This is a genomic window from Streptomyces odontomachi, assembly GCF_024435355.1.
GTDB lineage: Bacteria > Actinomycetota > Actinomycetes > Streptomycetales > Streptomycetaceae > Streptomyces > Streptomyces odontomachi.
Map to the genome: position 1 here is coordinate 1 of NZ_JAMJWG010000017.1, position 230,686 is coordinate 230,686.

A 230,686-nucleotide genomic window follows, 5' to 3' on the forward strand; every position below is an offset into this window, starting at 1 on the left:
GCGCTAAGTCGGAGTTCATCGTCTCCCCGTTCTCGGCGGTGTTTTCCCCGTTCTCAGGGCGGCGGGCGGTACTCATGCGTCACGCCCGTCAGCCGGCGAAGAGGCCTGACTGACGGGCGTGACCACTCCGCCGGCGCGGGGGCGATCCGGCGGAGCCGAGGGCATCGGTGGATGGTGCGGTGTCCGGGGGATCGGTCGGCACACGTTCACCCGATGCGTCTGCGGAACCGGCGGGAAACGGAGCACATTTCGTGCCGCCCGTATCGCCCGTATCGCCGTGCTGCGTCGTGCATACTGCGCGGAGAGGGCAGGATTCGAACCTGCGTGGACCCGCAGGGGTCCGGCCTTCGAGTCGGGCTCGTAGGTCCCCGATAAGCCGCTCCGGGCACCTCTCCCTGTTCTCGGCCCGGTTTCCCGTGCCGTTCACTGACACCACAGTGGCAGCCTCTGCTGATAGGCCGCTGACGTCTCTCTGACGTGTTATGCAAAGGGATTTCCAGTCTTCCCCTCGATGGGGCGAGGTGCTCTACTCTCCCTGACTGAAAAGGCCATGGAAAGGGGTTCCGTAATGCCCGCAACCGTTGTTGGCAATCCGCTGCTTGCGGCCGTCCGAAATCACACGCAGGCCGAGAATCCCAGCTCGTTTCTCGCGCTGAACAGCGGTAACAGTACCTACTCCGTCCCAGATCGGGACGGAGCGATCTTCTACCGTCGTACCGGGCGGTTCGCCGTGCAGTTCGGCGGCCCGTTCGCCGCACCGGAGGACTACGACGCCCTGGCGGACGGCTTCCGGCAGTACGTCAGGGACGAGGGGCTCAACCTGGTCGGCGTCCAGTTGCAGCGCCACGACGCCGAGCGTTATGCGCAGCAGGGGTTCACCGTCAATCAGGTCGGTGCGTCGTGGGCGGTCAGCCTCGCGGACTTCTCGCTGCGCGGCACCCGCTTCATGCAACTGCGCAACAAGATCTCCCGCGCCCACCGCAACGGGCTCAAGATCCAGGAGGTGCCGGCCGGCGACTGGGAGTCCGCGATCACCACGATCGACCAGGCCTGGCTGGCGTCGAAGGGCGAGGGGGTCCACCAGCTGGAGTTCCTGGTCGGGCAGATCGGCGGCGAGGTGCAGCAGCACCGGCGGCTGTTCCTCGGCACCATCGACGGCGAGCCCGTCGCGTACATCTCGTACTCGCCGGTGTACGGCAGCCGGGCCGGCTGGATGCACGACCTCAGCCGGCGTATCCCGTCCGGCTCGCCGGGCCTGATGGAGGCCATCAACGCGCATGCCATCGAGGTCTTCCGTGCGGAGGGCGTCGCATGGCTGCACTTCGGCTTCACCCCGTTCACCGGCCTGGACGCGGCGCACGAGATCGAGGGCCACAGCCCGGCGTTCCAGTGGCTGATGCACGCCCTGTGGGCCGAGGGCGCGGCGCTCTACCCGGCCCAGACCCAGCTGGCGTACAAGCAGAAATGGGCCCCCGACCTGCTGGTGCCCGAGTACGTCGCCTTCGACGGGCAGGCCTCGCTGGCGTCCTTCGCGCACATCTTCCGCGCCTGCAAGGCCTTCTGACGCCGGCCGCCGAGGCCCGTCGAGGCCCGGCCGCCGCCCCCACCACCCATGTGCCCGGCACCGCCCGGGCAGCTTCGAAGGAGTGATCAGAACCGTGAGCGAGAACGAGACCACCGACGGCCTCAAGCAGGCCATGGTGCAGAACCTGATGGGGGTCATCGGCGCCCCGGACGACGAGAGCGTGGCCGCCGCGGCCGACAGCGTGGTGCTGGCGCTCGACGCGCGGCTGCGCGAGGAGTACGGCGCCGCCTGACCGGGCCGCCCCTCCCGCCCCCACCCTTTCTTTCGTTTCGTCCTTCTGCGTCATCGCGGCCCGCCCGGCCGGCACCCCGCCGGCCAGGCGCGCGCCCCCGATACGCCGGACACCCCGGTCATGCCTGACGCTCCGGCACGTCCGGTGCCCGTCCTGCGCGAGCCGGCGCACCCCGGCGCCCGCCCAACGAGGCGCTCATCAGCACGCGTTCGCCCGTGCACGCCGTACGGACCCGCCGGTGCGCGGTTCGCGGCACCGCTGCCGGACCGGCCGCCCGGGCACGGGCACCACCGCGCGGGCCACCCCAGCTCACTCCGGCTCACCCCAGCCCAGCCCACCCATCCCTCCCGGAACCTTCGGGATCCTCGTCCTCCAGTCCTGGAGTCCCCATGCCCGAGAGCAGTTCCCCCGTCACGGAAAGGGCCGGGGCCGCCGCCCAGCGGCGGCTCGGTACCCGTCACATCCTGTTCCTGATCGTCGCCGCGGCAGCGCCGCTGTCCGCGATGGTGGGCACCGTGCCGCTCGCCTTCGCCTTCGGCAACGGCGCCGGCGTACCCGCGGCCTTCCTCTTCGCCGGTCTCACCCTGCTCTGCTTCTCCGTGGGGTACGCGGTCAGCGCCCGCCGCACCGGCGGTTCCGGCGGCTTCTACGCCTCCGTCGCCGACGGCCTGGGCCGCCCGCCCGCCGCAGCCGCCGGCTACGTGGCCCTGCTCGCCTACAACTGCGCCGCCATCGGCCTCGTCGGTGCGCTGGGCTACTTCACCCAGCTGGTGCTGGCCGGGCACGGGATCACCGTGTCCTGGGAGTGGTGCGCCGCGGTGGGCCTGGTCGTCGTGGCCGTCCTCGGCTACCGCGAGATCAGCGTCAGCGCCCGGCTGCTCGCGCTGCTGATGCTGGGCGAGATCGGCGTGCTGGTGGCGCTGGACGTGGCGATCCTCGCCCGGCACGGTGCCTCCGCGCTGCCCGCCGCCTCCTTCTCGCCGCACCGGGCGACGGGACCGGGCGCCGGTCTTGCGCTGATGTTCGCGTTCGTCTCGTTCATCGGCTTCGAGTCCGCCGCGCTGTACGGCAAGGAGGCGCGCGACCCGAAGCGCAGCGTGCCGCGTGCCACCTACGGGGCGGTGGTGCTGATCGCCGGGTTCTACGCGCTGACCAGCTGGCTGTCGGTGGGCGCTATCGGGCCCGACCATGTGCGGGCGGTGGCGGGGAAGCAGATGGGCGACCTGTTCTTCGTCCTCGGCGACGACTTCCTGGGCTCCGTGGGCAGCAACGCCCTCCAGATCCTGCTCTGCACCAGCCTGTTCGCCGCCGCCCTCGCCCTGCACAGCGCCGCCAACCGGTATGCGCAGGTCCTTGCCGCCGACGGTCTGCTGCCCGCGCCGATGGCCGCCGAGCATCCCCGGTACGGCTCGCCGCACCGCGCCTCCGTGGCCCAGAGCGTGCTCACGGCCGTGGTGGTGACCGGCTTCGCGCTGGCCGGCCTCGATCCGTACGCCGGCCTGACCACCAGCATGCTGGGCCTGGGCACGCTGGGCATCGTGGCCCTCCAGGCGCTGGCCGCACTGGCGGTGCTCGGACTGCGGCTGCGCCGCACCGCGGCGCCCGCCCACTGGTGGCGTGACGTGGTCGCCCCGCTGTTCGGTTTCGCCGGGCTGTGCGCCTCGGTGTGGCTGGTGGTCGGCAACTTCGACATGCTCACCGGCTCGCCTTCGCGGGTGATCGCCGCGCTGCCGTGGCTGCTGGTGGTGGCGGCGCTGGTCGGATTCGGGCACGCCCTGCGGCTCCGTTCGGTCCGCCCCGAGCGCTACCGCGCACTGGGCGGCAGGACCGAGGCCGCCGCGGCACCCGACCCCTCCGCCGTGGCCGGCGGTCCCGTCCTGGCGGGCGTGCCGGCGCCCGGCGCCGCACCGGACACCACCACCTCCGACCAGCAGCACACCACCACCTCCGACCAACAGCCGGGAGGCCGCCGTGCACGATCCGCGTGAACTGATCGAGGCCGGCCAGGACGCCGTACGCCGGCTGGCCCGGCGGAAGTACGGCCTGGACCTGGCCGGGCTGACCGCCGCCCAACGGGCGCGCGCGGAGGCGCAGGCGGAGGTGACCCGGTTGCGGACCGAGATGAACCAGGCGCTCCGCGCACGCGGGCGCTCAGGGCCACCGTCCGAACAGGACAAGGCGGCCGCCCGCGCCCTGCGCACCCGGGTCCAGCAGGCCGAGGCGGCGGCCCGGACGGCGAGCGAGGCGCTCACCGCGACCCTGCTGACCGTCCCGAACCTCCCGCTGGACGCCGTCCCGGACGGTGACTCGGAGAAGGAGGCGGTGGAGGTACGGCGCGGTGGCCCGGCGCCCCGTGCGTCCGGTGCCGGCGCCCGCCACCACAGCGACATCGGGGAGGCCCTGGGCATCCTGGACCCGGCCGCGGCCGCCAGGCTCTCCGGCGCGCGGTTCAGCGTCAGCCGTGGCGCGGGGGCCCGTCTGGAGCGGGCGCTGGGCGACTTCTTCCTCGACCTGCACACCCGTGAGCAGGGCTACACCGAGTACGCGGTGCCGTTCCTGGTCCACCGGGAGACCATGACGGGCACCGGTCAGCTCCCCAAGTTCGAGGACGACCTGTTCGCCACCCGGGTCGGCGAGCGGGAGCTGTTCCTCATCCCGACCGGTGAGGTACCGCTCACCAACCTGGTGGCCCAGGACGTGCTGGACCCCGCCGTGCTGCCGCTCGCCCTCACCGCGCGCACGCCGTGCTTCCGTGCGGAGGCGGGCGCGTACGGCCGTGACACCCGGGGCGTGCTGCGGCTGCACCAGTTCGAGAAGGTCGAGCTGGTGCGGGTCTGCGCGCCCGAGGAGGCACAGCGGCAACTCGACCTGATGGTGGGCCATGCCGAGGAGTGCCTGCGGCGCCTGGGGCTGTCGTACCGGGTGGTGCTGCTGCCCGCCGGGGACATGGGCTTCTCGGCCCGGATGACGTACGACATCGAGGTGTGGCTGCCGGGCAGCGACGCGTACCGGGAGATCTCGTCGGTCTCCGACTGCGGCACCTTCCAGGCCCGCAGGGCCGGCATCCGCTACCGGACAGCGCACGGCCGCAAGGCGTACGCGGCCACCCTCAACGGTTCGGCGCTGCCCATCGGACGCACCGTCGCCGCGCTGCTGGAGCAGGGCGCCCAGGACGACGGCTCGGTGCTGCTGCCCGACGCCCTGGTGCCGTACACCGGCTTCCGCCGGATCCTGCCGGGCGGTGCGACGGAGTAGCGTCGCGCCGCTGCGGGGCGGGCCCGTAGGGGTGCGGGGATGGGGGTACCTCCCACGCCCTTAAGGCAGTGGGGGAGCGACAAGCTACGACGAGACCGTCGGGTCGACACCGTCCGGGTGGGGCTGTTTCTGTCGTGTCCGGACTGCCGGACGGTGGGGGCTGGTCGCTCCCCCACTGCCTTAAAGGCGTGGGAGGTACCCCCATCCCCGCGCCCCTTTGTGGCGCCTTCGGCGCCCCTGACACCCCGCTGACGGCATGTGCACATGCCCGTGATGCCACGCCGTCGGTGAATGGACCGGCCTTCGAACCGTCGTTTGGATAGGCCCCTGGAAAGCCCTCCCCGATACCGGCCGGCACCGGCACGGTACGGGGCTCCCACACACACCCGAAGTGGCGGAGGCGATGACCGTGAGCGCGGTGGACGAACGCCCGGTGGGGCCCGCGACGACGCCCGTCGCGGCGACGATGCGCGCCCTGCTCGACCTGCCGCGCGCCGAGCGCCGGGAGGCACTGGAGGACCTCGTGGCAGCGGAGTTCAAGACGGTCCTGCTGATGACCGACGAGGACGACCTCCCCATGGACGAGAGCTACTTCGACCTGGGGCTCACCTCCCTGACGATCACCGACCTGAAACAGCGCCTGGAGGACATCATCGGCGCGGAGCTCAGTGCGGACCTGCTCTTCAACAGCCCCACGGTGGGGCGCCTGCTGGACCACATCTGCACGGAGCTGCTCCCCGACGTCTTCCGGCCCGGTGCCGCGCCCGGCACACCGGCGGCGCCACCGGCCGGCTCCACCACGGACACGACGGACACCACGGACACGACGGACGCGATGCTCGACGAGGCCCTCAAGGACCTCTTCTAGAGGCGGCGGAGATGGCAAACGACCAGACTGCGACCACACCGGCCAGCGCACCACCCGCGACCGACAGCGCCCTGGCCCAGGCCCAGGAGACCATCCGCAAGCAGCGCGCCCTGTTGCAGGACCTGCTGCGCGAGAAGTACGAGCCGATCGCGATCGTCGGCGTGGGCCTACGCTTCCCCGGGGCCAACAACACCCTGGAGGAGTTCACCGAGTTCCTGCGCGACGGACGCAGCGCCACCGGCCCGCTCCCCGAGGACCGCTGGGACGTCGAGGCGTTCGCCGCCGGCACCGGCCGGGGCGTGATCCAGACCAGGGCCGGCGGATTCCTCGACGACCTCGACCAGTTCGACGCCAGGTTCTTCAAGATCTCGCCGGCCGAGGCCAACTGCCTCGACCCGCAGCAGCGCCTGGTGCTGGAGACCGCCTGGGAGTCGCTGGAGCACGCCGGCATCGACCCGTCCGCACTGGGCCACAGCCGCGGCGGCGTCTACCTCGGCGCCAGCTCCGTCGACTACATCATGGAGATGGACGAGCTGCGCTACGACGAGCTCGACGGCCGGATCGCGGCCGGCGTCTCGCACTCGGGCCTGTGCGGCCGGCTCTCCTACTTCCTCGGCTGGCGCGGCCCGTCCGTCACCGTGGACACCGCATGCTCCGCATCCCTCGTCGCGCTGCACCTGGCCGTCCAGGGACTGCGCCGGGGCGAGTGCGAGATCGCGCTGGCCGGCGGCGTCAACGCCATCCACCACCCGCGGAGCACCGCGCTCTTCTCCGACCTGAACGCGCTCGCGCCGGACGGCCGGTGCAAGACCTTCGACGAGGAGGCCGACGGCTACGGGCGCGCCGAAGGCTGCGGCATGCTGGTGCTCAAGCGGCTCTCGGACGCCCGCCGGGACGGCGACACGATCCTGGCACTGGTGCGCGGCAGCGCGCTCGCCCAGGACGGGGAGAGCGCAGGGCTCACCGTCCCCAACGGCACGGCCCAGGCCGAGCTGATCCGCAGCACGCTGCGCAGCGCCCGCCTGGGGCCGGGCGACATCCAGTACGTCGAGGCACACGGCACCGGGACCCCGCTCGGCGACCCGATCGAGATGGGCGCGATCAACGACGTCTTCGGCGACGCGCACAGCAAGGACAGGCCGCTGCTGGTCGGCTCGTGCAAGACGAACCTCGGGCACATGGAGCCGGCCGCCGGGGTCGGCGGCCTGATCAAGACCATCGCCCAACTGCGCGCCCGGACCATCTTCCCGCACCTCAACCTCACCCGGCCGTCCAGCCGCATCCCCTGGCAGGTGATCCCGGTCGAGGTGCCGACCGAGTGCCGCCCCTGGCAGGCCGAGACCCGCCGGGCGCTCGTCCAGTCCTTCGGCTTCACCGGCACCCTCGCGTGTGCCCTGCTCGAAGAGGCGCCCGCCGACGCCGCCCCGGCGGCGGACGACGCGCCCACCGCGCCCACCGCGAAGGCCGCGGGACGTGCCGATGTCTTCACCCTCTCGGCGAAGTCCCCGCGCGCCCTGAAGCTCCAGCTCGAGCGGTACCAGCAGCTGGTCGCCGACCACCCCGACCTCGCCGTCGACGCGTTCTGCCACTCCGCCAACGTCACCCGCGCGCACTTCGACCACCGCATCGCGGGCGTCGTACACGATCGCGCCGAACTCGCCGCGCTGCTCGCCGACCGGCTCGCCCGGATCGAAGGCGTGGCACCCCAGGCGCCGCGCAAGATCGCGTTCCTGTTCGCCGGGCAGGGCGCCCAGCGGCCGGGCATGGGCGCCGGCCTGTACGGGCGACACCGGGTGTTCCGCGAGGTGGTCGACGAGCTCGACGCCCTCTTCACCCCGTTGCTGGGCCGGTCGATCCGGGAGCTGATGTTCGACGGATCGGCGGACGGTCGGGAGCTGAACCGCACCCGGTACGCCCAGCCCGCCCTGTTCGTGCTGGAGTACGCGCTCGCCCGGCTCTGGATGTCCTGGGGGGTGCGGCCTTCCGTGCTGCTGGGACACAGCATCGGGGAGCTGACGGCCGCCACGATCGCGGGGCTCTTCACGCCCGCCGACGCGGTCAGGGTGGTCGCAGCCCGGGCCCGGTTGATGGACTCGGTGACCACTCCCGGCGGCATGGTGGCGGTACGCGCGGACGCGGCGACGGTGGCCCCGCTCGTGGAGAAGTACGACGACCTGGCCGTGGCCGCGTACAACGCGCCGGCCCAGTGCGTCATCTCGGGAGGCCGGGCGTCCCTGGCGGAAGTGGCCGCCGAGCTGTCCGCCCGGGGCGTGACGACCACGGTGCTGCCCGTCTCGCACGCCTTCCACTCACCGCTGATGCAGGAGGTCACCGATGCCTTCCGGGCGGTCTTCGACACCATCACCTTCCACGAGACCGAGTTCACCCTGATCTCCAACCTCTCCGGCCGGCCGGCCCGGTGGCGCGAGATCTCCAAGGCCGACTACTGGGTGCGCCACCTGGTGGAGCCGGTCGACTTCGCGGGCAGCATGGGCGCCGTGGCGCGCCGCGGCCGGCACACGTTCATCGAGATGGGGCCGTCGGCGACCCTCACGTCGCTGGCCCGGGACAACGTGGGCAAGGAGGGCGACGACGGCCGGCTGTGGCTGACGAGCCTGCGCCGCAGGCGCCCGGACGACACGGTGCTGCTGTCGTCGCTCGCCGCGCTGTACACGGCGGGCCACGCGGTGTCCTGGCGGGGCCTGCACGCGGGGACCGGCCTGCCCAGGGTCACGTTGCCGAGCTACGCCTTCGACCGCCGCCGCCACTGGTTGCAGACGGACAACCCGCGCCACCCGGTGCCCACCGCGCACGCGGGCGCACCGGTCGAGGGCGCGCCCGGCCCAGCGGCCACGGACGGGGCGACCACGAACACCGCGTCCGGCGCACCCGATCCGCTCACGTTCGACATGGCGGGCCTTGCGGCGCTGCCCCAGGACGAGCGGCACACCGCGCTCGCCGGGTTCATCCGCGCCGTGGTGGCGGCCGAGTTGCAGTTCGACGGGCCCGGCGAGGTGGCCCCCGACGCGGAGTTCCTCGACCTGGGTCTGGACTCGCTGGGTGCCGCCCGGGTGAGCGAACGGCTCGGCAACGCGCTCGGCCGGCGTGTCCCGGTCGTGGCGGTGCTGGACCATCCCACGGCCCGCAGGCTGGCCGCGTTCGCCGACCAGGAGCAGGAAGCGGTCTGACCCGCCGGCGCACGGCACGCAGCACACCCGGCCGCCGCCCGGCCGTCAGGAAGACCTGGGAGCAGGAAGATCTGGGAGATGGAGTTCATGGAAAAGGCCACGCTGCGCACGCTCGCCGACGTCCCCGGCCACCACGCCGCGCTCCGCCCCGACCACGTCGCCATGATCCACCTCGGCGAGCGGACGACCTACGCCGAGCTGCACCGCGAGAGCACCCGCGCCGCGTGGGCGTTGCGCGCCGCGGGCGTGGCGGCCGGCGACCGCGTCGCGTTCCTCGGGATGGAGTCGGCCCACTACTACGAGATCGCGTTCGCCTGCGCCAAGGCCGGTGCCGTGCTGGTGCCCGTCAACTGGCGGCTCACGGCGGGCGAGGTCGACCACCAGCTGCGCGACTGCGGCGCCTGCCTGCTCTTCGTCGAGGAGGAGTACCTGGCCACCGCCGAGCGGGTGGCCGAGGACCTGCCGGACCTGCGCCATGTGGTGCCGATGGACGCCGAGGGGCGGCGCGGCGCGGGCTACCTGGCCTTCAAGCAGGGCCATCCGGATCAGGGCGTGCCGCACCGCGGCGACGCGGCCGAGCCGTTCGCCGTGATGTACACCAGCGGCACCACCGGACTGCCCAAGGGCGTGGTGCTGCCGCACCGCAGCTTCTTCGCCCTCGGCAGGGCCATGGACGCAAGCGGCCTCGACTGGGTCGACTGGAAGCCGGACGACCGCAGCCTGATCGGGCTGCCCGGCCTGCACATCGCCGGTCTGTCCTGGTCCATGCAGGGTTTCACGGCGGGCGTGACCAACGTGGTCATGCGGATGTTCGTGGCCCAGGACGCGGTGGCCCTGATCCGCGACGTCCACGTCACCACCACGTTCGTCGCACCGGCCATGCTCCAGATGATGCTGGCCGAGCCCGCGGCGTCCAAGGAGGCCCTCGCGTCGTTGCGCAAGGTCGTCTACGGCGGTTCACCCGTCGCGTCGGAGCTGCTGGCCCGCTGCATGGAGACGATGGGCGCCGACCTGGTGCAGGCGTACGCCGCGACCGAGACGGGCAACGCGGTCGCCCTGCTGCCCGCCCTCGACCACGTGCCCGGCAGCCCGCGGCTGCGCGCCGCCGGACGGGCCTGCCCGGGCGTGGAGATACGGATCGTCGCCGACGGCCGGACCTGCCCGCCGGGCGAGGTCGGCGAGGTGTGGGTCCGCACGTCCGCGCTGATGCTCGGCTACTGGAACCTTGCGGAGGCCACCGAGAAGGCGCTCCAGGACGGGTGGCTGCGGATGGGGGACGCCGGCCGGCTGGACGAGGACGGTTACCTCTATCTGTCCGACCGCATCAAGGACACCATCATCGTCGCCGGTGAGAACGTCTACCCGGGCGAGGTGGAGGAGGCGCTGGCCGCCCATCCGGCGGTGGCCGAGGCGGCGGTCGTCGGCGCCCCGCACCCACGCTGGGGCGAGTCGGTGCACGCCTGCGTGGTCCTGCGGGAGGGGATGCGGGCGACGCCGCGGCAGCTGCTGATGTCCCTGAAGGGCCGGATGGCCGACTTCAAGATCCCCACCAGCTACGACTTCGTGGCGGCGCTGCCGCGCAACTCGACCGGGAAGGTGCTCCGGCGCGAGCTGCGGGACCGGCTCTGGGAGGGCCGCACCAGCAAGATCCACTGACCGGCCGGCAGCGAGAGCGGCCCCGGACGACTGCCGTCCGGGGCCGCTCGCGTCAGCCGTTCGCGTCAGCGGCCCGCGGCGCCGGCGAGGCAGCGCCGCAGCCGCCCGGTCAGGTCGGCCGCCACCGAGACGCCGTGTTCGTACAGGTAGAAGTGACCGCCGTCGAACTCGACGAGCCCCAGGAAACGGTCGGCGCGCTCCGCCCAGGCGCCCAGCGCACCGCCGCCCACGGTCGGGTCCGACGCGCCGCCGTAGGCCACCACCGGGCAGTCCACGCGGGCCGCGTCGTCCGTGTAACCGTTCAGGACGGTGAAGTCGGCGCGCAGCATCGGCAGCACCAGTTGGAGCAGCTCGTCGTTCCCGGTGACCTCCGGCGGCAGTCCGCCGAACTCGGCGACGCGCGCCAGGAACTCGTCGTCGGACATGCTGCCCACGGAGACCTCGCTGGTGCGGTGGGCACCGCCCTCCCACCCCGACACGGCGAGCAGCGCGGGCCCCGCGACGCCGTCCTTGCGCAGCGCCACGGTGAGCCGGTAGGCGACCAGGGCCCCCATGCTGTGCCCGAAGAACGCGAACGGCCGGCCGTCCAGGTCGTCCTCCAGCGCCTCGTAGACGGCTTCGACCAGCGTGTCGAGGTCGGTGATCGGGGGAGTGGAACGGCGGTCCTGCCGGCCCGGCAACTGCACGGTCGCCACCTCGACGTCCTCGGGCAGCAGCTGCGCCCAGCGGGCGTACGCGGCGGCCGAGCCGCCCGCGTGCGGGAAGACGTACAGCCGGCACCCGGCGTCGGGCCGTGGCCTGCTGACGCGGAACCACGCCGCGCCGGGAGCCGCATCCTCGTCGACCATCTGTCCTCCCCGTTGTCCGCCTGCGTTCCTTCGTTGCCGCGGCCCGGCGGCGACCGGTCGGCCGGCGCCGGGCCGCGTGTCCCGAGGGACGCTAGGCAACCGCCTGTGAGGCGGCAATTACCCATGAGGTAATCGACAACGTGACCAGCGCCACGGAGATTGAGTGCAGCCGCAGTCACTCAGGTTTCCCGCGTGATGTCCGCGCCGGCCACCCCGGCTGGCCTGCTTTTCGGGCTGGGGGTCCGGCCCGTCGCGGAGCGACTGTGGACCGCAGCATCCCCCGGGAAAACGCAGTATCCGACGACATCACGACATCTCTCGAACGCTGGGAAGGACACCGTGGCCGACGTAGACATCACAGGCAAGGAACGCGAAAAGCAGGTGGCCTCTCCGCCCAGTCCGCTTGCGCTGCCGGTCGTCCTGGCCGGCACCTTCATGGTCGTCCTCGACTTCTTCATCGTGAACGTGGCGATCCCCGCGGTGCAGCACGAGCTCGACGCCGGCACCGACCAGGTGCAGCTGATCGTGGCGGGCTACGGCCTGGCGTACGCCTGCGGGCTGATCACCGCGGGACGCCTCGGCGACATCTTCGGCCGGCGCCGGCTGTACGTGGTCGGGCTGCTGCTGTTCACCGTGGCCTCGCTGGTCTGCGGGATCGCGCCGTCCGCCACGGTGCTGGTGCTCGCCCGGATCGTCCAGGGCATGGGCGCAGCGGTGCTCTCCCCGCAGGTGCTGACCATCCTCGGGGTGACCTACACCGGTGCCGCCCGGGCCCGCGCCTTCTCCGCGTACGGCATGGTGCTGGCCACCGCGTCGGTGGGCGGCCAGCTGATCGGCGGCGCCCTCATCCAGGCCGACGTGGCCGGGCTCGGCTGGCGGAGCTGCTTCCTGATCAACGTGCCCATCGGCCTGGTGGCCCTGCTGCTCACCCCGCGGGTGGTCCCGGAGTCGCGTGCCCAGGTCAACAGCCGGCTGGACATCCCCGGCGCGCTGCTGGTCACCCTGGGTCTGGTGGCGGTGGTGTTGCCGCTGGTCGAGGGCCGCGAGAAGGGCTGGCCCGCCTGGACCTGGGTCTGCCTGGTGCTCGCCGTGCCGCTGCTCGGCTCGTTCGCCTGGTACCAGCACCGCCTGGGGGGACGCGACGGTGCGCCGCTCGTCGACCTCGCGCTGTTCCGCCAGCGCGCCTTCACCGTCGGGCTGAGCGCGGTGCTGGTCTTCTACGCGGGCGCGGCGTCGTTCTTCCTGGTGCTCGCGCTGTACTTGCAGCAGGGCCGTGGCCTGAGCGCGCTGGACTCGGGGCTCACCTTCGCCGTGATGGGCATCGGCTTCTTCGTCACCTCGCTGTCCGCGCGGCGGCTGGGCGCCCTGCTGGGCAAGCAGGCACTGGCCATCGGCGGGGTCCTGCTGGCGGTCGGGCAGCTGTGGTTGCTGCTGGCCGTCTCGCACATCGGCGTCGAGGGCAGCATCTGGGCCCTCGTGCCCGCCCTGCTGCTGGACGGCGCGGGTCTGGGGATGGTGATGGCGCCGCTCAACGCCACCGTGCTGGCCGGCATCCCGCCGCACCTGGCCGGCGCCGCCTCGGGTGTCCTCACCACCATGATGCAGGTGGGCAACGCCCTGGGGGTCGCGCTCATCGGCATCATCTACTACCACCGCGCCGGCGTCTCCCCCGCGAGCACGGCCGACGGCCTGGACGCCGGGTTGGTGCTGCTGATCGCGCTCGCCCTGGCGCTGGCGGTGGCCATTCAGCTGCTGCCCGGTAAGCCGAAGCAGCCGGCGGGGGCGTGATCGCGGGTCCACCGGTGCGACCCGGCCGGCGTCCGACCTGCCGTGCACTCCACCGCGCCACCGGTTGCCCGCTCGCCGGGGAGCCGGGCTCCCCGGGCATCAGGGAGCGGCGCGGAGTGCCACGAGCTGGTCGGGCGCCGGCTCGTCCGCTCCCGCCAGCTGGAGATGCGAGTGCAGCACCGTGGCGGTGTGCGCGTCGGCCGGGTAGAAGGTCTCGATGGTCAGCTCCGACAGGGTGATGTCGACGGGCGCGGCGAAGACGGTGAGGGCGCTGAAGAGGCTGAGTTCGGAGCCGAGCGCGCGGATGCGCAGCGGGATCGCGATGGACTGGCCGTCCGGCATGTCCGGCTCCATCTCGCGCGCCGGGTCGAACACGCTCTTGGCGTAGCGGTAGCTGCTGACCTCGTCGTACAGGGTCGCCAACCGCTCGTTGTTGGTGAGCACGGCCTCCCGGCGGAGTCGGCCCAGCAGATGGCCGCGCCACACGGCGAAGTTGAGGATCCGCGGAGCCAGGCCCTCCGGGTGCAGGGCCACCCGCATGATGTTGATCGGCGGCACCAGCAGCTCGTCGGCGATGCCGTCCAGCAGCGCCAGTGCCGATCTGTTGGCCCGGCGCAGGTCGGATATGGAGTCGAAGACCAGCGCCGGATACGGCTCATGGCCGTTCAGGAGGCGGTCGATCGCCTCGTTGGCCCGGTCCATGTGGGTCTCGCTGATCGGGGTCTCTTCGTAGGCGGGGGCGTATCCCGCGGCCATCAGCAGTGAGTTGCGCTGACGTATCGGTACGTTGAGTTGGTCGGCAAGCCGCAGCACGAGTTCTCGGCTGGGCACAGCTCGTCCGGTCTCGATGAAGCTGAGATGACGGCTGGACGTATCTGCCTGGAGGGCGAGCGCAAGCTGGCTCAGATTGCGTCTCTTACGCCACTCCCGCAGCATCGGACCGATTCCCTGGGTCATCGTGTGCCTGCGCATTCGGTCATAGTAGGCAAGCTATTAGCGAAGGCACAGAGAAATTTGCAGCAAACCGCTTCGGTATCTGTTTGACCGCCCGGCGCAAGGTGGCCGAAACGCTGTGTTAGGGCGTGGAGCGGTACTTCCTGCTATTGCTGCGGCCTTACGAACATCAGGACGCCGATATTCCGCTTTTTGGCGGATGGTCTCGCGTCGTCGCACGGGTCTGATCGGTCAGGACCGTGTCAGGGAGGTATCAGCCGGCGCTGCCAGAATCGAAGTCGTGCCGAGTTGCACCCACTTCGACTGTGTCTGATTGTGTCCGCGGCCTTTCTCCGCCTCCTCGGCCACTGGAACCTGGGAAGGAAGACCCCAACCGTGGAATCTCGCACGGGGATCTCTGGACAAGCGGTTTTCGAAGCATCGTATTCCTCCCGGCTTGCCTTTCCGGACTATGCTTCGCTGATAGCCGATTGCGAGGAGACATCCGAAAAACACGTATATACGGTCAAGACGTCGGCCATACTGGACGATGTCTTCAAGACCCTGACACTCAAGCGCAAACTGGAACGCGGCACGGTGGACCCCGCCGAGGCCGAGGACTTCGTGGTGGGGCGCTGCGCCCTCGCCGATGACGACACCATCGCACGGGCCGCCCGCAGCGCGGCCGAAGCGGCACCCCTCTGGCGCCGCGTCCCGCTGGAACGCCGGCTCGGCGTGGGCCGCGCCATCCGCGAGCGCCTGCACCGCCACCACGCGCACTTCGTCGATCTGCTCATCGCGGAGGGCAACCCGCGCTCCCTGGCGGAGTGGCAGGTGGCCGGGCTGCTGGAGATCTTCAGCGAAGAGACCCTCCGGTTGTGTGCCGCCCAGCTGGAGCAGCACATCGAGCACGGCAACCGCAGGATGACCCTCCGCCGGGTGCCGGACGGCGTCGTCGCCGTCAACCCACCGCAGAACGCCCCCGCCAGCAGCGCCCTGTTCGGCATCACCCCGCTGCTCGCCGGGAACACCGTGGTGGTCAGGGCCCCGCGCAGCGCCCCGCTCGGCGTCATGTACGCGATGCGCGAGCTGGTGGCTCCGGCCCTCGCGGAGGCGGGCGCGCCGCCCGGCACGCTCAACGTCTTCTGCTCCCGCCCGGGACCCACCATCAAGAGCTGGCTGGAGAGCCCGTACATCGACGACATCTTCTTCACCGGCGGGGTGAGCACCGGCCTGCAACTGGAGCAGGACTGCGTGACGCACGGCAAGAAGCCGATCCTGGAACTCGCCGGGAACGACGCCGTACTGATCTGGCGGGACGCGGACCTCGAAGCGGCCTGCGAGGCCCTCGTCGAGTGCTTCTTCGGCTCCGGACAGATCTGCATGGTGCCCAACCAGGTGCTGGTGCACCCCGCCATCGCCGACCGGCTCCTGGAACGGCTGCGGCTCACCACGTCGCTGATCCGGCCCGGCCTGCCGGAGGACCCCGGCGCGCTGCTCTCCCCGGTGCTGCGCAGCGAGCGCTTCTTCCGGTACGTCCAGGACGCGCTGGAGAAGGGCGCCGGCCTCGTGCACGGAGCGCGCCGCCTGGAGACCGACGGCACGCCGTCCGACACGGGACTCTTCCTGGAACCGACCGTGCTGCGGGTGGACGGCCTGGAGCGCTGCCGGGAGATCGAGGCGGTGGCCGAGGAGACGTTCTTCCCGCTGCTGCCGGTCATCGTGCCGGAGGACGGCACCGACGAGGACCTGCTGAACCGGATGCTCGCGCACGTCAACAGCAACCCCTACGGGCTGCGCAACTCGCTGTGGACCGCGGACCCGAAGGTCGCCGACCGGTTCGTGGACGAGGTCTCCAACGGCGGCCTGCTGAAGGTCAACGACTCGCACATCGGGTTCCTGTCCTACCTGCCCACGCACGGCGGCACCGGCCGCACCGGAGGGGTGTTCGGCGAGGCCAACTACCCCATGCTGCGCACCACCCACCTCCAGGGCGTCTCACGCGCCGAAGGCGTGCGCCCCCGCGAGGCGGTGTTCGGCGCGTACGCCGAACTCGCAGGCACGGACCGGGCCCGCTAGCCGGTTCCCCGCACGTCCCCGAGTGCCCCGCGTCCGCCCTGCCGCGGCCGACGCCTGCCCTGCCGCGGCCGACGCCTGCCCTGGCCGCGTGCGCAGGGCCCCACGACATCGAGGAGCAGCAATGGAGTTCATGCAAGTCGATCGCGAGACCTGTGAGTCACTGATACCCGGACTGCTGGGCGCCCTCTCGGACGTGCCGTTCACCGAGCTGGAGTCCGAGTCCGGTCCCGCCATCGGGATCTTCCGTGACCACGGCGGGTCCAACCTGCTCGTGCCGGCCGCGTTCGGCGGCCAGGACGCCACCGCCCTCCAGGCGGCCCGGGTGGTGCGGGCGCTGGGCGCGGTGGCCCCGTCCCTGTCCGTCGCCACCGCGATGCACCACTTCTCGATCGGCACCCTGTTCGGGGTGGCCGACACCTTCGCGGCCGGCACCGACCTGGACGACATGCTGCTCAAGCGTGTCGCGGCCGAACGCCTGCTGGTGTGCTCCGCGTTCGCCGAGGGCCGCACCAACCAGGGCATCCTCACCCCGACCATGCAGGCCCGGCCGGTGGACGGCGGCTATCTGCTCACCGGCTCCAAGAAGCCGTGCAGCCTGTCGAGGTCCATGGACCTGATCACCGCGAGCGTGGGGATGCCCCAGCCCGACGGCTCGTCGGAGATGGGCTTCCTGATCCTGCCCGCCGACACGCCCGGGATCAGCATCCACCCCTTCTGGAACACGCCCGTGCTGGTCGGCGCGGAGAGCAACGAGCTGCGCCTCGACGACGTGTTCGTGACCGGCCGCCAGATCCTCCAGCCGCCCGCCGAGCTGGCCGAGGCGCTCAGCGAGCTCCAGGAGGTGGGTCTTATCTGGTTCCAGATGATCGTGTGCGCCGCCTACACCGGCATGGCGAGTTCCCTCGTCGACCGGGTGCTGCGGCGCGGCCGCGGCGCCCCGGCCGACCGCGCCCAGCTGGCCATGACCATCGAGACGGCCGCCCACCTCACCGAGGGCCTGGCCCGCCGGGTCATGGACGACGACACCGACAACGACGGCCTCGCGGCCGCGCTGGTCAGCCGCTTCGCGGTGCAGCGCCTGATCGCCGAGGCCACCGCGCAGGCCGTGGAGCTGCTCGGCGGCATGGCCTTCATCTCCTCGTCGGACGTCGCCTACCTGGCCGCGGCGACCCGCGCGATCGCCTTCCACCCGCCGTCCCGCACCAGCACCCTCGACGGCCTGCTCGACTACTGGACCGGCCAGCCGCTGGTCGTGGCCTGAAGCAGGGGGGAACACAACGATGACGACTCTTCCCACCGACGCCCCCGCGGCCGTCGCCACCGACGATCTGGTGAACCGCTACCGCCGCTACCTGAGCAAGGGACGCGCCTCGCTCGGCGAGATGTTCGGCGGCGACGTCGAGGTGTCCGCGCAGGGCCCGTGGATCGAGACCGCGGCCGGCCGGCGCATCCTGAACTGCGGTGGATACGGCGTCTTCCTGATGGGCGCCCGCCACCCCCGCGTCGTCGCCGAGGTGACCCGGCAGCTGAACACCAACCCGGTCGCCACCCGGCTGCTGCTCGAGCCGACCGTCGTGGCCGCCGCGCAGGCGCTGGTCGAGGTCGTGCCGGCGGGACTCGAGAAGGTGCACTTCGCGAGCGGTGGCGCGGAGGCCGTGGAGGCCGCGATCAAGCTGGCCCGCGCCCAGGGCAAGACCCACCTCATCTCGATGGAGCTCGGCTACCACGGCAAGACCATGGGAGCCCTCAGCCTCACCGCGAAGGACGTCTTCCAGCAGCCCTTCAGGCCGCTGCTGCCGCAGGTCTCGCACGTGCCCTACGGCGACGCCGAGGCCCTGGAGAAGGAGCTGGCCCAGTACGCCGGCGAGGCGTGCGTCATCGTCGAGCCGGTGCAGGGCGAGGCCGGCGTGATCGTGCCGCCGGAGGGCTATCTGCGGGACGTGGCCCGGCTCTGCGGCCAGTACGACGCGCTGTTCGTGCTGGACGAGATCCAGACCGGGCTCGGCCGTCTCGGCACCTGGTGGGGCGCCGACCGCGAGGGGGTGCTCCCGGACGTGATGCTGGTGGGCAAGGCCCTGGCCGGCGGTGTGGTGCCGGTCTCGGCGATGGTCGCCACCCGGGAGGCGTTCAAGCCCTTCGACAAGGACCCGTTCATCCACACCTCGACGTTCTCCGGCAATCCGCTGGCGATGGCCGCCGCGTGCGGTGCGATCGCCGCCCTCAAGGAGGACGCCCTGGTGGAGCGTTCCGCGCAGCTGGGCGAGCTGCTGCTGACCGAGCTGGAGCGGATCGCCCGCGCCACGCTGGGCGAGCGGGTGCGCGAGGTGCGCGGTGCCGGGCTGCTGATCGGCCTGGAGTTCACCGTGCCCGGGCTCGCCGGTGAGCTGCTGCTGGAGCTGATCGGCGCGGGCGTGCTCGCGAACCACTCGCTGAACTCCGCCAGCGTCATGCGGCTGACACCCCCGGCCGTACTGGAGCCGTCCGACGTGCAGTTCCTCCTCGACGCCTTCGAGCAGGCCGCACGCGCGGTGCTGACCTGAGGCCGCCCGCGCACACCGCACGGCGCCCGCAGCACCCCGCCCCACCTCCGCCCGCCGACCGTACGACCGACCACAGGAGTACCCAGCGTGCGAACCATCCACCTACGTGTGGCCCTGGAGGGCCAGGAGTCCGGTGCCGCCTTCGAGGCCATCGCCGACTTCACGCGCTTCGCCGACCTGGCCGAGGACATCCACGTCGTCGAGACCCATCAGGGCCCGTCCTCGGACGGCCCCCGGGACAGTGACTGGGAGGTCAACTTCCGGCGCGGAGTCATGCGCTGGAACGAGACCGAGGTGCTGGACCCGGAGCAGCTCACCATCGAGTTCGACCAGACCGACGGGGACTTCGAGGAGTTCCGCGGCCACTGGCGGCTGACCCCGACGGACCCCGGCACCGAGGTGTTCTTCGAGGTCACCTACGACTTCGGCATCGAGAGCCTGGTCGGGATCATGGACCCCATCGCGGAACGCGTGATCAAGCGGGCCCTCTGCTCGGTACTGGAGGGACTCTTCGGCCGCATCAGCGTGCTGGAGGGCGGCGAAGCCCTCACCGACCTGCCCGGCTCTTCTTCCCCGACCCCGACCCAACCACTCGTCACAGGGAGGAGCGCCTGATGGATGCCCTCAACCGCTTCGAAACCAAGACGACCTACCGGCTGATCCGCCTGGAGTACCTCTTCGCCCTGGTGGTCAGCTTCTACTTCCTCTTCAAGCACCTGGACGACATCAGGTGGTGGCCGTTCGCGCTGCTGTTCGTCTACATCGACCTGATCGGCTACATCCCGGGTGCCATCGCCTTCCACCGCAGCGAGACCAAACGGATCTCGAAGGCGTACCACGTCCTCTACAACACCATGCACAGCATGGCCACCCAGGCGGTCGTGGCGCTGCTGTGGGGGCTGCTGTTCGGCAGCGAATGGGCGCTGCTCGCGCTGCCCATCCACCTGTGCGGGGACCGCGCGCTGTTCGGCAACTTCCTCAAGCCGTTCCGGGTGAGCTTCGAACCCGTGGCGCACCCGAAGTTCGCCGACCTGGTCAGCGAGATCGAGGGCGAGCCCGCGCGGCTGCCCGTCGGCGCCGCCGCCCAGCAGTCCGCCGCGTCATGACGACGCCCACCGGAACGATCCGCACCCAGCCGGAACGGGCCGCCGAGCTGGTCGAGTCGACGGCATGGCACGCCGCGCGAAGGTTCCCCACGGGCGTGTCGGTGGTGACCACGGGAAGCGGTGAGACGGCGCACGGCAGCACCGTGAGCGCGTTCTCCTTCGTCTCCCACGACCCCCCGCTGGTGGCCATCTGCCTGGCGCGCGGCAGCTCCCTGCTGACCCGCATCGCCGAACACCGCAGCTATGCGGTCAACGTGCTCGCCGGCCACCAGTCGGCCGTGGCCCGGCACTTCGCCAGCCGCGCCAAGAAGACCGGTCCTGCCCAGTTCCACGGCATCGGCTGCACGCCAGGTGAGGGAGGCGTGCCGCGCCTCACCGGGACCGTCAGCTGGCTGCACTGCCGCGTCCGCGACCTGGTCGAGGCCGGCGACCACGTCATCGTGCTCGGCACCGTGACCGACTTCGGCTGCGACCGCGGGCGTACCCCGCTGCTCTACTTCGCCGGCCATCTGCACCCCGAACGCATTCGGATCGAGGAGGACACCCCATGACCGACGTCATCCCCGCGGAGGCGGACTGGGACCGCGCACCCGGCCTGCTGGAAGGGGCCATGGACCTGGAGCTGACCGCGGCGGACTGCAACCTCCGCTACTGGATCCAGGCGGTGCCGCAGGGCACCCTGCGCGGCCGGCCTGACGGCCACGACCCCGCCCTGAAGGTCGGCGAGCACATGCGCCAAGGCCCGTTCTACGAGGCCATCACCCAGGAGTACGCCTTCCGCGCGCTCGCCGAGGAGAAGGCCGCCCGGGTGCTGGCCTACCTGGTCCCCATCGCGCCGGACATCGACGGCATGGAGTTCTACAGCACCCAGGTGCTCGACGAGGCCCGGCACTCGATGATCTTCCGCAACCACCTGCTGGCGCTCGGGGTCCCCGCGCAGCGCCTGAACCAGGCCATCCAGGAGTTCGCCTCCCCCTACCAGGACAGCGTGCTGGCACCGCTCGAGCAGCGCAGCCTGGAGATCATGCGGGACGACCGCGACTACATCGGCGGCGTGGTCATGATGACCATCATCCTGGAAGGCGCGCTCGCGCCCGCCGCCGAGCTGAGCGAGCGCAAGTGGCGCCCGATCGACCCGGCGGCCGCGGAGATCGACAAGGGCGCCGGCATCGACGAGATCCGCCATCTGACGGTGGGCGCCGCCATCGCCCGCCAGTACCTGCTCGACCACCCCCAGGAGAAGGACCGGGTGCTCGAACTGATCCACAACGGCATGAAGATGTGGGAGTACCTGCCCACCCACGACCTGGTGCACTGGCGCGAGGTGAAGTTCCAGGAGGGCCTGGAGCGGTACGGCGACCTCGTCGGGGACTACGAGGTGTGGCCGGGCCGCCGGCTGCTGGACACCACGCCGGACGAGCGCCAGGAGACCGCCGACCGCTGGTCCGACGAGATGAAGGCGCAGCGGCTGAAGTACATGGGTCTTGCGGAGGCGCTGTGACGCCGGCGCGGCACGGCCGTACCGCCGCCGTGCTGTCCGGAATCGGCGCCTGGTTACCCCCGAGGGTGGTCACCAACGACGAGCTCGCGACACGTCTGGACACCTCCGACGCCTGGATCCGCAGCCGTACCGGCATCGGGCAGCGCCACTTCATCGAAGCCGGCATGTCCACCGGTTCGCTCGCCGTGGAGGCCGGGGCCCGGGCCCTGAAGTCCGCGAACCTCGACTCCGTCGACGTGGTGGTGCTCGCCACCACCACCCCTGACCAGCCGTGCCCCGCCACCGCCCCGCTGGTGGCGGCCCGGCTCGGCATGACCGCCGTCCCGGCGTTCGACGTGGGGGCGGTGTGCGCGGGATTCGTCTACGCGCTGTCCGTCGCCGCCGGTCTTATCGTCTCCGGCACGGTCGGCAACGCCCTGGTCATCGGCGCGGACGCGTTCTCCACGCTGCTCGACCCGACCGACCGCGGCTCCGGCGTGATCTTCGGGGACGGCGCCGGCGCCGTGGTGCTGCGCTCCGGCGAGCCCGACGAGCCCGGTGCCCTCGGTCCGTTCGACCTCGGCACGGACGGGGAGCACGCCGAGCTGATCGAGATACCCGCGGGCGGGTCGGCGCAGCGCGCCGGCGGCGTACCGACCCGCGCCGACGACCACTACTTCACCATGCAGGGGCGTGCGGTGTTCAAGCACGCCGTGCTGCGGATGACCGCATCGGTGCAGCGCGCCGTCCGGCGGGCCCGGTGGACCATGGCCGACGTCGACCGCGTCGCCGCCCACCAGGCCAACTCCCGCATCCTGCACGCCCTCGCCGACCAGCTGGGCATGGCGCACGAGACGTTCCTGAGCAACATCGACCGGGTCGGCAACACGGCCGCGGCCTCCGTGCCGCTGCTGCTGAACGACGCGGTCGCGGACGGCACCCTGCGGCCGGGCCAGCGGGTGGTGCTCACCTCGTTCGGCGGCGGGCTCGCCTGGGGCTCCACCACCCTGCGCTGGCCGGAGCTGGACGTCGTCTGACCGGACGTACGCCAGGCCGTCGACCGCACCACCCCGCACGAAAACGCCCCGCAGAAAACACCCCTCTCGAAACGGAGACAGTCATGCCGAGTGTTCTCGACCAGATCAGCGACATCCTGGTCAATCGGTTCGGGGTCGAACCGGAGGAGGTCAACGAGGACGCCACGATGCGCAGCCTCGACCTGGACTCCCTGGCCATGGTCGAGTTCGCCCTCGTCGCCGGGGGCGAGTTCCAGGTGACGATCGAGGACGAGGAGGTCGACGCCGACTCCACGGTGAAGGACCTCATCGCCCTCATCGACGGCAAGAAGAAGGCGTTGGCGTGACACCGACCCGCGGCTCCGGTGCGCCCGACGTGGTGGTCACCGGACTGGGTCTGGTCACCCCGGCCGGGGTGGGGGTGGCGGAGACCTGGTCGCGTGCGCTGAGCGGCGAGCCGACCGCGGCCCCCGACCCGGAACTGGACGGGCACACCGTCGACTTCAGCTGCCGGGTGCCCGGGTACGACCCGGTCGCCCAGTTCGGCAGGCGCCGCGCCTGGCGGCTCGACCGGTATGTGCAGCTGGCGCTGACGGCCACCCGCGAGGCCCTGGCCGACAGCGGGCTGAACCCGCAGGACGCCCGGTCCTGCGACGCCACCCGGGTCGGCGTGGTCCTCGGCAACGCCCTGGGCGGCACCTCGACCTTCGAGCAGCAGGTCCGCAGCCTGCACGAGGCGGGACCGCAGGCCGTCTCCCCGATGCTGGTGCCGATGTCCGCGGTCAACATGGTGTCCGGCTACGTCGCGATGGAGGTGGGCGCCCGAGGCCCCAACCTGGTGACCGCCACGGCCTGCGCCTCGGGGGCCACGGCGATCGGCGTGGCCCGGGACATGCTCCGCTCGGGGGCGTGCGACGTGGTCATCACCGGCGGCACGGAGTCGAGCCTGACCCCGACCGTCATGGCGGGCTTCGCGCGGATGGGGGCGCTCTCCCGGCGCCGCGCGGACCCGGCGGCGGCCTCCCGCCCCTTCGACGCCGACCGGGACGGGTTCGTCGCGGCCGAGGGCGCCGGGGTGCTGGTCCTGGAGACGGCGGCCCACGCACGCTCCCGGGGCGCCCGGGTACGGGCCCGGCTCGGCGGGTACGGCGCCTCAGCCGACGCCCACCACGCCACCGCGCCGGATCCCGAGGGCCGGGGCGCCGAACTGGCCATCCGGGCGGCGCTGGACAGCGCCGGCGTCGCACCGCACGAGGTCGACCACGTGAACGCGCACGGCACGTCGACGCCGCTCAACGACCTGACCGAGGCCCACGTCCTGAAGCGGGTGCTCGGGTCGGACGCCGTCGTCACGTCGACCAAGGGCGTGACCGGCCACTCGCTCGGCGCGGCCGGCGCCATCGAGGCGGCGCTCACCGTCCTCGCCGTCGAGCACGGCACCGTACCCCCGACGGCGAACCTCGACAGCCTCGACGCGGCGATCGAGGTCGAGGTGGCGGCGAAGACGCCGCGGGAGCTGCCCATCGACGTCGCGATGAGCAACTCCTTCGGATTCGGAGGGCAGAACGCCGTCCTCGTGTTCACCGCGGCCTGACCGTTCACCGCGGCCCGACCGCGCCGCCGCTCGGGTTTCCCGCGCGATGTCCGCGCCGGTCACCCCGGCCGGCCTGCCCTTCCGGCCGGGGGGTCCGGGGGGCGTCCCCGGGGAAATGCAGAATTCGGTTCGATACGAAGGAGAACGCGCATGCCCGCGCGACAGGACATGCTGGTCCTCTCACCGACCGGCACCTTCGAAGAGCTCTTCGAGCGGGTCAAGGAGAAGGGGCTGATGGAGCCCCGAAACAACTACTACACCCTGAAGATCGCCTCCAACCTGCTGCTCTTCGCGGCCTGCTGGGCGGCCCTGTTCTGGTTCGGGGACACCTGGTGGCAGCTGGTGACGGCGGTGGTGCTCGCGCTGGCCTTCGTGCAGACGGGCTTCATCGCGCACGACACCGGTCACAAGCAGATCTCGAAGTCGAAGGTGCCCTCGGAGATCCTGGGCGCCGTGCACATGAACCTGCTCATGGGCACCGCCTACGGATGGTGGATCAACCACCACAACCGTCATCACAGCAATCCCAACAACCTGGACCGCGATCCCGACACGATGCGCCGTCAGGTGATCTTCGACGTGGACGAGGTCCCGGCGAAGGCGACCACCGGCTTCCGGCGGTTCATCATCCGATTCCAGTCGGTGATGTTCTTCGTGCTGCTCAGCCAGGAGGCATGGCGCCTGCACGCCTCCGGGTTCAAGGCGGCACGCGCGGGACAACTGCGCCGGCCGGTGCTGGAGCTCGGCCTGATCGCGGTGCACGCCGTCGTCGGTGTGGCGGCCGTGTTCAGCGTGCTGTCGCCGGTCAAGGCGGTGGTTTTCATCCTGCTCAACCAGGCGGTGTTCGGGTTGTACCTGGGTGCCGTGTTCGCCCCGAACCACAAGGGAATGGTGGTCCACCGCAACGACGTCCAGCTGGACTGGCTGCACCGGCAGGTGCTGACATCCCGGAACATCAGGTCCACACGGCTGACGGACTTTCTCTATGGCGGACTCAATTACCAGGTCGAGCACCACTTGTTCCCCGCCATGCCACGTGTAAACCTGCGGCGGGTGCGACCGATGGTCCTCGACTACTGTGCGGAGCACGGTATTCCGTACCTGGAGGTCTCCGTCTGGGAGTCCTATGCGGAAGTGGCCCGATTCCTCGGTCGAGTGAGCCGGGAAGCGCGCGGAGACGCGGCGCCACAGGTAGTCTGATGTGTGTGGCCCGGCGGTCGGCCGGCGGCAGCCGTACGGCTGCATTGCCTTCCGGCTCGACGGGCCGCATAATTTTAAGTGCTCTTTGCGCGCCAGTGTGTCTCCCCCTTATAGCTGCGCTCGTCGCCCGATGTCAATTACTGGATCGGTAATAGACACCAGCAATTACTCGGGCGAGGATCGGACCAGCCGAGGGCGCCTGCCAGAGGTTGAACATTCTACCGGGGTGCCCATGTAACCGTCGGACGATTAAGCGCGGGGGACACATGGCATTTAGAATTCTCGGCTCCGTGGGAATAACCAACGCTGATTGCTTCACCGCCGTTCAGGGCGCGCGTCAGTGCACCTTGCTGGCGCTGCTCTTACTCAATGCCGGTCAACCGGTCACCAAGAACCAGTTCTTCGATGAACTATGGGAAGACGAGACGACGCTGGCCCGCCCCGGGAATGCCTTGCAGGCTCAGGTGGCCAGGCTGCGCAAGTTCCTGCGCGCCGAACTCGGCGACGAGTTCGTCTCCCGCAGGCTCATCACCCGACCGTCCAGCTACGTCCTGGACATCGACCCCCTCGATGTGGACGTGCACCTGTTCAGCTCGCTGACGCGGCAGGCCCGGGCCCTGATGGGCAGCGACCCGGAAACCGCCAGGGGCCTGCTCCACCAGGCCCTGACCCTCTGGCAGGGCCCGGCCTTGCAGGGTGTCACCGGCGGCCCGATCTGCCAGAGCGTCGCGGCACAGCTGGAGGAGGACCGGCTCAGCGCGGTCGAGGACCGCATCCAGCTCGACATCACCATCGACGGTCATGCCCAAGCAGTCGGCGAACTGCGAAAACTGGCATTCCTCACACCATGGCGCGAGCGCCTTTTCGAATGGCTCATGGTGTGCCTCTACCGCCTCGGACGGCAGGCGGAGGCGGTACAGACCTACAACGAGTTCCGCACCCGGCTGGTGGAGGAGTACGGCATGGAGCCTTCACCGAGCGTCAAGAGGTGCCTGCTGGCGATCCTCAACCAGGACCCGGCGCTCGGTGGCGCAGAGCGCCTCTCGATGGCCCGCAGGCCGGTCGGTGTGGGCAGGTCCGCCTAGGCGTGCGCCCAAGACGGCCACGGCAGCCCACCCGGCCGGCCCCGAGGGTGCACGCACACGTCGAACAGAGCAGACCACGACAGGGAGGAAACAAGAAGGTGGAAACGATGACCTCGCCGGACGCCGCACAGCGGGAGACCGCCGACCTGGAGCAACTGGTCCTGCGCTACCCGGGGGTCGCCCGGGCAGGTGTGGAGCGGGGTGCCGACGGGCGCCTGAGCGTGCGCGTGCAGGGGTGGAACCACCCGGAGGACCTCTCGCCGGCCGGGCCGCTGAGCGAGCTGGCCGAGATCAATCCGCACGAGACCCGTTTCCTGTACGACGAGATCTTCACCGCCGAGGCGTATCTCCAGGGCGGCATCACCCTGCGCGAGGACGCCGTCGTCTTCGACGTGGGCGCGAACATCGGCATGTTCAGCCTGTTCGTCGGGGCCCGCTGCCCCTCCGCGCAGGTGTTCGCCTTCGAGCCGGTGCCCGACGTCTACGACGTGCTACGGCACAACGTGGAACGGCACGGCACCCGGACGACGCTCTTGCAGTACGGCCTCTCCGACCGCCGGCAGGAGATCGGCTTCAACTTCTACCCGGGCATCTCGATCATGTCGTGCCGCAGCGACTACGCCGACCTGGACAACGAGGTCGACCTGATCAAGCTGTACGTCGAGAACTCCCGCGCCACCGGGGCACCGGGACGTGAGGAGCACCTGAACCAGGTGGAGGCCCTGGTCGCCAAGGACTTCGAACTCACCGAGCGGCGCTGCACGCTGCGCACGTTCTCTGACGTCGTCGAGGAACTCGACGTCCCCCGCGTCGACCTGCTGAAGATCGACGTCCAGCGGGCCGAACTGGACCTGCTGCGCGGCGTCCAGGAACACCACTGGTCGCTGGTGCAGCAGATCAGCATGGAGATCCACGACGAGAAGGGCACCCCGACCGAGGGGCGGGTCACCGAGATCAGGGAACTGCTGGGCGCCAACGGTTTCCGGACGAACGTCGCCGAGGAGGACCTGCTGCGCGGCACCGGCCGGTACGCACTCCAGGCCGTCCGACCCGAATACGCGGACGACCCGCGCCCGGTGGCCGCAGCGGTGGGCACCGCACGCCCGCTCGAGGCCGCGGCGCTGTCCGGCTGGCTGGCCGAGCGGCTGCCGGCCGACCGGCTGCCCCATGAGGTGACGGTGGTCGACGCCCTGCCGCCCACCGTCTGAACCGGGTGACGCCAACGGCTCGGGCCCCACGCTCCGAAGGAGCGTGGGGCCCGTCCACGTGGGGCAGCGCTGTTCACAAGCGGCGCAGCCCCACGTACTGGAGGGCCGCCATCGCTCCGACGACCAGCCCTTGCAGAACGACCCACCCCGTGCCCACTCCCGTGGCCCCCAAGGCGTCCGTGGCCGCCGCCACGATGCTCAGTACGGCCCACAGGGCGTTGAGCGTGATCACGACGAGGGCGGCGGCACGCTTGATGTGCTCCTGCCGCACGACGAAGAACACCCACAGCGCGTACACCGTGAGGAACACGCCGATGGGGTACTGCACCGCACGCTCCACCCCCAGGACCGAGTCCAGGACGGTGGCCAGTGCGAGATAGCCGATGCCGTTGACGCCGGTGAGGATCGCGTCGGCCACCAGGGCGAGACGCAGCAGCCGGTCATTGCCTTCCGTGCCCACCAGCGGCGCGGTGCCCGCGGTCCGGGCTGTCGTCATGGTGCCTTCCTTTCGTTGTGCACGCGCCGTCGAACGGGGCGTGCGCTGGGCGGATGCGAACAGGCGGGAGGTGCCGGCCCACGCGTGCCCCGGGGAATCGAGCACCGCCCGGGTCTCGGCGTCTGCGGGCAGGAACGATTCGAGGGCGATGCCGTCGAGGGCGTTGGAGCCGGCACCGATCCGGGACGAGACGCTGCCCGGCCGGTGGCCGAAGGAGGTGACCACGTGGAAGAAGTTGAGGAGCTGGCCGTCGCGCCACAGCCCGATCGGCACGCACGGGAACGGCGCCGCTTCGGCCGGTCCCTCGCCACCCAGCGACACCACGGGATAGGCGAGCAGATCGGCCTCCAGCCGCCCGAGCCGCCGGTCACCCGTCATCGCATGCCACTGCCGCACCGAGCGCAGGATGTTTCCCCGCACCCGCCAGGGATCGGAGAGGTACGGCGCCAGGCCCTCGGGGTGCAGGACGATACGCAGGAAGTTGGCCGGCGGTTTCCGCAGGTGGGCCGCGACGTCGTCGATCAACAACTGCATCGTGTGGTTCAGGGCCACGATGTTCCAGCACGAGTCGGTGATCAGCGCGGGGAACGGCTCATGGCCGATCAGTATCTTCTCCAGGGCCGGACGGGCGCTCCTCGGCAGCGGGGGATCACTCCGGTACCACCGCAGCCCGGCCGGCGCGTGCGCCCCACCCTTTTCCTCGTCGGTACGCCGACGTGCTGTCAACCCAACCTCCCCGCTCATCCCTCGCTGCGGCCCGTGTCAGGGACAGTAATGACGGCTCTGACCAGGCCTCAATTACCTCTCAGGTAATCGGGGGATCACCGAGCGCTGCTGCCGTGCGCCGGGAGACGTGGTCGGTCACCGCAGCGGCGGCTCACCGAGCACCTACTCTTGAGGGGTGACCAGCAGCAGCGACCGGAGCATCGCAGTGGGTGTTCAGCAAACCAAGAGCTATGAAATCCGCACTTACGGGTGCCAGATGAACGTCCACGACTCCGAGCGGCTCGCCGGGCTGCTGGAGGACGCGGGCTACGTGCGCGCGCCCGAGAGCGCCGACGGGGACGCCGACATCGTCGTCTTCAACACCTGCGCGGTGCGGGAGAACGCCGACAACCGCCTCTACGGCAACCTCGGCAGGCTCGCCCCCGTCAAGGCGAAGCGCCCCGGCATGCAGATCGCCGTCGGCGGCTGCCTCGCCCAGAAGGACCGCGACACCATCGTGCAGCGGGCACCCTGGGTGGACGTCGTCTTCGGCACGCACAACATCGGCAAGCTGCCGGTCCTGCTGGAGCGCGCCCGCGTCCAGCAGGAGGCCCAGGTGGAGATCGCCGAGTCGCTGGAGGCCTTCCCCTCGACGCTTCCCACCCGCCGCGAGAGCGCCTACGCCGCCTGGGTCTCGATCTCCGTCGGGTGCAACAACACCTGCACCTTCTGCATCGTCCCGGCGCTGCGCGGCAAGGAGAAGGACCGCCGCCCCGGCGACATCCTCGCCGAGGTGGAGGCACTGGTCTCCGAAGGCGTGTCGGAGATCACCCTGCTCGGCCAGAACGTGAACGCCTACGGGTCGGACATCGGCGACCGCGAGGCCTTCAGCAAGCTGCTGCGCGCCTGCGGCGACATCGAGGGCCTGGAGCGCGTCCGCTTCACCTCCCCGCACCCGCGCGACTTCACCGACGACGTGATCGCGGCGATGGCCGAGACACCCAACGTGATGCCGCAGCTGCACATGCCCATGCAGTCCGGTTCCGACCAGGTGCTCAAGGCGATGCGCCGGTCCTACCGGCAGGAGCGCTACCTCGGCATCATCCGCAAGGTGCGCGAGGCGATCCCGCACGCCGCGATCACCACCGACATCATCGTGGGCTTCCCCGGCGAGACCGAGGAGGACTTCGAACAGACCCTGCACGCGGTCCGCGAAGCCAGGTTCGCCCAGGCCTTCACCTTCCAGTACTCCAAGCGCCCCGGCACCCCGGCCGCCGAGATGCCCGGACAGGTCCCCAAGGAGGTCGTCCAGCAGCGCTACGAGCGGCTGGTCGCCCTCCAGGAGGAGATCTCCTGGACGGAGAACAAGAAGCAGGTCGGCCGCACCCTCGAGCTGATGGTCTCCAAGGGCGAGGGCCGTAAGGACGACGCCACCCGACGGCTGACCGGCCGGGCCCCCGACAACCGCCTGGTGCACTTCACCAGGCCGGACACCGAGGTGCGCCCCGGCGACGTGGTGACCGTCGAGATCACCTACGCCGCCCCGCACCATCTCCTCGCCGAGGGCCCCGTCCTGGACGTGCGCCGCACACGGGCCGGAGACGCCTGGGAGAAACGCCAGACGGAGGACAAGGCCGCCGCACAGGCAGCAAGCGTGATGCTGGGCCTCCCAAAGGTGGGCGCCCCCGAACCCCTGCCGGCCGCTCCCGCAGGCGGCTGCGGCTGCGACTGAAGGCCCCGGGCACCCTTCCCGCGCACCGGGAGCGCCCGTTGCACCAGGACGATCGGAGCCCGCCCGGCGGGACGAGGACCCGCCGGGGGAGAGCCGCGTCTGAGACGGAAGGTGCCGTGGGGGTATGTGCTCCCCCACGGCCTTGAGGGCGTGGGAGGTACCCCCCAGCAGGACCGCCGCTGGGTGCCGGTGAACTGACGGTCCAGGGCACCCGCCGGGATACGCTCAGGATCATGCTTGTCGCCGCCGCCGTCTGCCCCTGCCCCCCGCTGATCGTCCCGGAGGTCGCGGCGGGCGCCGCACCCGAGTTGGACGACGTCAGGTCCGCCTGCACCCGGGCACTTGGGGAGCTGGCACAGACAAGGCCGGACCGGCTCGTCATCGTCGGACCCACGAACGGAAACGGCAGCGCGAGCTATCCACAGGGCGCCCAGGGATCCTTCCGGGGCTTCGGCGTGGACGTCGACGTACGGCTCGGGCCACCCCCACACCAGCAGCGGACCTATGCACAGGCGGACCCCACCACCGCCCCGGACGCCACCTCCGCACAACCCGGTCTGCCTCCGTCCCTCGCCGTGGGCGCCTGGCTGCTCGCCCACGCCGGCCGGCCCACCGCGCCGGTGACCGGGCTCGCCGTGGGGGAGCAAATGGACAGCGGCCAGTGCGTGGCGATCGGGGCAGAGCTCGCGGCGGGACCCGAGCGACTGGCGCTGCTGGTGGTGGGCGACGCCAGTGCGTGCCGCTCGCTCAAGGCGCCCGGCTATTTCGACGAGCGCGCCGCCGACTTCGACGCCGCGGTCGCGGCCGCGCTGGCCACCGCGGACGTGCCCGCCCTGGAGTCCGTCGACGCTGCGCTGGCCAGCGAGCTACAGGCGGCCGGCCGCCCCGCCTGGCAGGTACTGGCGGGCGCCGCCAAGGAGGCAGGCCTGCACGGCACGCTCCTCCACGACGACGCCCCCTACGGTGTCGGCTACCTGGTCGCCGCGTGGACGTAGCCGGCACCTGAGGCACGGGCCCGCGCCGGCAGCGGGCCCGGCACCGCTACGGGTGGGCGCCCTCGCCCGACTCCCGGTCGGCCGCGGTCTCGGCGGACTGCTGCCGCGGGATCTCGGCCGTCTCCGTGCGGGGCGCATCGCCGGCCGCACCACCGGTGGGCTCGGACGCCTCAGACGACCCGGACGGCTCGGCCTCGACCGTGGCATCCGTCACAGCATCGGTATCCGCAGGACCATCGACACCCGGACCGTCGACATCCGGACCGTCGACATCCGCAGGAACGCTGACACCCGCCGCAGCAGTGGCAGAGACCTCGGCCCCCACCCCCTCCGTGGACTCGGCCAACGGAGTGTCCGCGCCGGACTGCGGTGTTGACGCCACCTCCGCGATGTCCCGTGACCGGCGGAAGAACCGTGAAAAGAAATTCATGTCGACTCCTGTCGTCGCCGCGTGGCCGTAACCCGCGGCACCAAGTCGGCCCCTGCCGCCGCCCACCCGTGCCGCGCACCGGCGTCCGGCAGCGCACGCGGGGCACGCCCACGGGGCGACCAGGCGGAAACGTCGTGAGAAACACGTGTGGGAAACGCCCCCCATGCGATGCCGCAAGGCAGCCTCCCGGGCCGTCGGCGCGCTGAGACCTCGCAACAGGCAACGACCCCGGGCGGGGCGCGTCACCTAACTCGTTCGAGCGAGGGTGGGAGGTTTGCGAGACTGGGACCGTGAGTAGTGCATCCCCCACGCCCCGCGTTGTCGCCGTGGTAGGACCGACCGCGGCAGGAAAGTCCGACCTTGCCGTCTTCCTCGCCCAACGGCTCGGCGGCGAAGTCGTCAACGCCGACTCGATGCAGCTCTACCAGGGCATGGACATCGGCACGGCGAAGCTGACCTGTCAGGAGCGGGCCGGTGTCCCGCACCATCTGCTCGACGTCTGGGACGTGACCGAGACGGCGAGCGTCGCCGAGTACCAGCGGATGGCGCGCGCGGAGATCGACCGGCTGCTCGCCGCCGGGCGCACCCCCATCCTGGTCGGCGGCTCGGGCCTGTACATCCGGGCGGCCATCGACAACCTGGAGTTCCCCGGCACCGACCCGGCGGTCCGCGCGCTGCTGGAGGCCGAGCTGGCGCTGCGCGGCTCCGGCGCGCTGCACGCCCGCCTCGCCACCGCCGACCCCGCGGCGGCCCGCGCCATCCTGCCCAGCAACGGCCGGCGCATCGTGCGGGCGCTGGAGGTCATCGAGATCACCGGCCGGCCCTTCACCGCCAACCTCCCGGGTCACGATTCGGTCTACGACACCGTCCAGATCGGGGTCGACGTGGGCCGCCCCGAGCTGGACCAGCGCATCGCGGCCCGGGTCGACCGCATGTGGGAGGGTGGGCTCGTGGAGGAGGTGAGGGCGCTGGAGGCGCAGGGCCTGAGACAGGGGCGCACGGCTTCCAGGGCACTCGGCTACCAGCAGACGCTTGCGGCGCTCGCGGGGGAGTGCACCGAGGAGGACGCACGCACGGAGACCGTGCGCGCCACGAAACGCTTCGCGCGGCGCCAGGATTCCTGGTTCCGACGCGACCCGCGGGTGCACTGGCTGAGCGGCGCCGCGGCCGATCGCCAGGAACTCTCCAAACGGGCGCTCACGTTGGTGGCAGGACCGGTCACAGCCTGATCACGTGATGGCATCGGGACGCTCTGGCCGCCATCCGGGTCCCCGGCGGCGTGCCATCATCGACCATCGATCGACCAGTGGAGTCCGAGTGGGAGGGCGCGTGGCGATGGAGGCCGGCCCTCGCAACACCGCACAGGGCGGGGAGTACGACACAGCACAGGACCCCGATGTCGGCCCCGACCCCGCCGAGCTGACCGTCGACGACGGTCCGATGCCCGGCGACGGGCTCACACCGGACGGCCCCGGCAGCGCCCCCGACGGTCCGGTCGACGACGGCACCGAACCCGGTGAGCTCCCCGCGGACGGGGAGGTGGAGGTGGAGCTGCGCCCGCAGCGCAGGCTCCGCATCTGGCAGCTCGCGCCGATCGTGGTGCTGGCCGCGGTCGGCTCGCTGATGTTCGCCTTCCCGCTCGCGTTCGAGTTCGGCGACAGCGGTGCCGTGGTGGCCATGCTCGGTCTGCTGATCTGCGCGTGTGCGGCCGGCTGGGGCGTGCTGGCGGCGCGCCGCGCCGGTTCCACCTGGCCGGGCCTGCCGCAGCGCGGCTCCGGTCGCCGTCCCGACTGGCGGGTGATCGTCGCCTACGCGGTGGTGGTCGCCGGCGCCGCGGTGCTCGCGGTGTGGCGGGTGGCCCGGCTCCGCTGAGGCCCCCGGCACCGCCAGGCCTGGCCCGTCGGATCCCGGCCGCGCCCGCCGCGCGACACGGTGCCGCACCCACCTCGTACGATCGAGGCATGAGCACGCGGATCGCCTTCCTCAAGGGGCACGGCACACAGAACGACTTCGTGATCCTCCCCGACCCCGGGAACTCCCTCGACCTGTCGCCCGCCGCCGTCGCCGCGCTGTGCGACCGCAGGGCGGGCATCGGCGCCGACGGCGTACTGCGGGTGGTGCGCTCCGCCGAGCACCCCGAGGCGCGCTCCATGGCGCCCGAGGCCGAGTGGTTCATGGACTACCGCAACGCGGACGGTTCGCTCGCCGAGATGTGCGGCAACGGCGTGCGGGTCTTCGCCCGCTATCTCCAGCGGGCCGGGCTCGTCGCCGAAGGCGATCTCGCGATCGCCACCCGCGCCGGGGTGAAGCGTGCACACCTCGGCAAGGCAGACGGGAACGGGGACGGAGCCGCCGACGACGCGCCCGTCACCGTCGGCATGGGCCGGGCCGCGCTGCTCGCAGGTGAGGTCACCGTGAGCGTCGGCGGCCGGAGCTGGCCCGCCCGCCACGTGGACATGGGCAATCCGCACGCGGTCGCCTTCGTCGCCGACCTCACCCACGCGGGCGAGCTGCGCACGCCCCCGTCCGTCGGCCCCGCCGGCAGCTATCCGCAGGGGGTGAACGTGGAGTTCGTCGTGGACCGTGGCGAGGGACACGTGGCCATGCGGGTACACGAACGCGGTTCCGGCGAGACCCTCTCGTGCGGCACCGGAGCCTGCGCCGTGGCCGTCGCAGCGGCCCGCAGGGACGGCATCGACCCGGCCCGCACCGGGACCCCCGTCACGTACACGGTGGACGTGCCCGGCGGACGTCTGACGATCACGGAGCACCCGGACGGCGAGGTCGAACTCACCGGCCCCGCCGTGATCGTCGCCGAGGGCGAGATCGATACCGCGTGGTTTGAGCACTCTTCGTCATCTTAAACACGCGCTCTGTCACTCATTAGAGTGATCCATTTCACGCTGGGCGGGACTCGGTCAGTCCCGCCCTCCGGGGTCGGTAGCATCAAGCACCGGCCCGGACGGGGGACCGCCCGCCTTCTCACCCGGCGACAGCAGCGACGTCGCCGCCCCGAAGCCCCCTCCGCTTGCGCCGGACGACGCAGCCGGAGGTGCCCATGAGTGCGGAGGCCACTTGCCCCCCTGACCCGCCGTCGCCTGACGCCTCTCGCCGGCGTGGCCTGGCCCGAATCGATCTGCGCAGACTGGGCCGTGCCGCGCTGCTGGGCGGCGCCGACCGCGACCGACATCCCGACGCCATCACCCACGTGGTGGAGGCGCACCGCGCGCACTTCCCGCGCGCCGACCGCGAACCCCTGCGCCGCGCCTACGTCTTGGCCGAGTCCTCGCACCGCGGTCAGTTCCGCAAGAGCGGCGAGCCGTACATCACCCACCCGCTCGCGGTCACCCTGATCCTCGCCGAACTCGGCGCGGAGACCACCACGCTGACCGCATCTCTGCTCCACGACACCGTCGAGGACACGGATGTGACCCTCGATCAGGTGGGCGAGCAGTTCGGCGCGGAGGTGCGCTACCTCGTCGACGGCGTCACCAAACTGGCGAAGGTCGACTACGGCGCCGCGGCGGAGCCGGAGACGTTCCGCAAGATGCTGGTCGCCACCGGCAACGACGTACGGGTGATGTCGATCAAGCTGGCCGACCGGCTGCACAACATGCGCACGCTCGGCGTCATGCGCCCCGAGAAGCAGGAGCGCATCGCCCGGGTCACGCAGGACGTCCTCATCCCGCTCGCCGAGCGGCTCGGCGTGCAGGCCGTCAAGGCGGAACTGGAAGACCTCGTCTTCGCGATCCTGCAACCCGACGCGTACCTGGAGACCCGGGCCCTCATCGCCGCGCACGCCACCAGCGGCGACGACCCCCTCCCGGACATCGCCCAGGACGTCAGGGACGTGCTGCGCGAGGCCGGAATCAGTGCCGACGTGCACATCCGGCCCCGGCACTCCGTCTCGGTGCACCGCATCCACCGCAGGCGCGGTGAGTTGCGCGGCGCGGACTTCGGGCGGCTGCTCGTCCTGGTGGCCGAGGACGCTGACTGTTATGCCGTGCTCGGCGAACTGCACACCTGTTTCACGCCGGTCATCGCCGAGTTCAAGGACTTCATCGCGGTCCCCAAGTTCAACCTGTACCAGTCGCTGCACACCGCCGTCGCCCGCCCGGACGGTCAGGTGGCCCAGGTCCTGATCCGGACCCACCGGATGCACAAGACGGCGGAGGCCGGGGTCATCGCCCTGGGGAATCCCTACGCGCCGGCTCCGGCAGCGGCGCACCCAGCGGTGCACGCATCGGCGCAGTCAGGGGCGCGCGCCCTCAACCCCGCTGCGCTACCGGTTGTGTTGGGGCCGCCCGTGCCGGACGCCGAGCGACCTGCCGAACCTCCGCAACCGCGTGCTGCCGAGCAGGCGGTGCGGTCTTTGCCGTTACCTGCTGCACCCACCGATGGCGGCCCGGGGCGCGCGACTGGCCCGGCGGGCGCCGGAGCGGGCGCCGGGGGCGCATCGGCGTCGGGGGCTGTCCTGGGTGAGCAGGGCCCGGGCGGCCCTACGGACTCGACGGGGTCACCGGGAACCGGTGCCGGCGCCGGCGCTGGCGCCTCGAGTTCGTCGGGTTCGTCCGGATCGTCCCGCTCTTTCGGCTCCTCCCGTGCCTCGGTGCGGGAAGCCGGAGACGGCGAGGAGGGCGACCCCACCCGGCCCGGCTGGCTGTCCCGGCTCCTCGCGTGGCAGGAGGCGGCTCCGGACCCCGACACCTTCTGGTCGACGCTGCGTGAAGACCTCGCCCAGGACCGGGAGATCACCGTCTTCCGGCCGGGCGGCGGCACCCTCGGCCTGCCCGCGGGGGCCAGTTGCGTCGACGCCGCGTACGCCCAGCACGGGCAGGACGCGCACGCCTGCATCGGCGCACGGGTCAACGGCCGCCTGGTGTCGCTGGGCACCGTCCTGTCCGACGGCGACACCGTCCAGCTCCTCCTCGCGCAGGACCCCTCGTCCGGGCCCTCCCGGAAGTGGCTGGACCATGCGCACACGCCCGCCGCGCGCATCGCGATCGAACGCTGGCTCGCGACCAACCCGGAGGACGCCCCGGGAACCGACGGCACCCGGAGCGGTGTCCGAAGCGGTGCCCGGAGCGGGCTGCCGGATGCCGACCAGGCCGGTGGCCAAGTCGACGGTCAGGGCGGTGACGAGACCGGGCGTCGGCACGGCGGTCCGAGCGATGCGCGTGCCGGTGGGGCGGGCGAGGAAGACGGCCCGCTCTCCGGGGACGCCTCAGCCGGGGACGACGCGGCGGTCCGGACGGACTCCCCGGGAGGGAAAGGAGATTCTTCCGGCGGCGGCGACGGAGGAAGAGGAAGCGGACGGGCCGGGAAGGGCGCGTCGCGCACGCCGGGGGGCACACCGAGCGCGCGTCGTCCCGCCGCCAACGCCGTCGTCGACCTGCCCGGCGCCACCGTCCGTCTCGCCGGATGCTGCACCCCCGTCCCGCCGGACCGTGTCACCGCCTTCGCCGTGCGCGGCGGTGCGGTCACGGTTCACCGTGCGGAGTGCACGGTGGTGCCGCGTATGCAGGGCGCGGGGCGCGCGGAGGTGGGCGTCCACTGGGGAGAGAGCGCGGCATGCCGGGTCACGCTGTTCGCGGAATCGTTCGGGCGGCCGCATCTGCTCGCCGACCTCACGGAGGCCATCGCCGTTGAGGGAGTGGCGATCCTCTCGGCCAAGGTGGACCCCCCGAGCAGACAGCGCGTGCGCCACACCTACACGCTCGAACTCCCCGACGCCGCCTGCCTGCCCGCCCTGATGCGCGCGATGCGCGCCGTACCCGGGGTCTACGACGTCAGCCGGGCCCAGTTGCGTACGGCCGCGGGCTGGTAGGAGCAGAAGGAGAGAAGAGGGAGAGAAGAGAGGGGACGACGGGGGAGGACGGCCCCGCCGCCGGGCCGGTGCCGGCCGCCGAATGGCCGGCACCGGGGTACCCGTTCGGGTGTCACCGGCGCGGATTGCCACGGCACCGGGCGCGGGCGCTGGTAGCGGTGGTGCATGCTGCCCGAGACGCCCCGTGCCACCGCACCCCACCAGCCCTCCGGTCGACCGGCCCGTACCCCGGCCGTACCCCGCGTGGGAGCGGCTCCGGAGCCGAACGGGACACCGCAGCCCGGTGGGCCCCCGGGCACCGCGAGGCCCGGCCGTACCCGGCAATCGCGCCGCGCCCGGGCCCGTCGCGCCGGGGGTGCGTTGCTCGCCGCTGCCACGAGCGTCTGCCTGGTCGCCGCCGCAGCACCGCCCCCCGGGCCCGCGCTCGGCATCGGTGACCGGCTCTACCCGCGCCTCGGCAACCCCGGATACGACGTCCGGTCGTACGACATCTCCCTGGCGTACCCCGGCCGCAACGACAAGCCACTCGAGGCCGTCACCAGGATCGCCGCCCGGACGACCGCGCGCCTGGACCGCGTCAACCTCGACTTCGCCCACGGCACCGTCCGCTCCGTCGAGGTCAACGGCCTGCCCGCCCGGTTCGCCACCGTCGAGGAGGACCTGGTCGTCACCCCCGCAGTCCCGGTGCCCCGCGGCCACCGGCTGCGCATCACCGTCCGGCACACCAGCGACCCCAGGCCGACCGAGAACGGCGACGGCGGCTGGGTGCAGACCAACGACGGCCTGGTCATGGCCAACCAGGCGGACGCCGCACACCGGGTCTTCCCCTGCAACGACCACCCGTCGGACAAGGCCCTCTTCACCTTCCACGTCACGGCACCGCGCGCCTTGACCGTGGTCGCCGGCGGTACGCCCGTCGCCCTGGCACGGCGCGGCGCCACCACCACCTGGACGTACCGCACCGCGCACCCGATGGCCACCGAGCTCGCCCAGGTGAGCATCGGACGCTCGACCGTGCTGCACCGGTCAGGGCCGCACGGCCTGCCCGTCCGCGACGTGGTCCCGACCGCGGACCGCACCGTGCTCGAGCCCTGGCTGAAGGAGACCCCCGGCCAGATCGCCTGGCTGGAGCGGAAGGTCGGCCGCTACCCCTTCGAGACGTACGGCCTGGTCGTCGGCGATGCGCGTACCGGTTTCGAGCTGGAGACGCAGACGCTGTCCCTCTTCGAAAAACGGCTGTTCGTGGGGGCGAAGGGCGCCACCTACCCCTCCTGGTACGTCCACTCGATCATGGTGCACGAGCTGGCACACCAGTGGTTCGGCGACAGCGTCAGCCCCGGCACCTGGTCCGACGTCTGGCTCAACGAGGGACACGCGACCTGGTACGAGGCCCTGTACGCGGACGAGCGGGGGCACCGGCCGATGGCGGACCGGATGCACGCGGCCTATCTGATGTCCGACCAGTGGCGGGCCGCCGGTGGCCCGCCCGCGGCCCCGAAGCCGCCGAACGCCGCCGACAAGATCAGCATCTTCCGGCCGGTGATCTACGACGGCAGTGCCCTGATGCTGTACGCGCTGCGCCAGGAGATCGGCCGCCCGGCGTTCGAGAACCTGGAACGGGCCTGGGTGCGGGTCCACCGGGACGGCTCGGCGACGACGGCCGACTTCGTGCGCCTGGCCTCCGCCATCGCCGATCGCGACCTGACCGGCTTCTTCCACGCCTGGCTGTACGACGAGAAGACCCCGCCGATGCCCGGACACCCCGAATGGCGTGCCGAGGCCACGCGCAAGGCGGCCGAGGTCGCCAAGGCCTCGAAGGCCAAGGCATCGAAGGTCAAGGCGGCGAACGCAGCGAAGCAGCCGATGACGGGACAGCCACCTGCGACGGCGAAGGCGTCCCCCGGTAGCGGGGTCATCCACGATGCCCGAAAGCGGTGAGCAAGGCGTCGTCACGCGAGAGAAGAGGGGCGGGGGCCGCCGAGCACCGGAGGGAAATGCGGTGACGAGACGGCCCGTCCCGTGGGACCATCGTGGGGTCGACGACGCGGACGGCTCCACAGCCGGTGTGCACGCACCGGCCAGGGCGAGCGCACTCGCCGGGGCCGTCGTCCGGACCGGTGGACGAGCGATCACCGGGCACGATCGGTGATCCCTCCGCCACCCTCGGTCCCGCCCGGGATCGGGGCGCAGGGGAATCTTCCGGCCTCCGGAGGCGTTGTTCGATGTGGCGGAGAGGGTTCCGCCGACCGGTCCGGTCCGCAGGACCGTACCGCTCCCTCCGACGTAAGGACCCAATGACCTCCTCTTCTTCTTCCCAGGACGCACAGCGCTTCGTGCAGAACCACCCCGAAGGTCTTCGGGCCGATGCCCTGATGGAAGAGGACGTCGCCTGGAGCCATGACATCGACGGCCTGCGGGACGGCGAGCAGTTCGACCGTGCGGACCGTGCGGCGCTGCGCCGCGTCGCCGGTCTCTCCACCGAGTTGCAGGACGTCACCGAGGTCGAGTACCGGCAGCTCCGCCTGGAGCGGGTCGTCCTGGTCGGCGTATGGACCTCGGGGTCGCTCTTCGACGCGGAGAACTCACTCGCCGAGCTGGCCGCACTCGCCGAGACGGCCGGCGCGCTGGTGCTCGACGGTGTCATCCAGCGCCGTGACACCCCCGACGCCGCCACGTACATCGGCTCCGGCAAGGCCCGGGAGCTACAGGAACTGGTGCTGGAGACCGGTGCCGACACGGTGATCTGCGACGGGGAGCTCTCCCCGGGCCAGCTGATCCACCTGGAGGACGTCGTCAAGGTCAAGGTGATCGACCGGACCGCCCTGATCCTCGACATCTTCGCCCAGCACGCCAAGTCCCGCGAGGGCAAGTCTCAGGTCGCGCTCGCGCAGATGCAGTACATGCTGCCGCGGCTGCGCGGCTGGGGCCAGTCGATGTCCCGGCAGATGGGCGGCGGCAAGGGCGGCGGCCTCGCCACCCGTGGACCCGGTGAGACCAAGATCGAGACGGACCGGCGGCGGATCCGCGAGCGGATGGCGAAGCTGCGCCGCGAGATCGCGGAGATGAAGACCGGCCGCGAGATCAAGCGCCAAGAGCGGCGCAGGAACAAGGTGCCCTCGGTCGCCATCGTCGGCTACACCAACGCGGGCAAGTCCTCCCTGCTCAACCGCCTCACCGGCGCGGGCGTCCTGGTGGAGAACGCGCTGTTCGCCACCCTCGACCCCACCGTGCGCCGGGCGGAGACCCCGAGCGGCCGCCTCTACACCCTGACCGACACCGTCGGCTTCGTCCGCCATCTGCCGCACGACCTGGTGGAGGCCTTCCGCTCCACGATGGAGGAGGTCGGCGACGCCGATCTCGTCCTGCACGTGGTGGACGGCTCGCACCCGATGCCGGAGGAGCAGCTGGCAGCGGTGCGCAGCGTCATCCGCGACGTGGGCGCGACCGAGGTGCCCGAGATCGTGGTGATCAACAAGGCGGATGCGGCCGATCCGCTCACCCTCCAGCGGCTGCTGCGGACCGAGAAGGGCGCCATCACCGTCTCGGCCCGTACCGGCACGGGCATCGAGGAGCTGCGCGGGCACATCGACGCGACTCTGCCGCGCCCCAAGGTGGAGGTCGAGGTCCTGGTGCCGTACACGCAGGGCAGGCTGATCGCCCGCGCCCATGACGAGGGCGAGGTGATCTCGGAGGAGCACACCTCGGACGGCACCCTGCTCAAGGCACGGGTCCACGAGGAGCTCGCGGCCGAGCTTGCGCCGTACGCGCCGGCCGGGCTGCGCTGACGAGGCGCCCCGCGGGGCGCAGCGACCGTGGGGGTGCTCTTGGGACGCCCCCACGGTTTCGTCGTGGTCGTTCACGCAGTTCCCCGCGGCCCTGTCGGGCGCTCCCGGCCGCCGGGTAGGCGCTCTGGAAAAGCGAAGGGGTGCCCCCGTCCGTGAGGGCACCCCTGGTTCCGGCCGGTTCGGCCGCCTCGCCGCGGCCGACTACTGACCGCCGTACTTCTCACTCATGTTGTCGAAGACCTGCTTGGCCTCCGGGCCGAGCTGCGGACCCGCGAGCCAGCCGTTGGTGATGGGGCCGATGGAGGTGTTGGAGACCAGCTCGGTCTTCTTGCCCACCACGTGGAACCAGCCACCGCCGGACGAACCACCGGTCATCGTGCAGCCGATGCGGTACATGTACGGCATGCTCGGGTCGATCGACAGCCGCCCCGGCTGGTCCAGGCACTTGTACATCTTCTGGCCGTCGTACGGCGCCGCCTGCGGGTAGCCCCAGGCGCCCATGGTGCCGGCGGAGTGCGCCTCCGGCGTGGAGAAGTCCACGTCGAGCGCGGCGCCCACGGTCTCCTCCAGCGACTTGGTGCCCTGCTGCGGCTTCACGTGCAGCACCGAGAAGTCGTACGGGGCACCCGTGCCGCCCGTCTCGCCGCCACCGTTGATCCACTCGTTGGACGTCGAGACCCAGTCCGCCCACCACTGGCCGTACGGGGTGACCTCCGTCTGGCTGGCGTTCTGCATGTCGGCCACCGACTTGCCGTTGTCGTTGTACGACGGGACGAAGTCGATGTTGCGGTACCAGCCGCCGTCCTTGCCGGCGTGCACGCAGTGGCCCGCCGTCCACACCAGGTTCGACTTGCCCGGGTGACGCGGGTCCTTCACGACCGTGCCGGAGCACACCATGTGACCCTCGGGGGAGTCGAAGAAGACCTTGCCGACCGGAGCGGCGTGCTCGTGGTACGGAGTCTTCTCCTCCACCGCCTCCACGGGCGCCGGCTCGGGGTCGGTGACGCCCTGGTCGGAGTACGCGTCCTTCGCGACGGTCTTGTTCGGGTCCTTCGCGGACTTCATCCGGTCCGGCTTCCACAGGCCGTCGATGACCGGGTTGACGAAGTCCTTGGCGTCACGCAGCCACTTGTCCTTGGACCAGTCCTTCCAGCCGCCCTTTTTCCAGTCGTTGATGTCGATCCCGTGGTCCTTGAGCCGGCCGGCCAGGTCGCCGGCCAGGTCCGAGGCGGAATCCGAGCCCCCGCCGCCCGAGCTCTGGGAGGTGCTGGACTTGCCGGTGTCGCTTGCGTTGTCGTCGCTGGAGCCGCCGCAGGCCGTGGCGGTGAGTGCCAGGGCCGCGACCAACCCCGTAGCGGCGAGGACGGGCCGCCGTCCTCGGCCGCGCACGAAGGGCGGACGTATGGAGCGCATGGTGCTGTTACCCCCGGAATGGAGTGCTTGTGGTGCTGGGTTGGGACGGGACCGGACCCGTGAGGGAGCCGCCCTGTCATGTACTTGTCAGTAACAGGCGAGGGAGCCGAGTTGTCCTGCCTCGTCTGTGGCCCCCACTATGCCCGTGACGTGGAACTCAGCCGACGGCGGGGTGGCGGGGGGTCGTCCATCCGGTGGGCCGCCGTGGTGTGGTGACGGCCCGCCGGCACGCCGCCCGGGGCCGGTTCGGGCCGGGTGCGGCGTCGGGCCGGCCGGTCCGGATGTCACCGGCCCGGCCGGGCCCACGTTGCGTGGAGCGGGAATCCTACTTCTTCGCGTACTTCTTGCTCACCGCGTCGTAGACGCCCTTGGCTTCCTTGCCCAGGTGCGGGCCGGCCAGCCAGCCGTTGGTGACCGGGCCGATCGAGGTGTTGGAGACCAGGGCGGGCTTGCCGTCGTCACCCGTGCCGATCCAGCCACCGCCGGACGAACCGCCGGTCATGGTGCACCCGATGCGGTACATCGTCGGCAGGGATGCGGCCAGCGAGAGCCGGCCCGGCTTGTCCGTGCACTGGTACAGCGTCTGGCCGTCGAACGGCGCGGCGGCCGGGTAGCCCTTCGCCGTCAGCGACTTGATGCTGGGTACCGCCGGTGCGTTGAAGTTCACCGGCATCGCGGAGCCGACCGTCTCCTCCAGGGACTTGCCCGTGCTGCCCTTCTCCGGCGTCACATGGATCACGGAGAAGTCGTACGGGGCACCGTCGCCGCCGGTCTCGCCGCCGCCCTCGATCCACTGCTCGGACGTCTGCGCCCAGTCGCCCCACCAGACCCCGTACGGGGCGACCTTCTCCTTGGGGGCGTTCTTCAACTGGTCCAGCGGCATGGCGGTGTCGTTGTACGACGGGACGAAGGCGATGTTGCGGTACCAGCCGCCGTCCTTGCCCGCGTGCACGCAGTGGCCGGCCGTCCACACCATGTTCGACTTGCCCGGGTGCGCCGGGTCCGTGACGACCGTCGCCGAGCACACCATGTGGCCCTCGGGGCTGTCGAAGAACAGCTTGCCCGCGTACGGGGCGCTCGAGTGGTACGGCGCCGACACGGCGGCGGCCTTCACCGGCGCCGGCGTCGGGTCCGTCACGCCCTGGTCACCGGAGACGTCGTTGTCGTCGACGTCCTGCTTCGGCGGGTCGGCGTCCCGCATCCGATCCGGGTCCCACAGGCCCGCGATGATCGGGTTGATGAAGTCCTCCGCCTCACGCAGCCACTTGTCCTTGTCCCAGTTCTGCCAGCCGCCGTGCTTCCACTTGTCGAGGTCGATGCCGTGCTTCTTCAACTGGTCGGTCAGGTCGCCGGGCAGCTGGCTCGTGCCGCCGTCGCCGGCCTGGTCCGCGCTGGCGGTGGCGCTCGGGTCGCCCCCGGCGTTGTCGTCGTCGGGGCCGCAGGCCGTGGCCGTGAGCATGAGCGCCGCACCGATCGCGGCGACGGCCGTCACGGGGACCGTGCGGCGCGCACTCCTCCCCTGACGGCCGGTGAAGAGCGGGCGTATGGATCGCATGGTGGTACTCCCCTGGGACTTCGGTGATGTGACACCGGTGCGGGTGCGGATCCGTGTGCGCCCCCGACCGTGCGAAGCAGCGCCGTGCAAGGGCTCGGCAACGCTCGGCAGGCGCAGCACAACCATCCCGCGCCCGGATGGCCCCCCACACTATGCCGAGGCCGTAGGGGAGTTCCGACGAGAGGGCAACGGTTCCGTCACGGCGGTGCGACGGGCGACGGCCGCAACGATCTTCCCGCGGGCCGTGATCCGGCGCCCTCGTCGTCGTTGGAAAGGGCAGGGGTCGTGACATGTCCGGCCCTCTTCTCGCCGTGCCCGGCGAGATGCGCGCAAGCACAGCGGGAGGACCGAGATCCGTGGCCGTGACCCAACCTGCACCCGTGGCGGTGACCGGCGCACATGAGGGAGTCCTGCGCCGTCAGTCGGCGCGTGAGTCGGCCGCGCGCACCTATGCGCGTGCCCTGCCGATCGTTCCCGTACGAGCGCGTGGGCTGACCATCGAGGGTGCCGACGGCCGCCGTTACCTGGACTGCCTCTCGGGCGCGGGCACCTTGGCCCTCGGTCACAACCACCCGGTGGTGCTCGAAGCGATCCGCACCGTCCTCGACTCCGGCGCGCCCCTGCACGTGCTGGACATGGCCACCCCCGTCAAGGACGCCTTCGTCACCGAGCTGTTCGCCGTCCTGCCGGGCCGGCTGGCGGAGCGCGCCCGCATCCAGTTCTGCGGTCCGGCCGGCACCGACGCGGTGGAAGCGGCCCTCAAACTGGTGCGCGCGGCGACCGGACGGCGTGACCTGCTCGCCTTCACGGGTGCGTACCACGGCATGACGGCCGGCGCGTCGGACGTCTCCGGACACGCTCAGGACGTGCGAGTGACCCGGCTGCCCTATCCGCAGGACTACCGCTGCCCGTTCGGTGTCGGCGGCCCGCGGGGCGCCGAACTGGCCGCGCGGCTGGTCGAAGGGCTGCTCGACGACCCCAAGTCGGGCGTGCCGCACCCCGCCGGGATGATCCTCGAACCGGTACAGGGCGAAGGCGGCGTCATCCCCGCGCCGGACGACTGGATGCGCCGGATGCGCGAGATCACCGCCACCCGGGGCATCCCGCTGATCGCCGACGAGGTGCAGACCGGTGTCGGGCGCACCGGCAGCTTCTGGGCGGTGGAGCACAGCGGGATCGTCCCGGACGTGATGGTGATGTCCAAGGCGATCGGCGGCAGCCTGCCGTTGGCCGTCGTGGTCTACCACGAGGACCTCGACGTGTGGCCGCCCGGCGCGCACGCCGGCACCTTCCGCGGCAACCAGCTCGCCATGGCCGCCGGTGCCGCCACCCTCGGCTACGTCCGGGAGAACCGCCTCGCGGAGCGCGCCGGCGTGCTGGGCGCCCGGATGACCGGTCAGCTCCAGGGCCTGGCCGCGTCCCACCCCTGCATCGGTGACGTGCGGGGCCGCGGCCTGATGATCGGCGTCGAACTCGTGGACACGGAGGCCGACGACCGCACCGCGCCGGGGCCGCCGCCCCCCGCGCCAGCGCTGGCCGCCGCCGTACAGCGCGAGTGCCTGCACCGCGGGCTCATCGTGGAACTCGGCGGGCGGCACGCCAGCGTCGTACGGCTGCTTCCGCCGCTCACCCTCACCGACGAGCAGGCGACCGCCGTCCTCGACCGCCTCGCCGACGCCATCGAGGCCGCCACTCGCGCCCCTCGCGCCCAGCCGCGCCTTGACTGACCGCCAAGGCGCCGGTGGCACACGCCCGTCCGGACCGACCCGCACACGGCCGGCCCAGCCAACGGCCCGGCCCGCCCCGCGACACCGCCGCCGACCACACCCCGGCTGACCCCCCCCGCACCTGAACCACCTCCCAAGGAAGCCCTCGTGAACGCCACCCCCGCACCCGTCCCCGCCCCCGGACTGCGCCCCGACCCGCCCGCGCCGGAAGCGTCCGCCACGACGGGGCCGCCGGCCGCGGAGCCCCGCTCCGTCCCCCGGCAGCTGAACACCGGCGAAGCCGAACTCCCGAACACCGCGGCGCCCACCCCCACCGACCCGCTGGAGCACCCCGATCCGCGCGCCGTGGCCCAAGCGGCGGGCGTCGAGAACCTGCTGCGCTGCTGGGTGCGCGAGAACGACCTCACCGCTCCCCAGGACGGCATCCTGCGCATCCCCCTCGAAGCCGGCCGCGCCACCCTCCTCGTACCGGTGCCGTACTGGTCGCCCTCCGGGTGGCACCGGTTCGGGCGCCCGGTGCTGGACTGCGGGCCCCAGGACGTCCGGCCCGTCGACGCCGTGGCCCTGGCCGCCCTGCTCTCCCGGGCGGCGGCCCATCGGGGCGGGGCCCCGGCCGCCGGTGTGCCCGCAGGGGGAGCGGGTGGCGAAGGCGGTGACCTGGTCGCCCGTGTCGAGGACTCGGTGCGGCGCACCGCCGTCTTCGTCGCGGACCGGCGGCGCCGCCCCGACGACACACCCGATCTCTTCCTCGCGGCCGAACAGTCCCTGCTGCTCGGCCACCCCCTGCACCCCACGCCGAAGAGCCGGGAGGGTCTCGGCGAGGAGGAGTCGGGCCGCTACTCGCCCGAGTTGCGCGGCGCGTTCGCGCTGCACTGGATGGCGGTCGACCGCCGCGTGCTCTCCCAGGACTCCGCGTGGACCGAACGGGGCCGGATGGTGCCGGCCGAGCTGCTCACGCAGCGACTCGCGGGTGCGCCACTCCTGCTGCCCAGGGGGTTCGCCGCACTGCCGATGCACCCCTGGCAGGCCCGCGACGTCGTCCGCCGTCCCGAAGTCGCCGCCCTGCTCGAAGCGCGACTGCTGGTGCCGCTCGGCGCCCACGGCGACCCCTGGCACCCCACTTCCTCGGTCCGTACGGTCTACCGGCCCGGCGCGCCGGCCATGCTCAAGCTCTCGCTCGGACTGCGGATCACCAACTCCCGGCGGGAGAACCTCCGCAAGGAGCTGCACCGCGGAGTCGAGGTCCACCGGCTGCTGCGCACCGGGCTCGACGCGCAGTGGCAGGCGGCCCACCCCGGCTTCGGCATCGTGCGTGACCCGGCCTGGCTCGCCGTCGACGGCACGGACGGCGCACCGCTGCCGGGACTCGACGTGATGATCCGGCACAACCCCTTCGCCCCCGGTGACGATGCCGCGTGCGTCGCCGGACTCGTCTCGCCGCGCCCGGTTCCGTCGCCCGCCGCGTCCTACGCCCGGCTGGTGCTGGGGCAGCCCGGGGCGGACGAGCGCACCGGCCAGGGGGCCTTGGGGCAGGGCACGGACGGGTGCGCCGGGCACGGCCCGGAGGGAGCGCCGGCCACGCCGTTGCGCTCCCGGCTCGCCGCGCTGGTCAGCGGGCTTGCCTACCGCACCGGACGGCCCCGGCAGGCGGTCGCCACCGAGTGGTTCCTGCGCTATCTGGAGCAGGTGGTACGGCCGGTGCTGTGGCTGGACAGCGAGGCGGGCGTGGCCCTGGAGGCCCACCAGCAGAACACCCTGGTCCTGCTCGATCCCGACGGCTGGCCCGTCGGCGGACGCTACCGCGACAACCAGGGCTACTACTTCCGTGCCGCACGGCGCGGCGAACTGGAGCGGCGGCTGCCCGGCATCGGAGCGGCCAGCGACACCTTCGTCTCCGACGAGGTCACCGACGAGCGCTTCCTCTACTACCTCGCCCTCAACAACGTGTGCGGCCTGATCGGCGCGCTCGGCTCCCAACGGCTCGCCGACGAGACGGTGCTGCTCGCCGCCTTCCGGCGCTTCCTGCGCAGTGTCGCCTCGGGGCCCGACGCGCTGCGCACCACGTTCCCGGCGCTGCTGCTCGATACGCCGGTACTGCGCTGCAAGGCCAACCTGCTGACCCGGCTGCACGGCCTCGACGAACTCGTCGGCCCTGTCGACACCCAGTCCGTCTACGTCACCATCGCCAACCCGCTGCATTCCTGACCCGCCGGCCACCTCACCGGCGCGACCCGCCACCGACCCGTGAGAGGAGCGGCGCCGTTACCGCCATCGACGCAAGCACGGACGAGGAGGTCCGCTCCTCCGGCGGAACCGGGGGACGGGGCCCCGGCACCTGCGACACCGACGCCGAGGACACCCTGGACCTGCGGCTGCCGGAGGAATTCCTCGCCCGGTACGCCGAGGTCACGTTTGCGGCTCCGGCCGCTTCCGGCCGGTTCGGGGCAGAGGGGGGAAGCGATCTGCTCGACCAGGTGGCCACCTGGGCGCCCGTGTCGACCGCTGCCGGCACGTTCCGGTTGGTGCCGGTGCGTATCGAACGCGATCTTCCGCTGCTCGGCCATTGGATGAACGACCCCGCCGTCGCCGCGTTCTGGCAGCTCGCCGGGCCCGCTTCCGTCACCGAGGGGCATCTGCGGCCGCAGATGGAGGGTGACGGCCGAAGCGTCCCCTGCCTCGGTGTGCTCGACGGCACCCCGATGAGCTACTGGGAGATCTACCGGGCCGACCTCGATCCGCTGGCGCGGCACTACCCCGCTCGCCCCCATGACACCGGAGTCCACCTGCTCATCGGCGGTGTCGCCGACCGCGGACGGGGCATCGGCTCGCTGCTGCTGCACGCCGTGGCCGATCTCGTGCTCGAGAACCGGCCGGCGTGCTCGCGTGTCATCGCCGAACCCGATCTGCGTAACACGCCCTCCGTCGCCGCATTCCTGAGCGCAGGCTTCCGCTTCGCCGCGGAACTCGACCTCCCCGACAAGCGGGCCGCGTTGATGGTCCGTGACCGGGCACTGCGCCGGGTGCTCCGACCCGATCACGTCCAGTAACACCGCCGATTCCGATCCGGTTGCCTCGCGAGGAGTCCCTGTGCCGAATCCGTCCGCCGTTCCGCTTCCGGCCGTGTCCTCCGGGCTGTTCGACCCGCCCGAACTGACCAGGAAGGAGTGGGACCGGGCCGGCGGGCAGGTGCTGGCGAAGCTGCTGGGCGAGTTCGCCTACGAGGAGATCATCCGGCCGGTACCGGACGGACCGGCCGGTCGGAGCCCCGACCCCGGGCAGGATCCCGCTTACGGCACCGAAGCCGCCTGGACGATCGCTCTGGACGACGGCGCCCGGGTCGCGTTCCGGGCCCGTCGTGGTGCCTACGGTGGCTGGCGGGTCGACCCCGGGACCATCACCCTGTCCGACCGGGAAGGCCAGGAGGGCGCGGCGCCCCGGCCGTTCGCCGACCCCGTCGCCTTCGTCGTGCGCGCCCGGCGCACGCTCGGCGTGGACGGCATCACCCTCGGCCACGTCGTCCGGGAGCTGCACCACACCCTCGCCGCCGACACCCGTCTCACCAGCACCGCCGTATCCGCCGCCGACCTCGCCGACCTCGGCTACGCGCAGCTGGAAGGCCACCAGACGGGCCACCCCTGGCTGGTGCTCAACAAGGGCCGCCTGGGATTCTCGGCGCGCGACACCGCCCTGTGGGCGCCCGAGGCGCGTCGGCCCACGACCCTGCCGTGGATCGCCGTGCACACCTCCCTCGCCACCTACCGGGGTGTCGCGGGCCTCTCCAGCGCCGACCGGCTCTACGCCCATGAGCTGGACCCGAGCACCCTGGACGGGTTCGCCGCCGTCCTGGACGAGCGCGGACGGCACCCCGGGGACTACCTCTACCTGCCCGTCCACCCGTGGCAGTGGGACCAGATCGTCCTGCCGCTGTTCGCCGCCTCGGTGGCCGCCGACCTGATCGTGCCGTTGCCCGCCGACGGTGACCTGCGCCTGCCGCAGCAGTCCATCCGCACCTTCGGCAATGTCTCGCGCCCCCACCGGCACACCGTGAAACTGCCCCTGTCCATCCTGAACACCCTGGTGTGGCGGGGCCTGCCCACCGAGCGCACCCTCGTCGCCCCCGCCGTCACCGCCTGGATGCACCGGCTGCGCGACGCCGACCCGTTCCTCAGGGACGAGTGCGGCGTGATCCTGCTGGGCGAGGTCGCCTCGGTGACCGTCGAGCACCCCGTGTACGACGCGCTCCCCGAGGCCCCCTACCAGTACAAGGAGCTGCTCGGGGCGATCTGGCGCGAGCCGCTCGAGCCGCAGCTGGCCGCGGGGGAGCGGGCCCGCACGCTGGCCGCCCTGCTGCACGTGGATCCCGGGGGGCGCGCGGTGACCACCGAGCTGGTGGCGCGCTCCGGTCTGACGCCCCGGGTCTGGCTCCAGCGGCTGTTCGCCGCGCTGCTGCCTCCGCTGCTGCGCTTCCTCTACCACTACGGTGTGGTGTTCTCCCCGCACGGTGAGAACACCATCGTCGTCTTCGACGGCGACGACGTGCCGGTTCGACTCGCGGTCAAGGACTTCGTCGACGACGTGAACGTCAGCGCCGAGCCGCTACCCGAGCACGACCTGATGCCGGACGACGTACGGGCGGTGCTGCTCACCGCACCGCCCGGATTCCTGACCCAGTTCATCCATTCGGGTCTGTTCGTCGGCGTCTTCCGTTACCTGGCACCGTTGTGCGAGGAGCAACTCGGCGTATCCGAGGAGGAGTTCTGGTCCCTGGTGCGGGAGGAGATCGTCCGCCACCAGGCCCGGTTCTCCGACGTGAAGGACCGTTACGCCATGTTTGACCTGCTCACTCCTCGTATCGAGCGGCTGTGTCTGAACCGGAACCGGCTGCACCTGGACGGGTACCGCGACCGGCCCGAGCGTCCGCACGCCGCCGTGCACGGTACCGTCGCCAATCCCTTGTCCCAGCCGTGACCATGGCGTTGTCAGTGGTGCCGCGTAGGGTGGTCGGGCTATGACGAAGCCCTCACTCCCCGATCTCCTGCACGCCGCCGTCACCGCCGTCGGCGGCACGGAGCGCCCCGGCCAGGCGGCCATGGCCGAAGCCGTCGCCGCCGCCTTCGACGACGGCACCCATCTGCTGGTCCAGGCCGGTACCGGCACCGGAAAGTCGCTCGGTTATCTGGTGCCCGCGCTGGCGCAGGGGGACCGGGTGGTGGTGGCGACGGCGACGCTGGCCTTGCAGCGGCAGCTCGTCGAGCGCGATCTGCCGCGCACGGTGGAAGCGCTGCATCCGCTGCTGCGCCGCCGCCCGCAGTTCGCGATGCTGAAGGGCCGGTCGAACTATCTCTGCCTGCACCGGCTGCACGAGGGCATGCCGCAGGACGAGGAGGAGGGCCTCTTCGACCAGTTCGAGGCCGCGGCGCCCACCAGCGCCCTGGGCCAGGACCTGCTGCGGCTGCGCGACTGGGCGGACGAGACGGAGACCGGCGATCGGGACGATCTCAGCCCGGGCGTGTCCGACCGCGCCTGGTCGCAGGTCGCCGTCGCTTCCCGGGAGTGCCTGGGGGCCTCGCGCTGCACCTACGGCCAGGAGTGCTTCGCCGAGCTGGCCAGGGAGCGCGCAAAGCTCTCCGAGGTGGTGGTCACCAACCACGCGCTGCTCGCGATCGACGCCATCGAGGGCGCCCGGGTGCTGCCCGAGCACGAGGTCCTGATCGTCGACGAGGCGCATGAGCTGGTGTCCCGGGTGACCGGTGTCGCCACCGGCGAGCTGACTCCGGGGCAGGTCAACCGCGCGGTGCGCCGGGCCGCGAAGCTGGTCGACGAGAAGACGGCGGACCAGTTGCAGACGGCGGCGGAGGGCTTCGAGCGGTTGATGGAGCTGGCGCTGCCGGGCCGCCTGGAGGAGATCCCCGAGGACCTCGGATACGCCCTGATGGCGCTCCGGGACGCCGCCCGCAACGTGATCTCCCGGCTGGGCGCGACCCGGGACGCCTCGGTCCAGGACGAGGACGCGGTGCGCAAGCAGGCGCTGGCCTCGGTCGAGTCGGTGCATGACGTGGCCGAGCGGATCATGCAGGGCTCGGAGTACGACGTCATCTGGTACGAGCGTCATGAGCCCCGCGGCGGAGGCGGATACCGGATCGGCGGGGCATCGCTGCGGGTCGCCCCGATGTCGGTGTCGGGCCTGCTCCGGGAGAAGCTCTTCCCGGACCGCTCGGTCGTCCTGACGTCGGCGACGCTCAAGCTGGGCGGTGATTTCAACGGGGTGGGGGCCTCGCTGGGCCTGGCTCCCGAGGGTCTGGCGGGTACGGCCGGGTCACAGGCGGAGGAGCTGCCGGTCTGGAAGGGCATCGACGTCGGTTCGCCGTTCGACTACCGCAAGCAGGGCATCCTCTATGTCGCCCGGCATCTGTCGCGGCCGGCGCGTGACGGCGATCGTGGCGACATGCTGGATGAACTCACCGAGCTGATCCAGGCGGCCGGCGGCCGGACGCTGGGGCTGTTCTCGTCGATGCGGGCCGCGCAGTCGGCGGCCGAGGCGCTGCGCGGCCGGATTCCGGAGTTCCCGATCCTGCTCCAGGGCGAGGAGACCCTGGGGGAGCTGATCAAGAACTTTGCGGCCGATCCGAAGACCTGCCTGTTCGGCACGTTGTCGCTGTGGCAGGGGGTGGACGTGCCGGGTCCGGGCTGCCAGCTGGTGGTCATGGACAAGATCCCCTTCCCGCGGCCGGACGATCCGCTGATGAGCGCCCGCCAGAAGGCCGTGGAGGAAGCGGGCGGCAATGGCTTCATGGCGGTCGCTGCGACGCATGCGGCGTTGCTGATGGCGCAGGGCGCGGGCCGGCTGGTACGCGCTTCGGGGGACCGTGGCGTGGTCGCGGTGCTGGACCAGCGCCTGGAGACCGCGCGCTACGGCAGCTATCTGCGGGCTTCCCTGCCCGACTTCTGGTACACCACGGATCGCAGCCAGGTGCGTCGCTCCTTGGCCGCCATCGACGCGGCGGCAAAGCAGAACGACGCATGAGTAAAGCCGTGAGTAAAGCTGAACGACGCATGAGGACCGAAACGAATGACGAATGACGGGTAGGGACGGCGAGGGGAGCGCGCGAGCCGGCGAAACGGCACGTGGGTAGCGCACCGAGGTGCCGGGATGCCCCCGGGCAGAGACAGACCCCGGAACCGGCGCAGGGGTTCCGGGGTCTGGTCGGGGTGGGGTGTCACACGCGCCGCAGCACGGCTACGACCTTGCCGAGGATGGTGGCGTCGTCGCCGGGGATGGGCTGGTAGGCGGAGTTGTGGGGGAGCAGCCATACGTGGCCGTCTTCCCGCTTGAAGCGCTTGACGGTGGCTTCGCCGTCGAGCATGGCGGCGACGATGTCGCCGTTCTCCGCGACGGGCTGGCGGCGGACGGTGACCCAGTCGCCGTCGCAGATGGCGGCTTCGATCATCGAGTCACCGACGACCTTGAGCACGAACAGCTCGCCGTCGCCGACGAGTTGCCGGGGCAGGGGGAACACGTCCTCGACGGATTCCTCGGCGAGGATCGGCCCACCGGCGGCGATGCGCCCGACCAGCGGGACGTAGGACGCGGCGGGCTTGCCGGCGGTGTCGGTGGGCTGGACGGTGGGCTGGTCGGATCCGCGTACCTCGTAGGCGCGGGGCCGGTGGGGGTCGCGGCGCAGGAATCCCTTGCGCTCCAGGGCCATCAGCTGGTGGGCGACGGAGGAGGTGCTGGAGAGGCCGACGGCCTGCCCGATCTCACGCATGGACGGCGGGTAGCCCCGGCGCTGTACGGAGTCCCTGATCACCTCGATGACCCTGCGCTGCCGGTCGGTGAGCCCGGAGCTGTCCGCCCGGATCCCTGGAGGCCGGCCCGGCAGGGAGCGTGCGGGTCGTGGGCCGTCTGGGGATGTCGTGGCGTCGTTCATGGCGTGTGCCGGGTCGAGTCGATCCTGGGCAGTGATGATGGCACTGTCGGTGGTGGTGGTCACGTCGGCCCCTTCTCGAATGTTCTCCCTGGCTGGCACAACGGTAGTTGCTTTCGAAAGGTTGCGCCAAACACACGTTCGAGTGAAAAATTCTGGATTGCCTTACGCGATCAAGGCTTTCGGTGTATAGCCCGACGTCAGGGCCATCGGGCAATTCGGCTGAATGCGGTACGATCCAGCGGCCGCAGCCGAAAGCGCCTTCGGGGGATCCGCTCGGCGTGACGGAGTCGTGACGGCATTCAGTCTGCCATTCGTGCGGCCGTCCGTAAGTGACCGGGTCCCTTGGGAGGCGGCTCCCGCGCTCTGATAGCAGTAGGGGGCGCCCTCGACAGGGCGCGCGCGTCGTCATCCGGCGGCGCCTGGTCTGCCCGTGCGGGTGGTCCGGTCGTACGTGCGCGTCCGCCGTGGCGTGCGGCGCCTGCGGGCACCGGGTGCGCCCGTCGCGCTGGTCGTGGGCTCGCCGTGCCCGTGTCGCGGGTCCCGGCGCCCTCCTGGGCTCCGGGGATGCGTCACGCGCGCGGTCACGCAGCGTGCTCGTGAGGGTGCGGTCGGCGTGGTGTGCCGGTCCGCCCGCGAAGGCGGTGCGCGGGCATCGCGAGGAGGTGCCCGCGAGGCGCTCCGAGCAGCTCCCGGCGACCGGTCGCGCGCCCGCGCGGCGGGCGCCCGCGGGTACGCTCGGCAGTCGTCCGTGCACCGTGCGGTGCCGCCCGCAGGCCCGCTTCCGGCGCGACACGCGGCGCGACATGCGATGGCGCAAATTTTGCAGTCAGCCACCAGATCTAGTGGTTGGATTGCATCAGCAGCCTAGAAGTTGTGGTCCCGGGTCTTCCTGGCTCCGGATCATGGCCTATGCTTGGTGCTGCTTCGGGGAGGTCTCAGGCGCGATCCAGACCCTCCTGCGAAGCCGTGTAGTCGTGCCGTGAGGGAGGGATGGAAGCGATGCACTGCCCCTTCTGTCGGCACCCCGACAGCCGCGTCGTCGACAGCCGTACGACCGACGACGGCACCTCGATCCGCCGGCGCCGCCAGTGCCCGGAGTGCTCCCGCCGGTTCACGACCGTGGAGACGTGTTCACTCATGGTGGTCAAGCGCAGCGGAGTGACGGAGCCCTTCAGCCGCACCAAGGTCATCAACGGCGTCCGCAAGGCATGCCAGGGGCGGCCGGTCACCGAGGACGCGCTCGCCCAGCTCGGGCAGCACGTCGAGGAGGCGGTACGGGCCACCGGAAGCGCCGAGCTGACGACACACGACGTCGGTCTCGCCATCCTCGGCCCGCTGCGCGACCTGGACCTGGTGGCCTTCCTGCGGTTCGCGTCGGTCTACCAGGCGTTCGACTCGCTGGAGGACTTCGAGACCGCCATCGCCGAGCTACGCCGGGAGCGGGTGGCCCGGCACGCCGAGGACGACACCGGCGACCCCGCCCATGACGCCGACGGGGCGCATCGGGCGGCAGCGGACGACCCCGGGGGGACCGCCGAAGTCCCCGCGCCGGCCACCGCCGACTGAGCCGACCGCACGGCCCACGGGGGCGGGCCGTCCGGGAGACCGGACACGGCGGTGATCAAGACCTGTCGGGGGCGGCAAGAGCGGCGCCACCGGCACATGACAGAAACACGTGCCCGGGAAGAACGGGGCACTTCGGGGCGTTTTCGCCCAGTACAGGGAGGCGGCATGACAGAGACGACGAGCGGCCCGGCACGCGGCTCGGAGACGAAGAAGGCCAAGGCCGGCAAGGGAATGCGTGTCCAGCGCATCCACACCACTCCCGGTGTGCACCCCTATGACGAGGTGGCCTGGGAGCGTCGTGATGTCGTCATGACCAACTGGCGCGACGGCTCGATCAACTTCGAGCAGCGTGGCGTCGAGTTCCCTGGCTTCTGGTCGGTGAACGCGGTCAACATCGTCACCAGCAAGTACTTCCGCGGCGCCCTCGGCACCCCGCAGCGCGAGACCAGCCTGAAGCAGCTGATCGACCGCATCGTGAAGACCTACCGCGCGGCGGGCGAGCAGCACGGCTACTTCGCCACGCCCGCCGACGCCGAGATCTTCGAGCACGAGGTGGCGTACGCCCTTCTGCACCAGATCTTCAGCTTCAACTCGCCGGTGTGGTTCAACGTCGGCACGAAGCAGCCCCAGCAGGTCTCCGCCTGCTTCATCCTCTCCGTGGACGACTCCATGGAGTCGATCCTGGACTGGTACAAGGAAGAGGGGATGATCTTCAAGGGCGGCTCGGGCGCCGGCCTGAACCTGTCCCGGATCCGCTCCTCCAAGGAACTGCTCTCCTCCGGGGGCAACGCCTCGGGCCCCGTCTCCTTCATGCGCGGCGCCGACGCCTCCGCCGGCACCATCAAGTCGGGCGGTGCCACCCGCCGCGCCGCCAAGATGGTCATCCTCGACGTCGACCACCCCGACATCGAGGGCTTCATCGAGACCAAGGTCAAGGAGGAGGAGAAGATCCGCGCCCTGCGCGACGCGGGCTTCGACATGGACCTGGGCGGCGACGACATCACGTCCGTCCAGTACCAGAACGCCAACAACTCCGTCCGGGTCAACGACGAGTTCATGAAGGCCGTCGAGAGCGGCGGCAGGTTCGGCCTGCGCGCCCGGATGACCGGCGAGGTCATCGAGGAGACCGACGCCAAGAAGCTGTTCCGCAAGATGGCCGAGGCCGCGTGGGCCTGCGCCGATCCCGGCATCCAGTACGACGACACCATCAACCACTGGCACACCTGCCCCGAGTCCGGCCGGATCAACGGCTCGAACCCGTGCAGCGAGTACATGCACCTGGACAACACGTCCTGCAACCTCGCCTCGCTGAACCTGATGAAGTTCCTCAAGGACGACGGCAAGGGCCGCCAGTCGTTCGACGCCGAGAACTTCGCCAAGATCGTCGAGCTGGTCATCACCGCGATGGACATCTCCATCTGCTTCGCGGACTTCCCGACCCGGAAGATCGGCGAGAACACCCGCGCCTTCCGCCAGCTCGGCATCGGCTACGCCAACCTGGGCGCCCTGCTGATGGCCACCGGGCACGCCTACGACTCCGACGGCGGCCGTGCCCTCGCCGGTGCCGTGACCTCCCTGATGACCGGCACGGCCTACCGGCGGTCCGCCGAACTCGCCGCGGTCGTCGGCCCCTACGACGGCTACGCGCGCAACGCCTCCGCGCACCGGCGCGTCATGAAGCAGCACGCCGACGCCAACGCCACGGCGGTGCGCATGGACGACCTGGACACCCCGGTCTGGGCCGCCGCGACCGAGGCCTGGCAGGACGTCCTCGCGCTGGGAGCGAAGAACGGTTTCCGCAACGCCCAGGCATCCGTCATCGCCCCGACCGGCACCATCGGCCTGGCGATGTCCTGCGACACCACGGGTCTCGAGCCCGACCTGGCACTGGTCAAGTTCAAGAAGCTGGTCGGCGGCGGCTCGATGCAGATCGTCAACGGCACCGTGCCGCAGGCGCTGCGTCGCCTCGGCTACCAGGAGGAGCAGATCGAGGCGATCGTCGCGCACATCGCCGAGCACGGGAACGTGATCGACGCGCCCGGCCTGAAGCCGAAGCACTACGAGGTCTTCGACTGCGCCATGGGCGAGCGCTCCATCTCCCCGATGGGCCACGTCCGGATGATGGCGGCCATCCAGCCGTGGATCTCCGGCGCGCTCTCCAAGACGGTCAACATGCCCGAGGACGCCACCGTCGAAGAGGTCGAGGAGATCTACTTCGAGGCCTGGAAGATGGGCATCAAGGCGCTCGCGATCTACCGCGACAACTGCAAGGTCGGCCAGCCGCTGTCCGCCAAGAAGAAGGACGTCAAGAGCACGGCGGAGCAGGAGAAGGCGGAGATCGCGGAGAAGGCCGAGGACACCATCCGCGGTGCGGTGGAGAAGGTCGTCGAGTACCGCCCGGTCCGCAACCGGCTGCCCAAGGGCCGCCCCGGCATCACCACCTCCTTCACGGTGGGCGGCGCCGAGGGCTACATGACGGCCAACTCGTACCCGGACGACGGCCTCGGCGAGGTCTTCCTGAAGATGTCCAAGCAGGGCTCCACCCTGGCCGGCATGATGGACGCCTTCTCGATCGCCGTCTCGGTGGGCTTGCAGTACGGGGTGCCGCTGGAGACGTACGTCTCGAAGTTCACCAACATGCGCTTCGAGCCGGCCGGCATGACGGACGACCCGGACGTGCGGATCGCGCAGTCGATCGTCGACTACATCTTCCGCCGTCTCGCGCTGGACTTCCTGCCCTTCGAGACCCGTTCCGCGCTCGGCATCCACTCCGCCGAGGAGCGCCAGCGGCACCTGGAGACCGGTTCGTACGTCCCCGGCGAGGCCGACGGCGACCTGGAGTCACTGGCCCAGTCGGCACCGCGCCAGGGCGAGTCCCTGAAGGCCGTCGGTGTGGAGAAGGACGCCCAGGCGACGAAGCCAGCACCCCAGCAGGCGCACACCAGCGCCGAACTGGTCGAGATGCAGCTCGGCATCCAGGCGGACGCCCCGCTGTGCTTCTCCTGCGGCACGAAGATGCAGCGGGCCGGGTCCTGCTACATCTGCGAGGGCTGCGGCTCGACCAGCGGATGCAGCTGAGGTAGGGCGAAGCTCGCGTCGGACTGGTCGGAGCGCACCATCCGACGCGGGCCCGGACAGCCAGCTGACCAGCACCACACCAGGGGATCGGCCGTCGGCCGGTCCCCTGGCGGCGTACGGGCCGGGGCCACCCGCACGGGGACTACGGGGCCTCGGACAGGACGTCACGGAGCTGTGCGCGGGTGGTGACGCCGAGCTTCGGGAAGATCTGGTACAGGTGCGAGCCGACGGTGCGCGGTGAGATGAAGAGCCGTTCGCCGATCTGCCGGTTGGTCAGCCCGGCGGCGGCCAGGCGCGCGATCTGGAGTTGCTGCGGGGAGAGTTCGGCCAGGGCCGTCGACACCGAGGTGGTCCTCGCCGTGCTGACGCCCGCGGCGCGTAGTTCCGCCGCCGCACGTTCGGTCCAGGGCCGGGCACCGTAGCTCTCGAAGACTTCCAGGGCAGCCGCCAGCTGCGGTCGGGCGGCCTTCGTCCTGCGCTGCCTGCGCAGCCACTCGGCGTAGTCCAACCGGACCTGGGCCCGTTCGAAGGGCCACTGGTCCCCGTCGGGGTCGGCCAGCGCGGCTCGGAAGTGGCGTTCGGCTCGGGACGGCTCGCAGAGCAGCGCGGCTGCACGGTGCAGCAGGCTGGTGAGCCGCGCGGAGGCGTTGCCGCCCACGTGCCCGCGGACGGCGGTGAGCACGGCTTCGGCTGCCGCGGTGCGCCCGGAGCGTACGGCGGCGCCCGCCAGGTCGGCGACGGCGTAGGGCGAGAAGTGGTAGTGCAGCGGTGCGCACCCCGGCTCGTGACCGAACAGCGAGCGCAGGTGCCGGTACGCCGTGTCGTGGTCCCCGTCCGCGACGGCGGCCATCCCGAGCACATGGCGGCTGCGGGCCAGCAGCGCGAGGGAGTTGCTCATCTCGACGCTTTCGACGGCCTCGGTCACCATGGCACGCGCCTGCTCGGCGTCCCCTTGCAGCGCGAGCAGGGAGGCGTGCAGCAGCGGGTTGGAGACGGTCACCACCTCGAGCCCGGCTTCGACGGCGGTGCGGGCGGCCTCCTCCATGGTGCTGCGGGCCGCGGTCCAGGCGCCGCGCTCGACGAGGGACAGCGCAAGGCACTGCGCGACGGTGCCGTTGCTGCCCGCCGTGGCGGTGTGCCGTAGGTGCTCCATGGCCCTGCCCAGCAGGCGTACGGCCTCGTCCGTCTCGTCCAGCACCCAGGCGGCGCCGCCGAGGACGACCAGTTCGCCCAGGGCCAGCTCACGTTCCCGAGCCACCCGGCGCAGCGCGGGCAGCACCCGGGCGCGGCTGCCGAAGGGGTCGCATCCGGCGTACGTCCAGATGAGGTCGACGTTGTCCTCGTGTCCGACGATGCGGTCCGCGATGTCCAGGACCGCCCGGCGGTGCTGCGGGTCACCGGAGTTGTAGGCGGGTGGCGTCGCGGTGCCGAGGGCGTCCAGGGCGCCCTCGGGGTCCGCTTCGACGGCTTCGCGTGCGGCGGGCAGGAGGAATCCGAGCGAGTCGGCGTAGCGGGTGGTCACCGCCAGTGCCCAGCCGGCCCGGCGCGACGCCTCCGACACCAGAACGGGATCGTCGGTGAGCGTGGTGACCCGGGCGGCGATGTCTCCCACCCGGCGTGGATGGCCGGCGAACATGGCCAGCGTCGCGGCGGCCGCCAGGCGCCTGGCGCGTTGCTCCGGCTCGGGGGTGAGCTGGGCGGCGCGTTCCAGCGCGCGGGCACCGGCGATGTAGCCGCCCCGTAGCCGGCTCCGGTCGGCGGTGCCCTCCAGGGCCGCGGCGATCTGCTCGTCGGTGCCGATGGTGGAGGCGGCCAGGTGCCAGGCCCGCCGGTCCGGTTCGTCGGCGAGGGCGGCGGCCAGGGCGCGGTGTGCGGCGTGCCGGTCGGTCAGTGCTGCCGCCTGGTAGACGGCGGCGCGTACCAGCGGGTGGCGGAACCGGATCCGGCCTTCCACGATCCGTACCAGTCCGGCGTCCTTGGCCGGTCCCCATGCGTCGACCCCGGTGTTGGTGCGGGCGGCGGCGTGGACGGCCGTCAGGTCGTCGCTGCCCGCGGCGGCCAGGAGCAGCAGGCGTCGGGTGGGCTCGGGCAGCGCGGACAGCTGTGCGGTGAAGATGTGCGTCAGCCGGTCGGGCAGGGACAGTGCGGACTGCTCCGGCCCGTCCTCGTCGGCGTCGGGCTGCTGCGCGGCAGCCCGGCTCAGCTCGATCAGGGCCAGGGGATTGCCGGCCGCCTGGTCGAGGATGCGGGCGCGGGTCCGGTCCGACGGAGGGTGCGGCTGGTGGTCGAGGAGTACGCCCGCCGTCCTGCGGTCGAGGGGCTCCACCGGAAGTCGGACGAAGTAGGCGCGGAACTGGTCGGGCAGCGCATTGCCGCGGGCCGTCGCGAGCACGGCGATCGGCTCGCCGGCCAGGCGGCGGGCGATGAAGGCGAGCACGTCGAGTGACTCGGGGTCCAGCACGTGCACGTCGTCCACGGCCACCAGCAGGGGCTGCCGGGCGGCCAGGTCCGAGAGCAGGGTCAGCGCTCCCATATACATGAACAGCCGGCTGGATTCGCGCGCGGCCGGCGACGTGCCGTCGCTGCCGGGCTCGCCGAGTCCGAACACCTGCCGCAGCGCGTCTCGTTGCCGCGGTGGCAGGGTCTCCACGTCGGGCAGTACCGGCCGCAGCAACTGGTGCAGTCCGGCGAAGGCCAGCTCCGACTCGTCCTCGCTGCCGTGCACCCGCAGGATCCGCCGCCCGTCCCGGGCCGCATCGGTGGCGGCCCGGTCGAGCAGCGCGGTCTTGCCGACGCCCGGCTCTCCGACGAGAACCAGCATGTGGAGCCGGTCGGCGGCGGCGCGCCACAGTGACCGGATGCCGGCCAGCTCGTCGTCGCGGCCGATGATCTCCGGGCCGTCCACCAGCGATAACGGGTCGTCCATGAACGTATTCCTCAGGCGCGTTGTCGCTGCCGGCGACATCGGTGTCCGAAGCCGGATGCGGAACGACTCCTCGGCGTCACGGCCGCCCCGTCCCGCGACCGCGGCGGGCGCCGTGTGGTGCATCCCTGTGCCGTCGAGACAGCGGACGGTGTGCAGGTCACGGAGGTCGCATCCGGTACGGAACGCTGCAACGTGACCAGCACAGGATAGCCGTCGTCGTGCCCCGTCGGTTGCAGAGTGCCGCCCGACTCCACCAGGTGCGTGCGCGAGATGCGCCCGGTGCAGGAGGCGCCGGTGGGGTGGTGTGCGCCCGCGGGCCGCGGCTCAACCCGTCGAAACGCCAGTCGTGTGACTGATGCCGGTAGGCAGCGTCGAACCGCACAGTCGAGTGAGCCGGCGGCCGGTCCGAAGGCCCCGGCACACGGCCATGAGCAGCCACTGGCCGGTCGTCACGGACGAAAGCGAGGCGGCACTCCCGTGCACTTGGACCATCCCTTCACCGGCATCCGGAATCCGTCGGACACCCGACCGGCGGGCGACCGAGAGACCCCTTCGGCGTCACCGCTCGCCCGACCGGGCGTGATCACCATGCCGGGCGGCCACACACCGGCGGGCCCGGAGCCCGCCGCGCCGACCGCGGGCATCGGAGCGGACGGCGGGCACGAGCACGACGTCCACCCGGGGCACCACCTCGCCGGGCCGTACATCCGCAGGGCGGCGGCGTACCCGCTGCACGCCGTGGCCGCCGGCGGCCCGCGTCTGCGCCGGGTCCTGCCGTCGCCGTGGAGCGTCGCTCCCCAGGGGACAACGAGCCGTCGGCGAGGGATCGGTGGGAGACCGTGACTCCGCACAGCTCGCCCTTCTCATCGAGCCCGCCCCCTTCGGACCAGCGGGAACAGCACCGACTCAGGCGGGAACACCTGAAGGGAATCCCCTTCACCTGGACGCCGGAATGGGTGAGCAGCCCGATCATGCTCACTCCCCAGGCCTACCGCGAGCTCTGCGATGTGGCCGTCCGCTGCGTCGCGATCCTGGAGAAGAGCTTCCGCTCCCTGGGCACCACCCCCGCCGCACGCGCCCGACGGCTCGGCGTCGACTGGGACGCGTACCGGGCGGCGCATCCGTACTTCCTGCCGGACCCCGCGGAAGAGCTGTGGTCGGCCGCCGTCGCCCGGCCTGACCTGGTGTTCTCCGACACCGGTCCGAAGCTGCTGGAGGCGAACATCGGCACCGCCCTGGGCGGCGTGGCGCAGTGCGATCTCCTGCGGTCCTTCTGGGCGGGCCCGTCCGGGATGGCGTTGTCGAGCGACGACCCCAAGGTCATGGAGGGGCTGGCTCGGCTGGTTCTGGAATACGCGCGTGCGACGGGCGTGGAGCCGCGGGCGGCGCTCCTCGGGCTGCCCGAGTACCAGAGTCCCGACGCGCGCGGCGGCTATCGCTTCGAAGCGGCTGCCCTCAGGGCGCGCGGCATCGATGCCGAAGCCGTGGGACCGGGCGAACTCCTGAGGCGGATGGCCGCGCGGCCCGGTTCACCGTGGCCGCTGGCCCTGCGCAGGAACCGCCCCGACCGGTGGAGGAGTGCACGGCTCGGCAGCACGCCGCTGCGCCGGCTCGTCGCCCGGGGATGCCACGTCCTGTGCCCGCAGTCCGCGTTCCTGATGGCGGACAAGCGGCTGCTGGCCCTCGTGTCGACGGGCCGGGTGCCCCTGGACCGGGAGGAGGCGGCGTTCGTCGAGCGCTACGTGCCGTGGACCCGAGCCGTCCACCCCGGCACGGTCGCCTACCAGGGCGACGTCATGGCGATGGAGAAGCTCCTGCTGGCGCGGCGGGACGCGTTCGTGCTGAAACGCGGGGCCGGCCGGGGCGGCGTCGAGGTCATCGCGGGCCGTGAGCAGGTGCCGGAGCGGTGGGCCGCGGCCGTGCGCGGTGCGCTGCACGCGGGCGACTGGATCGTCCAGGAGTTCCAGGACGTCGTGCCGGCCACGCTGCCGGTCGCCACCGCGCAGGGCGCAGCGGGATCGCGCCGCTTCTCGGTCGTCCTCAGCCCTTTCGTGGTCCTGGGACGCACGCACGGATGCGTGACTCGGTGCCTGAACGCCGACGGACCCGCGGTCATCAGCACCACGGCCGGCGCCACCGCCAACATCGCCCTTCCGGCGGCCCGGACATGAACACCGAACGGCCATGCGGCCGTACACCACGACCGAAGGAGTGCACACACCGATGAACGCAACGGGAAACGGCACCGCACGCACCGAAGCGACGGTTCCGATGTTCGACGAGGAACGGTCGCTCCCCGCACCGGGGGCCACCGGCGGCGACCTCACGCCGGAACGCCTGGCGGCCCTGCACCAGGACGTCGTGGCGGCGGCCTGGCGGGAGGACCTCACCGTGCTGCGCGACGGAAGGCCGGTGCTCTATCCGATGCTGCCGAGCCTTCGCACCCTGACGACCGGGTTCGAGCGGCACCTCGCACGGAGCATGCCCCACATCACCTCGGCCTGGCGCAAGGTCATCACCGGATACCGCGAGAACCCCGAACTCAAGGAGTTTCTCGCCGTCCCCGACGCGCTCCGCCCATGGGTGGAGGCCTCGCCCGCGACGGACCATCGGGTGGACTTCTGCCGGTTCGACATGGTCGGCGGCAGCATCGGCACGGCACGCATCGTGGAGTTCAACGCGAACTGCCCCGGCGGTGCCCTGTTCACCAGCGCCTTTCGAAGGCTCTGGGCCGAGCACGGCGCGGTGAAGGAACTCTTCGACCGCTGGGGAGTCGCACGCGACGCATTACATGAGGGCGAGTGGTTCGCCCGGCTGCTGTTCTCCTCGACCGGTGCGACGAGCGGCGACACCGTGGCCCTCTTCCACCAGCCGGGCGGGAACACCCTGGAGATCGGGAAGATGCGCGCCATCCTGGAACAGGAGGACTGCCAGGTCGTCGTGACCCACCCGGCGGCGGGCGACTGGCGACGCCACGACGTGCGGGCCGGCTACCTCAAGTACGGAGTGCAGGCCGTACTGGCGGACGCAGCAGGGTGGAGGGCCTTCCTCCAGAGGGTGTCATCCGGCGCTCTCCCGTTGGTCAACCCGCTGCCCGGGCGGTGGATCGGCGACAACAAGCTCTGCCTCGCGGTCCTTTCCGACCCCCGGTTCCACCACCTCTTCAACGCCGCGGAGACCGAGGCGATCGGCCGGCTCATCCCGTTCAGCCGGAAGGCCGGCGACGGCGTCGACCACGGTGAACTCCTGCGCGACCGCGGCGCCTGGGTCATCAAGGGCCCGTACGACACCCAGGGCCGCAGCGTCCATGTCGGCGCGCAGACCGACCGGGACCGGTGGGCACGCATCGCCACGCGTGCGGTGCGCGAGGGATGGCTCGTCCAGGAGGCCGTCGACCCCTCCCGCATCACCTGGCACGGCAGGCGGGCCTACCAGGACCTGTCGGTGGTGTGGCTGAGGGGCCGCCCGAGCGGCTACATGTCCAGGATCAGCGAGAACTTCAAGGTGAACGTGGCCCAGGGAGGCGGGCGCCAGATGGTCTTCGGCAACGAGGCGGTGTCCTGGGCCGACGACACCGCGCCGCATGCGTGAGGTGACCCCGATGGGCGAGAGGTCCCCTTCGGGCATGTCGTTCGGCCGCAGCGCGGTGGATTACGACCGGTTGCGGCCGGGTCCACCGCGGGCCGCCGTCGACTGGCTGCTCCCGGGAGGCGGGGGCGGCGTGGTGGATCTGGCCGCCGGGACCGGCGCGCTGACCCGGCTGCTGAGCGCACGCTGCCGTCAGGTCACCGCGGTGGAGCCCGACGCCCGGATGCGCGCCGTGCTGACCGATCGGTGTCCTGAAGTGCGCACGCTGGCCGGGTCCGGCGAGCACCTTCCGCTTGCGGACGCGTGCGCGCACGCTGTCCTGGTGTCCTCCGCGTGGCACTGGTTGGATCCTGCGCTGGCGGTTGTGGAGATCGCGCGGGTGCTCGTGCCCGGTGGGCGGTTCGGCGTGCTGTGGACGCGACGGGACGACGACGTCCCCTGGGTGGCCGAACTCGATGCGTTCGTGCGCGGGCTGGTCCGGGACATCCCGCTGCGGGAGCCCTGCTACCAGGTCGATCTGCCGGACGGGGCACCGTTCACCGAGGTGCGTACGTGCGTGGTGCGGGGCACGGTCGAACGCACCCCGGAGGAACTCGTCGGCCTCTACACGACCTACGGCTTCTTCCTCCGGCTGCCGGAAGCCGAGCAGCGGCGGGTACGCGCGCGCCTGGCGGACCACGTCGCCCGTCACCCGTTGCTCGCCGCTGCCTCGCGCGTCGCGCTCCCCCTGCGCAGCGTGTGCTGGCGCGCCACACGCACCGGCTGAACCGGCAGGTCAGAGCGCATACTCCGGGAGGTCGGGCGTCGTCGCCAGTGAGGTGCTGCTCGAGACCAGCAACCGCTGTGCCGTGCGTGTCCTGAACAGGGAGTTGCGGACCCACAGTCCGGTGGCGCTGGACGGCGCCAGGAACTGGCCGGGGTTGGCGCCGCGCTGCCACCGGCCGGCGTATCGCCGCATCCGGTGTTCGTAGGCGGGCAGCGCGGTTCGGTGGTCGCCGCGGGCGGCGGCGAGCTCACCGGCCAGGACGTAGGCGCCGACGAGCCCGGTGCCCACCCCCATGCCGCCGAGGGTCACGCCCCAGGCGGCGTCCCCGAGCAGGGCGTACCGGCCGGTGGTCCAGTGCGGCATGCGCACCCGGCTGATCGAGTCGAAGTACAGTTCGGACGCGTCCTGGAGGGTGCCGAGCAGTTGAGGGACGTGCCAGCGCAGGCCGGCGAAGGCCGCCGCGATGCACTCCTTGTGCCGGTCGGTGTCCTGCCAGTCGTGGTCGACCGGGGGAGCGGCGAAGACGACGAACGCGCCCGCCCGGTCCGGGTCGCGCCCGTCGGCCGCGACGCTGGCCATCCGGCCCGGCACGTTGTACTGCTCGGGGGTGGTGCCGGCGCCCAGGTCGTTGGGGAAGTCCCAGCCGGCCAGGCAGTAGCCGAGGTGCTTCACGAAGTCGCGCTCCGGGCCGAAGGCGAGCCTGCGCACCCCGGAGTGCATGCCGTCGGCGCCCACGACGAGGTCCACGGTGCGCGGCGCGGACCGGGCGAACTCGACGTGGACGCCCTCGGCGGTCTCCGTCAGTCGGGTGATGCGGTCGCCGAAGACGTACTCGGCGCGGTCGGCGCTGTGTTCGTAGAGGACCCGGGAGAGGTCGCGGCGGAGCACCTCGATGTCGCCGCCGGCGAAATCGGCGGGCAGGGTGAAGATCTCCCGGCCGTGCTCGTCCACGCACCGCATGGCGCCGCCGTGGGTCTGTAGGGCGCGCAGTTCGTCGAGCACGCCCATCCGCGCCAGCACCCCCAGGTGCGTCGGTCCCCGGAAGTCGACGGCGAAGCCGCTGGTGCGCAGCGCCGGTGCGGTCTCGACCACGGTGGTCCGTGCGCCGTACCGGGTCAGCCAGTACGCGAGCGCCGGTCCTGCCACTCCGGCACCCGAGACCAGGATGCGCATGCCGTGCAGTGCGTCCTGGCCGCTGGTCCTGCCGGTCCCCCGGTCAGTCGTCATGTCTGTCTCTTTCGTCGATGCCCGCCCGCGGAAGAGGTCGGCGGCGTGCGCAGCCGTCCCCGTGGCCGGGTGCAGATTAATTGTGTCCGACGGACACAGTGTACGATAGACACAGTTAATCGCCGGCGGCAAGACGGATTCGCCGGTGCCGCGGACGGACAGCAGGGGAGCGGGCATGGCCGGCGGAGAGGCGACGGGGCGTCGGACGGATGCCATGACCTTGCTCTGGGAGCGCCAACCCGTCCCGAGGCGCGGCCCCAAGCCGGCCCTCGACCTGGACGCCATCGCGCGGGCCGGCATCGCCGTCGCCGACGCCGAAGGGCTGGCCGCGCTGACCATGCAGCGCGTCGCCGCCGCGCTCGGCGTCACGAAGATGGCCCTCTACCGGTATGTGCCGGGCAAGGAGGAGCTGGTCGCGCTCATGGTCGAGACGGGCATCGGGGAGCCGCCGAGCCTCGCCGACGGGTCGGAGGGATGGCGCCCGAAGCTGGACACCTGGGCGCGGCAGATGTTCGAACGGTTCCGGCGGCACCCGTGGGTGTCGGAGGCCACCGTCGGGGCCCGGCCCATCGGCCCGTGCGAGTTCGGCTGGATGGAACAGGCGGTCGTGGCGCTCTCCGGTACCGGCCTGGACGGCGGCGAGAAGCTCGACGTGGCGGCGACGCTCGCCGGGCATGTGCGCTCCCTGTCCCAGCAGGAGGCCGCCGTGGGCGAGGGCGCGGAGAGCGTCGAGGGGGCGATGACCGCGGGGCTCGGCGCGCTCGTCCAGGACCGCATGGATCGATTCCCGGCGCTCAAGGAGGCGTTCGCGTCCGCCGTGGCCCACGGCTCGCAGGACAACGCGCTGGACTTCGGCCTCGCCCGCATCCTGGACGGCGTCGAACTGCTCGTGGCCCGCCGCGGCCGGCAGGCGTGAGCACCGGTGGGCGCCGGCCGCGGCGGCGCTGCGGCCGGCGCCCGGCGCCCGACGGGTGACCGCCCCCGGGTGGGCTCAGAGCGTGCTGTGGCCCATCATGCTCGCGAACGAGGCGGGGTCGGTGTCGAAGCCGCGCACGGTCGGGTGCAGGTGCCACGCCCCCGACGGATCCCGGGTGAACTCGGCGATCACGGCGGCCGTCGCGCCGGCCGCCGCGGCGAAGTCGCCCTCGGCCAGCTCGTTGTCGTCCGAGCGGATCCGCAGGCCGGTGCCCTGGACGTCGCCGAACGTCAGCCGCCGCTCCGACTGCTGGATCGCCACACCCACCAGCACCCGCACGTACCGCGGTGCCAGGCGGTCCAGCTCCAGCGTCATGACCTCGTCGAAACCGAGGCCCTGCCCCGTGCGGCTGTCCCGGTTCAGCTCGATGGTGCCGTCCGGGGAGCGGCTGTCGAAGTGCACCAGGTAGTCCGGGGCGCCGTGCGGGTCGTCCGCCGTGTAGGTGGCGGCGACGAGGTCGAGGTCGTGATCCGGCTCGTCCAGTGGGCTGGGGTCCCAGCGAATGGCGACCTCGACCTTGTCCAGCCCTTTGTTGAGACTGTTCATCGAAAATTCCCCCTTCTTCTGTCGTCTCCCCGGCCGGGCCGAGCGGTAAGCGATCGTGGGCGAACGGTTGGTGGGGTGGGCGGCGGTCGGATGGGCGAGGGCGGGGGCGGGGTCATGGATTCGGCCAGGGGACGGGGCGCGGGTCAACTGGCGCGTCGCGTGCGGCTTTTGTCCATGATGCCATGCGCGCCGGAGTCACCGGTGCCTTGATCGCGTCGAAAATGCCCAGGTGGGCGCATGGTTTCGGACAGCGTGCTGGAGGGGGACCGATAGCGGGGGAGCTGAGGACGGACCGTCCGCCCGGGGCGCACGCCCCGTGGCGTGCACACCGATGCGAAGGATGGACTCCGTCGAGAGTGACCGGCGCCACGTGGTTGGGCTTTACCATGGCGCGGTGCTGGTCAAGTGGATTCGCTGCACCGTGGTGGACCGTAGGGGTTTCGAACGGGGGCAGCGGAAATGGGCGGGGCTTCTGGGCGAGCCGGGCTTTCGCGGACAGGGCGGCGGCTGGAGCCGGACCAGGCCGCAAGTGGCGCACATCTTCTCCTTCTGGGAGAGCCGGGCCTTCTACGACTCCTTCATGGCGCGCTCCCATGACCGGCTCGCGGCAGCCCAGTCCGGCACCCACCGGGACATGCAGACCAAACTCTTCGACCACCGGTTCGACGTGAAGACCGGGTTCGAACCGCGTTTTGCGGACACCGACCTGGTACGGGTCGCGCACTGCCGCGTGCACGCCGAACGGGCCGAGCACTTCGCGCTGATGCAGGAGAAGGTGTGGAACCCCGCCATGGCCGGTTCACCGGGAATGGTGCGCGGCCTGTTCGGCGAGGCACCGGGCCCCGAATTCATGGTCCTGTCCATGTGGCGGTCGGCGGCCGAGCACGGGAAGTACCGGGCGGAGCGGGTGGAACGCCTCTCCCTGCGCGCCCAGACGGAGGCGGACGTGGCCGCCCTGACCGGCGACATCGTCGAACTCGAACCGTCCTGGACGGTGTGAGGGCGGCGTCGACGGGCGGCTGGCGCGCCGCCGCGCCGGCACCGACGGGTGACGGGCCACGGCCGAACTAGAGTCGTCACCATGGCACGACCACGCCGCATCGTCCTCGTCCGGCACGGCGAGTCCCAGGGAAACGTGGACGACACCGTGTACGAACGCGAGCCGGACCATGCCCTGGCGCTCACCGACCGGGGGTGCGGGCAGGCCGAGGCGCTCGGCAAGGAGCTGCGTGCGCTGTTCGGCCGGGAGCGGGTCAGCGTCTACGTGTCGCCGTACCGCCGCACCCACCAGACCTTGCAGCTGCTCGGCCTCGACCCCGAGCTGGTACGGGTGCGCGAGGAGCCGCGGCTGCGCGAGCAGGACTGGGGCAACTGGCAGGACCGGGACGACGTGCTCCGGCAGAAGGAGTACCGGGACACCTACGGGCACTTCTTCTACCGCTTCGCCCAGGGCGAGTCGGGCGCGGACGTGTACGACCGGGTCGGCGCCTTCCTGGAGAGCCTGCACCGCAGCTTCGCCGACCCCGACCACCCGCCGAACGTGCTGCTCGTCACCCACGGACTGACCATGCGGTTGTTCTGCATGCGCTGGTTCCACTGGACGGTCGCCGAGTTCGAGGCGTTGTCCAATCCGGGCAACGGTGAGACGCGGGTGCTGGAACTCGGTGCGGACGGCAAGTACACCCTCGACCGCCCCTTCGAGAAGTGGCACGAGCCACGGTCGTACGGGGCGACCAGCGATTAAAGTGGCAGGTGATATGACCTCCGACTTCCCTCCCTCCGCTGCCTCCTCCTCTGCCGCCTCCCCGCCCGCGTCCCCCGCCGTTTCCGGACCCTCGTCCGATGTCGCCGCCTGCACCGAGCGTGCGCTGGCCAGTCTGCGGGGACTGTCCGTCGGGGACGCCCTCGGCTCCCAGTTCTTCGTGCCCGTGAACCGCCCGTTCCTGGAGCGCCGCGAGCCGCCGCCCGGTGACTGGCAGTGGACCGACGACACGGAGATGGCCTGCTCGGTGCTGGCCGTGCTCACCGAGCACCAGCGCATCGACCAGGACGTCCTCGCCGCGTCCTTCGCCCACCACCATGACTTCGACCGTGGCTACGGGCCCGCCGTGAACCGGCTGCTCCGGCTGGTCAGGGAGGGCGGCGACTGGCGCCGGCTCGCCGCGGAGCTGTTCAACGGCCAGGGATCGTGGGGGAACGGCGCCGCGATGCGCATCGCGCCCCTGGGGGCCTGGTACGCGTACGACCCCGAACAGGCGACGCATCAGGCGGAGATCTCCGCCTACGTCACCCACCAGCACCAGGAGGCCGTCGTCGGCGCCATGGCGGTGGCCGCAGCCGCCGCCCTCGCCGCCGATCCGGCCGGTCCGCCCGCGCCTGCGGCGCTGCTGCGCGACGTCCTCGCGCTCATCCCGCGCAGTGCGGTGGCCGCGGGGCTGCACCGGGCGAGCGAGATGCTCGACTACGAGGACGCGGCGACCGTCGCGGCCGTCCTCGGCTGCGGGCGCCGCACCTCGGCACCCGACACGGTGCCGTTCGCGCTCTGGTCGGCGGCCCGCGGTCTGCGCGACTACGCGCAGGCATTCTGGGCGACCGCACAGGTCGGCGGCGATGTGGACACGACCTGCGCGATCGTCGGGGGGATCGTGGCGTCCGGCGCCCCGGGCGCCCCGCCCGCGCCCTGGCTGGCCCGGACGGAGACCCTGCCGGACTGGCTGCCGACGTCGCGGTAGAACGGCCGAAGCCGGGTCCGCGCCCCCTCGCTCTCAGGGCGCGACCCGGCTCCGACACCGATCCCCGTACCCGTGGTGCCGCCCCCTGCGGCCCCGGGCATCCCTCCGGGGATCTCTCCGGCCTGCGCCGCAGGGGCCCCCAACACCGCTCCCCTGCGCCGCAGGCGTGCCTCATCCGCCGGCCGGACCGGCCGCGCCCGCCAGGGCCTCCAGGTCGCTCTTGCGCACCCGGATGACCATCAGTGCGGTGATCATGGCCAGCACGGCCATGGCGACAGCCGGCACGAAGGCGGTGGAGATGCCGTGGGCCAGCACCTCGTGGCTCCAGGGCGCCGGGAACTGGTGCGTCTTCGCGAACGCCGCCTGCTGCTGGGGTGTCGCATGGGCCATGAAGTCGGGCAGCTGCTTGGTCGCCTCGTCACGGCTGGCCGTGCCGAAGACCGTGGTCAGGATGGCGAGGCCGATCGACCCGCCGACCTGCTGGGTGGCGTTGAGCAGGCCCGAAGCGGCGCCCGCCTCGTGCTGGGCCACGCCGGAGACCGCCGTGAGGGTGAGGGTGACGAAGTTCAGGCCCATGCCGAAGCCGAACACCATCATGGGGCCCAGCACCCCGCCGAGGTAGGAGCTGTCGGGACTGATCATCGTCTGCCAGCAGAGGCCCACCACGGCGATCAGCGTGCCCGAGACCATGAACGGCTTGGGGCCGAGCACCGGCAGCAGGCGCTGGGACAGCCCGGCGCCGATCGCGATGACCACGGTCACCGGCAGGAAGGCCAGACCTGCCCGGATGGGCGAGTAATCCAGAACGTTCTGGACGAAAAGTACGATGAAGAAGAACATGCCGAACATCGCCGCGGCCAGGCTGAGCATGATCACATACGTGCCGGAGCGGTTGCGGTCGGCGAACATCCGCAGGGGCGTGATCGGTTCCCTGGCGCGGCTCTCGACGGCCGCGAAGAGCAGCAGCAGCACGACCGCGGCGCCGAACGAGCCGAGCGTCAGATCATCGCGCCAGCCCTGCTCGGACGCCCTGATGAAGCCGTACACCAGCGCGACCATGCCCAACGTGGAGGTCAGGGCGCCCGCGATGTCGAAGCGGCCGGAATGGCGCTCCGACTCGGCGATGTAGAGCGGCGTGAGGAAGGCGATCGCGATGCCGATGGGCACGTTGACGAAGAGCACCCACCGCCAGTCGAGCCACTGGGTGAGCATGCCGCCCGCCAGCATCCCGATGGCGCCGCCGCCCGCGGAGACCGCGGCGAAGACACCGAAGGCGCGGTTGCGCTCGGGGCCCTCCGGGAAGGTCGTCGTGACCAGCGCCAGCGAGGTGGGCGAGGCGATGGCGCCGCCGACGCCCTGGAGGACCCGCGCAGCCAGCAGCTGCCAGGGCTCCTGGGCGAGTCCACCGAGCAGCGACGCCAGCGTGAAGAGCAGGATGCCGGTCAGGAAGACCCGGCGACGCCCGAGGATGTCACCCGCACGACCGCCGAGCAGCAGCAGACCGCCGAAGGTGAGGGTGTAGGCACTGACCACCCAGGTGAGATCGGTGGTCGAGAACTGGAGTGCGGTCTGGATGTGCGGGAGCGCGATATTCACAATCGTCGTGTCGAGTACGACCATGAGTTGGCACGCCGCGATGACGGCGAGTGCGATGCCGGGCCGCGCCGACCGGCGTGTCGTATCGAGCTTCGGGTCGTCGAGCAAAGGAGAGGTTGTCACAATTGGGTCCCCCACAAGTGCGTTAGTGAACGGTCACGTTCACTGTCGCGCCCTACGGTAATGAGTCCCCAACAGTGAACGCAAGCGTTCACTGGAGCTGCCGGCTGGGCGTGTCTGTCACCGCTCGTGCGAACAACGGATGTTCAACGGAAGTGCAACGGAGAGTCACCGATGGTTACTTCGCGTGGGACGGCCCCCTCCCCAGGTCCGTCCGTCATGCGTCGCCGCGGCGCCGTGCTGGAGAGCGCGATCCTCGAGGCGGCGCTGGATCAGCTCGGCACGGTCGGTTGGAACGGCCTCACGATGGAGGGCGTGGCCACGAACGCGCAGACCGGCAAGGCCGCCGTCTACCGCCGCTGGCCCACGAAGGAGGAACTGGTCGCGGAGGCGTTGAAGCGTGCCCTGCCGACGCTCGACCGGGCGCCTGATCTCGGCAGCGTCCGCGCGGATCTGCTGGCGCTCTGTCACCAGGTGCGCGACGCGATGTTCTCGCGCCCCGGCTTCGCGCTCCGCGCCGTCCTTCACGAATGCGACATGTCGACGGCCGAGCGGTTCCACCGGGTGATCACCGACGGGGTCGTCCACCCGACCGTCGAGCTGATCGAGGAGGTCGTGCTCCGCGGCGTCGAACGGGGCGAGGTGCGCCCGCAGGCCGCGCACTCCTACGTCTACGACGTGATGCCCGCGATGCTGATGTACCGCTCGAAGGTGTGCGCGAGCGAATGGGAGGCGAAGGACCTGGAGGAGATGGTCGACTGCCTCATGCTTCCGCTGCTGCTGCCGCGATCCGACTGACGCGGCGGGGCGCGGACGGGGCAACTCCGTGGCCGCGGTGGGGTGTCGGGGCACCGGGCGGCGCGGCGCCGGGCAGGGCCGGGGCGGTTGCCCGCACGGGAACCCGGCGGCGTAGGCTGAGACCTGTCATGGCGTACGAACCACCCACCCACACCGTCGAGCGCTCCCTTCGCGCCACCACCGGAGCGAAGCTCGTCGCAGGTATCGACGAGGTGGGACGGGGGGCGTGGGCAGGCCCCGTCACCGTGTGCGCCGCGATCACCGGACTGCGCCGGCCGCCGGACGGCCTCACCGACTCCAAGCTGCTCACCGTGAAGCGGCGCACCGCCCTCGCGGAGATCCTTCAGGGTTGGGTCACCTCGCACGCCCTCGGGCACGCGTCCCCCGAGGAGATCGACGACATGGGAATGACCGCGGCCCTGCGGCTCGCCGCATCGCGGGCCCTGGACGCGCTGCCGGTACGCCCGGACGCCGTGATCCTCGACGGGAAGCACGACTACCTCGGGGCGCCCTGGCGGGTCCGTACGGTCATCAAGGGGGACCGCTCCTGCGTGTCCGTCGCCGCGGCGTCGGTACTCGCGAAAGTGGCGCGCGACACAATGATGGCGGAACTCGGCTCAGACCATGCAGAATTTGATTTTGCGGTCAACGCCGGCTACCCGTCGCCGGTGCACCAGGCCGCGCTGAAGGAATGGGGCCCCACCCCATACCACCGGCTCACGTGGGCGTATCTTGATGCGCTGCCCCAGTGGCGGCACCTGAAGAAGGCCCGCGCCTGGGCTACCGGAGCCATCCCCGCGATCGAAGGCCAGCTCGGCTTGGAACTCGACGTCTGACGCTCCGTTCGCACTTGTGTGCCACCCGCCGGGGCGATACGCAACGGCGTTTGATAGATATCCACTCATGCCTCTCATACCCGAGGAGCCTCAGATTCACGAGAGTGCGCAGGGTTCCCGCGCCGCCTCGGCCAGCGGCCGCAGCGCGCCGACCCCTCGTCCCGTACCCGGTCCGCGTCCCGCACCCGCGCCGCGACCCGGCCGGCCGGGCCCCGCCCGGCCGAAGCCGCCCGCGCAGCGTGCGCCGCGCGAAACACCGGCTGTCACGTCGGTGCCGGCCGCCCCGGCACCGTCCCCCTCATCGACCTCGTCCACCGTTTCCGCCCCCGAGGCGTCGGCGCCGCAGATCCAGCTGGTTCCGGCATCCGTCGAAGGCGCCCTGGACGCTGCGGAAGAAGCCGTCGACCTGCTGTTGGAGTCGGGTCGGGCGCCGGGCGACGTCCTGGTGATCACGACCGGCGACCCGCACCCCTGGGCCGCCCATGAGCTGTCCTTCGGTGCGGACGCCTACTGGGCGCAACACGACGCCGGCGACGACGTGTTCTACGCCGCCGCCGCCGACGTGGCGCGTGCCGAGCAGCGTTCCGTGGTCGTCGTCGCGGTCAACGGTGGGTCCGATGAGTCCGCCGCCACCGCCCTCCCGCTCGCCCTCAGCCGGGCAGGCGCCCTGCTGATCGTCTGTGGTGACCCGCAGCGCATCAACGCGGTGCTGGGCGCGGGGGTCTGAACCCCGAAGGGCCGGATCCCGGACACCGGGGACCGGGACCGGACCTAGGTCGTCAGGTGCCTCGGACGTCCGAACCCGGGTGCTGAACCCGGACTTCGGTCGCCGGGGCGCGTCGGCGCAAGTGGGGGCACCTCCCACGCCCTTAAGGCAGTGGGGGAGTGCACCGGGGGCGCGCCGCGCTCAGCGGGCCGCCGCGCGGCGCTGGACCTCCGAGGCCCCGCCGCCGGCGCGCGGCGGGGGTGACTCGGGGCCGCCCAGCGGTTCCGGTGACGATGCCGCGTTGGGCCGCCGCCCGCCGCGCCCCTCACCCATGACCTGCCAGCCGTCCCCGGTCAGCGTGATGTAGGCACCGCACCGCAGCCCGTGCAGCGTGCAGGCGTCCCGCAGCCCCCACATCCACGCACCGTCCTCCTCCGTCCAACGCGCGTCCCCTTCCCGGCAGTACATCAGTACCGCCGTACGCACCGGCGTACGGCGCCTGAGGTCGTGCGGTATCACCCGGCGCAGCTGCGACAGCAGTGCGTTGCGGAACATCCAGCCGTCCGGGGGCGCCGGTCGTCGAACGAACGAGGCGCTGGCATTGAGCCGTTCCTCGGGGTCGAGGACGGCCACCACGGCCATCGTCAACGTGGGCCGGTGCCGGGAGTGCAGCCCGCTGACCACCTCGCGCGGACTGCGCAGCAGCGGAATGCCCGCGGTGGCCCACTGCGCCGGTTCCAGGAAGCGGGACGTCTGGTGGGTGGAGTCGGCGGACAACTCGGCGGTCTTCGTGTACGGCGAGGCTGGGTCCGCCGTGGCCGGAGTGAATCCGAAGGCCATGGTTCTCCCTTCGGCAACGCACGAGACGGGCGGGGGCGAGGGCCTCTCGTCCGGATCATGCTGGGCTCGCCAGCCGTCTTTCCGTTCGAGAGACCCTGAGTCGTGGGGGAGCGCACCACGGACAGCCCGTTCCGGACCTCGGACGGGTCGCGCGGGAGCGAGGACAATTCTTCCCTTCGTACAGGCTTGCGGCAACGAGCAAGCGCCGCGTACGTCGTCTTCCGGGCAGAGAGATCGGACCTACCCGCGGTCCGCGGACCCTATGCACCGTTCTCCTCACGCTGAGTGAGGTGGCTGATTGTCGGTGCCATCGGGTTGCATGGGGGCATGGACGAACGGGAGCTGCGCGCGGAAGCCGACGCCATCCTTGCCGAGCTCGTCGGTGATCCGGACGGCTCGGCACGGTTGCGGGAGGACCAGTGGCAGGCGGTGGCGGCGCTGGTGCTTCAGCGCCGGCGTGCGCTGGTGGTGCAGCGCACCGGCTGGGGCAAGTCGGCGGTGTACTTCGTGGCCACCGCCCTGCTGCGGCGGCGCGGCTCGGGCCCGACGGTGATCGTCTCACCGCTGCTGGCGCTGATGCGCAACCAGGTCGAGTCGGCGGCCCGGGCCGGCATCCGGGCGCGCACCATCAACTCGGCCAACCCGGAGGAATGGGACGCCATCTACGAGGAGGTGGAGCGCGGCGAGACCGATGTCCTCCTGGTCAGCCCGGAACGCCTCAACTCGGTGGACTTCCGCGAGCAGCTGCTGCCCAAGCTCGCGGCCACGACCGGCCTGCTGGTGGTCGACGAAGCGCACTGCATCTCCGACTGGGGCCATGACTTCCGCCCCGACTACCGCCGGCTGCGGGCGATGCTCGCCGGTCTCGCCCCCGGGGTACCGGTACTCGCCACCACAGCGACCGCCAATGCGCGGGTCACCGCCGACGTGGCCGAGCAGTTGGGCACCGGCGCCGGCGAGGCCCTGGTGCTGCGCGGCACGCTGGAGCGGGAGAGCCTGCGGTTGGGCGTGGTGCGGCTGCCGGACGCCGCGCACCGGCTGGCCTGGCTCGCCGAGCACCTGGACGAGCTCACCGGCTCCGGAATCATCTACACGCTGACGGTGGCCGCGGCGGAGGAGGCCACCGCCTACCTGCGCCAGCGCGGCTTCGACGTGGCCTCCTACACGGGCCGCACGGAGCACGCCGACCGGTTGCAGGCCGAAGCCGACCTGCTGGAGAACCGGGTCAAGGCACTGGTCGCCACGTCGGCGCTGGGCATGGGCTTCGACAAGCCGGACCTCGGCTTCGTGCTCCACCTCGGCTCGCCGTCCTCGCCGATCGCGTACTACCAGCAGGTGGGGCGCGCCGGACGCGGGGTCGAGCACGCCGATGTGCTGCTGCTGCCGGGCAAGGAGGACGAGGCCATCTGGCGCTACTTCGCCGACACCGCCTTCCCGCCCGAGGACCAGGTGCGCCAGGCACTCGCGGCCCTCGCCGACGCGGGCCGGCCGCTGTCGGTGCCGGCCCTGGAGGCATCGGTCGACCTGCGGCGCAGCCGGCTGGAGACCATGCTGAAGGTGCTGGACGTCGACGGTGCGGTCAAGCGCGTGAAGGGCGGTTGGACGGCCACGGGCGCCGCATGGACGTACGACGCCGAGCGTTACGCCTGGGTGGCACGGCAGCGGGCCGCCGAGCAGCAGGCCATGCGCGACTACGTCAGCACGTCCCGGTGCCGGATGGAGTTCCTGCGCCGGCAGCTGGACGACGAGGCGGCGGCCCCGTGCGGCCGGTGCGACACCTGCGCGGGCGCCTGGGTCGACGCCGCCGTGACGGCGGAGACCCTGTCGGCGGCGACGAAGGAACTCGACCGCCCCGGGGTGGAGATCGAGCCGCGCCGCATGTGGCCGACGGGCATGGCCGCCCTGGGCATCGACCTCAAGGGACGCATCCCGGCCACGCAGCAGTGCGCCACCGGGCGTGCCCTGGGGCGGCTCTCCGACATCGGCTGGGGCAACCGGCTGCGCCCGCTGCTGGCCGAGAACGCGCCGGACGGCCAGGTCCCCGACGATGTCCTGCGCGCCGCGGTGGACGTCATCGCCGACTGGGCACGCTCCCCGGGTGGCTGGGCGCCCAGCGTTCCGGACGCCGCTGCCCGGCCGGTGGGAGTCGTCGCGGTACCGTCCCTGGCCCGCCCGCAGCTGGTGGGTTCGCTCGCCCAGGGCATCGCCACCATCGGTCGCCTCCCCTTCCTGGGCGCCCTCACCCACACCGGGCCGGGCGAGGGACACACGGCACGCCGCAGCAACTCCGCGCAACGCCTGCGGGCGCTGTCCGGCGCCTTCTCCGTCTCCGGCGAACTGGCCGACGCCCTGACCCACTCACCGGGCCCCGTCCTGCTCGTCGACGACTACACCGACTCCGGCTGGACCCTCGCGGTCGCCGCCCGCCTCCTCCGCCAGGCCGGCAGCGACCGCGTCCTTCCGCTGGTCCTCGCCGCGGCGGGCTGAGCGGCGGGGGCGGTATTCCCTTGGCGCAGGGTCCCGTCCGGCGGGCATCCTGGAATGCATGATCCGGGTCAGGGACGCCGCGAAGGGGGACGCCGCGGGGCTCGTCGAGCTGCACGCCGGCGTTCATGAACTGCATGCCGGGCAGCGGCCCGACGTCTTCGTCGGGGAACCGGACCAGGCACGGGTCGAGGCCTTTTTCCACGGCCTCGTCGATGAGCCCGCCGTGCACGTCCTGGTGGCCGAAGCGGCCTCTGACGGGTCGGTCGTCGGATATGCCGTGGCCCGGGTGGTGGAGCGCGAAGCCGGTCTGCACGTCCACCGGAGCGCGGCGATGAAGCTGGAGCACCTCGCCGTGGATCCCGTCGCCTCGCGCGGCGGGGTGGGAAGTGCGCTCCTGGAGGCGGTACGTGAGCGCGGCCGTGCGGCGGGCTGCCGGCGGCTGCACGTCAACGTGTGGTCCTTCAACACGTCGGCCCGGTCCTTTTACGAGGCCCGCGGTCTGGTGCCGATGAAGCAGCAACTCGAGCAGGACATCTGAGCGTCCGACCAGGACACGAGGGGGCTGCGGGAGCGCACGAGCCGACTGCGGGAAACCGTCATCGGCGGTGATCGCCGCGAGTAAGGTACCGGCCCATGAGAGTCATGGGGTGGATATTCCTGGTGGTGGGCCTGTACTTCCTGGTGCAGGGGTTCGCCATGCCGATGATCGCGGAACGCAGTGACCTGGAGAGCGCCGAGTTCATGCAGATCCGGGAGGCCAGTTCGCAGCTCGGCATCGGGCTGATGATCGGTGCCGCCGCCTGCGCCCTGCTGGACCGCGTACAGGGTGGTGCCGCAGCCCGCCCGCCGCAGCCCTCGGCGCCGCCGCAGTACCCGCCGCAGCAGCAGGGGTACCAGCAGATGCAGCAGCCCCAGGGCTGGCAGGCTCCGCCGCAGCAGTGACACCGCGGCGGTGCTCCCGCGGCGCGATGACGGTCGACGGGCCTGGCCGTCGTCGTCCGTCAGCCCGGTGGCAGCACACCGCGGTCGACCAGCGCCCGCAGCCAGTGCCGGAACGAGAGTTCGGTGTCCCAGGTGTCGGTGAACCCGGCCTGGGACACCTTGACGGTGCTGACGAGGGCCGGCGGGGGTGCGGTCCTTGCGCCGGTGGCGAAGTGGAAGTCGGCGTAGTGGTGTGAGGCGCCGAGCAGTGCGGGAAGCGCCAGGGGGCGCAGCCCGTGGCGACGCACCAGCCGGTCCCACGTCGCTGCGTGCGCGGGCAGGAACTCGGCGAGCCGACGCGGGGTGTCGGGCGCCGGCTCGAGCCCCGACTCCTCGGCGAGCGCGGGCCACAGGTCGCGCCAGCCGAAGACCTCGCCGTTGGTGAGGTTGAAGTGCTCGCCCCTGGCTGCCGGGCTGCCGGCCGCCCAGCGCGCCGCCCGGGCCACCAGCCGGACGTCCACCGCCTGAGTGACGTAGGAGGGTCCGCCGGGGAAGCCGAACGGCAGACCCTCGGCACGGCAGATCGCCGCGTACGCCCCGATCACCGGCGGCAGGTTCATGGCGACGCCGTGGGTGGGCCCGACGACCAGCTGGGGACGGAGCACGGTCCAGGAAAGGTCCCGTTCCCGGGCGACCGCCCTCAGGTGGTCCTCCTGGAGCCAGTAGAAGTTCTGGTGCGGGTCACGGGGGTGCCGTTCCCGGGCCGGAACCCGGATGGGGTGATGGTGCACCCCGTAGGCCTTGGTGCCCTGGAGCAACGTCAGGTGCTCGACCGGGGCAGACCTGAGGGCCTCGGTGACGGACTGGAACATGGCCAGGTTGATCGCCATCTGGTGGGGCTCGCGCCAGCCGCGCACCAGGTCCGGCTTCTCGAAGACGGCGGCGTAGACGACATGGGTCACCTCGGCGAACCGGCCGGCGGCAGCCCGGACGGCGGCGGGATCGCGCAGGTCCACCGGCAGGTGCTGGAAGGCGACCTCCGCTGCGGCCTCGGGAGCCCGCCGGGAGACGGCCAGCACCCGCCAACCGGCCGCGGCGAACTCCGCCACGCAGGCGGCGCCGACCAGCCCGCTCGCGCCGACTACGAGGACGGTGCCGGTCATGGGGAGTGCTCCTTCGAAGGAGGGTCGGCGGGCGTCGGGGACCAGGTCACGTCGACCGGCCGGTGGTCGCCGCACCGCAGCCGCACCCCGGCGCCGTCCCGCTCCAGGGCCACGGTCGATCCCAGGGGGACGGGCGCGCGGAAGCGGACGGTGAGGTCGCCGTGGTGTGCTCCGCCCTGCTGGAGCGCGTCACAGATCAGGGCGAACAGCAGCGAGCCGTGGGCGATGGGGCGCTGGAACCGGGTGGTGGCCGCGAACTCCGGGTCGGTGTGCAGGGGGTTGCGGTCGTCCACCACCTCGGCCCAGGCCAGCGCGGTGTCCAACGTGAGGTGCCGGGTGCCGGCAGGCTCGGGAACGGGGGTCATGCCGCCCCCGCCGGCCAGTCCAGCAGAAACCGCACCGAGGCGACGAGGGCATGGGCGTCGGCCGGCCCCGTCGCCGCGGACGCCGCACGGGACGGTGCCCCGCCCGGAGCACCGCGCAGTGCCACGATGACGGCGACGCGGCGCCGCCCGGAGCGTTCGCCGAGCAGGGCCGAGGAGATCCGTGCCTGCCAGCGGCCGTCGGCCGGCGGTGGCCCGGCGGAGCGCTGGGAGATCTCCCGCAGCACGCCCCCCGGCGGCATCGGCCGGCCCCGGGTGTAGGCCAGCCGGGCCACCACCGAAGCGAGCCCCGCCGGTGGTTGCCGGCCGGAGAAGCCGGTGACGGCCCGGTAGTCGCGTTCCACGGTGTCCGGCACCGCGACGTCGACCCAGCTGCCGTGGGTGTCCAGGTCGGCGATGCGCAGCGGCGGGTGCGTCATTTGCGGAACCTTGCGACGGCCTTCTGGATGGCCGGGCCGGTCGCCGATGAGGCCTGCGCCCAGGACTCGAACTCCAGGGTGGCGTCGAAGTCCCCGGACCGCGCCACCCCGACGGCGCTCTTGATGTCCCGGGCCAGCGCCGGGTCCAGGGCCGCCCAGCGCCCGGCGAGCTCTCCCGCGGCGGCCACCGGGTCGTCGACGAGCCGTAGCGCCAGGCCCTCGCGCACCGCGTCCTCGCCGGTCAGCGAGCCACCGTCGAGGAGCAGGGCGAGCGCCTTCTGCGGGCCGAGCCCGTCCACCAGGAACCAGGTGCAGCCACCGCCCGGATGCAGCCCGATCCGGCTGAAGGTGGCGGCGAACGAGGCGCGGGGCCCGGCCAGCCGCACGTCACAGGCCATGGCCAGGTTGAGCCCGGCTCCGACGGCCGGGCCCTGCACGGCGGCGACGGTGGGGATGGCCAGCGACCGCAGGCGCAGGAAGCTGTCGTACACCTGGTGCAGGTGGGTGCGGGTCTCAGCGACACTGCGGCCGGTGGTGCCGAACAGGGCCGGGAGGTCGGCGCCGGCGCAGAATGCGGTGCCGGCGCCGGTGACCACGAGGGTCCTGGCGTGCGGGTCGGCGGCGACGGCGGACACCGCGTCACCCAGCTCCCGGACCATGGCCTCGTCGATGCAGTTGCGCCGGTCGGGATCGTTCAGGGTGAGCGTCCACTGGCCGGCGTCCTGGGACAGGTCGATCTTCGTCATCGTTCGCGCTCTCTTCGCTGTGGTGGGGTCGTTCCCCCGGTCGGTCCCCGGGCTGCCCCAGGGGGACTCGGCCGGGGTGGACGACGATGGCACGTGGCCCGTCAGTCCTGCCGGTCGAGGTCGGCGGTGAGCCAGTCCCACACGCCGTCAGGGCCCAGCGGCAGCAGCCGTTCGCCGAGCAACCGCGCCCAGTGCCGGTCGCCGCCGAACTCGTCGCGCCAGGACCACAGCCTGCGGGTCGCCCGGTGCAGCGGGTGTTCACGGGTCACGCCCATCGCGCCGTGCAACTGGTGGGCACCACGGGCCACCTCGGTGGCCGCAGCGCCGGCGACGACGACCGCCGCCGCCACCCGGTCGACCGCCACCCGTGACCGGCTCGCCGCCACCGCGGCGGACAGCGCGGTGCGGGCGAGGGCCAGTTCCGAGGCCATCCGGGCCAGGGTGGCGCCCACGGCCTGGAACGCCAGCAGGGGCCGCCCGAACTGCTCCCGCACCGTCACATGCTCCACGGTGTGGGTGACCGCCCGCTCCAGGGCCCCCACCATGGCCGCCGTCCGCAGCAGCGCACCGGCGGCGGCGACCGAGCCGGGCTCCGGGGCACCGCTGCCGATCCGCTCGGCGTGCACCGCATCGAACCGCACCGTGTCACGGGGTTCGCCGGCGAGGTTGACGCCGGGCTCCCGCACCAGTCCCGACGCGTCGGCGGCCACCGACAGCAGCACCTCGGGGCCCGTGCGGTCCCGGGCCAGCACCAGCAGCCGCTCGGCAGCACAGCCCCACGGGACCCGGGTGGCGGTGCCGGAGAGGCCGGCGCCGTCCCAGAGAAGTTCCTCACCCCGGCCCGGCAGCACCACCGTCGCGGTGGACTCGACCAGCGGCCGGCCAGCGGCGGCCAGCAGCCGGCGCGCCCACGCGGTCTCGGCCAGGGGGATCGCCGTCGTGCGGCGTCCGGTCGCCTCGACCAACGTCACGAGGTCGTCCAGGGTGCCTCCGGCGCCGTCCAGCGGCTCGGGGGTGGCCACCTGGGGCCACTGAAGATCGCTCACGGTCCGCCACACCTCGGGCAGCTCTCCGGGCCGCTCGGGGGTGCCCTCGTCCTGCCCGGTGGCCCGGTCGGCCAGCACCTGGTCGGCCAGGGCGCGCAACTCGGCAGCGTCCCCGCCGGAGGACGACGCCCCGTCGCCCCCGCCGGTCCGGCCGCCGGGCGCGGCGGCGGCTCGGGCGATGATGGTGCGCAGAACCTCCGTGGTGCCGCCGCGGATGGTGAAACCGGGCGCCGCCAGCACACCCTGGGCCAGCAGCAGGGCGTCGCCCGTGCCCGCCGGGTCGGGCTCGATCCGCAGCACCTGCCGGGCGAGCTCGTTCACCTCGCCCTCGAAGACGGTGCCGAGGTCCTTGAGCATCGCGGCCTGCTGGACGGGTGCCTGTCCCGCGTCGACGGCCTGCGCGGTCCGCCAGGCCAGCCGGCGCAGGCCGGCCAACCGGGCCAGCGCCCCGCCGAGCGGGCCGGCGAACTCCCGGGCCGTCTCCGGATCCGAGCCGGCCGCGGCCAGCACGGCGGCCAGCAGCGGATAGGTGCTCAGCACCCGTTCCATGCCGCCGCGTTCGAAGGCCAGCTGTTCGGTGACCTGGCGCCAGCCGTCGCCTGCGGTGCCGAGCAACCGGTCGGCCGGGACCGGGACGTCGTCGAAGGTGACCTCGTTGAAGTGGTGCTCCCCGGACAGGTCGTGGATCGGGCGCACCGCCACGCCCGGGCTGTCCATGGCGACCACGAACTCGCTGAGGCCCTCGTGCCTGCGGGCGCCGGTGCCGGTGCGGGCCAGCACGTAGGCGTGGCTGGAGCGGTGCGCCTGGCTGGTCCAGATCTTGCGCCCGCGCAGCCGCCAGCCGCCGGCGGGCTCCGACGTCGCTTCGGCCACGGTACGCACCGAGGCCAGGTCGGAGCCGGCCTCGGTCTCGCTCATCCCCAGGCAGAACGTCACCTCGCCGCGTGCGATGCCGGGCAGGAAGCGGCGTTGCAGCTCGGGCGAGCCGTAGCGGAGGATGGCCGGGCCGATCTGGCGGTCGGCGATCCAGTGGGCGGCGACCGGGGCGCCGGCCCGCAGCAGTTCCTCGGTGACCACGAGACGCTCCAGCGCCGAACGGTCGCCGCCGCCCAGCTCGGCCGGCCAGGTCATGCCGATCCAGCCGTGTGCGGCCAGCTCCCGGCTGAAGTCGGGGTCGTGGCCGCGCAGCCAGGCGTCGCAGCGTGGTGTGAAGCCCCGCTGCGTGCTCCATCGCTCGACCACGGCACGGACCCTGGCCCGTAGCTCGGTCAGGTCCGCCGGGCCGGTGGCGGGGGCCGGCGCCGGCCGGTGGGTGGTGGTCATCGCAGGCTCTCCAGTTCGCTCAGGGCCCGCCGGGCCACGGCGTAGCCACGGTCGGCGGCCTCCTCCAGTACCCGGGCGGCGGCGCTTCGTTCCCGGTCGGCGATCGGCGGGCGGGGAACCGGGTGGTCGGTGGCCACGTTCAGCTCGCGCAGCCGTTCGACGAACTCCTCGCTGCCGGGCAGCTCCGCGGCCAGTTCCACCAGCTCCGGGCGCCGGCCCAGGCGCACCAGGCCCCAGCGGGTGTGCAGCCGGACCGGGGTGTCCGGACCCGGTGCGGCGGTGGTGTGCTCGACCTCGGCCTGGAGCCGCCGCAGGTCGGCGCCGCCGTGCAGCCACACGAGATCGCGGGCCCGGGCGGCGATGTCCGGGGCACCGCCGCCGCCCGGCAGCCGTACCGTCGGCTGCCGGCGCGGGCCCAGGAACGAGGAGTTGACGTGGCCGCGCACATCGACGTTGCCGGCGTCCAGCACCACCCGGTGGAAGCGGTGCGCCATGGCCAGCAGGACGTCCGTGGTGCTGCCGGTCCAGCCCTGCGCGTCGGCGTAGGCGGGGTAGTCGGTGGTGGAGGTGGGGACGGCACGGCCGGTGCCCCAGCAGGCCGCGCCCGCCTCGAAGACCTGCACGAACGGGGCGCCGTCCAGGGCGTGCGCGAGGTGGCCGGCCAGCACCGGCCAGTGGAAGCCGGTGAAGACCCAGCCCCCGAGCCGGAACTCGCGGGCGGCCCGGACGAGGAAGTCGACGGTGGGTGTGGGCGGGGGAGCGGGGGTGCCGGTCACGGTGTCACCTCGGGGAGTGCGGGGTCGGCCGGCCGGGCGGTGCGGACCTCCTGGTCCAGCCAGCGCTGGAAGCCCTCCGCGGTGCGGGACCGCTCGGCGTACCGCTCGTACGCGGCGACGTCCCGGTCGTAGCGGCCGACCGTGCCGTCCGGTGCGACCGCCCCGGGGCGGTGCACGTAGGCGTCGACGAGCACGCCGGGTACATGCACTCCGGCGGCCCGTACCGCGGCCGGTTCGGCGATCTCCTCGGCCACCAGCACCACGGTGGTCGCCGCCTGGGCGGCGAGCAGCATCTCGCCGAGCGGCCCGCGCAGATGGCCGTTGCCGTCCGGGTCCACCAGGTCGACGTGGAGGAAGGCGACGTCGGGGCGTTCGGCGCGCACCACCCGGGTCGATCCGAACGGGCTGTCCACGGTGGCCAGCAGGCCGCCGGTCCAGTCCTCGTCGACAAAGCCGGTGCCGGGCAGGTCGGCGACCGGCATGAACGGCACGCCGTGCGCACCGGCGGTGAGCGCGGCGCTCAGCAGGCCGAGGCTCAGCTCGTGCAGGCGCGGGGTGCGGGCGCCGGCCTGAGCGGCCCGCCGGAAGTTCCATGCGGGGGCCGGGCCGACCGGGCTCCAGCAGTGCCCGAAGGCGGCCGAGCGCAGCGTTCCGGCGCCGAGCAACTGGTCGAGCAGCAGCCCGCCTGAGGCGATCACGGCGTCCACGTCGTGCACGCCCTGACGGATCATCTCGTGTCCGACGCTGAACAGCTGGGCGCCGAAGTTCCCCAGGTACAGCCGGGTGCCGGGGTGTACGTGGGCGCGTACCGCCTCCGGGAGCGTCAGCCGCCGCGCCGTCAGGGCGCTGGTCCCCGTACCGGTATCCGTACTGGTCCCCGTACCGGTATCCGTATCGGTTCCGGTCATCGATAGGCCTCCGGAAGCATGTGCAGGCCGGCGCCGAGGTGGGCGCCGCCGTCGATCTGGAGCAGCTGTCCGGTCATCAGGGCCCCGGCCGGGCTGGCCAGGAACGCCACCAGTTCCGCCACGTCGGGCGCGGGCGTGGGCCGGCGCATCGGCGTGGCGCGCTCCACCAGGTTGTCCAGCACATGGCTGCTGGCCTCGTCACCGAGGGCGTGGGTGAGCACGGTGCCGGGGCCCAGGCAGTTGAGCCGGATGCCGTCGTCGGCCCACTCCAGGGCGAGGCTGCGGGTGAGGCCGAGCACGCCGGAGCGTGCGGCGATCGAGTGCGCCATGCCCATGCCGCCGCGTTCGACCCCGGACAGCGAGATGTTCACCACGCTGCCCCGGGTGGCGGCCAGATAGGGGCGGGCGGCCTTGGTCAGGTGGAACACGCTGGTCAGATTGAGGTCGAGGACCGCGCTCCAGCCCCGTGCGGAGATCTCCGTGGCGGGCGCGAAGAACTGGCCCCCCGCGTTGTTCACCAGCAGCCCCAGGCCGTCCCGTTCGCCGACCTCGCACAGCGCGGCGGTGGCCGCCTCGGTGTCCCGGACGTCGCAGACCCGGTACGCGTAGCGGTCCGGATGTTCCAGCAGCTCTCCGGTCTCCCGGAGCGAGTCCTCGTGCCGGCCAAGACCGGCGACCCGGGCGCCCAGCTGGGTCAGCCGTTCGGCGATGGCCCGGCCGATGCCGCTGCCGGCGCCGGTGACCAGCGCGGAGAGGCCGTCGAGTGAGCCCTTGGCCAGGACCTGGGGGGCGGGGGCGGGCTGGGTCATGGGTGATCCTTCCTCTCCGTCGGTGCGGTGCCCTGCGGCTGCGGCGTAGCGGGTGGGCCCGGTGGGTCGCCTGCGGCCGCCGTGGCGGTTGGGGGGCGTGGCGCCGGGCGGCGTGCTGCTCGGGTGCCCGAGAAGACGGCAGGGTGCTGCGGCACCGCCTCGCCGCTCGGCTCCCGGTCCACGACCGCGCCGGGCCGCTCCCGTGCGGTGGCCCGCAGCGCCTGCACCGGGTCGCGTACCGGCCCGCCGGGCACGTCGAGCTCCTGGAGCCGGGCGCAGACCTCCGCGACCCGGTGCCGCGAGGTCCATGCCTCGACGATGGCGTCGAAGCGGGAGGGGTCGGCCAGCCGGGCTTCCGCGCTGGCCTCCGGCCCGTCGACCACCGGACGCAGCCGGGCCCAGTGCTTGTCCAGACCGGCGTACACGTAGGCGTGGCCGTCCTGGCAGCGGTAGACGTTCGACGGCGCGGTGGCCGCGTCCTGGTTCCCCCGGCCACGCTGGAAGTCCCCCTGCTCGGCGGCGATCAGCGAGGCGGGCCCGGTGAGCGCGCTCATCGCGACCTCGATCATCGGCACGTCGATCTCCACGCCGGTGTCCAGCTGGGGGTCGAGCAGCGCCATCGCGGTCGCGGTGCCCGCGTACAGGCCGCTGAAGACGTCGGTGGGGTAGCCGGCCGAGATCCGGGGCCGGCCGTCCTCCGCCGCGTTGAGCAGCGCGAATCCGCTCACCGCCTGGGCGATGGAGTCGAAGCAGGTACGCGGGTCGTCGGCGCCGTAGGCGCTGACCACGGTGACCACCAGGTGCGGGCGGGTGCGGTGCAGGGAGGCCGTGTCCAGGCCGAGCCGGGCGCGGGTGCGCCGGCCGAAGTTCATCACCACGGCGTCGGCACCGTCGAGGAGTTCGTCCAGCCGCCGCCGGTCTGCCGGCTCCCGCAGGTCCAGGGTGACGCTGGACTTGCCGGTGTTGTAGGCGCGGAAGTAGGCACTGCCGAACCGGCTTCCGGTGAGGGCGCGCGACGGATCGCCGCCGGGGGGCTCGACCTTCACCACCTCGGCGCCGTAGTCGGCGAGCAGCTGACCGCAGACCGAGCCGGCGATGTACTGGCTCAGGTCCACCACCCGGCGGCCCCGCAGCGGCGCCGGGGCGTTCACCGCCGCTCCCCGGCCGCCTGCCGGCGCAGGTACGGGGCGGGGCGGTAGCGGGGATCGCCGAACAGGCCGGCCATCGACCGCAGCGCGGCGTACACCGTGGCCGCGCCGTGGCGTCCCAGCTCCTCGAAGGGTCCGCGCGGGTGGTTCATGCCCAGGGTGAGCGCCAGGTCCACGTCGCCGGGGGTGGAGGTGCCCTCCTCGACGACCGCGACGGCTTCGTTGATCATGCAGTGCGCCAGCCGGTCGGCGACCAGGCCCGGTAGCGCGGGCACCTCGACCGCGGCGGCACCCAGCGCGTCCAGCAGCAGCGCCACCGGGTCCAACGGCTTCAGCCCGGCCACCTCGTCCACCACCACCTCGGCGAACAGGTCACCGGCGGGGGAGCGGTGCAGGCACACCCAGCCGGCGTCGCGGGGCAGCAGGTCCAGCCAGTGCCCGTCGGAGCTGTCGACCACCACCCGGCCGCCGCCCTCGGCCAGCTCCCGTACCGCGGCGGCATCCGCCTCGGTGGGGCGGCGCCGGCAGCGGTACACGGTGACGGCGGGTGCGTCCGTGCCGGCGTCGGCGGCAGCGGGAGGCGGCAGTTCGACCGGGCCGGTGGTCGCGTCCGGGCCCGCCACGTCGATCCGCAGTGCGGGGCGCTCGGGGGCGGGTCGGCGCACCACCCGGGCGAGCGCGGCCCGTGGCTTCTCGACCGCGTAGTCGTAGAAGCCACGCCCGGCGGCCCGGCCGGTCATCCCGCCCCGCACCAGCGAACGGGCCAGCGGGATCGGCCGGTAGCGGGGGTCGCCGAACTCCCGGAGCGCGGTCTCGGAGGACGCCAGATGGGTGTGCAGACCGGTGAAGTCAAGGAGCGTCAGCGGGCCCATCGGGTGCCCCAGCGCCCCGCAGGCCACGGCGTCCACCGCGGCGGGCTCCACGCCCTGGGTGGCGAGCAGTTGTGCCTCGTAGTAGAGCGGCCGGCAGATCCGGTTGACCAGGAAGTTGGGGGAGTCCCGGCAGACCACGGGGGTCTTGCCCAGCGCCTCGGTGAGCCGGCGGGCCCGTGCCAGGCTGGCGTCGCCGGTGCCGCGCGCTGCGACCACCTCGACCAGGCGCATCTTCGTCGCCGGGTTGAAGAAGTGCAGGCCCACGACCCGGGACGGATCGCCGAAGGCCCTGCCCAGCTCCGCCACGCTGAGCGAGGAGGTGTTGGAGGCGACCAGCAGATCGTCCGGGCCGTGTGCGGCGATCTGCGCCAGCAGCTCCCGCTTGACCTCCAGGTTCTCCACGACGGCCTCGACGACGACCGAGGCGTCGGCCACCGCTTCGGCGAGCGGGGCGCCGACCACCGAGCGCAGACTCTCGCCGTCCGCCTCGGCCTCCGCGCGGATCCTCGCAAGACCGTCCTCGGTGAGCCGGGGCGAACCGTCCACCACCCGGACCTCGGCGCCGGCCCGGTCGAAGACCCGGGCGATGCCCCGGCCCATCGGTCCAAGACCGACGACGACCGCCCGCAGCCCGGCCAGGTCGGACCGCTCGCCCGTCCCTTCCGCCTCTTCCACCTCGTTCGGCTCGTTGCTCGACGGCGCCATCAGGCGGTCACCCCTTCGACGACCGCGGCGACGCCCATCCCGCCGCCGACGCACAGGCTGGCCACGCCGAGCCGGGCCTGCCGCCGCTCCAACTCGGCGAGCAGGGTCACCACCAGGCGCAGCCCGCTCTGCCCGGTGGGGTGGCCCAGTGCGATGCCGCCGCCGTTGACGTTGACCCGCTCCTCGTCGAGTTTCAGCTCCCGCACGTTCTGCACGATCTGCGCGGCGAACGCCTCGTTGATCTCGAACAGGTCGATGTCGGCGCTGGTCAGGCCGGCGGAGGCGAGCGCCGCCGGGATCGCCGCTGTCGGGCCGACGCCCATCATGCTGGGGTCGACGCCCACGGCGGCGAACGAGCGCAACCGGGCCCGCGGGGTCAGCCCGTAACGGCGCACCGCCTCGCCGCTGGCCACCAGCATCGCGGCGGCACCGTCGGCCATCTGGCTGGCGTTCCCGGCGGTCACCGTGCCGTTCCGTTCGAAGGACGGCCTCAGCCGGGCGAGCCGTTCGAGGTCGCTGTCCCGCCGGAAGGTCTCGTCCACGGCCAGCGAACCGTTCTCCGACGCGACGGGCACCACCTCGCCGGCGAACCGGCCCTCGTCCCAGGCGCCGGCCACCCGCTGGTGGCTGCGGGCCGCCCAGGCGTCCTGGGCTTCGCGCGTGATGGCGAACTCGCGGGAGACCTTCTCCGCGGTCTGTCCCATGTTCAGCCCGCAGATCGGGTCGGTGCCGCCGTCCCGCCAGCCGTCGGCCAGCGTGATGTCGCCGCGCCGGACGCCCTCCCAGCGCAGGGTGTACGGCGCCAGGTACGGCATGGTGCTCATGGACTCCACGGAGATCGCCAGCGCCACCTCGGCCGTGCCGTCGGCCACCGACTGGTGGGCCAGCTGGAGCGCCTTGAGGCCGGACGCGCAGGCCATGTTCACGGTCTGGGCCGGTACCCGCTGCGGCACGCCGGAGGCGAGGGAGACCTGGCGTCCGGGGTTGGGCCCGTTGCCCGCCTGCCGGCAGTTGCTCACCACGGTCTCCTCGACCGCTTCGGCCGGCAGCCCGGCCCGCTCCAGCACCGCGCGCCCGGCGACACTGCCCAGCTCGACCGCCCGCACGTCGCGCAGCGCCCCGCCGTACCGGCCGTGCGGGGTGCGCACACCGGATACCAGAAACGTTTCTCTGCTCATCTCTCGCCTCTCGCCTCTCGCCTCTCACTCGCGTCTCGTCGCTCGGTGCCGGCGCACCCCCGTGGGGACGGTGCCGCCGCTCAGTCCACCCGGACCACGCGTTTCGTCTTGTGGGTGGAGCGGGGGAGCGTGCCCCTGGGCAGTTGCTCGACCAGGCAGCGCACGGTCAGCTCGGCACGCAGCTCGCCGGCGAGCCGGTCCGCGAAGTCCGGCGCCGTGCCGTCGGCCACCTCGACGCGCAGCTTGATGCCGGTGAGGTAGCCGGTGGCCGGGTCGGTGACCTCGCGGTCCAGCACGATCTGGTACTCGCCCGTGGTGGCCTCTGCGCGCCGGATCACCTGCTCGACGGCGCTGGGGAACAGGTTCACCCCGCGGACCACGAGCATGTCGTCGGCCCGGCCCACCACCCCGCCCGGCAGCCGGGCATGGGTGCGCCCGCAGGCGCAGCGGGAGCTGTCGCGCACCACGATGTCCCCGGTCCACCACCGCACCAGCGGGCTGGCCTGCTTATCCAGGTGCGTGAGGACCAGCGCCCCCGCGGTGCCGTCCGGAACCGGCTCGTGGGTCTCGGGGTCGAGGACCTCGGCGTAGGCGAAGTCCTCCATCAGGTGCCCGCCGGCCTGCTCCTCGCACTCCCAGGCGATCGGCTGGAACTCCAGGCTGCCGTAGCCGTCGTAGCACTTGGCGCCCCACCGCTCCTCGATGTGGGCGCGGGTCGCCGGCACGCCGGCGCCCGGTTCCCCGCCGACCTGGATGGCCCGGACGGCGGATCCGGTCAGCGGGGTGCCGAGCTTCTCCGCCGTCTCGGCGAGGTGCAGCATGAACGAGGGCGTGCCGCTGACCGCCGTCGTCCCGTAGCGGAACATGGTCTCGATCTGCCGCTCGGTCTCGCTGGAGCCGGCCGGTATCACGGTGGCCCCGAGACGCTGGTAGCCGGCGGTGCCGCCGAGACCGCCGACGAACCACGCGTAGCCGAAGAGGCACTGGTACACGTCGTGATCGCGCACCCCCTGGCTGTAGCCGGTCCGCGCGTACAGGTCGGCCCAGCGGTCCAGGTCGGCGGCGGACCAGCAGACCGGGGCCGGCTTGCCGGTGGTGCCGGAGGAGAAGTGCACCCGGCGCACGTCACGGTGGTCGGCGGCGAGCGCGCTGCCCCACGGCGGGTGCGCGGCGAGGTCGGCGACGTAGTCCGCCTTGCTGACCATCGGCAGTTCTCGCAGGTCGTCCAGGGTGCGCAGGTCGCCGGGGTGGAAGTCGAGAGCGGCCAGCCGGGAGCGGTAGAACGGGCTGTGGGCCTGTACGTACTCCAGTTGGCGGCGCAGGCGCGCCAGCTGATGCTCGCGTATGCGTTCCCGGGGCCAGGTCTCCACCTCGCTCCAGTACCGCTCGGAATGGGGGCTCACGAGGGTCATGTGCGGCTCCTCCGCAGACCGTTCACGACGAAGTCGGCGTATTCGTTGGCCACCCGCTGCACGGTCGCGTAGTCGCCGCGCTCCGGGTCGTACCAGATGGTGATCCAGTTCAGCGCGCCCAGGGCGGGCTTGGTGGCCAGCCGCGGGTCCACGTCGCGCAGCAGGCCCTCGCGCTTGCCCTCCTCGATGACGTCGGCGAACATCTGCTCGTACTGGTCGCGCAGCGCCACCACCTTCTGGAGCACCTCGTGGCGTGAGAACTGCTCGCGTATCCGGTGCAGTTCGACCGCCTGCACCGCGACCCGCTGGAAGGAGTTCCGGGTCATCATCAGCCCGGCGTGGTGGTGCACCATCCGCCACAGCCGGTCGACGGCGGAGATGTCAGCGCCGGTGGCCAGCGGCTGCACCCCGGCGATCAGCTCCTCCATGCCGGTGAGCACCACGTCCAGGAAGATGTCGGCCTTGGCCCGGTAGTAGTGGTAGACCCGGCCCTTGGTGGCGCCCAACTGGTCGGCGATGTCGTCGATGGTGGTGGCCTCGTAGCCGGACCGGGTGAAGGCGATCGCGGCGGCCTCCAGGATCTCCCGCTGACCGGGTCCCGAGCCGGAACGGGACAGCCGGCGGGCGCTCACGCGCGCACCTCCGTCCCGATGAAGGCCAGCGGGCGGATCGGCGAGCCGGTGCCGCCGCGGATGGAGAGGGGAGCCGCGGCGAAGAAGAAGTTCCAGACCTCGTCTGCGGCGAGCGTGGAGAGATTCATAGCCTCCATGATCGGCACTCCGTGCTCGACCAGGAGGTGGCAGTGCACCTCCAGGTTGGGGCTGGGCATGCGCTCGTAGGCCACGGTGTCGCAGCCACTGGCCACCACGCCCCGCTCGGTGAGCCACCGCGCCCCGGAGAGCGTCACCCCGGGAGCGCCGGTGTTGGTGCCGAGGTAGCGGGCGTTGTCCTGCCACAGCTCGTCCCAGCCGGTGCGGACCAGCACCACCGAACCCGGCTCCGGCGCCCGGCGGTCGGCGAACCACTCCTCGAACAACTCCGCGTCCACGCCGTCCTCGGGGGTGAGCGGCCGGCCCAGGTGACGGGTCGCGTCCACCAGGTGGGCGGGGGTCAGCAGCGGTGCGAGCTCGTGCACCGACACCTCCCGCATGCCCTCCGGGTAGCTCTGGTGCGCGGTGATGTCGACGCCGCCGTAGACCCGGCCCAGCCTGGAGACGTGCGCCAGGCCGTCGACGTGGGTGCCGACATGGCCTCCGGTGGTGATCATCTCGGCGGCCGCCGACACGTCGTCCGGGTACATCACCTCACCGTGCTGCTTGGTCAGCGTGAAGCTGTACGGCGGGTGGTTGGGGTGGTGCGGGATGCCGGTGTAGAGCTGCTGCGCCAGGTCGTAGATGCGGTAGCGGCCGGACGGCGGGAAGTCGACCTGCTGCTCCCAGGCGGCGCGATGGTCCCTTGCGCCGCTCATGCCGTGACCTCGGCCTTGATGGCACGTCCGATCACCAGGCGCTGGATCTCCGAAGTGCCCTCGTAGATCTCCAGGATGCGCTGGTCCCGGTAGAGCCGTTCGGCCGGGCAGGGCTTGCAGTAGCCGGCGCCGCCGTACACCTGGACGGCGGTGTCCACCGCGCGGTGCGCCGCCTCGCTGGCGTCCAGCTTCGCCATCGCCCCGAGGATGGAGACGTCACCGCCCTCCTGGTAGGTGACGGCAGCCCGGTGCGTGATCATGCGGGCGGCGGTGACCCGGGTGGCCACGTCGGCGAGCGGGAACGAGATGCCCTGGTTGTCGATGATCGGGGTGCCGAAGGTCTCACGGCGGGCCGCCTCCCGGGCCGCCACCTCGTATCCGGCGAGCCCCACCCCGATCGACTGGGCGGCCACGGTGATCCGGCCGGCGTTGAGGGTGCGCATCGCCAGCCTCATGCCGCGGCCCAGCTCGCCGAGGACGGCGTCGGCGCCGACCACGGTGTCCAGCTTGAGGTTGCTGGTCTTGGTGCCGCGGATGCCCATCTTGTCCTCGTAGCGGTCCACCACCACCCCGTCGGCGTCCTTGTCCACCATGAACGCGGTGATGCCGCGGGTGCCGGCGGCCGGGTCGGTCAGCGCGAACACCACGTAGTGCTGGGAGGCGCCGCCGTTGCCGATGTAGATCTTCTCGCCGCGGATCCGCCAGCCGTCGCCCTGAGGTACCGCGGTGGTCCGGATGCGGGCCGCGTCGCTGCCCGCGCCCTCCTCGGTCAGCGCGAAGCTCACCGCGGTGCCGCGCGCGAGGCCGCCCAGGTAGCGCTCGCGCTGCTGCGCGGTGCCGGCGAGCACGATCGGCGTGCCGCCCAGGGCGTAGGCGGTGAGGATGGCGCCGGTGGACGGGCAGGCACGCGAGACCTCCTCGATCACCGCGCACACCACGTCGAAGCCGGCGCCCTGACCGCCGTACTCCTTGCCGACGAAGATGCCGGCAAGACCGCTGTCGACCAGGATCTCGACGTTCTCCCAGGGGTAGCGCTGCGCCCGGTCGAGCTCCTCGGCGAGCGGGGCGAAGTGCTCGGTGGCGAGTTCTCGGGCGAGGTCGCGCCACTTGCGGCCTTCCTCGTCCAGCGGTGGCTCCCAGATGACTGACACGGTCAGGCTCCCATCAATCGGTGTGGGCGGGGATGGAGGCGGGCTGTGCGGCCCGGGGGGACCGGCTCTCGCGCAGCAGCCGGCCGAGCCCCGCGAAGCCGTTCGGCGACAGCAGGAGGACGACGGCGAGCACTCCACCGAGAACGATCTTGTCGATGTCCCCGCCGAACGAGAACAGCTGCTGCTGGGTGGTGATCAGCGCGGCGCCGACCAGCGGGCCCAGCAACTGCCGCCGGCCGGGCAGGATCACCGCGGTCAGCATGAACAGCAGGAACGACGACGACAGCAGGTCAGGGCTGACGTAGGCGCGCTGGTAGGCGTAGAGCCAGCCGGCCAGCGCGGTGATCGGCGCCGACACCACGAAGACCAGCACCCGGGTGCGCCGGACGTCGACGCCCATGCTGGTGGCGAGGTCCCCGTTCATCTGCGTCATCAGCGCGTTCACGCCCAGCCGGGACCGGCGGAAGCGGGCGATGAACAGCACCACGAGCACCAGCAGCGCATAGGCGATCGGCCACAGCTCGGTGTCGTTGTGCGCGACGTAGCTGCCGCCGACGGCCGGCAACTCCAGCATGGGGATGCCGACCAGGCCGTCGGAGCCACCGGCCGGCCCCAGGTTGGACACCACCGTCAGGCCGATGATCGCCGTGGCATAGGTGACCAGCGAGAAGACGAACTCGCGGGTGCGCAGCGTGGCGAGGCCGACGAGCAGCGCGAGACCGGTGGAGACGGCGAGGGCGAGCACCAGGGCCGGCAGCGGACTCCACCCGGACTCCACGGTCACGTAGCCGGTGAGGTAGGCGCCGGCCGCCCAGAACAGCGTGTGGCCGAGGCTGACCTCACCCAGGTAGGACAGCACCACGTCGGCGCCGTAGGACATCACCGCGAAGATCGCGATGAGCACGAAGGTGGTGTAGATGCGTGCCGAGCCGCCGGCCAGCGCGGGGAGCAGATAGCCGGCCACCACCAGGGCCAGCCAGCCCGCCGCACGCAGCCCGGTGCCGCGCGCGGGGCGGTGCGGGGCGGTGGTGCCTGTGGCGTCATCGGTTCCGGTGTCCGATCCGGCCCGTTCCGGGGCGGGCGGGACGTTCGGCGTCCTCGTCGTGGGCGATGTGTTCCTCGCGTTCCTCATCGGGACTTCAACCCCTGCGGTCGGACGATCAGGACCACCAGCAGCACCGCGAACGCGGCGGCCATGGAGTACGCCGGGGAGACGTAGGCGCCGAAGAGCGCCGTGAAGACGCCCAGGCCCAGACCGACGATCAGGCCCCCGGTCAGGTTGCCGATCCCGGCGAGGATGACGACCAGGAAGGTGATGACCACCTGGTCGAAGCCGATCGAGGTGAGGATCGGGCTGCGCGGTGCGACCACCGCCCCGGCCAGCGCCGCACTGGCCGCCGAGAACACGAACACCCCCAGGTAGACCTTGGCCGCGTCGATCCCGTAGACCTGCGCCAGCTTGGGGTCCTCGGCGACGCCGCGCACGATCCGGCCGACGTTGGTGCGGCCCAGCACGTAGAAGGTGGCGGCGTACAGGACCAGCGCCAGCACCACGATGAGCACGTCCTGCTGGGTGAAGTGGGCGGTGCCCACCGACATTCCGTCGCTCTGGAACGGGCTGCCGATCACCTGCGGGTCGCCGCCGAACAGCAGCGATCCGGCGCCCTCCAGCAGATAGCCGAAGGCGAGGGTGACCAGCATCAGGCTGACGATGTTCTGCTCCAGCGTCAGCCGCCGCAGCAGCAGTTGCATGACGGCGCCGAGCACCGCGACCACCAGCACGGCCACCGGCACGGCCAGCAGGTACGGCATGCCCGCCTTGGCGACGAACATCCAGGTGAGGAAGGCGCCGATCATGTAGAGCTGCCCGTGCGAGAAGTTCACCAGCCGCACCGAGCTGAGCAGCACCGTCCAGCCGACCGCGAGCAGCGCGTAGCCCGCCCCGAGCGCGAGGCCGTTGATCAGTTGCGCAAGGAGCATCAGCGACCCAACTTTCCCAGGTAGGCCGAGACGATCCGCTGGTCGTCACGCATCTCGGCACGGGTCCCCGCACCGGTCACCCGACCCTGCTCCAGCAGGTAGAGGCGGTCAGCGACCTCCAGCGTGGCCTTCACGTTCTGTTCCACCAGCAGCACCGAGAGACCGTCGGACACCAGCCGGCGGATGTGCTCCAGCACCTCGACGACCAGGCGGGGCGCGAGGCCCACCGACGGTTCGTCGAGGATGAGCAGACGGGGTGCGGCACGCAGCGCACGGCCGATCGCCACCATCTGGCGTTCCCCACCGCTCAGCGTCGAGCAACGGGCCTGCGCCCGGTCCGGTAGCTGCGGGAAGACCCGGTAGACGTCCTCGATCTCGTACCGCGTGCCGGCCGCGTGCCGGGGCGGGCGCACCAGCCGCAGGTTCTCTTCGACGGTCATCCGCTCGAAGGCGCTCTTGCCCTCCGGCACCAGCGCCATGCCCAACTGCATGCGCTTGTGGGTCGGCAGCGCGGAGACCTCGCGGCCCGCGAGCCGGACCGCGCCGGAGGCCGTGGCCCGTCCGCGTGACCAGCCGGCGACCGCGTTGACCAGCGTGCTCTTGCCCGCGCCGTTGGCTCCGGCGACCGCCACCAGCTCGCCCTCGCCGACCGAGAGGTCGACGCCGCCGAGCGCGGGGCTGCGCCCGTAGCGCACCGACAGGTTCTGCACCTCGAGCAGCGCAGTCATCCGGAACCTCCCAGGTACGCCTCCAGGACCGCGGGGTCCCGCTGCACCTCGGAGGGGTCTCCGTAGGCGAGCGGCCTGCCCCGGTCGATGACCAGCAGCCGGTCCACGATCTCCATCACCAGGTCCATGTGGTGCTCGATGAGCAGCACCGCCAGACCACGTCCCCGCAGCTCACGCAGGAGCTCGGCCAGCCTGGCCAGGTCCTCGCCGCCGATGCCGGCGGCCGGCTCGTCCACCAGGAGCACCCGCGCCCCGGCGCCGTAGGCGAGCACGATGGACAGGCACCGCTGGACCCCGTGCGGGATGTTGTCCGGGGGCAGGCCGTGGTATTTGGCGGGGATGCCGAACTCGGCCAGCAGCCGTGTCGCCGCGGCGCGGTGCCTGCGGCGCTGGGCGATCTCCCGCCAGGGGGCGCACAGGCTGCCGCCGAGCGAGACCCCCTCCTCCACCGCGAGCGCCGCCACCGCGTTGTCCCGGACCGACAGGCCGCCGAAGAAGGAGTTCTGCTGGAAGGTGCGGCGCAGCCCACGTCGTGCGAGACGGTGCGTCGGCACGCCGTCCACCCGGTCGCCGTACAGGTCGACCCGGCCGGTGCGCCGCACCGCGTTGGTGACCGCGGCGAAACTGCTGGACTTGCCGGCGCCGTTGGGTCCGATGATGCCCAGGATCTCGCCGTCGTCCACGGTCCATGACACGCCGTCGAGCGCTTGCAGACTGCCGTACCGTACGCCGAGGTCAGCCGCCTTCAACGCAGGTGGGTGCGGGTGGGAGTCGATCGCGGACACCGGTCTCACTGCTCCCAGACGGATGCGGGCACCGGGATCTCGCGCTCCACCTCGACCTTGCCCTTCGCCACGGTGAAGGCGTAGACCCGGGAGATCAACTGACCGTCCTCGGTGAACTTGACGTCCCCCAGCACGGTGTCCTTGAAGCTCTGGCCGTGGATCGCCGCGGAGACCTTGTCGCGGTCGGTGGTTCCGGCCTTCTCGACCGCCTTGGCCCAGACGTCGACGCTCTCCGCGCCGAGCGCGGCGTACTTGTCCGGCGCTTCACCCGCCGCCTTCTGGAACGCCGCCACGAACTCGTTGTTCTTCGGGTAGGAGGTGAACGGCGCCTCCTTCGGGAAGTACAGGTCGGCCGAGTGCAGTCCGTCGACCTTCGCGCCCCCGGCCAGCTCCACCACCTTGGGCGACACGGTGCCCAGCGCGGCGAAGTGGACCGCCTTGATCCCGGCCTTCGCGTACTGCTGGGCCATCGCCGGCATCCCGGAGGACTCGGCCGCGTTGGCCGAGAAGACCACGTCGGAGCCGTCCCTGGCCAGCTTGGACAGCGGCACCCGGAAGTCGGTGTCGGTGTAGCCGAACTTCTGCTTGCTGCCGACCTTGATGCCGGTCGACTTCAGCTGCTTGCCGAGGAAGGTGCCCGCGTCGTTGCCGTAGGCGTCGTTCTCCAGCAGCATGCTGATCCGCTTGGCCTTGAGCGACTTGTCGAGGTACTGGGCCGCCGCGTAGGCCCCCGCCGCGTTGCCGGCGTTCATCCGCACCGCGTCCGGGTCGGCCTTGCCGAGGATCGAGGCGTTCTGCGGGATGGTGGTGATGTTGAGGATCCCGGCCCGTACCAGGACTGGCTGGATGGCCAGGGTCACCGGACTGTTCCAGCCGCCCATGACCACCGAGACCTTCTCGTTGACCAGCGCGTTCGCCGCGCTGACACCGGTTGCGGGGTCGCTCTGGTCGTCCTTGGAGACGATCTTCAGCTTGCGACCGTCCACGCCGCCGGCCTTGTTGATCAGTTCGGCCTTGGTGCTGATCGCCTTCAGCACGTGCTTGCCGTTGGGCCCGGCCGGCCCGCTCAAGGGCACGATCACCCCGATCTTGATCGGGCCGGAGTCGTCGTCCTGATTCCCGGAGGACGACCCTCCGCTGTTGTTGTTGGCGCAGCCGACCATCTGCATCACGACCGCCGCCAGCGCTATGGAGATCATCTTCCGTTTCACGGCGCCTCCAGCTGCAATTTGCATACTACGCAGTAGGTTGCCGCAGAAGCTATGGACGTTTTTCGCTCCGCGTCAAGGGGTTGAACGTCGAATTATTTTCCACACCTCGAAGAAACAGCAGGTAGGGGACTGTTGACCCTCGGGCGGAACCTTCCGTACGGTCAGGGCATCGACATACTGCAAAGTATGTGCACAGGGAACAATCCATTGAGGAGGCCCTCGTGGGTGACGATGCCCAAGCCGCTGACGATGCCCAGGCCGTCCGCTACGACCTGCATCAGCACGTCGCGGTCATCACCATCGACCGGCCCGGCGCACGCAACGCACTCAGCACGGAGGTGCTGCGCGGGCTCTCCGAGGGGCTGGACCGCGCCGAGTCCGATCCGGACGTCCGTGCGGTGGTGCTGACCGGCGGACCGAAGATCTTCGCTTCCGGCGCCGACATCCGCGAACTGCGCCGGACGACCCCGGCCGATTACCTCCAGTCGGAGCGGCTGGCGGCCTGGGTCCGGTTCGCCCGCTTCACCAAACCCTCGGTGGCCGCGGTGGCCGGATACGTCCTCGGCGGCGGCTGCGAGCTGGCCATGTCCTGTGACCTGATCGTCGCCGCTGACACCGCCGTCCTCGGCCAGCCGGAGATCCGGCTCGGCATCCTGCCCGGGGCCGGCGGCACCCAGCGCTGGGCCCGGGTCTGCGGGCGGTTCCGCGCCGCCGAGCTGGTGCTGGCCGGACAGAGCGTGGACGCCTGGACGGCGCGCGACTACGGCATGGTCTCCCAAGTCGTCCCTGCCGAGCGGATCGTGCCGGCCGGGGTCGCGCTCGCCACCACCGTCGCCGCGTTCAGCCCGATCGCCACCCGGCTGTCCAAGGCCGCGATCCGCAGCTCCGAGGAGATGCCGGTCAGCGCCGGGTTGCAGCACGAGCGCGCGCTGCTCGGGACGCTGCTCTCCACCGACGACCACCTCGAGGGGATCGACGCCTTCCTGGAGAAGCGGGCGGCGCATTTCACGGGGCGGTGACGTGGCGCGTGGTGCGTCAGGTGGGACAGGTGGGCCAGCTGCGCAGGTGACGTGGGGTTCGGGCGTCAGGCGGGGCGGCGGGCAACGTGGGCAACGTGGGGACGACGAGGAGAAGGGGAACACCGATGGCCGAGGTCATGCCGCTGGAGTGCGAGGACCCGGGAGCCGGGGCGCGGTTGGACGCTGCTGCCCGTGGCCTGCTCGCCAAGCAGGTGCGGGGCTGGCGGCGAGCCGCCCCCGGTGCCGTCCTGATCACGGTGCGGGGCGACGCCTGGGACCATGCGCCGGAACTGCGCCGGCCGGAGAGCGATCCGTCCGACCTGACCCGGGAACGCGTCGTCTTGGGCTACCAGTCGCTGGCGGCCGACGTCTTCGGACTCGACTGCCCGGTGGTGGTCGCCCTGGACGGGCGGGTCAGCGGCTTCGGGCTGGCCCTCGCGCTCGCCGCCGACGTACGGCTGGCCACGGCCCGCACCACCCTCGCGGTCGGTGCGAACGACCCGGTTGCGGCGCTGCTGGGCGGGGTGGGCTGGCTGGTGTCCCGGATCGCCGGAGCCGGCACGTTCGCCCAACTGGCCTGGAACGGCGTCCTGCTGACGGCCGGCGAAGCCGCCGGGCGGGGTCTGCTCAACGAGGTCGACGACCGGCCCGGGCGGGCGGCCGACGTGGCGGCACGACTGGCCGCCGAGCCGGCGGGCTCGTCCGCCCTCAAACGGGCGCTGACGTCACGGGCCAGGAGAGAGTTCGGCTCGGTGCTCGACTACGAGTCGTGGCTGGTGGAGGTCGCGGCCGGGGTCTCCTCGGACGGCGCGGCAGCGCAGGCTGGGTAGCGGTTGTTCTCATGGCTCCATGCAACCTGATGGGTCGGACAGAGCGCGACCAGGTCCCGCGAGTCTGTGGATAACTCTTGTCATGGCCCCGATTTGAGTTATCCACAGGCAAAACCGGAATGATTCGGTCCGGGTCACAGTCTTCTCATGACGCAGCACAGCGAAGTCAATGTCAGCGAAGTCAATGTCAGCGAAGTCGAAGCCAGTGAACCCGAAGTCAGCGAAGTGGCGGCCGGCGAGCGTGAAGTCAGCGAAGTGGTGCCCAGCGAGCTCGAAGTCAGCGAGCCCGGAGCCAGTGAGCGTGAAGTCAGCGAGCCCGAAGTCGGCGAACTCGGCGTGTCCGTGTCGCGCTCGGGTGGCGCGTGCATGTCCCATGCCAGCCAGGTGCGCCGGCCGGACCGTCCGGACTCCGCCGCGCCGCCGATGCCCGACGGTGATGACGCGGTGCCGGACACCGCAGGCGACGGCAGGGCGGGAGCCGCACGTTCCGCGTCGGCTCATGTCGCCAGCACGGCCGGGACCCCGGCGGAGCAGGTCACCTTACGCTCGGCCACCGAACTGGCCGATGCCCTGCCTTACCTGCTCGGTTATCGGCCGGAGGACAGCATCGTGCTGGTCACCGTCCACGACCGGCATGGCCACGGCAGCTTCGGCGGCCGGGCTCGCCTGGGTATTCCGGAGCGTGCCGAGGACTGGCCCACGGTGGCCCGGCAGCTGGCGCGCTGCCTGGTCAGCGGCTGCGAGCGACGCGGCGCTCGGCCCGAGGGCATGGTCGCCTTCGTCTGCCGGGAGCCGGCGCGCGGTGAGACGGGCCACCAGGTGATGGAAGCCCTGCGACCGCTGGCGCAGCTGCTGCGCACCGAGTGCGGCAGCCTCGACATCCCGGTCCTGGAGGCCTTGTGCATCTCCGACGGCCGTTTCTGGTCGTACTGCTGCCCGGGCCCGCAGTGTTGCTCCGAGGACGGCACACCCATGGGGCTGCCCGGCTCCTCGGTCCTCTCGGCCGCCATGACGTACGCGGGCTTCCAAGTGCGCGGCACGCTGAAGGAGTTCCGTGCCCGACTGACGCCCTGGGAGACCGCGGCCGCGCTGGACCAGCAGGTCGCCCTCGACGCCGCGGGAATGGCGCTCGCGCCCATGATCCTGGACGACGCCCATCGGGCCGAGGTGGCCGCCGACACGCTGGACCTGGCCCGGCGCCTCATCGGACGCCTGGCCTGCGCCCCGCGTGCGCACGGCGCCCTCGAAGCCGACCAGCAGGACGACGGGCTCCTCGCTCACGACGAGGCCGCCGCCCTGATTTTCGGCCTCCAGGACAGGACGACGCGCGATCGATTCGCGGAATGGATGGAGGGCGAGGTGTGCGGCCCGGCACTGCGCCTCTGGCGTGCCCTCGCCCGCAGGTGCGTGGGCCCGTACACCGAGTACGCCGCGGCACCCCTGACCCTGGCCGGTTGGGTCGCCTGGTCGACGGGCGATGAGCTGGAGGCTCGCGAGGCCCTGGCCATGGCACTGGGCGCGAATCCGGACTACACCCTGGCCCGGCTGCTCCACCAGGCGTGCAACGAGGGCGTGGCCCCGGAAGCGGTCCGGCGATGCCTGCGCCGGGAGAGTGCGGGCCGATCCGCGGTGGACCGATCCGCAGTGGACCGGCTTGACGTGGAGCGGTCTGACGTTGACCTGCCTGACGCGGGCCGGTTTGACGCGGAGCTGCCTGACGCGGGCCGGACCGACGGGGCTCGCTCTCACGGGGAACGCTCTGACGTGGACTCGTCTGCCATCGATTGGTCTGCGGCAGATTGGTCTGCTCTGGTCCGTCCTACCGGCGATGGGCTTCGGGGTGCCCGGGAGGTATCTGCGGCAGTCGTGGGTGAGGAGCCGGGGGCGGCGGCCGTGGAGAAGACCCTGGGTGACGAAGAGGCCTCGGGTGATCAAGAGGCCCCGGGCGACGAAGAGGCCACGCTTGTCGAGCAGGTCCCGGTCGTCGAGCACGCCCCGGGCGACCAGCAGGCCGCACCGGACGGAGGGCGGGTCCCGCGGACCACGGGCGCCCTCGCAAGGGTCCTCGGGAGGGGATCCGGCCGTACCCGCCCGTCCGGCTCGAGGGGTGAGGCTCGCCGCGGCCCGCGGTCGACCCGGCCGGGAAGCGGACGCGCAGCGGCCGGCGGTCCGGCTGCGTCTCGCCCACCGCGCCACCGCCGCACCACCGGCCGCGGCTGAAGGCTCCGCACGCGGAGGGAGCCGCGCCGCGGCCCGGGAAGCGGCTCACGGTGCGACTGGTATCCACGGTCCACGGTGCGACTGGCGTCCACGGGTGGCACGGGCCGACGTGGCACGGCCGGCGCGACGCGAACGGCACCGGCGCGGAGGCCTGGCGGAACCCACGCCGAACAGCGTGTTTATCGTCAGGCAGACGACTATGATCGCGTCATGTCGCCCTACGACCCGTCGGCTTTTCCGCCCTTCGCTGTCACTGTCGATCTGGTCGTGCTGACCGTACGGCGCCACGCGCTCTGCGCGCTCGCGGTGCGGCGCGGTGAGCCGCCGTTCCAGGGGCGTTGGGCGCTTCCCGGGGGTTTCGTACGGGCCGACGAGGATCTGACCGGTGCGGCTGCGCGGGAACTCGCCGAGGAGACGGGGCTCCGCGTGCACGACCCCGAGGTGCCGGTGCAGGACCACGGTGCACACCTGGAGCAGCTCGCCAGCTATGGCGACCCCAAGCGGGACCCGAGGATGCGGGTGGTCAGCGTGGCACACCTCGCCCTCGCGCCCGACCTGCCCGCGCCCCGTGCGGGCGGCGACGCCCGCGGTGCCCGCTGGGCGCCCGTGGAGACGCTGCTGGCGCCGGGCGGCGGCGGACGCGAGGACGAGCAGGCGGTACCGCTCGCCTTCGATCACGCGCAGATCCTCGCCGACGGGGTCGAGCGGGCCCGCTCGAAGATCGAGTACTCCTCGCTTGCCACGGCCTTCTGCCCACCGGAGTTCACGGTCGGCGAGCTACGCCGGGTGTACGAGGCCGTGTGGGGGGTCGCCCTCGACCCGCGCAACTTCCACCGGAAGGTGACGGGGACCCCGGGCTTCCTCGTCCCGACAGGCGGTACCACCACGCGTCAGGGTGGCCGCCCGGCCCAGCTCTTCACGGCGGGCGGCGCCACCCTGCTCAACCCTCCGATGCTGCGTCCCGAGGTCTGAGCCGGCTCCAGGCACTGCTGACGGTGTGACGACACGGCTCGGCCGAGGTGCTCTGTGCCGACGCCGACGCCGACGCCGACGCCGACGCCGACGCCGACGCCGAGGTCCGAGGTCCGAGGTCCGGTGCCCGGCGCACGGCGTTCGGCACGTGGCACGCCGACCGCGGGTCACCGGGCCCTTCTGTAGGTGACTCCGCGCCGTGGCGGAACATCGTGTCGCCCGGTATACCCGAAAAATAACTAATATCGCGTTATCTTTCTGCCATGCCCGTGGGGTTCGTCCATCCGGGTTCCCGTCGGACGTGCCCCGGCCGCCGAGCGGTCGCACCGCCCACGAGGGAAGCGATGATCCAGGCCATCGGACTGACCAGCAATCCCCGCAAGGAACTCCTGATCGGGACCCGCCGCGAGGAGTGCCTGCACCGCAGCGCGCGCGGACAGGAGCCGCCGCGACAGCAGAACAGGCACGACCCTCAGGAGGACCGGCCGGAGGAGCCGAAACGACGGCGCGCGTCGTGGCCGGCGTATCTGCGTGGGGTGTCGGCTCATCCGCGCCGGCCGCGCAAGCCGCTCCTGGACGATGTGTCGCTGGAGGCACGCCCGGGGGAGGTCACCGTGTTGCTCGCCCCGCATGCCGTGGGCGGGACGGCGTTGCGGCTGATGCTGGAGCTGGAGCCGGGTCGGGGGCTCACCCTTTTCCGGGGGCGACCTCTCCACCGTATCGCGCACCCTGCGCGTGAAGTGGGCGTCCTGCTGGGCGATGTGCCGGGCCACCCGGGGCGTACGGTGCGGGGCCACCTGCGGATGTTGTGCGCGGCAGCGGGCCTGCCCTCGGTCCGGGCCGACGAGGTGCTGGAGGACATGGGTCTGGTCAGCCTGCGCGGTGAGGTGTTGGGCAGCCTTTCGCGGGGCCTGGACCGGCGGTTCGGCATGGCCTGCGCGCTGCTGACCGACCCGCACACCCTCGTCCTCGACGCCCCGACCGGGGAGCTGGCTCCCCACGAGGCCCGCTGGCTGCACGGCCTGCTGGGCGAGCACGCGAGGAACGGCGGGGCCGTGCTGTTCACCACCGCGGACCCCAAGGAGGCCGCGCACGCCGCCGACCACGTGATCACGCTGGAGGGCGGCAAGGTCGTCGCCGACCAGCGCGCCGCCGAGTTCGCCCGCACCAGGCTTCGGCCCAGAGTCGCCGTCCGCAGTCCGCACGCGGCCCGTCTCGGTGTTCTCCTGACGAAGGAAGCCAGAGCCGCCCACCGCCCCATCGAAGTGGTTCAGGAAGACGGCAACCGCCTTTCGGTATACGGCAGCAATTGCGCGTGCATCGGCGAGACGGCGTTCCGGCACGGCATTCTCATCCACCGACTGGCCGATGAAATCGGCGACATGGGCACGGCGACCCGGCGACCGACAGCCACACTGCGCGCCCCCGGCGACTCTCCGAACAGCAAGGACGCGGCGGCGCCCGGGCCGATTCGCGGCGCCCGGCACCACGCGCCGACGGTATCCCCCGTACCGGCCTCCACCCACACGTCCGTTACTACGCAGCTCACCGCGCCCAAGGAATTTGCCCCAGCCGCTGAATTCGCCGCACCCACGGACCGGGCACCATCCGCTGAACATGCCACGGTCGCCGCATCCCTCGCCGCACCGCTGCGCGACCTGCCGCCGCGCACGTCCGCACTCGCGGGACGCGGCCCCGAACCGGCAGCTGCCGTACCGCCCCCGGTGGGGGGACGGGATGACGCTCCATCCAGGGCGTGCGCGGCGTCCCTGCCGCCGCCGATCGTCGTGTGGCCGGCCCGTGGACCACTGCGTCCGTTGCGTTACGAGGTGCGCCGGGTCGCCGGAGTCACGAGCGGCTATGTCATCGCCACGGGCGTCGTGGTCACGTCCGCCGTCCTGTGCGTGCTGCTCGCCAGAGTGGGGCGTACCCCGCAGCCGTACGTGCTCGCGGCCTGGCCTCGGGAGCTTCCGTTGCCGCCCGCCGCGCTCGGTGCGGGCCTTCTGGGGGCGCTCGCCTTCGGTGAGGAGTACCGGTATCCCGCTCTGGCCGCCGACCGCGGCACGGTGCCCCGGCGACTCGGTCTGCTGGGCGCCAAACTGCTCGTCGCCGGCGGGACGGCGCTCCTCTTGGCCGGCGCGACGATCGGCGGTGACGTGGGAGTGCTGCACCTCGTCCACGGAGCACGGAGCGCCGTGGCATCCGTCGACTGGGTCGGGGCGGCGACGAGTTGGTTCTGCCTGGTGGTGGGGTGCGCCTGGGCGGGGGTGCTGGCGGCGGGCCTGTTCCGTTCCACCAGTGCGGGACTTGCCGCGGTGCTCTCCGTGCCGCTCGTCGTCATGCCCGTGGTGCGCTGGGCCCTCGCGGAGCCGACGGTGCGGGCGAGTGCGGGAATTCCCGGGCAGCTCGGCGGGATTGCGGTGGGGCGTGAGCCGGTCGGTACGGGCCCCTGGGCGAGCGCCGTTGCCCGAATGGTCGGTCAACCGGTCGGAAGTGCACTGGTGTTGTCACTGATCATTCTGTTCTGTGCATTTCTGCTCACGAGGTTTCGTGGTCGGGCTCGTTAGTACCCCTTCTCTTCCGATTTCCTCCGGATTGATGGCATGAATGTCCGTAACTCCCTCAATAATGCAGGTATCTTTCCGATAAGGCGTCAATTGGCGTGGGGTGAGCGATCACCCTTTCGTGTGCTTTTCACCAAAGACCTCAAGGCAGTTCGGAGGGACGCCGACAAAGGATCCGTGAGTACCCTTGCGCACACCATGATGACCACCGCCCGCTCCTCGGACTCCGGCTTCGTCGGACCGGGCGAACTCGACAGCTATCCCTATGCGGAGTCCCCCGGCGCCGACCGTGTCAGCGGCGCGTCGGCCTGGGAGGGCACGGAGCAGGACCTCGGCCGCGTCGGGCGCCGTGCCGCCGGAAACCGCGGCCGCGGTCTGCACGGCCAACTCGTGCAGCAGCTCGGCCAGATGATCGTCTCCGGCGACCTGGGCGCCGACCGCCCGCTCGTCCCCGAGGAGATCGGTCACCGTTTCGAGGTCTCCCGCACCGTCGTCCGTGAGTCGCTGCGCGTCCTCGAAGCCAAGGGCCTGGTCAGCGCCCGCCCGAACGTAGGCACCCGAGTGCGTCCGGTGAGCGACTGGAACCTCCTGGACCCCGACATCATCGAATGGCGCGCCTTCGGACCGCAGCGGGACGACCAGCGGCGGGAGCTGAGCGAGCTGCGCTGGACCATCGAGCCTCTCGCCGCCCGGCTCGCCGCCGGGCACGGCAGGGAAGACGTCCAGCAGCGGCTTCTCGACATGGTCGAGATCATGGGCCATGCCCTCGGACAGGCCGACACCCTCACCTTCTCCCGCGCCGACGCCGAGTTCCACGCCCTGCTGATCCAGGTCGCCGGCAATCGCATGCTGGAGCACCTGTCCGGCATCGTCTCCGCCGCGTTGCAGGTCTCCGGAGGGCCCGTCACCGGTTGTGACCGCCCCACCGAGGCAGCGCTCGGCCTGCACGCCCGGATCACCGAAGCGCTCGCCGCAAACGACGGCACGGCCGCCGAGACCGCCATGCGCCAACTGCTGACCGTCCACCCGGAGGTGGAGCGGGTGGTCCCGGCGCCACGCGAGCACTGAGGACAGCGCGATGCCGCCGCAGGGGCACGGGCCGCCACGCCCCGACTCCTGCGCCGTTCGGCGCGGCCCCACACCCGCCGTGCCCGCCCGTCACCCCGGCGCGGCACGCGCACGCCGGACCTGTGCCGGATCACACCCGGGACCGGCACAGGTCCAGTGGCCGATCGACGGCGCCGGCGCCGCCGGCGCCGCCGGCATCACGGGGCCGCGCACCGCGCCGCCACAGCTGCACAGCCCGCCGCGACAGCTCGAAGACACCCCACCGAGCCCCTCACCGAGCTCAGGCGGCACCCCACCCGGACCCGGCGGCACTCGCTGAGTCCCTGGCGGCACCCCCTCACCTCAACCGGAGCCCCCGAGCCCCGCCGGCGCCCACCCAACCGACCGGCGCCACCGAGCCCCGCCGGACCCACCCGGCCCCCGGCGCCCACCGAGCCCCCCGGCACCACCGAGCCCCCGGCGCCCACCAAACTCGCCGGCACCACCGAGCCCCGGCACCGACAAGGTCCGCTGGTACCGGGCCCTCCCGGTACCCATCCAGGCTCACGCTCGCCTGCCGACCCGCCCGACCCCAGGGGACCGTCTCCATCCGCGCGTCAGGCCTCCCGCCACACCCGGAGACAAGCCGCTGGCAAGCCACCCGGAGACAACGGGAAGGGCATTTATACGCATATGGGCGTTACGCGGTGTGACTCGGGCCACGTGAATTGGGCGTAACGCTCCTCGGGACTCTGCGATGACCTAAGAGGTGACAGTCGAGGAGGGAATACAGCCGCCGTTGACGGCGCTGTCCATCTCCCCGGCCCCCGCCCACGCCGTCGGCTCATCCCCAGGTCGGCGGTCGTCGGCTCCAGTCCTACTCAGGACAGGCGCCGGAAGCCGTTTCCAACGTTCCGAGAGGTTGTTCGTGTCGGCCAGCACATCCCGTACGCTCCCCCCGGAGATTGCCGAGTCCGTCTCTGTCATGGCGCTCATCGAGCGGGGAAAGGCCGAGGGGCAGATCGCCGGCGATGACGTGCGTCGGGCCTTCGAAGCTGACCAGATTCCGGCCACTCAGTGGAAGAACGTACTGCGCAGCCTCAACCAGATCCTCGAGGAAGAGGGTGTGACGCTGATGGTCAGTGCCGCGGAGCCCAAGCGCACCCGAAAGAGCGTCGCAGCGAAGAGTCCGGTCAAGCGCACCGCCACCAAGACCGTGGCGACCAAAGCCGCGGTCAAGAAGACCCCAGCGCCCGCCCCTGCCACCGTCGCCGTCTCCGAGGCCGCGACCGTCGACGTCCCCGCCGAAGACAAGCCGGCAGCGCCCGCCAAGAAGGCCGCGGCCAAGAAGACGACGGCCAAGAAGGCCGCCGCCAAGAAGACCACCGCCAAGAAGACGGCGGCCAAGAAGACCACGGCCAAGAAGGATTCCGAGGAGCTCCTCGAAGAGGACGCGACCGAGGAGACCCCGAGCGCCGGCAAGGCCGGCGAAGAGCCCGCCGAAGACGGCAGCCAGGGCTTCGTCCTCTCCGACGAGGACGAGGACGACGCCCCGGCCCAGCAGGTGGCCGCCGCCGGCGCCACCGCCGACCCCGTCAAGGACTACCTGAAGCAGATCGGCAAGGTCCCCCTCCTCAACGCAGAGCAGGAGGTGGAGCTGGCCAAGCGCATCGAAGCCGGTCTGTTCGCCGAGGACAAGCTGGCCAGCGCCGACAAGCTGGCGCCCAAGCTGAAGCGCGAACTGGAGATCATCGCCGAGGACGGCCGACGCGCCAAGAACCACCTCCTCGAGGCCAACCTCCGCCTGGTCGTCTCCCTCGCCAAGCGGTACACCGGCCGCGGCATGCTCTTCCTGGACCTCATCCAGGAAGGCAACCTCGGTCTCATCCGTGCGGTGGAGAAGTTCGACTACACCAAGGGCTACAAGTTCTCCACCTACGCCACCTGGTGGATCCGCCAGGCGATCACCCGCGCCATGGCGGACCAGGCCCGCACCATCCGCATCCCCGTTCACATGGTCGAGGTCATCAACAAGCTCGCCCGTGTGCAGCGCCAGATGCTCCAGGACCTGGGCCGCGAGCCCACCCCGGAGGAGCTGGCCAAGGAACTCGACATGACCCCGGAGAAGGTCATCGAGGTCCAGAAGTACGGCCGCGAACCGATCTCTCTGCACACCCCCCTCGGTGAGGACGGCGACAGCGAGTTCGGTGACCTCATCGAGGACTCCGAGGCAGTCGTCCCCGCGGATGCGGTCAGCTTCACGCTGCTCCAGGAGCAGCTGCACTCGGTGCTCGACACGCTCTCCGAGCGCGAGGCGGGCGTCGTCTCCATGCGGTTCGGTCTCACCGACGGTCAGCCGAAGACCCTCGACGAGATCGGCAAGGTGTACGGCGTCACCCGTGAGCGGATCCGCCAGATCGAGTCCAAGACGATGTCGAAGCTGCGTCACCCGTCCCGCTCGCAGGTGCTCCGCGACTACCTCGACTAGGCGCGCCTCGCGCGCACTGCGGCACGCCACACCGCGGCGCCGCAACCGCCGGAAGACGGCACCGTCCGCCACGGCACACCACGGGCCCGGCATCCCTCCAGGGAGCCGGGCCCGTGGCGTGGGCACGGATGCGCCCTTTCCTGCGTCGGGTGACTCTGGGTGTGCTGATCCGCCGCCCGGAGTGAGGAGCACCCCATGCGTCGACGTACCCTCGGCACGCTGACCGCCACACTGGCCCTGGGAACGGGAACGGCGTTCGCGGCGCCGGCCCACACCGCCTCCGCGATGGCCGGCAGCAAGGTGATAGGCGGCCATCCGGTCGACGTCGCCGACGCGCCGTGGATGGTGGCGCTGGCCAGCCGTGACCGGTTCGGGGGAACCCGATCCGGACAGTTCTGCGGCGGCGCACTGGTCGGCCGATCGACCGTCCTGACGGCCGCGCACTGCCTCAGTCCGGAAACCCTCGGGGTCGCGCCCGCCCAGGTGCACGACCTGAAGGTCATCGTGGGCCGCCAGGACCTGAGCAGCGACCAGGGCCAGGAGATCCCGGTACGAGCCATCTCCGTGGACCCGTACTACGACCGCCGCACGAACAGCGGCGACATCGCCGCCCTCACGCTCTCACGGCCGCTTCCCCGTGGTTCCGTGCTCCCCACGGCCCCGGACGGCGACACGGCTTACCAGGCGGGCACCACGGCCACCGTGTACGGCTGGGGGGACACCACCGGCGCCGGAGACTACGGAGCGAGCCTGCGGGCGGCAGACGTCCGGGTGCTGACCGATGCAGCGTGCAAACGCGCCTACCCGGGCAGCGCCGAGGGCACCTACCTGCCCGGCGCCATGGTGTGCGCCGGGGCCTCACAGGGCGGCCGGGACGCCTGCCAGGGGGACAGTGGGGGGCCTCTCGTCGCCCGGGGGCGACTGATAGGGCTGGTGTCCTGGGGCAGCGGCTGCGGACGCGCCGAACGGCCCGGGGTCTACACGCGGATCGCAGGGGTGCTGCGCGGCAGCCCGACAGCGGGGCAGTGATCCGGCGCACGGGTCGACCTGCCAGCTTCAGCACGTGACACCCGACAGGTCCGGGCGGACCGCAAGCCCCGCCCTGCTGTGGGTGCACAAAAATTCGATACCTCCGTCGCGGGAGGCTGCCCCTGTACGCCGACGCCGCTGTGTCGATGTACGCCGAGGGCTGAATCGACCGCGGCATGCGAGCGGGCGGTCGCCTCCGCGAGGGAGGGGCGACCGCCCGTTCACCGGCCTGCTGCCGGGATGCTCGTCGTGGTCGATGAGGGGGGTTGCGTCAGCGCTCGTCTTCGGAGGCTGACGTCGGAGCGGAGTTCAACCGCTCCGTCTCGTCCTGTATCTCAGCGGCGATCTTCTTGAGTTCCGGCTCGAACTTGCGGCCGTGGTGGGCGCAGAAGAGCAGTTCACCGCCGCTGGGCAGGACAACGCGCAGGTAGGCCTGTGCGCCGCAGCGGTCGCAGCGATCGGCGGCCGTCAGCGGGCTCGCGGGGGTCAGAACAGTAGTCACGTCGCCTCTTCTCTAGCTCGACGAGCTGTCGTACCAGGGACAACATCCAACCAGCCACGAAACGTTCCCGCTCGTGGCAATTCCCTCGAAGAATTCTTCTTCTTCGAAGATCCTTCCGGGACGGCTGTCTGCTGCCGGTTGGCGGCGAATGTGCCGTATTGCGTGTCTTCGTGTCTTACGGGTTTCGCGCTCGCTGTCAGGTCATTCCCTCCCGGCCGGCTTGCCGGTGTTCAGGAGGTCGTGCCCGGAGCCTAAATGGTTCATGCCTGGAAGGGAACGTGATGTACACGTCAGCACCTCCCGATGTCGAACAGGTATGCGAGTCTTGGGATACTGTGTTTGCGGGCGAGGGTGGCGTTACAACGGCTCTACCAGGCCTCGGTACCCTCTCATCGGTGACACAAGACGGGTCCCCTGCCGATCAGGTGCCCATCGGAATTAAGCGAGGAGCGAACCGCGTGACCGCCGAGACGTCCGTGCCGTCCACCGCGCTGCTGACCGGAGCAGGCGGCATCGTGGACAGGGACAGTTCCAACTACACCGCGCGGCACCTGCTCGTCCTCGAGGGGCTCGAAGCCGTCCGCAAGCGACCCGGCATGTACATCGGGTCCACGGACAGTCGCGGACTGATGCACTGCCTGTGGGAGATCATCGACAACTCCGTCGACGAGGCCCTGGGCGGTCACTGCGACCACATCGAGGTCATCCTTCACGAGGACGGCTCCGTGGAGGTCCGTGACAACGGCCGAGGCATCCCCGTCGACGTCGAACCCAAGACGGGCCTGTCCGGTGTCGAGGTCGTCATGACCAAACTGCACGCGGGCGGCAAGTTCGGCGGCGGCGCCTACGCCGCCTCCGGCGGTCTGCACGGCGTCGGCGCCTCGGTGGTGAACGCCCTGTCCGCACGTCTCGACGTGGAGGTGGACCTCGGCGGCCGCACCCATGCCATCAGCTTCCGGCGCGGCGTGCCCGGTGCCTTCGCCGGGACGGGCCCCGACGCGGCGTTCGACGCGCAGAGCGGCATGCGCAAGACCAAGAAGATCCCCAAGGGCCGCTCCGGCACCCGGGTGCGCTACTGGGCCGACCGGCAGATCTTCCTCAAGGACGCCCGGCTCTCCCTGGACAACCTCTACCAGCGGGCCCGCCAGACGGCCTTCCTGGTGCCCGGGCTCACCATCGTCGTACGGGACGAGTTCGGCCTCGGGGACAACGGCGCCAAGGGGGAGGAGTCCTTCCGCTTTGACGGCGGCATCAGCGAGTTCTGCGAGTTCCTGGCCACGGACAAGCCGGTGTGCGACGTGCTCAGGCTCCAGGGAGAGGGCACCTTCAAGGAGACGGTTCCGGTCCTGGACGACCACGGCCAGATGACGCCCACCGACGTCACCCGCTCACTGGGCGTGGACATCGCACTGCGCTGGGGTACCGGCTACGACACGATCGTCCGGTCGTTCGTCAACATCATCGCCACCCCCAAGGGTGGTACCCACGTCTCCGGGTTCGAGCGTTCCGTCACCCGTACGGTGAACGAGGCCTTGCGGTCCCAGAAGCTGCTGCGTGTCGCCGAGGACGACATCATCAAGGACGACGCCCTGGAGGGCCTGACCGCCGTCGTCACGGTGCGCCTGGCCGAGCCGCAGTTCGAGGGCCAGACCAAGGAGGTGCTGGGCACCTCGGCGGCCAGCAGGATCGTCGCCAACGTCGTCGCCAAGGAGCTCAAGGCGTTCCTGACGTCCACCAAGCGCGACATGAAGGCACAGGCGCGCGCCGTCCTGGACAAGACCGTGGCGGCCGCCCGCACCCGTATCGCGGCCCGGCAGCACAAGGAGGCACAGCGCAGGAAGACCGCGCTGGAGACCTCCTCGCTGCCCGCGAAGCTCGCGGACTGCCGCAGCGACGACGTGGAGCGCAGCGAGCTGTTCATCGTCGAAGGCGACTCCGCACTCGGTACCGCCAAGCTGGCCAGGAACTCCGAGTTCCAGGCGCTGCTGCCGATTCGCGGCAAGATCCTCAACGTCCAGAAGTCGTCCGTCTCGGACATGCTCAAGAACGTCGAGTGCGGCGCGATCATCCAGGTCATAGGAGCCGGGTCCGGCCGGACCTTCGACATCGACACCGCCCGCTACGGCAAGATCATCCTGCTGGTCGACGCCGATGTCGACGGCGCGCACATCCGCTGCCTGCTGCTGACCCTCTTCCAGCGCTACATGCGGCCCATGGTCGAGGCGGGCCGGGTCTTCGCCGCCGTGCCGCCCCTGCATCGCATCGAGCTGGTCCAGCCCAAGAAGGGCCAGGACAAGTACGTGTACACCTACTCGGACCGGGAGCTGCGCGAGACGCTGATGCAGTTCCAGCGGGACGGAGTGCGCTACAAGGACTCCATCCAGCGCTACAAGGGCCTGGGGGAGATGGACGCCGACCAGCTGGCCGAGACCACGATGGACCCGCGCCGCCGCACCCTGCGCCGGATCAACATCTCCGACCTGGAGGCCTCCGAGCAGGTCTTCGACCTGCTGATGGGCAACGAGGTCGCGCCCCGCAAGGAATTCATCGCCGGCTCCGCGGCAACCCTGGACCGGTCCCGGATCGACGCCTGAGGAAGCCTGAGCGGGCGCCTGGGAACGTCTGCGAACGCCTGGGGAGCCGGGATCCGGCTCCCCTTTCCCGGTGTCCTGACCTGCCTTCCTTTTCCGGTCTTTCCGGGCCCTTCCCGGCTCCGTCCGGCCTTCCCCGGGTGGCGATAGCCCGGTAGCGAAAGCCTGGTGGCGAAGGCCCGGTCCGAAGGCCCGGTCCTGAAAGCGGTGCGGGCTGGCACGCCCAGCCGTCCTGGTCGTGCTGTCTGGTCGTGCTGTCTCCACCCGCGGGTGGAGAGGTCGGATCCACCTGTGATCCACCTCGGCTCCGATTCCCTGACCAGGCGGTTTCCGTAGTCTCGATGGCGTTGCTCGGCATCCCGTGCCTCCTGGTCGCCAGGGGTCTCCGGCTCATCCCGGCAGCGTTTCCACTCGTCGTTACGGAGGCTTCGATGTCCGGGCTCACCACTGTTCTGGTGGTCATCGCCGTTGTCGCGCTGGTCGTCATACGGCAGATCAAGCCCCAGCGGGCCACAGGAGACGGCCGCTGGTGGCTGGTCCCCGCGGTGCTGGCGTTCCTCGCGCTGCGTGAGCCCGGCCTCATGGACGCCCACCACTACACGGCGTCCGTGTTCTTCCTCGCCGCCGACCTGCTGACCGGCATCATCATGGGGATCGCCTGGGCATGGACCAGCCGTATCTGGACCGAGCCGGACGGCTCCGTCTGGGTGCGCGGCACCAAGGCGACCGCCGGCGTGTGGATCGTCGGCATCCTCGTACGGGTCGGCCTCGTCGCGCTGGCCGCCCTGATGGGGGTGCATCAGGGCAGGGGCGCACTGATGCTCGCCCTGGCCTTTTCGCTCCTGGTGCGTTCCGGACTGCTGGCGTGGCGTGCTCAGCTGGTTCGTACAGCCCCCTCCAAGGGCGGGGTACACGGTGCCGGCGCGGGTGGGGCGTCGAGGAAGGACCCGGTATGACGGCGCAATTCTGGACGAGCTGGCCCTCGCGGGAAGCGCTGTCCCGCGCCGGCACCAGCCGGGCCCGGCTGGTGCTCTCCCGATCAGCGCGGGTGCTGGCCCTGGGGGCTCTGCTGTGGACGGCGATGACCGATCGGGGCCTCGGCGTCTGGCAGGCCGCCGTCGTGCTCGTGTCGGTGGCCACCTGCACTGCCATGGCCTGGGGCTTCTACCGGACCACCCTCGAGAACCGGCTGTGGCCCGCGCTGGCCTGCCTCGCATCGGTGGCCGGACTGGGGGTCGTCGCCGAGCTGACCGGGTTCCGCGTTCCGGCACTGGTCCTGTGGTGTGCCTGCGCCATCACCGCACTGGAGCGGCTGCCGCTCGTCGCCGGGGCGTGTGCCACCGCGGTGTCCCTCAGCGTGTTCGTGGCCTTCAACAACGACACCGGGACCAGCACGGCCATCACGGCCATAGGCCTGGTCCTGGCCGGGTACCTGTTGCGGCTGGACACGGAGGCGCGGGGCACCGCACAGCGGCTCCTCGGCCAGGAACGGGCGGCCCGGAAGGCGGAGGCCGAGTCCGCGGCCCTGGCCGAGCGGGCCCGTCTCGCCCGCGAGATCCACGACGTGCTGGCGCACAGCCTCTCCGCACAGCTCGTCCACCTGGAGGCGGCCAGGCTGCTCATAGAGCGCGGCGCCGACCGCGAGCAGATCCTGGACCGGGTGATCGGGGCGCGCAGGATGGCGCAGGACGGGCTCCGGGAAACCCGCCAGGCGCTCTCCGCGCTGCGCGGCGAGGTGTCCCCACTGGAGGACTTCCTCCACGAGCTGGTGGCCACGAGTACCGCCGCCGAGGTCACCGTCACGGGTGAGCGCCGTCAGCTGCCCACCGAGGCGTCGCAGGCCGTGCGCCGGGTCGCACAGGAGGCCCTGACCAATGTGCGCAAGCACGCGCCGGGAGCCAGGGTCGTCGTCCACCTCGAATACGGCACGGATGACATCACCCTGGACGTGAAGGATTCGGGCGGTGCGCCTGGCGAGCTCTCGCACTCCGGGAGCGGATACGGTCTGCGGGGGATGCAGGAGCGTGCCGAACTGCTCGGCGGCACGCTGGCGGCGGGGCCGCACGAGGAGGGGTTCGCAGTGACGCTGAGGGTGCCCGCATGACGACGGACGCCAGTGGGGCGACGGCGCGCGTGATCGTCGCTGACGATCAGACCGTGGTGCGCGAGGGGATCGTGATGCTGCTGGGCCTGCTGCCGGGAATCGAGGTCATCGGCGCCGCGGGGGACGGGGAGGAGGCGGTGAAGCTGGTCGGCGAGCTCTCCCCGGACGTGGTGCTGATGGACCTGCGGATGCCGCGCTGCGACGGGGTCGAAGCGACCCGGCGCATCCGCTCGGAGTACCCGGGCACCCAAGTCGTCGTCCTGACCACCTTCGCCGACGACGAGTCGCTCTTCCCGGCGCTCAAGGCAGGTGCCCGCGGCTATCTCACCAAGGACGCGGGAGGGGACGAGATCGTACGCGCCGTGCACAGCGTTCTCTCCGGCGATGCCGGGCTCTCCCCGCAGATCCAGCGACGGCTGTTGGAGAGGCTCTCCCAACCCGAGCCGCCCACCCTGCCGGCATCGCCCCCGGACGGCCTCACCGCTCGGGAGACGGAGGTACTGGGCCTGATCGCGGAAGGCCTGACCAACCAGGAGATCGCACGCCGCCTGCACGTCTCCACCGCCACCGTGAAGACCCACATCAACAACCTCTTCGCCAAGACCAGCATCAAGGACCGCGCCCAGGCCGTGCGGTACGCCTACACCCACGGCTTGGCGCAGCCTCCGGGGCGCACTGCCCCCTGACCGATGCAAGGAGCGGAAGCAGGAGCGGAATCAGGCCTTTCTCACCTCAGGAGTGGTCAACCGGCGTCGATGGATACCTCGTACGTGTGATGCGAGCGAAGCCATTTCCCGGAATATGTGTGGTGCCGGCGATGCCGGTGATGCAGCCGGGCCGGGCATGGCCCCAGGGACGTGCCCCGGGCCAAGACGCGCGGAAACCCCGCAGGCTGGAGCTGGAGCCGGGCCGCGCCTGGGCCTGGGCCACTGGCTCCGGCTCCGGCTGGACTTGGCCGGGGCAGGCGCCCCGCGTCTGGCACACCGGCGTACGGCGGGCGCAGACCGGCGTCCTGGATACGTCCTGGGTGGCTACCGGTGCCCGGCCAAGCCGGATGCGCCGGTACCGCGAGCCCGTACCACCGGCGCAGGTGTGGTGTGGGGCGATCGAGCAGTGGCTGGCGGCGTCGCGCATCGCACCGTCGCGTCCGTCGGTGGGTGCGAGGTTCACTCGCCCGGCCGTCCCCGTTGCGGGTGATCCCACCCGTCCCACCGTTATCGGCGGCCCCTTCAGTGGCGTGAAGTGGGGCCTTGGTCGGTGAGGTTCGCACCGCTGTCTTCGGCGCTCGTATCCTGGGCCCGTATGGCAACCCCCATGTGTCACAGAGTCGTGTTGTAGAGAGTGCGCGAAAGAGGCCGCACGTGATTGACCAGCAGATCCCCGTCGTCGTGCTCGCCGGGTTCCTCGGCTCCGGCAAGACCACCCTTCTCAACCATCTGTTGCACAGCAGCAGAGGCAGCCGTATCGCGGCTGTGGTGAACGACTTCGGTGCGATCGAGATCGATGCGATGGCCGCGGCCGGACAACTCGGTGACTCGATGGTGTCGCTCGGCAACGGGTGCCTGTGCTGCGCCGTCGACGCCAGCGAGTTGGACGAGTACCTGGATCGGCTGACCCGGCCGTCCGCGCGGATCGACGTCATCGTCATCGAGGCGAGCGGTCTCGCGGAGCCGCAGGAGCTCGTGCGGATGGTGCTCGCCAGTGAGAACCGCCGAGTCGTCTACGGGGGGTTGGTGGAGGTCGTCGATGCCGCGGAGTTCGACGCCACCAGGGAACGGCATCCGGAGATCGACCGCCATCTGCGCATCGCCGACCTCGTCGTGCTGAACAAGACGGACCGGGTGGACCGGGCACAGCGGGAGCGGCTTCTCGGCCTGGTGCGCACGTTGACCGACCGGGCGGCCGTGGTGAGCGCCGCCTACGGCCGGGTCGATCCGGAACTGCTCTTCGACCGCAAGGCGGTGACCGAGCGGGTCGGTCAGCTCTCCTTCGACGATCTGCGCGCCCACGAGGGTCATGCGGACCACGACCATCTGCATCTGGCCTACGACAGCGTGTCCTTCACCTCCGGAGCGCCGATGGACCCACGCAGGACCATGGAGTTCCTCGACAGCCGCCCCAAAGGTGTCTACCGCATCAAGGGCTACATCGACTTCGGCGCCGCCGACCCGGCCAACCGCTATGGCGTGCACGCGGTCGGACGCTTCCTGCGGTTTGCGCCCGAGCCCTGGGCGAACGTGGACTTCGCCGAGCAGCCGCAAGAGTCCGGGGCGTGGGCACCGGAGCCGCCGTGGGCGTCGGAGCCCTGGGCGGCCCAGCCGTGGTCCTCGCAGGCCTGGGGCGTGGGCGGTGGACGGTTCACCCGGCTGGTGCTCATCGGCTCCGCCATCGACGGTGACGCCCTGCTCGAAGGGCTGGCAGCGTGCCGCGTCACCGGCTCAACGGCCGGTCAGGCGCCGGACGAGCAGGCCATGTGGGGCGTCCTGCGCTACGTACGGCAGGACGAACCAGACCCCGAGGCCGACGACGATCCCGACCCTGACACCGGCCATGGCGGCACCGCCTATCGCGACGCCGGGTACGACGACGCCGCGTACTCGGACGCCCGAAGCCTCGGTACGCCCCCTCCGATCCCGTAGGCCCGGCCCGCCCGTGTGAGCCCTGGTGAACCGCCGGGCGGGTGGCACCGGCGGCACCGAGAGCCGTCTGGCAGTTCACCCCGCGGTGGTGGCCCCACACCCACGGGCCACCACTTCGCCCACCGCACGAGGGGACCTGACTGACTACGTCAGCGGCCCCGCCACCACCGCCACCGTCTTCTTCAGGGAGATTCCCGAGCCGTCGCGGCGCGGGTCGGGCTCCGGGAGGTCGACCGGGGTGCCGTTCTTCTGCGCCGCGCGAGCCGGTACCGGGCCCGCCCAGGCCAGGCTCAGGCAGTCCTCACCCTTCAGGAACCGCTGGCAGCGCACCCCGCCCGTGGCTCGACCCTTGCGCGGATACTGGTCGAACGCGGTCAGCTTCGCCGTCGTCTGGACCGAGTCGTCGAGCGTGCCGCGTGAGCCGGCGACCGTGAACACCACGGCCTCCACCGATGGCTCGACCACGGTGAAGGAGATCACCTTCGCACCGTCGGTCAACTTGATGCCGGCCATGCCACCCGCCGCTCGACCCTGCGGGCGTACCTGGGAGGCCTGGAAGCGCAGCAGCTGCGCGTCGTCGGTGATGAAGACCAGGTCCTCTTCGCCGGTGCGCAGTTCTGCCGCGCCGACGATGCGGTCACCCTCCTTGAGGGTGATGACCTCCAACTCCTCCTTGTTCGCCGGATAGTCGGGGACCACGCGCTTGACGACGCCCTGCTGGGTGCCGAGCGCGAGTCCCGGCGAGGACTCGTCCAGCGTCGTCAGGCAGAGCAGCTCCTCGTCGCCCTCCAGGGACAGGAACTCCGCGATGGGCGCCCCGCCGGACAGGGTGGTCGCCCCCTCCGGCAGTTCCGGCAGGTCGATGACCGAGAGCCGCAACAGCCGGCCTGTCGAGGTCACCGCACCCACCTCACCGCGTGCCGTGGCCGGGACCGAGGAGACGATGACGTCGTGCTTCGCACGCTTGCCGCTGCCCTCCTGGGTGAACGGTGCCTCCGTCGCCGTCCGGGCCAGCAGGCCGGTGGAGGACAGCATGATCCGGCAGGGGTCGTCGGCCACCTGGAGCGGCACGGCCACGGCCGGTGTGTCCGCGGACTCCAGCAGGACCGAGCGTCGCTCGGTGCCGAACTTCTTGGCGACCGCGGACAGTTCGGCCGACACCAGCTTGCGCAGCTCCGTGTCGGACTCCAGGATCCGGGTCAGCTCCTCGATCTCGGCCTCCAGCCGGTCCCGCTCGGACTCCAGCTCGATGCGGTCGAACCTGGTCAGACGGCGCAGCGGGGTGTCCAGGATGTACTGCGTCTGGATGTCGCTCAGCGAGAAACGCTCCATGAGGCGCTGCTTGGCCTGCGCGGAGTTATCACTGGAACGGATGATCTGGATCACTTCGTCGATGTCGACCAGCGCGACCAGCAGTCCCTCGACCAGGTGCAGCCGGTCGCGCTTCTTGCCGCGGCGGAACTCGCTGCGCCGGCGCACCACGTCGAAGCGGTGGTCGAGATAGACCTCCAGCAGTTCCTTCAGACCGAGCGTGAGGGGCTGCCCGTCGACCAGGGCGACATTGTTGACGCCGAAGGACTCCTCCATGGGAGTCAACTTGTAGAGCTGCTCCAGGACGGCCTCCGGAACGAAGCCGTTCTTGATCTCGATGACCAGGCGCAGGCCGTGCTCGCGGCCCGTGAGGTCCTTCACGTCGGCGATGCCCTGGAGCTTCTTCTGGCCGACCATGTCCTTGATCTTGGAGATCACCTTCTCCGGGCCCACCGCGAAGGGCAGCTCCGTGATCACCAGGCCCTTGCGGCGCGCGGTGACGTCCTCCACGGAGACCGTCGCCCGGATCTTGAAGGTGCCACGGCCGGTCTCGTAGGCGTCCCGGATCCCGGCCAGGCCGACGATGCGGCCGCCGGTGGGCAGGTCGGGGCCCGGGATGTACTTCATCAGCGTGTCCAGGTCGGCGCCCGGGTGGCGGATGAGGTGGCGGGCGGCGGCGATGACCTCCTTGAGGTTGTGCGGCGCCATGTTCGTCGCCATGCCGACGGCGATGCCGGAGGAGCCGTTCACCAGGAGGTTCGGGTAGGCCGCCGGGAGGACCGCGGGCTCCTGCTCCTGGCCGTCGTAGTTCGGGTTGAAGTCGACCGTGTTCTCGTCGATCGACTCGGTCATCAGGGAGGTGGCGTCCGCCATCCGGCACTCGGTGTACCGCATGGCCGCCGGCGGGTCGTCGTTGCCCAGCGAACCGAAGTTGCCGTGGCCGTCGACCAGCGGTACGCGCATGCTGAACGGCTGCGCCATGCGCACCAGCGCGTCGTAGATCGACGCGTCACCGTGCGGGTGCAGCTTGCCCATGACCTCGCCGACGACGCGGGCGCACTTCACATAGCCGCGGTCGGGACGCAGGCCCATCTCGTTCATCTGGTAGACGATGCGGCGGTGTACCGGCTTCATGCCGTCCCGGGCGTCTGGCAGAGCCCGGGAGTAGATCACCGAGTACGCGTATTCGAGGTAGGAGGCCTGCATCTCGTCGACGACGTCGATGTCGAGGATCCGCTCCTCGAACGAATCGTCGGGCGGCGGGGTCTTCGTGCTGCGGGGGGCCATCGCTGCGCGGCTCCTTCACGGATACTGCCGGTACTGCCGGGACGGGATGAGGGGTCTGACGCGCTCCATTGTGGACCGCCCCACCGACAACGCGGACCGCGACCCGGCGTAGCCCGGTCGCGACACCGCCGGAGCGGGAACTTCGCGAGTGGTCAGCACGCTTGCATACAGTGGGCGGAATCGGTACCCGTAGCCCCGCCTCCCAGCAGCGGGACAACAGCTCAAGCGATCGAAGGGACATACATGCCCATGGGTCACACGGCCACAGCGCAGGCTGGTTCCGGCGGCCTGACAGCGACCTCGCACAGCCTGGCCAACGGCCTGCGCGTGGTGCTCTCCGAGGACCACCTGACCCCGGTCGCCGCGGTCTGCCTCTGGTACGACGTCGGTTCCCGGCACGAGCAGCCCGGCCGCACCGGCCTCGCGCACCTCTTCGAGCACCTGATGTTCGAAGGGTCGAAGCAGGTCGAGGGCAACGACCACTTCGCGCTGGTCCAGGGTGCCGGCGGCTCGCTGAACGGAACCACCAGCTTCGAGCGCACCAACTACTTCGAGACCATGCCCACCCACCAGCTGGAGCTGGCCCTGTGGCTGGAGGCCGACCGGATGGGCTCGCTGCTCACCGCGCTCGACCAGAAGAACCTGGACAACCAGCGCAAGGTCGTCAAGAACGAGCGCCGCCAGCGCTACGACAACGTCCCCTACGGCACGGCCTTCGAGAAGCTGACCGCGCTCTCCTACCCCGACGGCCACCCGTACCACCACACTCCGATCGGCTCGATGGCCGACCTGGACGCGGCCACCCTGGAGGACGCCCAGGCGTTCTTCCGCACGTACTACGCGCCGAACAACGCGGTGCTGTCCATCGTCGGCGACATCGACCCCGAGCAGACCCTGGCCTGGGTCGAGAAGTACTTCGGCAGCATCCCGGCGCACGACGGCAAGCCCGACCCCCGCGACGGCACCCTGCCCGACACCATCGGACGGCAACTGCGCGAGGTCATCGAGGAGGAGGTGCCCGCCCGCGCCCTGATGGCCGCCTACCGCCTCCCGAAGGACGGCACCGCCGCCGCCGACGCGGCCGACCTGGCGCTCACCCTGCTCGGCGGCGGCGAGTCCTCCCGCCTGTACAACCGCCTGGTGCGCCGCGACCGTACGGCCGTCGCCGCCGGCTTCGGTCTGCTCCGGCTGGCCGGCGCGCCGTCCCTCGGCTGGCTGGACGTGAAGGCCTCCGGTGACGTGGAGATCCCCGTCATCGAGGCCGCCGTCGACGAGGAACTGGCCCGGTTCGCCGAACAGGGCCCGACCCCCGAGGAGATGGAGCGCGCCCAGGCGCAGTTGGAGCGTGAATGGCTGGACCGGCTCGGTACGGTCTCCGGCCGCGCCGACGAACTCTGCCGGTACGCCGTGCTCTTCGGCGATCCGCAGCTGGCGCTGACCGCCGTCGGGCGCATCCTGGAGATCACTGCCGAGGAGGTCCAGGAGGTGGCCAAGGCGCGCCTGCACCCTGACAACCGCGCCGTGCTCGTCTACGAGCCCGTAGAAGACACGGCGGACGCAGCGGAGGCGGAGGACACTGCGGACGCAGCAGATCCGGCGGGCGCTGAAGACGGCACCGCGGCCGTAGGCACCGAGAACGCAGAGGAGGCGGCGAAGTGACCGAGGCCGCGAAGCCGGAGCACGGCGCGACGATGGACTTCCACCCCCGCCCTCAGGGCGGCGAGCCCAAGCCCTGGGCGTTCCCCACCCCCGAGCGCGGAGCGCTCGACAACGGCCTCACGGTGCTGCGCTGCCACCGCCCTGGCCAGCAGGTCATCGCCGTGGAGGTGCTGCTCGACGCCCCCCTGGACGCCGAGCCCGAGGGCCTGGACGGCGTGGCCACGATCATGGCGCGCGCCTTCTCCGAGGGCACCGACAAGCACTCGGCGGAGGAGTTCGCCGCCGAACTGGAGCGCTGCGGCGCCACCCTGGACGCCCACGCCGACCAGCCCGGCGTACGCGTCTCCCTGGAGGTGCCGGTCTCGCGGCTGCCCAAGGCGCTCGGCCTGCTCGCCGACGCCCTGCGTGCCCCCGCGTTCGCGGACAGCGAGGTCGAGCGCCTGGTGCGCAACCGCCTCGACGAGATCCCGCACGAGACCGCGAACCCGGCGCGCCGGGCCGCCAAGGAGCTCTCCAAGGAGCTGTTCCCGGCGACCTCCCGCATGTCCCGGCCCCGGCAGGGCACCGAGGAGACCGTCACCGCCATCGACTCCGCCGCGGTGCGCGCCTTCTACGAGAAGTACGTCCGGCCGGCCACGGCCACCGCCGTCGTGGTCGGCGACCTGTCCGGCGTCGACCTGGACGCGCTGCTCGCCGACACCCTCGGCGCCTGGACCGGTGACATGGCGGCCCCGCGCCCCATGCCGGCGATCGTCGCCGACGACCGGGGCCGCGTCGTCATCGTGGACCGGCCCGGCGCGGTCCAGACGCAACTGCTGATCGGCCGCATCGGCCCCGACCGGCACGACAGCGTGTGGCCCGCCCGGGTGGTCGGCACCTACTGCCTGGGTGGCACCCTCACCTCCCGCCTGGACCGCGTGCTGCGCGAGGAGAAGGGCTACACCTACGGTGTCCGGGCCTTCGTCCAGGTGTTGCGCTCGGCCGCGCCGACCGCCTCAGGAGGGCCCACCGGCGCCGCCATGCTCGCCATCTCCGGGTCGGTCGACACCGCATCCACCGGGCCCGCCATCGAGGACCTGTGGACGGTGCTGCGCACCCTCGCCGCGGACGGCCTCACGGACGACGAGCGCGACTTCGCCGTGCAGAACCTGGTCGGCGTCGCCCCGCTCAAGTACGAGACCGCGGCGGCCGTTGCGAGCACCCTCGCCGACCTGGTCGAGCAGCACCTCCCGGACGACTACCAGGGCCACCTGTACGAGCAGTTCGCGGCGATCGGCACCATCGAGGCCACCGCAGCGGTCGTCAGCGCCTTCCCGGTGGACCGGATGGTGACCGTACTCGTCGGCGACGCCGAGCAGATCGCCGAGCCGGTCAGGGCGCTGGGCATCGGACCGGTGACGGTGGTCGACGGGTGACGGCGGCCCTGTCGCGTGACGGCCACGCGCGGGCGCGCCGCGACAGGCGCCCCGCGACAGTCGTCCTGTGACAGCCGGCGGCACGGGCGGTGTACGGCGGTTTCCCTTCGCCGTACACCGCCCGTTCCCGTCACCCCGGGTGTCCGACCGGCTGGACCCCCGTCCAAAAAATATCCATGGATTCCGGCCGCCCTTCGGAAAACACCGTGCATTGCAATAGAGTCACTGGGGAGGCGTTGGCGGGCCGCTTTTGGCGGGGATGAAATCGGAGGTTCCGGTCATGCGCATTCCCGCGCACTCGGTATGCACGGCCATCCGGGATGACATCGTTTCCGGTGCCCTGGAGCGCGGCAGCAGACTGACCGAGGAAGTCCTGGCGCGCCGTTACGGAGTGTCACGCATTCCGGTCCGGGAAGCGTTGCGCACCCTGGAGGCGGAAGGCTTCGTGGTCACCCGCAGACACGCCGGCGCCTGCGTGGCCGAGCCCTCCGAGCAGGAGGCGGCCGACCTCCTGGAGATCCGGATGCTGCTGGAGCCGCTGGGCGCCGCACGCGCCGCACAGCGCCGTACCGAGGCCCACCTGAAGGTGCTCCGAGGCCTGGTCAGGCTGGGCCACGACCGCGTCAGACGAGGCCACGGCGAGGATCTGCGCTCCCTGGAGGGGTGGTTCCACGAGACGCTTGCCCAGGCGTCCGGCAGCGCCGGCCTGACCGCGCTGCTCACCCAGCTCCGGCACAAGATCGCCTGGATGTACACGGTCGACGTGGCCGAGCGAGCCGCCGAATGCTGGTCCGAGCACGCCGCCATCCTGGACGCGGTGGCCCGCGGTGACGCCGAGCGGGCCAGGGCGGTCACCGCCCTGCACACCGAGCGGACCGCGTCCGCTCACCGTCTGCGATTCTCCCGCCTCGGTGCCCGCGTGAGGGCTTCGTAACACGTCGTACATACGCGCGGCGCCCACTTTTAACAGACGCACCGTAAACAGGGAAGCGACACGCATTCGTATACCGAACGGGGTCTGTGCGGTGCGGCGCCGGCGATGAACCGCCGGCCGCCGTGGAATACGCCGTTTTATGTCGGACGAGGGCGAGCGGAAAGTGCGTGGGATGCGCGGGGTCCGGAATTCCCGTGCACGGTTCTCGGCTGCCCTTTTATATTTTTTCTTCCGTCGGAAATGCGATTGCCAGGTCTCGATTGCCGGACTGCCGGACCGGTGGGCAATGCCGCACGTCAGCCGGTCGCGTGATCCGGTCGTCGTTCAGACCGTCTCGGGAAGTTCGTCGAGTCCCTCGGACACCATCTTGGCCAGGCGGTCCACCGCGGAATCCGCCCCCTGCGCGTCCGACGCGAGGACGACCTCGTCCCCGTTCTCGCCGCCGAGCCCCAGCACCGCCAGCAAGGAGGCGGCGTTGACCGGAGCACCGTCGCCCTTGGCGATGGTCACCGGTACGCCCGCAGCCACGGCCGCACGGACGAAGTTGGCGGCGGGGCGGGCATGAAGGCCCTGTGCCCAGCCGATGTTGACGCGGCGCTCAGCCATGGTGGTCGCTGCCCTTCGGACGCTGGTGTGTGTGGGAGGTTCCGCCGTGTTCCGCGGTCCGGGAGCACCACGGTACGGCGAGCCCCCACGACGGTAAGTGATCCACTCCCGCACCCGGAACGCACCTCCCTGGAGGGCGGCCCGGCACGCCGTACGCTGGGCCCCATGCAGAGCCCGTCGGACCGATACGACTACCCCGCCCACTGGGAGGCCGACGTGGTGCTGCGCGACGGCGGCACCGCCCGGATCCAGCCGATCACCGCGGACGACGCGGACCGGCTGGTCCACTTCTACGAGCAGGTGTCGGACGAGTCGAAGTACTACCGCTTCTTCGCGCCCTACCCACGACTGTCCGCGAACGACGTGCGCCACTTCACCCACCACGACTTCGTGGATCGCGTCGGGCTCGCCGCGGTGGTGGGCGGCGAGTTCATCGCCACGGTGCGCTACGACCGCATCGACGGCCAGCACGACACCCCTGCCGAGGACCGCACCGGGGAACGTTCCGGACCGGAACACGTGGAGACGGCCGAGGTCGCCTTCCTGGTGCAGGACGCCCACCAGGGCAGGGGAGTGGCCTCCGCACTGCTCGAGCACATCGCCGCCGTGGCGCGGGAGCGCGGCATCCGTCGCTTCGCCGCCGAGGTGCTGCCCGCCAACACCAAGATGATCAAGGTGTTCACGGACGCCGGGTACCAGCAGCAGCGCAGCTTCGAGGACGGCGTCGTACGCCTGGAGTTCGACCTGGAGCCGACGGAGGCCTCCCGCGCCGTGCAGCTGGCCCGGGAGCAGCGTGCCGAGGCCCGCTCGGTGCAGCGGCTGCTGCGGCCCGGCTCGGTCGCCGTGATCGGCACCGGACGGGCGCCCGGCGGCGTCGGGCGCAGCGTGCTGGCCAACCTCCAGAGGGCCGGTTACACGGGCCGCCTGTACGCGGTGAACGAAGCCCTCACGGACGATACGGCCGAGCTGGACGGGGTCCCCGCACACCGCCGGCTCGACACCATCGAGGAACCCGTCGACCTGGCCGTCGTCGCCGTGCCGGCGCCCCGCGTGCCCGAGGTGGTCGACGCCTGTGGACGGCACGGCGTGCAGGGGCTCGTGGTGCTCTCCGCCGGCTACGCCGAGACGGGCGCCGAGGGCCGTGCGCGGCAGCGCGCACTGGTGCGCCAGGCGCGCTCGTACGGCATGCGCCTGATCGGCCCGAACGCCTTCGGTGTCGTCAACACCTCGCCCGAGGTGCTGCTCAACGCGTCTCTCGCACCGCAGCTGCCGAGGCCAGGACGGATCGGCATGTTCACCCAGTCCGGCGCGATCGGGATCGCCCTGCTGGCCAGGCTGCACCGGCGCACCGGTGGCAGCATCGACGCGCAGGGTGTGACAGAGGTCACCGACGCCACGGGCGTCGCCGGCGTGGGCGGCATCTCGACGTTCGTCTCGGCCGGCAACCGCGCCGACCTGTCCGGCAACGACGTCCTTCAGTACTGGTACGAGGACCCGGACACCGACGTCGCGCTGATGTACCTGGAGTCCATCGGGAACCCGCGCAAGTTCACCCGGCTCGCCCGGCGCACCGCCGCCACCAAACCGCTCGTGGTGGTGCAGGGCGCCCGGCACAGTGCGACCGCGCCCGCCGGGCACGCCGTACCGCACACCCGCCTGCCGCACGCCACCGTCTCCGCACTGCTCCGGCAGGCCGGCGTGCTCCGGGTGGACACCATCACCGAACTCGTCGACGTGGGCCTGCAACTGGCCGCCCAGCCGCTGCCACGCGGCCCCCGCGTGGCGATCCTCGGCAACTCCGAGTCGCTGGGCTTGCTGACCTACGACGCCTGCCTGTCCGAGGGGCTCCGACCGCTGCCGCCGCAGGACCTCACGACGGCGGCGACCCCGGGCCATTTCGACGTGGCGCTGCGCACGGCGCTGGCCGACGACGACTGCGACGCGGTGATCGTGACCGCGATGCCGTCCGTGGGCGAGGGGCCGACGGTCGACGGGGAGCTGGCCGGGGCGCTGCGGGCGGCCGCCGCCGCGCACCCGGACAAGCCGGTCTCCGTCGTCCACGTGGAGCTGGGCGGGCTCGCCACGGCCCTTTCGGCGGCGGGCGGCACGGCGCCGGGCGCTTCGGCGCACGCCCGGGGCAACGAGGTCGCTCCCGAAGCCACGGCCGCTGCGCCCCAGCGGCCCGCCGCCCCGGACCGAGGCGACGAGCGCACGGCGCCCCCGTCCCCGGCAGAAGGCACCCCCGAGCCCGCCGGACCCGAAGCCGAACCGGTACCAAGCAGCGGATCCGCCCCCTTGGCACGGATCCCCGCCTTCCCCGCCGCCGAGCGGGCCGCGCGGGCGCTCGCCGAGGCCGTGAAGCACGCCCAGTGGCGGCGCGAGGCCGCCGACCCGGGACGGGTCCCCGCATACGACGACATCGACGAGAAGCGGGCCGCCCGGCTGATCGAGACGCTGCTGAAGCGCGGCGGAGGAGAGTCCGGCGGGGCGACGCTCGCGCCGGCCGACGCCCGGGACCTGCTCGGTGCCTACGGCATCGAGGTACGCACCGCGCTGCACGCGCCCGGTCCCGAGGAGGCGGCCGCCGCCGCACGGGAACTCGGCTACCCGATCGCCCTCAAGACCACCGCCCCGCACCTGCGGCACCGCCCCGACCTCGGCAGCGTCCGGCTCGACCTGGCCGACGAGGAGCAACTGCGGCGGGCCTACACGGAGCTGACCGACGCCCTGGGCACCCCCCAGGAGGTGCTGCCCGTCGTCCAGTCGATGGTGCCGCGCGGCGTCGACACCGTGGTGCGGGCCGTCATCGACCCGACCGCCGGGGCGGTGCTCTCGTTCGGGCTCGCAGGTGCCGCGTCGGAACTCCTCGGAGACACCGCACACCGGCTGATTCCGGTCACCGACCGTGAGGCCAGGGCCGCGATCAGGTCCATCCGGACGGCTCCGCTGCTGTTCGGCTGGCGCGGGTCGACGCCGGTCGACACCGCGGGGCTCGCAGAGCTGCTGCTGCGCGTCTCCCGGCTCGTCGACGACCACCCGGAGGTCGTCGCCGTCGGCCTGGAGCCGGTCGTCGTCGCCACCCACGACGTCCATGTGCTCGATGCCTCGGTGCAGCTCGCCCCGGCGCCGGCCCGCACGGACCTGGGGCCCCGCACGCTGCCCGCCTACTGAGCGGCCGACGGTGCACCGCAGGCTCGCCCGTGCCCCGCCACGGCGGCGCCCCGTGCCCCGGACGCCACGACCTCCGTCGTCCGGTGACGACCCGCAGGTCCCGCCCGGATCGGCGCGATGTCCCCCGGTGCCGTGGGGCACGCGTGGGACCCCCGGTCCAGGGACCGGCGTGACCCCGCTGGGCCGTAGGATGGACGGCATGGCCAAGACCAGTACGACGACCCAGGGGCTGCGAGCGGCGATCGAGCGCAGCGGCTACTACCCGGCCCTCGTGGCCGAGGCGGTGGAGGCCGCGGTCGGCGGCGAGGGCATCCGGTCGTTTCTGGTCCACCAGGAGACCACCTTCGACGCCAACGAGGTGCGCCGTCATGTGACGGTCCTCGTGCTCACCGGCACCCGTTTCATCGTCAGCCACACCGACGAGCAGGCCGCGGACTCCAGCTCCCCGACGCCCTACGCGACCACCTCCACCGAGTCCGTGAAGATCGGCCGGATCTCGTCCGTGGTGGTCAGCCGCGTCGTCGCCAACCCGGAGTCGTACACGCCCGGCACCCTGCCGCGTGAGGTCGTCCTGACCATCGGCTGGGGCGCGGTGTCCCGTCTCGACCTGGAGCCGGCCGCCTGCGGTGACCCCAACTGCGAGGCCGACCACGGCTACACGGGCAACTCCACGGCGGACGACCTCAGTCTCAGGGTCAGCGAGGCCGGCGACGGCCCGGACACGGTGCGGCAGACCCTTGCCTTCGCGCAGTCGCTCTCCGAGGCGACCACGGCGACGGGGCCGGCCGGGGCGGACACCGACCGCTGATGGCACAGCCCGCGCTGGACCCCCCGGAGCCGCTCGCGCTCGCCTCCGCCCCGGTGCCCGAGTACGGCACCGGCTCGCTCGCCGACCTGCTGCCGACCCTCGCGGCCCACCTGGGCGTGCCGGGCTGCACCGTCGCCGTCCCGGAGCTGGCCCCGGCCGACCGGAACTGCGTCTTCCTGATCGACGGCCTCGGCTGGGAGCAGTTGCGCGCCCACCCGGAGCAGGCTCCCTACCTGACCGCCCTGCTGGGATCCTCGCGCGGCGGCACGGGGCGTCCCCTCACCGCGGGCTACCCCGCCACCACGGCGACCTCGCTGGCGTCCGTCGGCACCGGCCTGGTGCCCGGCGCGCACGGCCTGCCCGGGTACACGGTGCGCAATCCGGAGACCGGCGAGCTGATGAACCAGCTCCGCTGGAACCCCTGGACCCAGCCGCACGTCTGGCAGCCGTACCCGACCATCTTCCAGCGCGCCGCCAAGGCCGGCGTGCACACCGCCCAGGTGTCGGCCCCGGCCTTCGCGACCACGCCGCTCACCAAGGTCGCGCTCAGCGGCGGAACGTTCCACGGCCGGCTCTCCGGCGAGGAGCGCATGGACCTCGCCGCCGAGCAACTGGCCGCCGGCGACCGCTCCCTCGTCTACACCTACTACTCGGAAGTGGACGGCAACGGCCACCGCTACGGCGTCGACTCCGACGCCTGGCGCGGCCAGCTCGTCTATGTCGACGGGTTGGTGCAGCGCCTCGCCGAGCAGCTGCCGCCCCGCAGCGCGCTGTACGTCACCGCGGACCACGGCATGATCGACATCCCCTTCGACGAGCTGCACCGCATCGACTTCGACGAGGACTGGGAGCTGCGCGCCGGAGTCGCCCTGCTGGGTGGCGAGGGCCGGGCCCGCCATGTCTATGCGGTGCCGGGCGCGGCAGGCGACGTGCGCGCGGTCTGGCGTGAGGTGCTCGGCGACCGTTTCTGGGTGGCCGGCCGGGACGAGGCGATCGCGGCCGGCTGGTTCGGGCCGCAGATCGACGAGCGGGTGTACGGGCGACTCGGCGACGTGATCGCGGCGGCCCGGGACGACGTCCTGATCACGGCGTCGGAGCGGGAGCCCAACGAGTCGGCGATGGTGGGCAACCACGGCTCCATGACACCGCTCGAGCAGCTGGTCCCGCTCCTGGAGGTCCGCACCTGAGACGCCGGTGCCACGGGTCGCCCCCGGCCGCCGGGAGACAGCAGCGGCCAGGCGGCCGCCCGCACCAGGTCACGGGCGGCCCCACCCAGCCGAGGCCTCAGCGGCCCGTCTGCACCAGCATGAGTTCCGCGCCTCCCGGGTCGGCGACGGCCGCCACCCGACCGTAGGCGCCGTCGTGCGGCGCCTTGAGTACCGCGCCGCCGAGCCGGACCACCCGCTCGGCGTCCGCGTCCACGTCCGTCGTCGCGAAGTACGTCATCCAGGAGGCGCCCCGGGTGCGTCGCAGCGCCCCGTCCAGGTCGCGCACGGAGGCCACCGGGCCGTCCTTGAGGCACAGGGCCAGATGGTCCGGGCCCGCCGAGGTGTCGGCCTGCGGCACATGCCCGAAGACGCGCTGGTAGAACGTGGCGGTGAGCTCCGGCTCGTAGGTCGTCAGCTCGATCCACGTCGGTGCGCCCGGCACGTCGCGCACGGCGGGGCTGCCGGTGGAGGCGACCCGCAGAATGCCGAAGACCGCGCCAGACGGGTCGCAGACGACCGCGAGCCGGCCCGCCGCCGGCACGTCCAACGGCCCGACGCCCACGGTGCCACCGCGGTGCCGTACCCGCTCGGCCGTCGCGTCCACGTCGTCGGAGGCCAGGTACGTGGTCCACGCGGACGGGAGGTGACGGTTGGTCACCGGGCGGCCGATGGCGGCGACCTCCTGGCCGTCGAGCAGGGCCAGCACCGAGCGGCCCAGTAAGGCGGTGGCCGGCTGCGGCCGGAACTCCCAGCCGAACAGCGTTCCGTAGAACTCCTCCGTGGCCTCCAGATCGTGCACCAGCAAGCTCACCCAGCAGGGCGTTCCTGGTGTCCGCCGAGGGTGCTGGACGGCACCCCGTTGTCCGGTCGAACCCAGCGCCTCAGTCATCGTCATACTCTCCTCGAGCCTCGTGGTGCCGTATCGCCGCTGTCCGGACCGCGGCCGCGCGCGGCCCCGGGCGGTGCACGCGCGGCGCACGCCACAGCGCCACCCGCCAGGTCCGCCCGAGTCCACTGCCGTGCCTGATCCGTCCCTGTGACCTGTCGCGCTTGCTGCCGTACCGGTGACGCAGCTCGGTGGCGTGTCGTTTCTGCGTGGTGATCCACCGAGGTCACCGCTCGATCCACCGATGGGCGACCCACCAGGTGGGGATCGACTGGAGGATCGGCCCGTCGACTGATCGGCCGACCGGCCCACTGACCGGTCGGCCGACGAGCCGGATGATCGACTGATGTCATGTGCATGCACTAGCTGTGTCCACTCCAGTACGCGCCGTGGTCGCATCTGGTGCCGAGCAGAGTATCCGGAGCTCGGCGGGCAAGCCACCCCATGCGCAAGGATGGGGTCATGAACGTCATCATCTCCGCGTCCGAACTCGGGGTCGAACGCGCTGGCTTGAAACCGCCGGTGCTGCTCGACGTCCGCTGGCAGCTCGGGGGTCCGCACCAGCGGCAGGCCTACCTGGAGGGCCACATCCCGGGCGCCGCCTTCGTCGACCTCGACACCGAACTGGCCGCTCCGCCGGGGGCGCGGGGCAGGCATCCGCTGCCGGACATGGCGACCTTCGGTGCGGCGATGCGGGCGGCGGGCGTCCGCGCCGACCGTGCCGTCGTCGTGTACGACGGCGGGTTGAGCTGGGCCGCGGCGCGCGCCTGGTGGCTGCTGCGCTGGACGGGGCACCCGTCCGTCCATGTGCTGGACGGCGGTCTCGCGGCCTGGGACGGGCCTGTGGAGTCCGGCGAGCCGGCGCCGCCGACCCCGGGGGATTTCGAGCCCGTTCCGGGCGCCGGCGGTCAGGAGCCGGGGGCGCTCGGACTGTTGGACGCGGACGGCGCGGCGGCGCGCGCCCGGTCCGGGGTGTTGCTGGACGCACGGGCCGGCGAGCGGTACCGCGGTGAAGTCGAGCCGATCGACCCGGTGGGCGGCCACATTCCCGGCGCGATCTCGGCGCCGACGCAGGGCAACGTCGCCGAGGACGGCCGCTTCCGACCCGTCGCCGAACTCGCCGCGCGTTTCGCCGCCCTGGGTGTGTCGCCGGGCAGCAAGGTCGGCGTGTACTGCGGCTCCGGGGTCTCCGCCGCGCATCAGGTGCTGGCGCTGGAGGCCGCCGGCATCCCGTCGGACCTGTATGTGGGGTCCTGGTCGGAGTGGTCCGGGGACCGCGGCCGTCCGGTGGCCACGGGGCCGGAGCCCCAGTAGCGCTCAGCGGCGGCCAACGGTCTGGACAGCGGTCTGGCCGGCGTCCTGGGGACGGCCGGCCAGACCGGTGTTCGGCTCTGTGGTGCACGGGGTGCGGTGGTGCCGGCCCGTGCCCGCGTCACTCCTTCTTCTTGCGCCGGGTGCCGAAGACGATCTCGTCCCAGCTGGGCACCGCGGCACGGCGGCCCGGCCGGACGCCGTCCGCCTCGGCCTGCCGGTCGGTGGAGCCGATCAGCCGGTCGCGGTGGCTGGCGACCGACCGCGGCATCAGCACGTCCGCGTAGGCGGAACCCGCCGAAGCAGCGGGCGCCGGCGGCTCTTCGGCGTCCGGCTCACGCTCGGGCTCTTCGGGAGCGTGGTCGGGCGCCGACTCGGAGCGCTCGGGCACCACCAGGTCGCCGCGGAAGCTCGGCACGGCCTCCAGGAGGCTGGTGAGCGAGTCGCGGCCCTGGTCGACGTCGTCACCGGGCTCGGTGGGCGACGGCAGGCTGGGGCGCTCGGGGCCGCGGTCCAGGGAGCGCTCGCGCGGCAGGCGTGCGATGCGCGGCACGAACGGGAAGCTGGGCTCCGGCGCGGCGAGGTCGTCGGACTCGCCGATCAGGGAGCGCGCTTCGTCGTCCACGGCCTGCACGAGGCGGCGCGGCGGGTCGTAGGTCCAGCTGGCCGTGTGCGTCTCACTTGCGACGCGGTAGACGAGCAGCACCTCCCAGGTGCCGTCGTCGCGGCGCCAGGAGTCCCACTGGACGGTGTCCCGGTCGGCGCCCCGCATCATCAGCCGCTCCTGGACCGCCTCGCCCAGCTGGGGGCCGACGTTCTCACCGGGGCGGCGCACGGGGGTCTTCCGGGCGCGCTCGGCCATGAACGCACGCTCCGCCAGCACGGGTCCCTCGAAGCGGCGCACCCGGTCGACGGGGATGCCGGCGAGCTGCGCGACCTCTTCCGCGGTGGCGCCTGCACGTATCCGGGCCTGGATGTCGCGGGGGCGGAGATGGCTCTCCACCTCGATCTCGATCTGGCCGAGGCGGGGGCGGTCGCCGCGTACGGCGGCGCGGAGCCTCTCGTCGATGGGAAGCGTGTACTCCGTGCTGTCCGCAGCCTTCAGCACCAGCCGTGTGCCGTCATTGGAGACGGCCACGACACGCAGTTCGGGCATGGGGACCTCCCGGGTGGTGCCTGCCGACGTCACGTGCGTCGCTTCCGCTAGTCGAGTGTGGCCTGCCCGGGTGCAGCCTGCCACAACCTTGCCGAGTTGACCGGCGTGTCGGGCATGGACCCTGGATCGCCGTTATGACACGGTTACCTGTTCGCAACGCTGAGTGACCGCTCTGGCCACCCTGTGGAACATGCCCCCTTTCGGTGCCCTTCAAAAGGCCCCGACTGCCTGCCGGAAGACCGGACCGACGGCTCGCAACAGTACTCCATTGGGCCAGCCGGGTGGACCGGCGCGCCGTCGGAAGTTCTGCGCGGGCGCGTGAGTTGACGGCCTGGTCGCCGGGTTGCGTGAGGATTATGCGTGGCATAGTTCACGAAACCGCTGGAAGCGGAACCACAATACTCTGCCCATACGTACTCCGGTCGAGCGAATTCTCGTTCAGCTCGTGCAATTGCGTCGAGAAGTGCAGGCAAGGTGCGTTGTGGGCAAGAGGCCGAATCCCGGCGGCCGGTACACGGGCCCGGGTCCGTCCGAGAACGGGTCCGAGGGCGCGAGGTCACGGAGGGAAACCGCCGGCGCCGATGGGCGACCCGGCGCCGACGTGTATCGGCGTGGTTCGCGCGGTTCACGTGGTTCGCGCGGTTCCCGAGGTGCCGGTGGTGTCGAGGAGGCCGCGGATGACCGCTCAGCCGCGGCGGAACCTCCTCCGGAGGCGTCGTCCTCCGACGGCGGTCGCAAGCGCCGGCTGGAGCTGAACCTGCCGCAGGTGGCCGGCAGTGCGATGGCCGCCGTGCTGGCGGCCAAGTTCGCCTCGAACCTGGGCGTGTACGGCACGATCCTCGGTGCCGGTGTCGTGAGCGCCGTCGCCACCTGCTCCGGCTCGCTGTTCCAGCACTTCTTCCGCCGCACCGGCGAGCAGATCCGCGACGTCACCGTGAGCCGCAGGCCGCGGGTGCGGCGGACCCCGGTGCTCGTCACCAGCGGTGGCCACCCGGTGCCGGAGACGTTCCGGCCGACGCGGTCCGGTGCCGGCCGGGAGCCGTCCGGTGCACGGGCCAGCCGTCCCACTGCGTGGGGGGTGGCGACGACGACGTGGGGCGTCGGCCGGCCTGCGCGCGGCTCGGCCGTGGACCCCCACGCGCCGGGCGACACCGCGACGCGGCTGCTGCGCCGCTACCAGGTCGGACAGCGGGAGACGCAGGTCCTGCCCGGCGACGGACACGCCGCGCGCCCCCTGGCCGACGGCACCGGCAACGACATAGAGGCGGGCGCCACCCGGCTGCTGGGCAGGGGCGGTGCCTCTGGTGCCTCCGGTGCCTCCGGGCATCCCGTGGCGGGGCTCGACGCCGCGACCCGCCTGCTGCACCGCGCCCGGCCGGTGCCGGGCGAGGGGCGAGAGCCGGAGCACACCGCCGTCCTGCGGAATCCGGGTGACCCGGGCGACCCGTGCGACCCCGGTGACCTCGGCGTACCGGGAGGTCCGGGAACCGTGGACCCGGACGGTGGCCCGCCGCCGGACGCGTTCACCGAGGGGACCGTGCACCGGGCGCGGGTGCGCGGGCTGAAGCGGCCGCTCCTCGCCAGCGGGATGGTCTTCGTGGTGGCGATGGGCGGCATCACGACGTACGAGCTGGCATCCGGGCACAGCCTCAACGGCGATCGCATGAGGACCACGATCGGTGACGTCCTGTCCGGCGGGGAATCCGGGAGCGGGCACGCCCCGGCCACTCCCGTGGTGACGCCGTCCGGGCAGTCCTCGCAGGGGCCCGAAGGGACGGACCACGAGCCGAGCAGCGCTGACCCGAGGGACTCGCAGGCGCCGGACCAGCAGTCGTCGCCGACGCCCACGCCGTCCGGCACCCAGGGCTCGGGCACCGCGTCCACTCCCGGCACGGGCGCGGACTCCGGCGGTGGCCAGGGTGCCGGTTCCGACGGCGGCACCGGTGGGCACCGGCAGACGGCCACGCCCACCCCGACCCCCACCGCCACGCAGAGCGACGGTTCCGGTGGGGGAGCGGGCGCCGGTTCCGGGACCGGTGGCTCGGCCACCCGGCAGCCGGACGGCACGTCAGGCCAGTGACCCTCCGGACGTCCGGGCCAGCGCCCCTCCGGCGGCTCGTCGTCGCCTGCCCGCCAGCGCCCGCCGGGTAGCCCGGGCGCCTGCCTCCCGCGCCGTCAGTCGCCCAGGACCCGCCGCAGATAGTCGTTCCCGAAGACCCGGTCGGGGTCGAGGCGGTCGCGCAGGGCGGTGAACTCGGCGAAGCGCGGATACACCTCGGAGAGGTACGCGGCGTCGCGCGTGTGCACCTTGCCCCAGTGCGGCCGTCCGCCATGCGCCGTGAAGATGCGCTCGGCCTCGGTGAAGTACGCACGGTAGGGCGTGCCCCGGTACATGTGGACGGCGATGTAGGCGCTGTCGCGGCCGAAGGCGGTGGACAGCGGGATGTCGTCAGCGGGCGCGGTGCGGACCTCCACGGGGAAGCTGATCCGCAGTCGGGAACGGTCGATCATGGCCTTCAGCTCACGCAGCGCGTCCACCAGAGCCTCGCGCGGCAGGGCGTACTCCATCTCGACGAAGCGCACCCGGCGCGGGCTTGTGAAGACCTTGTACGGAATATCGGTGTAGGTACGGGCGGACAGCGCACGACTGGACAGCCGGGCGATCGCGGGCACGACGGCGGGCACGGCGCGGCCGAGCACGTTGACCGCCTGGAAGACCCCGTTGGAGAGCAACTCGTCCTCGAACCAGCCGCTCACCCTGCCGACCGGGGCGGGCGGGCCCGCACTGCGGTTGTTCCGCTTCGTGTTGCAGTTGCCGGTGTGCGGGAACCAGTAGAACTCGAAGTGCTCGTTCTCCGCGCACAGCGCGTCGAACTCCGCGGTGACCCGGTCCAGGGTCATCGGCTCCTCGCGTGCCGTCAGCAGGAAGACCGGCTCCACCGCGAAGGTGAGCGAGCTGAGCACGCCCAGGGCGCCCAGACCGATCCGCGCGGCGGCGAACACCGCGCGCTCCTCCTCGGTGCCCTGCGCGGAGCAGCTGAGCACCGAGCCGTCCGCCGTGACCAGTTCCAGGCCGCGTAGCTGCATCGCTATCGAGCCGGAGTCGCGTCCCGTGCCGTGCGTGCCGGTGCTGACCGCGCCCGAGACGGTCTGCTCCATGATGTCGCCCATGTTCGTGAGCGACAGGCCCTCACGGGCCAGCGCCGTGTTCATCCGCTTCAGCGGAGTGCCGGCACCCACGGTGACGGTGCCGGCCATGGGAGTGCCGCCCGAGCCCTGAGGGCTGTTGGGGACGTCGATGCGATGGATTCCGGCCAGCAGTTGGGGTCGGATCAGCAGCCCGTCGGTCGCGGCGGCCGCGGTGAAGGAATGGCCGGCACCGACGGCCTTGACCTTGAGGCCGTCCTCGGCGGCGTCCCGCACGGCCGCAGAGAGCTCGTCGACGCCGGCCGGGGTGGCCTGGCGTGCGGGGCGGGCGGTGACGTTCCCCGCCCAGTTGCGCCAGATGGCGGTGTCCGCTTGGGCCATGTCCCGGGCTCCTCCCGCCTCGGCGGCCGATTTCCGGCCACGTCCCCGATCGGTGGAGTGGGATCATACTCACGGCCGTGACACCAGGTGCGCCGGGACGATCGCCGGTCGTGGCGGTGTCGGTGATCCGCCGGTGTCGGTGGCGGGACGAACGGCCGGTCAGGGCGGTGGGCCCGTCCCGGACCGGTGGTGGTGTTTTCCGGCCGTCGGCCCCGGGTGGCAGGATCAAGGACATGCCCGAAGCGCTGGATTCCGCCCCTTACGACGCCCTGCTGCTGCTCTCCTTCGGGGGACCCGAGGGCCCCGACGACGTGATCCCCTTCCTGGAGAACGTGACGCGGGGCCGCGGCATCCCCAAGGAGCGGCTGAAGGAGGTGGGGCAGCACTACTACCTCTTCGACGGGATCAGCCCGATCAACGACCAGAACCGCGCACTGCTCGGCGCGCTGCGCAAGGACTTCGCCGAACACGGCCTCGACCTGCCGGTGTACTGGGGCAACCGCAACTGGACGCCCTACCTCGCGGACACCCTGCGCGAGCTGGTCCGCGACGGCCGGCGCCGCGTCCTCACCCTCGCCACCAGCGCGTACGCGTCGTACTCGGGCTGCCGCCAGTACCGCGAGAACCTGGCCGACGCGCTTGCCGGCCTGCGGTCCGACGGCCTCGACCTGCCGCGCGTGGACAAGCTCCGGCACTACTTCAACCACCCCGGCTTCGTGGCGCCCATGACCGACGGCGTGCTCGCCGCGCTGGCCGAGCTGCCCGCCGAGGTACGCGACGGCGCCCATCTCGCGTTCACCACGCACTCCATCCCCACCGCGGCGGCCGACACCTCCGGGCCCGTCGAGCAGCACGGCCCTGGCGGCGCGTACGTGGCGCAGCACCGTGCGGTGGCGGAACTGATCGCCGCCGCCGTGCGCGAGCGGACCGGCGTCGACCACCCGTGGCAGCTCGTCTACCAGTCGCGTTCGGGCGCCCCGCACATCCCCTGGCTGGAGCCGGACATCTGCGACCACCTGGAGGAGCTGCACGCCGCCGGTGCCCCGGCCGTCGTCATGGCGCCCATCGGCTTCGTCTCCGACCACATGGAGGTGCGCTACGACCTGGACACCGAGGCCGCCGCCAAGGCCGCCGAGCTGGGCCTTCCGGTGCGCCGCTCGGCCACGGTCGGGGCCGACCCGCGGTTCGCCGCCGCCGTGCGCGACCTCGTCGTCGAGCGTGCCGCCGTGGTACGCGGTGGTGCGGTGGAGCGGTGCGCGCTGGGCACGCTCGGAGCCAGCCACGACGTGTGTCCCGTGGGCTGCTGCCCGGCCCGCACCCCCAAGCCAGCCGCCGCGGGCGCCGACAGCCCCTACGCCTGAGCCCGCCCGTTCACCCGGTGCGCCGGGCTCGTGAACCGATCCGGATCCGGTGGCCCGGAGCCGGATCTCCTGACAACGTACGGAGAACCGTGAGCGACCCCTTGCAGCCCCAGCCGTCCACTCCCGCTACTCCTGCCACCCCGTCCCGTTCGTCCCGCCCGGCCAAGCCCGCCGAGCCCGTCGACCTCGCCGCGCTGCTGGCCATAGCCCGGGAAGCCGCGCGCCGCGCGGGTGTGCTGCTGCGCGACGGGAGGCCCGCCGACCTGGGGGTGAAGGCCACCAAGTCCAGCCCCATCGACGTGGTCACCGAGATGGACATCGCCGCCGAGAAGCTGATCACCGGCTACCTCGCCGAGCACCGCCCGGAGGACGGCATCCTCGGCGAGGAGGGCGGCTCGCGTACCGGCACGAGCGGTGTGCGCTGGGTCATCGATCCGCTCGACGGCACCGTGAACTACCTGTACGGGCTGCCCACCTGGGCCGTGTCCATCGCGGCCGAGCGGGATGGCGAGACCCTCGTCGGGGTGGTGGAGGCGCCGATGCGCGGCGAGACCTTCCACGCGGTGCGCGGCGGTGGTGCCTACCTGGGCGAGCATCGCCTGGCCTGCCGTGGGGCCGCACCCATGGAGCAGTGCCTGGTCTCCACCGGCTTCAACTACGTCACCACGGTCCGCACGCACCAGGCCGAGGTGGCCCGGCAGCTGATCCCGCGGCTGAGGGACATCAGGCGGGGCGGTTCGGCCGCCGTCGACCTCTGCGACGTCGCCGCGGGCCGGCTCGACGGGTACTACGAGCGCGGCCTGAACCCGTGGGACCTCGCCGCGGGCGACCTCATCGCGCGCGAGGCTGGTGCCCTGACCGGTGGCCGCCCCGGAGAGCGACCGGCCTACGACCTGACGGTGGCGGCCACCCCCACCCTGTTCGAGCAGCTCCGGGGGCTCCTCGACGAACTCGGCGCCTGGCACGACTGAGGCGTGCCTGCCGCGCGGTGCGCCGTCCGGCCACCACCTGCCGCGTCGCGGAGCAGCTGCCGGAGTCTGCCCAGCACCGGCGCCCACCCGGCAAAGGCCCCGCGACCTGCTGAAGGTCGCGGGGCCCGTGGTCCGTCCATATCCGTGGGTGTGCGATATCCGTGGGTGTGCGATGTGTGGAGATCCGCGTATGCCGTCCGCGTGCCTGATCTGCCCTTGTCCGCGTCGGTGCCGGGCTGTGCTGGCTACGGATCCGCATCCGTGGCCCATCGGGCAGGCGTCGCGCGCCGCCGAGGCGGCTCGGGCGGGTCAGCGTCCGGAGACGCTGGCCTGGAGACCCCGGGCGTCGACTTCGACGCCGTGCTCGGCCGCGAGCCGGTGGAGATCTTCCAGCTCGCCCTGTTCGACTTCGGCCAGGAAGTCGTCACCGGTCTCCCGTGCCCGCGTCAGGTCGGACTCGGTCGCCCGTATGCGCTGCAGTAGGCCTGTGGTGAAAGCGTCCATGCTTGCGCCCCCTCGTCCTGGGTCGTGGTCGGCGGCACGGGGGTGTGCCCTGGATGAGAAAACGATCACGCCGCACGCCCGCCGGGGGACGTCCCCTGCTTGGTGGGGAACCGGGAGGAGGGGACGAAAAGCGAACGCGGCAATGCCACATGCCATGGGCGATCTCGGGTGTGTGGTCGTCCTCCCCTCACGCATCACCGCGGAAACCTCGGCGCACAAGAATTTTCGGCATTCCGGGTGGCGCCGGCCGTTCCGGGTGCCCTCCGGCCGCAGGGCGCCTTACAGCCGGTTTATGGCCGAAAGAGGCAGGATGGAGGCGTACCCCCTACAGGACCAGCCCGCTGGGTCCTGTCGTCGTACTCGCGTCGTCGCCCCGGCGGGCGGACGGGAGCATGACGACGCGGCCCGGGGCTCTCGGCTCGTGCCGGCCACGAGCGCAGAAGGAGGAGCGACGTGCGTGTACTCGTCGTCGAGGACGAGAAGCTGCTCGCCGACGCGGTGGCCACCGGGCTGCGGCGCGAGGCGATGGCCGTCGACGTCGTCTACGACGGCGCCGCGGCCCTGGAGCGGATCGGCGTCAATGACTACGACGTCGTGGTCCTCGACCGCGACCTGCCGCTCGTCCACGGCGACGACGTCTGCCGAAAGCTCGTCGAGTTGGGCATGCCGACCCGGGTGCTGATGCTCACCGCTTCGGGTGACGTCAGCGATCGGGTGGAGGGGCTGGAGATCGGCGCCGACGACTACCTGCCCAAGCCGTTCGCCTTCACCGAGCTGATCGCCCGGGTAAGGGCGCTGGGGCGGCGTACCAGCGTGCCGCTGCCGCCGGTCCTGGAGCGTGCCGGGATCAAGCTCGATCCGAACCGCCGGGAGGTCTTCCGGGACGGCCGTGAGGTCCAGCTCGCGCCCAAGGAGTTCGCCGTTCTGGAGGTGCTGCTGCGCAGCGAGGGAGCGGTGGTCTCCGCCGAGCAGCTCCTGGAGAAGGCCTGGGACGAGAACACGGACCCGTTCACCAATGTGGTCCGGGTGACGGTGATGACGCTGCGCCGCAAGCTCGGCGAGCCCGCCGTGATCGTCACCGTGCCCGGCTCCGGCTACCGGATCTGATCCCCCGTGGCACAGACCCCGACGCCGCCCTCGGCGCCGCCGAAGCCCACCTGGGACCCGCACCGCCTCGAGCCGCCCTTCCCATGGCTGCGCCCGACCATCCGGATACGTCTCACGCTGCTGTACGGCGGCATGTTCCTGATCGCCGGCATCCTGCTGCTGTCGATCATCTACCTGCTGGCCGCACAGGCCGTGCACGTCGGCAACGAGCTGCCGTTCAAGATCTACATCGGTGCCGGCCAGGTGAAGGTCACCAGCGACACCTGCTCCTCGCTCGCCTCCACCACCCAGAGCGAGATCAACGACGCGCTGAACGCCTGCGTGAACCAGCAGCGGCACGAGGCGCTGGACAACCTCCTCAGCCGCTCCCTGCTGGCGTTGCTGGGCCTCGCCCTGACCGCCTTCGCCTTCGGCTACGCGATGGCGGGCCGGGTGCTGGCCCCGCTCGGCCGGATCACCCGCACCGCTCGTCGGGTGGCCGGATCCGATCTGTCCCGGCGCATCGAGCTGGACGGGCCCGACGACGAGTTCAAGGAACTGGCCGACACCTTCGACGACATGCTGAACCGCCTGGAGCGCGCCTTCTCAGCCCAGCAACGCTTCGTCGCGAACGCCTCCCACGAGCTGCGCACCCCGCTGGCGATCAACCGCACCCTGCTGGAGGTGCAGCTCTCCGACCCCGGAGCGCCACCCGAGCTCCAGCAACTCGGCAAGACGCTGCTGGCCACCAACGAGCGCAGCGAGCAGCTCGTCGAGGGCCTGCTGCTGCTCGCCCGGAGCGACAACCAGATCATCGAGCGCCGCCCCGTCGACCTCGCCGAGGTCGCTTCCCGCGCCCTGGACCAGGTGCGCACGGAGGCGGAGCAGGCCCGCGTGGAGATCCGCGGGGTACGTGCGCCCGCCGTGGTGCAGGGCAACGGTGTCCTCCTGGAGCGGATCGCGCTCAATCTGGTGCAGAACGCGGTGCGCTACAACGTCCCCGAAGGAGGGTGGGTCGAGGTGACCACCGAGGCCCAGCCGGGCCAGGCGGTGCTGGTGGTGGCGAACACCGGTCCCGTGGTGCCCGGCTACGAGATCGACAATCTCTTCGAGCCCTTCCGGCGACTGCGCACCGAGCGCACGGGCAGCGACAAGGGCGTCGGACTCGGACTGTCGATCGCCCGCTCGGTGGCTCGTGCGCACGGCGGCCACATCGCCGCGCAGCCGCGTGAAGGCGGTGGCCTTGTGATGCGTGTCACACTTCCAAGGTGAGTGCGATGTGAGGCGTGTCACCCTTCCGAGAGCCCGCCGTGCCCTGTTCGTCACCTGTAGTCGCGCATGTGTTCGCTTTCCGCGGAATATGCGTGCGGTGTTCACGAGACCGTCGTGTGTGATCGATCACACGCCGATGTCCTGGGGTGCCTACGCTCTGTGGTCGCGCCCCCGGGGTCGTGCCCGGGAAAATCCTGGTTTCCAGGGGTATTGATCACGGGAAGTACACGGTGTGGCGCTCGTGAGCGATGGCACCGGGACCGTGTACGGTGCCCTTCGCCATCCCAGCCGGGCATCCGTCAGGAGGTCGGTTGGGTGTCGATTGAGTAACAGACCTTGATGTGAGGCAAAATCTCCGCCTCGGGTCGGGCACAAGTCCGGCCTCTCACGCGTTACGTGCGCTGGAGACACCACAGACACCCAGAGGGGGAGACAGATATGGCAACGGATTACGACACCCCACGCAAGACAGATGATGACCTCAATGAGGACAGCATCGAAGAGCTGAAGGCCCGGCGGAACGACAAGTCCACCTCCACCGTCGACGTCGACGAGTTCGAGGCCGCCGAAGGCCTGGAGCTGCCCGGCGCCGACCTTTCGAACGAGGAGCTGGCCGTTCGGGTACTTCCGAAGCAGCAGGACGAGTTCACCTGCATGAGCTGCTTCCTGGTGCACCACCGCAGTCAGCTGGCCCGCGAGAAGAACGGCCAGCCGATCTGCCGCGACTGCGACTGAGGCCGGGTCGGCCGTGACCGGCTCGACCTCGCACCGCAGGCACCGCCTGTGGGGGCGTGGTCCCCGCGGGCAGGAAGCGGCCCCGGGTGTGTCCAGGGGTGCGCGTGACGACGAGCGAGGCCGCCCGGCCTCGCTCGAAGCAAGGACGACGGACGCGGAGGAAGCAGCGGCGGATCCGAAGGACGCCGGCGCCCGTGTTCCCTCGGAGCGGGGCGCGCGGCGGCACACGGATCCGCCGGAAGCCTGGGACGCGTCCCGTACCAAGGCCGATCAGCAGCGCCCGTGGCCGCCACGAGGACCGCGAGAAGGACGGAGGACACCGTGTCGGAGCAGTTCGCCGTCGCACGCTCGGCCAAGCGCCGTCTGAGCGCCGTCAAGGCCGGCGTACGCAGAAGTGCCCTGCTCGCCAGGGCCGCCCTCGGCTACCTCACCGATCGGGTCATCGAGATCGCCCCCCGCGTCCCGGTGCGCGACCTCGCGACCCTCCGCAGGCAGTTTCCCGACCTGACGCCGGAGGAGCTCGCCGACAAGCTCGTCGCGGGCGCGGTCAAGGGCACCTCCACCGTGGGCGCCAGCGTCGGCGCCGCCGCGATGCTGCCGACCCCGCCCGCCATGCCCACCGAGCTCGCCGCCGAGGTGACGGGCGTGGCGGCGATAGAGCTGAAGCTCATCGCCGAACTCCACGAGGTCTACGGCCTGCGGCCACCCGGTGGCCTCAAGGAGCGCAGCACCGCCTACCTGACCTCCTGGGCCGAGGAACGCGGCATCGACGTCGTCAAGCCGTGGACGCTCAACACCGCCCTCAGCGGCCCCTTGAAGCGTGAACTGCGCCAGCAGATCACCAAGCGCCTGATGCGCAATCTCCCGAGCCTGACGCCGTTCATGGTGGGTGCCGTCGTCGGAGCCATGATGAACCGCCGCGACACCAGAAGGCTCGCCGAGCGGGTCCGTGCCGACCTGCGCCGCCACCAGGTGGCCTGGGACGACCTCCCCCAACTGCCGCCGCTGGAGCGGCCCGTGAACGTCCTGCCGCCCGGCACCCTCCCGGAGCACCCGGAAGCCTGAGGCGCACGCTGCGAGCGGGGCCTGCCCGATGGGGCAGGACGGATCCCATCAGGACGCATTCCATCAGGACGCATCCCACCTAGGGCCTCAGGTACGCACAGAACCTCAGGCGCGCCCAGAAGCCGGCTGCGCCGTGGGACCTGAAGGCCCTCAGAGCCCCTCAGGGGCCCGCAGGCTTCAGCTGGCCTCAGGTAGTCGCAGGGCCTTGGGACGAAGCCACCCGTACCGTCTCCAGGACCGCCGCGAGGCGCTGCGGGTCACGGGTGGACACATACACGTAGGGGGTCGGGTCCGCGGGATCCGTGATCTCGATGCGCAGGGCCGTCGGCACGTAGCTGCGCAGCAGCATGAAGGCGCGCGGGTCGGCCTTGTGGGAACGCCAGGCGCGGGCCTCCTCGGCGTCCAGCACCTGCGGGGTGCCGAGCGCCGCCACCGGGATCCGGGCGTCACCGGCCACCAGCGAACCGGCCACCACACGGACCCGCACCGAGCCGTAGGAGCTGGTCACCACGGCCGCCGCCGCGGTGCCGCCGACCAGGCCGCCGAGCAGCGGCAGCGGCCCGAGGGGCAGCATGATCAGGGCCATCGCGACCCCGACCAGGACCGACACGAGCCACCAGGAACGGGGCGCGGTCAGACGTTCTTCGTAGGTGGCGAGGGCGGCGGAAGGGTCCATGCGCCAAGCTTGGCACGGTGCGGGCGCCGCGCGGTGTGCGGGGCGCAGCGGGCCCGGGGGCGCCGCGCGGCGCGGTTGTGCGGATTGCGGGCACAGGCTGCCAGGTTGGCGGGGCACTGACAGGTTGGGCGGGTAAGGTCTGCGCCTGTGAGTGGTACTGGACCAGACCCCGCGCGCCCGCGCGCCCGAAGCGAGTCCGTGAGCCGTCCCCGGCGCCCGGGTGCCGCCGTGTGTGACGAATCCGTCGCGCGCCAGGAGGTTCCGGTACAGATCCGGCGCGTCGATCCGGACGTGCCCCTGCCGACCTACGCGCATCCCGGGGACGCGGGAGCGGATCTGCGCACCACCGAACCGTGCGAGCTCGCTCCGGGCGAACGGGCCGTGTTGCCCACGGGGGTTTCCCTCGCACTGCCACAGGGGTACGCGGCGTTCGTGCACCCGCGTTCCGGGCTCGCAGCGCGCTGCGGCGTCGCTCTCGTGAATGCCCCGGGGACGGTGGATGCCGGGTACCGTGGAGAGATCAAGGTGATCGTGGTGAATCTCGACCCACGCGAGGCCGTGCGGTTCGAGCGTTTCGACCGGATTGCCCAGCTGGTCGTCCAGCAAGTCGAGAGGGTGCGCTTCCAGGAGGTCGCGGAGCTTCCCGACTCTGCTCGGGCCGATGGGGGCTTCGGTTCCACCGGCGGCCATGCTGCCATGAGCGGCGACGACGGTGGTCAAGTGGGTGGGAATCGATACGCTTCGGTCGTATCTGACCGGGAAGGACAGTGACGTGTTCGGACGTCGCAAGAAGAATGACCCCGCTGACGCCACCGTGGACACGGTGGACGAGGCGAGCGAGGCCGAGCAGGTCGACGACGCCGAGGGCGCGGAAGCCGAGGACGGCGAGGGCGCCGAGCGGGAGCGTGTGCGGCTCGAGCCTGCCCCGCGCCCCGATGGCCCGTGGGACGTGAGCGAGGTCAGCAAGCCCGGCGAGGGCCGGGTGGATCTCGGCGGCCTCTTCGTGCCGGGCGTCGACGGCATGGAGCTGCGCGTGGAGGTCGCCGGTGACTCGATCGTCGCCGCGACGGTCGTCCTGAAGGACAGCGCGGTCCAGCTCCAGGGCTTCGCCGCCCCCAAGCGCGAGGGCCTGTGGACCGAGGTCCGCGAGGAGATCGCCACCGGCATCACCCAGCAGGGCGGCGTCATCGACGAGGTCGAGGGGCCGCTCGGCTGGGAGCTGCGCGCCCAGGTGCCGGTGCAGCTGCCGGACGGCAAGGGCGGCTTCCAGGTCGTGCGGTTCATCGGCGTGGACGGTCCGCGCTGGTTCCTGCGCGGGGTGATCTCCGGGCAGGGTGCCGTGCAGCCGCAGGCCGCCGGTCTGCTGGAGCAGATCTTCCGCGACACCGTGGTGGTGCGCGGTGACCACCCGATGGCCCCGCGTGACCCGATCGTCCTCAAGCTGCCGAACGACGCCCAGATGGTGCCGGACGGCGTGCAGCAGGAGGAGCAGAGCTCGTCCCGGTTCTCCGGGGGAATGGGCCAGCTCGCCCGCGGACCGGAGATCACCGAGGTGCGCTGAGCCTTACGGTGCCGGCACTGGTGCCGGTGTGGTCTCAGGGCGGTCACGCCTGACGGCGTGTGATGACGTGTTGAGGCCCGTCGGTTCCGTGCGTTGATGCCACCTGGTACCGCTCGTTCGTTTCGTTCGTTGCGCTGCGCCGTACCGGCGTGCAGATGTGGGCCGTACTCCTTGCCCAAGGAGTGCGGCCCATTTGCATGTCCGGGCCCGGGTGGGCGGCTGGGGGCTCGCCACGGGGTTTCTTCACCCCTTGACGGAAGTCTGGTCCGTACCTATGGTCTGCGCATCGCGAGTGTTCAGAAACCCACCTGTCGTTCACATATGAGAACGGATGGCACCCCACATGCCCGACACTCCTGAGTCCCCCGCCGCCCTCGCCCCCCGGCACCGCAGACCGCGCCGAGCCACCCTCGGCGCCGTCGTCGGTGTCGTGACCGCGTTGGTGGCCGCCCTGCTCGCCTGGCCCGCCGCGCACCGTGCCGACGCCGCCCCCACCGCGTTCGTCCACCCCGGCGTGGTCGTCTCCCAGGCTCAGCTGGACTTCATGCGCCAGAAGGTCAACGCCGGCGAGCAACCGTGGAAGGGCGCCTACGACCAGATGATGGCGAGCAGCTACGCCTCGCTGTCCCGCACGGCCAAGCCACGCGCCACCGTCGAGTGTGGCTCCTACTCCAACCCCAACTACGGCTGCACCGACGAGCGTCAGGACGCCATCGCCGCGTACAGCGACGCCCTCGCCTGGTACATCACCCGGGACGCGCGCTATGCGCAGAAGTCCATCGAGCTGATGGACGCATGGTCCGGCACCATCAAGGAGCACACCAACAGCAACGCCCCGCTCCAGACCGGCTGGGCCGGCTCCTCCTGGCCCAAGGCCGCCGAGATCATCAAGTACACGTACGACGGCGGCTGGCCCAACGAGAGCCGTTTCGCGACCATGCTGCGCAACGTCTACCTGCCCGAGATCATCGGCGGCTCCAACTCCAACGGCAACTGGGAGCTGACGATGATGGAGGCCGCCACCGGCATCTCCGTCTTCCTCGACGACAAGACGTCCTACGACAAGGCCATGAGCAAGTTCATGGGCCGTGTACCGGCGTACGTCTACCTGGACTCCGACGGCGCTCTGCCGAAGACCGCGCCGGGCAGCGGTCTCGACACCCGTGACGAGATCATCAACTACTGGCAGGGCCTGAGCACCTTCGAGAACGGCGTCACCCAGGAGACCTGCCGCGACTTCACGCACACCGGGTACGGCATCTCGTCCATCTCGCACGTCGCCGAGACCAGCCGCATCCAGGGCAACGACCTCTACACCGGCGACATCGGCACCCGGCTGCGGTACGCGCTCGGTTTCCAGTCCAAGTACGAGCTGGGCGCCACGCCTCCGAGCTGGCTGTGCGGCGGCAGCGTCACCCGCGGCCTCGGACCGGTCACCGAGATCGGGTACAACGCCCTGCACAACCGGCTCGGCAACGGCATGGACAACACCGGCATCCTCACCCAGCAGAACCGGCCCGCGGGCACGAACTCCCTGTTCGTGGCCTGGGAGACGCTGACGCACGGGGACAACCCCAACTGAGGGGGGCGCCGAAGGCGCCAACCCAGGGGCGCGGGGAGCTGCGCGACCAGCCCCCACCGGCCCGGTGGTCCGGACACGACAGGAACAGCCCCTCTCGGTCGGTGACGACCTGACGGTCTCGTCGTGGCTTGTCGCGCAGTTCCCCGCGCCCCCTTTTCTCGCCTCGGCGCCATCCCGGGTGCGCTCCAGGGGGCGCATGGGCGACCGGGCGCAGGCCCGGGGGCGCCGGGGCCGACAATGGGGGGCATGAGACGCGGGAAGCTACGCATCTACCTCGGTGCGGCGCCGGGCGTGGGCAAGACCTACGCCATGCTGTCCGAGGCGCACCGCCGCACCGAGCGCGGCACGGACTGCGTCGTCGCGTTCGTCGAGCACTACGACAGGCCCCGGACGAAGGCGCTGCTGACCGGCCTGGAACACCTGCCCCGCACCTGCTTCACCGACCAGGGCACCGTACGCACCGAGATGGACCTGGACGCGGTGCTCGCCCGCCGCCCCGCGCTCGCCCTGGTCGACGAGCTCGCCCGCACCAACGTCCCCGGTTCCCGCAACGCCAAGCGCTGGCAGGACGTGGAGGAGCTGCTGGCCGCCGGCGTGGACGTGATCTCGACGGTCAACATCCAGCACCTGGAGTCCCTCGGCGACGTCGTCGAGTCGATCACCGGCGTGCGGGAGCAGGAGACCGTCCCCGACGAGGTGGTGCGCCGCGCCGACCAGATCGAACTGGTCGACATGGACCCCCAGGCGCTGCGCCGCCGCCTGGCGCACGGCAACATCTACCGCTCCGACAAGGTCGACGCGGCGCTCTCGCACTACTTCCGCCCCGGGAACCTGACCGCGCTGCGCGAGCTGGCCCTGCTCTGGCTCGCCGACCGCGTCGACGAGTACCTCCAGCGCTACCGCGGCGAACACGGCATCCACACCCCGTGGCAGGCCCGCGAACGCATCGCCGTCGGGCTCACCGGCGGACCCGAGGGCCGTACCCTGATCCGCCGCGCGGCCCGGTTGGCGGCGAAGGGCTCCGGCAGCGAGATCCTCGCCGTCTACGTCGCCCGCAGCGACACCCTGACCGCGGCCACCCCCAAGGAACTCGCCGTCCAGCGCACCCTCGTCGAGGACCTGGGCGGCACCTTCCACCACGTCATCGGCGACGACATCCCGGCCGCGCTGCTGGACTTCGCGCGCGGCGTCGGCGCCACCCAGATCGTCCTCGGCTCCTCCCGGCGCAAGGCCTGGCAGTACGTGTTCGGGCCCGGCGTGGGTGCCACCGTCGCCCGTGAGTCGGGCCCCGACCTGGACGTGCACATCGTCACGCACGAGGAGGTCGCCAAGGGCCGTGGACTGCCCGTCGCGCGCGGTGCACGGCTCGGCCGCTCCCGGATCGTGGCCGGCTGGCTGACCGGTGTCGCAGGACCCGCGCTCCTGGCACCGCTGCTGGCCCGCGCCGAGTCCGACCTCGGCCTCGCCAACGACATGCTGCTCTTCCTCGCCCTCACGGTCGCCGCCGCCCTGCTCGGTGGGCTGGCGCCCGCACTGGCCTCGGCCGCCGTCGGCTCCGTGCTGCTGAACTGGTTCTTCACCTTCCCGGTGCACCGTGTGGCGATCGCCGACCCGCGGAACATCGTCGCCATCCTGATCTTCGTCGCGGTCGCGGTCGCCGTGGCCTCCGTCGTGGACCTGGCCGCCCGGCGCACCCAGCAGGCGGCCCGGCTGCGTGCCGAGTCGGAGATCCTGTCCTTCCTCGCCGGGCATGTGCTGCGCGGCGAGGAACCGCTGAACGCGCTCCTGGAACGGGTCCGGGAGACCTTCGCGATGGACTCCGTCGCCCTGCTGGAACGCATCGACGACCGCACCCCGTGGACCTGCGCCGGCAGCGTGGGACCCGCCTCCCCCGGCCGGCCCGAGGACGCCGACGTCGACATGCCCGTCCGTGACCACCTGGCCCTCGCGCTGTCCGGGCGGGTGCTGCCCGCCGAGGACCGCCGGGTGCTCGCCGCGTTCGCCGCGCAGGCCGCCGTGGTGCTGGACCGCCAGCGCCTGAAGACCGAGGCGGAACAGGCCCGCGCGCTCGCCGAGGGCAACCGCATCCGCACCGCCCTGCTCGCCGCCGTCAGCCACGACCTGCGCACCCCGCTCGCCACCATCAAGGCGGCCGTCACCTCCCTCAGGTCCCCCGACGTGACCTGGTCGGAGCAGGACCGCGCTGAGCTGCTCGCCGGCATCGAGACGGGCGCCGACCGCCTCGGCAACCTGGTCGGCAATCTCCTCGACATGTCCCGTCTGCACACCGGTACGGTCACTCCGCTGATCCGCGAGGTCGATCTCGACGAGGTGGTCCCCATGGCCCTGGTGGGCGTGGCCGAGGACAGCGTGGAGCTGGACGTCCCGGAGACCCTGCCGATGGTTCCCGTCGACCCCGGGCTGCTGGAGCGCGCGGTCGCCAACGTCGTGGAGAACGCCGTCAAGTACAGCCCGCCCGGCCAGCGCGTGCTGGTCGCGGCCAGCGGGCTCGGCGACCGGGTGGAGCTACGGGTGGTCGACCGCGGTCCCGGCGTCCCCGACGAGGCCAAGGAGCGCATCTTCGCGCCGTTCCAGCGGCACGGCGACGCGCCACGCGGCGCGGGCGTGGGGCTGGGACTCGCCGTCGCCCGCGGCTTCGTGGAGGCGATCGGCGGCACCCTCGACGCCGAGGACACGCCCGGCGGCGGCCTCACGATGGTGCTGCGCCTGAAGGTGGGGCCCGGCCACGCCCCGGTACGCGCCGACCTGCCCGCGAGCGTCACGTCCTGACGGGCGCGTCATCATCGGAGGCATTCGGCACAGGCATTCGACACAGGCACTCAGCGGCACGCATCAGCACCACAGCAGCATTCACCGAGCGACACACCACCACACACGACGACATGGAAACTGGCAGGTGACGATGGTCCGGGTACTCGTGGTCGACGACGAACCCCAGATCGTCCGCGCCCTGGAGATCAATCTCAAGGCGCGCGCGTACGACGTCGACTCGGCCGGCGACGGCGTCACGGCGCTCAGGCTCGCCACCGAGAAGCACCCCGATGTCGTCGTGCTGGACCTGGGGCTGCCCGACATGGACGGCGTGGAGGTGATCCGGCAGCTGCGCGGCTGGAGCCGGGTGCCCGTTCTGGTGCTGTCCGCCCGGCACAGCTCCGACGAGAAGGTCGAGGCCCTCGACGCGGGCGCCGACGACTACGTCACCAAGCCCTTCGGCATGGACGAACTGCTCGCCCGGCTGCGCGCCGCCGTGCGCCGCGCCGAACCGCCCGGGAACGAGGGCGAGAGCCTGGTGGAGACGGCCGGCTTCACCGTCGACCTGGCCGCCAAGAAGGTCCACCGCGACGGCCGTGACGTACGCCTCACCCCCACCGAGTGGCATCTGCTGGAGGTCCTGGTCAAGAACGCGGGCCGGCTCGTCGGCCAGAAACAGCTCCTCCAGGAGGTCTGGGGCCCCAGCTACGGCACCGAAACCAACTACCTCCGGGTCTACATGGCCCAGCTCCGCCGCAAACTCGAGGAGAACCCCTCCCACCCGCGCCACTTCATCACCGAGCCGGGGATGGGGTACCGCTTCGAGCCGTAGCGGCCCCGGGGTGCAGCGGGGCGCGTACGGCACCCCGGTACGCTTTCGGTATGAGTGCTGCCCCCCGTCCGGAGAAGCGGCCGGGCCGACTACGCCGCATGCTCGACCGGCTCGCCGACATCTCCGCGTCCCAGGAGGACCTGGAGTCGGAGGAGCTGCGCGAGGAGACCGAGACGACCGGCTGCACCCGGATCAGCGACTCCCGTGACCGGCAGATCGTCACCGTAACTGGTACCTTGCGCACGGTCACCCTGCGTCCACGTGCCGGGGTCCCGGCTCTGGAGGCCGAGCTCTTCGACGGTTCCGGCGCCCTGGACGTAGTGTGGCTCGGCCGCCGCTCCATCGTGGGAATCGAGCCGGGGCGCAGGCTGATCGCATCGGGCCGGGTGTCCATGAGCAGGGGCCGCCGCGTGCTGTTCAACCCGAAGTACGAACTCAGACCGCTCGGACGGGAGTAGCTGGTGACGCCCCTCGACAAGCCGACCGACCACTCGGCCGAAGGCGCCGATCCCACGCCTGCGCAGGAGGCCGGGTCCGCCGACGCCAGGGCCGTGACGGAGGCCGCGCTCTTCGAGGCGTTCGGCGGGGTGCGGGGCATGGTCGAGACGGTCATGCCCGGCCTGCTCTTCGTCGCGGTCTTCACCATCGACAAGAACCTCAAGTTCTCGGCCATCGCGGCGCTCGCCGTGTCCGTGCTGCTCGTCGTGGCCCGGCTGCTGAGGCGCACCACCGTCAAGCACGCCTTCAGCGGCGTCTTCGGAGTCGGGTTCGGCGTCGTCTTCGCGATGATGACCGGCAACGCGAAGAACTTCTACCTCCCGGGCATGCTCTACACGCTCGGCCTGGGCGTCGCCTACATCGTCACCACCCTGGCCGGGGTGCCACTGATCGGCCTGATGCTCGGCCCGGTCTTCAAGGAGAACCTCTCCTGGCGGACCCGGAACCCGGGCCGCAAGGTGGCCTACGCCAAGGCCAGCTGGGCCTGGGGCCTGATCCTGATCGCCAAGTGCGCCATCCTCTTCCCGCTCTACTGGTGGGCGGACACCACGCAGCTCGGCTGGGTGCTGGTGACCCTGAAGATCCCGCCGTTCCTGCTCGCGGTCTGGCTGACCTGGGTGTTCCTGGTCAAGGCTCCACCGCCGATCGACGTCTTCGCGGAGATGGAGGCGGAGGAGGCCCGCGAACGGGAGCGGGCCTCCGGTTCTGGGGAGGGGGCCCTCGCCCAGGCCCCGCGGGGCGCGGAGGCCGAGGGGTCCGCGGAGGCCGCGGAGCAGGTCGACGAGGCCGCCGGGGGGCGGCACCGGAAGCGGTGATCCGGCGGTTCCCGTGTTTCTGGCGCCGCAGGCGCCTCCAAAGGGGCGCGGGGAACTGCGCGACCAGCCATCCACCGGCGGGTGGTCCGGCTGCGACAGGAACAGCCCCTTCTGGCCGGTGACGACCTGACGGTCTCGTCGTGGCTTGTCGCGCAGTTCCCCGCGCCCCTTTCAGGCGCCTGCGGCGCCATCCAGGGGCGACGGGGACGTGGAGGGGGGACCTCAGCCCGTCGTATCGTCCTCGCGTCGTACGGACAGCAGGTCCTCCAGCTGCTCCTCACGCGCCTGCGCGGCCACGAACAGCAGCTCGTCGCCGGCTTCCAGCGAGTCGTCGCGTGACGGCGCGAGCACCCGGTTGCCGCGGATGATGGTGACCAGCGACGTGTCCTCCGGCCACTGCACCTCGCCGACCTGGGTGCCGGCCAGCGCCGACTCGGGCGGCAGGGTCAGCTCGACCAGGTTGGCGTCGCCGTGGCTGAAGCGCAGCAGCCTGACCAGGTCGCCGACGCTCACCGCCTCCTCCACCAGCGCCGACATCAGGCGCGGCGTGGACACCGCGACGTCGACGCCCCAGGACTCGTTGAACAGCCACTCGTTCTTGGGATTGTTGACGCGCGCGACCACCCGCGGCACGCCGTACTCCGTCTTGGCGAGCAGCGAGACGACCAGGTTGACCTTGTCGTCCCCGGATGCGGCGATCACCACGTTGCAGCGTTGCAGCGCCGCCTCGTCGAGCGAGGTGATCTCGCAGGCGTCGGCCAGCAGCCACTCCGCCTGCGGCACCCGTTCGACCGAGATGGCGGTCGGTGCCTTGTCGATGAGCAGCACCTCGTGCCCGTTCTCCAGCAGCTCACCCGCGATGGAGCGACCCACAGCGCCGGCGCCGGCAATGGCGACCCTCATCACTGACCGCCTTCCTCGGGGCCTTCGGTGAACGCCGTCTCCACCTTGGAGACCTCGTCGGTCCGCATCATCACGTGCACCAGGTCACCTTCCTGGAGCACCGTCTGCGAGGTCGGCAACATGGCCTCCCCGAGCCGGGTGAGAAACGCGACCCGGACCCCGGTCTCCTCCTGGAGCTCGCTGATCTTGCGGCCGACCCAGGCCGTCGAGGCGTGCACCTCGGCGAGCTGCACGCCGCCGGTCGGGTCCCGCCACAGCGGCTCGGCGCCCGACGGCAGCAGCCGCCGCAGCATCTGGTCGGCGGTCCAGCGCACCGTTGCCACGGTCGGAATGCCGAGCCGCTGGTAGACCTCGGCGCGCCGCGGGTCGTAGATACGGGCCGCGACGTTCTCGATGCCGAACATCTCGCGGGCCACCCGCGCGGCGATGATGTTGGAATTGTCACCGCTGGAGACGGCCGCGAAGGCGCCCGCCTCCTCGATGCCGGCCTCCCGCAGGGTGTCCTGGTCGAAGCCGACCCCGGTGACGCGACGGCCGCCGAACCCGGAGCCGAGCCGGCGGAAGGCCGTGGGGTCCTGGTCGACCACGGCGACCGTGTGCCCCTGCTGCTCAAGGTTCTGGGCGAGAGCGGAACCCACTCTGCCGCAGCCCATGATCACGATGTGCACCTGCCTCTACCCCGCCATCCTGATATTCCGGCTGACCTGCGAAAACACTGCTGCTTACTCATTTCTACCGAAGGGTGCCAGGCCGCGATGAGCGGGCCGCGTACGGCGTTGCCGGGAGACGAGCTTATGACGCGATGGCGTTCCCGGGGCAGCGGTGGGGCGGCTGGCGCGGTGCCGATGCCCCTGAAAGGGGCGCCGGAAACCACTCGCCGGGGCCGCTGATGCACGCGCGGTGGCCGGCGGCCACACGGGGCGCAATGATCCCGTGAATATGACCGGAGGTGGCTGGGCCGCTTGCCACGCCAGCGCTTACGATCCTCTGCGTGTCCAAACTGACCGACGTGCCCAAACGAATCCTCATTGGGCGCGCACTGCGCAGCGACCGGCTGGGCGAGACGCTGCTCCCCAAGCGCATCGCCCTTCCCGTGTTCGCCTCCGACCCGCTCTCCTCGGTGGCGTACGCACCGGGTGAGGTGCTGCTGGTGCTGTCCATCGCGGGCGTGTCGGCGTACAACTTCAGTCCCTGGATCGCGGTGGCGGTCGTCGTCCTCATGTTCACGGTGGTCGCCTCCTACCGCCAGAACGTGCACGCCTATCCCAGCGGCGGTGGCGACTACGAGGTGGCCACCACCAACCTGGGGCCTCGCGCGGGCCTGACCGTCGCCAGCGCGCTGCTCGTCGACTACGTCCTCACCGTCGCCGTGTCCATCGCCTCCGGCATCGAGAACCTGGGCTCGGCCGTCCCCTTCATCGTCGAGCACAAGGTGCTGTGCGCGTCGGCCGTCATCGTGCTGCTGACGCTGATGAACCTGCGCGGCGTGAAGGAGTCCGGCAAGCTCTTCGCGATCCCGACCTACGTCTTCGTCGCCGGCGTCTTCGTGATGATCCTCTGGGGCGCCTTCCGTGGGCTCGTCCTCGGCGACACGATGCGTGCGCCGACCGCCGGCTACCACATCGAGGCCGAGCACCAGGGCATGGCGGGCTTCGTGCTGGTCTTCCTGCTGCTGCGGGCCTTCTCCTCCGGCTGCGCGGCGCTGACCGGCGTGGAGGCGATCAGCAACGGCGTGCCCGCCTTCCGCAAGCCCAAGAGCAAGAACGCCGCGACGACGCTCGCGATGATGGGCCTGTTCGCCGTCACCATGTTCTGCGGCATCATCGCGCTGGCCATGGTCACCGACGTGCACATGGCCGACGACCCCGCACACAAGCTGCTCGACCACGGCGTCCCGCTGGGTGCGAGCTATGTGCAGCACCCGGTCATCTCGCAGGTCGCCGCGGCCGTCTTCGGTGACGGCAGCTTCCTGTTCGTGGTGCTGGCCGCGGCCACCGCGCTGGTGCTGTTCCTGGCCGCCAACACCGCGTACAACGGCTTCCCGCTGCTCGGCTCGATCCTGGCGCAGGACCGCTACCTGCCCCGCCAGCTGCACACGCGTGGCGACCGGCTCGCCTTCTCGAACGGGATCGTGGTGCTGGCCGGCGCCGCCGCCCTGCTGACGGTCATCTACAACGCCGACTCCACCCGCCTGATCCAGCTCTACATCGTCGGCGTCTTCGTCTCCTTCACGCTGAGCCAGATCGGCATGGTGCGGCACTGGAACCGCCATCTGGCCGCCGAGCAGGACCCCGCCGTACGCCGCCGCATGCTGCGCTCGCGCGCCATCAACACCTTCGGCGCCTTCCTCACCGGGACGGTGCTGGTCGTGGTCCTGGTCACCAAGTTCACCCACGGTGCCTGGGTCGCCGTCCTCGGCATGGTGATCTTCTACGTCACGATGACCGCGATCCGCCGCCACTACGACCGGGTCGCCGAAGAGATCGCCGCGCCCACGACGCCCACCGAGGACACCATCCGCCCGTCCCGGGTGCGTTCCATCGTGCTGGTCTCCAAGATCCACCGTCCGACGCTCCGGGCCCTGTCCTACGCCAAGCTGATGCGCGCCGACAGCCTGGAGGCGCTCAGCGTCAACGTGGACCCGGCGGAGACCCGCGCCCTCAAGGAGGAGTGGGACCAGCGCGGTATCGACGTCCCCCTGAAGGTGCTGGACTCCCCGTACCGCGAGATCACCCGGCCGATCATCGACTACGTCAAGGAACTGCGCAGGGACGCACCCCGCGACGCGGTCAGTGTGATCATCCCGGAGTACGTGGTGGGACACTGGTACGAGCACCTGCTGCACAACCAGAGCGCGCTGCGGCTCAAGGGCCGGCTGCTGTTCACCCCCGGGGTGATGGTGACCTCCGTCCCGTACCAGCTGGAATCCTCCGAGCTGGCCCGCAAGCGGGCCCGCAGGCGGCAGGAGTGGAACGCACCCGGTGCGGTCCGCCGTGGTCCGGTGGGTCCGGTGGAGAAGCGCCCGAAGGAGCCTTCGGGCCGCGGCTGACCCCTGGCGGTCCTGCCGCGACCGCGCCCGGCGAACCCGTCGGCCGGCCCCTGCCGGGCCGTTCGTGCCGCCCTACGTCTACGTTGGACGGGTGGCGTACCGCAGCGGTACGCCACCCTCGAGTGCTTGGAGCCCTTCCCGCCATGCCGGAAGAAGAGAAGACATCCCTGGTGGGGGAGGAGTACGAGGTCGAGGTCGGACCCGTCGCGCACGGTGGGCACTGTGTCGCCCGCACCCCCGCAGGACAGGTGCTGTTCGTGCGGCACACGCTGCCCGGTGAACGGGTCGTGGCCCGGGTCACCGAGGGCGGGCCGCATTCGCGCTATCTGCGCGCGGACGCCGTGCAGGTGCTGGACGCCGCCAAGGACCGCATCGAGGCGCCCTGCCCCTACGCGGGCCCCGGCCGCTGCGGCGGCTGCGACTGGCAGCACGTGAAGCCGGGCGCGCAGCGCCGCCTGAAGGCCGACGTGATCACGGAGCAGCTGCACCGGCTCGCCGGACTCACGCCCGAGGAGGCCGGCTGGGACGGCACGGTCCAGCCGGCGCCCGGCGACAAGGTCCCGGCCGGCGAGGTGCCGGCCTGGCGCACCCGGGTGCAGTACGCCGTCGACGAGACGGGCCGCGCGGGCCTGCGCCGGCACCGTTCGCACGAGGTCGAGCCGATCGAGCACTGCCTGATCGCGGCCGAAGGCGTCAGCGAACTCGGCATCGAGCGGCGTGACTGGCCCGGCATGGCCACGGTGGAGGCGGTCGCAGCCGCCGGCTCGGGCGACCGCCAGGTGGTGCTCACCCCGCGCCCCGGCGGCCGGCTGCCACTGGTGGAACTCGACCGCCCGGTCTCGGTGTTGCGCGTGGACGAGCGGGACGAGAGCGTGCACCGCGTGCACGGCCGCCCCTTCGTCCGCGAACGCGCCGACGGCCGCACCTGGCGGGTCGGTGCGGCCGGCTTCTGGCAGGTCCATCCCGAGGCCGCCGAACTGCTCGTGACGGCCGCCATGCAGGGCCTGCTGCCCCGCAAGGGCGACACCGCCCTCGACCTGTACTGCGGCGTCGGCCTCTTCGCCGGTGCGCTCGCCGACCGGGTGGGCGAGCAGGGCGCGGTGCTCGGCATCGAGTCGTCCAAGCGCGCGGTGGAGGACGCCCGCCACAACCTCCGCGACTTCCAACGGGTCCGCATCGAACAGGGCAAGGTCGAACAGGTACTGCCGCGCACCGGTATCACCGAGGCCGACCTGATCCTCCTCGACCCGCCCCGCGCCGGCGCCGGCCGCGCCCTCGTCACCCACCTCACCACCCTCGGCGCCCGCCGCATCGCCTACATCGCCTGCGACCCCGCCGCCCTCGCCCGCGACCTGTCCTACTTCGCCGGCGCTGACCGCGCGTACCGGGTGCGCACGCTGCGGGCGTTCGACCTGTTTCCGGTGACGCATCATGTCGAATGCGTCGCGATCCTTGAGCGCGCTGAAAAGGGTCGCTGACCTGCTGTTTCACCTAGTGTGCATTATGTGCACTGTGGGCGTTATGGGCGATATCTTGACGCATATTCGACGCACGGTGGGCCCTACTGACGCACGTTTGGCGCACGTTCTGATGGCCCGACATGTGGTAAGTAGCTTTTCTGACGGAAGGCCAGGTCAGATGTGGCATGTCGATGCTCGGTCTTGCTGTGCATCGGCGACGGAGTCGGCACCGCAGGTTGGCCCTGGATGAGGGGGGCATGGTGGGTTGGTCGTCACCGACCGGTATCGGCGTGTCGTGACGTGGTCGAATTCCGGTTCATTGTGTAGCCGCTGACATGTCACCACGTCGCTGATCTGGCAAATGTGCAGGTCAGGTAGGGTCCGACTCTTTGGAGTCGGGCCCCTTGTTTTTCCCGTGCTGGGATGGCGCCGGGATAGCTGAGCCCTCGTCACCTATCATCCCCCTGGTCATCCGTAGCGTGCTGAGATCGTGCTGAGATGGGATGAGAACGCCCGTGCTGGGGTTCGCGCAGCGCGCTTCCCTGTGCTAGCGGCGGCCGGGTGGAGGCTCCGTCTGCACGCTTTCTTCACGGCCCTCGTGGCCTCGTGCGGAAATCTGCACTCGTCCGACGTTGTCGATCTCCTGGCCGAGGAGGGGAAGGTGTCGGGCCTGAAGCTGTTCCACACGATGAATAGTGGCGTGACTGAGGTCACGCCACGTCTTGCTGCTGTCGAGGCGGATGTGCAGGATCTCGTCAAGGTACACGTGGAGGCGATGCTGAGCGTCACATTCCTTGCGAGCGAGTACGTGATCGACTGCGTCGACGGTGGGCGTATCGACTCGCTGGGGCCCGACGAGAACGGTGCCTGACCTTTCGCAGTGACGGTTATGGACGTGGCGGTGGACTACTAATGGTGCGGCCGAGTCCCGGTTTCGGTAACCGGGACTCGGCCGCTATATTGCTCCCCCGGCACGGTAGTCCGGCGCGATGGGGGTGCGGGCTCTGGGCTCCAACGAGGCTGGCCGAATGAGCCGGATCTGCGTGCGGTGCGCCTTAGGGAGCCTTACTCTCAATGCCGTCACCCCCTTCGGCCCGACCGGCCGCGCCCGCGCGCACCCTGACGAACCGGCGCCAGACAGCATCGCCGAGATCACTCAGGAGACGATGGAAGCCGCCGTCCACGCAGGCCAAGCGCGTTACCTGAGCCAGACGATGGACCACTCCGCTCACTACGCATCGACGTGGTGGATGCGGGACCACGAAGGCTGGTTCAAGGTCACCCAGCGTGGGCTGTTGCAGGGCTTGGACGCTGCGGCGGAGACGATGGGACCAGCGGATGCTGCTGTCCAGGCAGCCGACCATGTGACGAGCAACGACTCCCACGACGACAGCGGCTGATCTCTGGACACACCGCATCGGAGCGAAGCCATGCTCAGTGGGCGTCCCTGACCCGTGCCGTGTCTCGTAGTCTCGGGCCAGACGGCGGGAGTTCGCCTGCTGCCGCTAGTTACAGATGTCAGTCACTAGACGCTGACCCATTGGCGGCTGTCTTATTCGGAGAGTGAAGCCCATGATCCGGCACCAGGAAGTGACAACCCTGTGGCGTCCCACTGGTCCCGCGGAACTCGACCTGGTGCGGGAACTGCGCTGGCGCGCGTGGCCGCCTCGACTGCCGGAGCAGCCGATCTTCTATCCGGTCCTCAATGAGGACTATGCCGTACGGATCGCTCGCGACTGGAATGTGAAGCGCGACGGCGCTGGTTTCGTCACACGGTTTGAGGTCGAATCGGAATTCCTGGAGCGGTACCCGGTCCGGCAGGCTGGAGGTCGGACCATTTTGGAACTTTGGGTCCCAGCCGAGGAGCTCGACGAATTCAATGCCCACATCGTCGGTAGAATCGAGGTGGTGCACGCGTTTCGTAGCGATGGTTGCGTCGGTGCAGACGAATTTCGGGATAGAGGGGTGGATGGTTGATCGTTCTCGTCGACTCAGCGTTGGGTCGACCTTGATGTACTAGAAAAGAGTTCCTCGCGTCATATGATCACTCGTTGAGGAAAGTTTCGATTGCCCGCGACGCTGAAACGGCGGTCGCTTCGTCGCGTGGATTATCCATTCCGAGCATAGGTAGATCCAGTGCCACGCTAGCGGATTCGCCGAACCTTTCCCTTGCTGCGCGGAGTGACTCAAGGACAGCATGATAAGTAGGGCTGATATGCTTGAAATCTTTCCTGATAGAGATTTCTCCACTTTGTTCAGTGACGGGTCGAAAAGGTGGAATGATAATCCACCCCGGCAGCCCATCGCCATTTTTGTTGGAGACGATCTGGGCCGCCTCTCTGCTGGGCTTACCGCCGTAGCGGTCAAATGCCCAGATGCCAGATATTGCAAGGGCGTCGACTTGAGCAGGGTCGATGTTGCCGCTGACGTACTCGATCGCCGCCGCTTCAGGCAGTAGCCCTGCCCATAGATCCAGGGTCGCCTGCTGGTGTGAGGTGACGTAAATCTTCATTGTTGTTCCCTAGGGGATGGGCATGTGGGGAAGAATTCTGACTCGGCCGACTTTACTCATCGCGTCCTCCCACAAGGCAAACGAGTCAATCCCGCCACCTCCATCGGCCAAATGTTCAATCCGGCTTTCCAAGGGAATGTGTTCGCTTCTGATGATACCGCGTACCAGAGTGTAAGGCCCTTCGTGAGGGAATCTCGCGAAGGCTGACCGGGCGTAGAGAGCTGCCCCTTCCGCAGTGGATGAGAAATACTTTGATTCGATGCCCGGATGATTCTGGAAGCGTCGGGTGTTCAAAATCTGCTTGAGTTCTTCATCTTTCACCGCTCGGTACACATACTGCTCGCCGTCCTTCAGCTTGCAGTTGGTCGGCGCCAGGCCCAGGTAGTCCAACCAAGTGAACGGGTTATGGACGTAGGCCACAGGGTTGGAGGCGGGGGCTAGGCCAAGCGGATCAGGGGACAGGTAGCGAGCGGTCTCCGGATCGTACGTTCGGAAGTGGTTGTAGTGCAGTCCCGTCTCCGGGTCGTGGTACTGGCCCGGGAAGCGGAGCGGGGTGTATGCCGTGGCGGTGGTGTTCCATGCGGTGGTGCCCCAGAGGGTGGAGCGGGTGTGCCAGGCCACCGTGCCGTGATCGTCGACGAGTTCGGTCGGGGTGCCGATGAGGTCGGTGACGACGGCGAAAAAGCGGGATGCGATCTCGTGGTCGTCCGCGGCTGAAACGGTGGGTCCGTCGGTGGTGAGTAGGGACAGGCCGGAGACGGGTTGGGCGGTGGCCGGCGGGGTCGCTCCCCGCGTCGATGGGTCAGTGCGGGTGACGCGTTCGGTCTGGGCCAGGGGGATGACGCCGCGGTGGTCCCATGTGAGGGTGACCGCCTGTGCCTGATCGGTCGCAGTGGTGGTCTGTTCGCACAGTGTGGTGCCGTCCCAGGTGAAGATGGTCTGTTCAACGACCGTGGCGCCGTCAGGAGCGAGCCGGTGTTTGGCAGTTCTGCGGCCGAGTGGGTCGTAGGTGTAGCGCCAGCGGGTGCCGTCTGGTGTCAGCACTGCGGTGAGGCGGTCCTCGGTGTCCCATTCGTAGTGCCAGGTGTCGGGCTTGCGAGACAGGCGACTTTTCTGGCGGAGGATTGTGCGGCCGAGGGCATCGTATTCGTAGCGGATCCGGCCCGCGCGGGTGATGCGGGTGCCCTCGTAGGTGCGCTCACCGGTGGCCTCTTGGCCGGGGTGGCGGTCTGGCCAGGACGCGGAGGTCTGGTTGCCGGCGTCGTCGTAGGCGTAGCGCTCGGTCCAGCCGGCGGCCTGCACGGCGGTGACCCGGCCTGCCGCATCGAGGTCGAAACGGCGGGGGACGCCAGTGAGACGGTCCATGACGCCGGTGAGGTAGCCGTCGGAGCGGTAGTGGTAGGCACGGCTGCGTAGCGGTCGAGCGGTACCGGGCGTGGTGAGCACTTGGCCGATCAGGCGGCCAGTCGGATCGAAGGCCTGCTCAAGGCGTAACGTCGCGCCGATTTGGCGGGACACCTCTCGGCCCGTCGCATCGTATGCGAAGTCAAGGGTGCGCGCGCCGGCGGTCAGCCGGGCGGGCCGCCCCACGGCATCGTAGGCCCAGGTGGAGGTGGCTCCTGTCGGGGTGGTGCGTCCCGTGCGGCGGCCCAGCGCGTCGTAGGCGTAGGTCAGAGTGCGGCCGTCGACCGTCTCCGACAACACCCGCCCGTGGCGATCGCGCAGGATCGTGACCGTGCTGCCGTTGGAGTCTGTGACCTGGGCGAGTTGGTCGGTGAAGTCGTAGGAGTAGGTGGTGACCTGGCCCGCGGCGTCCTTGCGGGTTACCCGACCCAGTGCGTCGCGTTCGAAGGTCATGGTCTCGCCGAGGGCGTTCGTGCGCATGGCAAGGAGGCCCGTAGCGTCGTGGGTGTAGGTGAGGGTGCGGCCGTCGAAGTCGGTCTCCGATGCCGGTCGGCCCAACGGATCGTAGGTGTAGTCCCAGGTCAGGCCCTGGGGGTTGGTGACGCGGGTGAGGCGCAACTCGGTGTCGTGGGTGAAGGTGTAGCGGGCGCCGTCGGGGTCGGTGCGGGCGCAGAGCAGGTCGAAGTGGCTGTGGTCGAAGCGAGTGGTCCCGCCAGCCGGATTGGTGTGGCTGGTGCAGTTGCCCTCGCCGTCGTAGGTCCATGCCTCGGTGGCGCCGTTTGGGTCGGTGCGGCTGGTCAGGTGGCCCTCGACCGTCCAGGTCAGGCGGGTCACGCCGCCCAGCGGATCGGTCACCGCCACCACCCGGCCGAACGCGTCACGTTCCCAACGAGTCACCGAGCCCAGCGGGTCGGCGACCTCGACCGGGAGCCCGGTCGCGTCGCAGCGCACCGTCGTCGTCTGCCCGAGCGGATCGGTCACCGAGGCGAGGTGTCCCGCGTCGTCATAGGCGAAGCGGTTGGTGTTGCCTGCCAGATCGGTGACAGAAGTGCGGTTGCCGCGCTCGTCGTAGGTCTGCCGGGTGACCGTGCCGTCCGCGCTGGTGATCTTCTCTGGCAGTCCGAGCGGGCCGTACTCGACGTGCGCCTCGCGTCCGTCTGGCCGGACCATGGTGATGAGGTGGCCCGCTTCGTCGTAGTCGAACGTGGTGCTGTGGCCGTGCGGGTCGGTGATCGCCAGCAGCCGATTGCGGTGGTCGCGGACGTACCGGGTGGCTGTGCCGTCGGCCTCGGCGCGGGCGACGATCTGGCAGCGGTCGTTGACGGCGAAGTGGGTGCGGTGGCCGAACGAGTCGGTGACCGTGGTCGTGCGCAGACCGGTGTCTGGATCGACGGGTCGGTAGGTGAACGTGGTGCGCTCGTGACCGGCCTCACCGCTCTGGTGGATGCAGCGGTCCTCGTCGTCGTACGCGTAGCTGAACGAGCTGTTGTTGGTGTCGGTCCAGGACGTGATCCGGCCCCGCTCGTCGTAGCCGAACCGGGTCGGTGTCCCGCACGACGGCTTGACCACATCCGTGAGGTGTCCGTCGTCGGTGTAGCCGTAACGCACCAACTCCTGGTCACCGCCGCCTGGTGCAGCACCGGCCAGGTGCAGGGCGGTGATCCGGCCGTTGGCCGTGCTGAAGGTCAGTCGGTACCCGCCGCTGTGGGTGATCGAGCGTGGGGTGCCGTCGGCGTCGTAGGAGAAGGTGATGAAGTGGCTGGTGCGGTCGTCGATCTGCTCCAGCAGGGCCAAGACCTCGTCGTGGTCGGCGAAGTGGCGGACGGTGCCGGTCTCGGGGTCGGTGAGTGTGTAGCCGCCGTCGGTACGGTCCAGTGGCCACGCCGGGCCGTGCTCCGGCAGCGTCGGCGCTCCGGGCGCAGGGTGTGGGTAGGCCAGCAGCAGCCCGTCCTCGCCGACGAAGACGACTCCCTGGGAGTCGACCTCCAGGCGCTGGTCGATCGTCGACGACCACGTGGGCCCGAACCACCGGCCCGTCCGATATGACGACTCGAACTCCCGCCTGAAGACCAGCGGCAGGGCACCGGGCAGCTCCACGTCGGTCTGTCCCAGCAGCATCCGGCCGGTGGCGGCGTCGACCGGGTCTTCGATGTAGTCCTTGCAATCTTGCGTGCGGCCCTTGGCTTCCGGCTCGCTCTCCACCCCGTGGCGCGCTCCGCGCCGCAATCCGGTCTCGGCGCCCTCTTCCAGGCCTTCCTTCGCGCCGTCTTTCAGCGCCAGGCGCAGCCCGCTGCGTGCGAGGCCGGCACCCTTGGTTCCGGCCAGTTCTGGCACCAGGCGCCCCAGGAACTCGGAGGGGTCCTTCTTCAGGCCCTCCCATGCGCCGGCGAGGGTTCGCTCGGGGTGGGCGGCGCTGGAGACCAGGCCGGCCAGTGTCATGTTGACGTTCTGTGCGTACGCGGCGGGGTGGAGGAGGTTGTAGGGGTCGGTCGGGTTGATGGTGCGGGCGAGGTTGAGCAGGCCCGCCGTGCCCTTGACGACACCGCCTTCGAAGTGCAGTAGTTCGGTGTTGCCCGCGTTGAACAGGTCGGTGAAGTCACCGCCCAGACGACTGAGCGGCGGGGGCTCGGCCGGGGCGTGGGCCAGGGCCTTGTGCACGGCCGAGCGGGCGCGCTCGGCCGCTTCGTTTCGCCCGCGGCGCGCATCGGCCAGGATGTGCTGGGCCCGCTGCACCTGTTCTTTGCCAGGGTCGTGGAAGGCTTCGGGCCGTGGGCCAGGGTCCTGGTGGGCGGACAGCTTTGCGTTGTAGGTGTCGACCTTGGTGTTGTACGCCTTCCTCGCCGACCCCGACGACTTACGGCCCTTGTCATACAGGTCGATGGCGTCCTGGGCTTTCTTCAGTGCCCAGACCACTGTCTCGGCATAGTCCTCCAGTGCCGTGGCGGCCTGCCCGCACGCCGTGGCCGCGTGTCCCCACTTGACGGGGTGCATGGCGAACTTCTCGCGGAACGTCTCCGCAGCCTCGCCCTTCCAATGGCCGGAATCCAGCCGCCGCATGCCCTGGGCCACCTGATCGAAGGCCTTGTGGAAGTCCTTCAGATGGCCGGCGCTCTTGTTGATCTTTCCTGGGTTGCCGTGGATGAGCTCGCTGGGCTGATCGGTCTGGCCCAGTTGCTGCTCACCGGGCGTGGCGCCCAGCGATGAGGCCACATCGTCGCCCCAGTCCTCCACCGCATCCGCAGCACCCTCAAGACCGACCCTGTCGAGCAGGCCGCCAGCCTGGTTCGTGCCCCAGTCGACGCCCTCGCCGACGAGCTTCTTACCGTCGTCCACGACGTCCTCGACCTTGCCAAGCCCCGAATTCAGCTTGTCCCCGAGCTCCCCGAACACGCTCATGTGGCCTACTCCCCGCCGTCTCGCCCGACAGCCCGTGCCTCACCACCGGGCGGCGGGCCGAACGTCTTGTCGAGCCACGTGTTGTATGCCTCGTCGGATATCCCCGCCGACTTCCGCAACAGCTCAGGGGAGAGCCCGGGTATCGGGCCGGACGTGTACGAGGTCATGAGGTCGCGGCCGGCGCCCTTCCAGGACTGCTCGATGTTCTGGTTCGCCTCCTGAAACGAGTGCGGGCTGAAATCGGGGTGCGCGTACTCGTTGTGCTTGAGCAGTTCGCCCCAGCCCATTCCGGTCACGTCGTCCTCACTCGCGGCGGGGTTGCCGATGGCCGCGTTCACCACGATCTTCGCCGTGCCCGCCACGTACTGGTCCGTCTCGTAGAACGTGCCCGCCGACAGGCCCACCCCCTGCGCGAACGCGTTGCCCTCGCCGATCAGCGACCGCACACCCCATTCCCAGCGGTCACAGAAGGACTTGAACGTCTCTGTCAGCCCCTCATGCCCCAGCTCTAGGCCCGAGAGGTCCACGCCCGCAAAGCCCCTGCCCGCACCGGCCCAGCTGTCGACACCGCACTCCTTCAACTCACCCAGCGCCGCCGTCAACCCCTTGGCGATCAGGTCCAGTCCGCCCGTCTGCAGGTCCTTGCCCTCACCGCTGGGATGAGTCATCGCACACCCCCCACGTCCTGCCCCGGAACACCGACCACGCCCACCGCCACCGCGTCCGGCACGATGCCGCGCACCGGCGGAAACAACACCCCGCCCTCGCCGCCGTCCGCAGCGTCCAACGCCACCCCACACGGCACCCCGGCCAAGGGCACCGCCACATCCAGCAACCGCGCACCCAACACACGCCGATACGGCCATTCCCGACCGCCCTCACCACGAGCCAGCGCAAACCGCGCCAGAGCCGCCTCGTCGGAGAAAGCAAAGATCCAGCGCAGCCCGTTCAAGTCGGCCGTCAACACCTGCTCACCGTCACCATCAGCTCCGCCCGCCAGCGGCACCAGCACAGCAGTGCGTCGAAACTCACCCAACAGCACTGCGAACTCGCGACGGCTGGCAGCCAGCCGCGCAGCGTCGGCGACCGACATGCTCGGCGCAGGCCCGAAAGTCGGGACCCCTGACATAGAGGGAGCCCGACGCACCGGCGTGGACAGAGGCTGCGGCGTCTCAGCCGGCTCCAGGACCGCATCGCCCGGTACCGCCCTGCCAGGCTCCGTGGCGTCCGGCGCAACGTCGACTGATCCGTCACCGGGCGGCTCAAAGTCGCCCACAAGCATCGTGTCCGGAAGTGTTCGGTCCGATGTATTGGTTGCCGCCCCGTCCCTGGCTTCCGTGCACGGTGGACCGGCCAAGTCTGTGTACTCTGCGAGCCGAGACCGGGCTGCGCCGGCCGGTGGCCTGTCCTTCCCTCCCCGGTCCATGCATTCATCCTTGCCGCGACGTCACAGAGGTCGCAACGATAATCACCTCACAGTGACGACATTCGGACACGGAGAGTTCGCCATGGTGCACAATCAGACCGCATCGAAGTCCGCGGTTCAGGCGCGGGCCGGTAATGCCGGAGACTTGGCTGCGACCGCACGCCGCTACCGATGACGACGAAGTCCGGGTGACTGGTCGGGCGTGGGGGCGGCTTTTGCAGCACGGCGACGCTGACCCACACGAGGAGTCGGGCGCCGCCCCGGTTCAACACGTCGATACGGGCGACCTTGCGGCCCACCTTCAGGTGCAGCTCAACCCCCTCAAGCGCCGTCGCCTCGACCTTGTTCGCCACCGCGCCCAGGGTCTCCTGGACGGAACCGGTGGAAAGCTGTTTCGGTGGTTCCAGTGACGGCAATTGCCAGGCGGCCCTGATGCGAGATCGTCGGACCGCGGCGTTGATCGTGGTCCGCCCCGGCTCGGGGGAAGGTGCCGGGGCGGACCGGGTACCCAGTCATCTGTTCGGCGGACGCGAGGGGGAATGACGCGTCATCACCAGTTGGCTGGGCGGCGAAGCGATGGTGTGGTTCGACGGGCATCATGAACTCGGCGCGGAACAGGCCGCCGGGCCTCACGAGGCGTTTCGTCCGTTCAGCGAAGTCGGCGAGCGGTCGGTTGTGGTTGGCACTGTAATGCCACGAGCAGCTCGTCCAGACCGCGTCACTGATCATGTCCTGAACCTCGGTGATCCGCAGGAAGTCACCTTCGACGATCCGTACGCGATCATGCAGTTCTTCGCGCTTGAGACGGTCGACGAGGCCGGGGACAGGTGTCACGCCCTCGCCCCCGGGAAGGCGGACCTCTCCGCCGTGCGGTGCCACGGAGTCACGCTCGACGGCGATGACGTGGTTGCCGGCGGCGGCCAGCGGGATCACGAACTTGCCGTCGCTGGCACCGGCGGCACGCCGGCCTCCGCTACACCAGCCGCTCGGTACTGGACGCGGAGGCGCGGCTGCGCGAGGCGGCGCTGACGAGGACCGCGGTGGGCCTGTCGGGATCGTTCACGAAGGCGGCGATCGACGGCTTCGAGAGCCGGGGGAGGGCCCTGGACGACGGCCAACGTACACGACCTGTTCGACAGCCTCGACGAAACGTGGTCGTCCTGGATGCGCGAGATCCGCCTCGCCCGTGCCCGCCTGATCGTCCCGGACGGCGCAGGAATCTATCAGCGGAGTCGAAGGTCCCTGGCCGCGGTCGATGAAGGAGAGCAACGGGCCCTGAAGCCGCACACCGCCATCGATCACACAGTGTCACCAGCCGATGGGACCCCGAGTGAGGTCGCGCGACAGCTGGCCGGGATCAGCACGCCTTGGTACGTGGCCGCGGGCTGGGCGCTTGACGTGTTCCACGGGCAGGCAGACGCGCGCTCATGGCGACATCGAGATCGCGATTCCGGCCGGGAGCTTTCCCGAGGTCCGCCACCGCTTTCCCGGAGCAGGATGACCACCTTGCGTGGAGGGTTTCGATCTCGTCGGATGACAGCTCGATACCGCCGCTGGGTAGTTGCTCGCTCACATACGTTTTCGACGCGGCAGGCAGCGGTCGGATCTGGGAGGACGCCACACCGGAGGTGTTGGCCGCCATGCATCAGACATGGCTCCGCGATCCGGCCACCGGCAACTACGTGCTCGACGTGTTCCGCGAACCACACGACGGCGACACCTGGATCTGCCGACACGATGAGAGGATCCGGCGTCCCTACAGCGACATCATCCACTACACCCAAGACGGCATCCCGTATCTGGTGCCCGAACTGGTCCTGCTGTTCAAGGCCAAGCACGCCCGCCGGAAAGATCAAACAGACTTCGAGGCGACTGTTCCGCACATGACTTCCACTCAGCTCAAGACCCTGGCCGAGCTACTCGCCCGTGCCACCTGACTCCGGCACTGCTGCTGAGCGTGATGGCCCTTGGGGGAGGTTCTGGGTGTCAGGGGTATCCGGTTGGATGAGCACGTGACTGTCTATGACGTAGCTCGCCAGTTCCCTTCGATCGCTGACCTGCGGAACCTGTGCCGCTCACTGGCGATGCTCGACGCGATCCTGAGCCCGGACTGGGAAGGCCGGTATTACTCCTTCAACGCTGGCTGGGCCGACGACGAGGAGATGGCCTCGATGCGCAACGGGTCGGGGAACGAGTACTCCATCGTGTTCTCGGCGACCGGGGCCTACGTCCGTGGCTTCGACCACGAAGCACCGATGAGCCCGTACGGCAACGACGGCGAGCCTTGGCCGGGAGTGATCGACGAGGTTCCGGAGGTCTTCAAGCCCTTCGTCGAAGAGCCAGCGTTCACCGACGAGGATGACGTCCCCGTCGTGACAGCCTGCCTGTGGCGGGAGGCAACGGATGATCGGTGGAGGCACGGCGTGATCGACTTCCCCGCCGGGTGTTCCGACCCGGACGGGGCAACGGGGCTGTTCAAGCTCCTGGTCGACCGCTCGCCGGAAGGGTTCCGGCGCTTCGCCGAGGACTACTACGAGGTTCCCGTGGATCTGGAAGCGGTGCGCGACGTGTATGCCTTGCGACCGCTGAGCCAGAAGCTGGTGTCATCGCTGAACGCGGATGTCACCCTCGCAGACCTGGCCGAGGACCTCGCCGAGATCGGCTACCCGCAGCCGGCGCGGGACGTGATCTGAGCTTCAACCGTGAGTGAGTGGAGAGGGAGTCCAGCCGCATGGTGATCGTAGGTGGTCGCCTGCGGCGTACCGGCTCCAGGGCCCGCCGCTTTCCCTGACGAGGCGGCTGGTGGTTTTGTCGTGGTAGCCGAGGGCGCCCGCGACGACGGGGGCGGGTAGTTCGAGGAGTTGTTGTCGGGTGGCGGCGCCGCGGGCTGCGGCGACCGGGATGCCAATCTCGCGCAGTCGTGAGGACAAGTGGTCGGGGCGGGCCGGCCGTCCGGCCCGGCGGCCGGGGAAGAGCCAGCGGGATGCCTGGTTGGTGGCGGTGTTCATGTTGTCGCGGTCCGCGATGTATGCCATCAGCGGGGTTGCGACTGGTGCGGGGACGGGTGAGGCGGGCTCCCCGAGCTGCAGAAGGGTGGTCTCTGCAGATCGTGCAGATCGCGGAGCCGTCGACGGAACGAAGTCCGGGGAGGGCCCGGTCCTGGCCGCATCCCGGGCAGGTGCCTCGTGTTCGCACCGCACGGTCCGAGCAGGTCCGGCAGACGTATCCCACTCGTCGACCATCGCCGGCCTCCCGTGCCACGGGTAGGAATTCACATAAGCAGCGAACGCCTTGACCGTGTTCTCCCGGCCCTCCACCGTCGTCCGGGCAAGATTCCGCGCGAGCTGCTGGTTGGCGAAGCCGGTCAGCATCGCGGTGAAGACCTGTTCCTTCGGCCGCAGCAGCGCTACTCCGTCCACCAGGTGCAGCCGTGCCGCACCTGGGATCGACCCGTTGAACCCCACCGGTCCACCACCCTCCGTCACTCGCGTCGTGTGCGAGAAAACCGCATCAGATGCGAGTCGACGGACAAACCACAGGTCAGTCAGCCGGACGAGTGACGCCAGCTGGCGTCGCCCTCACGTCCATCGCTACCGTCGCCACCAGCAGGCTGAACCAACTTTCATGGTCAGCACGCTGGTGGACGCCGTTGGCCACGACGATTCGCAAACCGTCGCGAGTTCGCATCGGATGCAATTGGCGGCACTTGGAACATCGGAACGAAAACTGGCGCTAAGGCCCGGCGCTCGCGCGTAGGGCTTTGACCTGGGCTGTTGTGGCGTCGGACTCTTCACCAGTCGTGTTGATCAAGGGTGTGGAGGTCCGGGGTGCCGGTCGAGTTTCTGACGGATGAGCAGGTGGCGGGGTACGCCGCGTTCCGAAGTGCGCCGCCGCGGGCGGATCTGGAGCGGTCTTCTTTCTGGACGACGCGGATCGGGAGCTGGTGGAGCCGAAGCGCCGGGAGCACAACCGGCTGGGCTTCGCGGTGCAGATGACCATGGTCCGTTACCTGGGGGTGTTCCTGGACGACCCGATCGACGTGCCGACCGAGGTGGTCGACTACCTTGCGGGGCAGCTGGGCATCGCGGACACCTCGGTGCTCGAGGGGTACGGCGAGCGGTGGAAGATGCCGTTCGAGCACATGTGGGAGCTGCGGGAAGCGTTCGGCTACCGGGAGTTCGGCGGGGTGGAGGCGGAGCTGCGGGAGTGGGTGGACGCGCGGGCGTGGACGGCCGGGGAGTGGCCGAAGGCGCGGTTCGACGCGGCGGTGGTGTGGCTGCGGGAGCGGCGGGTGCTGCTGCCGGGGGTGACGACGTTGGTGCGGCTGGTGGCGTCGGTGCGGGCGGGAGGCGAACGGGCGGCTGCGGCAGACGCTCTACGGCCTGCTGAGCGCCGGTCAGCGTGCGGTGCTGGACGGGTTGCTGGAGGTGCCGGCCGGTGCGCGGGTCTCGGAACTGGACCGGCTGCGACCGGGGCCGGTGCGGGTGTCGGGTCCGGCGATGAAGGCGGCGCTGGAGCAGGCGGCGGAGGTCGCCGCGTTCGGCATGGCGGACGTGGACGTCGCCGCGGTGCCGCCCCGGCGGTTGGCGGAGCTGTCGCGGAACGGGGTCGACGGGAAGCGTCGCTGCTGCGGCGGCACGGTGACCACCGGCGCCTGGCCACCCTGCTGGCCACGGCGGTGTACCTGACGACGCGGGCGGTCGATGACGCGCTGGACCTGCTGGAGGTGCTGGTCGCAACGAAGCTGCTGGCCCGCTCCGAGCGGGAGACGACGCGGGAGAAGCTCAAGACGCTGCCGCGGGTAGAGCGGGCCGGGGCGAAGCTGGCGGCCGCGTTCAAGGTGGTCTTCGAGGAGACCGCCGAGCAGGTCGACACCGCGACCGGGGAGATATCCGTCCGCGGCCCTGCCTCTGCTCGGCGCCGGCCGCCAACCCCGCGGGGGGTCCGGAGCAATTCGTCCCGACGCGTCACCACCCACCAGGAGGAGTCTAAGTGAACACACGCGCCGCCGTTTTCGACGTGGACGGCACTCTCGTGGACACCAATCACCTGCACGTTGTGTGCTGGTGGCAAGCCCTGCGCCAGGCCGGGCATCGGGTGCCGATGACCGACGTGCACGCGGCCATCGGCCTGGGTTCCACAGACCTGCTGGCCCACGTACTGGGTGAGGAGCGCGACCGGTCCCAGGACACCGACATCAGCGCTGGGCACAAGGCGCTCTACGGCACCTTCCACGAGCGGTTGGCACCCTTCGAGGGAGCCGCGGCCCTGCTGCGCAGGCTGCACACCGAGGGCTGGCGGGTTGTCCTGGCCACCTCCGCGAGCGGTCCGGAACTGGCAGCTCTGCGCGCCGCCCTCGACGCGGACGACGCGCTCTCCGCCATGGCCAGCGCCGATGACGTCCGCTCCGGCAAGCCCGCACCCGACCCGGTGCTGGACGCCGTGCAACGGGTCGGCGCGCAGCCGCGTGACAGCGTCTTCGTCGGCGACTCGGTGTGGGACATGCAGGCCGCCCGCCGCGCAGGGCTGGTACCCGTGGCGCTTCTCAGCGGCGGAATCAGCCGGGCGGCACTTCAGGAAGCTGGTGCCGTCGAGGTGTACGACGGGACGCAGGATCTGTTGCGCCATCTGGAGCACAGCGTGATCGCCTCCGTTGCGCGAACCCGTTGAAGACCCATGCGCGATGTGGACAGATTCGCACCGCAGAGCGTGACATGGATCCACTGTGACGTCAGCTAAGTCATCCTCGCTCCCGTCGCATGCGGCACGCTGCGGGCCCAGCTCTGCGGTCTCCGGCAGTACGGATGCCGTCCGGCAGGCGCTGTGGGCGGGCTCACGGCAGAAGACCTTCAGGATGGGAAGGTGAACTCCCTGCTGTGTCCGCAGTCGGGACACCGGCCGAGGTACCAGCTGGGCAGGAAGTACGTCTCCATGTCGTAGCCGATGTGGCCGCAGTCCGCACAGCGGGTGCCCAGCATGAGCTGCTGTGCGCGGGCGTTGTCCACCGGTTGCGACGGGCGCGGTGCGGAGGGGGCGGGGCCCGGAGCGGGCGGTGTGGGGTGCGGACGGGACGGGACGTGGCAAGGGTGGGCCGTCGGCGCTTGCCCTCGCGCCTCCACCCCAGCAGCAGTGTTTCCACCGCCAAGAGCACCGCCGTCGCGCCCATCAACGCGCCGGCGAAGACCGTCCACCCCAACAGCGGACAGGTCACCTCACCCACCCGCACAGCGGCGATGACGGACCCGGCCAGCAACATGAGCACGGCGGCGGTTCCGTAGTCAGTGCCGTCATCGCTTCTGATCACGGCCCACGACTCCGATGACCGATCCCGTCAGGCCGTGCCCTGCCGCCCCGCCCAGCGGTGCGCCGATCGCCACGGCCAGGGACTCCATGACGAGGGCGAGTAAGACGGCCATGGCACGCTCCGGGGAGAGATCAACGGCGGGTGCGTGGTGCGACGTCCGCGTGCGGTCGCTACGGAGAAAACGCCTGCGATGAAGCCGCACTTGCAGTCAAGCCCCAGTGCTCAGGGCATTCCGCTGGAAGAGATCCAGCGCTTCGACGACCACGCCGGTAATGTCCGTTTCCGTATGAGGGTTGCGTCAGGGATGCTGGTCATAGCAGCGGCTATTGCTTCCTGGCGAAGCTGCCCGTGTCGGCTTCGGTGAGAATGTTGAGTTTGACCAGGCGTTTCACCTTGGCTCGGGTGCCCTCGATATTCTTCGGCAGGAGGTCGTGGCCGAGGGCCTGGCAGACGTCCTTGGCCCGCAGTGGTCCGGTGGCCTCGTTGAACACGGTGAGGATGCGGGCGTAGCCCGGGTGCTCGGGCAGTTCCGGAGGGGGCGCGGGGAATCTGTCGGCGTGACTGGTGACGATCTTGCGGGTGATCGCAAGATGTTCGAGGTGTGTCTCGGCCTCCCGGAGCCGGGTCTGCAAGGTCGTCGATCTGCGCACGGAGGTCGTCGGCAGGGCCTGGACGGCTTCCTCTTGGATGTCCAGTGCCTGGAGGAGAGGCTGGATGTTCACGCTGCCGTCGTTTCGCGCCGGGTGGGAGTGTTCGCACCGGTGAGGGTCTTCCGCGGCTGACGGAGGTCACCCAGACGTGGGGCGCAGGAGGTCGAGCATGTCCCGGCAGGACCTGTCCGAGGTGCAGTCGGGATAATAGGCGCTCCACTGCGGGGGGATGTCGGCCGCGCCGCGTGCGAACACGGCCAGCGCCTCGCCGTTCGCGTACACCAGACCGCCCTGGTCGACGGTGGGCCTGGTCGTCAGCAGGCGTGCCAGGTCAGCGCCGTCGAAGGCATACTCCTCCCGCCACATGGCGATCACCTCCTGCGAGGTGCAGGCCTCGCATGGATCGGTGCTGAAGTCCTGCGGGGACCCGGCGGCGAGCAGGCGTGCCAGCGTGTCGTAGTCCCGCCCGCACGCCGCGCGGTACACCGGTTCGACCACCTTCCGCCAGTCCTCCGCGACGCCTGTGGCGTCCCGGTCCTGTCCTTCGAACTCGGGGCCAGGGCAGGACGGCGCAGACGCTGTGGAGGTGGCCGTCGCCGTTGTCGTCGTCGTTGCGGAGGCACTTGGCCGGTGGTGGTGCGCGGCGGGGCCGCCGTCCCCGTCGAAGATCGCCAGCCGGAACACCAGCAGGAGACCGGTGGCGAGGACGAGCAGGGCAAGGGCCGCGCGCCAGGCCCTCTGCCGCCGGCGGGCCTCCGGCTTTCCCGTCAACACGGTGTGCACGCCTTCCTCGCGGCGGCCGGGAGGTCCTGCCCCGCGCTCCGGCACACTGAGTAGTCCGCCTGGAGCGAGAAGACGCTCCGGTAGCCCTTGCCGGGGCTGATGGCGGTCACCTGGAAGGGCTTTCCGTGGTCGTCGATGACGGTGTGCTTCTTCTTATCCCCCAGCATGTAGGTGACGTTCAGCCGGAAGGCCACGTAGTGGTCCGCGGTGAAGGCCCTCGCGATCACCACACGCTGCTCCCTGTCGTGCAGGGTGATCGTCCGCCGGCCGAAGAAGGGCCGGCCCAGGGCGGTCACCTCCGCGTCGCGGGCCAGGGGGCTGGGTCGATCCATATCGAACACCATGGTCATCGTGGAGACACCGCCCTGCGGCGGGACGCAGAAGAAGGTCCCGGACAGCGGCGCAGTCCGCTCGACGATGGCGGGCCTGATGTCGAGGATGTTGATCTGCTGGTTCCTGTGTCCGGTGAGCGTCAGACGCACCGTCAGATCGTCGACGCTGACCGCGCCCCTGGTGTGCATCAGCCGGTCGAACGCGGGCGTGGCTGCCGCCCCCGGCCGGGACAGCATGGCCCGCTCTGCGGCGGTGGGCCGGAAGTCCCCTCTGAAAGCGGCATTCTTGCCTTCGTCGTCGAGCCGGACGATGTCGACGGCCAGTGAAAAATCCGATCCTGACCGGATACGGTCCTTGGCCGCCTCGGGATCGGTGAGCTGCGCGGGGATCGCGGCGATCCAACCGGAGAACACGGTCGCCAGCGCGCCAAGGGCCACTGTCACCGCCCAGATCCACGGTCTGCGCAGCAGAGCGAGCACCGCCCGGACGCGCGCCCCGCCCCGGGGCGGGGCGCCTGGTTGGCTTCGCCCGGCACCTGCTTGCGTTCCGCTGGCGTGCCCGAAGCGGGCGGTACGGCCTGCCCTGACTCTCAGGCGTGGTCTGCGGGTCACCGATGCCCCTCCCGGCTGGTGGAGCCAACACCTGCCCACCGATCGTAAGCCCAACGCCTTTTGCATGCAGTCGAGTTCGCTTTGCTGGAGACTCTCGGCAACCGGGCTCGCTGTGTGCACGGCGCTCACCGGCCGGCCCAACGTACGGCTGCTCCGGTCGACGGACCCCGAGGGCTGTCACCACGTGGCATGGGGCGAACGTCCCCGCAGCGGGCGACAGGGCCCGTGGTCGCTTCTTCGATCCGCGAGTCCTACCCGCCACCGGCACCATTGCCTCCATCCCACTTTGGCTATGACCCGCGAAGACGATCGCCAGCGGCACGGCGGGCCGTTACGGCGGGCCGATGCGAGCAGCTGGCGAACGGCGGAGCCGCCGACGCTGGACGATGGCCAGCCGAGGCGTGCGCCGACGGCGGCCAACCCACAGCTCGGGCGACACTGCAGCGAGCGCACCACGGGGCCGACCGCCATGCCGGGGCCGTGGGCGGGCACATGGGCCGGGTTGAGCAACGATCCGAACCGCGGCCCGGGCCGGGGCTAGCGGCCAGACGCCCCACAGGGGGCGCCACCGGCCAAGCCCGCACAGCGGCCCGGTGGGTGCCGCAGACAGCTTGCTGGGCGGGTGCGGCCCGGCGGCGTCCATGGGGCACGTACTTGCGGGCCATCGCCGAAGTCAGCTCTCTCGCTGACCCGACTCGGAACTCGCGGAGGAGCGAATACGGGTCATCCCTCGCGGAAGGGCCCTGGGTCATTGTCGGAAGCACTCCGGGTGTCCGCCGCCCGTCGATAAAAAACAGGCCCGCAGTCCGGTGAGGTCGCTGCCGTCGATCATCGGCGTGGAGAGGGAGCTCTCGGCCTCGTACGCGTCGGCGACGTCGACCCGTTGCAGCCTACCGTCGGAACCCGACACTTCGAGTGCGTCCCCGACTTTCGTGTTCCACAGCAGTGCCCATGCGGTGTGGCACTGCGTGCTGAAACTGAATGACAGCCATGCTCCGGTGGAGGTCTGGTGTGGCGAGCCGAGTCTGTGGACCTTCCCCGGCATCGCGCATCCCATCATCTGCGGGTCTTCGCCTACACACTTCTGGGCCCGGCATCCGGGTGCGGGTGGGGCAGACTGCGCAGACCGCCCGGCGGTGTCCTCGTTGGCTCCCGCGACAAGTGAGACCGTCATCCATACGGCGGCCGTGGTCGCGACCACGGCCGTTGCTGCCGCAAGAGCCCACCTTCGTCGTCCGGTGCTCCGGCCATGTGGCGAGTGGCGCGCAGGCGTGCTGCGATTGCCTGGCCGGTCATCGTGTGGTGACGCCGTGGCTGATGTCCTGTGACGTCCGCTCCACTCCAGCTCCGCCAGTTCCCACAGTGCCATCAGTCGCCCGGGCGGTTCCCCCGTCATCGTGCACAGGGCCTCGACAGCTTGGTGCGGGGCGAGTTGCTTGCCGTTGAGGTAGCGCTCCCAGGAGGACTTGCTGAAAGCGGTGCGTTCAGCCAGCGCTGTCAGGCTCAGGCTGGTTCGGGTTTTGAGCTCGCGCAGCTCCCGGGCCAGCCGGGTGCATGCGGGCCTGGCGGCCGGCGGTGGGGTGTCCGTCATCCTCGTAGCACCTGCCAGGTGTCCGGACCGACGACACCGTCAGGTGACAGGCCGGCCTTCTCCTGCAGCCTTTTGACGGCCCGGGTGGTCTTCACACCGATGACACCGTCAGCGCCCCCTGGATCGAAACCCAGATGGTGCAGCAGGCACTGGGCCTCCACGACATCCCACCCCGGCGGGGAGAGCACGGCGGTGCGGGTGGTGCTGTAGCCCGCGTACCATCGACCGTCCCTCCGTCTGACCGTACAGGGGTAGGTCTTCCCTGGCTGGTAATGAAAGGCTCCGAGAGACGCGGACGATGAGCCGGGCTGCACGGCAGCCACGCCTTTCCCTCCCTCACCGCCGTCCTTCCAAAGCTCCGTGACCACTAGTCCGGCCAGCATTGCGCCGAGGGCCACAGCCGTGCAGACGCCGATCAGCACCACTCGCCGTATGCCCCTCGGCTCCGATACGCCTGCCGCTCCTGCTGCACCGGTCTTCTGCTTCCACGCCTCCTGAGCCACTTCGTGGAGCACCAGGAGCCGTGTCGGATCAGCCCCGCCTACCCGCGCCAGTTCCTCGACCGCCTGCCGCGGCGGCATCGCCCTGCCGTTGAGGTAGCGCTCCCAGGACGAACGGCTATAGCCGGTCTTGGACTGGAGCGACGACAGGCTCAACCCGCTGCGGTCCTTCACACGGCGCATCTGGATGATGAGATTCCGCACGCGCTCGTCGAGCGAACCCGGTAATTGCTGCCAACGTGGCATGTTCCACCCCATACCAGTTGAGTTTGAGAGGCTCTTTGTTCGCCTCCCATCGTGCTCTGACACGCACGCCAGAATCATCTGTTCTGGGCGAATCCATCACAGGAGGCATTTCGGTCAAGCCGCTGTCGTCTACATTGCCCACCGCGTCCCAGCCCTGCTTCACACACGGCACCGTCCCAGCAGGTCAGCGTGCGGGATGTCCCGCAAACTGCCCAAGCAGCCGCGGTTGCTGGCAACAGGCCGTGCCCGACAGGCAGTCTCAGTGGTGCAAGCCGGGCGGCGCGGTCCACCCCGCGCCGCCCTCGGTCCTTCACCGGTTTCCGCACGGGACAAGGGCGGCTCCTCCGTCCCGTTGGCGCCACCGGTCAACCAACGGAGTAGGAACCCATGAGAACGCGCATCACCGCGATCGCCGCCGGCCTGGCGGCAACCGCCGCCTTCAGCGTGTCCGTCCTGACGACACCGGCCTCAGCCGCCACCCACCAGCAGCACACGCTGAGCACCACAGGAGCCTACGGAATCGGCCAGTACACCCAGAGCGGCACCGGATACACCTTGCAGGCCTATGTACACGACACCAAGTCGGACGGGTACTGCGCAGAGGTGTGGCAGGACTTCACCACCGACCCCCACGAGCACCACGGGCCGCTGTTGACCTACGCCTGCGGTACGGGCGTCGACGGATGGGGGGCCACCCGGCACGCCAACAGCCCCAGCCACAAGATCAAGTCGTTCCGCATGGCTGTCTGCCGCGCCAAAAAGCCTGCGCTACGCCACAAGAGCAGCGTCTCGAAGCCGGTGAGTTGTAAGTACTGGAACAGCAGCGGTGTCGCCTGGGCAGTGACCGCCTGGCAAGCAGACGGCTACAAGATCACGTCCGTTGGATGAGGTACGAAGCGTGTAGCCGGCCGAGAGATCTCCTGGTGTTCCTCGAGCCTCCCATTCCCTGGGTGAGCCAGCCCTACCCGGAGCTCGACCGGACTCGCAACACGGATCCGCGCTGACCCCAGGTCGGGCACCACGGGGGATGTTCGGTCTGCGGCCGGCACCGGAGGCACAGCACGGCGGAATGCCCAACGAGCGGTGTTACTCAACGCCGCACCGACGAAACAGAACCTCTGAAGAAGGAAGGCAGGTAATTCGTCATGTCATCACGTACGCACAGCCCGCTCTGGCGGTCGCGTTTGGCGCTAGGGCTGCTTTCAGTCCTGATGACCGCCGGCGGCACCGCCAGCGCCGCCGCCGATGCCGCCGGGCAGAACGCCCCTACCGCAGCGCCGTCGTCGTGCCCACGCGGATACTTCTGCGCCTATCAAGGTGTGAACTACACGGGCAAGGAGCAGAAGATGGGCCCGTGCGGTGTGTACGAGCTCAAAGGCAGCGGCTGGAGCGGCAGCGGCTCTTGGTACAACAACCAGTCCGACGGAATCAAGGCGATCATGGCCAACAAGTGGCTGGTCACGGTCTACGTCACCCCCGAGGCACCCAGTCATGACGCGAATGGGAACTGGGACCCCGTCTGGTACATCCAGAACTGCTGAGGCGTCTACCGAATGTCAGCCCCGGCCCCGGTCACGCTGCTTTCGCCTCCTCACCGGCCAGGAAGGGATGCAGTAGCGTGAGCAGGGGCGCGCGGCCGGTGCAGCGGGATGATGTGGCCGCAGTCTTCAATGACGTGTCCGGTGAGATCGTCGGTGACCGGGCGGAGTTGGCGTTCCAGCGCAGCACCGACGGGCCGGGCGCCCAGCGCCGTCGTTGGCACCGTCAGGCGGGCAGTGGCGACCACCTGCTCGATTTGTACCGCGCTCTCGGGCAGGGCCCGGTAGTACGAGAACGCGCAGCTCAACGCCTGGCGGCCGGTGTATGCGCGGACGAAGGCGTCCCGGAGGGCTGGGCGCACCCCGTCGCCGAGCGTGCCGGCGCTCAGAAACCAGTCGACGTAGGCGGCCTCGTGGCCCTCCAACACGGTCTCGGCAAGGCCGGGCGCGGCGGAATGGAAGCCGAACCACCACGGCCTTGTCCCGCGCGGAAACCGGTGAAAGATCCGGCGCAGCATGCTCCCGGTACGAGGAGTTTTTAATCTCTGCGAGTGGCGGAAATGAATTCTGGCTTTCGCAGGGGACCTACGTCACCACGACGTCGGCCTGTGCCGATATCAACGTCAAGTCCACCTACAGCCACTCCTTCACGGTCTGTTTCAGGGCCACTGGGAGTTGCAACGGAGGACTCTCGCCCCAGCGGGACAGTGGACCGTAGTCGCCTCCCAGGTGTTGGACGGCTGAAGTTCTATGTACAAAGCAATACCCACGGTGGAATTGGGGTCTACCTCGCCTACTGAGATGTCGGGTAATAGCGGTGACCACCGCCCCGGGGCCTACGGCCCGGCAGGTGCTGACCAGCGGTGACCCAAGCTAAGCGCAGGGCTGGCCCAGACACACCCAGAAAGCCGCCACGAGATGATCAGGGAAGTTGAGGGCCTTGCGCCGTCACCCGGTCGGCTCAGCGTCGTTGATGGTGATGTCGGGTTTCGTTTGTGGCGGGGTGGGTTGTGACCTCGATCGAGAGGACCGCGTATCCGCGGTCCAAGCAGCTGATCACCGCGCACGATGCAGGACCCGGCGGGCGAGGGTCGCCAGCGTCTGGCATGTCTGGGTCAAATGTGGGCAAATTGTCTAATTCGGTACAGAGCGGCCGTGGAGCTGAGGCGCCCGGTAGGTCCGGCCAGTAAGAATGGAACAGATCATGAGGAAGGTGTCAGATCGTGCATTTACACAAGGGGCTCGTACTCGCCGCTGCGGCGTTCACCGCGGCTGGCGGCCTGGCGGTGGCGGTGCCCGCCCAGGCGGACCCTGCCACCTCTGTGGCAGTGCAGAGGACACAGAGTGAAAGTGCGTTCCGCTTCCCGGGCAGTTATCGGTGGTTGCCGGAGCACTTCAGTGGTCCGTGCATCACCGCGCACGGCGGCGTGCACAAGGGGGCAAAGGTAGACCAGTACCGCTGCGTTGGGGCTTCGAACCAGAAGTGGCACGTCGAAACGCTCGACGCCTACCACGCGTACCGGATCCATCCAGCGCAGAACATGGGTCTCTGCGTGGACATGCCGGGCAACTATCGCAAGGGCACGCAGCTCGTCCTGTGGAACTGCAACGGCCGCACGAACCAGAGCTTTTCGTTCCACTGCGGCTCAGGGCAACGCCACTGTCAGATCAAACCGTATTCCGGCGCCCATCACGACAAGTGCCTGTCCGTGAAGGGCGGCAAGACGGCCAACAACACCCCACTCATCCTCTGGAGGTGCAACGGAGCCCGGGACCAGAAATTCACTTTCCGCTGACCAGCCCTGACCAGGAAGAGGGGTCGAGAGGTCCCCCCAGTTGCAGTTCCTGATCCTGGGCATCAGATCGAAGCCGCGGTGCAGGCCTGGGCGGCGGCGCTCTTGCCGGCGACGGCCTGGCGGAAGCTGTCGGGGGGTGCGCTGTCACTGGGCAGTGAGTTCGGGCAGGAACGTAGCCTCGGTGGCGAATTTGTCGCAGGTCAAGCACGCGTTGCCCTTCGCGCATGCCTGACACGGAGGCAGCAGGTAGAGCCCGTTGGACGGGATCCGGTCGGTGCGCTTGTCCAGCTCCAGCATGTCGTAGAGGTCGCGCAGGTCGGTGGACAGTTCGCGTGCGTCTGCGGTGAGTTTCCGGTAGCGCAGGAACTCCCGCTCGTGGGTCTCGGCAAGGGTCTGCGCGTAGTTCATCAGCATGGTCGGCGAGAGGTGGCCGAAGTAGCGCTGGACGACATGCAGCGGGACACCGGCGTTGAGGAGACTGGTGGCCTTGGTGTGCCGGAACCGGCGCCGTAGCCGGCGGCGGCGAGCGCGCCGGCTGGCAGGCCGGGCTCCAGCGCCGCCGTCCACCACCACGCGCGGGCAACGTCCTCGGGGCGCGAGCGACCGTGTCCCCCGCAGCACTACCAGGCCGGGGCCGCCCCGCACGGGAAGCGCGAGCGGCATGAGCAGGTGGGAGACAGCCGCGGCAGCCGCCGTGCCCAGCCCGCGCCTGCGTGCCGGGTGCTGAAGCTCGCCAGACAGCCCTACTACCGATGGCTGCACAAGCCGGTGATCGATGCCATGCTGGAGGAGTCGTATCGCGCGAACGCGCTCTTCGACGCGCACCGTGACGACCCGGAGTTCGGCTACCGCTTCCTGGCCGACGAAGCGCACGGCGCCGGGGCCGTGATGGCGGACCGGACTGCATGGCGGAGCTGCCGGGACAACCGCTGGTGGAGCGTGTTCGGCAAGAAGCGCGGCAAGGGCAAGAAGGGCGGCCCGCCGGTGCACGACGGCCTGGTCCGCCGTGACCTCAGCGCGACCTGTGCGAACCGGCTATGGCTCGCCGACATCACCGAGCACGCCACCGGCGAAGGCAAGCTCTATCTCTGCGCGATCAAGGACGCCTTCAGCAACAGGATCGTGGGCTACTCCGTCGATGAGCGGATGAAGTCCCGCTTGGCCGTGGCCGCCCTGGACAACGCCGTGGTCCGGCGTGGAGACGTCGACGGGTGCGTCTGCACAGCGATCGCGGATTGCAGTTCCGCTCCCGAAAGTTTGTCCGGGCGCTCGACCGCTACCGGATAGCCGGATCGACAGGGAGGGGCGAAAGCTGCCGGCGACAACGCAGCCATGGAGTCCTTCTTCAGCCTGCTGCAGAAGAACGTCCTCGACCGCCGTGTCTGGGCCCCGTGAAGAACTCCGGATCACAATCGTGACCTGGATCGAGCGGACCTACCACCGGTGCCGCAGACAAGCCTCACTCGGCCGGCTGACCCCCATCGAATTCGAGACCGTCATGACCACGCCGGCCGTCCAGGCCGCGTGACCGCACTGTCACCCAAACCTGTAACGGACCCCTGGTCATGGACGAGGCGCAGTGATTGCATGCTCTCAACATGTTGAGACCCTGCTGGTTCGTTCCGAATCGGCAGGGCTTCGTGCTGTCCCAGGCGGTGCGAGCACCTCGGGACGGTCAAGGCGCGGCGCGTGCGGCGCACCTTCCCTGGGAAGTTTTGAGTGCGGCTGACGCATGTATGACGCACGCGTGCGGACGTGTGCAGGTCGTGGATGTCGCATGACCTGCATGTTCTCTTGTGAATGGCGGATTGCGCATCTTCCCGGGACGCATCACGTGGAGTGCGTGGCGATTCTGGAGCCGGTCGCGAAGGGGGTCTGACCTGCGGTTTTGCGTTTGCGTATGAGGTGCGGTGTGGGCGTTACGAGCACGGACCACTGAACGTTTTCGGCGTGGACACCGATCGGGTGAGACGCCGGCGCGAACTCGCTGAGCGGGAGGCGAAGTCGCTTGCTCCGCCGGCACCGCGTGGCCGGCGAAGGCTCGACCGCACCGGCAGCGCCATCGGCGTCAAGCCTTCGCGCGACAGAAAACAGGAGATAGCGGGATGTTAGGGTGAAAGGACCTCCCGCTCGCCGGGCCGGGATACCACCGGCCACGGGGCTCGTGGATGAGTCGGTCGCCCTCGCCCGTGACGTCCGGTACCAGCTGCCCGGTGCACGCACCGTAGAACGGGACTTTCGCATAGGCGTGGGCCACACAAGGGGGTGTCGGCAGCCTCGCTGCACAAGGCTCGCCGGGACGGAGAAGCCGTGCGCTACGAACTTTCCGATTTGCGGCTCTTCCGCGCCATCGCGGAGGAGCACAGTCTCTCCCTGGGCGCCTCTGCGGTGTTCATCACGCCGTCCACCGCCAGCTATCGGCTGAAGAATCTGGAGGGCGCGCTCGGCACTCCCCTTTTCGTCCGTAATGCGCGGGGGATGGAGCTGACCCCGGCTGGCGGCATGATGCTCGACTACGTGCGTGAGGTGTTGGGCTCTCTGGACCGGATGCACGACGAAATGAAGTCGTTCTCCGCCGGGCTCAAGGGGAATGTCAGGGTGTGGGCGAACAGCAGTTCTCTGAACGGGTTCGTGGTTCCCGTCCTGAGTGAATTCCTGTTGGCGTACCCCGATGTCAATATCGACCTGAAAGAGCGGGCCAGCAAGGAGATCCTGGAGGCGGTGACCGCCAAGGACGTTGAGGTCGGAATTCTCGCCGCGGAATTCGACCTCAGCCAGGTTCATGCCGTGCCGTTCGCCATGGACGAGCTGGTCGTCGCCGCGCCGCAGGGGCATGAGATCGCCCGTAACAAGGAGATCCGGTTCCGTGACGCGCTGGACTGTGACTTCGTGTGCATGAGCCGGGAGAGCAGTAATTTCGCCTTCCTTGCCGATGTCGCGAAACGCTCCGGCACAAGGCTGAACGTCCGGCTTCACGTCGACCACTTCCATGCCGTCCTCGACCTCGTGGAGGCGGGCATCGGTGTGGCACTCGTGCCGAAGAGGGTGTACGCGACGGCCGGCGCCGGCCGTCGTATCGCCGTGCTGCGGCTGAGCGACCCCTGGGCGATCCGGCGGCTCAGCCTGATCACGCACGTGGACGGGCGGACGCCGGCGTTCACCTCCGCGCTCATCGACTACCTGCTCAGCCACCCCGCCGTCGCCGGCACCCGGTTGCAGTACGAGCAGGGTCCTTGAGGCTCGAGCAGGGTCTTTGAGGCTGCCGAATGGTCTCTTCGAATATTTCTGATGGTCCCCTGTAAAACCCTGCCCTAGGGTCAGTTCACAAGCCCGAACAAGCGGAGGCGAGTGAACTAGATGGCTGAGCGGACGCATTCCTCGCCCGTGACTGCGGTGGACACCTATTACTGTGAGCAGCTGTCTCGCGGGATTTTTTCCATCCCGCAGTGCACGGAATGTGGACAGCTTCACTTCTATCCTCGGGTGACCTGTCCTTTCTGCCATTCGTTCGCGCTGCGCTGGACTGTTCCGTCCGGTCGCGGGGTCGTCTATTCGACCACTGTGGTGCGCCGGAAGAACGGTGACCACAACGTGGCGCTCGTCGATCTCGAAGAAGGGCCCAGGCTGATGAGTCGGGTCGTCGGCGTCGAGCCCCACAAGGTCGTCATCGGCATGCCAGTGGAAGCGGCCGTCCAGGAGGAGGACGGCGAGCCGCTCCTGGTCTTCGTGGCCCCTCGCTCCGCGTTGAACGAGAAGAACGGCGGAAAGGGCGGCCGGGCATGAGCGCGAAGGCGAACGGCATCGCGATCCTCGGCACCGGCCTCGCCGGTCTCGGACACGCGGGAGGCCGAAGCGAGCAGGACATCATCGCGCAGGCCGCCGGTCAGGCCGTCGCGGCCAGCGGGCTCGCGCTGGGAGACATCGACGGCATCATCACCTCGAGCCTCACCTCCCCGTGGTGGGTGATGCGGATGGCCGAATACCTCGGGATACGGCCACGGTTCTCCGACAGCACCATGTTCGGCGGGTCGTCGTTCATCGCCGACCTCAGGACCGCGCGGCTCGCCATCGCGGCGGGGGAGTGCGAACACGTCCTGGTCTGCTACGGCGCCACCCCCCGTTCCGCGCCCAGCTCCACCGCGATCAACCGGATGCGCGCGGCGCTGGACCCGCAGCCCTACGAGCACCCGTACAAGCCCTTCAACCCGGTGTCCAGCTATGCGCTGGCCGCCGCCCGTCACATGCACGAGTACGGGACCACGCGCGAGCAACTCGCCGAAGTCGCCGTGGCAGCCCGCCGGTGGGCGCGCAGCAATCCTGACGCCTTCTCGCGCGAGGAGCTGACGATCGACAATGTGATCGGCTCGAAGATGATCTCCGACCCGTTGACGGTACGGGACTGCTGCCTGGTCACCGATGGCGCCGGCGCCTTCGTCGTCACGGGTGCGGAGCACGCTCGCGCCCTGCACGCCCGGCCCGTCCCGGTGCTGGGCATCGGGCACGCGCACTGGCACCGGCAGATCTCCAGCATGGCCGACCTGACCGTGACGCCCGCCGTCGAGTCCGGCCGGCGGGCCTTCACCGAGGCGGGACTGCGCCCGAGCGACATCGACGTGGTCGAACTCTACGACGCGTTCACGATCAACCCGATCCTGTTCCTCGAGGACCTGGGCTTCTGCGCGAAGGGCGAGGGCGGCGCGTTCGTCTCCGGCGGCCGGGTCGCACCGGGCGGCGACTTTCCCCTGAACACCAACGGCGGTGGGCTCTCCTTCGGTCACCCCGGCATGTACTCGATCTTCCTGGTGATCGAGGCCGTTGCCCAGCTGCGCGGGGAGGCCGGCGTTCGTCAGGTGCCGGGAGCCGAGACCGCGCTGGTCCACGGCAACGGCGGGGTGCTCTCCAGCCAGGCCACCGCGATCCTGTCGAACGCCAGCTAGGAGAGGGCCGATCCATGCCGGACAAGTTCGTGCCCACGGCCGCCGCGGCCGTGCGGGACATCCACGACGGTGCCACCGTCCTGATCAGCGGCTTCGGCCTCTCCGGACAGCCGTCCGAACTCATCGAAGCGCTCGTCGAGCAGGGTGCCCGGGAGTTGACCGTGGTCTGCAACAACAGCGGAAGCCACGATCACGGCCTCGCCCGCCTCATCAGGCTCGGCCGGGTCCGCAGGCTTCTCGCCTCCTTTCCGCGTGGCGCGGCCTCGTACCACTTCGAGGAAGCCTACGAGGCAGGCGCGATCGCCTACGAGTGCGTCCCGCAGGGCACCCTCGCCGAACGGCTGCGCGCCGCCGGTGCCGGGCTCGGTGGGTTCTTCACCCCGACCGCGTACGGCACCCGGCTCGCCGAGGGCAAGGAGACCCGGCTCATCGACGGCCGGGGACACGTCTTCGAGGAGCCGCTGCACGGTGACTTCGCGCTCGTCGGCGCCGAGTGCGCGGACCGCTGGGGCAACCTCACATACCGCAAGGCCGGACGGAACTTCGGGCCGCTGATGTGCATGGCGGCCGCCACCGCGATCGTCCAGGTCGACCGTGCAGTGGAACTCGGCGGGCTCGACCCGGAGCGGGTCGTCACACCGGGGATCTTCGTCCAGCGCGTCGTGGAGATCCCGCGTGCGGCGGAGAACGAACAGCCGGCCGCGGCCGAACCGCGAGAGCCGCACACCGGGACAGCCGGGACAGACAGGGCAGGCGGGACGGAGGAGATGACGCGATGAGCACGCCCAGGTGGACCAGGCGCAGCCGCACGGACATGGCACGTGCCGTGGCCGCGGACATTCCCTCCGGCTCGTATGTGAACCTCGGCATCGGCCTCCCGGTCACCGTCGTCGACCACTGGAGCGCCGACCAGGAGATCATCGTGCACAGCGAGAACGGCATCCTCGGCATGCGGGCGCTGGCAGCGGGCGAGCAGCCCGATCCGGACCTCGTCAACGCCGGCAAGCGCCCGGTGCAGATGGTGGCCGGAGGCAGCTACTTCCACCATGCCGACTCCTTCGCGATGATGCGCGGCGGCCACCTCGACTACACCGTGCTCGGTGCGTACGAGGTGTCGGCCGCCGGGGATCTCGCCAACTGGTCACTGGGCGACCCGAAGAAGGCCGCAGCCGTCGGCGGTGCCATGGATCTCGCCGTGGGGGCCAAGCGCGTGTACGCGCTGATGGAGCACACCACGCGGGACGGCAGGCCACGGCTGGTCGAGACGTTTCGCTGCCGTTGACCAGCGCGGGCGTCGTCACCCGCGTCTACACGGATCTCGCGACCGTCGACGTCACCCCGGGCGGGTTCTCCGTCGTCGACATGGTCCCCGGGCTGACCCGGGCCGAACTCCAGGAGCGCACCGGCGCACCACTGCGTTTCACCAGGGACGGGAGCTGAACGCCACCATGCCGGAAACCAGCGATCTCGAAGCGTTCCGCGCGGAGGTCAGGGACTTTCTCGCCGCTCGGCTCCCCGAGCAGCTGCGGGCCAAGGTCCTCGGCCATCTGCCGCTGGACCGGGCGGACATCCTCCGGTGGCACGCCATCCTGCACGAACACGGCTGGCTGGCGCCCAACTGGCCCGTGGAGCACGGCGGTACCGGCTGGTCCGTGGAGCAGCAGTACGCCTTCGACGAGGAGTGCTGTATCGCCGGTGCGCCCGAGACGCTCCCCTTCGGGCTGCGCATGGTCGCGCCGGTCCTCATGGCCTTCGGGACCGAGCAGCAGAAGGCACGCCATCTGCCGCGCATCCTCGGCGGCCAGGACTGGTGGTGCCAGGGCTACTCGGAGCCCGGATCAGGCTCGGACCTGGCCTCCCTGCGCACCCGTGCGGAACCCACCGACGACGGTGAGGCGTTCGTCGTCAACGGGCAGAAGACCTGGACGACGTATGCCCAGTACGCGAACAGGATGTTCTGCCTGGTGCGTACCGACCCGGGTGCCGCCAGACCGCAGGCGGGTATTTCCTTCCTCCTCATCGACATGGCGTCGCCGGGCATCACGGTCCGACCGATCCGCACCATCGACGGTGGACAGGAGATCAACGAGGTCTTCCTCGACAACGTGCGCGTCCCGCGCGACAACCTCGTCGGGAAGCTGAACGGCGGCTGGGACTGCGCCAAACTGCTCCTGCGGCACGAGCGGATGCACGCCGCCCGCATCGGCCGCAGCAAGCGGGAACTCGCCTTCCTCAAACGGATCGCAGGCCGGCGCTCGGCCGGCGGTCGGCCACTGGCCGAGGACCCGGAGTTCGCCCGACGCATCGCCCTTCTGGAGATCGACCTGCTCGCCCTCGAACAGGCCAACCTGCGTCTGGTCGAGACGATGCAACGCGGCGAGGGGCACGGCGCCGAGGCGTCGATCCTCAAGTACCTCGGCACCACCCTCACCCTCAAGATCGTGGAGTGCGCCGTCGAGATGGCCGGCATCCACACCATCCCGGTGCGCGACGCCCGGTCCCGGCAGGACGGCGACATGGCCGCCGCCGCCGGCCCCGCATGGGCCGACCCGCTCGCCGCCTTCCACCTCAATCTCCGCAAGATCGCGATCTACGGCGGATCGAGCGAGATCCAGAAGAACATCATCGCCAAGACGGCTCTGGGCCTCTGAGGCAACCGCCCGCTCCGGGACACCGATCCCAGAGAACCGCTGAGGAGAACAGCATGCGTCACCACCTCGACGAGGACCAGAAAGCGCTCGCCGACGCCGTCGAGACCTACCTCCGCCGCGCGTACGACTTCGAGACGAACGGTGCGGACAAGGGCCACTGGACCGCCTTCGCCGAGATGGGGCTGCTCGGTCTTGTCCTGCCCGAGGAGTACGGCGGGCTGGCCGCAGGCCCCCTCCTCGCCCACGCCGTCATGGAGTCCTTCGGGCGCCACCTGGTCAAGGTCCCCTATGCCAGCACCGTGCTGCTGTGCGGCCGTCTCATCGCCCTCACCGGTGACGACGCCCAGTGCACGGCCCTGCTGCCGGCCCTCGCCGCGGGAGAGCACACCTTCGCGCTGGCCCACGACGAGCCGCACACCCAGCACGACCTCACCGACATCACCACCACGGCCGTCCCGGACGGTGACGGGTGGCTGCTGACCGGCGCCAAGTGCGTGGTCATCGACGGCGACGCGGACCGCTACCTCGTGACGGCCCGCACCTCGGGCGACAACCCCTCGCCGCGCGGTGTGTCCCTGTTCCTCGTCGATCGCGACCACCCGGGCCTGTCCCTCGCCCGGTATCCCACCATCGACGGCGCGCACGGCGCCGATCTGCGCTTCGACGGCATACGCCTGCCCACCGGTGCACTGCTCGGGCGGGCGGGTGAGGCACACGACGCGCTGAGCCGGGCTTCGGACCTGGCCTGTGCCGCCCTGTGCGCCGAAGCGGTCGGCGCCATGTCCGCGGTGCTCGACGCGACGCGTGACCACGCCGGAAGCCGCGAGCAGTTCGGCAGCCCCATCGGCAAGTTCCAGGCCCTGCAACACCGGCTCGTCGACATGCTGGTAGCCGTCGAGCAGGCCCGCTCGCTGGCCTGGCTGGCCTCCGCGACCAGCGAATCCGACGGTGCCCGAGCCGCGTCCGCGGTGTCCGCGGCCAAAGTCAAATGCATCGACGCCGCGCGCCTGATCGGCCTCGACGCCATCCAGCTGCACGGCGGTATCGGCATGACCGACGAACTGCGCCTGGGCCACCACGTCAAACGGCTGCTGGCCATCGAACACACCCTGGGCGACCGGCGCGCCCACCTGACGCGCTTCATGGACCTCGCCCGACCGACGGCGGCCTGAACGCTCGCTGCCCACCCGCGCAGGAAGGAACCCCCTCCACCATGAAGACCGTCGTCCTCTCCGAGACCGTGCGCTACGGCACCCAGGACGGTGTGGCCGTCATCCTTCTCGACAACCCGCCGGTCAACGCCCTGGGCCACAGCGTCCGCGTGGGCGTCGCGGCTGCCCTCGACCGGGTCGCCGAGGACACCGGGGTGCACGCCGCCGTGATCGCCGGATCCGGGCGCGGCTTCTGCGGCGGCGCCGACGTCCGCCAGTTCAACACTCCCGCCGCCACCGCCGGGCCGATGCTCGGTGAGGTCATCGCGAAGATTGAGGCGAGCGCCAAGCCCGTCGTCGCCGCGATCCACGGTGTCGCCCTCGGCGGTGGCCTGGAGCTGGCACTCGGCTGCCACCACCGCATCGCCACCGCCGACGCCCGCCTCGGCCTGACCGAGGTCACTCTCGGCCTGGTCCCCGGCGCGGGCGGTACCCAGCGGCTGCCACGCCTGGTCGGGGTGGCCGAGGCACTGGACCTGGTGCAGCACGGCAGGCGTGTCACGGGCGTCCGGGCGGCCGGCCTCGGCCTGGTCGACGCCGTGTTCGAGGGGGACCCGATCGCCGCCGGGACCGCACATGCCGCTGCCGCCGAGGCCGTTCCCGCACCCGGCGTCCGCTCCATGGCCCCCACGGAATTCGACTTCAGCGCCCGCCGGGACGCCGTAGGCGCCAAGGACCGCAATGCGCTCGCGCAGCGCGCCGCCGTCGACTGCCTGGAGGCGGCCACCCGCCTTCCGCTCGAAGAGGGCCTCACCTATGAGCGCGCCCGCTTCGACGAACTGGTCGCAGGCCCCGAGTCCAAGGCCCTGCGCCATGTCTTCTTCGCCGAGCGCCAGGCCGCGAAGATCGCCGACCTGCCCGCGGACACGGCTGTCCGGGAGGTCGTCCAGGCGGCCGTGATCGGCGCCGGGACCATGGGCGGCGGTATCGCCATGGCGTTCGCCAACGCGGGCATCCCCGTCGTCCTCTTCGAGCGCGATCAGCAGGCCCTGGACCGGGGCCTGGCCCGGATGCGCCACAACTACGACATCACCGCGGCCAAGGGCAGGCTCACCGCGGCCCAGGTCGAGGAGCGCATGGGCCTGATCCGCCGCACGCTCGACCTGGCCGACGCGGCGGACGCCGACCTCGTCATCGAGGCCGTCTTCGAGGACATGGACGTCAAGAAGGACGTCTTCCGCCGCCTCGACGCGGTCTGCAAACCGGGCGCCATCCTCGCGTCCAACACGTCACGGCTGTCCGTCGACGAGATCGCCGCCGTCACCTCCCGCCCCCAGGACGTCATCGGCCTGCACTTCTTCAGCCCGGCCAACATCATGCGGCTCCTGGAGGTGGTACGCGGCGACGCCACCTCGCCCACCACCCTGGCCAGCTGCACCAGGGCCGCACAGCGCATCGGAAAGGCCCCGGTCGTCGTCAGGGTCTGCGAGGGCTTCGTCGGCAACCGCATGCTCACCCCGTACTGGCGCGAGGCCAACTTCCTCCTGGAAGAGGGAGCCTCGCCCCAGCAGGTCGACCAGGCCCTGACCCGCTTCGGCATGGCCATGGGCCCCCACAACGTCGCCGACCTCGCCGGCCTCGACATCAACTGGGCCACCCGCAAGCGGCTCGCGCCCACCCGCCCCGCTCATCTGCGGTACTGCCGGGTTCCCGACCGCATCTGCGAGCAGGGCCGCTTCGGTCAGAAGACCGGAGCCGGCTACTACCGCTACGAAGAGGGCAGCCGCATCCCGCATCCCGACCCGGTCGTCGACGAGATCATCGCCCGGTGCGCGCGGGAGGCCGGCGTCGAGCGGCGGGCGCTCACCGACGACGAGATCGTGGAGCGCTGCATTCTCGCCCTCGTCAACGAGGGTGCGCAGATCCTCGCCGAAGGGATCGCCCAGCGCGCCTCCGACATCGACGTCGTCTACGTCTCCGGCTACGGCTTCCCGGCCTGGCGCGGCGGCCCCATGCACTACGCCGAGACCCTCGGCCTCGACGTGACGCTGGAGAGGATCCGTGCCCTGCACGAGGTGCACGGCGAGCACTGGACGCCGGCTCCCCTGCTACAGCGGCTGGTCGCAGCCGGAGCCACCCGCTTCGAGACGTGCTGACCGCCCGCCCGAACCGACCCCTGGGGGCCACATCATGCTGGAAACCTCTCTGCGCGGGCTGAAGGTGCTCGACCTCTCCCGCATCCTGGCCGGGCCCTGGTGCACCCAGAACCTGTCGGACCTGGGCGCCCAGGTCATCAAGGTGGAGAACCCGAAGGCCGGTGACGACACCCGCGGCTGGGGCCCGCCGTACCTCGGCGACCCCGACACCGGAGCGCACTTCTCGGCGTACTTCCTCGCCTGCAACCGCGGCAAGCGCTCCATCGCGATCAACTTCGCCACGCCGGAGGGCGCAGAGCTCGTCCGCCGCCTGGCCGCCGACGCCGATGTCGTCGTGGAGAACTACCGGACCGGCACGCTGGAGCGCCACGGTCTCGGCCACACCGACCTGAGGGCCGTCAACCCCCGCCTCATCCACCTGTCCATCACCGGGTTCGGCCCCACGGGACCGATGGCCGGCAAGCCCGGGTACGACTACGTCTTCCAGGGCATGGGCGGCATGATGAGCTACACCGGGCAGCCCGACGGCACGCCGGGTGACGGGCCCCTGCGCACCGGTGTCTCGGTCGTCGACCTGATGACCGGCATGTACGCGACGTCCGCCGTGCTCGCCGCGCTCTTCCAGCGCGAACGCACCGGTGCCGGCCAGCACATCGACATCGCACTGCTCGACGTCGCCGTCGCCCTGAACGCCAACCAGGGCTCCAACTATCTCGTGTCGGGGCGCGTTCCCCAGCGCATCGGCAACGCGCACGCCAACCTCGCTCCGTACGAGGTCTTCGCCTGCTCCGACGGACACCTGATCCTGGCCATCGGCAACGACGCGCAGTTCGCCCAGTTCTGCGCCCTCGCCGACCTTCCGCACCTGGCACGGGACCCGCGGTTCACCACCAACAGCAGTCGCCTGGAGCACCTGGACGAGCTGCGCCCGCTGGTCGCGGCAGCGATGGCCGGGCGCACCCGTGCGCAGTGGGGAGCGGACCTCGATACGGCCCGTATCTCCTGGGGACCGATCAACACCCTCCCCGAGGTCTTCGCCGACCCGCAGGTCGCCCACCGTGACCTGCGGATCCACGCCGAACACCCCACCGTCGGCACCGTTCCGCTGGTCCGCAACCCCATGATCGACCCGGGCGTACCCCACCCCGTCCAGCCGCCGCCCCTCAACGGCGAGCACTCCGCCGCGATCCTGGCCGAACTCGGCCTGGCACCCGAGGCAGTCGAGGCACTCCTCGCCTCCGGAGCCGTCGCAGGCATCCGCTGACCCCTTCGGCAGCCGCCGTCCGGCAGTACATCCACTCCATCGGAGCCCACCCCATGAGCAGCAGTCCCCAGCAGTTTCCGCATGCCCACGTTGAGCTGGACGAGTGCGGCGTCGCGACCCTGACCATCACCGAAGCCAAGTCCGTCAACATCCTCAGCACACCGGTCATCCAGGACCTCACCGTCGCCCTCGCCGCACTCCGGGCCCGGGACGACGTTCGTGTCCTGGTCCTGCGCGGGACCGGAGACAAGGCGTTCGTCGGCGGCGCGGACATCCATGAGATGGCAGGTCTGGATCCCGACTCCGGCAGGCGCTTCATCTCCCGGCTGCGTGAACTCTGCGATGCCGTGAGGGACTTTCCCCTGCCCGTGATCGCCCGACTCGCGGGTTACTGCCTGGGCGGCGGCCTCGAACTGGCCCTCGCCTGCGACCTGCGCATCGGCTCCGAGGACTCCCGGTACGGGATGCCCGAGGTCAAGGTCGGCATCCCGTCCGTCATCCACGCCGCACTGCTGCCCCGCCTGATCGGCCTCTCCCGCTCCACCTGGCTGCTGCTCACCGGCGAGAACATCGACGCCGCCACCGCCCGCGAGTGGGGCCTGGTGCAGCAACTCGTGCCCGCGGACGGGCTCGACACCGCCGTCGCCACCACCGCCCACGGCCTGGCCGCCCTCGGCCCGTCCGTCATGCGGCAGCAGAAGGAGCTGCTCCGCAGCTGGGAGGAGCGACCGCTGACGGAGTCCGTCGACGCCAGCGTCGACGCCTTCGGGACGGCCTTCGCCACCGGGGAGCCGTGCCGCTACATGGCTTCCTTCATCAACCGCAGCCGCTAGGAGACACCCCTATGAGCAGATCTGCCCCCGTCGGACCGGCAGCGTCCGCGTCCGACGACATCCCCGCCACACCACGAGCCGCCGCCTCCGCCTCCGCAGGAGCCAGGATCGACCGGCTGCCGCGTACCGGCCTCGCCCTGGGCGGCTATCTCGCCCTCGGCATCTGCTATTTCTTCGCGTTCTACGACATCAACGTGGTGGGCACGGTCCTGCCGACCGTGATCGACAGACTCCGGCTGAGCGAGTCACAGATCAGCCTCCCGATCACCGCCAACCTGATCGCCTACATGGTCGGTGCGTTCGCCCTCGGTACCACGGCGGACCGGATCGGCCGGCGCAGGGCGCTGGCCATCTGCGTCTCCCTGCTCGCCGTGGCATCGCTGGCCACCGGCCTGTCCTGGGACCTGGCCTCGCTCACCGTCTTCCGTACCCTGACCGGCCTTGCGATGGGCGCACAGATCGCCCTGCTGGGCACCTTCATCACCGAACTGGCGCCGGCTGCCCGGCGCGGGAAGCTGCTCGCGGTCAGCATCATCTGGGCGGCTGCCGGCCAGGCGGCGTCTCCGATCCTGGGCACCTGGCTGCTGCCGGCCACCGGCCAGGGCTGGCGCATCCTGTTCGCCCTCGCCGCCGCCAGCGCGCTGGCACTGCCGCTGCTCAACGACCGCCGGCTGCCCGAGTCCCCGCGCTGGCTGGAGCTGCGCGGGCAGCGCGAGCGTGCCGACGCCATCGTCTCGGCGATGGAGCAGCGCCTGACCGATCGGCACGTCGACCTTCCCGCTCCCGACCCGGACGGTGGCGAGCAGGCGAGCGACGCCCCGTTCCCCGTCGTGGACCTCTTCCGGCGGCCCTTCCGCAGCAGGCTGCTGGTCGTCTTCGGCTTCTGGTTCTGTCTCTACTTCAGCGTGTACGCCTTCAACGTGTACGAGGAGAACCTGCTCGCCAAGCTGAACGTCGGCCACACCAGCGCCGTCACCCTGGCGGGCATCGCCTCCATCGGCGGCATCATCGCGGCGCTCGTCCAGCCGGCGCTGATCGAGCGGCTGCAACGGCGCACGCTGATCGCAGCAAGCCTCGCGCTGATCGTCATCGGGCTTGCGGCCCTGGCCGTCGCGCCGGACGAGACCTTCGTGGTCGTGGGCGCGTTCCTGGTCAGCGCGGGGATCTTCGCCACCATCATCCCCGCGTACTCCTACACCGCTGAGGTCTTCCCGACCCGGGCGCGGGGTTCGGCGATGGGCATCGGCGACGGCATCGGCCACCTCGGCGGCGCCCTCCAGCCGTACCTGGTCGTGCCGCTGCTCGCGGCAGACGGCCCGCGATCCGTCTTCTGGGCGCTGGCCGGGGTGCTGCTCGTCGGAGCGGTCTTCATCGCCTTCGGCGTACGGTCCACCGGCAAGACGCTCGCAGAACTCGGTGCCGAGAGCTGAACCTCGGTCCTCTGGCCTCACCGATCGGAATCGAGGGCAGCATGGACGGTGGCCGGCAGTCGTGTCGCGGTGACCGTTGAATGCCCTGACGAGCGACTATCGGAGGTTCGGATCGGGGGACGAGGGCGATGCCGTCGTTGTGCGGGGTGGAAGCAGCGGCCTGTTCGACGAGGGTGTCGGCAAGGGTGCCCAGGGGTCGGTTGCGGGCCTGCCTGAGTACCTCGGCGAGGGCGGTGGTGCTCTCGCCGAGGTCGGTGCTCGTCCGTCACGATCGCCTTCCCTCGTCCGACACGGACGCCGCTGTGGCACTCGGGCAATCGAGTAAGAAACTATCTCTACTGACTTATGGAAACTTTCTCACGAAAGTGTCGGCAGGGTTGGCGTCGCGCGCTGGCGTCACCGGAGCGGGAGGGCTGAATACCGACGTAAGTCATGGACATGCAGAGAGGAGAAATCGCGATCACCGTGGACCAGGCGGGTCAGCGCTGGAGGGTGAGCACTCCCGGCCGCCACGGCAGCTGGTTGTAGGGGGTGCCGTCCGACGCGGGGTCCCTGCCCTGGTAGAGGAACTGTAGGTTGCAGGGGTCGATGGTCATGGTCTGGTCGGGGTTGTTGCGGACCAGGTCGCCGTGGCTGATGTCGTTGGTCCAGCTGGCGCCGCTGTTGGCCTTGCCGGCGAAGGGGTTGCTCTCGCTGGCGGCCTGCGGGGTCCAGGTGTCGCTGAGGCTGGAGGCGGTGAAAGAGCGGAAGTAGCGCCCGTTGGCGCCCATCGCCTCGACGATCATGAGGTACTGGTTCTGGTCCTGGACCTTGTAGACCTGCACCGCCTCGAAGAGGTTGCTGGTCGAGTCGCTCATGACCGTGGTGTACGTGGAGCCGAAGCTGCCGGGGAAGTCCCCGATGGGCATGCTCGCCCGGTAGATGCTGCCGTTGTCGCCGGCGAAGAACAGGTACATGTTCTGGCCGTCACCGATCAGCGTCTGGTCGAGCGGGCCGGAGTTGGGGATGCCGCCGGTGAACAGCGCCTGCGGTGAGGACCAGCCGTTCGGGTTGGTGGGGTCGCTGGAGGTGCGGTAGATGAACGGCGACGCACCCCACTGGGACGCCAGCACCCAGATGTTCTTGGGCGCGAAGTAGAACAGTGTGGGCGCGATCGTGGACCCGCTCATGTTGGTCTGGCCGGTCGACGCCATGTCCGACCAGTTCGTGAAGGGACTGAACGCCGTCGACCCGTACGAAGAGGAGCCGTCCACGTTCGACGCGTAGACCAGGTGCCGTCCGTTGTAGACCACGCTGCTGAAGTCCTTCAGCGAGACCAAGCCGTTCGCGGGCTGCGCCAATGGACCCGTTGACGACCACTTGTACGTCGACGGGAGGGAACACGCCGCGGCGGCCGACGGGGTCGACGGGGTCGACGCCTGAGCCGGGTTGGCGACGAGCGTACCCGCCAGGGCGACCAGGGCCGCAGCCGCGGCGGCGAGCGCCACGGAGCGGTGTCCGCGGCTGAAACTTCCTCTGCGCATAGGGACCTCTCGATCCTTGAGTAAGTGATTCCGGCCGGTCCGTCGGGGGCTGTCCGGACTGTCGATGTGGTGCGGTGCGCAGCTGTTCGTGGGCACCGGACTGTGTTCCTGCGGCTTCCCGTCCTGCGAGACCCCGCGCGGGACGCCGCGGATGGGGATCGAAGTCGTTGCGAGGCGGAGGCGGTGCTTCCGCGCGTCAGGCTGGCTGCCACCGTCGCACCGGATCAGCGTCGGTGCTCAGCCACCGGCGCTCTCAGGGCGTCGGCGCTGCGGACCGCGGACCGGCGGTGTGGGCCACCGGCTGGGACCTCGTAGGCGATCAGACCGGTGAGCACCGCGAAGACCGTGCGGGCAGAGGGCTCTGCGGAGCGCCAGGACATGGAAGATCATTCTCCTCGCGGGGGCAGGGCAGTGATCGCGCCCTGGGGAAGAACTGGGCGGTGCCGGGTCCGGCCGTGGGCCGGCCGGTTCTCGTACTTCCACATACAGCCGTGCAGGAGCGAAAGTTGCTCGCTATATCCCAGACACATAAACTGCATCAGGTGGCACTCGCAGTCAAGACCGCAGGGTCTGATCGGCCGTGCCAGGCAGCCCAGTTGTCCCGGTTTTCGGGATACCACGCAGACGGTCACCAAAGCCGCCTGCCGTGCGCGAGTGTGCGGACACCGCCTAGACCAGGCCGCCCAAGAGCAGGAGCATCTTGCGGGCCTGAGCCTGGTCGTCGGGGTCGCCGACCTCGGCCGCCAGCCGGTAGGCGGCGCGCTCGCCTTCGGCGTCCAGCCGGCGGCTCAGCAGCAGGGCGAGGTTGATGGCGGCCTTGCCGCTGAACATCGGCTGGCGGAGGTCGGCCGCGTCCCGGTACGCCTGCTCGGCCCCGGCCCGGTCCCCGTTCTCCTCCACGAGCGTCGCCAGGTTGAACAGCCCGCCCGCGGCGATCAGCGGGACCTGGTCCCGGGCCGCCGTGCGCAGTGCGGTGATGCCGGCGTCCAGGTCGCCGAGGTGTCGCGCGAGCATGACCCCGAGGTTCACCGCCGCCATCGTGCCGGCCAGGTCACCGTCCCGCGCCTGGCGGAGCAGGCGGGAGGCACGGTCGTGCTCGCCGCGGTTGACCAGGATCATGGCCAGGTCGACGGCCGCCATTGCGCCGAACCTGCGGTGCCCGGACGCCATGGCCCGGTTGAGGACCTCCACGGCCGCGTCCTGGTCACCGCCCATCAACAGCGCCGAGCCCCAAAGGGCCAGCGCTTCGGCTGCGACGTCGGCGACCGGTGAACCGGCCGCGAAATCGAACGCTTCGATGGCTCCCCGCAGATCGTTCGCCGCTGCCCACAGCCTGCCCCGGCCGAGCGCCGCACGCCCGACGACCTCCTCCCGCGTCGCAGGTGCCGTCCGGACGGCGATGCCGTGGTCGGCCATCACCTGGAGGTTACGTGCCGCCAACTCGGCCACCTGGCCGGTGCCGTGCTCGGCCGCGTAGCGGAGCACCGCCTGGGAGGCCTCGCTGTCGTCGTCCGCCAGCGCCACGCCGATCTGAAGTGCCGCCTGAGGGCCGAGTTCCGGCGCACCGTCCTCGATGATCCGCGAGTACCAGTCGACGGCCTCGGCGGTGTTGCCCACCGCGAGCATCTCGTCGGCGTACCGGGCGATGGCCTCGGTGCTCTCAGCGGTCCCGGGCTCGCCGGCCGCGACGGTGAGGTCGAGCAGGAAGAGCCCACTGCCCACACGGGGTGTCGGAATCCTGCTGACCTTGCGCGGCACCGCTCGTTCCCGGCCCTTCGGTCCCTGATCGTGATCTTTCTGGCAGACATTGTGGAGGATCCGCCCGGGGGCGGGTAGGGGAGCGCGCGAACGTGCCGCCGACGAGGGGCGCGTTTCCGCTCCTGCGGGGGCCTTCACCGGGTCGGTTCGGCCGCCAGCTCCCAGTCGAGGTCCCAGAGGCGGATGCCGTCGTCTCCCGCCGAGACCAGGTTGCGCAGGTCCGGGGTGAGTTCGAGGTGCCGGATGCGTTGCTGGTGCCCTTCGAGCACGTGCAGGCATCGGCCGGTGGCGACCTCCCACATCCGTATGGATCCGTCGTGTCCGGCCGAGAAGGCGAACCGGGCGTCAGGGGTGAACCGCACGGCGGAGACCCAGCCCTCGTGCCCGGCGAACTCGCGTACCGCCCGCCCGGAACCGGCGTCCCACAGCCGGATCGGTTCGTCCCCGGCGCCGGAGGACATGACCTGGTGCGTGGACATGGCCAGGCGGCCGTCGGCGCTCAGGCACGCCGAGAGGATCGGTTCCCGGGGGCCGGTCCAGGTCCGCAGGCAGGCTCCGGTGCCGAGGTCCCGCAACCGGACCACGCCGCCCGAGTCACCGACCGCCGCGAGCCGCCCGTCCGCGGACACGGAGATCACGTTGACCGGGCCGTTCCCGGTGATCGTCGCGACGCAGCGGTCGCCGTCCAGGTCCCAGCGGCGCAGCACGCCGTCGCCGCCGCCGAACCAGGCGCACCTTCCGTCGCCGGTGAAGCCGATGGTCCTGCTCATGTCCCAGTCCGGAGTCAGCCGGCGGCACTCGCCGTCTGCCAGTCGCCGCCGAATGACCGCGAGCGGCTTGGTGCCCTCGCACAGGACGTGCCGGCCGTCGTCGCTCAACGCCACCCCGCCCACCCTGCCCGGGTGATCGTCGAGGATGTGCGTGCACGCGCCGCTGTCCAGATCCCAGACCCGTACGGTGCCGTCGCTCTGCCCGCTGACGGCGAGCCGGACGCCCGCGGCGACACCGATCGCCGTGATGGCGCCGAAGGAGAGGCGGCCGGCGTCCAGCGGCCGGGACCAGGCGGAGCGCAGCCGTACGTGGTGCGCCGAGCGGCCCAGTTCGTGCCAGGCGGCCAGGAGCTCGGGCGCCCGCTCGTATCCCGGTACCTCCCGTGCGCGGGTCAACAGGACGAGGGCCGACCGGTGGTGGCCGTTCGACATCGCATGGCGTGCGTCGGCGAGCAGCTCCTCGACCAGTCCGCCGAGCCGGCTGACCTCCGCGTACGCGCGCGGCTTGATCACGTACGGCTCGGCGGCGTAACCGGTGTCGGGCAGCCGCCAGCGATGCATGGGCAGCTCGGGGTGCCCGCCGACGGAGCAGCCGAAACGGTCGCCGCCGTCCGGGAATCCGACGTGGTGCATCCCGTACGCGCCGGCGGTGAACGTCCGCAGACACCGGCCGCTGCGCAACTCCCAGACCTGAACGGTGTGGTCGCCGGTCGTTCCGGACAGCAGCAGCCGCCCGCCGTCGCCGAAGGCGAGGTGACCGGCCGCGGCGGTCAGCCCCGTCAACGTGGCCAACCCGCGGATCTGCTGGCCGTCCCCCACGTTCCATACCCGGATCACCCGGTCCTTGCCGGCCACCGCGACCGTCCGCCCGTCGGGGCTGAAGCACAACGCATGCGTCGCCGCGCCGGCGGCCAGCACCCGGCACCGGCCATCGGCCACGCTCCACAGCCGCGCCCCGTCCTCCTCGGCGGTGAGCACATGGCGCCCGTCGGCGCTCACCTCGTACTGCGAGCCGTCCAGGGCGCCGCCCTCGAGTCGTGCCCCGAGCGACCACCGGCAGGTCCCGGTCCGCGGCTCCCAGACCTGGACGCGCCCGTCCACGCCCTGCCACACCCCGATGCGCCCGTCGGCACTCAACCTGACCGGGCACCCCGTGGCGCGTGCGGCCGAGCGGATGACGCGGGTACACCTGCCCGCCCTGAGATCCCAGAACTGCACCGTGCCGTCGCGGCTCGTGGACAGGGCGTACGAGCCGTCAGGGGTGAGGTCGACGCCGAGCACCTGCGTGGGGTGGCCCTCGACTGCCGACCGCTGCGCGCAGGTCGCCGTGTCCCACAGCCGCAGCACGCCGTTCCAGTGGCCGCTCAGCGCGAGGCGTCCGTCGGGAGTGAACCGGATCGGCAGGTAGCCCATCACCTCGTGCCGGGCGAGCAGTTCCACCGGCGCGAAGGGCAGCGCGAACGGCTCGCGGAACATGCGGGTGCCGGTGCGGCGGGCATCGGCCACGGCTGTGGAGGCCGCCACCCGCTGCGCCGCCCGCACGTCGGTGTCGTCGGGTCGCTCGCGGGCGAGGGCGTCGAGCAGGTCGCGTGCCGCGGCGAGGTCGCCGCGTTCGAGGTGGACCCGGGCCAGGAACAGCTGCACCTGCCAGGAGGACGCACCGGATCCGCGCGGGATCGCCGCCAGCCGGGCGACGAGTTCCTCATCGGTGATCGCGCCCGTACGCCACCGGAACAGGCCGCCGTTGTACACGGCCCCCACGTGGTGCGGGTCGGCCGCGAGCGCCTGGTCGAAGGCCTGCTCGGCGTCGGCGGCCCGGTCCAGGTCGAGGAGCGACAGGCCACGGTTGTTGAGTTCGTCGGCGCGCAGCTCGGCCTCCTGCGGCGCGGGACGCGGGTAGGCCGAGCCGGTCGCCTGCTCGTAGATCTCGGTCAGTACGTCCGCGATGTCGGCCATCGAGGCCGGCCGGTGGGCCGGCTGCTGCCGCAGGCAGCGCCGGAGCAGGTGGACGACCTCCGGCGGTGCCGCGACCGGATTCGAGGGGTCGGCCAGGAGCTCCTCCAGCGCGAGACCCGCGACCGAACCAGCCGCCCAGCGCACACCGCCGGTGAACATCTCGAGGACCGAGACCGCGAAACTGTAGACGTCGCTGCGCCGCCCGACGGGCTCGCCCGCGAGCTGCTCCGGGGACGCGTACCCGACCGTCATGCCGCCCGTCGGCACCAACACGCTGACGTCCGACGTCGCTTGGGGGTCGGCCGGGGCCGTGGTGGTGGCCTTGGACCGGGCGAGACCGAAGTCGGTGATCTTCGCGGCACCCGTGCCGTCGAGCAGGACGTTGGCCGGCTTCACGTCCTGGTGCACCAGGTCTCTGCGATGGGCGTGCTCGAGCCCGCGGGCCGCCTGGACCGCCGTGTCGAGCACACGGGCGAGGGCCTGCCGGGCATCCCCGGCGTGGAGCCGCCCGTCGCCGATCCACTCGGCCAGGCTGCCGCCGTCGACGTACTCGGCGAACACCCGGGGGACACCGTCGATCACCCGCACGTAATGGCAGACGCAGACGTTCGGATGGAGCCCGAGGGACACCCACGCCTCGGCCTCCCTGACGAACAGCTCCTGATCGCCGGGCCCGCGGAACAGCTCGGGCCGCGAACTCTTCACCGCCATGTCGATGCCCCAGGCGAGATGCCGAACCCGGTGCACGACGCCCATCCCGCCCCGGCCCAGCTCCCCGATCACCCGGTACCGGCCGTCGACGGTCTCGCCGGTCGCCCAAGCGGCCGGCGACGTAGGTGCGTTCACTGCGACTCCCTAGCGTGATGGCGGCAGAAGCACGTCGGACGGGGAGTTCGTCGGCCCTGCCGGGCGCGCGCCCCCGCCAGTCCGCACGCCAGGGGCGGCGCCGGGGTTCCACCGCCGGCACACTACCCGCGCGGATCCTTCGCGATCAGTTGCGGGGCCGGGTCGGAAGGCGACGGCCACGCACCACGGCATGCCGCTCGACGACGTCAACGACCGGGTTGGAACACCACCTCTTCCAGGTGGTCGAAGACCCCGTGGGCGAAGTTGCGCAGGAGTTCCACGCCGCTGCCGTTCGCGCCGGGGTCGGGGCCCAGCGTCCAGTCGAAGCCCGCCGATCCGCAGTCGTCGTCGTACACGCACGTCGCGTACTGGTTCCACTGGTTGAGCATGAACCCCCAGCTGGCCCCGGTGGCGGTCAGCCTGTCGAGGGCCGCCTCGTCCTCGTCCAGCGTCTCGTCCGTGTAGCTGCCCTCGGTGTTGTTGGTCTCGTTGACCACGACGGGGTAGTCGTGCTCCTGCTGATGTTCGGCGGCCGCGTCCGCGCAGTCCTCTGCGTCAAGGCCGTTGCAGTGCAGCAGCGCGAGATCAGCGGCGTCCGCGACCGCACCGTCCGGCCACGATCCGTCCCCGAACCGGGACGCGCTCACCGCCAGCCGGAAGTCGGCGTCGTCGAACCGCGACTGCGCGAGCCGGATCAGCTCCGCCATGCCCTTGTCCGAGTGGATGATCTCGTGGTCGTAGGAGTCGTCGTCGTTGTACTCGTTCGCGATCTCGATGATCACGTTCCGGTAGTCGTGCTCGATCAGCCAGTCCGTCGCGTTGGTCACCGCCCGCCGCACCGCGTCGTCGTCTTCGAGCACCTGGTCCTGCTGGAAGTAGAAGAAGCCGAGCACCACGACCATGTTCCGCTGCGCGTGGGCCTCGATCACCTGCGCCGCCCGGTCCATCCACTCCGGACGCAGGGACCCGTCGCTGTTGAACGCGGGGTTCTGCACACCGCCGAACCCGGCGTTGCCGCCCTGGAGGTTGACGTCGGTGGCGAGCAGTCCGTGCTGCCGGTAGGAGTCCAGGTTCGAGATGAACTCGTCCGTGTTGGACTGTGCGGTGAAGTCCGGGTCGTGGTCGAGGATCCTGCCGCTCTCGTCGTCGAAGACGCCGTTGGCGGCGCGCAGGTTCGGCAGCGTGCCGCGCACCTGATCGCTGAACCCGTCACCCTGCCAGCCGGGCGTGTAGGTCAGCTCCCAGTCGCCGTCGCCCTGCTGCACGTAGAACTTGTCGGGCTGGTAGTCCGACCCGAGCAGATGACCCGGCAGGATGTGCAGCGAGCCTGCTGCACCCTGCGCCGGGGGAGCACCCAGCGAGGCCGCCGCCAGGACGGCGGCGGCGAGCATGACGACGGTCCGACCCCACGACATGATGCGATGTCCGCGTGATGACACCTGAAGCAGCTCCCGCCGGTGAAGGCCCCTGTCGGATGACGGGGCGGATCGCGCGAAGCTACCCGTCCGGGACGGGGACCTCTCCCGAGCCGAGCCCGGCAGGCCGGGAGGGCGGGAGGGCGGGCGCCTCGACGATCGTCAGTTCGGAGGGGATGCCGGTCGGCAGCCTGGGTAGGCGCGTGCTTGCCGGACGACGGTCCGGGTGACGACAAGGCCGACCGACCAGGAGGGGCGCATGATGACGACGACAACGGCGCAGACCGCCGAGCAGGCGGTGGACGTTCCGAAGATCGCGGACCCTTCCAAGGTCGCGCCGAAGGACGCGCGGGAGTTGTCGAAGACGTTCTTCGACCGGTTGGCGGCGCTGGAGGAGGGCACGCCGGAGTACCAGTACGCGCGCAACACGCTGATCGAGATGAACATGTCCCTCGTCCGCTATGCGGCCGGCCGGTTCCGCAGCAGGGGACCGGAGGAGATGGAGGACATCGTCCAGGTCGGCATGGTCGGGCTGATCAAGGCCATCGACCGGTTCGAGCTGTCCCGCCAGGTCGAGTTCACCACCTTCGCCATCCCCTACATCGTCGGCGAGATCAAGCGGTTCTTCCGTGACACGTCCTGGGCCGTGCACGTCCCGCGCCGGCTCCAGGAAGCCCGCGTCCAGCTCGCCCACGCCAACGAGGAGCTGCGCAGCCGGCTGGGCCGGGCCCCGACGACCGAGGAACTCGCCGAGCTGATGAGCCTTCCCGAGGAAGAGGTCGTCGAGGCCCAGCTCGCCTCCAACGGCTACCAGTCGTCCTCCCTGGACGCGGCGCTCAACGGCAGCGAGGACGGCGAGGCCGCGCTCGCCGACGTCATCGGCGACGAGGACGCCGCCCTCGGCCTGGTCGAGGACTTCCACGCCCTCGCCCCGATGATCGCCGAACTCGAGGAACGCGACCGCAGGATCATCCACTGGCGCTTCGTCGAGGAACTCACCCAGGCCGAGATCGGCGAACGTCTCGGCGTCTCCCAGATGCACGTCTCGCGACTGATCTCCCGCCTCCTGGCCCGCCTGCGCGAGGGCATGCTCAGCACCGGCTGACGGTCGGGGCCGGCAGCCGGACGGTGCCTACCGGCGGTCCACCGCAGGCACCGGACGCTCGGCCTCTTCCCCTTGGGCGGGCTTCGCCAGCTCCGCGTTGAACTGGGCCCCGACCAGGAGCGCCAGGTTGGCCAGCCACAGCCAGATCAGGAAGACCACGACACCGGCCAGCGAGCCGTACAGGCGGTGGTAGCTGCTGACATGGGAGGTGTAGGCGGCGAACCCGAGGGAGACCGCCAGCACGAGCACCACCGCCAGCGCACCACCTGGCGCCATCTTCCCGACCGGGCGGGAGGGCGGGGGCCCCGAGCGGTACAGGACGAGCACCAGGGCGACGGCGACCACGGCCACGACCAGCCACCGCAGTGCGTCCCAGGCGACCTGCGGCCCGGTACCCAGGTGCAGCGCCCGGGCCAGGCGCCGCGTCAGGCTGCCGGTGAGCAACAACGCGAGGGTGGTCGTCAGGAGCAGGGAGATCAGGACGAGGGCCGTGGCGATGATGCGCGGAGCGGTACGCCAGACCGGCCGTTGCGCACTGGTGCGGTGCATGGCGTGCAGCGCCCGGCGGAAGACGCTCAGATAGCTGGAACCCGACCACAGGGCCCCCGAACCGCCCAGGAAGATCAGCGTCCATGCCGTCGACGACTGCCCCGACAACTGACGCAGCGTGCTGCGCAGCAGGGCGCGGGACGCGACCGGGGCGGCCTGCGCCATCCGGTCGATGACCTCCGGCTTGGCCGTCGGCATGGTCACGCCCAGGATCGAGAGGATCACCAGCAGGACCGGAAACAGGGCCAGGACGGCGTAATACGTCAACGCGGCGGCCCAGTCCGTGACGTCGTCGTTCCAGACCGCGACCGGAGTGCGGCGCAGCGCCCTCCACCACCCGACCGTGTGCTGGTCTGCATCATCCGTGCGGCGGATGGTCTCACCCCCGGTTCCGGCCTTTTCCTGAGCTCAGAACCGATACCCGCTGAGGCAGGCGGCATGTGGGGAGCGACGGTCCGGTTCCCGGCCGCGGGCGACCGGGGGACGGCAGCGCGCCGAGCCCCCGGTGCGCGGCGCTACGGGGAGACCGTGCCGGGCCGGAGCGTGCGGTGGGTCGTGTGCTCCCACGCGTCGGCCAGCCGCAACAGCGCCGACTCGTCCGCCCGCCTGTCAGGGAGTCTTGAAGCTCACGAGCCAGGCGTCGTGGTCCGTGTGGCTCATGCCGATGCTCTGACCGGACTGGAAGGCGAGGTCATTGGTGGCCGTCACGTGCTGCACGTCGCCGTCGCCCTTGCGGTACCACCCGGACGGAACGCAGTTCTGGACGTTGGGGGACCCGCCGTACTTGAGGTTGAGATCGCCGGCGACGACGCTCGGATGGGCCCCCGCCTGTGCTCGGATCCCCGGCACGATGCTGCTCATCAGGGACACGCACTGGTTGAAGGCCACCGTCGAGTTCGAACTCGTCAGATGCGTGGTGCACCCGTAGAAGTCGCCGATGGCGTAGGTGCACGCCCACGACCGTTCCTCTTTCGAGGTGGTGTCCTGGGTGGGGGACCCCGCCGTGCTGTCGGGGTAGGCACCGCCGTAGACGTCGACACCGGACCAGTCGGCCGCGGGTACGTGTCCCAGGATGCCGTTGCCGTACTCGTCGCCGTTCTTGCAGTGGTAGGCGCCGCCGGTGCTGCGGTCGCCCGCGGCCCTGAACGTCCAGAACACCCAGTCACCGGCGGGCCAGGCCGAGGTCATGGCGTTCAGGAGCGAACCGCTGACGTCTGCCTTGCAGATCTCGTTGAGCGTGACGAGATCGGGGGCCTTGGAGGTGATGACCCCGGCCGCCTCGGGTACCGACTGGCCGTTCTCGTAGCAGCCGGCGTAACCGCTGTTGCAGAGGTTCATCTGCAACTCCCGGAACGGATAGCCGCTGGGCAGCGCCTGCGCCTTCGCGGCCGCCCCGCCGACCGGGTCCGCCGACGCACGTCGGGCGCCCGCGCAGGTGCCCGAGCCGCGGTCGCAGGTCACCTGGCCCGAGGCCGGCACGGATAACCGTACGGTGGTGCTCTGTGCGGGAGCCGGCACCGCGGCAGGTGCCGGCTGCGGAGCCGCCATCCCCGTGCCGGTGAACAGGGCGACCGCCAGGCCGGCGGTGGACGTACCGACGACCAGCCGCCTTCGCAGGTCCGCGTGGAAACCGGCCGCACGGGGACCCTCGGATCGTTCGCGCACGATGCCTCCCTCAGGTGATCTCAGGTGATCTCAAGTGATCGCGGAATACGCGGTCCGGATTATGCCGCGCTCCGCCGGAGGCCGTGCGGTTTCCCTGGAGGCGAGGGCTGCCCACGACACGCCGACGCCCTGCCTCCGGTACGGAACCGGACGCAGGGCGTCGGCGCGCGCTGCCGTACGTCAGCGATCGGCGGCGTACGAGACGAAGGTGGCCCACTCTCTCGGGCCGAAGGCGAGTTGGGGGCCCTGCTTGTTCTTCGAGTCTCGGACGTGGGTGGCCTCGTGCGTGAAGGCGACCTCCACGCATTCCGGGCCATCACTGGTGCTGTAACTGCTCTTGTACCACTCCAGCTCGGAATCGTTCCCGGCCGAGGGGTTGGTCATCATGTCTCTCCCAGCACTTTTTCGATGAAGGCAAGCGATTCACGGGGCGTGAGGGCCTGGGCCCGGATGATGCCGTAGCGGACCTCAAGGACCTGGATCTCCTTGGGGTGGGAGATGAGGCGGTTGGTGAGCTGCATTTCCGTGTGCGCCACTGTGTCCCCGCTCTCAAGCCGCAGCAGCTGGAGCGATCCGTTGAGACCGGCGTGATCCTCGCAGTTCGTGGGCATGACCTGGATCTCCACGTTCCGTTGCCGTCCGATCTCCAACAGCCGTTCGAGCTGCTCGCGCATCACCATTCTGCCCCCGAGAGGACGGCGCAGAGTCACCTCTTCCAGGACGAATCCGAAGATGGACCCAGGCCTGCGCTCGAAGACTTTCTGTCGAGCGAGCCGTGCTGAGGTGAGCCGTTCCAGGACCTCGTCGCTGAGGACTGGTCGGTGCGTCCGATACAACACCCGCGTGTACTCCGGTGTCTGCAACAACCCGTGAACGACAGAGTTGGCATAGGCGCACAACTCGACGGCCTCGCCCTCCAGGTTGGCCAGATCCCGAACCTTCTTCGGATACCGTGCCTGCTCCACGTCCTCCCTGAGCGCGATGATCACCCCACCGGCGTCCAGCACCCGCTCCGCCTGCTCAAGGAACTGTTCCTTCGGCGCCCTCCGCCCCTGCTCCACCGAGGACACCTGCTCCTCGCTGTACCCGATCTCCTTGCCGAACTGCGCCTGGGTGAGCCCCTTCCGCTCCCGGCACTTCTTGATGACCTTGCCGACCATCCGCAGGACCGCCGCCGACTCCTCGTCGTCGCCGCTCGTTTCCATCCCGTCGCCGACAACCGGCTCCCGTTCCCGTCCCGTTGCGCCCACGATCCACCGCCTCCGTGTGTTGTCTGAGCACAACGCCCCGCGGGTCCGCCGGGTCACGTGTCGCCGCCCGTACAGAACCGGGCGCCATCCGGACAGTGACTCTGCGTACTCCAGTAGTTACCTCGCGGCGTAGTGGCGGCTGGACAACGTACGCCGGCGATGTGGTCGGGAGCGTCTCGGCCGGCCCGGCAGGCATCATCGTGCCCGTGGCCGGGTACTCGACGACTCCGAAGACCGTGCCTCATCAGGCGCCAGTGCCCCCGGTCGGTGACCGCCCCCTGCGAGAGGTCTCTCATGCTGAGGATGGAAGGAAACCGGGCCCTGGTCCTCCGTGCGGGAGCACGTGGCCTGGTCGCCGCCATGGCGATGACGGGCAGCCGCACCGTGACAGCCGCTCTCGCGCCGGAGGAACGGACGCCGCCCCAGGCGATCGTGGAGGAACATGCGCCCGTCGCCGTCCACCGGCTGACCGCCTACCAGCGGCAGGCGATCACGGAGCTGCTCCACTGGGCGTACGGCGCCGGCGGCGGACTCGTTTTCGGTCTGTTGCCGCGCCGGATCCGGGGCCTGCCGGGTACCGGCGTGGTCTACGGACTGGTGATCTGGCTGGCGTTCGAGGCGGGGATCGCCCCACTTCTGAAGATCGAGCAGGTGAAAGAGCGGCCCGTGCTCTGGCGCACCGCGGTGGCGCTGGACCATGTGCTGTACGGCGTGGTGGTGGCGGGTCGGCTGGCACCGGAGCCGGCGGTGCGCGTTCCTCGCGAACATCAGGGCCACCGCTGACCGGAAATACCCGGGCCATCGCTGACGGTGACTGCCCGGTCACTCAGTGCGTCCGGGCGATCGGGTATCCGGTCAGCATCGTGATGGTCGAAGAGCCTGGCGGGTGCCCTTGCGGCGCAAAGGGAAACGGGCCGTGGGGGCGCCCCCCTCGGCCGGTGACCCGACCGCTCCCACGACCGGCTGTCCCAGGTCGTTGACCAGTACAAACGTCGGCGTGGACGGGCGATGCCAACGTCCCGGTAGCGCCCAGCCGACGTCGCGGTGAACGGAAAAGCGGCTGGTTCGACAGCCGCGTAACAGCGGGCAACGCCCCCCAGGGGACGTGGGTCGAACGGGGTGCTCGGCACGGTGTGCCCCCACGCGGGGCCGCACGTGCCGCGTTCCCACGTCCTGATGGAGAGAAGACATGCGCACACGCCCGCTGCCCGTGCGGTTCGCCGCCACCGCCCTGCTGACCCTCGCGACGCTCGCGGCCTCGACGTACGCCGCGGCACCGGACGCCGCCGCGTCGGACGACGGATACGTGGTCACGTTGCAGTCGGACCCGGCGGTGACGGACTACGACCGGCGTCACACCGACCTGTCCGGCACCGTCACCCACACCGACGGCACCCCCGTGGCCGACGCCGACGTCCAGCTCAACGAGTTCCTCGTCTTCGACACCTGGAACCCGTGGGGCGACCCCATCGACCCCGAGTACCTGGAGACGAACCCGCTGGGCACCCTGCACACCGACGCGGACGGGGGGTTCGGCCTCGCGGACGTGCTGGTGGACCACGTCACGGACAGCAGCCTCATGAACTCCGCCCACCAGGTCCGTTTCGCAGCCGTCTACGACGTGGACGGCGATCCGAACACACCGCAGGACTCCTACTACGGCGAGTCCACCATGGACGTCGACGCCGTCCCCAGCACCCTCACGTACCACGTGAACAAGACCACGGTGCACGCCGGAGACACCCTCACGGTCACCGGCACGGTCGACTGGGCCGACGGCCACGGGCCGGTCGCCGGTACGGAGGTCTTCCTGCGGACGTACTACGAGAACGAGTACCGGGTGAGGACCACCACGGACGAGAACGGCACCTTCACCCTGTCCGCGCAGGTCCGCGACTACGACAACGAGTTCGTCGTCTTCTCCGCGCCCCGCGACTACTACGTCGCCGGCGTGAGCCGGACGCTGCCCGTGACCAACAAGTCGTAGTCCGCCGTACGCGCGCGGCGCCGCCGCACCCGACCGGTGCGGTGGCGCCGCGGGCCCTCTCGTACCTGATCACCAGGACGTGGTGGCCGGGAGAGCCCCGTTGCCGCCGGGGTGCGCCACGGCTAGCATCGGCGCGCTCGTGCCGTCCGGTCCGCCGCTGCCGCCTGGTTTCAGGGGCCGCTCCGGGGCCCCTCGTCGTTGGAGCGTGCCGTGAGACGAGTCCTTGCGCTGCTGGTGTGCCTGAGCGTCGCCGCGGTCGCCGCGGCCGGGCAGGGCGGCGGGGTTGCCCGGGCCGCGCAGGCGGACGACGCGATCACCTCGGGGTCGTACGCGCTCAGCGCGCCGGCGACCGGGCAGGACGCCTACGGGATCGCGGTGGCGGACGCAGCAGATGGCGCCGTGCACTACGCGCAGGACGCGCCCTGCCAGGTGATGGTGAAGAACGGCGCGCAGGAGACGGACCTGGCCGCCGGGTACTCGACCGTGTCGACCGGCGCGAACAGTCTCACCGGCACGTGCACGCTGACCACGGCGCACGGCAGTGCGTTCCGGTTCACCGACACCTACACCGTGCAGGACGACACCGGTGCCTTCCGGCTCGCCCGGAGCGTGGCGGTGACCGCCACGGCGGCGGCCGACGAGGGGTTCGGGTCGCGGTTCGTGCTCGGACCGCGGGACGCCGGGGGCATGGCCGACTACCGGTTCTTCTCGCCGGGGGTGTGGTACGACCACAACGACTACGCCGGCACGGACGCCATCGGCGGCGACCCGGGCGACGCGTACTTCTACTACCGCGAGACACGTGCCGCGCTGCCGCTGACGATGATGCAGGACGCGGCCGGCGGCGCGACGTTGGCGCTGGCCCACGTCGACGCGCCGGCCGACTCGTCCGACGCGTCGGCCGGCTCCGACACCAGCACGGACTGGCTGGTCAGCGCCGCCTTCCGGTACGCCTCCATCGGCGCGCAGCGGACCCCGGCGACATCGCTGGCCGTGGTCTACCCGGGGACCGAGGGCAACGCCGTCTACGACGCACCGGCCGGCACCACCTTCCGCCACCGCAGCAACCCGGTGACCGACGGCTTCACGCAGAAGTACACGATGGTGATCAAGGCCGGCCGGTCGGACGGCTTCGACGCGGCGATGCGCGGCACCTGGCGGTACTTCTTCGACCTCTTCGCGCCGCAGGCCCAGGCCGCTCCCGACGCGCAGGTCTACACGGCCGGGATCAACCTGCTGAAGTCGTACGCGGCACAGGGCACCGGCCGCGGCGTGCCGTTCCGCACGGCCCTGCCGGCCGGGACACCCGCGGACGGCGACTGGAACTACCAGATGGGCTACGTGGGCGAGCAGATCCCCCTCGGCTACGAGCTGCTGCGCTACGGCACCGAACACGGCGACCCGACGGCCACCCAGCAGGGCACGGCCATCCTGGACTTCTGGGCGCGCACCTCCATGACCCCTTCGGGCCTGCCGGCCACCTGGTTCGACGAGGCCGCCGGCGGTGGCTACCGCAACGACCCCCGGTACTGGAGCAGCCCGCAGCCCAGCTACCTCCGGCAGGTCTCCGACGGCATGGAGGGCATGGTGGAAGCCGCCCGCTACCTGCGTGGCCGCGGCACACCGCGCACGTCGTGGGAGAACCTCGCCACCGGCTACGGCAACTGGCTGCTGCGCAACCAGCACGCCGACGGCTCCTTCGCACGCGCCTACGCCTACGACGGCAGCGAGACGTACCCCAGCACCCTCAACACCACCGACCCCGTCCGGTTCCTGGTGGACCTGTCCTTCCTCACCGGCGACCAGCAGTATCTGGACGCCGCCCGGCGCGCCGGCGCGTTCGCACGGTCCACGATCAGCGGGCCGTTCCACTACGTCGGCGGCACCGCGGACGAGGAGCGCACCGTCATCGACAAGGAAGCCGGTGTGCAGGCACTCAACGCCTACCTGGCGCTGTACGACGCCACCAAGGACCCGGCGTGGCTGACGGCGGCCACCGCCGCCGCCGACTACACCGAGACCTGGATGTACGCCTGGAACTTCGCCGTGCGGCCCGGCGGCCCGGCGTCCTGGCAGCAGCGGACCGCCGCACTGGGCACCACCGGACTCGGCCTCATCAAGACCGGCATGTCCGCCGCGGACAGCTACCTCTCCTACACGGCCGACGACTACTACCGCCTCTACCTGTTCACCGGCGACCGGCACTACCACGACGTCGCACGGCTGCTGGCCGGCGCCACCAAGCAGTCCACCGAGGTCGGCGGCACCATCGGCTACGGGCAGCCGGGCCTCCAGGAGGAAGCCACCACCGTGGCCGGCTTCGTGCACGCCCCCACCGACCCGGGCACCGGAACCAGTTGGTGGCTGCCCTGGCTGACCGTGTCCCAACTCGAGCCCTACGCCGACCTCCAGGACATGTTCGGCAGCATGACCATCGACGACATCGACGCACTGCCGCTCAGCCAGCGCCAGCAGATCAACGAGACCTATCCGCACCGCGGCACGCCCACCGGCCAGGGCACCACCGACGTGACCAACGCCGGTTTCGAGTCACCGGGGGCCTACACCACCGGTGGCCAGGTACCCGGCTGGCGCACCTGGACCCCGGACGGCGGCGCCAGCGCGGACGCCGCCTTCACCGAGAGCTACGGCGACAGCCACAGCGGCTCCTGGCACCTCGCCCTCTACAAGACGGGCCCCTTCGCACTCTCCGCCTACCAGGACCTGCCCCTGGCCAACGGCACCTACCAGATCACCGCATGGGTGGAGAGCAGCGGCGGCCTGCGCGAAACCCAGATGGAAGTGCACAACCACACCTCGCCGGACGCCTTCCTCAAAGCCCCGATAGCGCCGACCTCCGGCGGGTACCAGCAGGTTTCCCTCACCGCCACCGTCACCACCGGCCTGCTCACCGTCGGCTTCTGGGCCGACGACCCCACCGGCGGCCACTGGGTGCGCGTCGACGACGTGCAGGTGACGGCCCAGTGACGGCCGAGTGACGGTGGCCACCAAGGCACCACCCCCGCGTCGTCGAAGAACCGGCCCGTCGGCCCGCCGGCGAACGGTCCTCAGCGCGTCACGTCTCCGACTCCAGCTCGTCCAGCAGCAGGTCGAGCGGGTTGTCCGCGGCAGCCGTCTCGATACGGGCGATCAGTTCCCGCAGTGTCAGCTCCTCCAGGAACAGTCCGATGGGGACGTCGATGCCGTGGTCGTCGCGGATCCGGCCGACCAGGTGGACGGCGGCCAGCGAATCACCGCCGGCCGCGGTGTAGGTGAGGTCGAGGTCGGTCGGGCCCTCCAGGCCGAGCACCTCGACCAGCAGGTGGACCAGGGCGTCGGTGCGGCCGCCGGGGGCGGTGGCCGAGTCCGTTCCGGTTCCGGTGTCCGGGCCCGCCGCGGGCTCCGTCGCGGTGGGGACGGCGGCGGCCACGGGCTCCGACGCCGGCCGCCGCAGCCGTAGTGCGCCGAAGGACGGGCCGGCGAAGGTGCGGGCGGGGAGCGCGGTCCGGCGGGCGACGCCCGGGCGCGGCGGCGGGGCCTCTTCGAGGACGACGTGCACGTTCGTGCCGCCGATGCCGACGGAGGTGACACCCGCGCGGCGCGGCCCGTCGTCCGGCGCCGGCCAGCCGGCGGCGGCCGTCACCAGGCGGAACGGGGTGCCGTCGCCCCGCAGGTCCGGGTGCGGGCGGGTGACGCCGGCGGTGGGCACCAGCGTACGGGCCTGGAGCATGAACGCCGTCTTGGTCAGTGCGGCCACCCCGGCGGCGGCGTCCAGGTGCCCGAGGTTCGCCTTGACGGAGCCGAGCGCGATCCGGCCCGCGCCCGCCGCGCCGAACGCCGCGGCCGCGGCCGCCAGCTCCACCCGGTCGCCCAGCTCCGTCCCGGTGCCGTGCGCCTCCAGGTACTGCGCCTGCGCGGGTTCGAGACCGGCCGCCGCCCAGGCCTCCGTGATCGCCGCCGTCTGACCGTCGACGCCCGGCGCCGTGAAACCCACCTTGCCCGCGCCGTCGTTGGTGACCGCCGTGCCACGGATCACGGCCCGGACGGGATCACCCGCGGCGAGCGCGTCGTCCAGGCGGCGCAGCAGCACCAGCCCGACGCCGTTGCCCGGTACCGTGCCAGCGGCCCGCTCGTCGAAGGGGCGGCAGCGTCCGTCCGGCGAGAAGATCCCGCCCTGCTGGTACAGATAGCCGCGCGGATGCACCGCGTCCACGGCCACGCCGCCGGCCAGTGCCGTGTCGCACTCGCCCACCAGCAGCGCCTGCACCGCCAGGTGCACCGCCGTCAGGGAGGTCGAGCAGGCGGTCTGCACGCCGACGCTCGGCCCGTCCAGGCCCAGCCGGTAGGAGATCCAGGGGGCGAGGAACTCCCGGTCGGTGAGGATGCGCACCTGCATCGCCCCCAGGGAGGCGGCCGGTTCACGGCCGGTCTGCGCGGCGAGGTGGTGCTCCGTGGCGCCGCCGCCGACGTAGACGCCGGTGCGCGCGGGCGGCTTGCCCGGATCGCAGCCGGCGTCCGCCAACGCGGCCCAGGCCGTCTCCAGCAGTAGCCGGTGCTGCGGGTCGAGCGCGGCCGCCTCGGTCCGGGAGAAGCCGAAGTGCTGGTGGTCGAAGCGGTCCGCGTCGGCCAGCCAGCCGAGCGTGGGCACGTAGGCGGGCCGGCACACCTCGTCTTCGGGGAGCCCGGCGGCGAGCAGCTCGGCGGTGTCGAAGTCGGTGAGGGAGCAGACGCCGGCACGGAGGTTGTCCCAGTACCGGCCGAGGTCGCCGGCGCCGGGGAACCGGCCGCTCATGCCGATGATGGCGACGGCGTCCGGGCCGGGGGTGGGGTCGTCGGTCACTGGGGGCTGCCTTTCCGGGGTCGTGGTCAACTCAGGTTTTCCTTGCGCTGTCCGCGCCGGTCACTCCTGCCGACCTGTTTTTCCGCCTGGGGGTCCGGGGGTCGTCCCCCGGGAGAATGCAGCACGGGCGGCCGCAAGACGGGCCCGCCGGTCCTGCCCGCGGCGCAACGCGTCGGCCGGGTCCGGGGCGGCCGGCGCTGCGGGTTCCGGGGCGGCGAGCCGGTCGAGGTGTGCGGCCAGCGCGGCAACGGTGGTGTGCCGGAAGAGGTCCACCAGAACGAGACCGTCCGGGTCACCGGACGGTTCGCCGGGCCCGGCCGCCGCGCGCAGCGCCGTCAGGACCGCGAGCAGCCGTACCGAGTTGCCGCCCAGGTCGAAGAAGTTGTCGTGGACGCCGATCCGGTCATGGCCGAGCACCCGGGCCCACACGTCCGCGACCCGCCGCTCGGTCCCGGTGGCCGGCTCCGCGTACCGGCGGTTCGGCTCGGGGCGCTCTGCCGGCGGGTCCGGCAGCCGGGCGCGGTCGACCTTGCCGGAGCGGTTCAGCGGCAGCGCGTCGAGGTGCACCACGCGCTCCGGCACCATGTAGCCGGGCACCTGCTCGGACAGCTGCGCCCGCAGCACGCCCGGCTCCGGGCGGTGGCCGCCGGCCCCGACGACGTAGGCCACGAGATGGCGGTCGTCCGCCGCGCCGCGCACCGTGACCGCCGCCATCGCGACCTCGGGATGCTGCGCCAGCACGCTCTCGATCTCGCCCAACTCGATACGGAACCCGCGCACCTTGACCTGCGTGTCGACCCGACCGAGGTAGTGCAACACCCCGTCCACGTCGCGTTTGCCCAGGTCACCGGTGCGGTACATGCGCGATCCCGGGGGGCCGTACGGGTCCGGGACGAAGCGCTCGGCGGTCAGCGCCGGGCGACCCGCGTACCCGCGCCCCAGCGAGGCGCCGGCCACGTAGATCTCGCCCGCCACGCCTACCGGCACCGGCCGCAACCGGGCGTCGAGCACCTGCACGCGGGCGCCGGGCACCGGCCGGCCGATCACCACCGGCCGCCCCGGCGCGAGATCGGCCGTGGTGGCGTAGACGGTGGCCTCGCTCGGCCCGTAGGCGTCGACGATCCGCAGCCCGGGCGCGGCCCAGCGGGCCAGCAACTCCGGCGGGCACGCCTCGCCGCCGACCGCGAGGGTGCGCAGGCAGGGCAGCCGGCCGGCGGGTTCCGGCACGGACATCGCGGCGGACGGGGGCAGGAAGACGTAGGAGATCCGGGAGCCGGCGAGCCGCGCCAGCAGCTCCTCGCCGAGCCGCTCCGCCGGCCCGGCGATGTGCAGCTCGGCGCCGGCGGTCCAGGTGAAGAACAGGTCGGAGACGGCGACGTCGAAACCGGAGTTGACGTACTGCAACACCCGGTCGCCGGGCCCGATCCCGAAGACCGGACGCACCGCACCGCAGAGGTTGGCCAGCGCGCGGTGCTCGACGGCCACGCCCTTGGGGGTGCCGGTGGAGCCCGAGGTGTAGAGGATGTACGCCAGGTTGCCGGGGCGCGGGGCAGGGGCGTCACCGCTGCCGGGGGCGGGGCCGGAGACGGGGCCGGCGCTGCCGGGTACCTCGTCCCGTTCGCCGTCCGCGCCGTCCGTGCCGTCCGTGACATCCGCCCGGAGCACCGGGACGCCCAGTCCCTCCGCCTGCTCCACGGTCCCGGCCGCCGCGACCAGCAGCCGCGCCCCCGAGTCCCGCACCATGTACGCCAACCGGGCCCGCGGGTGCCCGGGGTCCAGCGGCACGTAGGCGCCACCGGCCCGCAGCACCGCGAGCGCCGCCATGCCCACCTCCGCCGAACGCGGCAGCAACAGCCCCACCGGCACCTCGGGCCCGACGCCGGCCGCCCGCAGCCGGTCCGCCAGGGCGTCGGCGCGCGCCAGCAACTGCCGGTAGGTGAGCGTCACGTCCCCGCTCACCACGGCGACGGCGTCGGGCCGTGCGGTGGCACGGGCGGCCACCAGGTCGGGCACCAGGGGCCCGGGGGGTGCCGCCGCAGCGGTGCGGTCGGCGGCCCGCAGGACGTCGGCCAGCTCGTCCTGCGGCAGCATCCCGACCGTGGACAGCGGCGCTTCGGGCGCGGCGAGCAGGCCGTCGAGCAGGGTCCGGAAGGCGCCGACCCAGCGGCGGACGGTGGCCGGGGCCAGCAGGTCGGTCGCGTGGACGAACTCCGCCACCAGGTCCTCGCCCCACCGGTCCACGAACATCAGCAGGTCGAACTTGGCGACCTCCAGGGTCAGCGGCAGCCGGCGGACCTCGGCGCCCGGCAGCGACAGCACCATCTCGGTGTCGTCGTCGTAGGCGAACATGACCTGGACCAGCGGCTCGTACCCGGGCACCCGGTCCGGCGCCACAGCCTCCACGACCGCCTCGAACGGTGCGTCCTGGTGGCGCTGGCCCGCCAGCAGGTGGGCCCGCAGCCGGCCGATCAACTCGCCGTAGGAGGGGTCGCCGGACAGGTCCACGCGCACGGCGAGCGTGTTGACCAGCATCCCCACCATGTCGTGCAGTTCGGGCCGGTCCCGGCCGGACACCGGCACGCCCACCACAAGGTCCTCGCGTCCGCACAGCCGGCCCAGGAACGCGGCGAAGGCGGCGAACAGGGCCATGAACGGGGTGCCACCGTGCTCCCGCGCCACCTTCTCCATCCGGTCGCGCACCGCGCGCGGTACCACGAAACGCTCGACGCCGCCCCCGGTCGTGCGGCGCGCCGGCAGGGGCCGGTCGGCCGGCAACGGGAGCACGGCCGGAGCGCCGCGCAGGGACCGCGCCCAGTGCGCCACGGCGTCGGCGCAGCCACCGGCGGCCAGCCGCTCGTGCTGCCAGGCGGCGAAGTCGGGGTACTGCAACTCCGGTTCGGCCACCCGGTGGGACGAGCCCGCGGCGTAGGCGGTGGACAGCTCGCGCAGCATCAGCTGCAACGACCAGCCGTCGCAGACGATGTGATGGACGACGAGCAGCACCCGGTGGCCGCCACCGGCGAGCGCGTACACGGTGCAGCGCAGCAGCGGCCCCTCGGCGAGGTCGAACGGCCGGGCCGCCGCGGCCAGCAGCCGGGCAGGCACGTCGTCCGCCGGCACATTCCGCTCGACGCTCAGCTGCGCACGGCCGTCCGCCGCGACCACCTGAACCGGCGCACCGTCCGGACCCGCCCTGAACACCGTGCGCAACGACTCGTGCCGCGCCACCAGCGCATCGAGCGCGCCACCGAACGCCGCGACGTCGAAGGGCCCCTCGACGGCGAAGGCCACGGGCACGTTGTACTGCGCGGTGCCGGGGTGTATCCGGTCCAGTACCAGCAGCCTGGCCTGGGCGGGCGACACCGGGAACTCGTAGATCACGCGCGTCCTCCCGAGGTGGCAGACGTCCTGAGCGCGGCGTCGACGGCGGCCGCGATCTGCGGGGCGAACCGGGGGCTGAGCATCGCGTGGTGGGTGCAGCGCACCTCGCGCACGTCGACGCCGGCGACCGCGTGCCGCCAGGCGGCCACCTTCTGGGCGGTGCGCGGGCCGGCCGGCTCCCCGGTCGCGGACACCAGCAGGATGCGTCCGGCGTGTGCCGGTGGGCGCCAGCCGTGCGCCAGGCGGTGGTGGTGGGCCCGGAGCCGCAGCAGGGCGGTCGTCTGCTGCTCGTCGAGCCCGGCGAACATGCCGTCCCGGCCGCGCACGGTCGCGAGCACCGTGGCGGCGTCAAGACCGCCCGCCGGCCGGGGTGCGTCCGGCGCGCCGTGGTGCAGCAGGACTTCCAGGCCGTCCTGGTCGATCGCGGCCGGGTCCGGGGGCGGTGGGGCGGCGTCCGGTGCCGCGGGTGCGTAGTCGAGGACCGCGGTCAGGGCGACCCGCCGGCCGTCGCGGTGCAGCCGGGCGGCCAGCTCCACGGCGAGCAGACCGCCGAAGGAGTGGCCGAGCAGGGCGTACGGGCCCTGCGGCTGCACCGCCCTGATGCGCGCCGCGTACGCGCCGACGAGCTCCCCCACGCTCGCCGGCAGCGGTGCGTCCGGGGCGCCGAGCGCCGGCGACTGGAGCCCGTACACGGGCAGGTCCGGGTCGAGATGCGGCAGCAGCGTGGCGTACTCCCAGGCAAGACCGAACCCGGAGGCCAGGCAGAACAGCGCGGGGCGTCCGCTACCCGGGCGCAGGGTGAGCACCGGGTCGAGGCTGCGGACGGCGGGCAGGGCCGGGGCGGTGCCGCGGCGCAGGTGCGTGGCGAGCGCGGCGGGCGTACGGGCGCCGAAGAGGGCGGCCACCGGTATCCGCGCGCCGAGTTCGGCCTCGATGCGGGCGGTGAGCCGCAGCGCCAGCAACGAGTGCCCGCCCGTGGCGAAGAAGTCGGTGCCCCGCGCCACCCGGGGCAGGCCGAGCGCCTCGGCGAACAGCGTGCAGAGGGTGCGCTCGACGTCGTCCACGGGCTCGGCGGGTTCGGCCGGCCCCGCCGGCGGCGGCGCCGCTGGGGCGGGAGCGGGCAGTGCCGCCCGGTCCACCTTGCCGTGCGGGGTGAGCGGCAGCCGGTCGAGCACCGTCCAGACGTCCGGCAGCAGATGCGCGGGAAGCAGCTGGGCGGCCCGGCCGCGTACCTCCGGGAGCGAACCGCCATCGGCCAGTACCAGGTACGCGGCCAGCACCTTGCCCCCGCCGGCGCCGGCACGGGCCGCGACCACCGCCCGGGACACCCCCGGACAACTTGCCAGGGCGTGCTCCACGGCGCCCGGCTCGATGCGGTGACCGCGCACCTTCACCTGCGCGTCCGCCCGGCCGACGAACTCCAGCAGGCCGTCCGCCGTCCAGCGGACGAGGTCGCCGGTGCGGTACATCCGGGTCCCGGGCGGTCCGAACGGATCGGCGACGAACCGTACCGCGGTGGCCGCGGGACGGCCGAGATAGCCGCGGGCCAGGCCACGCCCGGCCAGGTACAGCTCGCCCACCGTGCCGGCGGGCACCGGGCGCAGGCGGGCGTCGAGCACCTGGGCGCGCGTGTGGTCGAGCGGGCGGCCGATCGGCACCGGAACGCAGGCCGGGCCGGTGCCGATCGGGCCGGTCACCGGGTGGGTGGTGGCGAACACCGTGGTCTCGGTGGGCCCGTAGCCGTTCACGACGATCGTGTCCGGGCAGTGCTCACGGACCCGGCGGACCGCCTCCGGTGCCAGCACGTCACCGCCGGACCACACCTCCCGCAGCCCCGCGAGCGCCTGCGGCGCCAGCTCGGCGACGGTGCGGAACAGGTCGGCGCCGAGCAACAGCGCGGTGATGCGCTGCCCGGCCAGCGTGGCAGCGAGCGTCGCGGGCTCCACCCGCGGGCCGAGCACCACCGTGCCGCCGTTCAGCAGCGGTACCCAGGTCTCGTAGACGACGGAGTCGAAGGTGTGCGGGCTGTGGCACAGCACCCGCCGGTGCGCCCCGCCGGTGAAGCGGCTGTCGGAGACCAGCGCCACCACGCCCTGGTGGGGGATGAGCACGCCCTTGGGCTCACCCGTGGTGCCGGAGGTGTACAGCAGGCAGGCCGCCGCCAGGGGATGGCCGTCCGCCTCCTGCGCCGGTGCGTCGGCCGGGCCCGGGTCACCGTCCGCCGGTGACGGCCCCGCACCGTCGACCGCCACCACGTGCACGCCCTGCGGCAGCCAGTCGGGGGTGTCGCCTTCCGTCACGATGTGCCGGGCACCGCAGTCCCGCAGCAGGCGGACGAGGTGGGCGGTGGGGTGCGCCCGGTCGAGGGGCACGTAGCAGCCGCCGTTCCGTACCACCGCGAGCTGGGCGATGACCAGGTCGGGTGAGCGCGGCAGCAGTAACGCCACCGGGGTCTCCGAGCCCGCACCGGCGGTGCGCAGCCGGTCGGTCAGCCGGTCGGCCGCGGCATCCAGGTCGGCGTAGCTGAGCGTACGGCCGGGCGACTCCACCGCCGGGGCGTGTGGAGCGAGGGCCACCTGGGCCGCGAACCGACCGCTGATCGTGGCGGGTTGCGGCTCCCGCACCGGCGGACCACCGGATAACGACCTCAGATGTGCCTGCTCCCGCTCCGGCAGCACGTCGAGCGCGTCGGCGGGCCGGTCCAGGGCACCGGGGGCGGTCAGCACCTCGAAGGCCCGCACCAGACGGGCTGTGAGCGCGGGCGCGTCGATGCCGTCCCGGTACCCCAGCCGCACCAGCCAGCGGTCCGACGCCACCATGGCGAGGGTGAGCGGGTAGTGCGTACCGTCCCAGGCGTCCGTCAGCCGCAGGCGTGAGCCCGCCGCGAGACCGTCCCGGGGGTAGTTCTCGAAGGCCAGCACCGTGTCGAAGAGATCACCGACGCCCCTCTCGCGTTGCAGGTCGGCGAGGCTCACATGGTGGTGGGGCGTGAGCCGCACCTGCTCCTGCTGCACCCGTCGCAGCAGCGCGCCGAGCGACTCGCGGCGGCGCAGCCGCACCCGCACCGGCAGGGTGTTGATGAACATCCCGACCATCGTCTCGACGCCCGGCAGCCCGGCCGGGCGTCCCGACACCAGCCCACCGAACACCACGTCGTCACGGCCGGTGCTGCGGGCCAGTACCAGGGCCCAGGCCACCTGGGCGAGCGTGCCCGGCGTGCAGCCCGCCGCGCGGGAGGTACGGGCGAGCGCCCCGCTCAGATCGGCGGTCAGTTCCGTGTCCAGGATGGTGGCGGGACGGTGCGCCGCCGTCGACGTCCGGGCGAGCGGCACGGGAGGTCCGAAACCGGTGAGGGCCTGGCGCCAGGCGTCGTGCGCGGCGCCGGTGTCGCGCGCTTTCCGGTCGCGGAGCCAGGCCAGGTAGTCGCGGTACGGTGCCGCCGGCGGCAGTTCGGGGGCACCCTCGTAGAGCGCGGCCAGCTCCTGCGCGAAGATCGGCATCGACCAGCCGTCGAGCAGGATGTGGTGGAACGTCAGCAAGAGGTCGGCGCCGGCGTCCCGACGGACGAGGGCGGCACGTACCAGCGGTGGACGCGCGACGTCGAAAGGGCGTGCCCGGTCGGTGTCGAGCAGCCGCATCAACTCCGCCTCGGCGGCCTCCGACGGGCGCTCCCTCAGGTCGGTCTCGGTCCACGGCACCTCGGTGCGCTTCGGGATCAGCTGCACCGGCCGGTCGAGCCCCTTGTGCCGGAAGCAGGCCCGCAGGTTGGGATGGCGCCTGAGCAGGCCGTCCAGCGCGGTGCGCAGGGCCCGGGCGTCCACGGCGCCGGACAGCCGGAACCGGGCCTGCACGAGATACGGGTCAGTGCCGCCGCCGGCCGGGTCCGTTCCGCCCGCGGCCAGCAGCGCATGGACGTACATGCCTTCCTGGGCAGGAGTGAGCGGCAGGACGTCCGCGAGCCCGCCGCTCACAGGTCGTCGCCCTGCAACAGGTCGAGCTGGTCCTGAGTGAGGTCGACCAGCGGGAAGTCGGAGGCGGTGTACCCGCCGGCGTCCGGCACGTCCGCCAGCGTGGCCAGCACGGTGAGCGCGTCGTCCCAGAGGCCTGCCAGCCGCCGCACCTCCGCCGCACCGAGCGAGCCGTCCGCATACGACAAGACCGCGCTCAACCACGGCCCGTCGGCGCGCTCCTCGGCCAGCACGTCCAGCTCCACGGTGTGCGCGAGGGGCAGTGCGTCGGCGTCGGCGCCGAGCAGTTCGAGACCGGGTCCCGGCCCGTCGGCGGCCGTGTCCTGCCCCAGCCGTCCGAGGTAGTTGAAGCGCAGATCGGGCTGCGGCAGCGGGGCGAGACGCGTCGCCGACTCCGGGTCGAGCCAGCGCAGCAGCCCCCAGCCGAGACCGCCCGACGGCACCGACCGCAACTGCTCCTTCACCTGCTTGAGTGCCTCCTCGGCCGCCGCGCCGCCGGCCCAGAAGGCGTCCGACCCACCCGCGTCGAGCAGCACGGGGTACTGGCTGGTGAACCAGCCGACGGTGCCGCTGACGTCGGCACCGGCGGCCGGCTCCGCCAGGTCGCGCCCGTGTCCCTCCACGTCGACGAGCAGGCCCGGACCGGTGCCGCGCCAGCGTGCCACGGCCGCGGCCAGCGCCGTCAGCAGTACCGCGTCGGGGCCGCAGTGGAAGGCGGCGGGCAGCGCGTCGAGCAGGGGGCGGGTACGGCTCGGCGGCAGCTCCATGGTCACGGTGGCCCGCCGCCCGGCGGGCGGTCCGGCGGTGAGCCGTGCCTCGGGGCTGCGCAACGTCGCTTCCCACCAGGGCAGTTCGGCCGCCCGGCGGCCCGGCTCACGGGCCGCCTCGTGCAGCAGCCCGGACCACCGGCGCACCGACGTGCGGGGCGCGCCGGGCAGGGTGCGGCCGGCCAGCAGCTCGCCCAGCTCGGTGCCGAGGATGCGCAGGGACACCCCGTCGACGGCCAGGTGGTGCGGGCACAGCAGCAGCCGGCCGTCCCGCCCGGGCCCGGCGTCGTACCACACGGCCCGGACGGTCTGCCCGGCTTCGACGTCGAGGGGCAGCGTGGCGGCACGCTCGCGTGCGGCGGCGCGCACCGCCGGCCCGTCCAGGCCGGCGGCGTCCACCCGGGTGAGCAACCCGGTGGTCACGGCCCGGTCGGGCGGCGGCACGTCCAGCGCGTCGAGCCGCCCGGTCGTGCCGTCCCGCGACACCCGCATGCGCAGGGCACCGTGACGGGCCAGCAGGGTGCCCAGCGCCGCTGCGACGCCTGCCTCGTCGGTGCCCGCCGGAGTGCGCAGCAGCACGGGCATCGTGAAGCCGTCCACGGTGCCGCCCTGCGCCCGCCACCAGTGCATGATCGGCGTGAGCGGCACCGGGCCCACCCCGTCGTCCGCCGCACCGTCCAGCTCGCCGGCCGCCTCCCGGGCCGTCGCCGCCAGCTGGGCAGGGGTGCGGGCGGTGAAGACCTCCGCCGGGGCGAACTCGAGCCCCGCGGCGCGGGCGCGTGCCACCAGCTGGATGGCCATGATGCTGTCGCCGCCCAGCTCGAAGAAGTCGCCGTCCACGCCTACCTCGTCCCGGCCCAGCACACCGGCGAACAGCGTGCACAGCACGGCCTCGCGGGGCGATCCGGGAGCCGCGGAACCGGACGGTGCCGGCGTCCGCGGCGCGGGCAGCGCCGCACGGTCCGTCTTGCCCGACGGCAGCAGCGGCACGGCGTCCAGGGCGACGTAGGCGACGGGGACCAGCGCCGCGGGCAGCAGGGCAGTGGCGTGCGCGCGCAGTTCGGCCGCGTCGACCGCCCGGCCGGCCCGTGGCACCCCGTACGCCACCAGCCGGCGCTCGCCCGGCACGTCCTCGCGCAGCGTCACCACCGCACGCTCCAGGGCGGGGTGCCCGGCCAGCACCGCCTCGATCTCGCCCGGCTCCACGCGCAGCCCGTTCACCTTCAGCTGGGTGTCCGCACGGCCCAGGAAGTCGAGCTGGCCGTCCGGGCGGCGCCTGGCCAGGTCGCCGGTGCGGTACATGCGCGCCCCGGGCGGTCCGTACGGGTCGGGGACGAACCGCTCGGCGGTACGTGACAGTTGCCCCAGATAGCCGAGGGCGAGCCCGTCCCCGGCGAGGTACAGCTCGCCGCGCACGCCGACCGGCACCGGGCGCAGCGCCGCGTCCAGGACGTGGACCCGGGTGCCGGCGACGGGGCGCCCGATGGGTGGCGGCGTGCCGTCGCCGGGCAGCGGATCGGAGACGGTGGCGCCGACCGTGGCCTCGGTGGGGCCGTAGGCGTTGAACATCTGGCGGCCGTCCGCCGTCCAGCGGGCCGGCAGCCCGGGCGGGCAGGCCTCGGCACCGACGCCCAGGGTGCGCAGCTCGGGGCAGCGGTCCGCGGCCACGCCCGCCAGCAGGGCCGGCGGCAGCAGGGCCGCGGTGATCCGCAGCCGGCCCAGCGCCTCGCCCAGTGCCTCGCCCGCGAGCGGACCAGGGGGCGGCACGACGAGCGTTGCGCCGCTGTGGAAGGCCATCGCCGTCTCGACGAGGGAGATGTCGAAGACGGGCGAGCCGGCCTGGAGCACCCGGCTGGTGGCGTCGAGCCCGAACCGTTCGGCGAAGGTCTGCGCCAGCGCCGCGATGCCGCGGTGCGCGACGACGACGCCCTTGGGGCGGCCGGTCGAGCCGGAGGTGTAGAGGACGTAGGCGGCCTCGCCGGGTGCGGACGGGTACGCGGGCAGCGGATCGGCCTCGTACGCCGCCTTGTCGAGGGCGAGGACGGCCAGGCCCTCGGGCGCGTAGCGCGCCGCGGCGTCGGGCTCGGTGACCAGCAGCACCGGCGCGGCGTCGGCCAGCATGCGGCGCAGCCGGTCGTCCGGATGGTCCGGGTCGAGCGGCAGATGGGCGGCACCGGTGTGCTGGACGGCCAGGGTGGTCACGACGGCAGCGGCCGAACGGCGCAGGGCGAGCGCGACGATCCTGCCGGGGCCCGCGCCGAGCCCGGCGAGCCGCCCCGCCAGCCGGGCGACCCGGTCGGCCAGGCGCCCGTAGCCCAGCACCTCCACCCCGTCGTCGAGCGCCGGTGCCGAAGGGGTGCGGGCGGCCTGCCGCGCCAGCAGGCCTGGCAGGGTCGCCGGGGGCGGCGCAGCGGGCCCCGTGCTCTCCTCCCGTTGCCTCCGCTGCTGCTCCCGCGTCATCGGGGTGTGAGAGGTGGCCGGGGTGTCCGGGGCGTCGACCAGGCTCGCCAGCAGTGCGGTGAAACCGTCCGCCCAGTGCCGCACCACCGCCGGGTCGTAGCGGTCGGTGCGCACCTCGAACGTGCCGGTGAAACCGTCGTCGGCCTCCTGCACGATGCCGACCAGATCGTGCTCGCCGCCGGTGTGGATCCGTTCCGGTTCGGTGAACTCCCGCAGGCGACGCATGCCCTGCCGGCCCGGCAGATACATGAACACCCACTGGAACAACGGGGACTGCCCGGCACTGCGACCGGGCGCGGTGCGGGCCACGATCCGGCCCACCGGCACGTCGGCGTGCGCCAGCACCTGCGGGAACTCGGCGGCAAAGCGGGCGATCAGCGTGGTGAACGTGTCCTCCGGGCCGATCCGCCAGCGGGTGGGCACCGCGTTCATCACATAGCCCACGACCCGGTCGAGGCCCTTGGCGCCGCGGTTGGCCGTGGGCGTGCCCAGCACCAGGTCGGCCGAGCCGGTCAGACGCGCGGCGAACGCGGCGAACGCGCAGATCAGTACCCCGTACACGGTGGTGCCGTGCTGCCGGGCGAGCGCCCGCACCGCGCGTTCGGTGGCACCGTCTATGCGGAACGGCAACTGGTCGATGCCGAAACCTTCGCCGGCTCCCGTCGCACCGGGCACCGCCAGCGGCGCCGGCAGGGCGCCGAGGTAGCGCTGCCAGAAGTCGAGCCGGGCGTCGTACACCCCGGACTCCTCCAACTCGCGCTGCCAGCAGGCGAAGTCGGCGTACTGGATGGCGGGGCGCCGCGGCGCGGCGCCGCCCTCCCGCACGACCCGGTAGGCGTCGGCGAACTCGCTGTGCAGGACGTCGAAGGACCACCAGTCGGTAACGATGTGGTGCAGCGCCAGCAGCAGCGTCGCGCGGGTGCCGGGGCCGGTCACCAGGCAGCCGCGCATCAGCCGCGCACCGCCCGCGAGGTCGAAGGGGCGCTCCCGGTACTCCTCGAAGAACTCCCGCGGGGTGCGGCCGGTACCGCTCAGGTCGACCCGTTCCAGCGCGAAGGGCCCGGACGGCGGGAACTCCATGCGGACGTCGGCCGGGTCGGCGCCGGCGATGATCCGGGCGCGCAGCACGTCATGGGTGTCCTGGAGCAGGGTCAGCGCCGCCACCAACTGCTCCGGATCGACCCCGGCGTCGAAGTGGTAGGCGCAGCACAGGTTGAGCGCCTGCGTGCCCGGATACAGCGACTCGTAGACCCACAGGTCCTGCTGCGCCGGGCTGAGCCGGATCGGCCCGGCGCCGTCGCGCGGCGGGACCACCGCGGGGACGGAGTCCGTCCGCCCGGACTCCACCAACCGGCGCAGCAGCCGCACCCGCTGCGCCGAGTCGAGCGCGCTGAAACGGTCGGCCGCCGAACGGGCCGCGGGCGTGGGGGAGGTCAAGCCAGGTCCTTTCGCAGTGCGGAGAGCCGGTGCAGCCCGGCCAGGACCTCGTCCTGGCCGAGCCCGAAGTCGACGAAGCAGGCCACCTCGTCGCAGCCGAGGTCACGCAGGTCGGCAAGCGTCCCGGCGCAGGTTTCGGGCGAGCCGAGCAGGCTGCCCCAGGTCAGGTAGCGCTGGAAGGCGAAGTCGGTGAGCAGCGCGATCTGCTGGTCGTCCAGCGCAGCGACGGCCTTCGCGCCCTGCTCCGCGGCGTGCCCACCGCCCGCACCGCGGTTGGCGGCGGTCTGCCGCACGTACGACGTGAGGTACGCCTTGAGGGGAGCCTCGACGCGGCGCCGCACCTCGGCGTCGTCGACGCCGACGTAGGTGTGCGTCATGAGGGTCACGGTGCCGTGTGCGGGGTGTGTCCCCGGCTGCTCCGGGGCGGCGGCGTAGGCGGCGCGGTAGCGGGCGATCCGGTCGGCCAGGTCGGCCCTGCTCTGCCCGACCGTCGCGCCCAGCACGCCGGTGCGCAGCCGGCCCGCCGCCTCCCACGTGGCGGGCGACCCGGACGTGGTCAGCCAGAGCGGCAACGCGGGCTGTACGGGGGTCGGCTGGGGGCGCACGGTGACGGTACGGCCGGTGCCGTCGGGGTAGTCGACGCCCTCGCCGGCCCACAACCGGCGTAGCAGGGGGATGTCGCCGAGGGCACGTTCGCGCCGGTCGGCGTAGTGGTCGGGGGCGAGCACGAAGTCCGCCGAGTGCCAGCCGGTCGCGACCGAGAAACCGGCCCGCCCGCGGGACAGGTTGTCGACGACCGCCCAGTCCTCGACCACCCGCAGCGGGTGGTGCAGCGGCAGCACGACGCTGCCGCCGCGCAGCGCGATCCGCTCGGTGGCCACCGCGAGCGCGGCACT

The 230,686-nt window shown here is 71.2% G+C and carries 180 protein-coding genes, 1 tRNA gene and 3 pseudogenes (1 of these 184 cut by a window edge); 113 read left to right on the forward strand and 71 right to left on the reverse strand.

Translation table 11 applies throughout. The features are described 5' to 3' along the window. Positions 1 to 299 precede the first annotated feature (299 nt). A tRNA-Arg gene (locus NQO67_RS29690) sits at positions 300 to 395 on the reverse strand. A gap of 173 nt (positions 396 to 568) precedes the next feature. On the opposite strand from NQO67_RS29690, the gene NQO67_RS29695 reads away from it, so the two are divergent. The 7 genes from NQO67_RS29695 to NQO67_RS29725 all read left to right on the forward strand — a co-directional run bounded on the left by NQO67_RS29695 (position 569) and on the right by NQO67_RS29725 (position 10,784). Next, positions 569 to 1,564, forward strand: coding sequence for a DUF2156 domain-containing protein (locus NQO67_RS29695; protein WP_255953402.1), 996 nt, complete (start codon positions 569 to 571; stop codon positions 1,562 to 1,564). A gap of 94 nt (positions 1,565 to 1,658) precedes the next feature. Then, positions 1,659 to 1,817, forward strand: coding sequence for a hypothetical protein (locus NQO67_RS29700; RefSeq protein ID WP_255953403.1), 159 nt, complete (start codon positions 1,659 to 1,661; stop codon positions 1,815 to 1,817). 389 nt (positions 1,818 to 2,206) lie between these two features. Beyond that, complete coding sequence (locus tag NQO67_RS29705) at positions 2,207 to 3,805, forward strand: APC family permease (RefSeq protein WP_255953404.1); 1,599 nt, start codon at positions 2,207 to 2,209, stop codon at positions 3,803 to 3,805. Further along, the gene (gene serS / locus NQO67_RS29710) at positions 3,789 to 5,072 is read left to right on the forward strand and encodes a serine--tRNA ligase (RefSeq protein ID WP_255953406.1); all 1,284 of its coding nucleotides are present in this window, start codon (positions 3,789 to 3,791) and stop codon (positions 5,070 to 5,072) included. Before NQO67_RS29705 ends, serS begins: the two co-directional genes overlap by 17 nt. A gap of 391 nt (positions 5,073 to 5,463) precedes the next feature. Beyond that, the gene (locus NQO67_RS29715; RefSeq protein WP_255953408.1) at positions 5,464 to 5,940 is read left to right on the forward strand and encodes an acyl carrier protein; all 477 of its coding nucleotides are present in this window, start codon (positions 5,464 to 5,466) and stop codon (positions 5,938 to 5,940) included. 11 nt (positions 5,941 to 5,951) lie between these two features. Further along, on the forward strand, positions 5,952 to 9,128 hold the full coding sequence (locus NQO67_RS29720; protein ID WP_255953409.1) for a type I polyketide synthase: 3,177 nt from the start codon (positions 5,952 to 5,954) through the stop codon (positions 9,126 to 9,128). A 78-nt stretch (positions 9,129 to 9,206) separates the two neighbouring features. After that, a complete protein-coding gene (locus NQO67_RS29725; protein ID WP_255953410.1) occupies positions 9,207 to 10,784 on the forward strand; it encodes a long-chain-fatty-acid--CoA ligase in 1,578 nt (525 codons plus the stop codon). A 65-nt stretch (positions 10,785 to 10,849) separates the two neighbouring features. Here NQO67_RS29725 and NQO67_RS29730 read toward each other — a convergent pair whose 3' ends face one another. Further along, positions 10,850 to 11,632: a thioesterase II family protein gene (locus NQO67_RS29730; protein WP_255953411.1), complete on the reverse strand. Its 783-nt coding sequence runs from the start codon at positions 11,630 to 11,632 to the stop codon at positions 10,850 to 10,852. 339 nt (positions 11,633 to 11,971) lie between these two features. Between NQO67_RS29730 and NQO67_RS29735 the strand changes: the two genes are divergently transcribed. Continuing rightward, positions 11,972 to 13,420 (forward strand): DHA2 family efflux MFS transporter permease subunit, encoded by a 1,449-nt coding sequence (locus tag NQO67_RS29735; RefSeq protein WP_255953413.1) that lies wholly within the window; start codon positions 11,972 to 11,974, stop codon positions 13,418 to 13,420. A gap of 99 nt (positions 13,421 to 13,519) precedes the next feature. Here the strand turns inward: NQO67_RS29735 and NQO67_RS29740 are convergent, their stop codons facing one another. Next, the gene (locus NQO67_RS29740) at positions 13,520 to 14,392 is read right to left on the reverse strand and encodes a helix-turn-helix domain-containing protein (RefSeq protein ID WP_255953414.1); all 873 of its coding nucleotides are present in this window, start codon (positions 14,390 to 14,392) and stop codon (positions 13,520 to 13,522) included. A gap of 558 nt (positions 14,393 to 14,950) precedes the next feature. Between NQO67_RS29740 and NQO67_RS29745 the strand changes: the two genes are divergently transcribed. From NQO67_RS29745 to NQO67_RS29805, 13 genes are all read left to right on the forward strand, one after another. Beyond that, on the forward strand, positions 14,951 to 16,432 hold the full coding sequence (locus tag NQO67_RS29745; RefSeq protein WP_255953415.1) for an aldehyde dehydrogenase family protein: 1,482 nt from the start codon (positions 14,951 to 14,953) through the stop codon (positions 16,430 to 16,432). Positions 16,433 to 16,553: 121 nt separating this feature from the next. Then, positions 16,554 to 17,693 (forward strand): acyl-CoA dehydrogenase family protein, encoded by a 1,140-nt coding sequence (locus NQO67_RS29750; RefSeq protein ID WP_255953416.1) that lies wholly within the window; start codon positions 16,554 to 16,556, stop codon positions 17,691 to 17,693. A gap of 19 nt (positions 17,694 to 17,712) precedes the next feature. After that, entirely contained in the window at positions 17,713 to 18,972 is a 1,260-nt protein-coding gene (locus tag NQO67_RS29755) for an aspartate aminotransferase family protein (RefSeq protein ID WP_255953417.1), read from the forward strand. Positions 18,973 to 19,059: 87 nt separating this feature from the next. Next, the gene (locus NQO67_RS29760) at positions 19,060 to 19,587 is read left to right on the forward strand and encodes a type II toxin-antitoxin system RatA family toxin (RefSeq protein WP_255953418.1); all 528 of its coding nucleotides are present in this window, start codon (positions 19,060 to 19,062) and stop codon (positions 19,585 to 19,587) included. Beyond that, positions 19,587 to 20,078, forward strand: coding sequence for a hypothetical protein (locus NQO67_RS29765; protein ID WP_255953419.1), 492 nt, complete (start codon positions 19,587 to 19,589; stop codon positions 20,076 to 20,078). The genes NQO67_RS29760 and NQO67_RS29765 overlap by 1 nt, the downstream gene beginning before the upstream one ends. Beyond that, positions 20,075 to 20,629, forward strand: a complete 555-nt coding sequence (locus NQO67_RS29770) for a flavin reductase family protein (protein ID WP_255953420.1) — start codon at positions 20,075 to 20,077, stop codon at positions 20,627 to 20,629. The genes NQO67_RS29765 and NQO67_RS29770 overlap by 4 nt, the downstream gene beginning before the upstream one ends. After that, a complete protein-coding gene (locus tag NQO67_RS29775) occupies positions 20,626 to 21,579 on the forward strand; it encodes a VlmB-like protein (protein ID WP_255953421.1) in 954 nt (317 codons plus the stop codon). Before NQO67_RS29770 ends, NQO67_RS29775 begins: the two co-directional genes overlap by 4 nt. Continuing rightward, positions 21,576 to 22,595, forward strand: a complete 1,020-nt coding sequence (locus NQO67_RS29780; RefSeq protein ID WP_255953422.1) for a beta-ketoacyl-ACP synthase III — start codon at positions 21,576 to 21,578, stop codon at positions 22,593 to 22,595. Before NQO67_RS29775 ends, NQO67_RS29780 begins: the two co-directional genes overlap by 4 nt. A gap of 83 nt (positions 22,596 to 22,678) precedes the next feature. After that, the gene (locus NQO67_RS29785; protein ID WP_255953423.1) at positions 22,679 to 22,921 is read left to right on the forward strand and encodes a phosphopantetheine-binding protein; all 243 of its coding nucleotides are present in this window, start codon (positions 22,679 to 22,681) and stop codon (positions 22,919 to 22,921) included. Next, positions 22,918 to 24,168 (forward strand): beta-ketoacyl-[acyl-carrier-protein] synthase family protein, encoded by a 1,251-nt coding sequence (locus NQO67_RS29790; protein WP_255953424.1) that lies wholly within the window; start codon positions 22,918 to 22,920, stop codon positions 24,166 to 24,168. The genes NQO67_RS29785 and NQO67_RS29790 overlap by 4 nt, the downstream gene beginning before the upstream one ends. A 150-nt stretch (positions 24,169 to 24,318) precedes the next feature. Further along, positions 24,319 to 25,368: a fatty acid desaturase family protein gene (locus NQO67_RS29795; protein WP_255953425.1), complete on the forward strand. Its 1,050-nt coding sequence runs from the start codon at positions 24,319 to 24,321 to the stop codon at positions 25,366 to 25,368. Positions 25,369 to 25,658: 290 nt separating this feature from the next. Continuing rightward, complete coding sequence (locus NQO67_RS29800) at positions 25,659 to 26,453, forward strand: AfsR/SARP family transcriptional regulator (RefSeq protein ID WP_255953426.1); 795 nt, start codon at positions 25,659 to 25,661, stop codon at positions 26,451 to 26,453. 107 nt (positions 26,454 to 26,560) lie between these two features. Beyond that, positions 26,561 to 27,661 carry an FkbM family methyltransferase gene (locus tag NQO67_RS29805; RefSeq protein ID WP_255953427.1) on the forward strand — a complete coding sequence of 367 codons (1,101 nt, stop codon included), beginning with the start codon at positions 26,561 to 26,563 and terminating at the stop codon, positions 27,659 to 27,661. Between the two features lie 73 nt (positions 27,662 to 27,734). Here the strand turns inward: NQO67_RS29805 and NQO67_RS29810 are convergent, their stop codons facing one another. Continuing rightward, positions 27,735 to 28,883, reverse strand: a complete 1,149-nt coding sequence (locus NQO67_RS29810; RefSeq protein ID WP_255953428.1) for an MmyB family transcriptional regulator — start codon at positions 28,881 to 28,883, stop codon at positions 27,735 to 27,737. A gap of 256 nt (positions 28,884 to 29,139) precedes the next feature. On the opposite strand from NQO67_RS29810, the gene miaB reads away from it, so the two are divergent. Continuing rightward, positions 29,140 to 30,594, forward strand: a complete 1,455-nt coding sequence (gene miaB, locus NQO67_RS29815; RefSeq protein WP_255953429.1) for a tRNA (N6-isopentenyl adenosine(37)-C2)-methylthiotransferase MiaB — start codon at positions 29,140 to 29,142, stop codon at positions 30,592 to 30,594. 233 nt (positions 30,595 to 30,827) lie between these two features. Beyond that, positions 30,828 to 31,589 carry a class III extradiol dioxygenase subunit B-like domain-containing protein gene (locus NQO67_RS29820; protein WP_255953430.1) on the forward strand — a complete coding sequence of 254 codons (762 nt, stop codon included), beginning with the start codon at positions 30,828 to 30,830 and terminating at the stop codon, positions 31,587 to 31,589. Between the two features lie 46 nt (positions 31,590 to 31,635). Here the strand turns inward: NQO67_RS29820 and NQO67_RS29825 are convergent, their stop codons facing one another. Next, on the reverse strand, positions 31,636 to 31,803 hold the full coding sequence (locus NQO67_RS29825; protein ID WP_255953431.1) for a gliding motility protein: 168 nt from the start codon (positions 31,801 to 31,803) through the stop codon (positions 31,636 to 31,638). Positions 31,804 to 32,309: 506 nt separating this feature from the next. Between NQO67_RS29825 and miaA the strand changes: the two genes are divergently transcribed. The 6 genes from miaA to hflX all read left to right on the forward strand — a co-directional run bounded on the left by miaA (position 32,310) and on the right by hflX (position 41,631). Continuing rightward, positions 32,310 to 33,248 carry a tRNA (adenosine(37)-N6)-dimethylallyltransferase MiaA gene (gene miaA, locus NQO67_RS29830; RefSeq protein ID WP_255953432.1) on the forward strand — a complete coding sequence of 313 codons (939 nt, stop codon included), beginning with the start codon at positions 32,310 to 32,312 and terminating at the stop codon, positions 33,246 to 33,248. Between the two features lie 106 nt (positions 33,249 to 33,354). Next, positions 33,355 to 33,891, forward strand: coding sequence for a hypothetical protein (locus NQO67_RS29835; protein ID WP_255953581.1), 537 nt, complete (start codon positions 33,355 to 33,357; stop codon positions 33,889 to 33,891). Positions 33,892 to 33,980: 89 nt separating this feature from the next. After that, positions 33,981 to 34,883, forward strand: a complete 903-nt coding sequence (gene dapF, locus NQO67_RS29840; RefSeq protein WP_255953433.1) for a diaminopimelate epimerase — start codon at positions 33,981 to 33,983, stop codon at positions 34,881 to 34,883. Between the two features lie 194 nt (positions 34,884 to 35,077). Then, positions 35,078 to 37,846 (forward strand): RelA/SpoT family protein, encoded by a 2,769-nt coding sequence (locus NQO67_RS29845; RefSeq protein WP_255953434.1) that lies wholly within the window; start codon positions 35,078 to 35,080, stop codon positions 37,844 to 37,846. 360 nt (positions 37,847 to 38,206) lie between these two features. Beyond that, a complete protein-coding gene (locus NQO67_RS29850) occupies positions 38,207 to 39,784 on the forward strand; it encodes a M1 family metallopeptidase (protein ID WP_255953435.1) in 1,578 nt (525 codons plus the stop codon). Between the two features lie 356 nt (positions 39,785 to 40,140). Then, the gene (gene hflX, locus NQO67_RS29855) at positions 40,141 to 41,631 is read left to right on the forward strand and encodes a GTPase HflX (protein WP_255953436.1); all 1,491 of its coding nucleotides are present in this window, start codon (positions 40,141 to 40,143) and stop codon (positions 41,629 to 41,631) included. Between the two features lie 201 nt (positions 41,632 to 41,832). Here the strand turns inward: hflX and NQO67_RS29860 are convergent, their stop codons facing one another. Continuing rightward, a complete protein-coding gene (locus tag NQO67_RS29860; protein ID WP_255953437.1) occupies positions 41,833 to 43,044 on the reverse strand; it encodes a trypsin-like serine peptidase in 1,212 nt (403 codons plus the stop codon). A 325-nt stretch (positions 43,045 to 43,369) separates the two neighbouring features. Next, positions 43,370 to 44,599 (reverse strand): trypsin-like serine peptidase, encoded by a 1,230-nt coding sequence (locus tag NQO67_RS29865; protein ID WP_255953438.1) that lies wholly within the window; start codon positions 44,597 to 44,599, stop codon positions 43,370 to 43,372. Positions 44,600 to 44,955: 356 nt separating this feature from the next. Between NQO67_RS29865 and NQO67_RS29870 the strand changes: the two genes are divergently transcribed. From NQO67_RS29870 to NQO67_RS29890, 5 genes are all read left to right on the forward strand, one after another. Continuing rightward, a complete protein-coding gene (locus NQO67_RS29870) occupies positions 44,956 to 46,326 on the forward strand; it encodes a diaminobutyrate--2-oxoglutarate transaminase family protein (protein ID WP_255953439.1) in 1,371 nt (456 codons plus the stop codon). A gap of 147 nt (positions 46,327 to 46,473) precedes the next feature. Continuing rightward, positions 46,474 to 48,531, forward strand: coding sequence for an IucA/IucC family protein (locus NQO67_RS29875; RefSeq protein ID WP_374119194.1), 2,058 nt, complete (start codon positions 46,474 to 46,476; stop codon positions 48,529 to 48,531). Positions 48,532 to 48,596: 65 nt separating this feature from the next. After that, positions 48,597 to 49,373 carry a GNAT family N-acetyltransferase gene (locus tag NQO67_RS29880; RefSeq protein WP_255953583.1) on the forward strand — a complete coding sequence of 259 codons (777 nt, stop codon included), beginning with the start codon at positions 48,597 to 48,599 and terminating at the stop codon, positions 49,371 to 49,373. 40 nt (positions 49,374 to 49,413) lie between these two features. Further along, entirely contained in the window at positions 49,414 to 51,294 is a 1,881-nt protein-coding gene (locus NQO67_RS29885) for an IucA/IucC family protein (protein ID WP_255953440.1), read from the forward strand. A gap of 40 nt (positions 51,295 to 51,334) precedes the next feature. After that, positions 51,335 to 53,350: an ATP-dependent DNA helicase gene (locus NQO67_RS29890; RefSeq protein ID WP_255953441.1), complete on the forward strand. Its 2,016-nt coding sequence runs from the start codon at positions 51,335 to 51,337 to the stop codon at positions 53,348 to 53,350. A gap of 193 nt (positions 53,351 to 53,543) precedes the next feature. Here the strand turns inward: NQO67_RS29890 and lexA are convergent, their stop codons facing one another. Beyond that, complete coding sequence (lexA, locus tag NQO67_RS29895; protein WP_255953442.1) at positions 53,544 to 54,317, reverse strand: transcriptional repressor LexA; 774 nt, start codon at positions 54,315 to 54,317, stop codon at positions 53,544 to 53,546. Between the two features lie 936 nt (positions 54,318 to 55,253). On the opposite strand from lexA, the gene nrdR reads away from it, so the two are divergent. Together nrdR and NQO67_RS29905 are read left to right on the forward strand one after the other, a co-directional pair. Further along, a complete protein-coding gene (gene nrdR / locus NQO67_RS29900) occupies positions 55,254 to 55,820 on the forward strand; it encodes a transcriptional regulator NrdR (RefSeq protein ID WP_255953443.1) in 567 nt (188 codons plus the stop codon). Positions 55,821 to 55,985: 165 nt separating this feature from the next. Then, positions 55,986 to 58,898, forward strand: a complete 2,913-nt coding sequence (locus NQO67_RS29905) for a vitamin B12-dependent ribonucleotide reductase (RefSeq protein WP_255953444.1) — start codon at positions 55,986 to 55,988, stop codon at positions 58,896 to 58,898. 142 nt (positions 58,899 to 59,040) lie between these two features. On the opposite strand, the gene NQO67_RS29910 is transcribed toward NQO67_RS29905, so the two are convergent. Next, positions 59,041 to 61,824, reverse strand: coding sequence for a helix-turn-helix transcriptional regulator (locus tag NQO67_RS29910; RefSeq protein WP_255953445.1), 2,784 nt, complete (start codon positions 61,822 to 61,824; stop codon positions 59,041 to 59,043). 956 nt (positions 61,825 to 62,780) lie between these two features. Here NQO67_RS29910 and NQO67_RS29915 point away from each other — a divergent pair. From NQO67_RS29915 to NQO67_RS29925, 3 genes are read left to right on the forward strand one after another with little or no spacing between them, the layout of a single operon-like run. Further along, positions 62,781 to 63,995, forward strand: coding sequence for a hypothetical protein (locus tag NQO67_RS29915; RefSeq protein ID WP_255953446.1), 1,215 nt, complete (start codon positions 62,781 to 62,783; stop codon positions 63,993 to 63,995). 52 nt (positions 63,996 to 64,047) lie between these two features. Continuing rightward, positions 64,048 to 65,415 carry a glutathionylspermidine synthase family protein gene (locus tag NQO67_RS29920; RefSeq protein ID WP_255953447.1) on the forward strand — a complete coding sequence of 456 codons (1,368 nt, stop codon included), beginning with the start codon at positions 64,048 to 64,050 and terminating at the stop codon, positions 65,413 to 65,415. Next, positions 65,408 to 66,178: a class I SAM-dependent methyltransferase gene (locus NQO67_RS29925; RefSeq protein WP_255953448.1), complete on the forward strand. Its 771-nt coding sequence runs from the start codon at positions 65,408 to 65,410 to the stop codon at positions 66,176 to 66,178. Before NQO67_RS29920 ends, NQO67_RS29925 begins: the two co-directional genes overlap by 8 nt. A gap of 9 nt (positions 66,179 to 66,187) precedes the next feature. Here NQO67_RS29925 and NQO67_RS29930 read toward each other — a convergent pair whose 3' ends face one another. Next, positions 66,188 to 67,405: an FAD-dependent monooxygenase gene (locus NQO67_RS29930; RefSeq protein WP_255953449.1), complete on the reverse strand. Its 1,218-nt coding sequence runs from the start codon at positions 67,403 to 67,405 to the stop codon at positions 66,188 to 66,190. A gap of 214 nt (positions 67,406 to 67,619) precedes the next feature. Here NQO67_RS29930 and NQO67_RS29935 point away from each other — a divergent pair, with 214 nt between their 5' ends. Continuing rightward, positions 67,620 to 68,321 carry a TetR/AcrR family transcriptional regulator gene (locus tag NQO67_RS29935; protein ID WP_255953450.1) on the forward strand — a complete coding sequence of 234 codons (702 nt, stop codon included), beginning with the start codon at positions 67,620 to 67,622 and terminating at the stop codon, positions 68,319 to 68,321. 75 nt (positions 68,322 to 68,396) lie between these two features. Here the strand turns inward: NQO67_RS29935 and NQO67_RS29940 are convergent, their stop codons facing one another. Then, positions 68,397 to 68,927 carry a TerD family protein gene (locus NQO67_RS29940; RefSeq protein WP_374119195.1) on the reverse strand — a complete coding sequence of 177 codons (531 nt, stop codon included), beginning with the start codon at positions 68,925 to 68,927 and terminating at the stop codon, positions 68,397 to 68,399. Positions 68,928 to 69,321: 394 nt separating this feature from the next. Between NQO67_RS29940 and NQO67_RS29945 the strand changes: the two genes are divergently transcribed. From NQO67_RS29945 to NQO67_RS29955, 3 genes are all read left to right on the forward strand, one after another. Further along, on the forward strand, positions 69,322 to 69,927 hold the full coding sequence (locus NQO67_RS29945) for a YdbC family protein (RefSeq protein ID WP_255953451.1): 606 nt from the start codon (positions 69,322 to 69,324) through the stop codon (positions 69,925 to 69,927). Positions 69,928 to 70,008: 81 nt separating this feature from the next. After that, positions 70,009 to 70,671 carry a histidine phosphatase family protein gene (locus NQO67_RS29950; RefSeq protein WP_255953452.1) on the forward strand — a complete coding sequence of 221 codons (663 nt, stop codon included), beginning with the start codon at positions 70,009 to 70,011 and terminating at the stop codon, positions 70,669 to 70,671. Positions 70,672 to 70,684: 13 nt separating this feature from the next. Beyond that, a complete protein-coding gene (locus NQO67_RS29955) occupies positions 70,685 to 71,659 on the forward strand; it encodes an ADP-ribosylglycohydrolase family protein (RefSeq protein WP_255953453.1) in 975 nt (324 codons plus the stop codon). A gap of 171 nt (positions 71,660 to 71,830) precedes the next feature. Here NQO67_RS29955 and NQO67_RS29960 read toward each other — a convergent pair whose 3' ends face one another. Then, a complete protein-coding gene (locus NQO67_RS29960; RefSeq protein ID WP_255953454.1) occupies positions 71,831 to 73,378 on the reverse strand; it encodes an MFS transporter in 1,548 nt (515 codons plus the stop codon). 171 nt (positions 73,379 to 73,549) lie between these two features. Here NQO67_RS29960 and NQO67_RS29965 point away from each other — a divergent pair, with 171 nt between their 5' ends. From NQO67_RS29965 to NQO67_RS29975, 3 genes are all read left to right on the forward strand, one after another. Then, positions 73,550 to 74,173: a TetR/AcrR family transcriptional regulator gene (locus NQO67_RS29965; RefSeq protein WP_374119196.1), complete on the forward strand. Its 624-nt coding sequence runs from the start codon at positions 73,550 to 73,552 to the stop codon at positions 74,171 to 74,173. A gap of 128 nt (positions 74,174 to 74,301) precedes the next feature. After that, positions 74,302 to 75,009 (forward strand): ribonuclease HII, encoded by a 708-nt coding sequence (gene rnhB, locus NQO67_RS29970; RefSeq protein ID WP_255953456.1) that lies wholly within the window; start codon positions 74,302 to 74,304, stop codon positions 75,007 to 75,009. 67 nt (positions 75,010 to 75,076) lie between these two features. Next, positions 75,077 to 75,736, forward strand: coding sequence for a hypothetical protein (locus NQO67_RS29975; RefSeq protein WP_255953457.1), 660 nt, complete (start codon positions 75,077 to 75,079; stop codon positions 75,734 to 75,736). 180 nt (positions 75,737 to 75,916) lie between these two features. On the opposite strand, the gene NQO67_RS29980 is transcribed toward NQO67_RS29975, so the two are convergent. Then, positions 75,917 to 76,555, reverse strand: a complete 639-nt coding sequence (locus NQO67_RS29980) for a hypothetical protein (protein ID WP_255953458.1) — start codon at positions 76,553 to 76,555, stop codon at positions 75,917 to 75,919. Between the two features lie 327 nt (positions 76,556 to 76,882). On the opposite strand from NQO67_RS29980, the gene NQO67_RS29985 reads away from it, so the two are divergent. The 3 genes from NQO67_RS29985 to NQO67_RS29995 all read left to right on the forward strand — a co-directional run bounded on the left by NQO67_RS29985 (position 76,883) and on the right by NQO67_RS29995 (position 79,984). Beyond that, positions 76,883 to 79,042: a RecQ family ATP-dependent DNA helicase gene (locus NQO67_RS29985; RefSeq protein ID WP_255953459.1), complete on the forward strand. Its 2,160-nt coding sequence runs from the start codon at positions 76,883 to 76,885 to the stop codon at positions 79,040 to 79,042. 58 nt (positions 79,043 to 79,100) lie between these two features. Continuing rightward, positions 79,101 to 79,580: a GNAT family N-acetyltransferase gene (locus NQO67_RS29990; protein WP_255953460.1), complete on the forward strand. Its 480-nt coding sequence runs from the start codon at positions 79,101 to 79,103 to the stop codon at positions 79,578 to 79,580. Positions 79,581 to 79,675: 95 nt separating this feature from the next. Next, positions 79,676 to 79,984, forward strand: coding sequence for a hypothetical protein (locus tag NQO67_RS29995; protein ID WP_255953461.1), 309 nt, complete (start codon positions 79,676 to 79,678; stop codon positions 79,982 to 79,984). Between the two features lie 59 nt (positions 79,985 to 80,043). Here the strand turns inward: NQO67_RS29995 and NQO67_RS30000 are convergent, their stop codons facing one another. From NQO67_RS30000 to NQO67_RS30095, 20 genes are all read right to left on the reverse strand, one after another. Then, entirely contained in the window at positions 80,044 to 81,126 is a 1,083-nt protein-coding gene (locus tag NQO67_RS30000) for an NAD-dependent epimerase/dehydratase family protein (protein WP_255953462.1), read from the reverse strand. Beyond that, positions 81,123 to 81,491 (reverse strand): MaoC family dehydratase, encoded by a 369-nt coding sequence (locus tag NQO67_RS30005; protein WP_255953463.1) that lies wholly within the window; start codon positions 81,489 to 81,491, stop codon positions 81,123 to 81,125. Before NQO67_RS30005 ends, NQO67_RS30000 begins: the two co-directional genes overlap by 4 nt. After that, positions 81,488 to 81,928: a hypothetical protein gene (locus NQO67_RS30010; RefSeq protein WP_255953464.1), complete on the reverse strand. Its 441-nt coding sequence runs from the start codon at positions 81,926 to 81,928 to the stop codon at positions 81,488 to 81,490. Before NQO67_RS30010 ends, NQO67_RS30005 begins: the two co-directional genes overlap by 4 nt. Then, entirely contained in the window at positions 81,925 to 82,674 is a 750-nt protein-coding gene (locus NQO67_RS30015; RefSeq protein ID WP_255953465.1) for an enoyl-CoA hydratase, read from the reverse strand. Before NQO67_RS30015 ends, NQO67_RS30010 begins: the two co-directional genes overlap by 4 nt. Positions 82,675 to 82,775: 101 nt before the next feature. Continuing rightward, positions 82,776 to 85,043 (reverse strand): acyl-CoA dehydrogenase family protein, encoded by a 2,268-nt coding sequence (locus NQO67_RS30020; RefSeq protein ID WP_255953466.1) that lies wholly within the window; start codon positions 85,041 to 85,043, stop codon positions 82,776 to 82,778. Beyond that, positions 85,040 to 85,819, reverse strand: a complete 780-nt coding sequence (locus NQO67_RS30025; protein ID WP_255953467.1) for a hypothetical protein — start codon at positions 85,817 to 85,819, stop codon at positions 85,040 to 85,042. Before NQO67_RS30025 ends, NQO67_RS30020 begins: the two co-directional genes overlap by 4 nt. Further along, on the reverse strand, positions 85,816 to 86,727 hold the full coding sequence (locus tag NQO67_RS30030) for a CoA-transferase (protein WP_255953468.1): 912 nt from the start codon (positions 86,725 to 86,727) through the stop codon (positions 85,816 to 85,818). Before NQO67_RS30030 ends, NQO67_RS30025 begins: the two co-directional genes overlap by 4 nt. Beyond that, positions 86,724 to 87,536 carry an SDR family NAD(P)-dependent oxidoreductase gene (locus NQO67_RS30035; protein WP_255953469.1) on the reverse strand — a complete coding sequence of 271 codons (813 nt, stop codon included), beginning with the start codon at positions 87,534 to 87,536 and terminating at the stop codon, positions 86,724 to 86,726. Before NQO67_RS30035 ends, NQO67_RS30030 begins: the two co-directional genes overlap by 4 nt. Beyond that, positions 87,533 to 88,687 carry a CaiB/BaiF CoA transferase family protein gene (locus tag NQO67_RS30040; RefSeq protein WP_255953470.1) on the reverse strand — a complete coding sequence of 385 codons (1,155 nt, stop codon included), beginning with the start codon at positions 88,685 to 88,687 and terminating at the stop codon, positions 87,533 to 87,535. The genes NQO67_RS30035 and NQO67_RS30040 overlap by 4 nt, the downstream gene beginning before the upstream one ends. After that, positions 88,684 to 90,261, reverse strand: coding sequence for a 3-hydroxyacyl-CoA dehydrogenase NAD-binding domain-containing protein (locus NQO67_RS30045; RefSeq protein WP_255953471.1), 1,578 nt, complete (start codon positions 90,259 to 90,261; stop codon positions 88,684 to 88,686). Before NQO67_RS30045 ends, NQO67_RS30040 begins: the two co-directional genes overlap by 4 nt. Beyond that, on the reverse strand, positions 90,261 to 91,439 hold the full coding sequence (locus NQO67_RS30050; RefSeq protein WP_255953472.1) for a thiolase family protein: 1,179 nt from the start codon (positions 91,437 to 91,439) through the stop codon (positions 90,261 to 90,263). Before NQO67_RS30050 ends, NQO67_RS30045 begins: the two co-directional genes overlap by 1 nt. Positions 91,440 to 91,519: 80 nt before the next feature. Continuing rightward, positions 91,520 to 92,851: a phenylacetate--CoA ligase family protein gene (locus NQO67_RS30055; protein ID WP_255953473.1), complete on the reverse strand. Its 1,332-nt coding sequence runs from the start codon at positions 92,849 to 92,851 to the stop codon at positions 91,520 to 91,522. Further along, positions 92,848 to 93,483, reverse strand: coding sequence for a TetR/AcrR family transcriptional regulator (locus NQO67_RS30060; RefSeq protein WP_255953474.1), 636 nt, complete (start codon positions 93,481 to 93,483; stop codon positions 92,848 to 92,850). Before NQO67_RS30060 ends, NQO67_RS30055 begins: the two co-directional genes overlap by 4 nt. Next, a complete protein-coding gene (locus NQO67_RS30065; RefSeq protein WP_255953475.1) occupies positions 93,480 to 94,319 on the reverse strand; it encodes a cyclase family protein in 840 nt (279 codons plus the stop codon). The genes NQO67_RS30060 and NQO67_RS30065 overlap by 4 nt, the downstream gene beginning before the upstream one ends. Beyond that, entirely contained in the window at positions 94,316 to 95,470 is a 1,155-nt protein-coding gene (locus NQO67_RS30070) for an acyl-CoA dehydrogenase family protein (protein WP_255953476.1), read from the reverse strand. The genes NQO67_RS30065 and NQO67_RS30070 overlap by 4 nt, the downstream gene beginning before the upstream one ends. 13 nt (positions 95,471 to 95,483) lie before the next feature. Then, positions 95,484 to 96,602, reverse strand: a complete 1,119-nt coding sequence (locus tag NQO67_RS30075; RefSeq protein ID WP_255953477.1) for a branched-chain amino acid ABC transporter permease — start codon at positions 96,600 to 96,602, stop codon at positions 95,484 to 95,486. Continuing rightward, positions 96,599 to 97,450, reverse strand: coding sequence for a branched-chain amino acid ABC transporter permease (locus NQO67_RS30080; protein WP_255953478.1), 852 nt, complete (start codon positions 97,448 to 97,450; stop codon positions 96,599 to 96,601). Before NQO67_RS30080 ends, NQO67_RS30075 begins: the two co-directional genes overlap by 4 nt. Then, positions 97,450 to 98,178, reverse strand: coding sequence for an ABC transporter ATP-binding protein (locus NQO67_RS30085; protein WP_255953479.1), 729 nt, complete (start codon positions 98,176 to 98,178; stop codon positions 97,450 to 97,452). Before NQO67_RS30085 ends, NQO67_RS30080 begins: the two co-directional genes overlap by 1 nt. Beyond that, on the reverse strand, positions 98,175 to 98,963 hold the full coding sequence (locus NQO67_RS30090) for an ABC transporter ATP-binding protein (protein WP_255953480.1): 789 nt from the start codon (positions 98,961 to 98,963) through the stop codon (positions 98,175 to 98,177). Before NQO67_RS30090 ends, NQO67_RS30085 begins: the two co-directional genes overlap by 4 nt. A 5-nt stretch (positions 98,964 to 98,968) precedes the next feature. Then, the gene (locus NQO67_RS30095) at positions 98,969 to 100,174 is read right to left on the reverse strand and encodes an ABC transporter substrate-binding protein (protein ID WP_255953481.1); all 1,206 of its coding nucleotides are present in this window, start codon (positions 100,172 to 100,174) and stop codon (positions 98,969 to 98,971) included. 221 nt (positions 100,175 to 100,395) lie between these two features. Between NQO67_RS30095 and NQO67_RS30100 the strand changes: the two genes are divergently transcribed. From NQO67_RS30100 to NQO67_RS30135, 8 genes are all read left to right on the forward strand, one after another. Continuing rightward, complete coding sequence (locus NQO67_RS30100) at positions 100,396 to 101,193, forward strand: enoyl-CoA hydratase/isomerase family protein (RefSeq protein WP_255953482.1); 798 nt, start codon at positions 100,396 to 100,398, stop codon at positions 101,191 to 101,193. Between the two features lie 125 nt (positions 101,194 to 101,318). Beyond that, positions 101,319 to 102,023 (forward strand): enoyl-CoA hydratase-related protein, encoded by a 705-nt coding sequence (locus tag NQO67_RS30105; RefSeq protein WP_255953483.1) that lies wholly within the window; start codon positions 101,319 to 101,321, stop codon positions 102,021 to 102,023. A 147-nt stretch (positions 102,024 to 102,170) separates the two neighbouring features. Continuing rightward, entirely contained in the window at positions 102,171 to 104,243 is a 2,073-nt protein-coding gene (locus NQO67_RS30110) for a DUF4192 domain-containing protein (protein ID WP_255953484.1), read from the forward strand. Positions 104,244 to 104,453: 210 nt separating this feature from the next. Continuing rightward, positions 104,454 to 105,215, forward strand: coding sequence for an NUDIX hydrolase (locus tag NQO67_RS30115; protein WP_255953485.1), 762 nt, complete (start codon positions 104,454 to 104,456; stop codon positions 105,213 to 105,215). A gap of 344 nt (positions 105,216 to 105,559) precedes the next feature. Further along, the gene (locus tag NQO67_RS30120; protein ID WP_255953486.1) at positions 105,560 to 107,782 is read left to right on the forward strand and encodes a DUF8746 domain-containing protein; all 2,223 of its coding nucleotides are present in this window, start codon (positions 105,560 to 105,562) and stop codon (positions 107,780 to 107,782) included. A 174-nt stretch (positions 107,783 to 107,956) separates the two neighbouring features. After that, positions 107,957 to 108,847 carry a FadR/GntR family transcriptional regulator gene (locus NQO67_RS30125; protein WP_255953487.1) on the forward strand — a complete coding sequence of 297 codons (891 nt, stop codon included), beginning with the start codon at positions 107,957 to 107,959 and terminating at the stop codon, positions 108,845 to 108,847. Between the two features lie 901 nt (positions 108,848 to 109,748). After that, positions 109,749 to 111,314 carry an RNA polymerase sigma factor gene (locus NQO67_RS30130; RefSeq protein WP_255953488.1) on the forward strand — a complete coding sequence of 522 codons (1,566 nt, stop codon included), beginning with the start codon at positions 109,749 to 109,751 and terminating at the stop codon, positions 111,312 to 111,314. A 195-nt stretch (positions 111,315 to 111,509) separates the two neighbouring features. Then, entirely contained in the window at positions 111,510 to 112,343 is an 834-nt protein-coding gene (locus NQO67_RS30135) for a serine protease (protein ID WP_255953489.1), read from the forward strand. A 271-nt stretch (positions 112,344 to 112,614) separates the two neighbouring features. On the opposite strand, the gene NQO67_RS30140 is transcribed toward NQO67_RS30135, so the two are convergent. Continuing rightward, positions 112,615 to 112,845, reverse strand: coding sequence for a DUF7455 domain-containing protein (locus NQO67_RS30140; RefSeq protein WP_255953490.1), 231 nt, complete (start codon positions 112,843 to 112,845; stop codon positions 112,615 to 112,617). Between the two features lie 458 nt (positions 112,846 to 113,303). On the opposite strand from NQO67_RS30140, the gene NQO67_RS30145 reads away from it, so the two are divergent. The 5 genes from NQO67_RS30145 to NQO67_RS30165 all read left to right on the forward strand — a co-directional run bounded on the left by NQO67_RS30145 (position 113,304) and on the right by NQO67_RS30165 (position 120,179). Next, a complete protein-coding gene (locus tag NQO67_RS30145; RefSeq protein WP_255953491.1) occupies positions 113,304 to 115,439 on the forward strand; it encodes a DNA gyrase/topoisomerase IV subunit B in 2,136 nt (711 codons plus the stop codon). 428 nt (positions 115,440 to 115,867) lie between these two features. Continuing rightward, positions 115,868 to 116,392: a CcdC protein domain-containing protein gene (locus tag NQO67_RS30150; protein WP_255953492.1), complete on the forward strand. Its 525-nt coding sequence runs from the start codon at positions 115,868 to 115,870 to the stop codon at positions 116,390 to 116,392. Next, positions 116,389 to 117,540, forward strand: a complete 1,152-nt coding sequence (locus tag NQO67_RS30155) for a sensor histidine kinase (RefSeq protein WP_255953493.1) — start codon at positions 116,389 to 116,391, stop codon at positions 117,538 to 117,540. The genes NQO67_RS30150 and NQO67_RS30155 overlap by 4 nt, the downstream gene beginning before the upstream one ends. Next, the gene (locus NQO67_RS30160; protein ID WP_255953494.1) at positions 117,537 to 118,226 is read left to right on the forward strand and encodes a response regulator transcription factor; all 690 of its coding nucleotides are present in this window, start codon (positions 117,537 to 117,539) and stop codon (positions 118,224 to 118,226) included. Before NQO67_RS30155 ends, NQO67_RS30160 begins: the two co-directional genes overlap by 4 nt. Positions 118,227 to 118,901: 675 nt before the next feature. Then, positions 118,902 to 120,179 (forward strand): CobW family GTP-binding protein, encoded by a 1,278-nt coding sequence (locus tag NQO67_RS30165; RefSeq protein WP_255953495.1) that lies wholly within the window; start codon positions 118,902 to 118,904, stop codon positions 120,177 to 120,179. A 144-nt stretch (positions 120,180 to 120,323) separates the two neighbouring features. Here the strand turns inward: NQO67_RS30165 and NQO67_RS30170 are convergent, their stop codons facing one another. Further along, a complete protein-coding gene (locus tag NQO67_RS30170) occupies positions 120,324 to 122,777 on the reverse strand; it encodes a DNA gyrase/topoisomerase IV subunit A (protein WP_255953496.1) in 2,454 nt (817 codons plus the stop codon). Positions 122,778 to 123,020: 243 nt separating this feature from the next. Here NQO67_RS30170 and NQO67_RS30175 point away from each other — a divergent pair, with 243 nt between their 5' ends. From NQO67_RS30175 to NQO67_RS30185, 3 genes are all read left to right on the forward strand, one after another. Further along, a complete protein-coding gene (locus tag NQO67_RS30175; RefSeq protein WP_255953497.1) occupies positions 123,021 to 124,436 on the forward strand; it encodes a M16 family metallopeptidase in 1,416 nt (471 codons plus the stop codon). Positions 124,437 to 124,468: 32 nt separating this feature from the next. Continuing rightward, the gene (locus tag NQO67_RS30180; protein WP_255953585.1) at positions 124,469 to 125,851 is read left to right on the forward strand and encodes a M16 family metallopeptidase; all 1,383 of its coding nucleotides are present in this window, start codon (positions 124,469 to 124,471) and stop codon (positions 125,849 to 125,851) included. 280 nt (positions 125,852 to 126,131) lie between these two features. Next, the gene (locus NQO67_RS30185) at positions 126,132 to 126,785 is read left to right on the forward strand and encodes a GntR family transcriptional regulator (protein WP_255953498.1); all 654 of its coding nucleotides are present in this window, start codon (positions 126,132 to 126,134) and stop codon (positions 126,783 to 126,785) included. 324 nt (positions 126,786 to 127,109) lie between these two features. Here NQO67_RS30185 and NQO67_RS30190 read toward each other — a convergent pair whose 3' ends face one another. Next, positions 127,110 to 127,391, reverse strand: coding sequence for an HPr family phosphocarrier protein (locus NQO67_RS30190; RefSeq protein ID WP_255953499.1), 282 nt, complete (start codon positions 127,389 to 127,391; stop codon positions 127,110 to 127,112). 165 nt (positions 127,392 to 127,556) lie between these two features. On the opposite strand from NQO67_RS30190, the gene NQO67_RS30195 reads away from it, so the two are divergent. The 3 genes from NQO67_RS30195 (at position 127,557) to NQO67_RS30205 (ending at position 132,557) form a co-directional block, all read left to right on the forward strand. Next, a complete protein-coding gene (locus NQO67_RS30195; protein WP_255953500.1) occupies positions 127,557 to 130,562 on the forward strand; it encodes a bifunctional acetate--CoA ligase family protein/GNAT family N-acetyltransferase in 3,006 nt (1,001 codons plus the stop codon). 190 nt (positions 130,563 to 130,752) lie between these two features. Next, complete coding sequence (locus tag NQO67_RS30200) at positions 130,753 to 131,370, forward strand: DUF5998 family protein (RefSeq protein WP_255953586.1); 618 nt, start codon at positions 130,753 to 130,755, stop codon at positions 131,368 to 131,370. Then, positions 131,370 to 132,557, forward strand: coding sequence for an alkaline phosphatase family protein (locus tag NQO67_RS30205; RefSeq protein WP_255953501.1), 1,188 nt, complete (start codon positions 131,370 to 131,372; stop codon positions 132,555 to 132,557). Before NQO67_RS30200 ends, NQO67_RS30205 begins: the two co-directional genes overlap by 1 nt. A gap of 97 nt (positions 132,558 to 132,654) precedes the next feature. Here NQO67_RS30205 and NQO67_RS30210 read toward each other — a convergent pair whose 3' ends face one another. Then, positions 132,655 to 133,389 (reverse strand): VOC family protein, encoded by a 735-nt coding sequence (locus NQO67_RS30210; protein ID WP_308295714.1) that lies wholly within the window; start codon positions 133,387 to 133,389, stop codon positions 132,655 to 132,657. Positions 133,390 to 133,926: 537 nt separating this feature from the next. On the opposite strand from NQO67_RS30210, the gene NQO67_RS30215 reads away from it, so the two are divergent. Then, on the forward strand, positions 133,927 to 134,778 hold the full coding sequence (locus tag NQO67_RS30215) for a sulfurtransferase (RefSeq protein ID WP_255953503.1): 852 nt from the start codon (positions 133,927 to 133,929) through the stop codon (positions 134,776 to 134,778). Between the two features lie 118 nt (positions 134,779 to 134,896). Here NQO67_RS30215 and sepH read toward each other — a convergent pair whose 3' ends face one another. Beyond that, a complete protein-coding gene (gene sepH, locus NQO67_RS30220; protein WP_255953504.1) occupies positions 134,897 to 135,931 on the reverse strand; it encodes a septation protein SepH in 1,035 nt (344 codons plus the stop codon). A gap of 766 nt (positions 135,932 to 136,697) precedes the next feature. On the opposite strand from sepH, the gene NQO67_RS30225 reads away from it, so the two are divergent. Beyond that, entirely contained in the window at positions 136,698 to 138,011 is a 1,314-nt protein-coding gene (locus NQO67_RS30225) for a hypothetical protein (RefSeq protein ID WP_255953505.1), read from the forward strand. 95 nt (positions 138,012 to 138,106) lie between these two features. On the opposite strand, the gene NQO67_RS30230 is transcribed toward NQO67_RS30225, so the two are convergent. Then, positions 138,107 to 139,459 (reverse strand): D-arabinono-1,4-lactone oxidase, encoded by a 1,353-nt coding sequence (locus NQO67_RS30230; protein ID WP_255953506.1) that lies wholly within the window; start codon positions 139,457 to 139,459, stop codon positions 138,107 to 138,109. A 233-nt stretch (positions 139,460 to 139,692) separates the two neighbouring features. Between NQO67_RS30230 and NQO67_RS30235 the strand changes: the two genes are divergently transcribed. Continuing rightward, positions 139,693 to 140,820: a ferrochelatase gene (locus tag NQO67_RS30235; RefSeq protein ID WP_255953507.1), complete on the forward strand. Its 1,128-nt coding sequence runs from the start codon at positions 139,693 to 139,695 to the stop codon at positions 140,818 to 140,820. Positions 140,821 to 141,014: 194 nt separating this feature from the next. Next, complete coding sequence (locus NQO67_RS30240) at positions 141,015 to 141,791, forward strand: inositol monophosphatase family protein (RefSeq protein ID WP_255953587.1); 777 nt, start codon at positions 141,015 to 141,017, stop codon at positions 141,789 to 141,791. A gap of 309 nt (positions 141,792 to 142,100) precedes the next feature. Here the strand turns inward: NQO67_RS30240 and NQO67_RS30245 are convergent, their stop codons facing one another. Continuing rightward, positions 142,101 to 142,295 carry a hypothetical protein gene (locus tag NQO67_RS30245; protein WP_255953508.1) on the reverse strand — a complete coding sequence of 65 codons (195 nt, stop codon included), beginning with the start codon at positions 142,293 to 142,295 and terminating at the stop codon, positions 142,101 to 142,103. 453 nt (positions 142,296 to 142,748) lie between these two features. On the opposite strand from NQO67_RS30245, the gene NQO67_RS30250 reads away from it, so the two are divergent. From NQO67_RS30250 to NQO67_RS30265, 4 genes are all read left to right on the forward strand, one after another. After that, positions 142,749 to 143,402 carry a response regulator transcription factor gene (locus NQO67_RS30250; RefSeq protein WP_255953509.1) on the forward strand — a complete coding sequence of 218 codons (654 nt, stop codon included), beginning with the start codon at positions 142,749 to 142,751 and terminating at the stop codon, positions 143,400 to 143,402. A gap of 6 nt (positions 143,403 to 143,408) precedes the next feature. After that, positions 143,409 to 144,653: a sensor histidine kinase gene (locus tag NQO67_RS30255; RefSeq protein WP_255953510.1), complete on the forward strand. Its 1,245-nt coding sequence runs from the start codon at positions 143,409 to 143,411 to the stop codon at positions 144,651 to 144,653. 438 nt (positions 144,654 to 145,091) lie between these two features. Continuing rightward, a complete protein-coding gene (locus tag NQO67_RS30260; RefSeq protein WP_003951337.1) occupies positions 145,092 to 145,388 on the forward strand; it encodes a DUF4193 domain-containing protein in 297 nt (98 codons plus the stop codon). Between the two features lie 243 nt (positions 145,389 to 145,631). Further along, a complete protein-coding gene (locus tag NQO67_RS30265; protein ID WP_374119202.1) occupies positions 145,632 to 146,453 on the forward strand; it encodes a hypothetical protein in 822 nt (273 codons plus the stop codon). Between the two features lie 187 nt (positions 146,454 to 146,640). Here NQO67_RS30265 and NQO67_RS30270 read toward each other — a convergent pair whose 3' ends face one another. Further along, complete coding sequence (locus NQO67_RS30270) at positions 146,641 to 147,129, reverse strand: DUF3093 domain-containing protein (RefSeq protein WP_255953512.1); 489 nt, start codon at positions 147,127 to 147,129, stop codon at positions 146,641 to 146,643. Positions 147,130 to 147,357: 228 nt separating this feature from the next. Between NQO67_RS30270 and dut the strand changes: the two genes are divergently transcribed. The 7 genes from dut to NQO67_RS30305 all read left to right on the forward strand — a co-directional run bounded on the left by dut (position 147,358) and on the right by NQO67_RS30305 (position 155,189). Further along, positions 147,358 to 147,900 (forward strand): dUTP diphosphatase, encoded by a 543-nt coding sequence (dut, locus tag NQO67_RS30275; protein ID WP_255953513.1) that lies wholly within the window; start codon positions 147,358 to 147,360, stop codon positions 147,898 to 147,900. A 1-nt stretch (position 147,901) separates the two neighbouring features. Beyond that, on the forward strand, positions 147,902 to 148,690 hold the full coding sequence (locus NQO67_RS30280; protein WP_255953514.1) for a DUF3710 domain-containing protein: 789 nt from the start codon (positions 147,902 to 147,904) through the stop codon (positions 148,688 to 148,690). 343 nt (positions 148,691 to 149,033) lie between these two features. Further along, positions 149,034 to 150,272 carry an alginate lyase family protein gene (locus tag NQO67_RS30285; protein WP_374119197.1) on the forward strand — a complete coding sequence of 413 codons (1,239 nt, stop codon included), beginning with the start codon at positions 149,034 to 149,036 and terminating at the stop codon, positions 150,270 to 150,272. Between the two features lie 246 nt (positions 150,273 to 150,518). Continuing rightward, complete coding sequence (locus NQO67_RS30290) at positions 150,519 to 153,062, forward strand: ATP-binding protein (protein ID WP_255953516.1); 2,544 nt, start codon at positions 150,519 to 150,521, stop codon at positions 153,060 to 153,062. Positions 153,063 to 153,195: 133 nt separating this feature from the next. Then, positions 153,196 to 153,876, forward strand: coding sequence for a response regulator (locus tag NQO67_RS30295; protein ID WP_255953588.1), 681 nt, complete (start codon positions 153,196 to 153,198; stop codon positions 153,874 to 153,876). Positions 153,877 to 153,926: 50 nt separating this feature from the next. Next, positions 153,927 to 154,334, forward strand: coding sequence for an OB-fold nucleic acid binding domain-containing protein (locus NQO67_RS30300; protein WP_255953517.1), 408 nt, complete (start codon positions 153,927 to 153,929; stop codon positions 154,332 to 154,334). Between the two features lie 3 nt (positions 154,335 to 154,337). Continuing rightward, positions 154,338 to 155,189 (forward strand): DUF3159 domain-containing protein, encoded by an 852-nt coding sequence (locus tag NQO67_RS30305; RefSeq protein WP_374119198.1) that lies wholly within the window; start codon positions 154,338 to 154,340, stop codon positions 155,187 to 155,189. Positions 155,190 to 155,411: 222 nt separating this feature from the next. Here the strand turns inward: NQO67_RS30305 and NQO67_RS30310 are convergent, their stop codons facing one another. Together NQO67_RS30310 and NQO67_RS30315 are read right to left on the reverse strand one after the other, a co-directional pair. Further along, the gene (locus tag NQO67_RS30310; RefSeq protein WP_255953518.1) at positions 155,412 to 156,092 is read right to left on the reverse strand and encodes a potassium channel family protein; all 681 of its coding nucleotides are present in this window, start codon (positions 156,090 to 156,092) and stop codon (positions 155,412 to 155,414) included. Continuing rightward, positions 156,092 to 156,760: a potassium channel family protein gene (locus NQO67_RS30315; protein WP_255953519.1), complete on the reverse strand. Its 669-nt coding sequence runs from the start codon at positions 156,758 to 156,760 to the stop codon at positions 156,092 to 156,094. The genes NQO67_RS30310 and NQO67_RS30315 overlap by 1 nt, the downstream gene beginning before the upstream one ends. Positions 156,761 to 157,083: 323 nt before the next feature. On the opposite strand from NQO67_RS30315, the gene NQO67_RS30320 reads away from it, so the two are divergent. The 5 genes and pseudogenes from NQO67_RS30320 (at position 157,084) to NQO67_RS30340 (ending at position 162,578) form a co-directional block, all read left to right on the forward strand. Next, the gene (locus NQO67_RS30320; RefSeq protein WP_255953520.1) at positions 157,084 to 159,141 is read left to right on the forward strand and encodes an APC family permease; all 2,058 of its coding nucleotides are present in this window, start codon (positions 157,084 to 157,086) and stop codon (positions 159,139 to 159,141) included. A 143-nt stretch (positions 159,142 to 159,284) separates the two neighbouring features. Beyond that, positions 159,285 to 160,619 carry a class I SAM-dependent RNA methyltransferase gene (locus NQO67_RS30325; RefSeq protein ID WP_255953521.1) on the forward strand — a complete coding sequence of 445 codons (1,335 nt, stop codon included), beginning with the start codon at positions 159,285 to 159,287 and terminating at the stop codon, positions 160,617 to 160,619. Between the two features lie 643 nt (positions 160,620 to 161,262). Further along, positions 161,263 to 161,469: pseudogene (locus tag NQO67_RS30330) on the forward strand (transporter); the annotation flags it as partial. Positions 161,470 to 161,629: 160 nt separating this feature from the next. After that, complete coding sequence (locus NQO67_RS30335; protein WP_255953522.1) at positions 161,630 to 162,001, forward strand: hypothetical protein; 372 nt, start codon at positions 161,630 to 161,632, stop codon at positions 161,999 to 162,001. Between the two features lie 172 nt (positions 162,002 to 162,173). Further along, on the forward strand, positions 162,174 to 162,578 hold the full coding sequence (locus NQO67_RS30340) for a hypothetical protein (RefSeq protein ID WP_255953523.1): 405 nt from the start codon (positions 162,174 to 162,176) through the stop codon (positions 162,576 to 162,578). A gap of 67 nt (positions 162,579 to 162,645) precedes the next feature. Here NQO67_RS30340 and NQO67_RS30345 read toward each other — a convergent pair whose 3' ends face one another. The 5 genes from NQO67_RS30345 to NQO67_RS30365 all read right to left on the reverse strand — a co-directional run bounded on the left by NQO67_RS30345 (position 162,646) and on the right by NQO67_RS30365 (position 170,272). Further along, a complete protein-coding gene (locus NQO67_RS30345) occupies positions 162,646 to 163,113 on the reverse strand; it encodes a hypothetical protein (RefSeq protein WP_255953524.1) in 468 nt (155 codons plus the stop codon). Between the two features lie 9 nt (positions 163,114 to 163,122). Continuing rightward, on the reverse strand, positions 163,123 to 167,913 hold the full coding sequence (locus NQO67_RS30350; RefSeq protein WP_255953525.1) for a putative T7SS-secreted protein: 4,791 nt from the start codon (positions 167,911 to 167,913) through the stop codon (positions 163,123 to 163,125). 5 nt (positions 167,914 to 167,918) lie between these two features. Then, positions 167,919 to 168,581: a hypothetical protein gene (locus NQO67_RS30355; protein WP_255953526.1), complete on the reverse strand. Its 663-nt coding sequence runs from the start codon at positions 168,579 to 168,581 to the stop codon at positions 167,919 to 167,921. Continuing rightward, on the reverse strand, positions 168,578 to 169,042 hold the full coding sequence (locus NQO67_RS30360) for an SseB family protein (protein ID WP_374119199.1): 465 nt from the start codon (positions 169,040 to 169,042) through the stop codon (positions 168,578 to 168,580). Before NQO67_RS30360 ends, NQO67_RS30355 begins: the two co-directional genes overlap by 4 nt. 618 nt (positions 169,043 to 169,660) lie before the next feature. Next, positions 169,661 to 170,272 (reverse strand): class I SAM-dependent methyltransferase, encoded by a 612-nt coding sequence (locus NQO67_RS30365; protein ID WP_255953528.1) that lies wholly within the window; start codon positions 170,270 to 170,272, stop codon positions 169,661 to 169,663. A 707-nt stretch (positions 170,273 to 170,979) separates the two neighbouring features. Between NQO67_RS30365 and NQO67_RS44835 the strand changes: the two genes are divergently transcribed. Continuing rightward, complete coding sequence (locus NQO67_RS44835; RefSeq protein ID WP_445195108.1) at positions 170,980 to 171,276, forward strand: hypothetical protein; 297 nt, start codon at positions 170,980 to 170,982, stop codon at positions 171,274 to 171,276. Positions 171,277 to 171,417: 141 nt separating this feature from the next. Beyond that, entirely contained in the window at positions 171,418 to 172,032 is a 615-nt protein-coding gene (locus tag NQO67_RS30375; RefSeq protein WP_255953590.1) for a hypothetical protein, read from the forward strand. Between the two features lie 3 nt (positions 172,033 to 172,035). Here the strand turns inward: NQO67_RS30375 and NQO67_RS30380 are convergent, their stop codons facing one another. Beyond that, the gene (locus NQO67_RS30380) at positions 172,036 to 172,803 is read right to left on the reverse strand and encodes a hypothetical protein (protein WP_255953529.1); all 768 of its coding nucleotides are present in this window, start codon (positions 172,801 to 172,803) and stop codon (positions 172,036 to 172,038) included. Positions 172,804 to 173,166: 363 nt separating this feature from the next. Between NQO67_RS30380 and NQO67_RS30385 the strand changes: the two are divergent. Both NQO67_RS30385 and NQO67_RS30390 read left to right on the forward strand, forming a co-directional pair. Continuing rightward, positions 173,167 to 174,233: pseudogene (locus NQO67_RS30385) on the forward strand (DUF4158 domain-containing protein); the annotation flags it as partial. 98 nt (positions 174,234 to 174,331) lie between these two features. Next, positions 174,332 to 175,009 carry an HAD family hydrolase gene (locus NQO67_RS30390; protein WP_255953531.1) on the forward strand — a complete coding sequence of 226 codons (678 nt, stop codon included), beginning with the start codon at positions 174,332 to 174,334 and terminating at the stop codon, positions 175,007 to 175,009. Positions 175,010 to 175,188: 179 nt separating this feature from the next. On the opposite strand, the gene NQO67_RS30395 is transcribed toward NQO67_RS30390, so the two are convergent. Beyond that, positions 175,189 to 175,344 carry a hypothetical protein gene (locus tag NQO67_RS30395; RefSeq protein WP_255953532.1) on the reverse strand — a complete coding sequence of 52 codons (156 nt, stop codon included), beginning with the start codon at positions 175,342 to 175,344 and terminating at the stop codon, positions 175,189 to 175,191. A gap of 96 nt (positions 175,345 to 175,440) precedes the next feature. Here NQO67_RS30395 and NQO67_RS30400 point away from each other — a divergent pair, with 96 nt between their 5' ends. After that, positions 175,441 to 175,617: a hypothetical protein gene (locus NQO67_RS30400; RefSeq protein WP_255953533.1), complete on the forward strand. Its 177-nt coding sequence runs from the start codon at positions 175,441 to 175,443 to the stop codon at positions 175,615 to 175,617. 9 nt (positions 175,618 to 175,626) lie between these two features. Here NQO67_RS30400 and NQO67_RS30405 read toward each other — a convergent pair whose 3' ends face one another. From NQO67_RS30405 to NQO67_RS30430, 6 genes are all read right to left on the reverse strand, one after another. Next, on the reverse strand, positions 175,627 to 175,755 hold the full coding sequence (locus NQO67_RS30405) for a hypothetical protein (RefSeq protein WP_255953534.1): 129 nt from the start codon (positions 175,753 to 175,755) through the stop codon (positions 175,627 to 175,629). Between the two features lie 211 nt (positions 175,756 to 175,966). Next, complete coding sequence (locus tag NQO67_RS30410; protein ID WP_255953535.1) at positions 175,967 to 176,365, reverse strand: hypothetical protein; 399 nt, start codon at positions 176,363 to 176,365, stop codon at positions 175,967 to 175,969. 66 nt (positions 176,366 to 176,431) lie between these two features. Continuing rightward, the gene (locus NQO67_RS30415; RefSeq protein ID WP_255953536.1) at positions 176,432 to 177,067 is read right to left on the reverse strand and encodes a hypothetical protein; all 636 of its coding nucleotides are present in this window, start codon (positions 177,065 to 177,067) and stop codon (positions 176,432 to 176,434) included. Further along, entirely contained in the window at positions 177,061 to 177,852 is a 792-nt protein-coding gene (locus NQO67_RS30420; protein WP_255953537.1) for a hypothetical protein, read from the reverse strand. Before NQO67_RS30420 ends, NQO67_RS30415 begins: the two co-directional genes overlap by 7 nt. 916 nt (positions 177,853 to 178,768) lie before the next feature. Further along, complete coding sequence (locus NQO67_RS30425; protein ID WP_255953538.1) at positions 178,769 to 179,611, reverse strand: helix-turn-helix domain-containing protein; 843 nt, start codon at positions 179,609 to 179,611, stop codon at positions 178,769 to 178,771. Beyond that, complete coding sequence (locus NQO67_RS30430) at positions 179,608 to 180,357, reverse strand: peptidoglycan-binding protein (RefSeq protein ID WP_255953539.1); 750 nt, start codon at positions 180,355 to 180,357, stop codon at positions 179,608 to 179,610. The genes NQO67_RS30425 and NQO67_RS30430 overlap by 4 nt, the downstream gene beginning before the upstream one ends. A 387-nt stretch (positions 180,358 to 180,744) precedes the next feature. Between NQO67_RS30430 and NQO67_RS30435 the strand changes: the two genes are divergently transcribed. After that, the gene (locus NQO67_RS30435) at positions 180,745 to 181,245 is read left to right on the forward strand and encodes a hypothetical protein (protein WP_255953540.1); all 501 of its coding nucleotides are present in this window, start codon (positions 180,745 to 180,747) and stop codon (positions 181,243 to 181,245) included. Between the two features lie 323 nt (positions 181,246 to 181,568). Further along, positions 181,569 to 181,898 (forward strand): peptidase inhibitor family I36 protein, encoded by a 330-nt coding sequence (locus tag NQO67_RS30440; RefSeq protein ID WP_255953591.1) that lies wholly within the window; start codon positions 181,569 to 181,571, stop codon positions 181,896 to 181,898. Between the two features lie 31 nt (positions 181,899 to 181,929). Here the strand turns inward: NQO67_RS30440 and NQO67_RS30445 are convergent. Continuing rightward, positions 181,930 to 182,371 (reverse strand): annotated as a pseudogene (locus tag NQO67_RS30445) (alpha/beta fold hydrolase); the annotation flags it as partial. A gap of 747 nt (positions 182,372 to 183,118) precedes the next feature. Here NQO67_RS30445 and NQO67_RS30450 point away from each other — a divergent pair. Continuing rightward, entirely contained in the window at positions 183,119 to 183,691 is a 573-nt protein-coding gene (locus tag NQO67_RS30450; RefSeq protein WP_255953541.1) for an RICIN domain-containing protein, read from the forward strand. A gap of 144 nt (positions 183,692 to 183,835) precedes the next feature. On the opposite strand, the gene NQO67_RS30455 is transcribed toward NQO67_RS30450, so the two are convergent. Then, a complete protein-coding gene (locus tag NQO67_RS30455; RefSeq protein WP_255953542.1) occupies positions 183,836 to 184,264 on the reverse strand; it encodes a tyrosine-type recombinase/integrase in 429 nt (142 codons plus the stop codon). A gap of 147 nt (positions 184,265 to 184,411) precedes the next feature. Between NQO67_RS30455 and NQO67_RS30460 the strand changes: the two genes are divergently transcribed. The 13 genes from NQO67_RS30460 to NQO67_RS30515 all read left to right on the forward strand — a co-directional run bounded on the left by NQO67_RS30460 (position 184,412) and on the right by NQO67_RS30515 (position 198,113). Beyond that, a complete protein-coding gene (locus NQO67_RS30460; protein WP_374119200.1) occupies positions 184,412 to 184,978 on the forward strand; it encodes a DDE-type integrase/transposase/recombinase in 567 nt (188 codons plus the stop codon). Between the two features lie 1,023 nt (positions 184,979 to 186,001). After that, on the forward strand, positions 186,002 to 186,928 hold the full coding sequence (locus tag NQO67_RS30465; protein ID WP_255953543.1) for a LysR family transcriptional regulator: 927 nt from the start codon (positions 186,002 to 186,004) through the stop codon (positions 186,926 to 186,928). A 156-nt stretch (positions 186,929 to 187,084) separates the two neighbouring features. Beyond that, positions 187,085 to 187,474 (forward strand): Zn-ribbon domain-containing OB-fold protein, encoded by a 390-nt coding sequence (locus NQO67_RS30470; protein ID WP_255953544.1) that lies wholly within the window; start codon positions 187,085 to 187,087, stop codon positions 187,472 to 187,474. Next, complete coding sequence (locus NQO67_RS30475) at positions 187,471 to 188,628, forward strand: acetyl-CoA acetyltransferase (RefSeq protein WP_255953545.1); 1,158 nt, start codon at positions 187,471 to 187,473, stop codon at positions 188,626 to 188,628. Before NQO67_RS30470 ends, NQO67_RS30475 begins: the two co-directional genes overlap by 4 nt. A 14-nt stretch (positions 188,629 to 188,642) precedes the next feature. Next, the gene (locus NQO67_RS30480) at positions 188,643 to 189,407 is read left to right on the forward strand and encodes a 3-oxoacid CoA-transferase subunit A (RefSeq protein ID WP_255953546.1); all 765 of its coding nucleotides are present in this window, start codon (positions 188,643 to 188,645) and stop codon (positions 189,405 to 189,407) included. Then, a complete protein-coding gene (locus NQO67_RS30485; RefSeq protein ID WP_308295715.1) occupies positions 189,404 to 189,910 on the forward strand; it encodes a CoA-transferase in 507 nt (168 codons plus the stop codon). The genes NQO67_RS30480 and NQO67_RS30485 overlap by 4 nt, the downstream gene beginning before the upstream one ends. Then, positions 189,907 to 190,068 carry a hypothetical protein gene (locus NQO67_RS44385; RefSeq protein ID WP_308295716.1) on the forward strand — a complete coding sequence of 54 codons (162 nt, stop codon included), beginning with the start codon at positions 189,907 to 189,909 and terminating at the stop codon, positions 190,066 to 190,068. Before NQO67_RS30485 ends, NQO67_RS44385 begins: the two co-directional genes overlap by 4 nt. A gap of 8 nt (positions 190,069 to 190,076) precedes the next feature. Further along, positions 190,077 to 191,279, forward strand: coding sequence for an acyl-CoA dehydrogenase family protein (locus NQO67_RS30490; protein ID WP_255953547.1), 1,203 nt, complete (start codon positions 190,077 to 190,079; stop codon positions 191,277 to 191,279). Positions 191,280 to 191,332: 53 nt separating this feature from the next. Continuing rightward, positions 191,333 to 192,451, forward strand: coding sequence for an acyl-CoA dehydrogenase family protein (locus NQO67_RS30495; RefSeq protein WP_255953548.1), 1,119 nt, complete (start codon positions 191,333 to 191,335; stop codon positions 192,449 to 192,451). 41 nt (positions 192,452 to 192,492) lie between these two features. Continuing rightward, complete coding sequence (locus NQO67_RS30500; RefSeq protein ID WP_255953549.1) at positions 192,493 to 194,586, forward strand: 3-hydroxyacyl-CoA dehydrogenase NAD-binding domain-containing protein; 2,094 nt, start codon at positions 192,493 to 192,495, stop codon at positions 194,584 to 194,586. A gap of 34 nt (positions 194,587 to 194,620) precedes the next feature. Then, the gene (locus tag NQO67_RS30505) at positions 194,621 to 195,850 is read left to right on the forward strand and encodes a CaiB/BaiF CoA transferase family protein (RefSeq protein WP_255953550.1); all 1,230 of its coding nucleotides are present in this window, start codon (positions 194,621 to 194,623) and stop codon (positions 195,848 to 195,850) included. A 53-nt stretch (positions 195,851 to 195,903) separates the two neighbouring features. Continuing rightward, positions 195,904 to 196,683 carry an enoyl-CoA hydratase gene (locus NQO67_RS30510; protein ID WP_255953551.1) on the forward strand — a complete coding sequence of 260 codons (780 nt, stop codon included), beginning with the start codon at positions 195,904 to 195,906 and terminating at the stop codon, positions 196,681 to 196,683. A gap of 11 nt (positions 196,684 to 196,694) precedes the next feature. Then, positions 196,695 to 198,113, forward strand: coding sequence for an MFS transporter (locus NQO67_RS30515; RefSeq protein WP_255953552.1), 1,419 nt, complete (start codon positions 196,695 to 196,697; stop codon positions 198,111 to 198,113). Positions 198,114 to 198,592: 479 nt separating this feature from the next. On the opposite strand, the gene NQO67_RS30520 is transcribed toward NQO67_RS30515, so the two are convergent. The 4 genes from NQO67_RS30520 to NQO67_RS30535 all read right to left on the reverse strand — a co-directional run bounded on the left by NQO67_RS30520 (position 198,593) and on the right by NQO67_RS30535 (position 206,381). After that, positions 198,593 to 199,702, reverse strand: coding sequence for a non-reducing end alpha-L-arabinofuranosidase family hydrolase (locus NQO67_RS30520; RefSeq protein ID WP_255953592.1), 1,110 nt, complete (start codon positions 199,700 to 199,702; stop codon positions 198,593 to 198,595). A 603-nt stretch (positions 199,703 to 200,305) separates the two neighbouring features. Continuing rightward, positions 200,306 to 201,358: a tetratricopeptide repeat protein gene (locus NQO67_RS30525; protein ID WP_255953553.1), complete on the reverse strand. Its 1,053-nt coding sequence runs from the start codon at positions 201,356 to 201,358 to the stop codon at positions 200,306 to 200,308. A gap of 170 nt (positions 201,359 to 201,528) precedes the next feature. After that, positions 201,529 to 204,966 (reverse strand): WD40 repeat domain-containing serine/threonine protein kinase, encoded by a 3,438-nt coding sequence (locus NQO67_RS44390; RefSeq protein WP_255953554.1) that lies wholly within the window; start codon positions 204,964 to 204,966, stop codon positions 201,529 to 201,531. Between the two features lie 206 nt (positions 204,967 to 205,172). Beyond that, positions 205,173 to 206,381, reverse strand: a complete 1,209-nt coding sequence (locus tag NQO67_RS30535) for a hypothetical protein (RefSeq protein ID WP_255953555.1) — start codon at positions 206,379 to 206,381, stop codon at positions 205,173 to 205,175. Between the two features lie 262 nt (positions 206,382 to 206,643). On the opposite strand from NQO67_RS30535, the gene NQO67_RS30540 reads away from it, so the two are divergent. After that, positions 206,644 to 207,486 carry an RNA polymerase sigma factor SigF gene (locus NQO67_RS30540; protein WP_255953593.1) on the forward strand — a complete coding sequence of 281 codons (843 nt, stop codon included), beginning with the start codon at positions 206,644 to 206,646 and terminating at the stop codon, positions 207,484 to 207,486. Positions 207,487 to 207,513: 27 nt separating this feature from the next. Here NQO67_RS30540 and NQO67_RS30545 read toward each other — a convergent pair whose 3' ends face one another. The 4 genes from NQO67_RS30545 to NQO67_RS30560 all read right to left on the reverse strand — a co-directional run bounded on the left by NQO67_RS30545 (position 207,514) and on the right by NQO67_RS30560 (position 210,905). Further along, positions 207,514 to 208,410 (reverse strand): YihY/virulence factor BrkB family protein, encoded by an 897-nt coding sequence (locus tag NQO67_RS30545; RefSeq protein ID WP_255953594.1) that lies wholly within the window; start codon positions 208,408 to 208,410, stop codon positions 207,514 to 207,516. A gap of 234 nt (positions 208,411 to 208,644) precedes the next feature. Further along, on the reverse strand, positions 208,645 to 209,700 hold the full coding sequence (locus NQO67_RS30550; protein ID WP_255953556.1) for a hypothetical protein: 1,056 nt from the start codon (positions 209,698 to 209,700) through the stop codon (positions 208,645 to 208,647). A gap of 180 nt (positions 209,701 to 209,880) precedes the next feature. Next, positions 209,881 to 210,084 carry a DUF397 domain-containing protein gene (locus NQO67_RS30555; protein ID WP_374119201.1) on the reverse strand — a complete coding sequence of 68 codons (204 nt, stop codon included), beginning with the start codon at positions 210,082 to 210,084 and terminating at the stop codon, positions 209,881 to 209,883. Continuing rightward, positions 210,084 to 210,905: a helix-turn-helix domain-containing protein gene (locus tag NQO67_RS30560; protein WP_255953595.1), complete on the reverse strand. Its 822-nt coding sequence runs from the start codon at positions 210,903 to 210,905 to the stop codon at positions 210,084 to 210,086. Before NQO67_RS30560 ends, NQO67_RS30555 begins: the two co-directional genes overlap by 1 nt. Before the next feature lie 348 nt (positions 210,906 to 211,253). On the opposite strand from NQO67_RS30560, the gene NQO67_RS30565 reads away from it, so the two are divergent. From NQO67_RS30565 to NQO67_RS30575, 3 genes are all read left to right on the forward strand, one after another. Continuing rightward, positions 211,254 to 211,733 (forward strand): DUF1440 domain-containing protein, encoded by a 480-nt coding sequence (locus NQO67_RS30565; RefSeq protein ID WP_255953558.1) that lies wholly within the window; start codon positions 211,254 to 211,256, stop codon positions 211,731 to 211,733. Between the two features lie 406 nt (positions 211,734 to 212,139). Then, positions 212,140 to 212,937, forward strand: coding sequence for a transthyretin-like family protein (locus NQO67_RS30570; RefSeq protein WP_255953559.1), 798 nt, complete (start codon positions 212,140 to 212,142; stop codon positions 212,935 to 212,937). 210 nt (positions 212,938 to 213,147) lie between these two features. Further along, positions 213,148 to 215,925: a hypothetical protein gene (locus tag NQO67_RS30575; RefSeq protein ID WP_255953560.1), complete on the forward strand. Its 2,778-nt coding sequence runs from the start codon at positions 213,148 to 213,150 to the stop codon at positions 215,923 to 215,925. 88 nt (positions 215,926 to 216,013) lie between these two features. Here NQO67_RS30575 and NQO67_RS30580 read toward each other — a convergent pair whose 3' ends face one another. The 5 genes in view from NQO67_RS30580 to NQO67_RS30600 are tightly spaced (at most 60 nt apart) and all read right to left on the reverse strand, a layout consistent with a single transcriptional unit that may run on beyond the window. Continuing rightward, the gene (locus tag NQO67_RS30580) at positions 216,014 to 217,777 is read right to left on the reverse strand and encodes a beta-ketoacyl synthase N-terminal-like domain-containing protein (RefSeq protein ID WP_255953561.1); all 1,764 of its coding nucleotides are present in this window, start codon (positions 217,775 to 217,777) and stop codon (positions 216,014 to 216,016) included. A gap of 60 nt (positions 217,778 to 217,837) precedes the next feature. Beyond that, complete coding sequence (locus NQO67_RS30585) at positions 217,838 to 221,158, reverse strand: non-ribosomal peptide synthetase (RefSeq protein WP_255953562.1); 3,321 nt, start codon at positions 221,156 to 221,158, stop codon at positions 217,838 to 217,840. Beyond that, positions 221,155 to 225,129: a non-ribosomal peptide synthetase gene (locus NQO67_RS30590; protein ID WP_255953563.1), complete on the reverse strand. Its 3,975-nt coding sequence runs from the start codon at positions 225,127 to 225,129 to the stop codon at positions 221,155 to 221,157. Before NQO67_RS30590 ends, NQO67_RS30585 begins: the two co-directional genes overlap by 4 nt. After that, positions 225,126 to 229,790, reverse strand: coding sequence for a non-ribosomal peptide synthetase (locus tag NQO67_RS30595; RefSeq protein ID WP_255953564.1), 4,665 nt, complete (start codon positions 229,788 to 229,790; stop codon positions 225,126 to 225,128). The genes NQO67_RS30590 and NQO67_RS30595 overlap by 4 nt, the downstream gene beginning before the upstream one ends. Beyond that, positions 229,787 to 230,686, reverse strand: partial view of a MupA/Atu3671 family FMN-dependent luciferase-like monooxygenase gene (locus NQO67_RS30600; protein ID WP_255953565.1) — the 3' portion only. 192 nt of this gene lie beyond the right edge of the window; only the last 900 of its 1,092 coding nucleotides appear in the window; the start codon falls outside the window, past its right edge — the gene reads right to left on this strand; the stop codon is at positions 229,787 to 229,789. The genes NQO67_RS30595 and NQO67_RS30600 overlap by 4 nt, the downstream gene beginning before the upstream one ends.

Excerpts from the sequence above, each read along its gene's own strand:
- NQO67_RS29695 (WP_255953402.1), top strand. The coding sequence starts at position 569 with ATGCCCGCAACCGTTGTTGGCAATCCGCTGCTTGCGGCCGTCCGAAAT.
- NQO67_RS29705 (WP_255953404.1), top strand. The coding sequence starts at position 2,207 with ATGCCCGAGAGCAGTTCCCCCGTCACGGAAAGGGCCGGGGCCGCCGCC.
- NQO67_RS29720 (WP_255953409.1), top strand. The coding sequence starts at position 5,952 with ATGGCAAACGACCAGACTGCGACCACACCGGCCAGCGCACCACCCGCG.
- NQO67_RS29725 (WP_255953410.1), top strand. The coding sequence starts at position 9,207 with ATGGAGTTCATGGAAAAGGCCACGCTGCGCACGCTCGCCGACGTCCCC.
- NQO67_RS29730 (WP_255953411.1), bottom strand. The coding sequence starts at position 11,632 with ATGGTCGACGAGGATGCGGCTCCCGGCGCGGCGTGGTTCCGCGTCAGC.
- NQO67_RS29740 (WP_255953414.1), bottom strand. The coding sequence starts at position 14,392 with ATGCGCAGGCACACGATGACCCAGGGAATCGGTCCGATGCTGCGGGAG.
- NQO67_RS29750 (WP_255953416.1), top strand. The coding sequence starts at position 16,554 with ATGGAGTTCATGCAAGTCGATCGCGAGACCTGTGAGTCACTGATACCC.
- NQO67_RS29755 (WP_255953417.1), top strand. The coding sequence starts at position 17,713 with ATGACGACTCTTCCCACCGACGCCCCCGCGGCCGTCGCCACCGACGAT.
- NQO67_RS29765 (WP_255953419.1), top strand. The coding sequence starts at position 19,587 with ATGGATGCCCTCAACCGCTTCGAAACCAAGACGACCTACCGGCTGATC.
- NQO67_RS29770 (WP_255953420.1), top strand. The coding sequence starts at position 20,075 with ATGACGACGCCCACCGGAACGATCCGCACCCAGCCGGAACGGGCCGCC.
- NQO67_RS29775 (WP_255953421.1), top strand. The coding sequence starts at position 20,626 with ATGACCGACGTCATCCCCGCGGAGGCGGACTGGGACCGCGCACCCGGC.
- NQO67_RS29785 (WP_255953423.1), top strand. The coding sequence starts at position 22,679 with ATGCCGAGTGTTCTCGACCAGATCAGCGACATCCTGGTCAATCGGTTC.
- NQO67_RS29795 (WP_255953425.1), top strand. The coding sequence starts at position 24,319 with ATGCCCGCGCGACAGGACATGCTGGTCCTCTCACCGACCGGCACCTTC.
- NQO67_RS29805 (WP_255953427.1), top strand. The coding sequence starts at position 26,561 with ATGACCTCGCCGGACGCCGCACAGCGGGAGACCGCCGACCTGGAGCAA.
- miaB (WP_255953429.1), top strand. The coding sequence starts at position 29,140 with ATGAACGTCCACGACTCCGAGCGGCTCGCCGGGCTGCTGGAGGACGCG.
- NQO67_RS29820 (WP_255953430.1), top strand. The coding sequence starts at position 30,828 with ATGCTTGTCGCCGCCGCCGTCTGCCCCTGCCCCCCGCTGATCGTCCCG.
- NQO67_RS29835 (WP_255953581.1), top strand. The coding sequence starts at position 33,355 with ATGGAGGCCGGCCCTCGCAACACCGCACAGGGCGGGGAGTACGACACA.
- dapF (WP_255953433.1), top strand. The coding sequence starts at position 33,981 with ATGAGCACGCGGATCGCCTTCCTCAAGGGGCACGGCACACAGAACGAC.
- NQO67_RS29845 (WP_255953434.1), top strand. The coding sequence starts at position 35,078 with ATGAGTGCGGAGGCCACTTGCCCCCCTGACCCGCCGTCGCCTGACGCC.
- hflX (WP_255953436.1), top strand. The coding sequence starts at position 40,141 with ATGACCTCCTCTTCTTCTTCCCAGGACGCACAGCGCTTCGTGCAGAAC.
- NQO67_RS29860 (WP_255953437.1), bottom strand. The coding sequence starts at position 43,044 with ATGCGCTCCATACGTCCGCCCTTCGTGCGCGGCCGAGGACGGCGGCCC.
- NQO67_RS29865 (WP_255953438.1), bottom strand. The coding sequence starts at position 44,599 with ATGCGATCCATACGCCCGCTCTTCACCGGCCGTCAGGGGAGGAGTGCG.
- NQO67_RS29890 (WP_255953441.1), top strand. The coding sequence starts at position 51,335 with ATGACGAAGCCCTCACTCCCCGATCTCCTGCACGCCGCCGTCACCGCC.
- nrdR (WP_255953443.1), top strand. The coding sequence starts at position 55,254 with ATGCACTGCCCCTTCTGTCGGCACCCCGACAGCCGCGTCGTCGACAGC.
- NQO67_RS29905 (WP_255953444.1), top strand. The coding sequence starts at position 55,986 with ATGACAGAGACGACGAGCGGCCCGGCACGCGGCTCGGAGACGAAGAAG.
- NQO67_RS29910 (WP_255953445.1), bottom strand. The coding sequence starts at position 61,824 with ATGGACGACCCGTTATCGCTGGTGGACGGCCCGGAGATCATCGGCCGC.
- NQO67_RS29920 (WP_255953447.1), top strand. The coding sequence starts at position 64,048 with ATGAACGCAACGGGAAACGGCACCGCACGCACCGAAGCGACGGTTCCG.
- NQO67_RS29925 (WP_255953448.1), top strand. The coding sequence starts at position 65,408 with ATGCGTGAGGTGACCCCGATGGGCGAGAGGTCCCCTTCGGGCATGTCG.
- NQO67_RS29930 (WP_255953449.1), bottom strand. The coding sequence starts at position 67,405 with ATGACGACTGACCGGGGGACCGGCAGGACCAGCGGCCAGGACGCACTG.
- NQO67_RS29935 (WP_255953450.1), top strand. The coding sequence starts at position 67,620 with ATGACCTTGCTCTGGGAGCGCCAACCCGTCCCGAGGCGCGGCCCCAAG.
- NQO67_RS29940 (WP_374119195.1), bottom strand. The coding sequence starts at position 68,927 with ATGAACAGTCTCAACAAAGGGCTGGACAAGGTCGAGGTCGCCATTCGC.
- NQO67_RS29950 (WP_255953452.1), top strand. The coding sequence starts at position 70,009 with ATGGCACGACCACGCCGCATCGTCCTCGTCCGGCACGGCGAGTCCCAG.
- NQO67_RS29955 (WP_255953453.1), top strand. The coding sequence starts at position 70,685 with ATGACCTCCGACTTCCCTCCCTCCGCTGCCTCCTCCTCTGCCGCCTCC.
- NQO67_RS29965 (WP_374119196.1), top strand. The coding sequence starts at position 73,550 with ATGGTTACTTCGCGTGGGACGGCCCCCTCCCCAGGTCCGTCCGTCATG.
- rnhB (WP_255953456.1), top strand. The coding sequence starts at position 74,302 with ATGGCGTACGAACCACCCACCCACACCGTCGAGCGCTCCCTTCGCGCC.
- NQO67_RS29975 (WP_255953457.1), top strand. The coding sequence starts at position 75,077 with ATGCCTCTCATACCCGAGGAGCCTCAGATTCACGAGAGTGCGCAGGGT.
- NQO67_RS29980 (WP_255953458.1), bottom strand. The coding sequence starts at position 76,555 with ATGGCCTTCGGATTCACTCCGGCCACGGCGGACCCAGCCTCGCCGTAC.
- NQO67_RS29985 (WP_255953459.1), top strand. The coding sequence starts at position 76,883 with ATGGACGAACGGGAGCTGCGCGCGGAAGCCGACGCCATCCTTGCCGAG.
- NQO67_RS29990 (WP_255953460.1), top strand. The coding sequence starts at position 79,101 with ATGATCCGGGTCAGGGACGCCGCGAAGGGGGACGCCGCGGGGCTCGTC.
- NQO67_RS29995 (WP_255953461.1), top strand. The coding sequence starts at position 79,676 with ATGAGAGTCATGGGGTGGATATTCCTGGTGGTGGGCCTGTACTTCCTG.
- NQO67_RS30000 (WP_255953462.1), bottom strand. The coding sequence starts at position 81,126 with ATGACCGGCACCGTCCTCGTAGTCGGCGCGAGCGGGCTGGTCGGCGCC.
- NQO67_RS30005 (WP_255953463.1), bottom strand. The coding sequence starts at position 81,491 with ATGACCCCCGTTCCCGAGCCTGCCGGCACCCGGCACCTCACGTTGGAC.
- NQO67_RS30010 (WP_255953464.1), bottom strand. The coding sequence starts at position 81,928 with ATGACGCACCCGCCGCTGCGCATCGCCGACCTGGACACCCACGGCAGC.
- NQO67_RS30015 (WP_255953465.1), bottom strand. The coding sequence starts at position 82,674 with ATGACGAAGATCGACCTGTCCCAGGACGCCGGCCAGTGGACGCTCACC.
- NQO67_RS30020 (WP_255953466.1), bottom strand. The coding sequence starts at position 85,043 with ATGACCACCACCCACCGGCCGGCGCCGGCCCCCGCCACCGGCCCGGCG.
- NQO67_RS30030 (WP_255953468.1), bottom strand. The coding sequence starts at position 86,727 with ATGACCGGAACCGATACGGATACCGGTACGGGGACCAGTACGGATACC.
- NQO67_RS30035 (WP_255953469.1), bottom strand. The coding sequence starts at position 87,536 with ATGACCCAGCCCGCCCCCGCCCCCCAGGTCCTGGCCAAGGGCTCACTC.
- NQO67_RS30045 (WP_255953471.1), bottom strand. The coding sequence starts at position 90,261 with ATGGCGCCGTCGAGCAACGAGCCGAACGAGGTGGAAGAGGCGGAAGGG.
- NQO67_RS30050 (WP_255953472.1), bottom strand. The coding sequence starts at position 91,439 with ATGAGCAGAGAAACGTTTCTGGTATCCGGTGTGCGCACCCCGCACGGC.
- NQO67_RS30055 (WP_255953473.1), bottom strand. The coding sequence starts at position 92,851 with ATGACCCTCGTGAGCCCCCATTCCGAGCGGTACTGGAGCGAGGTGGAG.
- NQO67_RS30065 (WP_255953475.1), bottom strand. The coding sequence starts at position 94,319 with ATGAGCGGCGCAAGGGACCATCGCGCCGCCTGGGAGCAGCAGGTCGAC.
- NQO67_RS30075 (WP_255953477.1), bottom strand. The coding sequence starts at position 96,602 with ATGAGGAACGCGAGGAACACATCGCCCACGACGAGGACGCCGAACGTC.
- NQO67_RS30080 (WP_255953478.1), bottom strand. The coding sequence starts at position 97,450 with ATGCTCCTTGCGCAACTGATCAACGGCCTCGCGCTCGGGGCGGGCTAC.
- NQO67_RS30085 (WP_255953479.1), bottom strand. The coding sequence starts at position 98,178 with ATGACTGCGCTGCTCGAGGTGCAGAACCTGTCGGTGCGCTACGGGCGC.
- NQO67_RS30105 (WP_255953483.1), top strand. The coding sequence starts at position 101,319 with ATGGCCGAGGTCATGCCGCTGGAGTGCGAGGACCCGGGAGCCGGGGCG.
- NQO67_RS30110 (WP_255953484.1), top strand. The coding sequence starts at position 102,171 with ATGACGCAGCACAGCGAAGTCAATGTCAGCGAAGTCAATGTCAGCGAA.
- NQO67_RS30115 (WP_255953485.1), top strand. The coding sequence starts at position 104,454 with ATGTCGCCCTACGACCCGTCGGCTTTTCCGCCCTTCGCTGTCACTGTC.
- NQO67_RS30120 (WP_255953486.1), top strand. The coding sequence starts at position 105,560 with ATGATCCAGGCCATCGGACTGACCAGCAATCCCCGCAAGGAACTCCTG.
- NQO67_RS30135 (WP_255953489.1), top strand. The coding sequence starts at position 111,510 with ATGCGTCGACGTACCCTCGGCACGCTGACCGCCACACTGGCCCTGGGA.
- NQO67_RS30150 (WP_255953492.1), top strand. The coding sequence starts at position 115,868 with ATGTCCGGGCTCACCACTGTTCTGGTGGTCATCGCCGTTGTCGCGCTG.
- NQO67_RS30155 (WP_255953493.1), top strand. The coding sequence starts at position 116,389 with ATGACGGCGCAATTCTGGACGAGCTGGCCCTCGCGGGAAGCGCTGTCC.
- NQO67_RS30160 (WP_255953494.1), top strand. The coding sequence starts at position 117,537 with ATGACGACGGACGCCAGTGGGGCGACGGCGCGCGTGATCGTCGCTGAC.
- NQO67_RS30170 (WP_255953496.1), bottom strand. The coding sequence starts at position 122,777 with ATGGCCCCCCGCAGCACGAAGACCCCGCCGCCCGACGATTCGTTCGAG.
- NQO67_RS30175 (WP_255953497.1), top strand. The coding sequence starts at position 123,021 with ATGCCCATGGGTCACACGGCCACAGCGCAGGCTGGTTCCGGCGGCCTG.
- NQO67_RS30180 (WP_255953585.1), top strand. The coding sequence starts at position 124,469 with ATGGACTTCCACCCCCGCCCTCAGGGCGGCGAGCCCAAGCCCTGGGCG.
- NQO67_RS30185 (WP_255953498.1), top strand. The coding sequence starts at position 126,132 with ATGCGCATTCCCGCGCACTCGGTATGCACGGCCATCCGGGATGACATC.
- NQO67_RS30190 (WP_255953499.1), bottom strand. The coding sequence starts at position 127,391 with ATGGCTGAGCGCCGCGTCAACATCGGCTGGGCACAGGGCCTTCATGCC.
- NQO67_RS30195 (WP_255953500.1), top strand. The coding sequence starts at position 127,557 with ATGCAGAGCCCGTCGGACCGATACGACTACCCCGCCCACTGGGAGGCC.
- NQO67_RS30200 (WP_255953586.1), top strand. The coding sequence starts at position 130,753 with ATGGACGGCATGGCCAAGACCAGTACGACGACCCAGGGGCTGCGAGCG.
- NQO67_RS30205 (WP_255953501.1), top strand. The coding sequence starts at position 131,370 with ATGGCACAGCCCGCGCTGGACCCCCCGGAGCCGCTCGCGCTCGCCTCC.
- NQO67_RS30215 (WP_255953503.1), top strand. The coding sequence starts at position 133,927 with ATGAACGTCATCATCTCCGCGTCCGAACTCGGGGTCGAACGCGCTGGC.
- sepH (WP_255953504.1), bottom strand. The coding sequence starts at position 135,931 with ATGCCCGAACTGCGTGTCGTGGCCGTCTCCAATGACGGCACACGGCTG.
- NQO67_RS30230 (WP_255953506.1), bottom strand. The coding sequence starts at position 139,459 with ATGGCCCAAGCGGACACCGCCATCTGGCGCAACTGGGCGGGGAACGTC.
- NQO67_RS30235 (WP_255953507.1), top strand. The coding sequence starts at position 139,693 with ATGCCCGAAGCGCTGGATTCCGCCCCTTACGACGCCCTGCTGCTGCTC.
- NQO67_RS30245 (WP_255953508.1), bottom strand. The coding sequence starts at position 142,295 with ATGGACGCTTTCACCACAGGCCTACTGCAGCGCATACGGGCGACCGAG.
- NQO67_RS30260 (WP_003951337.1), top strand. The coding sequence starts at position 145,092 with ATGGCAACGGATTACGACACCCCACGCAAGACAGATGATGACCTCAAT.
- NQO67_RS30270 (WP_255953512.1), bottom strand. The coding sequence starts at position 147,129 with ATGGACCCTTCCGCCGCCCTCGCCACCTACGAAGAACGTCTGACCGCG.
- NQO67_RS30285 (WP_374119197.1), top strand. The coding sequence starts at position 149,034 with ATGCCCGACACTCCTGAGTCCCCCGCCGCCCTCGCCCCCCGGCACCGC.
- NQO67_RS30290 (WP_255953516.1), top strand. The coding sequence starts at position 150,519 with ATGAGACGCGGGAAGCTACGCATCTACCTCGGTGCGGCGCCGGGCGTG.
- NQO67_RS30295 (WP_255953588.1), top strand. The coding sequence starts at position 153,196 with ATGGTCCGGGTACTCGTGGTCGACGACGAACCCCAGATCGTCCGCGCC.
- NQO67_RS30300 (WP_255953517.1), top strand. The coding sequence starts at position 153,927 with ATGAGTGCTGCCCCCCGTCCGGAGAAGCGGCCGGGCCGACTACGCCGC.
- NQO67_RS30310 (WP_255953518.1), bottom strand. The coding sequence starts at position 156,092 with ATGAGGGTCGCCATTGCCGGCGCCGGCGCTGTGGGTCGCTCCATCGCG.
- NQO67_RS30325 (WP_255953521.1), top strand. The coding sequence starts at position 159,285 with ATGCCGGAAGAAGAGAAGACATCCCTGGTGGGGGAGGAGTACGAGGTC.
- NQO67_RS30335 (WP_255953522.1), top strand. The coding sequence starts at position 161,630 with ATGAGCCGGATCTGCGTGCGGTGCGCCTTAGGGAGCCTTACTCTCAAT.
- NQO67_RS30340 (WP_255953523.1), top strand. The coding sequence starts at position 162,174 with ATGATCCGGCACCAGGAAGTGACAACCCTGTGGCGTCCCACTGGTCCC.
- NQO67_RS30345 (WP_255953524.1), bottom strand. The coding sequence starts at position 163,113 with ATGAAGATTTACGTCACCTCACACCAGCAGGCGACCCTGGATCTATGG.
- NQO67_RS30350 (WP_255953525.1), bottom strand. The coding sequence starts at position 167,913 with ATGAGCGTGTTCGGGGAGCTCGGGGACAAGCTGAATTCGGGGCTTGGC.
- NQO67_RS30355 (WP_255953526.1), bottom strand. The coding sequence starts at position 168,581 with ATGACTCATCCCAGCGGTGAGGGCAAGGACCTGCAGACGGGCGGACTG.
- NQO67_RS30360 (WP_374119199.1), bottom strand. The coding sequence starts at position 169,042 with ATGTCAGGGGTCCCGACTTTCGGGCCTGCGCCGAGCATGTCGGTCGCC.
- NQO67_RS44835 (WP_445195108.1), top strand. The coding sequence starts at position 170,980 with ATGCATCAGACATGGCTCCGCGATCCGGCCACCGGCAACTACGTGCTC.
- NQO67_RS30405 (WP_255953534.1), bottom strand. The coding sequence starts at position 175,755 with ATGGCCGTCTTACTCGCCCTCGTCATGGAGTCCCTGGCCGTGGCGATC.
- NQO67_RS30425 (WP_255953538.1), bottom strand. The coding sequence starts at position 179,611 with ATGACGGACACCCCACCGCCGGCCGCCAGGCCCGCATGCACCCGGCTG.
- NQO67_RS30430 (WP_255953539.1), bottom strand. The coding sequence starts at position 180,357 with ATGCCACGTTGGCAGCAATTACCGGGTTCGCTCGACGAGCGCGTGCGG.
- NQO67_RS30435 (WP_255953540.1), top strand. The coding sequence starts at position 180,745 with ATGAGAACGCGCATCACCGCGATCGCCGCCGGCCTGGCGGCAACCGCC.
- NQO67_RS30440 (WP_255953591.1), top strand. The coding sequence starts at position 181,569 with ATGACCGCCGGCGGCACCGCCAGCGCCGCCGCCGATGCCGCCGGGCAG.
- NQO67_RS30475 (WP_255953545.1), top strand. The coding sequence starts at position 187,471 with ATGAGCGCGAAGGCGAACGGCATCGCGATCCTCGGCACCGGCCTCGCC.
- NQO67_RS30480 (WP_255953546.1), top strand. The coding sequence starts at position 188,643 with ATGCCGGACAAGTTCGTGCCCACGGCCGCCGCGGCCGTGCGGGACATC.
- NQO67_RS30485 (WP_308295715.1), top strand. The coding sequence starts at position 189,404 with ATGAGCACGCCCAGGTGGACCAGGCGCAGCCGCACGGACATGGCACGT.
- NQO67_RS30490 (WP_255953547.1), top strand. The coding sequence starts at position 190,077 with ATGCCGGAAACCAGCGATCTCGAAGCGTTCCGCGCGGAGGTCAGGGAC.
- NQO67_RS30495 (WP_255953548.1), top strand. The coding sequence starts at position 191,333 with ATGCGTCACCACCTCGACGAGGACCAGAAAGCGCTCGCCGACGCCGTC.
- NQO67_RS30500 (WP_255953549.1), top strand. The coding sequence starts at position 192,493 with ATGAAGACCGTCGTCCTCTCCGAGACCGTGCGCTACGGCACCCAGGAC.
- NQO67_RS30505 (WP_255953550.1), top strand. The coding sequence starts at position 194,621 with ATGCTGGAAACCTCTCTGCGCGGGCTGAAGGTGCTCGACCTCTCCCGC.
- NQO67_RS30510 (WP_255953551.1), top strand. The coding sequence starts at position 195,904 with ATGAGCAGCAGTCCCCAGCAGTTTCCGCATGCCCACGTTGAGCTGGAC.
- NQO67_RS30515 (WP_255953552.1), top strand. The coding sequence starts at position 196,695 with ATGAGCAGATCTGCCCCCGTCGGACCGGCAGCGTCCGCGTCCGACGAC.
- NQO67_RS30535 (WP_255953555.1), bottom strand. The coding sequence starts at position 206,381 with ATGTCGTGGGGTCGGACCGTCGTCATGCTCGCCGCCGCCGTCCTGGCG.
- NQO67_RS30540 (WP_255953593.1), top strand. The coding sequence starts at position 206,644 with ATGACGACGACAACGGCGCAGACCGCCGAGCAGGCGGTGGACGTTCCG.
- NQO67_RS30555 (WP_374119201.1), bottom strand. The coding sequence starts at position 210,084 with ATGACCAACCCCTCGGCCGGGAACGATTCCGAGCTGGAGTGGTACAAG.
- NQO67_RS30560 (WP_255953595.1), bottom strand. The coding sequence starts at position 210,905 with ATGGAAACGAGCGGCGACGACGAGGAGTCGGCGGCGGTCCTGCGGATG.
- NQO67_RS30565 (WP_255953558.1), top strand. The coding sequence starts at position 211,254 with ATGGAAGGAAACCGGGCCCTGGTCCTCCGTGCGGGAGCACGTGGCCTG.
- NQO67_RS30570 (WP_255953559.1), top strand. The coding sequence starts at position 212,140 with ATGCGCACACGCCCGCTGCCCGTGCGGTTCGCCGCCACCGCCCTGCTG.